A 200,361-nucleotide genomic window follows, 5' to 3' on the forward strand; every position below is an offset into this window, starting at 1 on the left:
ACGCCGGTCGAAATGTTCTGCGGCGAGATCATCTTGCCCATGACGCCGCCGGACGAGTTGGTGGCCGCCATCAACACGGGGTTCAGGTTGAGCTGGTTGGCGGCCACTACTTGCAGATTGCCGAACAGCGCATTGCCCGACGTATCGCTGCCGGACAGGAACACCGCGACCCAGCCGAGGAAGGCCGACACCAGCGGGAAGAACGGACCGACCGAGGCCACGCCGAGGCCCAGCGTATAGGTCAGGCCGGAGTAGTTCATCAGATACGCCAATCCGACGATCGTCGCGACCGTGAGAATGGCGATGCGCGTTTGCACCCACGTGTCGGCGACGGCCGCGCCGAACTCGCGTGCGCTGATTCTGACCGCCAGCGCCGTGATGATCGCGGCCACCAGAATGGCCGTGCCGGTGGCGAGCGGCTGGAAGTCCCATATCGCCGCGTACGGCGTCTTGTACAACGTGATGAAGACCGCCTTGTCGAGACCCGGCCACGGCACCTTGACGTCGCCGATCAGGAAGATCTTCGCGACCGTCCAGACGATCACCACGACCGAGACGACGATCCACGGCAGCCAGCCCTGGCCGCCGCCGATCTTGCCGCGCACTTCGCTCACGCGGTCAATGTTGACGGCGAACTTCGGATCGGCCGCGGGTTTCCACACGCGCAGGAAGGCGATCGTCACGATCAGCGAAACCATCGACGAGAGCACGTCGGTCAGGCTGTAATTCACGTAGTTCGAGGCGACGAACTGCGTCAGCGCGAAGCTGGCGCCCGATACGAGCAGCACGGGCCACACGCGCAGCATGTTGCGGAATCCGGCGTACACGCCGATCACGTAGAAAGGCAGCAGCAAAGCGAAAAACGGCAATTGCCGGCCGACCATTTTTGCGAGCGAGTCGGCGGGCAGGTGCGTGACGGCGCCGAGCACCGTGATCGGCACACCGAGCGCGCCGAACGCGACCGGCGCCGTGTTGAAGATGAGCGTGAAGGTGAGCGCTTCGAGCGTCGGAAAGCCCAGCATGATCAGCAGCGAACTGGTGATGGCGACCGGCGTGCCGAAGCCGGAAATCCCTTCGAGCAGCGCGCCGAACGAAAAGCCGATCACCACCAGCACCACGCGCCGGTCGTTCGGCAGATTGTCGATCATCCACATGCGGAAGGCCGCGAAACGGCCCGAGCGCTGCGCGATGTTGTAGAGCAGGATCGCGGTGAAGACGATCCACATGACCGGCCAGCACGCGAACACCGCGCCCGCGACCACCGAGTCGAGCGCGAGTCCCACCGGAAATTGCCAGATGGCGATGGCCACCAGCAGCCCGACCACCAGTCCCGCGAGCGAGGCTTGCCAGGCAGGCCGTCGCGCCCAGCCGAGCAGGATCAGCACGACGAGGATCGGCAGTGCGGCGACGAGAAACGAGAGCAGTAGCGAATTGCCGACCGGAGTGAGTAGTTGATGAAACATCACGTCTCCTTCGTTCTAGTTCGAATTCGACGCGGGACTACGCACTGCGGGGCGCGTCGTTCAGGCGGGACAGCGGAGTGAGCCGGCGCGTTCGTCGCGCGCCGGTCGCTTATTTAAGCGAATACCGGGTGTGGCGTTCCCAAGCATAGAGTGCGGGCGCGGCACGTCAAGGGGGGAAAGTACGGGCGCGAAGGCGGCAGCGCTTCCGCGCGTGACGAAGCAATGCGTCCCGGTCGCGCGCGGCGATCCAGAACGCATTGGAAGTCACGATTGGCGGTTCGGTCGACGCTCAGTGATACGCTCAGTGATAGTGACCGTGACCACCCCAGCCGCCATGACCGCCGCCCCAGTAGCCGCCGAATCCGAAGCCGATCGACACCGACGGGCCATACCAGCCCGGATAGCCGTAATAAGCCGGATAAACCGGCGGCGGATAGTAAGCGGGATAGGGCGGCGCGACGTAGACCGGTTGTGGCACGGCCGCGACCGCATAGGTGGGCGGCGGACTCTGCTGCGCGGAATAGGACTGCTGACCCTGCTGTTGTTGTTGCTGCGCCTGGATTTGTGCCTGTTGCTGCGGGCTCGCCGACGGATCGGCGGAACCCACCTGCACGTCCTGCTGGGTGGCCCCGGCGGGCACGGTGGCGTAGTACGGGTAGTAACCGCCCGGATAGTAGCCGTACGGGTAATAGCAACCGGACAGCCCCAGTGCGCAAACGGCGGCAAGCGCGAGCCCGGCACGCGGAACGCGGCGGGGAACACCATGGCTCAGCCGTTCGCTGATCGCGCTGACGGTGTGGTTGAAGCGGGACTTCATGACGCGCTCCTGTTGTAATCGGACGCCACCATCGGGGCGTAATAGATTGAGCTTACGCCGGTGCGGCGCGAACAGGATTGCAAAACCGTAACGGCTTATTTCACCTCGTTGCAAAGCACGTTGCCTCGCCTGACAACGAAGTATGCGGACGCGTCATGAGTCCGGTGTGCTCACTCGCCAATCACTTGCCGACCTGATTGCCGATGATGCCGCCTGCCGCGGCGCCGCCGAGCGTGGACAACGCATTGCCGCCGATCGCAGCGCCCGCCGCACCGCCGACGCCCGCACCGATCGCCGTATCGCGCTGGCGTGTCGTCATGCCGTCGCAGGCCGAAAGACTGGCTGCCAACGCAACGATCGCCGCAACCGTACCGAGTTGTCGAATGGATTTCATGATCTCGCTCCCAAGTGATGATTAGCGCCGACGATCGGGCGCCGCGCGATGCTGCCGATCCAGCAATAAGCCCACCGATTTCTACCTCGATGCTAGCGCTGCAATCCGTTTCCGGATGTGTGCGCTTGTCATCAGACTGTCGGCTTCGTAAGCAAATGTTTTCCTTCGCGCAGCATGCGGCGTGCCTGGAACGCTGAAAGCGAAAAGGCCCGCTGGTAGCGAGCCTTGCTGCACTGCGCCGGACAGGCAAGCGTCGATCTGGCGGGCGCGAACTAACGCGGCCGCCATGCGACCCTTACTGTCGCTGGTAGATTTCGGCGCCTTTCTTCATGAACTCGATCGACTTCACTTCCATGCCTTTCTTCAGCGCTTCGTCATCGGTGACGCCTTGCTGTGCCGCGAATTCGCGCACGTCCTGCGTGATCTTCATCGAGCAGAAATGCGGGCCGCACATGGAGCAGAAGTGCGCGACCTTGGCGGAGTCTTTCGGCAGCGTTTCGTCGTGGAATTCGCGCGCCTTGTCCGGGTCGAGGCCGAGATTGAACTGGTCTTCCCAGCGGAATTCGAAGCGTGCCTTCGAGAGCGCGTTGTCGCGCACCTGCGCGCCCGGATGGCCCTTCGCCAGATCGGCGGCGTGCGCGGCGAGCTTGTACGTGATGATGCCGGTTTTGACGTCGTCCTTGTTCGGCAGCCCAAGGTGTTCCTTCGGCGTCACGTAGCAGAGCATGGCGGTGCCGAACCAGCCGATCATCGCCGCGCCGATGCCCGACGTGATGTGGTCGTAACCCGGCGCGATGTCGGTGGTCAACGGTCCGAGCGTGTAGAACGGCGCTTCGTCGCACCATTCCAGTTGCAGGTCCATGTTCTCCTTGATGAGCTGCATCGGCACGTGGCCCGGACCTTCGATCATGGTCTGCACGTCGTGCTTCCACGCGATCTGCGTGAGTTCGCCGAGCGTCTTCAGTTCGCCGAGTTGCGCTTCGTCGTTCGCATCGTAAATGGAACCGGGACGCAGGCCGTCGCCGAGCGAGAAGGCCACGTCGTACGCCTTCATGATTTCGCAGATATCTTCGAAATGCTCGTACAGGAAGCTTTCCTTGTGATGCGCGAGACACCACTTCGCCATGATCGAGCCGCCGCGCGAGACGATACCCGTCATGCGTTTCGCGGTGAGGGGCACGTATTGCAGACGCACGCCCGCGTGAATCGTGAAGTAGTCGACGCCTTGCTCGGCCTGTTCGATCAGCGTGTCGCGGAAGATTTCCCACGTCAGATCTTCAGCCTTGCCGTTGACCTTTTCCAGCGCCTGATAGATCGGCACCGTGCCGATCGGCACCGGCGAATTGCGGATGATCCACTCGCGGGTTTCGTGAATGTGCTTGCCGGTGGAAAGATCCATCACCGTGTCGCCGCCCCAGCGGATCGCCCACGTCATCTTGTCGACTTCTTCGCCGATCGAGGACGTCACCGCCGAGTTGCCGATGTTCGCGTTCACCTTCACGAGGAAGTTGCGGCCGATGATCATCGGCTCGCTTTCCGGGTGATTGATGTTGTTCGGGATGATCGCGCGGCCGCGCGCCACTTCTTCGCGCACGAACTCGGGCGTGATCGCCGTGAGGCCGTTCGGTCCGAATGCGCTCGCGCCGAACGCCTGGCCCGGATGCTGGCGACCCATCATCGCGGCGAGCTTTTCGCCGTTCGGGCCGCTCGTCCTGAGGCTTTCCAGATATTCCGCGCGGCGCTGGTTCTCGCGAATCGCGATGTATTCCATTTCCGGCGTGATGATGCCGCGGCGCGCGTAGTGCATCTGCGAGACGTTCTTGCCGGCGACGGCGCGGCGCGGCGTGCGGTGCAAACCCTTGAAGCGCAGATCGGCGGTGGCCGTGTCGGCGGCGCGTTCGCGGCTGAAGTCGCTCGACAGGCCGGTGAGCGCTTCGGTGTCGCCGCGCTCTTCGATCCACGCCTGACGCAGCGCGGGCAGACCCGCGCGAATGTCGATCTTCGCGTCCGGATCGGAGTAGGGGCCCGACGTATCGTAGACATACACCGGCGGATTCTTTTCACCGCCGAAACTGTCGGGCGTATCGGCCTGGCTGATTTCGCGCATCGGTACGCGGATGTCGGCACGCGAACCGGTCACGTAGACCTTGCGTGAATTCGGCAGCGGTGCGACGGCGGCTTCGTCGACGTGAGCGTCGGCGGAAAGGAACTTCGGATTGGCGTTCATGCGGATCTCCTTGGCCTTGCGGAGCATGTCGAACTGAACGCGTTTGAAGTCGACAGTTGCCATGCGGCGCGCGGCGTTTATGGGGCCGCTAAGCAGGAGACGAGACGGAAGGAGTCGGAAATCGCGAGAGATGAGTCGATAGAGCCTGGGTGCGAAATCCGTACGCTTCCCTGCGCTGGCATTATCCAGATCAGGTTCAAAGGGTATTTCTCACCCACGTTGCACGGACCTCCTGCCACCGTGCTACGCAGGACCCCCGCGTTAGCAGCGCACACGATACACCGGCCGGGCGCCGCTTGGCAACCCCGCCTGGTGGTGCGCGCTGCTTACAGCGTGAAATCCTCGGCGGCTTCGGGTTGAAACAGAATCTTGTCGAGCTTGAGCACTTTCTCCGTGCCGCTCGGCGGCGTGAAGCGGATGCGCTCGCCGCGCTTTGCGCCGAGCAGGGCGAGCCCGACCGGCGAGAACACGTTCAGGCGTCCCTGGGCGAAGTCCGCGTGAGTCGGATACACGACCGTCCAGGTCATGTGCTCGCCGCTGCTTTCGTCGACGAGCGTGGCCTGCGAATTCATGGTCACGATGTTCGCCGGCATGTCGCGCGATTCGACGATCACCGCGCGCTCCAGCACGTCGTCAAGCATGTCCTGCCATTTTGCGTCGGCGCTGGCGGCGCCCGCGTGCTTCTCGAGACGCGCGACGTCGAGTTCGGTGAGGTAACACGGCTTGGTTTTCTTCATGATGGCTTCTCCGATTGATCTGCATGTAAGGGCAACGCGTGCGAACGAGATCGGCCCGGAGCCCGGCGACGTGGCTCCGTGGATGGCAGCGGCTACGTCAGATCGGGCGCCGGGCGGCGCAGAGCGGGAGCGTTCGGGACGGCTGGACAGTCAGCCGTGCCGCCATGTCCATGCGCGCACGGGCGCAGGCGCGGCGTGCGCGCATGCGGGTGACGGCATGTAATGGCTGAGTGCTCATGAAGAGAGGCGAGGGCGTTGAAAAGAATTCGGATGCGCGCCGAACGCGGAATCGACGCAACTGAAAGGCTCATGTTAGCACGCGCGTAAAACGTCTCCTGCGACGAATGGTGGCGCATGTGTTTCGCGATCCGCGCGTCGTCGCCATGACACTGCCGCAGCCGATTAAAAATAATTTTGCGGGCGCTGTCATAACGGCGCGTGTGCTTCGACAAACGTGCAGATCCCGATGGAGCACGTCATGAGAATCACACGAATTTTGCAAAGCACGACACGTGGTCGACGCGGCAATGCGCCGGCTGTCGTGCTGACGGTTGCGCTCGCCATCGTCGCGTCGCTGACGGGTGGTCTGGCGTCCGAAGCCGACGCGGCCGCCGCGCTTTGCACGGCGGACAGTCCGGCTCATCGCGTGGCGCTGGTCGAGCTGTACAGCAGCGAAGGCTGCAACAGTTGTCCGCCCGCCGACAACTGGCTAAGCCAGTTCAAAACGAGCGGCGCGGCGCAGAGCATCGTGCCGCTGGCGTTGCACGTCGACTACTGGAACAGCCTCGGCTGGACCGACCGGTTTTCGCAGCATCGCTTTACCGAGCGTCAGCAGAAGCTGACCGATCTTTCCGGCGGTCACACCATCTACACGCCGGAGGTATTCGTGTCGGGCCGCGAGTTGCGCGGCTGGTCGCAACGCGACAGTTTCCAGAGCCGCATCGGCAAGCTCGTCGCCGAACCGGCGCAAGCGAATGTCGCGCTCGAACTCAAGCCGCAAACTGCGGGTGCGTTCGATGTCGACGCGCATTTCACGAGCCATGCCGCCGACGCTTCCGCGCCGCTGAACGCCTATCTCGCCGTGTATGAAAACGCGCTGAGTTCGCAGGTCGGCGCGGGCGAAAACAGCGGGGTCACCTTGCATCACGAACGCGTGGTGCGTCAGTGGATCGGCCCTGTGCCGCTCGTCGCCGGCAACGCGCAGATCCGTCAGGCCGTGCATCTCGACAACGCGCCGGCCGACAACGTCGGCGTGGTGGCGTTCGTCGAAAACAGCGCGACAGGCGACGTGTTGCAAGTGGCCGAACTGGCCGCCTGCCGCTGAGCGCGGCGCGCATTCATCACAGGAGATCGTCATGGCAACGCCGCTCGCATCCGCCAAAACCGCAGCGCCGCTCGCGCCGGAAACCGGCGCGATTCATCCCGTCTGGGTGCGCGTCACGCATTGGCTCAACGCACTCGCCGCGATTCTGATGATGCTGTCGGGCTGGCGCATCTACGATGCGTCGCCGATCTTTCCGGGGTTCACCTTCGCGCCGTCCATCACGCTCGGCGGCTGGCTCGGCGGCGCGTTGCAATGGCACTTCGCGGCGATGTGGCTGCTGGTGTTCAACGGCCTCGTGTATCTCGCGCTCAATCTCGCGAGCGGGCGTTTCGTGCGCAAATTCCTGCCGGTTTCGCCGCGCGCCGTGCTGGCCGATTTCATCGCCGCGTTGACCGGCAAGCTCTCGCATGCCGATCTGCGGGTCTACAACGCGGTGCAGAAATTCGCCTATCTGTTCGTGGTGTGCGATCTGATCGTGCTGGTGCTCTCCGGACTCGCGATCTGGAAGTCGGTGCAGTTTCCGCTGCTGCGCGAGTTGCTGGGCGGCTACGACAACGCACGCATCGTTCACTTCTGCGCGATGTCCCTGATGGCTGCATTCGTGGCCGTGCATCTGGTGATGGTGGCGCTCGTGCCGCGCTCGCTGCTCGCCATGTTGCGCGGACGCTGAGCATGAACGCGCCGTTACGCACTCGCCAAGCCTGAGGATACCGAATCATGTACAAGCCGAAAGCTCCTCCCGGACGCAAGTCCATCGCGACGCTCGATCGCGAATCGATTCTGATCGATGCAAAACGCGAACTCACGATGCCGTCGCGGCGTCTGTTCGGCAAGCGGCTTCTGACGCTCGGCGGTCTGTCGATGCTCACGGGCTGCTCGCTCACCGACAACGACTCGGTCAACGCGTTTCTCACGGCAGTGTCGCGTCTGAACGACCACGCGCAGGCCGCCTTGTTCGATCCGAAGCAACTCGCGCCCACCTACACCGAGGCGCAGATCACGCGGCCGTTTCCGTTCAACGCCTTCTACGGCATCGACGACGTGCCGCAGGTGGCGGCTGCCGGTTACAAGCTGAAGATCGGCGGTCTCGTGAGCGGCCAGCGCGAATGGACCTTGCCCGAGTTGTACGCATTGCCGCACGCCGAGCAGATCACGCGGCACATCTGCGTGGAAGGCTGGAGCGCGATCGGCCGCTGGGGCGGCACGCCTTTCGCCGATTTCTTGCGGCGCATCGGTGCGGACACCAGCGCGAAATACGTCGGCTTCAAATGCGCGGACGACTACTACGAAAGCATCGACATGCCGACCGCGCTGCATCCGCAGACGCTCCTCACGCTGTCCTACGACGGCGAGCGGCTGCCCGCGAAATACGGCTTCCCGATGAAGCTGCGCATGCCGACCAAGCTCGGCTACAAGAATCCGAAGCACATCGTCGAAATGTTCGTCACCAACACGTATCCCGGCGGCTATTGGGTCGACCAGGGCTACAACTGGTTCGGAGGCTCCTGACGCACGAGGGCCGGCGCATCGGCATTCGGGATGCGCGACCCCGGGCGGCAGAAGCTTCGGAAATACCCCGGCATGCCGGGTTTGAATCATCCATAACGAAACGGAGTATTCCCATGAAAAAGATCGCAATCGCAGCAGTCGCACTCGCCTTGTTCGGTAACGGTGCAGCCGTCTTCGCTCAGGCGAGCGGCGCCATGTCCAACGACGCCATGTCGAAAGATTCGATGTCCAAAGATTCGATGTCGAAAGACACCATGAAGAAGGACTCGATGAAGCACGACAAGATGAAGAAGAGCGACGCAATGGGCATGAAGCACGAAGCGTCGGGCGCGATGGCCAACTGAGGTTCCGTGCGGAGCCGGCCGGCACCGGCGTCGTCGCCAATGCGGGTTGCATAGGCAACGGCGGCGGCGCCGGCATTCGCGTCGGCGACCGCGTCGGGCTTCACACTTCGCGTCGTATCACGAGCCGGGCATTGCCCGGCTTTTTCTGTTGCAAGTACGCCAAAAAGTTACGATTCTTTCACTCGACCCGGTGGGCGCTTACTGCATAATGCGATGCGCGCCATCCATTCGGCGCGTGTCAGCCGCGGTTCGATTCAGCCCGAATCGCCGTGGCGTTGTGGCCCCTTTGGCCATCTATCGTCTTTCCGTTCCACCGACATGTCCGCCAGCCTCGCCCGTCAGACCGCATCGCCGATGCGGCGTCCGCCATCCCGCCACAGGGTTTCCAGCGGAGGCACGGCGCTTCGCACGGTCCGGGCGGGTTGAACGCATGTCGTCACAACTGTCCAGCCGCTTCTCCCAGTTCCTTTCGCGTTTGATGCCGCGTGGCTTCGCGATCCGTCTGCCGCAGTCGCGCAACGGGCAGATCGCGTTGGCGCTCGGCGTGGTCTATATCGTGTGGGGCTCGACCTATCTGGCCGTCCACGTGGCGTTGGGTTCGTTTCCGCCGTTGCTGCTGTCGGGCCTGCGCAATCTGTTCGCCGGCGTCGGACTCTTCATTTTCGCGGCGCGCCGCAATCCGGTCTGGCCGAGTGCGGTCGAAATCCGTAATGCCGGCCTGGTCGGCACGATGCTGGTCGGTCTGTCGAGCGGCATGCTCGCGTACGGCATGCGCACGGTGGGCACCGGCACGGCAGCGGTGATGGTCGCCACCGTGCCGCTCTTCGCCACGGTCATCGCGGCGGTGGCGGGGCGCAAGATCGGGCGCGGCGAATGGTTCGCCGTCGGACTCGGGCTGGCCGGTATTGCGATTCTCAGTCACGGCGACAGTGCGCCCGGCTCGGCGGGCGGCAGTCTCGCCATTCTGTGCGGCGCGCTGTTCTGGGCCGGCGGCGCGCATCTGGCCGGACGCCTGAAGCTGCCGTCTGACCTGTTTCTCTCCACTAGTCTGCAGATCGGCCTGGGCGGCGCCATGTCGACGCTAGTGGCGTGGATCTCCGGCGAGCGGATGATGGAAGTGCACTTCCTGCCGGTGCTCGCATTCGTGTATCTGATGCTGATTGGCACGATGGCCGCGTATGTCGCCTACGGCTTTCTGATCCGCCACACCAGCCCGATCATCGCCAGCAGCTGCATGTACGTGAATCCGGTGGTTGCCGTGGCGCTCGGCGCGTTGCTGCTCGGCGAACCCGTGACGCATTCGACCGTGATCGCCACGGTGGTGATTCTCGCCAGCGTCGGGCTGTCGTTCTGGTTCGACTACAGGAAAAAGGGGCTGGGCTGAAGCGGGCGGTTCGGGGCGTGCCGCCTCGTTGGCGGCAGGCTACCGGTTATCAAAGCGCCGCCGCCACTTCCGCTCCTTCGCGGATCGCGCGCTTCGCATCGAGTTCGGCCGCCACCTTGGCCCCGCCGATCACGTGATAGCGCGGCGTGCGGGCTCCGCCGGCCCCCTGATCGCCGGCTTTGCCGTTCCGCCCAGCCTGTGCCGCGGCTTCGACCGTGTGCAACTCGCGCAGCGACTCCTGCCCCGCGCACACCACGATCGACTCCACGTCGAGCCATTGTTCAGCACCGTTGCGCGCGATCTTCAAACCGCGCGCGCTGATCTCTTCGTACGACACGTTGTCGAGCATCTTCACGCCGTTGCGCGCGAGCGTCGCGCGATGCACCCAGCCGGACGTCTTGCCGAGCCCCATGCCGAGCTTGCCCGCCTTGCGCTGCAGCAGCCAGATTTCCCGGGCTGGTTGTGCCGGCGCGGGCGGCTTCAAACCGCCGCGTTCGCTGACCGACAGATCGACGCCCCATTCGTCGAGCCACGCGTCACGCGGCGTCGGCAGCGGATCGCCGTCGCGATGCAGCAGAAACTCGCTGACGTCGAAGCCGATGCCGCCCGCGCCGATCACGGCCACGCGTCGTCCCACGGGTGCGCCGCGCAGCACGTCGACGTAGGAGAGCACGTTCGGGCCGTCGATGCCGGGAATCGTCGGGCGGCGCGGCACGATGCCGGTCGCGACGATCACGTCGTCGTAGCCGCCGGCCGCCAGCATGGCCGGATCGACCCGCGTGCCGAGTCGCACGTCCACACAGTGCCGTTGCAACTGGCTCTGAAAATAGCGGATCGTCTCGCTGAACTCTTCCTTGCCGGGCACGCGCATCGCCAGATTGAACTGGCCGCCGAGGCGCTCGCCGGCGTCGAACAGCGTCACGCGATGGCCGCGCGAAGCCGCCACCGTCGCCGCCGACAAACCCGCCGGTCCGGCGCCGACCACCGCGACCGAGCGCACCTGTGCAGCGCCGACCGGCCGGTACAGCAGTTCGGTTTCGCGTCCCGCGCGCGGATTGACGAGGCAGCTCGCGCGCTGATTCTTGAAAGTGTGATCGAGGCAGGCCTGATTGCAGGCGATGCAGGTGTTGATTTCGTGCGCGCGGCCTTCGGCGGTCTTCTGGACGAAGTCGGGGTCGGCGAGCAGCGGCCGCGCCATCGACACCAGATCGCCCGCGCCGTCGGCGAGTAGCGACTCGGCAACCTCCGGCGTGTTGATGCGGTTCGATACGATCACCGGCACCTTCACGGCCGCCTTCAGACGCGCGCTCAGCGAGGCGAACGCGGCGCGCGGCACCGACGTCACGATGGTCGGCACGCGCGCTTCGTGCCAGCCGATGCCGGTGTTGAACATCGTCACGCCGGCGGCTTCGAGCGCCTGCGCGACCTGCACGGTTTCGTCCCACGTGTTGCCGCCTTCGACCAGATCGATCAGCGACAGACGGTAGATCACAATGAAGCGCTCGCCGCACACGGCGCGCACACGCTCGACGATCTCACGCGCGAGACGCATGCGGTTTTCGATGCTGCCGCCGTAACGGTCGGTGCGCCGGTTGGTGCGCGGACACAGGAACTGATTGAGCAGATAGCCTTCGCTGCCCATGATCTCGATGCCGTCGTAACCGGCGCGTTGTGCGAGCCGCGCGCAGCGCGCGTAGTCGCGCACGGTCTTCGCGATGCCGGCCTCGGTCAGCGCGCGCGGCTTGAACTTCGAGATCGGCGACTTCAGCGCCGACGCGGATACCACGAACGGTTGATAGCCGTAGCGGCCCGCATGCAGGATCTGCAAGGCGATCTTGCCGCCTTCCGCATGCACGGCCTCGGTGACTTGCCGATGATTGCGCAGGTCGAACACCGAGTTGAGCGTGCCGCCGAACGGCAGCAACCAGCCCTGGCGGTTGGGTGAGATGCCGCCCGTGACGATCAGCCCCACACCGCCGCGTGCCCGCTCGCGAAAATACGCCGCGAGCTTTGGATAATTCCAGAAGCGGTCTTCCATGCCGGTGTGCATCGAACCCATCACCACGCGATTGCGCAAGCGGGTGTAACCGAGGTCGAGTTCGGCGAGTAAGTGTTGGTAAGACATGCAGGGGACCATGTAAGTATTGGGCGCGCACGAACAATACACCGCCAGACGTGCCAACCCTCCGAGGAAAAATTCTAATCCGCCTAACTCCTTGCGCCGTAAGCCATTCTTAAGCCGCAACGAGCCATTTCGACACCGGCGGCACACGCATTGCTCATTGCGAGCGTCCATCGACACGGACCGCGCCGCTACCAGAACAGGCGCGATGTGCGGCAGGGATAAGGAGGGCACGTTCTGTTTCGGAGAGCCGTTTCAGGCCGGTTTATAACCGGCCCGAAGTCCGGATGTCCGAAGCGGGACGCTCGAAAAATCAACGGGTCGAGAACCCGATATCGATACAGGTGAGCACAATGAAAATGATTCGAACCATGGCGGCTGTGATTGGCGTTGCGTCGGTACTGAGCGCATGCGGAGGCGGCTCGGACGACGTAGGCAAGGAACTCGGACTGACCAATCCGGAGATCCATTTCATCCACGCCATTCCGAGTGGCCCGGCTGTCGACTTTCTCGTCAACGGAACCGCGCCGTCGGGACAGACGAACATCAGCTATAAAGGCGTGACGAACCTCACCAATATCAACACCGGCGCGACCACCGTCGCTTATGCCGCCACCGGCACGACCACCGCGCTCGCGAGCGGCAGCTTCCCGAATGTCGCGAAGGGTCACGAATACACCGTGCTCGCGTTGCCGGGTCTGTCAGGTACGGACATCGGCCTGATCGACGACCCGTTCGACAAGGGCCTGCTCTCGAACAACGCACGTCTGCGCGCGTTCAACGCGTCGGCCAACGCGAATAACCTCGACCTTTATCTGGTGCAGTCGAGCAACACGAACATCACGGCCGCCAATCCGACGATGTCGGCCGTCGGCTTCAAGAACGCCGTGCCAGCGAGCGGACAGGATTCCATCTACGTGTCCGGCGGCGACTACGTGCTGATCGCGACGGCAGCCGGCAGCAAGACGCCGATCTTCCAGTCGGCCGCTTTCACGCTGTCGAACAACGCGGACTGGATCATCACGACGGTGCCGTTCGGCGGCGCGCTGAGCCAGCTCGTGCCGGGCCAGATTCACCTGCTGATCGCGCAGAACGGCAACACGGGCACGCCGAGCATCGAACTGACGAACACGCTGACAGGCCAGTAAGCGGCACATAAAAACCGCTGAAAAGCGGGCCTCGCGCAACGACGCGCGGCAGGCCCGTTTTCGGCAGAACGTCCTGGGGAGGACGGAGCGGCGATCCACGCGAGTGGGTCGCCGTTTTGTTTTGCGCGGTTTTTCTCTGTACGGGTCAAACCGTTTTGCGCATGCCTGCTCGAGCATCCGCCTTAACTCAAGTGTGCTGCACGCAACTCTCACGCCCCACGAAAAAAACCCGCCGCGGTTTCCCGCGACGGGTCTGGAGATCATGCTCGCGAGACGGCGTGGCGTCCCGCTTCGATCAACGTCCGGCGATTTACTTGGCTTTTTCCGCCGAGTTCGACAGCGCGTCGCCGCCCTTCGAGATATCCTGGCCGGCACCTGCCATCGTGTTGCAACCTGAGAGTGCAGCCGTTCCTGCAATGGCCGTCCCAGCAATGAGAAGCATAGCGATCAGTCGTTTCATGAGAGTTCTCCTTGTCGAGAAATGCATCGGTTGACGCACCGTTTGCCGCGGCGCGCGCTAGCTATCGTCGTCCGACCGGGGCTTGCGCCAGTCGACCGGTCTGATTGCATGTTAAAAAAAGGGCGCGGGCGACGCTGTCGGCTGGGCTGCGATTTTCATGTAGGCGTGCTCCGGTGTTTGCGTCGGCGCAGTCCTACATGCTTTCTAGCAAAGGCCGCGCCGCGATTCTGCACATGGCCTTGTGGATTCACACGGCGCTGCGCGACGGCGTGGCCGTGGGCAGATCGACGGAAGGCGTGGCGGTGCTGACGCTCGGCATCACGACGTCGATGTCGGTGCCGTTGGGCACGCCGCGACGGATATCGAAGCGGCCGCCGTGCGCGGCGACGCGCTGACGCATGCCGAGCAGCCCGTGCGTGTGCGTGCGGTTCAGATCGGCCGGCATGATGCCTACGCCGTTGTCGGCGATATGCAGTGCAACCTGATCGTCGCCCACTTCGAGACCGATCGAGACCTTCGAGGCGCGCGCATACTTCGCCGCATTCGTGAGCGACTCCTGCGCGACGCGAAACAGCGCGATCTCGGTCTGCTCGTCGAGCTTGATGTCGTCGGCGGGCAGGTGCAGTTCCAGCGCCCAGCCGTTGCGCTGCGCGGCGTCGTCGGCGAGCGTGCGCAACGCGGTGACGAGCCCGAAATTCGCCAGCACGGTCGGGCGCATGTCTTCGATGATGCGGCGCTTGAGCGCAATGCCCTGATCGAGATTGTCGAGCGCGCGTTTGAGCTTTTCGCCGATGTCCGGCTCGCTGTCTTTCAGCTTGCGCCGCGCCCATGCGACGTCCATCTTGCTCGCGGTCAGAATCGCGCCGAGTTCGTCGTGCAGTTCGCGCGCGAGCTGCGTTTTCTCGTTTTCACTCACTGCCTGCAAATGCCAGCCGAGCGCTTCGAGCTGACGCGTGCGCTCGTTGACGAGCTGGTCGAGGCCTTCCTGCTGCGTGATCAGCTGACGCTGCACGCGCGCCTGCCGGTCGATCTGGATGCCGAGATTGCGAAACAGCAGAATGAACAGCACGATGTTCAGCGCCGAGAGACCCGCCGCGCACAAGGTGGAAATGCGCTGGTCGGCGCGGCTCGCGTCGAGTGCGTGTTGCGCGCGGCGTTCTTCGTTGTCGCGCAGCAGCGAGAGCGTACTGTCCACGAGGCTCGTGTCGGCGGGACCGGTGGCGCTCGCCACGCCGGCGACGCCCGCGCCCGTGCAGGCGGACAGATCGAGCGGATGGGTGGCGGCGCTTTGCAACTGCGCCGCGCCGGCGCCGATGCGCGCTTCGATCAGCGCGAGAATTTGCGTGAAGCTCGCGAGTTCGGCGCTGTCCGCCTTGCCGCCATGATAGAAGCGGCTCAGCGGCTGTTCGCTCTGCCGGATGCGCACGGCCGTCGCGCAAAAGCCCTGCGCCGCCGTGTCCTGCTTCGTCAGAAGAAAGTCGCTCTGATAGGCGCTCAAACGCGATAGCTGATTGGCGAGCGTGCTCAGTTGCACGGTGACGTCGCGCGCTTCGAGCGCGGTTTCGTATTCGGCGGCGATCCGCTCGCGCGCGGTTTCGAGAATCACGAGGCCGCCCACGGTGATGACGATCGCGACCGTCATGGCGATCGCCCAGCTACGGCTGCGCATCCAGTCGCTCAGGCGCGCGGCGTCGGGCGGCTTCTGGATGTTCGACGCATCCGGTATCGCTGTTGACTTCGCAGTTGACATGTTAGGCACGCTCGGCTCCTCGACTCGGGCAACAGTGTAACGCCCGGCGGCACGCCGATGAACGCCGATAAACGTTGTTTGGCGGGCGTCCGGTCTCGCGACGTATGGCTGCCGTAACCCAATGTAAGCGGATTCTCACACGAAAACCGGCGAGCGTCGGAATGCGCCCACGCCTGCGGATGGATAGGATGGACTCGACCGTTCAATCAATTTTCCGGAGGAAGCCATCATGCTGAAATGGGCATTGATTTTTGCTGTCGTGGCGGTGATCGCCGGTCTGCTGGGTTTCACCGGCGTGGCCGCAGGCGCTGCGGCAATTGCGAAGTTCCTGTTCGTGGTGTTTGTGATTCTGTGCGTGGTGTTCCTCGTGCTCGGCTTTGTCGTGACGAAGAAAATAGTGGACTAGCGAAGCGAGTCACCGTGACCCAAGCGCTTTTTTGCACAGTCTTGCAAGCGCGACGCGCCATGCCGGCAAGACTGCCACGACCTTAATTCAGGAGAGTCGCCATGCTTCACTATGCCGTCGTCTTTTTCGTCATCGCGATCATTGCCGCGGTGTTCGGTTTTACCGGCATCGCGGCCGGCGCTGCCGAAATCGCGAAAATTCTGTTCTATATCTTCCTCGTCGTGTTCGTCGTCACGTTGCTGCTGGGCGTGTTCCGAACGTAGAAGCCGAACGTAACAGCGCGGTTTCTAGCGTTCTTTCACTCGTGACGAGGTGTCAGGCGCGTTTTGTGCGTGATGCCTGACTCCCCCCCAACACCGGATAAAGGAGAAATTCAATGGCGAAGTCATCAAGCGCCCAGGTCGCAGCGCCGAAGGTCAGCGATCCGTTCGTAATGGACATCGAGAAGATCCGTGCGGATGCACGCAAGCACATGTCCGACGGTCCGGTTACGCAGTCTTATGGCGCAGACCGCGAAACGGTTCTGAAGCTGCTGAACGACGCGCTGGCCACGGAAATCGTGTGTACGCTGCGTTACAAGCGGCATTACTTCATGGCCAAGGGCATCAATTCCGAAGCCGTGGCCGCTGAATTTGCAGAACACGCCACCGAAGAGCAGGAACACGCCGACCGCATCGCGGAACGCATCGTCCAGCTCGGCGGCGAGCCGGATTTTGCGCCGGACGGCCTCAAGACGCGTTCGCACTCGGAGTATCAGGAAGGTGAGAACCTGACTGACATGATTCGCGAAAATCTGATCGCAGAGCGTATCGCGATCGATACCTACCGTGAAATCGTGCATTACCTCGGCGAGAAAGACGTCACCACGCGCCGCATGTTCGAAGAAATTCTCGCGGTCGAAGAAGAGCATGCCGACGACATGGCCGACCTGCTCGAAGGCCGCGAATAAGCGCATCGTGCCGGCTGCGCGCAGACGCGCGAAGAGGTCTGGGAAAGTTTGAATCCGGGCCGCTTGCGCCGTCTCGCGCGAATGGCGCGCGCGGCGTGACGAGCAGCCGTGGCTGGCGCATGTCGGCTGGCCGGAGCGGGCCACGCCTTCACGATGGCCGTCACGACCGTAGCGGTCATCGCGGCGATCATTACAATAGGCGTTCTGGAGCCATTCCATTGCGCGGACACCAAACCGATGATTCGAGTGCTGATAGCTGACGACCATGCGATCGTCCGAGGCGGTTTCAAACAATTCGTCGCCGACGAACCCGACATGTGCGTCGCGGCGGAAGCCGCTACCGGCGACGAAACCATCAGCCTCGTGCGCGAGCAGGCGTTCGATGTGGTGTTGCTCGACATCGCGATGCCCGATAAAAACGGCATCGATACCTTGCGCGTCATCAAGCAGGTGCGCCCGGAGCAGGGCGTGCTGATTCTGTCGGGTTATCCGGAGAGCCAGTACGCGATCAATCTGCTGCGCGCCGGCGCGAATGGTTACCTGAACAAGGATTGCGAGCCTGACGAGATCGTGCGGGCGATTCGCGCGGTGGCGCGCGGTCACCGTTACCTGTCCGAAGCGGTGGCCGACACGCTTGCCGACAATCTCGACAAGCCAGCCGCAGGCAGGCCGCACGAAGCGCTCTCGGAGCGCGAGTTCCAGATCTTCTGCAAGCTCGCCGCCGGACAGATTCCGACGGAGATTGCGGAGGAACTGCATCTGTCGGTGAAAACAGTGAGCACGTACCGTGCTCGCGTGCTCGAAAAGATGCGGTTGGCGAATAATGCCGATCTGACTTATTACGCGATCAAGAACGGCTTGATCGAATAATGGACGATCGAGATATCCCGATGAACAGCGAACCGAAATCTGTTGCCGAGCCAGCCAGCCGCGCTCCGTTGCGCGTGCTGCTGATCGAGGATTCGCCGCTGATTCGCCGCAGTCTCGTCGAAGCGATCGACGCGTCGGGCATGTTGCGCGTCGCCGCCTACGCGGATTCCGCCGACCAGGCGATCGCGTTGTTGAGCGACGAGGCGTTCGATGCCGTGATTGTCGATCTGCAACTGAAGCAGGGCTCGGGCGTGCCGGTGCTGGCTTATTTGCAGCGCGAAGGCCTGATCGACTCCGTGTTTGCCGCCGTGCTCACGAATCACGCGTTGCCCGCGTATCGCGAGCGGTGCGAACAGTACGGCGTGCGGCACTTCTACGACAAGTCGTTCGAATTCGACCGGGTGATCGACGCACTGCACGATTACGCCTACGCGCGCGGCGCGCGCTGAGCGCCGCGGCATGACCTGGAATCAGGCGTGGCCAGGTCGCGGCGTCAGGTGATTCCACGCGGCCAGTCCGGCGAACACCACACCGGCCACGCTCACGCCAATCCATCCGAATAGCGGCCAGACGACGGCGCCCACACCCGAGCCGGCCGTGCCGCCGATGAAATACGCCACCATGTACACGGTATTCACGCGGCTGCGCGCATCCGGCTTGAGTGCGTAGATACGCGACTGATTGGAAATCTGCGCCGCCTGTACGCCGATGTCGAGCACGATCACGCCGATCACCAGGCCGACGATGCTCTTGCCGGAAAAGCCGAACACCACGAATGAAATGGCGACCAGCGCGATGGAGAGCGTGATGATGGCGTGCGGTCCGCGACGGTCGGCGAACTTGCCGGCGAGCGGTGCCGCCATCGCACCCGCCGCGCCCACGATGCCGAACAGGCCCGCCGCCTGCGGTCCGAGATGAAACGGTGCGCCCGCCAGCAGCAGGGCGAGCACGGACCAGAAGATGCTGAACGCGCCGAACATCGCGGCGCCGGTCAACGATGCTTCGCGCAACGCGCGATGTTCGACCAGCAGATGCCACATCGACACCATCAGCTTGCCGTACGGCAGGGTCGAGGTCGGCTGGCTTTTCGGCAGACGCAGGATGATGACCACCGCCAGCACCAGCAACGCCACCACCGAGGCGCCGAACACGGCGCGCCAGCCGAAGTATTCGGCGATCAGCCCGGAAGCGGTACGCGCCAGCAAAATGCCCAGCAGCAAGCCGCTCATCACCGTGCCGACGGCGTGACCGCGTTGCGACGGCGGCGCCAGCTCGGCCGCGAACGGCACGGCCTGCTGCGCGATCGTGGCGAGCACGCCGATGACGAGACTCGCGACGATCAGCACGGTGAGCGTCGGCGCGGCGGCTGCCACCACCAGCGCGACGCACATGCCGGCGATCTGCAACAGGATCAGACGGCGGCGGTCGAAACGGTCGCCGAGCGGCGCGAGCAGCAGCATGCCGGCGGCGTAGCCGAGTTGCGTGACGGCCGGCACGGCGCCGACCCACGACTCGCTGTGCGGAAACGATCCACGGAAATTGTCGAGCAGCGGCTGGTTGTAATAGATGTTGGCAACCGACACGCCCGCGATCGTGGCGAGCAGAAACAACAGGCCGCGCAACGACCGGTCGGTGGCGGCGGGGGAAGCGTCAGAGGTGGACATGTGGGGGCATCGTCGACGGACCGGCCCATGCGCGGTCCTCAAGCGTGCCGATCATACCGGAGCAGGGCCGATCGTGCTGACCGTCACGGACCACGCGAGCGCTGTGCGGCGAATATGAGATGGCGGATCGGGCGACGTTCGTAGAATCGGCGCGCCCCTCGAGGGCACCTCGATGTTGTCCCGATGTGACCTCGATCCCCCTTCACGCCAATCCACGCCAATCCACGCGACTCATCGCGTCACCGCCCGCGCAACCGACTCCATGACCCACGCCACACAACTCGAATCGCCGCCCATTCGCGGCTCGCTGCGCCTCGCGCTATTCGCCCTCGCCGCATGGGCGGCGATCACCGCGCTCACGTTGCGCGATCCGGTGAAACTGATGATCGAATGGGAGCTGCTCGCCGTCTTCCTGCGTCCCGAGACGCACGGCTGGTTTCGCGTGGTGCTGCTGTTGACGGCAATCGACGTGATGACCGGCGTGTTTATCGTCGGCGGGGCGGGGTGGCTGTTATTGCTGATGTGGCGTCGTTCGGCGCGGTTTCCGCGGCAGGTTCAGGTGTGGCTGCTCGCCATCGTCGTGATGCGGACGATGGCGTGGCTGCTCGGCGATTTCATGGCGCACGCCATCGGCATCGAGATCGCGATTCCATTCGACGGCTTCCTGCAGGCGCTGGCCGCCGCCGTAATCGGCATACCGTATTTCCGTTGCGCCCGGCGCGTGCGCGACACGTTTCTCACACGCTGAGCGCAGGCACCGTCAGTCGATCAGATCGCCTTCGGGTTCGTAAAACGGATACGGGCCGTCGGCGACGTCCACGTACGCGTGATGCGTCACGATGCCCGTGGCCGCATCGTAGCGATGCAGTGCGTACGCAGGCGGCTCCATCATGAAGGCGGACGGCGCGTCGTCGCGCAGATCGAGCGCCACCTGATGCGCGGGCGCGGGCACCGCGGAGGCGATCGTGCCGCCGAAGCGCACGAACATCGGCCGATGCACGTGGCCGCAGATCACCCGTTCCACGTTCGGATAACGCGCGATCAGCGCGGCGAGTTTGTCGGCGGCGGGCGGCGCGAGGCGCAGTTCGTCCATATGACCGATGCCGCACACGAACGGCGGATGGTGCAACGCCACCACCGTCGGCTTGCCCTGCGCGGCGTCGAGTTGCGCGGCGAGCCACGTCAAACGCGCGTCGCACAGATTGCCGGCGCTCTGGCCGGGCACCATCGAGTCGAGCGCGATCAGGCGCAACGGCCCGACATCGACCGCGTACTGCACGAACTCGCCGCCGCTTTTCAATTCCGCCCGATCCGGGAAAGCGGCGCGCAACGCGTTGCGCTCGTCGTGATTGCCGACCAGCAGAAAATACGGAATCTGGAGCGGCGCGAGCAGGGTTTTCAGATGTTCATACTGTTCCGGATCGCCCTGATCGACCAGATCGCCGGTCATGATGACGACGTCGGGACGCGGCACGAGCGCATTGAGCGCGGCAATCGTGCGAACCAGATAGGCGCCCGTGTCGACGCGGCGATACGCGAGCGCGCCGGGCCGTTTGATATGCAGGTCGCTGATTTGAGCTAGCAGCATGGGGATGTCCTTTCTTTTTTGCGCGCCGGAATACGGCGCGGCTTCATTACGATAGCGCAATCAGCGCGTCCTGCGCGATCGAGATGCCCACCGGCGTGCCGCGCGCGAGTTCCACGCGTCCGGCCACGTCGATCAGCAAGGCGTCGGGCGCGGCGCCGCCAATCGTCAGGCGTGTGCGTTCGCCGAGAAACGCCGTGCTTTCGACCGTGCCGCGCAGATGCGCGGCGGCCGGCTCGGCGAGATACGCGTCTTCAGGGCGGAAGAAAAACTCGTGCAGATGACCCGTGCGTGCGCGCCCGAGCGGCAGCGGCACGGCGCCGCCAGTGGTCGTGAGCACGCCGTTGCGCTGCTCGCCGCTCAGGCGGTTGATGGTGCCGACGAACTGCGCGACCGTGCGATTGGCGGGGCGATAGTAAATGTCGCGCGGCGTGCCGATCTGCTCGATGCGGCCCGCGCTCATTACGACGATGCGGTCGCCGAGTTCCATCGCTTCGGCCTGATCGTGCGTCACGTAGACCGTGGTGATGCCGAGTTCGCGCAGCAGGGTGTTCATTTCGCTGCGCAGCGTGTCGCGCAAACGCGCGTCGAGTGCGGTGAGCGGTTCGTCGAGCAGCAGCACGCGCGGCTGCACGGCGAGCGCGCGCGCCAGTGCGACGCGTTGGCGCTGACCGCCGGAAAGCTGGTCGATCGGTTTGTCGGCGTGCGTGGTAAGGCGCATCATGGCCAGCAGTTCGTCGACCCGTTGACGGGCGGTTTGCGCCGGCACGCGCCGGATTTTCAGGCCGTAGCCGATGTTGCCGCGCACGGTCAGATTCGGAAACAGCGCGTAGCTCTGGAACACCATGCCGACCTGACGCTTTTCGATCGGCAGCGCCGTGACGTCGTCGTTGCCGAAGGCGATGCGGCCGCCTGCGTCCGGTGTTTCGAGGCCGGCGATCATGCGCAGCGTGGTGGTCTTGCCGCAACCGGACGGTCCGAGCAGCACCAGAGTTTCACCGGCGCCGATCTCGAGATCGAGCGGTTCGAGCACGCGCGTGCCGCGAAACGTTTTCGCGCATTGCGTCAGCGTGATGGGAACGGAAGCGAGTTTCATGACGGGATGTTGGACTTCGGAACGGACTTCGGTTCGGACTTGGAGGAGGTTGAAACCGCGCGCTTTTTCGCCACGCTGCGCTGGCCCGTCGCATCGACGCCGAGCCATTGCATGGCGACGAGCAGCGGCATCGTCATGATGAAAAACAGGATCGTGTAGGCGCTGCCGATTTCGATGCGCAGCGACGCGTAGGTGTCGGCGAGGCCGACCGGCAGCGTCTTCGTATCGGGCGTATGCAGCATCCAGGTGAGATTGAATTCGCCGATGGAGAGCGTAAGCACGGCGAGCGCGCCCGCCACGATGCCGGGCCGCGCGTTCGGCAGCACGATCGTCACGAAACGCTGCATGAAGCTCGCGCCGAGACTGGCCGCGCCTTCTTCGAGCGTGCGCAGATCGCTGCTCGCGCACACGGCGGCCACCGCGCGCACCATGAAGGGCAGCGTGAAGACCACGTGTCCCACCACGATGAACGCCACGCTCATGCGAAACATCGTGAAGCCGCCGTACACCACCAGCAGCGCGAGCGCGGAAGCGAGACCCGGCAGCGCGATTGGCAGCACGAGAAATTCTTCGATGACGCGCGAGAGCCGCGTCTTGCTGCGCGCCAGCACGTAGCCGGCCGGCACGCCCGTCAACAGCGTGACGAGCAGCGTGGCCGCGGCGACTTCGAGCGAGAGGAACACGGAGTCGTGATACTGCGTCCACACTTCGACGAGCCAGCGCAGCGTGAGCCCGCTCGATACGCCCTTGAAGTAGTTGACCGTCAGCCCGGCCATGATCGACATCACGACCGGCACGATCAGGAACGCGCACAGCAACAGCGTCACGGCCCATTGTCCGGCCGCGAGCCATGAGCGCAGGGTGGGCAGCCTGAGCCGCAAGCGGGCTTGCGTCGCGGTCGGCGCCGGGGTGGGAATGGAGTTCATCGGAGGTTCGTCGTCGGGGTTGGACATGCCGTGCATCGTCATGCTCATGCGCTTGCCGCGACCGCGGAGCCGCTCACGCTGCGGGCGAGGGCCAGCACCAGCCACGTCACGATGCCGAGCACGATCGACAGGCCGGCGGCCGTCACCATGTTGGCGTTGAGCGTGAACTCGGTGTTGATGGTCATCGGCAACACGTCGATGTCGGTGGCGAGCGTGAAGGCCGTACCGAACGCGCCCATCGCGGTCGCGAAGCACACGGCGCCCGCCGCAATCAGACCGGGCGACAGCGCGGGCAACACGATGTCGCGCGTGATGCGCCACGGCGACGCGCCGAGCGAACGCGCGGCTTCTTCCAGCGACGCATCGAGCTTGGTCGCCGAGGCCATCACGGTGACGATCACGCGCGGAATCGAAAAGTACAGGTAGCCGAGAAAGAGGCCGCTCATCGAATACGCGAAGACCCAGCGGTCGCCGGTCAGTTTCAGCGAGAGCGCGCCGATCAGACCCTGGCGTCCCGCGAGCATGATGACCATGAAGCCGACCACCACGCCGGGGAACGCAAGCGGAAACGTGAGCAGGGCGAGCAGGGTGCGTTTGAGCGGAAACTCACGGCGCGCGAGCAGCAGACCGGCGATCACCGAGAGCACCAGCGTGGCGGCGGTGACGGCGGCGGAAAGCAGCACCGTTGCGCCGAGGCTCGACATGTAGCGCGGATTGACGAGCATGGCGCGATACGTCTCGAACGCGTGACCGTTGCCGCTGATCTGCGCGAGCGCTCCCATCGGCAGCAGCCAGAACGCGATGAAAACCGCCAGCGCCGGCGCGATCAATGCGATGCGCCAGCGCAGCGGGAACGTGATGTCGTTCAATGCATCACCTGTAGATAACGCTCGCCGAAGCTCGACTGCTTCTCCGCCATCTTGCCGAAATCGACCGGTTTGGCGCGTGCGTAGTCGCTGGCGGGCAGGAATTTCGCGGCGGTTTCCGGGCTCATGGCATTGGCGCGCACCGGACGCAGATAAGCCTCGGCCCACAGCTTCTGGCCTTCGTCGGACAGCACGAAGTCGAGCACCTTCTTGCCGTTGGCTTCGTGCGGCGCGCCCTTCACGAGACTCATCACGTACGGCACCGAGATCGTGCCTTCCTTCGGAATCACGAATTCGACGTTGGCGTGATCCTTGTATTTTGCGCGATAGGCGTCGAAGTCGTAGTCGAGCAGGATCGGAATTTCGCCGGACATCACGCGCGCATAGGCCGTTTGTTTCGGCACGATCGGCGCGTTGGCCTTGAGCTTGCGGAACCAGTCGAGGCCCGGCTCGAAGTTGTCGAGCGTGCCGCCTAGCGCCTGATTCACCGCCACTGCACCGGCATAACCGACGAATGCGCTCGACGGGTCCAGATAACCGACCATGCCCTTGTATTCCGGCTTGAGCAGGTCGGCCCACGAACGCGGCACCGGCTTGCCTTCGAGCGCGTCCTTATTGACGAAAAAGCCCAGCGTGCCCGAGTGAATCGAGAACCAGTAGCCTTGCGGGTCCTTCATGTTCGCGGGAATGTCGTCCCAATGCGCAGGCTTGTATGGCTGGATCACGCCTTTGTCTTTCGCCTGGAAGGCCGACGACACGCCGAGATACACCACGTCCGCGACCGGGCTTTTCTGCTCGGCCATCAATTGCGCGATCGACTGGCCGGAGTTCTTGTTGTCGAACGGTACGCGAATGCCGGTCTTTTGCTGGATCGCATTGATCTGGCTGGCCCAGTCGGCCCACTCGGGCGGGCAGTTGTAGCAGATGGCGGTCTCGTCGGCGTACGCGGCTTGCGGCGCCAGTGCGGCGAACGCGGCAGTGACGATCATGCCGGCGGACAGCGCGGCGCCGGTGGTGCGAACGAGGCGGCGCCAGAGCGGTGCCATCGACGGGACAGGACGTGTTGATGAGCGGATCACTACGGGTCTCCTGGAAAGGAAGCGTGCAGTTGTTTCGGGGTTCGAAGTAAATGGAGCAGAGAAACTGGACTACGCGGCGGGTGACGCCTGTGCCGGGACGCGCGCGCCGTCGTCGCTGCGATTCGAAATCGCGGCAATGGTGGCGCCTTCGCGCAGGCTGTGCGGCAGGATCAGCGAGGGCGAGGTGACGCCCGGCGAATCGTAGTTGCCGTTGACACGCGCGATCAGCCGCGCCCATGCCGCGCAGCCGATCTCGCGATTCGGCGCACACACGCTGGCGAGCGGCGGCGACAGCAGTTCGCCCATCGACAGACCGTCGAAGCCGAGAATCGACATGTCGTGCGGAATCTGCATGCGTGCGCGCCGCAGGCCGCGCATCACCACCATCGCCAGCAGGTCGTTACTGCAGAAGAGGGCGGTGGGCCGGTTCGGTCCGCTGGTCAGATGCGCGAGCACCGAGGGGGCGAGTTCTTCTGCGTTGAAATCGATTTCGAGTGCGGGCAGCGGCGTGAGGCCGGCCTGCTGCATCGCCTGGGCGTAGCCGAGATGACGCTGACGGGCGCGGTCCGAAGCGGCCAGCGTGCCGGCCAACATCAGGATGCGGCGGTGGCCGTGGGCGATCAGCATGCGCACGCCGTCGAAGGCCGCGAGCCGGTTGTCGACCGAGACCGACGGACGCCGCACGGTGTCGTTGTGCATCAGCACGTAGAGCAGGCCGTCGCGATCGAGCTGGTCGAGCAGCGGGTGCGTGTCGGCATCGGCCACGGTCAGGATCAGACCTTCCACGCGATGCTGGCGCAGCGTTTCGATGGCATGACGTTCGCGATCGGCGTCGTACTGGGTGGTCATCAGCATCAGGCGGTAGCCTTGCGCCGAAGCGAGTTCGTCGATGCCTTGCAGGCACTCCGCGAACACCGGGTTGGCGATGGTCGGCAGAATCACGCCGATATGCCGGGTGCGCTCGCCGCGCAACTGGCGGCCGAGTGGATTCGGGCGGAAGTTGAGCGCGTCGATGGACTGACGCACCTTTTCGAGCGTGACGGGATTCACGGTATGCGGCGCGTTGATCGCGCGCGAGACCGTGGCGATGGAGAAGCCCGCGTGGGCGGCGACATCCTTGATCGTCGGGATCATGTTTTCCGCTCGGGTGTAAACGTTTTCGTGAGCGGATTATCGGGAAGCTTTGTGACTTCCAAATGACGTGGCGAAAGTGTCGGAGAGCGGGCAGAGGTGCGCGCAAAACGAAAAGCCCCCGGCGCTGCGCGCGGAGGGCTCGATGATTCGTGACAGGCTAATGAGGGAGGCTGCGGGAACGTTGCATGGTGCCGGGGACGGGACTTGAACCCGTAAGCCGTGAAGCGGCGGATTTTAAGTCCGCTATGTTTACCAATTTCATCACCCCGGCAGGGGTCGGACCGCATGTGGACGCGAATTCTACCACTGCCCCGCGGGCCTTCCAAACCGCCGCCAGCGGGCCCGAAACGGTGCCGCAAAGCGGCGGCGGTTGCCGTATCCGCCCCCGTAATCGGTTTTCCCTAAAACGCTCTTCGAAAAATCTAATTTTGATAATATCTGACTTTGCAGATATTATGCCTGTCATTGAATACGGAGGCGCAGATGGATCACTACACGTCGGAGGGCTTCGATCCCACGCAGAGCGTCGGGTTTGCCATCAACAAGGCGCGCAACGTGTTGATCGCCGAGATGGACGATGCCTTGAAGGATCTCGACATCACGAGTCAGCAAATGGGCATTCTGCTATCCATGCATCGCGAACTGGCCGCCACGCCGTTCGAGTTGTCCAAGCTGCTCGGTATCGACACCGGCCTGATGACGCGCATGCTCGACAAGCTGGAACGCAAAGGCCTGCTGGAGCGTTCGCGGAGTCTGGAAGACCGGCGCGTGGTGAACCTGAAGCTCACGAAAGAGGGCGTGGCGATCGCGGCGCGTTTGCCGGCCATCGTGCCGGTGGTGCTCAACGCGCGCCTGAAGAAATTCACGAAGACGGAGTTCGAGGAACTGCGGCGCCTGCTCTACAAGTTTCTCGGCGAATGAACGAATAAACCGGCAACAAGCGACGCAACTCAACACACAAAGACAAGCTGCGCGTCATCACCGCAGCCCATTTTTTACCCAACTATCTGACAGGTCAGAAAATGAAATCACAGTTAAACGGACGGGCCGGCGTATCGCGGATCGCGAAGGCGGGCGTGACGGTGATGTTCGCGGCGGTGCTGTCGGCGTGCGCGAATTACGCGGGCATTTCGAGCGACCGGCAGATGGCGTCGCCGCAGACCTATGCGACCCAGCAAAGCATTCCGGCGCAAGGCGGTCACTGGCCCGCCGCCGACTGGGCCGACCAGTTCGGCGACGACCAGCTGAAGGCGCTGCTCGCCGAAGCGCTGAAGGGCAATCCGTCGATCGAGCAGGCGCGGGCGCGCGTTGCCGCGGCCGCGGCTTACAGCGACACGGCGAAGGCGAGCACGATGCCGCAGGTCGGCGCGACCTATTCCTTCACGCGTCAGCAGTACTCCGGCACGGCGCTGGTGCCGCCGCCCTACGGCGGTTCCTGGCAATCGGAGAGCAAGGGCTTGCTGTCGGCTTCTTACGACCTCGATCTGTGGGGCAAGAATCGCGAAGCGCTGAAGGCTTCGCTGTCACAACTCCAGGCCAGCCAGGCCGATGCCGAAGTCGTCAAACTGTCGCTCACGTCCGCCACGGCGCGCGCGTACAACCAGCTCGCCCGTCTGTACGCGTTGCGCGACATCGCGCAGCAGGAAGTCACGCAGCGCGAGCAGATCGATCGCATCACGGCCGGTCGCATCGCGACGGGTCTCGACACGCAGGTCGAACGCAAAACCGCGCAGGCCAACCTGGCCACGAGCCGCGCCAGTCTCGCCGCGCTCGACGGCAGCATTCTCACGACCCGCTATCAGCTGGCCGCGCTGCTCGGCGCGGGACCGGATCGCGGGCTGGCGATCGCGCGGCCTACGCTCGGCATCGGCGACGAGGTGCGTCTGCCCGACAACCTGCCCGCCGATCTGGTGAGCCGCCGTCCCGATCTGATCGCGGCGCGCTGGCGCGTGGATGCGTTGACGCACGACGTCAAGGAAGCCAAGGCCGAGTTCTATCCGGACATCAACCTGAGCGCCGCCATCGGACTCGACGCGTTCGGCTTCGGCCGCTTTCTGACGGCGGCGAGCCGCACGGCTTCGGCGGGACCGGCGATTCATCTGCCGATCTTCGACGGCGGCCAGTTGCGCGCGCAACTCAAAGGCCGTTACGCCGACTTCGATTACGCCGTGGCGACCTATGACCAGACGCTCGTGTCCGCGTTATCGGAAGTGGCGACGCAACTCGCGCAGATCCGCTCCACCGACGAACAACTCGGCGACGCCCAGGCCGCGCAGGAAGCCGCGCGCAGCGCCGACCAGCTGGCGCTCACGCAATACAGGGCCGGGCTCACGAACCAGTTGACGGTGTTGAACGCCGACACCACCGCGCTCGCAGCGGATCAGCAGGTCGCGAACCTGAAGATGAATCGTCGCGACCAGCAGATCGCGCTCGCGGCCGCGCTCGGCGGCGGCTATACGGACACCTCGCCGGCAGCGGACACGGCAAACGCCGCCGACACCGGCAGCGCCAACCGCAACGCCGCCGATGAAGCGTCGGCGCATATCTCACCCGTCGTCGCTGCGCGCTAACGCGTCGCGCGACATTTTCAGTTTGTCTGGAGCCACATCATGAGCGATACGATCGACACCGGCCGCAAGACGGCGGATACCCCGCACGCAGAGCAATCAACGCAGCAATCAACCCAACCGCCAGCGCAACAGCCATCCGCAGAAACGCCCACGAAGCGCAAGCTGCTGCTTGCGTTGCTCGCGGCGAGCGTGGTGGTGGCGGGCGCCGCTTACGGTGCGTACTACTTCACAGTCGGTCAATATCATCAATCGACCGACGACGCCTACGTCAGCGGCAATCTCGTGCAACTCACGCCGCAGGTGAGCGGCACGGTCGTCGCGGTCGACGCCGACGATACGCAGATCGTCAAACAGGGCGCGCCGCTCGTGTCGCTGGATAACGCCGACGCGAAAGTCGCGCTCTCGAACGCCGAAGCGACGCTCGGCCAGACCGTGCGGCAAGTCAGCGGTCTCTACGCGAACAACGACTTTTATGCGGCCACGGTCGCGCAACGCCAGTCCGATCTCTCGCGCGCCAACGACGATCTGAAACGCCGTCAGGCCGTCGCCGAAACCGGCGCGGTGTCGGGCGAAGACATTGCCCATGCGCGCGACGCCGTCAGCGCCGCGCAGGCCGCGCTCGATGCCGCGCGTCAGCAGGCGCAGGCCAATCGCGCGCTGACCGACCGCACGTCGATCGAACAGCATCCGAACGTGCAGGCCGCCGCCTCGAAGGTGCGCGACGCTTACCTGAGCTATGCGCGCAACACCTTGCCCGCGCCGGTCACGGGCTACGTGGCGCGCCGCTCCGTCCAGGTCGGCCAGCGTGTCGCGCCCGGCACGCCGCTGATGGCGATCGTGCCGCTCGACGGCGTCTGGGTGGACGCCAACTTCAAGGAAGGACAGCTCAGACACATGCGGATCGGCCAGCCGGTCACGCTGACAGCAGACGTCTACGGATCGGGCGTCACGTATCACGGCCGCGTCATCGGTTTTTCCGCCGGCACCGGCGCGGCGTTCGCCGTGTTGCCCGCGCAGAACGCCACCGGCAACTGGATCAAGGTGGTGCAGCGGCTGCCCGCGCGCATCCAGCTCGATCAGAGCGAACTGAACGCTCATCCGTTGCGTATCGGCCTGTCGATGCAGGTCGACGTGGAAACCCGCGATCAGTCCGGCGCGCAACTCGGCGCGGCGGTCGGCACGTCGTATCGCACCGACGTGTTCGCGCAATACGGCGCGGACGCCGATGCCGAGATCGCGAAGATCATCGCGCAGAACATGCCGGTCGAGCGTGTGGCGGCGACGGCGCGCAATGACAAAAAAGCCGAGCCCAAAGTCGAGCCCCAATCTCGTCCGCAAGCTCAGTCGCGGGCTCAAACCGATGCCACGAGCAACGCAGGCTAACCCCCAGGCGCTTTTTTTTACGCAAATGACTGATAAGTCAGATATCCATCTTCAGACGCAGGTGATGACATGACCCGACCGACTGCATCGGCCAACCCGTCGGCCCGCCCGACACCCAGCGCGCCGGCGCCGCTGCCGCCGCTCACGGGCGGCAAGCTCGTCCTCGCGACGATCGCTGTGGCGCTCGCTACCTTCATGAACGTGCTGGACTCGTCGATCGCGAACGTCGCCATTCCGACCATCGCCGGCAATCTCGGCGTGTCGGTCGACGAGGGCACCTGGGTCATCACGCTGTTCGCCGCCGCCAACGCCATCTCGATTCCGCTGACGGGCTGGCTCACGCAGCGGGTCGGGCAGATCAAGCTTTTCGTCTGGGCGATTCTGCTGTTCGTGTTTTCGTCGTGGCTGTGCGGCATTGCGCCCACCTTGCCGGTGCTGCTCGCCGCGCGGATTCTTCAGGGTGCCGTAGCGGGACCGTTGATCCCGCTCTCGCAGGCCATTCTGCTCGGCTCGTATCCGAAGGAGAAGTCTTCCACCGCGCTCGCCCTGTGGGCCATGACGGCGACGGTCGGTCCGATTGCGGGTCCGGCACTGGGCGGCTGGATCACGGATAGCTACAGCTGGTCGTGGATCTTCTACATCAACATTCCCGTCGGCATTTTTGCGGCCGGCGTGACCTGGGCGATCTACCGCACGCGCGAAACGCCCACGCGGCGTCTGCCGATCGACAAAGTCGGCCTGCTCTCGCTGATTGCCTGGGTCGGCTCGCTGCAGATCATGCTCGACAAAGGCAAGGATCTCGACTGGTTCAACTCGCCGGTGATCGTCGCGCTCACGGTGTTTGCTGCGATCAGCTTCGCGTTCTTCGTGATCTGGGAGTTGACGGAGAAGAATCCGATCGTCGACCTGCGTCTGTTCGGCAAACGAAACTTTCTCGGCGGTACGGTCGCGATTTCGGTGGCGTATGCGGTGTTTTTCTCGAACCTCGTATTGCTGCCGCAATGGATGCAGGGCTATCTGAATTACCGTTCGGTGGATGCCGGTCTCGTGACCGCGCCACTCGGCATTTTCGCGGTGATTCTCGCGCCCGTCATGGCGAAGCTGATGCCAAAATCGGACGCGCGCGTGCTCGCCACGCTCGCCTTCGTCGGATTCGCCGGCGTGTTCTTCATGCGCTCGCATTACACCACTGGCGTGGACACGTGGACGCTGGTCTTGCCGACCTTGCTGCAAGGCGTGCCGACCGCGCTGTTCTTCGTGCCGCTCACCGCGATCATTCTCTCGGGACTCGCGCCGGAGAAGATTCCCGCGGCGGCCGGTCTGTCGAACTTCGCGCGGGTCTTCGCGGGCGCGATGGGCACCTCGCTCGCCACCACGGGCTGGAACGACCGGACGATCCTGCATCACGCGCAGCTTGCCGAGCAGACCAGCGTGAACAATCCGACCTTCACGTCCGCGCTCGACGCCTTGCAAAGTTCGCTCGGCGGCAGCGCCGCGCAAGCCATGGCCTTCTTCGAGCATTCGCTGAACACGCAGGCGGCCATGCTCGGCCTGAACGATATTTTCTGGCTGTCCGGCGTGATCTTCGTCGCGATCATTCCGCTGATCTGGGTGACGAAGCCGGATAAATCGAGCGCCGCGGCGGCGGCCGGCGCGGGCGGTCATTGAGCGAAGGCGCGGGTGGAGCAGGCACGGCATTCCCCGCGACCCGCGACGCTCGCAAAGAGGAAAGCGCTATGGCACCAGCACGATCTTGCCGGGCCGATGCTTGCGGCCTTCGAGCATCTCGTGCGCGTCGCGGGCTTGCGCCAAAGGCAGAACGTCGCCGACGCGCGTGCGCAAGACGCCTTTCTCGAACAGACCGGCGAGCGCCACGAGCGTCTTCGTGGTGACGGCGACCAGCATGAAGTTCGCCTTGACGCCCGATTGCGCAGCACGTTCGCCCGACGGTTCGGCGACGGCGGAGACGACCCGGCCGCCGCGCCTGACCGTCGCGAACGAACCGTCGAGCGTATCGCCGCCAACCAGATCGATGACGGCATCGACGGATTCGCGATAGGCGTCGAAAGACGTGTGACGTGGATCGAAGACCTCGTCGGCGCCGAGCGAGCGTACGAATTCCGCGTCGCGCTCCGAGGCCCCGGCGATCACGAAGGCGCCGGCGTGATGCGCGAGCTGCACCGCGTACGCACCGACGTTGCCCGCCGCGCCTAGCACCAGCACACGCTGGCCGCGCTGCACGCCGGCTTCGTCGAAAAGCATTTGCCAGGCGGTCACGCCGATCACCGGCGCGGAGGCCGCCTGCTCGAACGACAGTTCGGCGGGTTTGCGCGCCAGCATGTTCGCCTCGGCGATCGCATAGTCGCCGTAGCCGCCCGTGAACTGCGGACTCGTCACGCCGAATACCTCGTCGCCGGCCGAGAGGCTGTTGGCGTTGTCACCGGCCAGCATCACCGTACCCGCAATGTCCGACCCGAGTGTCAGGGGCAGCGGCTGCGGCAGCACGCTTTTCCCCGCGCGTATCCACGCATCCCATGGACCGACGCCGGCCGCGGCCACGCGTACGAGTACCTGTCCCGAAGCCGGGCGCACGAGCGCCGTGTCGCGATAATGCATGGCGTCGATGCCGCCAAACGCGTCGACCTGGACAGCCTTGAACGACGAAGGAAGCGTCGGTGAAGTGGATTCCATGGAAGTCTCCGGCACAGGTTCGGCAAGCTGAAAACAGCACGACGGTCAGGTCCGAATTCATTCTAGGACACGCGAGCCGGCAAGCAAGCGTGTTGTCTCCGACTGCCGGAAATGCCGCCCGATCCGGCGGCGCTCGCCAATTCAGGTAGATTCCGGGTATAGGCAAGTGCGCAAGAGCGGAGAAATCATGAAACACGGCAAGACCAAACTGACCCGGCAGAGCGCGGACGTTCTGTTCCCCGACCTGAAACCGAGCGGCACGCAGGCGGGCAGCCGCCCGGACAATCCGTTCGGCGACTCCACCAGCCACACGAGCAGTCCCTTTGCGGATTCGCCCTTCGGACCGCTCGAACGGCCGGAGCGCGACAAGAAATCGCTCTGGAAAGAGAACCTCGTCAGTCTGCCGAAGGGAATCGAGTTGCCGCCCGGTTACGAGTCGGCGGCAAAATTGCGTTCGGCCATGGAGCGCGCCTGGCGCATGAAGTGGGTTCGTGAGGCGAGCCACGAGATCGTCGCGGAATTCCCGGAAGGCTGGTCGGCGATCCGGCCCGCGAGCGGCCCGGTGCAGTTGCGCGATGCGAACGGCGTGGCGCGCGCCGTCTACGGTTGGGCGGAAGATGCCGAACTGCGCGTGCTGCCGCGCTACGTGGTGGAGTCGCAGGAGAACAGTTCGAGCGGGCTCGGCAGTCTGATCGTGCGCGATCGCGAGAGCGGGCAGATTCTGGAGCGCTCGGCCGTGTGGTCCGCGCAGACCGGCAATCATCATCCGGACTGGGCGAAGCTCTCGGCGTGGCTCGACCGACAGTATCCGCAACATCGCGATCCGCTGCGGCTGTGGAGCGATTGCGAAGCCAACCTGCTCTGATCATTCATCCACCACTGCCGACGGGAGGCCATGATCCTCTCGAAGCAGGAACACCGTCATGCAACATCTGAAATACCTGAGCGGTTATCCCGCACCCTTGCTGGAGAAAGTGCAGAAGCTGATTGCCGACGAGCAACTGGGCGCCTATCTCGTCAAACGCTATCCCGGCTCGCACGACGTGCAAACCGATCGGGCGCTTTACGCCTATTGCGCCGACCTCAAACGCGAACATCTGCGTAGCGCCGAGCAGATCGACAAGGTGATCTACGACAGTAAGCTCGACGTGATGCGCCACGCGCTCGGTCTGCACACGAGCATTTCGCGCGTGCAGGGCGGCAAGCTGAAGGCGAAGAAGGAGATTCGCGTGGCGTCGTTATTCAAGGACGCCGCGCCGGAATTCCTGAAAATGATCGTGGTGCACGAACTCGCGCATCTGAAGGAAAGCGATCACAACAAAGCCTTCTACCGGCTATGCGAGTTCATGCAGCCGGGTTATCACCAGATCGAATTCGATCTTCGTCTCTACCTCACGCATCGCGATCTGACGAAAAAACAGGCCTGAGCGCGAAGCGTCAGGCCTGTCGTTCGACACGCGCTTTCCGATGGCGCGATGCGGCGGCGCGCCGCTCGCGATCAGGCGGCGAGCGCCTCTTCGGCCGGCGTTTCGACCGTGCGCTCCGGCAGGTTCTCGACGGACGCCGTCAGCAGCACCGGAATCGACTTCGATGTCGGCGTGCCCGCGCCGTCGGCCACGGAGGAGAGCGGCACCAGCGGATTCGTTTCCGGATAGTACGCGCCGAGACAGCCCCGCGGAATGTCGTATTCCACCAGCAGGAAGCCGGCCGCGTGACGCTCCACGCCGTCCGCCCACACGCTTTTGATGTCCACGCGCTGGCCGGCCGCGAAGCCGAGCATCGCAAGGTCGTCCTTGTTGGCGAACAGCACGCGGCGTTGTCCGTAGACACCGCGATACCGGTCGTCGAGACCGTAGATGGTGGTGTTGTACTGGTCGTGCGAACGCGTCGTCATCAGGGTCATCAAACGTTCGCCGTGTTCGGCGCGCGCCTGATGGATCGGCGTGTCGACAGCGATGGCGTGCACCATGAACTGGGCCTTGCCGCTCGGCGTTTTCCAGATCCGGTCGCGCGACGCGACACCGAGATGGAAGCCGCCCGGTTTCTTCAGACGCTCGTTGTAGTCGTGGAAGCCGTCGATCACCTGCGCGATGCCGTCGCGAATCAGCGCGTAATCCGCGGCCTGCGCGAGCCAGTCCACTTTTCCGCTGCCGAGCGTGGCGTGCGCCATCTTCGCGACGATCGCGATTTCCGACAGCAGATTCTCCGAGGCCGGCTTGTTCATGCCGTACGAGATGTGCACCATGCTCATCGAATCCTCGACGCTCACACCTTGCGCCACGCCGTTCTGCAAATCGATTTCGGTGCGGCCGAGGGTCGGCAGGATCAGCGCATCGCGGCCGTGTACCAGGTGGCTGCGATTCAGCTTGGTGGTGATGTGCACGGTCAGGTCGCACGAGCGCATCGCTTCCCACGTGCGCGGCGTGTCCGGCGTGGCGATCGAGAAATTGCCGCCGAGCCCGATGAATACCTTCACCTTGCCGTCGAACATCGCCTGAATCGTATTGACGACGTCGAGACCGTGCTCGCGCGGCGGCTCGAAATCGTAGACTTCGCCGAGACGGTCGAGAAACGCCTGGGTCGGCCGTTCCTCGATGCCGACTGTGCGATCGCCCTGCACGTTGGAGTGTCCGCGCACCGGGCACAGACCTGCGCCGCGGCGGCCGATGTTGCCGCGCATCATCATCAGGTTCGAGAGGATCTGAACCGTCGGCACCGAGTTCTTGTGCTGCGTGAGGCCCATGCCCCACGTCGAGATCACCGCGCGACCCTTCACGTAGATGTCGGCGAGCTTGAGCACGTCGTCGAACGGCACACCGGATTCGGCGACGATGGTGTCCCAGCTTTCGGCGCGCAGGTCGTCGGCGAAAGCGTCGAAGCCGACCGTATGTTCGGCGATGAACGCGACGTCGAGCACGCGTTCGAGGCCGGAGGCGAGCGCTTCGTCGTCGAGTTCGATCACGCGCTTGGCCACGCCCTTGATGAGCGCGAAGTCGCCGCCGATTTTCGGACGGATGAACACGGAGCTGATCTTCGTGCTGCCCATCGTGATCATCTCGACCGGATGCTGCGGGCTCGCAAAGCGTTCGAGGCCGCGCTCCTTCAGCGGGTTGATCGAGACGATGGTGGCGCCGCGCTTCGCGCATTCGCGCAGTTCGCCCAGCATGCGCGGGTGGTTGGTGGCCGGATTCTGACCGAAGATCAGCAGCGTGTCGGCGTGTTCGAAGTCGTCGAGCGTGACCGTGCCCTTGCCGATGCCGACCGTGTGCGGCAGGCCGCGGCTGGTCGCTTCGTGACACATGTTCGAGCAGTCGGGGAAGTTGTTGGTGCCGTACATGCGCACGAACAGCTGGTACAGGAACGCGGCTTCGTTGCTGGCGCGTCCGGAGGTGTAGAAGGCGGCGCGGTCGGGATCGTCGAGGCGCTTGAGATGATCCGCGATCAGGTCGAAGGCTTCGTCCCAGCCGATCGGCACGTAGCGGTCGCGCATCGCGTCGTAGACGAGCGGGTCGGTCAGCCGGCCGTGCTGCTCCAGTTCGAAGTCGGACTGCGCCATCAGTTCTTCGACCGTGTGTTCCTCGAAGAACGCGGGCGTCACGCGCTTGCTGGTCGCCTCGGCGGCCACGGCCTTGACGCCGTTTTCGCAGAATTCGAAGGTGGATGCATGTTCGCGGTCCGGCCACGCGCAGCCGGGGCAGTCGAAGCCGTCCGGCTGGTTCTGCTTGAGCAGCGTGCGGTAGTTGCCGCCCGCGACCTTTTCCTTGATGAGGTTGATCGCGACGTATTTGAGCGCGCCCCAGCCGGCGGCAGGGTGCGTATAGGGTTCGATGCGAGCGTCTGGTTTCTTCATGGTCGTGCCGCTGACGGGCCTTGGACGAGGCTTTTTAAGCCGATACCTGCAAGCCTACTGTGTTCCAAAAAGGCCGCAGCATACAGAAAATTGAAAAGGGAAGGGATACAGTTGCGGATTTCTGTCTTAGACTGACGTTTCCCGCCACGTCCGCGCTCGCGCCAGGTCCTTGAAACTCTACGAAAAGCTCGCCGACGAGATGACCGAAGCCGTGCGCCGCGGCGTATTCGCGGCGGGCGAGCGGATCGCGTCGGTGCGTCAGGCGAGCCAGCAGCACGGCGTCAGCATCAAGACGGTGTTGCATGCGTACGCGTTGCTGGAAAGCCGTGGCGTGGTCGAATCACGGCCGCAGTCGGGCTACTTCGTGCGCGACGCGGCCGCGCTGGCGGCTGCCTTCGACGAACCGCGCCTCACCCGCAAGTCCGCCACGCATGCCGCGCCGGTTGCCGCCGAGGTGGACGTGAGCCGCCTCGTGCTGTCCACGCTGCGCAGCATCCGCGCGCATGACGCCATACCGCTCGGCTCGCCGTATCCTGACCCGTCCCTGTTCCCGTGGCGGCGTATCAACCAGTACGCCAACGCGATCGCGCGGCGCCAGGCGAGCTGGAATCTGATGGACGATCTGCCGCCGGGCAATCCGGAACTGATCCGCCAGATCGCCCGGCGCTACGCCGAGAACGGCGTGCCCGTCGATCCGGACGAGATCGTCATCACGCTCGGCGCGACCGAGGCGATCAACCTCAGCCTGCAGGCGGTCGCGCGTCCGGGCGACACCGTCGCGGTCGAGTCGCCCACTTACTACGCGATGCTGCACGCCATCGAGCGACTCGGCATGCGCGCGATCGAAGTGGCGACGCATCCACAGGACGGCATCGACATCGAAGCGCTCGCGCAGATCGTTGCAAAGCAGAAGATCGCTGCCTGCATGGTGATGCCGAATTTCCAGAATCCGCTCGGGTTCCAGATGCCCGACGCGCGTAAGCAGCAACTCGTTGCGCTGCTGTCCGCCCACGAGATTCCCGTCATCGAAAACGACGTGTACCAGGAGCTGTATTTCGGCGAGGCGCGGCCGTCGACGCTGAAGAATTTCGATACCAAAGGGCTCGTGCTGCACTGCGCGTCGTTCTCGAAGAGTCTGACGGCTTCGTACCGGATCGGCTGGGCGATGCCCGGACGCTACCGCGCGCAGGTCGAGAAGCTCAAGTTTCTCAACACGCTGACCACGCCCTCGGTGCCGCAGGTCGCGGTTGCCGACTATCTGCGTCAGGACGGCTATGATCGGCATCTGCGGCACGTGCGCAAGGTGTACCGCCAGCAGGCGAGCATCATGAGCGCGATGGTGCAGCGGTTTTTCCCGGCCGGCACACGCACGTCGACGCCGCAAGGCGGCTATGTGCTGTGGGTGGAGTTGCCCGAACGGGTCGATTCGATGCGGCTGTATCAGGCGGCGCTCGCGCGCGGCATCACGATCGGGCCGGGCATGATGTTTTCGACGCGTAACGATTTCCGCCACTTTATCCGGCTCAATTACAGCTATCCGTGGACGGCGCAGACCGAAGCGGCGCTCAGAATGCTGGGCGAACTCGTGGCGATGATGGCCTGAGAGGAGACACGTATGACAGAAGCGACAAAAACAACGCCGGCGGACGACGACGATCTCGACCCGGTGCTGGTTGCCGTGCTGACGCAATTGTGGCGGGCGCATCGGGAGAGGCCCGACGGCGCGTGGTCGCTCGCGAAGCTGTCGAAGCAGGCCGCTGTGCCGATGAGCGCGCTGCGCCGTCAGCTCACGGCGCTGGTCGACGGCGAACTGGTGGAGACGTCCTTCAACGAAGAAGGCACCGGCACCGCGCGTCTGAGCGAGATCGGCCTCGACGTCTGCGCGGAACTGTTCGGCGAGGGCGACCCCGACGCCGACTCCGACTCCGCCGCCGCCGATGACCACGAAGCCGGGCCGCCGCCGAAGTTGCACTGAGGCGGCAGCGGGCGACGGCTCGGCGGGTCAGTGCGCCGGCGGCAGGAATTCGAGCAGGGTGTCGGTCACGGCCTGCGGTTGTTCTTCCGCTACCCAGTGTCCCGCGCCCTCGATCTCGACCGACTGCACGTGGTCTGCCACGTGCCGCAATTCTTCGCCGACCAGCGGACCCATGCTGCCCGCGCCACCGATGCCCAGCACGGGCATCGTGAGCTTGTGCTTGGCGAATTCCTGGTTCTGTCTGACGTCGGCCGGAAACGCGCGGTAGTACTCGAAGCCGGCGCGCAGTGCGCCCGGCATGGCGTATTCGCGAGCGTAGGTTTCCTCGACCTCGTTCGTGAACGCGCGCGAGTTGACCGCCTCCGAATTGTGGAACCACTTCAGGTACGCCAGTTCGCGGCCGGCGATCAACATCTCCGGCAGATCCTGCACCGCGTAAAAACGGAAGTGCCAGGTGCGCGGCGTCTGGACGAGCTGGTCCCACGGATCGATGCCGGGCAACGGCACGTCGAGAATCGCGAGTGAGCGCACCTCGTCCGGATGTTGGGCGGCGTACGCATACGCGACCATGCCGCCCATGTCGTGACCGACGATATTCACTTGCGGCCCGAGCTTGAGTTGCGCAACCAGCGCATGGATGTCTTCGGCGATGTTGGCTTTCTCGTAGCCGGTCGCGGGCTTCGATGTATCGCCGAGGCCGCGAAGGTCGGGTGCGAGCACGGTATAGCCGCGCGCCACCAGTTGCGGCATCACGAATCGCCACATGAACGAGGTCGACGCCCAGCCGTGCAGCAGCACGATCGGCGTGCTGTGGCCTTGCGCGAGCAGGTAGTGATAGCGCACGCCGTTCACGTCGATCTTGCCGTCGTGAATGTTCGCCGACGCGGCGGCCAGTGCGGCGGTGGAAACGGCGGAGTGCGGAGCCGAATGCGCAGCGGTGCTCGCTGCCGGCAGCGTGCCGGCCTCGGCGCCGGCTTGCGCGCTGTACGCGGACGGTGCGGCAGTCGCGAACGCGAGCGTGGCGGCCAGCAGCAAAGACGACAGTTTTAGACGCATGACGAATCCCGGAAAAAAAGGGGGAGCGCCGTGCCTGTGTTGCACAGGCGCGGGGAGGAGGTTCGGTTTGGGGTTGGGGAGCCGGCCTGTCGAGGCCGGCTCAGCGGGGCTGAGTGATTAGCGCCGAGCCATCACAATTGACTCATGCCGCCGTCGACGATGATTTCGGTGCCGACGATGAATGCCGATTCCGTGGCGGAAAGATGCAGCACGGTCGAGGCGATCTCTTCCGGCGTACCGAAGCGTCCGGCCGGAACCTGGCTGAGGATCTGGGCGGCCGTCGCTTCGAGCGCGGCGGCGTCCAGACCGAGCTTGCCGTACAGCGGCGTTTGCACGGGACCGGGGCTCACCACGTTGACGCGGATGCCGTGCGGCAGCAGTTCGGCCGACAAGGTCTTCGCCAGCGAAATCACCGCGGCCTTGCTCGCCGCATACACCGACGACGACGGCATGCCGAGGCGCGCATTGATCGAACCGTTGATGACGATCGACGCGCCGCGATTGAGCAGCGGCACCAGCGACTGGATCTGGAAGTACGCGCCTTTCACGTTGGTGTTGAAGGTCGCGTCCCACAAGGCTTCGTCGACGTCCACGAACGGCGCGAACTTTGCCGTGCCGGCGTTGATGAACACCGCGTCGAGCCGGATGCCGGCCGCGCTCAGTGCGGCGGCCAGTTCGCGTGCCGCGCCGATCGATCCGGCGTCGTTCTGGATCGCCACCGTATCGGCGCCGAGGGCGTCGCGCGCCGTTTCGAGCGCAGCCGCGTCGCGACCGGTAATGACGACGCGGGCGCCTTCGTCCGCGAATGCTTTTGCTGCTGCGAAGCCGATGCCGCTGCTGCCGCCGGTAACGAGAACCGACTTGTTTTGAAAGCGAGTCATGTTGTTTCTCCGAAAGGGTGTGACGGGTTGATGAACAGGATATTGCGCCTTCCGATCGCGCTTGCCGTACCACTTTTACGATGTACTCGTTCGAAATAATCGAACGTCTTTTTTCCATCCCAAAATACGAATGCCGTTATGGGCGGGATAACGGGAAATAATTTTTCCGATGAAATTGGCCTTCGAATATGGCCCCCTATGCTTGAGCCTTGCCGACCGGCGGCCGCCGTGGCGAGCGGCGGGCAGGCATCAGGCGGGCAGCAGGCGGCCATTTCCACACCACCCTCGGAGAATCCATGAAAACAAAGCTGGCGAGCGCGTTGCACCATTCATTGCGCATTAAAACCATTCGGACCGTCCTGACCGCGACGCTCGGCGCGAGCCTCGCTTTCGGCGCGGCGGCCGCGACCACGCAGCCGCTCGGCATCGCCTTCGTCTATCTCGGCAATCCGGGCGACGCCGGCTGGACGTACGCGCACGAACAGGGCGTGAAGGAAGTGGAGGCGAAATTCGGCGACAAGGTCAAGGTGACGCGCGTCGAGAACGTGCCGGAGTCGGCGGATTCGGAACGCGTGTTCCGCGATCTGGCGTCCAAGGGCAACAAGATCGTGGTGGGATCGAGCTTCGGCTTCCAGGATTTCGAACTGAAGGTGGCCAAGGATTTCCCCGACACCGTGTTCGAACACGCGACCGGCTACAAGAAGGCGGCCAACTTCGCCACCTACGACGTGCGCACGTACCAGAGCGCATACCTCGCCGGACTCGTGGCCGGCTACACGACCAGGTCCAATACGCTGGGTTTCGTCGGCTCGGTGCCGGTGCCCGAAGTGGTGCGTAACATCAACGCGTTCACGATGGGCGCGCGCTCGGTCAATCCGAAGGTGCGTGTGAAGGTGGTGTGGATCAACAGCTGGTTCGATCCGGGCCGCGAGAAGCAGGCTGCCGAAACGCTGATCGGTCAGGGTGCGGACGTGCTGATCCAGAACACCGATTCGACCGCGACGATGCAGACCGCCGAACAGAAGAAAGTGCATGCATTCGGCTGGGATTCGGATATGAAGAAGTTCGGACCGAACGCCCAACTCGGTGCCTGCGTGAGCAACTGGGGCGTGTACTACACGCATCTGGTGGATCAGGTCATGTCGGGCAAGTGGACCAATGCGCCGGTGTGGTGGGGCCTCAAGGAGAAGGCGATCGATCTGGCCGATATCAACACCGACGCCGTCTCGCCCGCCGCGCAAAAGGCATTGAGCCAGAAGCGCGACGACATCATTTCCGGCAAGTTCGATCCGTTCGCGGGCCCGATTGCGGATCAATCTGGTGCGGTGAAGGTGGCGGCGGGCAAGTCGCTGAGCGACGCGGAATTGCTGCGTCTGAACTGGTTCGTGCAGGGCGTGGACGGCACGCTGCCGAAGTAAGCTGTCGCCATACTTGCACGTTTGCCCGAATTGTTTTGCCTGACTAACTATTAATGATTATCGAGGAGATCGCCCGTGAGTCTGACTGTTTCGACCGGAGCCGCCGCTGGTGTGACCGCTGATGCGGCCGACGCTGTGGCCAGTTATCCGCCACAAGGTCTGACGCCGACTCACGAGCAGATCGTGCGGCACTTACGCCATTCGAGCCGGATTGCCGAGCGGGCGACGTTGCTGGGACATCATCCGTTCGGCGCGGTGCTGGTCGGCCCCGATCAGGAAACCGTGTTGATGGAGCAGGGCAATGTCGACACGGTGAATCATGCCGAGTCGGTGCTGGCGCGAGTGGCGGCCCTGAATTTCACGCCGGAGTATTTGTGGAGCTGCACGCTCTACACGTCGGTGGAACCGTGTTGCATGTGTGCCGGCACGATGTACTGGGCCAACATCGGGCGAGTCGTGTTCGGGATGACTGAAAAACGTCTGCTCGAAGCCACCGGCAATCATGCGGAGAACCCGACCATGAGCGTGGAGTGCCGTTATGTCTTCGACCATTGCCAGAAGGCGGTCGAGGTGATCGGGCCGGTGGAGGAAGTCGAGGCGGAAGTGATGGAGGTGCAGCGGCGCTTCTGGGACGGGCGGTGAGCGGCGCGCTGTTGTTCGACGGTCATGCGACGGTTGCCTGGTTGTTGCTCGATTGTTGCTTGAGCGTTGCTTAAGTGTCATCGAGCCGCGTGAAGCGCTCACCCAGTGCTCCACTGAGTGAGCGCTTCCAGCGGCATGAAACCTACATCTTCGTGCGCTTGCCGCGCTCACTGCGGCGCATCGAGCATGGCTAGCCCACAAAACCAGTCGCCGCCATGCGGTTTGTATTCCCACTGGCTTTTCTGTTTGATTACGGTCGAACACTGGTCGTGCAACTCGATGCCCGGATTGCTCGCCGTGCATTGAAGCATGGCCGTCTCCAGTTGCTGCAAGGCCGGTGCGGGCAGCGGCGTCTTGCGCGCCTCGTCGGGATCGGCCGGCGTGACCGCAGATGTACCATCGACTGTTCTTGCAGGCGTTCCCGTCTGCATCGCTTGAATCAAACGTTTCAATTCATCGATCCGTGACGCATACCACGTCCCGAGACACGTTTCGTCACGACAATTTGCTTCCCGCCACGCCCATTTGCTGTCACTGTCAGTGAGAAATGCACGCCGGTTCACGACCCGGCGACGGGCTTTCCAGTAGAGTTGACCCAGCGTATCGTCGAGCTTCGACAGGCCGGGATCGTTGCAGATCATCCGTTCGGTCAACGATCTTCCTTTGGTGCAGTCGAAGCTGGTAGCGTGAGCAGGCAGATGGGTGAACATCAGCGCGGCAATCAGGAGAGGGCGAAGCATTTTCATGGCGGTCCCGAAGAGCATGGTTTTTCGTCCCGTGCATGATCGGACGAGTCGCCTCGAGACAGACGCCGGAGAACAAGCTGACTTGGCGCAGGTGATTACCAAATCTTGCCGCCCGGCGGAAGCTTTCGGGCATGCGCCGTGCTGACGCTCATGAAATTACGACGCACAAAGCAACGCACGACGCATCAGGCAAAGCACGACGCAGTCAGGCGCGCACGGCAGCAACGCGCGGCACGTGGAAAGCACGGAACAACGCACGCTAGAAACCGTGAAACGCAACGGGGGAAGAATGAAGCAACTCGCTCGCTGTATTTGCGTCGCTGCCGGTCTGGTCGCGTTGCCGGTTGCGGCCAATGCGCAGTCGCAGGCTTACACGAACGGCACGGTGAATGTGCGGGCGGGGCCGGCCTCCGATTATCCCGTCGTCATCCAGGTTCCCGGCGGCGTGCCGCTCACCGTGATGGGCTGTCTCAGCAACTATCAATGGTGCGATGTCGCAGCGCCGAATCTGCGCGGCTGGGTCTATGCCGCGCGGCTCAACTATCCCTACCAGGGCAGCAACGTGCCCTTGATGAACTACGGCACGGTGATCGGCTTGCCGATCGTCACGTTCTCGATCGGCACTTACTGGGGCAACTATTATCGCGGCCGGCCATGGTACGGCCAGCAGTCGCGCTGGGCGCATCACCCGCCGCCTCCGCCGCCGAGACCCGGCGCGGGTCGTCCACCCGGCGGACCGCCGCCCGGACACGGCGGCCGTCCGCCGCCGGGTCATGGAGGCGGCCGGCCTGGCGGTCCGCCGCCGGGGCATACGGGTGGCCGGCCTGGCGGTCCGCCGCCGGGGAACGCGGGTGGCAGACCGGGCGGTCCGCCGCCGGGGAATGCAGGTGGCCGGCCGGGTGGTCCGCCGCCGGGGAACGCAGGTGGCAGACCGGGTGGCCCGCCACCTGGCAATGCAGGTGGTCGACCCGGCGGTCCGCCGGGTAATGCAGGAGGATCCGGCGGACGCCCGCCAGGCGGACCCGGAAACGGTGGGGGCCGTCCGGAGGGCGGCGGCAACCGACCGCCGGGCGGTGGCGGTGGGGGAGGCGGCAACGGCGGCGGAGGAGGTCGTCCGCCGGGCTGATGTAACGCGGCGACCGGCTGGGCGATGTCGGTTACATACGCCAGTCACGGCAAGCATGGGCGGCATGAGTCGGTTCTCGCGGACCGACTCGTGCCGTCATGCGTGAGGGCCAGACTTGCCGGCTTGGCGTAAACCCGGATACGCCGCGTACACTAACTTGCCGATGTGGGGTTAGGGGGCGCACATATGAAATGCGAAGCGGCAAAAGATAGCGCGATGAGAGCGACGCCGGACGGCACCCGTAGTGGGCCGGATCTGGCCGAGGGCGCCTTGGCGTCGGAGCGCACGGTGTTGCGGCTGATTACCCGCAACACGCCACTGCCGGAATTGCTCGACGAAGTCTGCCGGCGCGCGGAAGCGCTGCTCGGCGACGGCGCGTCGTGCTCGATCCTGTTGCTCGAGGCGGACGGCGTGCACGTGCGCGTCGGTGGCGCGCCGTCGCTGCCCGCGCATTACAGTGAGGCGATCGACGGCATCGAGATCGGCCCGCACGTCGGGTCGTGCGGCACGGCGATGTACGAGCGGCGTCTCGTGGTCGTCGAAGATATCGAAAACGATCCGCTCTGGGCCGACTATCGCCATCTCGCGCTGCCGCTCGGCTTGCGCGCGTGCTGGTCGGTGCCGTTCTCGGACGAAGCGGGCGTGGTGCTCGGCGCGTTCGCGGTGTATCACCGCTGCTCGCGCCGGCCCACTTCCGAAGAAGAAACCATGTTGCGCGACATCGGCCATAGCGTCGGTCTCGCGGTTCACCAGGACGCCATGAGCCGGCGGCTCGCGCTCAGCGAGGAACATCACCGCCTGGTGGTCGATCATCTGAACGAAGGCATCGTCGTGCAATCGCGCGAGGGCATCATCCTCGCCTGCAATCCGAGCGCTCAGCGCACGCTGCGCGCGGGGCCGGAGATCGTCGGCCGCCACGTCCGCAGCGTGATGGCGCGCGGCTATCACGACGACGGCTCGCTCCTCGCCGAGACGGAACGCCCGACCATGCAGGTGTTCGCGAGCGGCAAGCCGATGCTCGGCGTGACGATCGGCGTGGAACTGGTGAGCGGGCAGATCGTCTGGATTACCGAAAACGTCGTGCCGATCATCAAACCCGGCGACAGCGAGCCGAGTTCGGTGCTGATCTCCTTTTCCGACATCGGACCGGTGCGCGAAGCGCAACGGCAACTCAAATTTCTCGCCACCCGCGATTCGCTCACCGGGCTCTACAACCGCGCCTATCTGACCGAGCGGATGGCCGATCTGCTCGCGCCCGACGCGATGGCGGGCAGCGGCGAGCTGGCGCACGTGGCGGTCCTGTTCGTCGATCTGGACGGATTCAAGAAAGTCAACGACACCGCCGGACACGAAGCCGGTGACGCACTCCTGTGCAGCGTGGCCGAACGTCTGTCGGCCTGCGTCGGCCGCGACGACATGCTGGCGCGGGTGGGCGGCGACGAGTTCGTCGCGGTGATCAGCGGCTATGAAGACTGCGATCATCCACGCGCGCTGGCACGCCGCATTCTCGACATGATCGCGGTGCCGTTCGCGGCGGCCGGCAACGAGTATTACCTCGGCGCGTCGATCGGCATCAGCCTGTTTCCCGAAGACGGACAGGACGTGCAGACGCTGATACGCAACGCCGACTCGGCGATGTACTACGCGAAGCAGTGCGGCCGCAACAACGCCCAGTTTTTCACGGCCGAACTGAACCGGCACCTGCAACGGCGGTTCTCGATCGAGCAGTCGCTGCGGCGCGCGCTCGCGTTCGACGAACTGAGCCTCGTGTATCAGCCGATCGTCGACAGCCGCTATGGGCGCACGGTCGGCGCCGAGGCGTTGCTGCGCTGGTACAACTGCGAGTTGGGCGATGTCTCGCCGGCCGAATTCATTCCGGTAGCCGAAGACGCCGGGTTGATCGTCGAGATTGGCAACTGGGTGCTGACGCGCGCCTGCGAGCAGCTCGCGCAGTGGCGTCGCACGCTGGCGCCGGATCTGGTGGTGGCGGTGAATCTCTCGCCGCGGCAATTCAACGACGGTCTCGTGGAGCGCGTCGCGCGCTGTCTCGCGCAGTCCGGTCTCGAACCCGGCGCGCTCGAACTGGAGATCACCGAGCGGCTTCTGATGAGCGACAGCGACGCCGTGCTGCCCATGCTCAGGGAGTTGAGCGCGATGGGTGTGAAGATTTCCGTCGACGATTTTGGCACGGGCTATTCGTCGCTGTCGTATCTCAAACGCTTTCCGCTGCACAATCTGAAGATCGACCGTTCCTTTGTCGCCGGTTTGCCGGATCACCGCGATTCGATCGCGATCACGCAGGCCGTGGTGGCGATGGCGCATTCGCTCGGCATGAACGTCACGGCGGAAGGCGTGGAAACCGCCGCGCAGGCCGCCTTCCTGCGCAACATCGACTGCGACAAGCAGCAGGGTTATCTGTACAGCCGGCCGGTCGGCGCCAGCGCTTATGCGCGCAGTCTGAGCGACGCACGCGCCGGAATGGCGGATATTTCGTAGGGCTTTTGCACTTCCCGAGCCCGCGCCGGACGCTCCGGCGCGCGCCGCGGGACCCTGAATAACCAACGGAACGCCCGTCCGGCAAGGCTTGCCGGACGGGTGGTCGATTGTTCCGTCTGGCAAACAAGTGACTTCGCGTTCGCCGTCTTTATCCGCGAGACACGACTGCCTAGAATCCCGTCATCGAAACGTATATCTGCGCGAGGCCGAAGCGGCGCGCGCGACGGGAGTATCAAGATGCCAGCAGTGATCCGCAACCAGCTTTACCATCCATCGGTGGTCCTGCCGATGGTCGCCCTCATGCAAGTCATGGTCGCGCAAGACTTCAACCTGAGCCAGGTCGGCTGGGTCGTGGCGACGCGCGGCGCGCAAGCCGCCTTGCAACGTTCGCGCGAACTGATCTGCGAAGTGGTTTGCCACGCCTGACGCAGACGAAGCACCACAGCAACCTCAAGCAAAGAAGCAAGCAACGAAGCAGGTCCGGCTTCGGCAACAGCCGCGGTGGCTCACGCCGCGTATAGGACGCAGACGCGGCCAGGGCAGCGACACCATCCTCGCGAGGCGCTAAGGGTAAGATGCAACGACCTGTACTCCAGCCTCGGGAGAGTTGCCATGCCTCAGCACTTCGACGCCGTCGTGATCGGCACGGGACAAGGCGGCGCGCCGCTGGCCGTGCGTCTTGGAAAAAGCGGCCGTAAAACGGCGATCATCGAACGCGGGGCGTTTGGCGGAACCTGCGTGAACGTGGGTTGCACGCCGACCAAATCGTATGTGGCGAGCGCCCGCGCGGCGCACGTGGCACGCCACGCCGCCGATCTCGGCGTGCACATCGGCGGCGCGCTCAGCGTGGATCTGGCGGCGGTGAAGGCGCGCAAGGACCGCATCATCGGCGAGTCGCGCGACGGCGTGGAAAAGTGGCTGCGCAGCGCGGCCAACGTCACGGTGTTTCAGGGACACGCGCGCTTTACCGGCGCGCACACGCTCTCGATCAGCGCGCCCGACGGCACGGTGATCGACGAAATCAGCGCCGACGAAATCTTCATCAACACCGGCACTCGCGCGGTGGTGCCGAAGCTCGACGGGCTCGAGCGCATTCAGTACTACACCAATTCCAATCTGCTCGAAGTCACCGAGTTGCCGTCGCATCTGGCGATTGTCGGCGGCAGTTATATCGCGCTCGAATTCGCGCAGATTTTTCGCCGCTTCGGCAGCCAGGTCACGGTGCTGGTGCGCGGCGATCGTCTGCTTGCGCGCGAAGACGCGGATTTCGCGGAGTCGGTGCGCAAGGTGCTCGCGCGCGAAGGCATCGAGTTTCGCTTCAACGTGCAGCCCTCGCGCGTGGAGCCGCATCCGCATCGCGAGAACGAGGTGTGCATCGGTTTCGAACAGAATATTCCCGCGCTCGAAGCGTCGCACCTGCTGTTCGCCACGGGCCGCGAGCCCAATACCGACGACCTCGGCCTCGCCGCCGCCGGCATCGTCGCCGACCATCACGGCACGATTCCCGTCGACGGCCAGTTGCGCACCAATGTGCCCGGCGTCTGGGCGATCGGCGACGTCAACGGACGCGGCGCCTTCACGCACACTTCCTACGACGACTTTCAGATCGTCGCGGCCAATCTGCTCGACGGCGGCGCGCGCAGCGTCGATTCGCGCATCATGACGTACGCGGTCTTCGTCGACCCACCGCTCGCGCGCGTCGGGCTCTCCGAAACCGACGTCCGCAAGTCCGGTCGCGACGCGCTTATCGCCACCATGCCGATGACGCGGGTCGGCCGTGCGCGCGAACGCGGCGAAACCGACGGCTTCATGAAAGTGCTGGTGGACCCGCAGAGCAAACAGATACTCGGCGCGGCGATTCACGGCGTCGAAGGCGACGAAGCCTTGCACACCTTCATCGACATCATGACGGCAGGCGCGCCGTATCCGACCTTGCAGTTCGCCATGCATATTCACCCGACCATCAGCGAGCTGGTGCCGACCCTGCTCGACGGCCTGAAGCCGATGAAGTGACGGTCGAGCGAGCGCATATCATGCAGCCCGAATCCGGCAAGCTAATCAGCGGCAATCTGTTCGACCTCGGCGCGGCGACCGGTGCCGGCGAGTATGTCGAGACATTGCTGCAGCGGGATGGCGCGGATGGCGTGGGTGGCGCAGGTGGCATAAGCGTCGAGCGGATCGTCTCGACCGGGCAGGCGAGTCCGCCCGGCTTCTGGTACGACGACCCGCGCGCCGAGTGGGTCGTGCTGCTGAGCGGCGCGGCGGCGCTGGAATTCGAAGGCGCCGCTGAACTGCATCGCATGCAGCCGGGCGATCACGTGCTGATCGAAGCGCATCGCCGTCACCGGGTTGCGTGGACCAGCGACACCGCGCCGAGCGTGTGGCTCGCCGTGTATTGCGCCGAAGCGCCGCACACGGCTTCCACGAAACGCGAAGCGTAAGCCTTTCGACAGCGCATCGACAAAGCCGCTTGCCATCGCGGATAATCGGCAACGGCGCGAGTTGCCGGCAACGCCCGGCAATGCGACTGCACAACACGTCGCACTGCGCGCTCAACCGTATTCAACCTGAGGAATCCGAGCGATGGGCAAGGGACGTGTCGAAGCCTTCAGCGATGGCGTGATCGCCATCATCATCACGATCATGGTGCTCGAACTGAAGGTGCCGGAAGGTTTCGATCTCGCCGCGCTGCGGCCGCTCGCGCCGGTGTTCTGTGCCTACGTGCTGAGTTTCATCTACGTCGGCATCTACTGGAACAATCACCATCACATGTTCCATGCGGTGCAGAAGGTCAACGGCTCGGTGCTGTGGGCCAATCTGCATCTGCTGTTCTGGCTCTCGCTGCTGCCGGCGGTCACGCATTGGGTCGGCGAAAATCATCTGGCTTCGTGGCCGACCGCGATGTACGGCGTAGTGCTGTTCATGTCCGCGATCGCGTATTTCATTCTGACGCGTGTGCTGATCCGCGAGCACGGCGGCAATTCGACGCTCGCCAAAGCGGTTGGTAACGACTTCAAGGGCAAGGTGTCGGTGGTGATCTATCTGGCCGGTATCGCGCTCGCGTTTTTCGTGCCGTGGGTGTCGGCGGCGCTTTATACGCTGGCGGCCGCGTGGTGGCTGATTCCCGACCGGCGCATCGAGCACGTACTGGAAGCCTGAGCATGCTGCTCACGCTCAAGCTCGCGCTGGTGCCGGCGTTTCTCGCCGCGCTGACAGCCGCCGGGCGCATCTGGGGACCGTCGGTGGCGGGCTGGCTGGCGGGCTTGCCGGTGGTGGCCGGGCCGATCGTTCTGCTGCTCGCGCTGGAGCGCGGTCCGGCTTTCGCGGCGCAGGCATCGGCGGCGTCGATCGCGGCAATTGCCGCGTCCGAGGCCTTCAATTTCAGCTACGCGTGGACCTGTCGCCGCTTTGCATGGCCACTGGCTTTGCTGGTGGGGATGGCGGGCTGGATCGGCGTGGCGCTGCTGCTCACGCATTTGCCGGCGAGTCTCGCGTGCGCGCTCGCGGCGGCATGCGTGGCGGTGGCGATCTCGCAGAGCGGCTTGCCGCGCGTGAGCGGCCATGTGCCCGCCACGCGCCTCGGACTCGGCGATCTGGCGTTGCGCATGCTGGCGGGCGCGTTGCTCACGCTGGCCGTCACCGGCTTGTCGGCGTCGACGGGCGCAACGTGGAGCGGATTGCTCTCGGTCTTTCCGTTGCTCGGCATCGTGCTCGCCGTCTCGGCGCAACGTGCGCACGGCGCGGACTTCGTCGCATTGTTGATGCGCGGCATGGTGATCGGGCGCGCTTCGTTCGCGGCGTTCTTTGCGGTCACGGCGACGCTGCTGCCGCGCTACGGCGTGTGGCCGAGCTTTGTCTGCGCGGCGCTCGTGTCGATCGTCGTGCAGGGCGCGACCCGGCGATTGCCAGGTGCAACGCGGCCCGCGCGGGCTGTGACGCATGAGCTTGCGGGAGAGACGCCTGCGGACTGAGGGCGGGGGTAAGCTGGCGTGAAGTGTGTCGCGTGTCGCGAGAAGCGACCCGACGCAAGACGCAAGACTCGCGTCGTGCAACGTTGCAGCGTCCGCCTTCGCCGCATGAAATTCGCGTGAAGTTTGCTTGACCGGATCGCCCCATCAGTTCGCGCCACGAGCGCCTCAGCCAATACCGCAGCCATGACCTTACGAGCCGGCACTTCCACCTCGACCCGCAACGGCCTGCGCATCGGCCTCATTTCCGACACGCACAACCTCGTGCGCCCGGAAGCGCTCGACTATCTGGCCGGCTGCGACGCGATCATTCATGCCGGCGACATCTGCAATCAGGCCGTGCTCGATACGCTTGCGCACATCGCGCCGCTTACCGTCGTCCGCGGCAACAATGATGTCGGCGAGTGGGCGGCCGCGCTGCCGACCCACGCAAAGCTCACCATCGCGCAGGTCACGATACTGGTGGTGCACGATATCGCGGACGTCGGCGACGATCCGCGCGGCCAGGGCATCGACGTCGTGGTCACGGGACACTCGCACAAACCGCTGATCGTCGAGCGCGACGGCGTGCTGTTCGTCAATCCGGGCAGCGCCGGTCCGCGGCGTTTCAAGCTGCCGGTGTCCGCGGGCATGCTGACAGTGGAAGGCGCGCACGCGACGGCCAGCGTCGATTCGCTCGTGCCATAGAAAACGGGCCGGCAAACTGGTGGTTTGCCGGCCCGTCTGATCTTGCTGACTATCGCCTACGTGGCGTGCTGCATGCTAATCGTTGCCCGATCACGCACACAGCATCCACGCGTCAATGCATCTCTTATGCACGCGCGGTAGCCGCCGCTGCATAGCGCTCGTCCATCTCGGCCGCTTCGCGTTCACCACGCAACACGGCATGTGCTTCCGCACGCGAGGCCACGCACGGACCCGAGCCGAGCAGCGGCTTGCGCGCCGTCTCGCGCAGCGCGAGCACCGAAGCGATACCGATCAGCGACGCGCCCATCAGGTAATACGCCGGCATCATCAGATTGCCTGTGCTGTTGACCAGCCACGCCGTGACGAGCGGCGTCGTGCCGCCGAACAGCGATACCGAAATGTTGAAGCCGATGGCCAGCGCGCCGTAGCGGATTTTGGTGGGGAAGAGCGCCGGCAGCGCCGACGGCATCACGCCCGTAAAACACGACAGCAGCACGCCGAGAATCATCAGTCCGCCGAACACCGGCAGCACCGTGCCCATGCGAATCAGCAGCAGGGCGGGGATCGACAGCGCGAACAGACCCACGCAACCGAACAGCATCACCGGCTTGCGGCCGATCGTGTCGGACAGACGGCCGGCGGCGAGCGTCATCGGCATCATCAGGACCATCACGAGCAGCACGAGGAACAGGCCGTGCGTTTCGTTGAAGTGCAGCGTGGCCGACAGATAGCTCGGCAGATACGACAGCGCCATGTAGTCCGTCACGTTGAAGATCAGCACGAGGCCGACGCACAGCAGCAGCGGCTTCCATTGCTGCGCCAGCAACTGGCCGAACGACTGCTTCGGCAGCGCCTTGTCTTCGGCTTCACGCTCTTCGGCCTGCTTCTTGAACGCGGGCGTTTCTTCGAGCTTCATCCGGATGTACAGACCCACCAGTCCCAGCGGACCCGCGATCAGGAACGGCACACGCCAGCCCCACGTGAGGAGCGCGTCGTTCGACAGCGTGGCCGTGAGCACGGCAACCGTACCCGCGCCGAGCACGTAGCCGATCAGCGTGCCGAATTCGAGGAAGCTGCCCATGAAGCCACGGCGCTTGTCCGTCGAGAATTCTGCGATGAAGGTCGCAGCGCCGCCGTATTCGCCGCCGGTCGAGAAGCCTTGCACCAGACGTGCCACCAGCAACAGGACCGGCGCGAAGATGCCGATGCTGGCGTAACTCGGAATCAGACCGATCGCGAAGGTGCCGAGCGCCATCATGATCATGGTCATGGCCAGCACGCGCTGACGGCCGATGCGGTCGCCCAGCGGCCCGAACACCATGCCGCCGACCGGACGCACGAGAAACGCCGCGGCGAACGTGCCGAACGTGGCGATCAGTTGCGCGGCCGGGCTCGCCGACGGAAAGAAGACCTTGCCGAGCGTGACGGCGATGTAGCTGTACACGCCGAAATCGAACCATTCCATTGCGTTGCCGAGCGCCATCGCGCCGACGGCCCGCTTGAGGAGAGATTTATCGACGACCGTGATGTCGTCGAGTGAGAGGCGTTGTTCTTCTTTGTGGTGTCGCCAGAAGCCGTTGCTGGAAGCGGTCAAGGTGAAAACTCCAATGACTGCGACGAAACTCATGAAAAAACGCACATGAACGTTCCGCCACGGGTGCTGGGGAAGTGTCGTTTCGCGAGCGATGGCGAGAGCGCTCCAGTCGTCGTAGGAACGCTGGAAGATGGGCGCAAGGAAAAACACAACGCCCGTGCCTCGCGAGACAGATCGCGAAAAAACACTCGTCTAGATTGTGCTGACTGTTGCATCTGCGTGGCCGTGGAAGGGGGGCAGATGCATGAGGACGCTGGGGTGGCTGAAAGCTGGCCCACGCGCCGCTGGAAGGCTTGAAACGAAAAAGGCCGGTACTGGATCGCCGCTCACGAAGCGAGATCGAACGGGGAAACGACCGACGAGCCTTCTTGTATAAAAACTGTTCAACCGGGTAGGCCGGATAAGCGCTGGCCAAGCCTAGAGTGAACGTGAATGAAGGTGAATTGCTGTTTGAACGATGCACATGATAGCACGATAACAGAGGATCGTGCAAACCCGGCCCGCGTCGCAGCTTAATGGGATACTGCGCAAACCCTTGCGGGACGGGGGATCGCGGCGATTCCGGCGGCGTGGAACGGGGGCTTAAAAGCGCCTCGAAAATGTACCGTCCGGAGAGTTTTCGACAAAGTCCGCGAACCGTTGCGCGGGCGAAAAAAGGCAAAAAAGGCGAAAAAAATCCGCGCTCGCGGCGCGGATTTTTCATGTTGCCGATGGTGCCCGCCTTGCGAGCCCCAAACAACGCTTATTCGGCCGCCGGCGGCGGCACGTAACCTTGCGCCGTATCGGCGCCTTCGCCGAAGAAGAACTTTTCGGTCTGCTTCATCAGGTACTGACGTGCGCGCGGGTCGGCCATGTTCAGGCGGTTTTCGTTGATCAGCATGGTCTGCTGCTTCAACCAGGCCTGCCAGGCTTCCTTGGAAATGCTTTCGTAGATCCGCTTGCCGAGTTCGCCCGGCAGCGGCGGGAAATCGAGGCCTTCGGCTTCCTTGCCGAGCTTCGCGCATTGAACCATACGAGTCATGCTGTGCTTCTCCTGATTTGAATGTGGGGCGGGCAGCCGCTTGATAGTGCGGCGCTCAGAGCTGTTTCATCAGCACGAGCGACTTGCGCTGCCAGTTGTAGAGCCGGCGCCGGTCTTCGGGCAGGTCGTCGACCGTGACCTTGACGAAGCCGCGCTTGAGGAACCAGTGTTCGGTACGCGTGGTGAGCACGAAAATGCGCGTGAGGCCGCGAGCGCGGGCGCGCTGTTCGATGCGCTTGAGCAGACGTTCGCCGTCGCCCGTGCCTTGGGCTTCCGGTGCGACGGTCAGGCAGGCCATTTCGCCGATGCGTTCCTGCGGATACGGATACAGCGCCGCGCAGCCGAACAGCACGCCATCGTGCTCGATCACCGAGAAATGGTCGATGTCGCGTTCGATCTGGTGGCGGCCGCGCCGTACCAGCGTGCCGTCGGATTCGAGCGGTTCGATCAGCGACAGAATGCCGCCGACGTCGTCCGGCGTGGCTTCGCGCAGGCTTTCGAGGTTCTCGTACGAGATCATCGTGCCCACGCCGTCGTGCAGGAACAACTCCAGCAGCAGACTGCCGTCCAGCGCGTAGGGGATGATGTGCGCGCGCGCCACGCCGCCACGGCAGGCACGGATCGAATGCTTCAGGTAGAAGCCGGCGTCGCCCGTGACTTCGCCGCTTTCGTGCAGCTTGTAGGCGTCGTCGAGCGACAGTTCGCGCACCAGTTCGGGGCCTTCCTCGCCGGCTTCCATCAGACCCGGCGTTTCGGTCAGGAACACGATCTTGTCGGCGCGCAGCGCGATCGCGGCCGCCGAGGCGACGTCTTCCATGGACAGATTGAAGGCTTCGCCGGTGGGCGAGAAGCCGAGCGGGGAGAGCAGCACCAGCTTGCGGCTCGCGAGCGAATGGCGGATGGAATCCGCGTCGATCTTGCGGACCACGCCGGTGTGGGCGAAATCCACGCCGTCGAGAATGCCGACCGGGCGCGCGGTGACGAAGTTGCCCGACACCACGCTGATGTGCGCGTGCGCCATCGGCGTGTTCGGCAAACCCTGGCTGATCGCCGCCTCGATATCCAGACGCACTTCGCCGGCGGCTTCTTTCGCCGATTCCAGCGCGCGCGCGTCGGTAATGCGCATGCCGTGCGAAAACTCCGACTCGACGCCGTGCAGACTCATCTGCTCCTCGACCTGCGGCCGCGACCCGTGCACCAGCACGATCTGGATGCCCATGGCCTGCAGCAGCGCGATATCGGACACGAGCGCATTCAGGAGCCCCTGATGCACCACCTCGCCGCCGAAACCGACGACGAACGTCTTGTTGCGGAACGCATGGATATAAGGGGCGACTGAGCGCATCCAGTCGACGAATTGCGCGTGCTGGGCGAGATCTTCCGTTGCTCCGGCGGGGGCCGGAACGCTCGCGGGCGCGGGGACGAGGTCGGTTTGGGAATTCATGCCGGGGATTATAATGCGCCCCCATGTCGAATGTACCCAAAAGTCCCGCTGCGGCGAACGAGAATGCGGCGCCGGCCGTCGATCAGGCAAAGACCGGCGACGCGCAGCGCCGTCGCACGCCGGACGCCCAGCGCAACACGCCGTCACAGGCGCGCGAGCCGCGTCGCGCCGGCAAAACTAACGCTGCGTCCTCTGCTGCTTCCCCGGCTGCGTCCACGTCCGTGTCCGCCCAGAAAGAGGCGCGCAAAAACCCGCAGAAAAATAATCCGCCGCGGGAGGCGCGCGCCGAAGCGCGGCCGCCGCGTCCGCCACGCGCGCCGCGTGTGGTGGCGGAGCCGAATCCGATTCCGCCCATCACGTACCCGGAAGCGTTGCCCGTCTCCGGGCGCCGCGAGGAAATCGCGCGCGCGATTGCGCGGAATCAGGTCGTGATCGTGTGCGGCGAGACCGGTTCGGGCAAAACGACCCAGCTGCCGAAAATCTGCCTCGAACTCGGGCGCGGGCTCGGCGCGGGCGGCAACGGTCTGATCGGCCACACGCAGCCGCGCCGGATCGCGGCGTCGGCGACCGGCCGCCGTATCGCGGAAGAACTCGGCACGCCGTTCGGCGAAGTGGTCGGCTACAAAGTGCGTTTTACGGACAATCTCTCGCCGGGCGCGTCCGTCAAGCTGATGACGGACGGCATTCTGCTTGCCGAAACGCAAACCGATCCGCTGCTGAAGGCCTACGACACGCTGATCATCGACGAGGCGCACGAACGCAGCCTGAACATCGATTTTCTGCTCGGCTACCTGAAGGAAATTCTCGCCAAGCGGCCCGATCTCAAGCTGATCGTGACGTCGGCGACGATCGACGCCGACCGCTTCGCGCGTCATTTCGGCAGCGACGAGAAGCCCGCGCCGGTGATCGAAGTGAGCGGGCGTCTCTATCCGGTCGAGGTGCGCTACCGGCCGGTCGCGGAAGATAGTCCGGCGGTGAAGTCGGCGGAAGGCACGACCGCGGCCGCGCAGCAGCGCGAAGCGCGCGAGCGGCCCAAAACCCAGCGCGAAACCGATCGCGATCTGATGGAAGCCATCGTCGACGCGGTCGACGAACTGTGCCGAGAAGGCCCCGGTGACGTGCTGGTATTCCTGCCGGGCGAGCGCGAGATTCGCGACGCCGCCGAAGCGCTGCGCAAGCATCATCCGCCGCATACGGAGATTTTGCCCCTGTTCGCGCGGCTTTCCGCCGCGGAGCAGGAGCGCGTGTTCCGCACCTCGAACGCGCGCCGCATCGTGCTCGCCACCAACGTGGCCGAAACTTCGCTGACGGTGCCGGGCATCCGCTACGTGGTGGACACCGGCCTCGCGCGCGTGAAGCGTTACTCGTACCGCAACAAGGTCGAGCAGTTGCAGGTCGAGTCGATCTCGCAGGCCGCCGCCAACCAGCGGGCCGGCCGGTGCGGACGCGTGGCCGACGGCATCTGCATCCGTCTCTACGAGGAAAGCGATTTCCAGGGACGCGTGCGTTTCACCGATCCGGAAATTCTGCGCTCGTCGCTGGCGTCGGTGATTCTGCGCATGAAGTCGCTGCACCTGACGGCGATCGAAACTTTTCCGTTCATCGAGCCGCCGCCCGGTCGCGCCATCGCTGACGGCTACCAGTTGCTCAACGAACTCGGCGCCGTCGACGACGACAATCAGCTCACGCCGCTCGGCCGCGAACTCGCGCGCCTGCCGCTCGATCCGCGCGTCGGCCGCATGATTCTCGCCGCGCGCGACCAGCAGGCGCTCAAGGAAGTGCTGATCATCGCGAGCGCGCTGTCGGTGCAGGACCCGCGCGACCGGCCGATCGAAGCGCAGGAGCAGGCCGATCAGGCGCATCGGCGTTTCGCCGACGAGCGCTCCGAGTTCCTGCAATGGCTGAAAATCTGGAACTGGTTCGAAGAGGCGATCGCACACAAGAAGTCGAACAAGCAGTTGCACGACGAGTGCCGCAAGAACTTTCTCTCGCAACTGCGTCTGCGCGAGTGGCGCGATGTTCACTCACAACTGCTGACCGTGGTGCGTGAACACGGCTGGAGGCTGAACGAAGCGGAAGCCACCTTCGAGCAGATTCATCTGGCATTGCTGACGGGGCTGCTCGGCAACATCGGTCTGAAGGCCGACGACGAGCCGTATTACCTTGGCGCGCGCGGTATCAAGTTTTATTTGTGGCCGGGCTCGGCGCTGGTCAAGAAGGCCGGCAAATGGGTGATGGCCGCCGAGCTGGTGGAGACGAGCCGGCTTTACGCGCGATGTATCGCGAAGATCGAGCCCGAGTGGATCGAGCGGATCGGCTCGCATCTGTTGAAGAAGTCCTTGTCGGAGCCGCATTGGGAGAAGCGCGCGGCGCAGGTGTCGGCGTTCGAGCGCGCCATGCTCTACGGGCTGCCGATCTATCACCGGCGACGCGTGAGTTTCGGCAAGCAGGACCCGGCGCGTGCGCGCGAATTGTTCATTCGCGGCGCGTTGGTGGAGGGCGAGTTCGACACGAAGCTCGCGTTCTTCGCGCACAACCGCAAACTGCTCGCCGACATCGAGCAACTGGAACACAAGTCGCGCCGTCAGGACGTGCTGGTCGACGACGAACTGATTTTCGCTTACTACGATCAGGCGCTGCCGCCAGGCATTCACACCGGCGCGGCGTTCGAGCGCTGGTATCGCGACGAGCTGAAAAAGAGCGGTCAGCCCGAAGACAAGCTGCGTCTGCTGTATCTCTCGCGCGACGATCTGATGCGTCACGAAGCGGCGGGCGTCACCACCGATCTGTTCCCGAAGCGCATGACGATGGCGGGTGTCGAGATGGCGCTCACGTATCACTTCGAGCCCGGTTCGCCGCGTGACGGCGTGACGCTCGCCGTGCCGCTGTACGCGCTGAATCAGGTCGACGCACGGCGTTGCGAGTGGCTCGTGCCCGGCATGCTCAAGGAGAAAACGCAACTGCTGCTGAAGTCGTTGCCGCAGAAGTTGCGGCGGCATTGCGTGCCTTTGCCTGAGTTCGCAGCGGGTTTCGTCGACCGGCATGGCGGTCCGCGTTTTGGCGCGGGCGGCGTGCTCGAATCGCTGATCGCGGATATTCGCGAGCAGACGCAAGTCGCCATGAAGCAGGCGGATTTCAAGCTCGAAACCTTGCCGCCGCATCTGTTCATGAACTTCAAGGTGGTCGACGAGCACGGGCGTCAGCTCGCGATGGGACGCAATCTGTCGCAACTGCGCGCCGAACTCGGCGGCCAGGCGCAGCAGCATTTCCAGAAGATCGCGTCGAGCGCGGCCGGCGCGGCGTTGGCGGACGCGGGCGGCGGCGGTGTCGCGACGCCCGCGCAGGCGTCGGGTAAAAGCGGCGCCGGGCAGCGAGTGCAGGGCGCGGTGGCTGCGGGTCCGCAAACCGTTCAGCAAGGTGCGACCCAGGGCACCGCGCTGTATGAAAAGCTCACCACCTGGAACTTCGGCAAGCTTCCGGAATTGCTGGAAATCCGTCGCGGCGGTCAGACGCTGTTCGGCTATCCCGCGCTGGTGGATCGCGGCGCGCATTGCGATGTGGAAGTGTTCGATTCACCGGACGAAGCGGCACGAATTCATCGCGCTGGTTTGCGCCGGCTGTTCGCTTTGCAGTTGAAGGAGCCGATCAAGTATCTGGAGAAAAACCTGCCCGGCCTGCGCGAAATGGCGATGCAGTTCATGCCGCGTGGCACGCAGGAAGAGTTGCGGGATCAGCTGATCGACACCGCGCTCGACCGCGCATGTTTGCAGGACCCGCTGCCCGACGACGACGCCAGTTTCCACACGCGCCGCGACGAAGGCCGCAGCCGTCTCACGCTGCTTGCGCAGGAAATATCCCGGCTAGTCGGCCTGATTCTCACCGAGTATGCGAGTGTCACGAAAAAGCTGGTGCAGGCGAAGTCGTTCGGTGCCGCGTATTCGGATATGCAGGCGCAGCTCGAGGGATTGATCGGCAAGCGTTTCGTGATCGATACGCCGTACGCGCAACTGGCGCACTTTCCGCGCTATCTGAAAGGGATCGCGCTGCGCATCGACAAACTGAAGGCCGACCCGGCGCGCGACGCGCGGCAGTTCGCCGAATTCCAACCCTTGTTGCAGCACTATCAGCGCGCCGTCGCGCAACGCGGTGGTGTGCTCGATCCGCGCCTGTCGGAATTCCGCTGGCTGCTCGAGGAACTGCGCATTTCGCTGTTCGCGCAGGAGTTGCGTACGCCGATGCCGGTATCGGTGAAGCGCCTGCACAAGGTGTGGGAATCGATGCAGCGGTAATGCCGCGTGGTATCGATGGACCGACAAAGGCGGCGCAACAAAAAAAGCGTGTGACACCGTTCCTTTTGAGAAGGGCGTCACACGCGAAAAGGGCGCGTGCTGAGCAAGCGCGCGCCCACTCGCTGCTGTTGCTAATTGAATAACGCTGATTGACGAGGATTAGCGCGCGGCGGCGGACTCGTCACGAGTCCGCCGCCGGTTCTCCTTACCAGTGCATCCCGGCGCCGATCGACGCGCCGAACTGACCGCGCGAGTCGCTGGTGCCTTGCACCTTGTAGACCCACTTGCCGGTTTCCGACAACTGCGACACACCGATCGCAACCGCCGACTGGCCGCCATACGTGCCGCCAGCCATGGCCACCATGCCGTGACCCGGCAGAACGGCTTGCGGCAGACCCGCCACCGCCAGTGCCGATGCCGTGCCGCCGTAGCTGTCGCGACGTGCCGAACGGATCTGGTCGTCGGTATAGCTGTTCGCCTGACCCACCGCACCGCTCATGCTTTGCTGCAGCTGGTTCACGTTCACAGCGTCCGTGCCTTGCACGCCAGCGGCGACATTGGTGATCTGCCGTTCCGACCCGACTGCACCGACCGATACCGTATTCGCACGATCCGCGACCGAGCCTTGACCCAGCGCCACGGCGTTATCGGCGCTCGCATTGGCACCCGCGCCGATGGCCGTCGCGTTGCTGCCGCTCGCCATCGAATTCGCGCCGACCGCCGCCGAATTTGCGCCGCTCGCCACCGCGCTTGCGCCCGCTGCGAACGAGTGTGTGCCGGTGGCTTGCGCGGCTTCGGTGTCGCGATTGCCGTCTGCGGCGACGAACGGATCGGCTGCCGTGCCGATGGCGTTGTTCACCGCGCCGTTGACCGCCGCGTTCAACTGACCGAGATTGACCGCGTCGGTCAGGGCCACGCCGTCCGCGACGTTATGGATGACGGTGCCGCCGTCGCCGCCGAGCGTGACGTTGTTTTTGTCGACTGAGCCGTTGGCGGTGTCGTACGTCACGGCGCCGTCGACTTTCGCGGCGGTGGCGCTGGTCTGGGCTTCGACTGCCTTCAGCTGGCTGACGTTGACTGCGTCGGTGTCGGCGGAGCCTGCGGCGACGTTGGTGAGGCGACGCTCCTGGCCGAGCGAGCCGATGGAGACTTCGCCGACGGGCGAGGTGCCGGCGATCATCGAGCCATTGGGGCTGTTGAGCAAGTAGGCGTCTGCCTTCAGATTCGCCGAAGTGGTCGAACTGGTACCGAGAGCGACGCTCCTTTCAGAAGTGGCTACGGCACCCGCGCCAATTGCCGTGCTGCTTGCTCCGGATGCTGTCGCACCGCCGCCAAGCGCGGTCGCGCTGTCATTGCTTGCGTTTGCAAGGCTGCCCACTGCTGTAGCCGATACGTCAGTCGCCATGGCCGACCAGCCGATTGCCACGGAGGCTAGGCCGGTTGCGGTCGCGCTCGGTCCTGCTGCGACCGCCCACGATTGCGCGGCAGCGTAAGCGTCGTCGGTGCCGGGGGTACTGCCGGTGGCCTTGAAGTAGTGCTGAGTGCCGCTGTCGGCGACGGCCGCAATGTTGCTGTCGAGTGCCTTGAGCTGACTGACGTTGACTGCGTCGGTGTCGGCGGAGCCTGCGGCGACGTTGGTGAGGCGGCGTTCTGCTTTGTCGGAGCCGATCGAGACTTCTCCGACGGGGTCAGTGCCGGCGATCATCGAGCCATTGGGGCTGTTGAGCAAGTAGGCGTCTGCCTTCAGATTCGCCGAAGTGGTCGAACTGGTACCGAGAGCGACGCTCCTTTCAGCAGTGGCTACGGCACCCGCGCCAATTGCCGTGCTGCTTGCTCCGGATGCTGTCGCACCGCCGCCAAGCGCGGTCGCGCTGTCATTGCTTGCGTTTGCAAGGCTGCCGACTGCTGTAGCCGATACGTTAGTTGCCATGGCTGACCAGCCGATTGCCACGGAGGCTAGGCCGGTTGCGGTCGCGCTCGGTCCTGCTGCGACCGCCCACGATTGCGCGGCAACGTAAGCGTCGTCGGTGCCGGGGGTACTGCCGGTTGCCTTGAAGTAGTGCTGCGTGCCGCTGTCCGCGACGGCTTTCAACTGGTTGACGTTTACGGCGTCGGTGCCAGCTAAACCTGCAGCGACGTTGGTCACACGGCGTTCGGCGCCGTCCGACCCGACCGATACTTCTCCCAGTGCTCTGGTACCAGCGAGTAGGGATGTGTCGGCGCCAGCGGGCATGTAGCCCGGGGCTTCCAAGTCCGCCTTACTGGCCGTGGTCGTCGAATTTGCCCCAAGCGCGACACTGTTCGCCGCAGAGGCGACTGCGTTATGTCCAATGGCGACTGCGTCGGGTGCCGTGGCGCTCGTGCCGATATAGCCGACGGCCAAGGCGCCGTCTCCGCTTGCGGCGGCTCCAACACCGACCGCCGTGCTGCCGGCTCCTAATGCAGTCGCGCCGCCACCGAGGGCCGTGGAATCCGACCCAATTGCCTGCGCGAACCCGCCGACTGCGGTCGTCGATACTTCTGCTGCTTTGGAATCAGCACCAATCGCCACGGAGCCGGCCTCGGCCGCATTTGCCCCCGATCCTGCCGCGACTGCCCACGGACCGGACGCCTGAGCGAATTCAGGGCCGTTCGCTTCAAAATACTGCGCATGCGCCGACACCCCACCCAGCAACGCCGCCCCCGCCATCACGACCTGCGCAACAACCAGCTTGCCGCCGCTGCCGCGCTTCGTTTTTGCGCGCGCGACTTCGGACGTGGCGACCCATGTGCCGGTCGTGTCATTCCAGACCGATTTGTAAATCCTGTTCATACTTTGTGAAACTCCGCGATATTGCTGATGTGGACAGCGAATAAATCCATTCCGGTCACGAGATAAACGCCATCGCCCGCTGCATGTCGCGCACAAATTGACATGTCGACACCAGATTTGAATTGGTGTGGTGTCTCGCTTCAACTCGCTGTGCAGTCCGTGAAGAATGTCTCGCACGCCTTTGTCCACTGGGTTAAGTGTGGGCAATGATGTGACGGAGTTTCACTTATTTAACGTTCGAGTCGGCATAAGCTAACTCTTAATTAAATTTCAAAATTGATGTAATTTGTTTGTATATGTATTTTTATGTTTTAAAATAAGAAAAATAAAGATTAATCAAAAAGTATCTTATGTTTTGCGCGCTGTATTAGGATTGTTGTTTAATGTGTCGTTGTTAATTTAATTGGCAAAAGCGATAATTTTTGTCGCGTGAATATCAAGGCCGCCGGGCGGCGCCAGAGCCGCTGAAAATGCGTTCGCCACGACCTGCGTCAACCGCTCGCGCCGGCAAACGTTCTACAATGATGGTTGTTCTCCGAAGTGAGTTTTCATGCGTAAATTTTTTCTTCCCGGCTTGACTGCCACGTGCGTCGTGAGCGCAGCGCTGGTCGCCGCCGCAGGCTTTTTTTCTCCGGCGGCCCACGCCAACAACGTGATCGTGCTCAACTCCGGCGAAGCCACGCTGAGCCTGATCGACGAGACCACCCGCCAGGTGGTCGGCACGGTGCCCACGGGTAAGGAACCGCACCATCTGATGGCCACGCCGGACAATTCGTCGCTGATCGTGGCGAACTCGGTGTCGAACAATCTGATGTTCGTCGACCCGAAATCGGGCCAGGTGCAGCGCTGGGTCGAGAACATCGAAGACCCGTACCAGATCGGCTTTTCGCCGGACCGCAAATGGCTCGTGACCACCGGCCTGCGTCTGGACCGCCTGGACATCTATCACTACGACGGCCAGAAGAACCAGATGACCTTGGCTTCGCGGCTGCCGCTCGCGGTCATGCCGAGTCACATGGCCTTCACTACAGATAGCAAGACGGTGTTCGTCACCTTGCAGGTGTCGGGCGAGCTGGCCGCAATCGACCTCGCTACGCAAACCGTCAAGTGGAAGATGAAGGTGGGCAAGGTGCCGGCCGGGTTGTGGATGACGCCGGGCGAGAAATACTTGCTGGTCGGCATGACCGGCGCGGATTACGTCGCGGTGGTCGACTGGCGTAACCAGAAGATCGTCAAGACCATCCATACGGGCAACGGCGCGCACAACTTCCGCTCGCTGGCCGACGGCAAGCACGTCGCGGTGTCCAATCGGGTCGCGAGCACCATCAGCATCATCGACGAAGACTCCCTGACCAATGTCGGCGACATCACGGGTTTGATGCCCGGACCGGACGACATGGAACTTTCCGCTGACAAACGTTATCTGTGGGTTACGTTCCGCTTCGCGAAGCACGTCGGCATCATCGACCTGAATACGCGTAAGCTGATCCAGACGATCGCCGTCGGCCGTTCGCCGCACGGTATCTATTTCTTCAATCGCGCGCCGGTCACGGCGCCGAACGGCGCCTGAGGCAAAGGTTGACACTGCCAGCGCGCGCCGCGACGGATGAAGTAACCAGGCCAGCACCATGTTCCATCTGATTTTTGCTTCTCTCGACAGCTTCGTTTCCGCCGCGCAGACCATGCTGTACGTCGACGTGGTGCAGCCGCTGCTGTTCCGCTTCAACCTGATGGACTACGACGAAGACACCTACGACAGCCTTTACTGGGTGATCGTCGGCGTGCTGGAAGTGCTGGCCATGTACGCGGTGCTGCGTCCGCTCGAGGCGCTGCGTCCGGTGGAGCGCTGGGAGAACCGCAAGGCGGTGCGGGTCGACGTGATCTACACGTGGATCGCCAAGCTGGGCATTCTCAACCTGTTCTTTTTCTTCGCGCTTCAGCCGTTCTTCGACAGCGTGCAGGCGTGGCTGCGTCTGCACAACATTTCGAATATCGAGTTCGACAATCTGTGGCCCGGCGTCACCACGCAGCCGCTCGTCACGTTCGTCATGTATCTGCTGGTGCTCGATTTCGCGGGTTACTGGTATCACCGTTGGGAACATCGCATCGGTGTGTGGTGGGAACTGCACGCGGTGCATCACAGCCAGCAGCAGATGTCGTTGTGGTCCGATGACCGTAACCATCTGCTCGACGATCTGCTGCAAGCCTCGTTTTTCGCGGTCATCGCCCTGGTGATCGGCGTGCCGCCGTCGCAATTCGTCGTGCTGGTGGCCATCACGAACCTGGCGCAAAGCGTCCAGCATGCGAATATCCGACTGTATTTCGGCTGGCTGGGCGAGCGTCTGCTGGTGAGCCCGACTTTCCATCGCCGTCACCATGCCATCGGTTACGGCCATGAGGGCCTCAAATACGGCTGCAATTTCGGTGTTCTGTTCCCGTGGTGGGACATGCTGTTTCGCAGCGTGTCGTGGAGCCGCGACATGGAACCAACCGGCATCAGCGACCAACTCGAAGGCCGTCGTTACGGCGAAGGTTTCTGGGCGCAGCACTGGCTGGCGTTCGGACGCATCGCCGCACGGCTTTCGCCGCGCCGTCGCGCGAAGGGTAGCGACGCGGCCGCTGTCTGAATGCCGCGAACCTGAGCCCGCTCGACTGAAGCGCCGGTCGCGGTCAGTCGCCCGAATCACGCGGCCCGCTGCTCGTCGTCCCAACTCGTCATCCCAACTCTCTTCCTCTCGCGTCGCCGGTTTCCCCGGCGGCGCGCCTCGTGGTTTATGCTTTCCACGATTGCGCGCGGTTTGGCGCATGGTGTGCGTATGGCTTGCGCATGATTTGCGCGCGCCGATTGTCCATCCTTTCACTCACCGGCACTGGCTCGCATGAATGACCTGTTGCGCTCGTTCGGGCGCGCGCTCGCAAGCGCGCTCCACCCGCGCATGCTCTGGCTGACCTTCATGCCGTTTTTCGCGGCAACGGTCGGTTGGGGCGTGATTCTGTGGTTCTCCTGGCAAACGCTGATCGGCGCGACCCGCACATGGCTCGAAAGCTGGTCGTTCACGCTCACGCTCTATCATCTGTTCGATTGGCTCGGGTTTTCGGCGCTGCACACGGCCATTGCGCCGTTTATCGTGATCGCCATGGTGATTCCGCTGATCGTCGTGACGGTGCTGCTGCTGATCGCCACGATCTCGATGCCATCTGTGATCCGCTTTCTGTCGGCGCGGCAATTCGCGAGCCTGGAGATGCGTCGCGGCGGAACGTGGTACGGTAGTCTCGTCCAGGCTTTGTGGACCACGCTGATCTGCGTCGTGTTGCTGATCGTCACGTTGCCGCTGTGGCTCGTGCCGCCATTTTTCGCGCTGATTCCGCCGCTGTTGTGGGGTTGGCTGACGTATCGTGTCATGAGTTACGACGCGCTCGCGCTGCATGCAACGCGCGACGAGCGGCGCGCGCTGGTGCGCAGGTTTCGCTTGCCGCTTCTGCTGATCGGCATCGCGAGCGGGCTGCTGGGTTCGCTGCCGACGCTGTTGTGGGCGTCGTCGGTCTGGCTGATCGTACTGTTTCCGGTCGTCACCGCGGTGACGATCTGGATCTATGCGTTCATCCTCGTGTTCTCGGCCTTGTGGTTCGGCTACTACTGTCTGCGCGCCCTGCAACGCATGCGCGCGGAAGAGCGCGGCGGCGTGCGGCAGGCGGCGCCGGTTCCCTATCTGGAATGATTTGAACGAAAGAGGCGGCAATGGCTTTTGGCGTCATCATCATCGGCGATGAAATCCTGTCGGGCAGACGGGTCGACAAGCATCTGCCGAAGGTCATCGAATTGCTGGGCGCGCGTGGTTTGTCGCTCGGCTGGGCGGAATACGTCGGCGACGATCCGGAGCGCATCACGGCCACGCTGCGGCGCACTTTCGCATCGGGCGACATCGTGTTCTCGACCGGCGGTATCGGCGCGACGCCCGACGACCACACGCGTCAATGCGCGGCTGCGGCGCTCGGCGTGCCGCTCGAACTGCACCCCGAAGCGGCGACGCTGATTCAGGACCGTATTCGCGACATGTACCCGGCCAATGCAGACACGCCGCTCGACCTGAATTCGCCGGAGAATCTGCATCGGCTGAACATGGGCACGTATCCGCGGGGCGCGTCCATCATTCCGAACGGCTACAACAAGATTCCTGGCTTCTCGATCCGCCAGCATCATTTCGTACCGGGTTTTCCGGTCATGGCCTGGCCGATGATCGAATGGGTGCTCGACACGCAATATGCGGATCTGCATCACGCCATGCCGCACGCGGAGAAATCGCTGCTCGTGTTCGAGTTGCCGGAGTCGCGCGTGACACCGCTGATGGTGAAAATCGAGCACGATTTTCCGGGTGTGCGCGTGTTCAGCTTGCCGAGCGTGGGCGATGCGGAGCGTGGTGGCGTCTACGCGCGGCATCATATCGATCTGGGTGTGAAGGGCGAACCCGAAGCGGTGGCAGCGGCATTCGTCAAGCTGCGGGAAGGGGTGCACCTGCTGGGCGGCGATATCGTCGAACCGGAAGCGGCTGCGGCAGCCGCCGCATCGGCGAAACCACGAGGCTGACAGAACAGGACACGCTCAAGCGGCGTGTCGCCACACAGTCTGATCCGGGCGCGACAGCGCCCGTTTTATTTCGCGGCCGCGGCTGCAACTGCGGCGAGCGTCGAGCAGCAATCTCAACACCGCGCACGCCCGAGAGTCGCAATCAAGTCAGCAGACCGGACATGCCGCGTCACCGCCAGCCCATCATTCGCCTGTCACATTGCGCGCAGAGCATGAGGCCGTGCGCGCAATAGCCTGCTTGCGACGCTTACGCGCCGATCCACGGCAAGCCACGGTGACACCAGCCCGACACCGTCTTGCGATGTCCCTGACCATCCTTGTCGCCTTCGAAACCTTCGAGCAGATCGTAGGCTTTCGTGAAGCCGGCCTGCGTGGCGGCGATCGCGGCGAGCTTGGAGCGGGCGGCGCTGCGGCAGAGGAACAGCACCGGCGTGTCGGATGTTGCCACCTGGCTGAGCTGCGCGATGAATTCCTGATTCGGCACGGCGCCCGGATAGCGTGTCCATTCCACATGCGCGTATTGGCCGTCACCGATCACGGGACGGCCGACCCAGTCGAGTTCCGCGCGCGTGCGTACGTCGACGAGACGCGTGCGCGGGTCGAGTTGCAGCAGTTCGAACGCCTCGGCGGGCGACACCGCGCCGGCATAAGGCAGCTGGTTTTCGGTGCGGCGCTGATCGGCCTGGGCGTACAGCTGTTCGAGCGTGCTCATGAGCGCAAATCTCCTGTGGGCCAAATGATTATTCTAGCGCGGGCCGTGACGGCCGTACGCGGCGCGGGCCGCCGTGTCTTGCGGCTCGAAACTTCTCGCCGCCGACCTGCCGCGTGGAAAGGAGCCTGACTGCGCGCGTCCATGGCAATGAACGGAATGCCCAAAAATGGTGCGAATAATCGAAAATGCACCAATATGGAAATGACAAGGCAATGCTCCAGCCGTGATGCCTTAACATGGTGCATTGTTCGGCGAAAAGATAACGGGGCTGCATGCCGTTCGGTGCGTCCATTCCCCGCAAATGCGCGCGCGGAAAGGAAGTGCGCCGGCTTGGCGCACACATGGCACAGAAGCTGCTTTATTGGTGCCGATCGATTTGTCCCAGCAATGTTTTATGTTCGTCCCCAGCCAACCAGGGGTGGACGCGCCGGGGCGGGTCAGCTAGATTGGGCGGCGGCTGAATCCGCCGAATTCGTTAATCAGGAGATAGGTTATGAGTAAATCCGTGGCCGACGTCGTTCAACTCGTCAAAGACGAAGACGTCAAGTTTGTCGACTTCCGTTTCACCGACACGCGCGGCAAAGAGCAACACGTTTCGGTGCCGGTGTCGGCATTCGATGAAGACAAGTTCGAAAGCGGCCATGCGTTTGACGGTTCGTCGATTGCCGGCTGGAAGGGCATCGAAGCATCGGACATGTTGCTGGTCCCGGACGCGAACACGGCCTTCATCGACCCGTTCTACGAAGAATCCACCCTCGTGCTGACCTGCGACGTAGTCGAACCGGCTGACGGCAAGGGCTACGAGCGCGACCCGCGCTCGCTGGCAAAGCGCGCTGAAGCGTACCTGAAGAGCACGGGCCTGGGCGACACGGCATTCTTCGGTCCGGAACCCGAATTCTTCATTTTCGACTCGGTCCAGTGGAACACGGATCAGTCGGGCTGCTTCATCAAGATCGGTTCGGAAGAAGCACCGTGGTCGTCGTCGAAGGAATTCGAAGGCGGCAACACCGGCCACCGTCCGGGCACGAAGGGCGGCTACTTCCCGGTCGCTCCGGTCGACACGTTTCAGGACATCCGTTCGGAAATGTGCCTGTTGCTCGAGCAGATCGGCATCCCGGTCGAAGTGCATCACCACGAAGTCGCGGGCCAAGGCCAGAACGAAATCGGCACGAAGTTCTCGACGCTGGTGCAACGCGCCGACTGGCTGCAGCAAATGAAGTACATCATCCACAACGTCGCGCACACGTACGGCAAGACGGCAACGTTCATGCCGAAGCCGGTGGTCGGCGATAACGGTTCGGGCATGCACGTTCACCAGTCGATCTGGAAAGACGGCACCAACCTGTTCGCAGGCAATGGTTACGCAGGTCTGTCGGAATTCGCGCTGTTCTACATCGGCGGCATCATCAAGCATGCTCGCGCGCTGAACGCGATCACGAACCCGTCGACGAACTCGTACAAGCGTCTCGTACCGCACTTCGAAGCACCGGTGAAGCTGGCTTACTCGGCTCGCAACCGTTCGGCATCGATCCGCATTCCGCACGTGTCGAACCCGAAGGGCCGCCGTATCGAAACGCGTTTCCCGGATCCGATGGCGAATCCGTACCTGTGCTTCTCCGCGCTGATGATGGCGGGTCTGGACGGCGTGCAGAACAAGATTCACCCGGGCGAAGCTGCCGACAAGAACCTGTACGACCTGCCGCCGGAAGAGGATGCAAAGATCCCGACCGTGTGTGCCGGCCTCGACCAGGCGCTCGACGCACTCGACGCAGATCGTGAGTTCCTGACGCGCGGTGGCGTGTTCACGGATTCGATGCTCGACGCGTACATCGAACTGAAGACGGGCGAGCTGCAACGCTATCGTCAGTCGGTGCACCCGATCGAATTCGAAATGTACTACTCGCTGTAAGCGGCAATGACGCTTCGCCCTTCAAACGGCGAAGCGCTTTGCCCGACGCTCGCGATCGGTCACGAAGGGACGGCGGCGCCGTCCCTTTTTTGTTGGATCGACCGCGCGCTTCGCACTATCCGTCAAGCAATACGCGGGCATCGGGCAAGGTCAAGTGCGGCTAACTGAACTATCACCATCTCCTATCGGCCAGACTGCAAGATGGTTCTTAAGAATCTGATCAAGGCAAGGAAAGGGCACGAGCAGACGCTGTCGGACGACGCGCAACTCGTCAGTTCCGGTTTGCTGCCGGGCTTCGAGGCGTTGCCGACAGTCGTATTGGTGCTCGAAAAACGCACGCTGCGCGTCGCGTTCGCGAATCCGTCGGCGGAATCGATGCTGGAGCTGTCGCGCCGGCAACTGACGCAGATGGCGTGGCCCGACATCTTCTCGAACGCCGACGAACTGGTCGCGACCATTTCCGCGATCGCCGCGCATCGTTTTCACGCGACCCATCTGGACGCCGTGCTCGAACGTCCGGGCCACGAGCCGCTGCACGTGCATGCGATCGTCGGCTTCATGGAAAGCGCGCAAGACTACGTGCTGCTCGAACTGTTCGAGAACGAACGGCATCTGCGTACCGATCGTGAAGAACGCATCAACGACCTCACGGCGGTCAACAAGCAACTGATCCGCAATCTCGCGCACGAAATCAAGAACCCGCTCGGCGGCATTCGCGGCGCGGCGCAATTGCTCGAATTCGAACTGGGTGAACGTCAGCGCGACGAGTTGCGTGAATACACGCAGGTCATCATCAAGGAATCGGACCGGCTGCAGACCCTCGTGGATCGCCTGCTCGAACCGCATCGTCATCCGCATATCGTCGGCGACGTGAACATTCACGAAGTCTGCGAGCGGGTGCGTCAGGTGATTCTCGCGGAATTTCCGCGCGGTCTGACGATCGAGCGCGATTACGACGTGAGCGTGCCGGATCTGCGCGGCGACAAGGAGCAGCTCATCCAGGCGCTCCTGAATATCGTGCGCAATGCGGCCGAGGCGCTGCGCGAACGCATCTCGCAAGGCGACGCGCGCATCGAATTGCGCACTCGTATTGCACGCAAGATCACCGTGTCGAAACGTTTATGTAAGCTGGCATTGGACTTGCATATCACTGACAACGGCCCAGGTATTCCCGAAGAAATCCGTGACCGCATTTTCTATCCGCTCGTGTCGGGGCGCGAGGACGGTAGCGGTCTCGGTCTGACGCTCGCGCAAACCTTCGTGCAACAGCACGACGGTCTGATCGAAGTGGATAGCCGGCCGGGCCACACCGAGTTTCAGATTCTGCTGCCGCTCGACTGCTAACACCAAACATCTCAAGACTTCTGACCGACCTATATGAAGCCGATCTGGATAGTAGACGACGATCAATCGATTCGCTGGGTGCTCGAAAAGGCACTCGCCCGCGAAAACTTCGCGACCCGCAGCTTCGCGAACGTCCGCGAGGCATCGGCCGCACTGGATCACGAGAGTCCGCAAGTGCTGGTGTCCGACATCAGGATGCCGGGCGGCTCGGGTCTCGAATTGCTGCAGACCGTGCGCGACAAGGTGCCCGGTTTACCCGTCATCATCATGACCGCGTTTTCGGATCTGGATAGCGCGGTCGCCGCATTCCAGGGCGGCGCGTTCGAATATCTCGCCAAACCGTTCGACGTCGACAAGGCGGTGGAGCTGATCCGCCGCGCGGTCGACGAAAGCATGCGCGGCGAGCAGACATGGGACGACCGCGTCGCCGAAGCGCCGGAAATGCTCGGCCAGGCGCCGGCGATGCAGGACATGTTTCGCGCCATCGGCCGTTTGTCGCATTCCGCGGCCACCGTGCTCATTACCGGCGAATCAGGCACCGGGAAGGAACTGGTCGCGCGCGCCTTGCACCGACATAGCCCACGCGCCAACGGTCCGTTCATCGCATTGAACACGGCCGCGATTCCGAAGGACCTGCTGGAGTCCGAGTTGTTCGGCCACGAGCGCGGCGCCTTCACCGGCGCGCAGGCCATGCGCCAGGGGCGCTTCGAGCAGGCCGAGAACGGCACGCTGTTTCTCGACGAAATCGGCGACATGCCGTTCGATCTGCAGACGCGTCTGTTGCGCGTGTTGTCGGACGGGCAGTTCTATCGCGTCGGCGGACATAACCCGTTGCGCGCCAACGTGCGCGTGATCGCGGCAACGCACCAGAATCTCGAATCGCGCGTACGGCAAGGGCTGTTCCGCGAAGACTTGTATCACCGTCTCAACGTGATCCGTTTGCGCTTGCCGGCCCTGCGCGAACGCAGCGAAGACATTCCTTTGCTCACGCGCCACTTCCTGCAAAAGAGCGCGCGCGATCTGGGCGTCGAGCCGAAGCGTGTTTCGGAAGAAGCGCTCGCGTATCTTGCTTCGCTGCCGTTTCCGGGCAACGTGCGTCAGTTGGAGAATCTCGCCAACTGGCTGACGGTGATGGCGCCCGCGCAAACCATCGAGATCAAGGATTTGCCGCCCGATCTCGGACCCGCGCAAGCCGGCGTGACGGATCTGGCCGGCGGCGGTGGCGGTGTGATCGGCAGCGGCGACGCCGCGCTCGCCGGTGTCGCGCCGATCAACGGCGCGAGCGCCGCGCCGCATCCGGTTGCCGCCGGTGGACTGCCGGCAGCGAATCCGGTCAGCGCGTGGGAAGGTGGCTTGCGTACCGAAGTCGCGCGCATGCTGCGTGAGAATGCCGCCGACGTGATGGACGAACTCGCGCGCCGTTTCGAAGCGGCGGTGATTCGCGAAGCGCTCGATTTCACGCGCGGTCGCAAGGTGGAAGCGGCGGAGCGCCTCGGCATCGGCCGCAACACGATTACGCGCAAGATTCAGGAACTCAATCTCGAGCCCTGAAGCGTGTGCAGTTCGAAGCCGGGCCGCGGCGAATGCGGCCCGGTTTCGCGCAATCTCGACGCCATCTTCAGTCCGTTCGCGCACAAGGCATAATCAACGCTGTTTTCCTTCGACAGCCGACGATGCCTGCTTCTCCCTCCCAGCCTTCCTGGCCGCTTTCCCCCGATCCATTTCTATCGCTCGAAGCGCTCGACGATCCCGACGCGCTCGCGTGGGTCGAGGCGCAAAATGCCCGCACGCGCGCGGCGTGGTGCAGCAGCGCCGCGTTCGACACGCTCAGGCAGCGTCTGGCCGAAGCCTATCTGCCGCGCGAGCGTCCGGTCATTCCCGATCGCTGGCAGGAATGGGCGTACGACTTGTGGCAGGACGAGCGCAATCCCAAGGGCATCTGGCGACGCACCACGTGGGCCGCATGGCGTAGTGGCGCGCCGGTGTGGCAGAACCTGCTCGACTTCGACGCGCTCGGCGCGGCCGAGGGCACGGCGTGGGTCTGTTCGGAACTCGACATTCTTTACCCGGATGGCGACCGCGCGCTTATCACGATGTCGCCGGGCGGTTCGGATGCACTCGTGGTGCGCGAATTCGACATCGTCGAGCGGCGCTTCGTGGAGGGCGGTTTCGCTATCGCGAAGGCCGGCAAGCACACGGCGTCGTGGATCGATCGCGATACGCTGTACGTGGGCTGGGACAACGGCCGCAAGACGCTGACGCGCTCCGGTTATCCGCGTGAAGTGCGTCGCTGGACGCGCGGCACCGCGCTCGCCGACGCGCCCGTCGTGTTCAAGGGCGAGTTCGGCGACATCGGCGTGGAAGCGCATTACGATCCGCTCGACCAGCGCCATACGGTGGTCAGCAGCGTCGATTTCTTCGATTCGCAAACGTACTGCCTCGATGCCGCGTCCGGCGCGTGGCGTCTGTACGATTTGCCGCCGCACGTCGCGGTCGGCGGCTGGCAGGGCTGGTTGCTGCTGGAGCCGCGGCTCGACTGGCGATGCGGCGCGGCGCATTATCCCGGCGGCGCGTTGCTGGCGATTCGCGAAGACGCGTTCCTGCGCGGCGAGCGCGAGATGACGCCGCTGTTCATCCCGACGCCGCTGACGTCCGCGTGCGAGTGGACGCACACGCGCCATCACCTGATCGTGTCGTATCTCGACGACGTGCGCAACAGAACCGTCTTGTGGACCCCGCAGCAGGACGGCGCGGCGTGGCAATGGAGTCAGCGACACTTTCCGTCGAGCGACGACACGCAGGCCGACGTCTCGCCGATCGAGCCGACATTGAACGACGAAGTGTTCGTCGACACCGACGATTACCTGCAACCGCCCGCTTACTGGCTGACCGATCTCGCGCGTGAAAATCTGGGCGAGTGGGAGTTGCTGGAACGCTGGCCGACCCAGTTCGATGCCGCGCCGTATGCCGTCACGCGCGGCCATGCCGTTTCCGCCGACGGCACACGCGTGCCGTACACGGTCATCGGACCACGGCAGCCGTCGACGGACACGGCGGCAACGGCGCGGCCCTGCCTGCTATACGGCTACGGCGGTTTTGCGATTCCGCTGCTGCCAAGCTATCTGACGGGGCAGGGCATCGGCTGGCTCGAACGCGGCGCGGTCTATGTAGTCGCGCATATTCGCGGCGGCGGCGAGTTCGGCACGCAATGGCACACGGCGGCGCAAGGCGAACACCGGCAACGTGCCTTCGACGATTTCATCGCCGTGGCTCAGGCCTTGATCGACAGCGGCGTGACGAGCGCCGCGCAACTCGGCATTCAGGGCGGCAGCAACGGCGGCCTGCTGGTCGCCGCGTGCATGGTGCAGCGGCCCGAGCTGTTCGGCGCGGTGGTGTGCGAAGTGCCCTTGCTCGACATGCGCCGCTACCATCTGCTGCACGCGGGCGCGTCGTGGATCGACGAATACGGCGACCCCGACGAACCCGACGAGGCGCGCGTGCTGGCCGCGTATTCGCCGTACCATCGCGTGTCCGCCGACGTGAGCTATCCGCCGGTGCTGTTCACCACGTCTACCGCCGACGACCGCGTGCATCCCGGACACGCCCGCAAGATGGCCGCGCGCATGCAGGCGATGGGCGCGCAGAACGTCTGGTATCGGGAGAATACGGAAGGCGGCCACGGCGGCTCCGATGAACTGGAGCAGGCCGAGCACGACGCGATGGTGTACGAGTTTTTGTGGAGCAGCCTGAGCGCTCCGTCGGCGCTCATGAGCGACGCTTGAGCCGCTTTCTAAACGACTTTTAAGCGGGTTTTAAGCGCCCTCAGCCGATCTGCGCAACCACCGGCGCGTGGTCCGATGGCTGCTCCCATTTGCGCGGCACCTTGTCGATGTCGCAGGAAGTGCAGGTGTCGGCGAGCGCCTTCGTGAGCAGAATGTGGTCGATGCGCAGGCCCGCGTTGCGACGGAACGCCATCATCCGGTAGTCCCACCACGAATAGATTTTGTCCGGCTGCTCGAACTGGCGGAACGCATCGAGCAGGCCGAGTTCGATCAGTTGCACGAACGCCGCGCGTTCTTCCGGCGACACCAGGTTCTGACCTTCCCACGCTTTCGGATCGTGCACGTCGCGATCGTCCGGCGCGATGTTGTAGTCGCCGAGCAGGGCGAGTTTCGGATACAGCGCCATCTCGCGTGCAATCCAGTCGTGCAGGGCCGCGAGCCAGCGCAGCTTGTATTCGAATTTTTCCGTGCCCGGCGCCTGACCGTTCGGGAAGTACGCGGAAATGATGCGCACGCCGTCGACGGTCGCTGCGATCACCCGTTGCTGCGGATCGTCGAAGCCCGGAATGTTGCGCACCACGGTGCTCTCGTCGACGTTGATGCCTTCGCGCACCACGATGCCGACGCCGTTATACGTTTTCTGTCCGGCGAACCAGCTGCGATAACCCTTGGCTTCCAGTTCGGCGCGCGGGAATTTGTCGTCGGTCAGTTTGAGTTCCTGCAGACACAATACGTCGGTCTGGCTGCTTTCGAGCCAGTCGATCACGTGTTGCTGACGAACCTTGAGGGAATTGACGTTCCAGGTGGCGATTTTCATGAAGTGTTCTCACATTCTTGCGGGGCAAGGGCCTGCTTGATCCTGCGTGTTTGCGGGCGTTCGTCCTGCCTCGGATGGTGCGGTTCTGCTGTTCGGCCTGCCTTCTACACATGTCTCTTACACGTGTGTCTTACACGGGCCGCTCGTGCAATCCGTTGCGCAGCGGCGAGGCGCAAAGCGACGGCTCACTACGATAGTCCAGCATCTTATCGCGCGCGCGAGCCGGTCGTGAAAACTGGCGGCGCGGCGCCTGAAAATAAAAGCGTGTCGCCCGCAGTGCGCGGCGTATAGTGGGACCACATTCACGCGCGTTGGAGAAGCACCATGGCCGAACTTTACCCAGCCCTTTATAAGGACTTCGAAGTGCATCCGCTGGTCTTCTCGCGGGAATTCGACAAGTTCGACGGCCACAAGCGTCACGCCGAAGGTTACGACGTCGCGGTGCGCGTCTGTCGTCCAGGTGCGATCAGCGGGTCGAGCGCGAGCCGCGTGTTCCGACTCGTACGTCCGGGCACATTCTCCGATTTCGGCGTGGCCAAGCGCAGCGCGAGTCAGTACGGCGCGGACATCATCGACGGCAAGGTGGACGGCGCGAGCGTGCAGGATCTTTGATTCGCGTCGATGGTTTTGCGAGCGAACGCGCGTCGCCGCTTAAGGTCGATTGAAATTATTTGGTCCGATCGTTTGACGCCTGACGAACATCTCTATACAATCCTTTTTCTCTGACGCGGGGTGGAGCAGTCTGGCAGCTCGTCGGGCTCATAACCCGAAGGTCGTAGGTTCAAATCCTACCCCCGCAACCAAGCATTGTTGAAAGCCCGCATCGCGCAAGCCATGCGGGCTTTTTGACTTTTGCGCGAGACGTTTGTGCTGCTTCAGTGGATGCTTGACTGATGCGTTGTTGGCGCATCACGCACGTCACGCTGCAAACACCTTCACGCCGAATCGATCGCCCAATCCACTGCTGCCTGCGCGTGCAAGCCGGTCGTATCGAACACCGGCAGGACCGAATCTTCCGGCTTGATCAGCAACGTGATTTCCGTGCAACCGAGAATCACGGCCTGCGCACCACGCGCCGCGAGTCCTTCGATGATTCGCCGATACACCGAGCGCGATTCGTCCTTCACATTGCCGTGACACAGTTCGTCGTAGATGATGCGATGCACGTCCGCGCGCTCCGCTTCTTCGGGAATCAGCGTGTCGAGGCCGTAGCGCTCGCGCAGGCGTCCCGCGTAGAAATCCTGCTCCATGGTATAGCGCGTGCCGAGCAGGCCCACACGCTCGATTCCTGCCGCGCGCAACGCGCTGCCGGTCGGGTCGGCGATGTGCAGGAACGGCACGTCGATGGCCTGCTCGATCGATTCGTACACGCGATGCATCGTGTTGGTGGCGAGTATCACGAGTTCGGCGCCGCCGCGTTCGAGCTGGCTCGCCGCCTCGGCCATCTGCACGCCGAGCGCGGTCCAGTCGCCGGCGCGCTGATTGGCTTCGACCACCGCGAAGTCCACCGTTAGCAGCAGACTGCGCGCATTGTGATGACCGCCGAGCCGCGCCTTCGCGTGACGGTTGATGAGCTTGTAGTACTCAGCGGACGATTCCCAACTCATTCCGCCGATCACACCAATGGCTTTCATAGCTTCTTTCATAGCGTCGCTTCCATCGAGTAAAAACCGCCGCGTCTCCAGCGAATCCGACGATCCAGTATAGTCGCGCGCCCCGGCTTGCAGCCGGTACGCATCGGCAGCCGCGCGCCGGTACGGCCTCGCGAGAAAACGCCGCACGTGCTTTCTGACGCCGATAGAATCGTAGTCAGCGAGAAGCGCTCAACACGCTCAACATGCTCGACAACTGGGAGCCCTCACATGGATCTGATCATCCGTCGCGCCACGCTGCCGCCCGGCGCCTCGTCCCGGCAAGCGGGGCAGGTCGATATCGGCATCGAGGCCGGCCGCATCGTCGCCGTCGAGCCGAAGCTCGCCGCCGTGGCGGGCGAAGAAATCGACGCGGCCGGTTCGCTCGTCACGCCACCGTTCGTCGATCCGCATTTCCACATGGATGCCACGCTCTCGTACGGTTTGCCGCGCGTGAACGCGTCCGGCACCTTGCTCGAAGGCATCGCGCTATGGGGCGAGCTGAAACCCGATCTGACCCAGGAAGCGCTGATCGAACGCGCGCTGCAGTATTGCGACTGGGCGGTCGCGCGCGGTCTGCTGGCGATCCGCAGTCATGTCGACGTGTGCGATCCGCGCCTGCTCGCGGTCGAGGCGCTGGTGGAAGTGAAGCGTCGCGTCGCACCGTATCTCGACCTGCAACTGGTGGCGTTTCCGCAAGACGGCGTGCTGCGCAGCGCGGGCGCGTTCGAGAATCTCAAGCGGGCGATTGCGATGGGGGTCGACGTGGTGGGCGGCATTCCGCACTTCGAGCGCACCATGGCCGACGGCGCCGAGTCCGTGCGTCTGCTGTGCGAGTTTGCGGCGGAGCAGGGCCTGCGCGTCGACATGCATTGCGACGAATCGGACGACCCGATGTCGCGTCACATCGAAACGCTGGCGGCCGAAACGCACCGGCTCGGTCTGCACGGACGCGTGACCGGCTCGCACCTGACGTCCATGCATTCGATGGACAACTACTACGTCAGCAAACTTCTGCCGCTGATGCGCGAGGCGGGCGTGAACGCGATCGCCAATCCGCTCATCAACATCACGCTGCAGGGACGCAGCGACACCTATCCGAAACGCCGCGGCATGACGCGCGTGCCCGAGATGATGGCGGCGGGCATCAACGTCGCGTTCGGCCACGACTGCGTGATGGACCCGTGGTACAGCCTCGGCTCCGGCGACATGCTCGAAGTCGCGCACATGGGACTGCACGTCGCGCAGATGACGGGTGTCGACGGCATGCACGCCTGTTTCGACGCGGTCACGGTGAACGCCGCGCGAATTCTCGGTCTCGAAGGCTATGGCGTGGCGCCCGGTTGCGCGGCCAATCTGGTCGTGCTCGACGCGCGCGATCCGGTCGAGGCGATCCGCTTGCGGGCCGCGCGGCTTGCTGTGGTGAGCCGTGGCAAGGTGGTGAGCCGGGCGCCGGCGGCGCGCGCGGCGTTGTCGCTGGAAGGCCGCCCGTCGCAGGTGGATTTCAAGCTCCACCGCGGGTAAGCGGATTCGGCGGCGCGGCTTTTTGCGCCGTGCCGCGGGCAAGAAAAAACCGGTGTCCGCTCGTGGCGGATCACCGGTTTTTTGTTGGCTGCGATGGCGGCGTTCAACCGTTACATCGCGGGCCGCGCATCAGTGCGCCGCGCCGGGCGCCATGCCGTTGTGACGCAACAGCGCGTCGATGTTCGGCTCGCGTCCACGGAACGCCTTGAACGAGTCCATCGCGGGACGGCTGCCGCCCACTTCGAGAATTTCCTTGCGATAGCGCATGCCGGTAGCCGCATCGAGCACGCTGCCGCTCGCGCCTTGCGCCGCTTCTTCGAACGCTGCATACGCGTCGGCCGACAGCACTTCAGCCCACTTGTAGCTGTAGTAGCCGGCCGCGTAACCGCCGGCGAAGATGTGGCTGAACGTGTTCGGCCAGCGTGAGAAAGCGGCTTGCGGCACGACGTGGAAACGCTCGTTGATCTCGCTGGCCAGTTCCGTTGCGTTCTGCGTGCCGCTTGCGTCGAAGCCGGTATGCAGTTGCATGTCGAACATCGAGAACACGATCTGACGCAAGGTGCCGAGACCGCTCTGGAAATTCTTCGCGGCGAGCATCTTGTCGAACAGATCGCGCGGCAGCGGTTTGGCCGTTTCGACGTGCGACGTCATGTCGCTCAACACGTCCCACTCCCAGCAGAAGTTCTCCATGAATTGCGACGGCAGTTCGACCGCGTCCCACTCCACGCCGTTAATGCCCGACACGCCGAGTTCGTCCACGCGCGTGAGCATGTGATGCAAGCCGTGGCCGAATTCGTGGAACAGCGTGATGACTTCGTCGTGCGTGAAGCACGCCGGCTTGCCGCCGACCGGTGCGGAGAAGTTGCAGGTGAGATACGCAACCGGCGTCTGCACGCTGCCGTGCGAGTGCTTGTGACGGCCGCGCGCGTCGTCCATCCAGGCGCCGCCGCGTTTGCCTTCGCGCGCGTACAGGTCGAGATAGAACTGCGCGACGAGGCCGCCGTCCTGATTCTCGACGCGGAAAAAGCGCACGTCCGGATGCCACACGGCGGCTTCGTCGCGACGGATGCGCACGCCGAACAGCGTCTCGGTGACCTTGAACAGGCCTTTGAACACCGCGTCTTCGGGGAAGTACTGTTTGACCTCGTTTTCCGAGAACGAATAGCGCTTTTGACGCAGACGTTCGGCGGCAAAAGTCATGTCCCACGGTTGCAACTCGGTCATGCCGAGTTCGTTCGCGGCGAATTCGCGCAGTTCCTTCCAGTCCTGCTCGGCATGCGGACGTGCGCGCGTGGCGAGGTCTTCGAGAAAGCTCATGACCTGCGCGGGCGACTCCGCCATTTTCGGCGCGAGCGACACTTCGGCAAAGTTCTTGTAGCCGAGCATGTGGGCTTCTTCGGCGCGCAGCTTCAACTGTTCGGCGAGCACGGCGGTGTTGTCCCATTCGGGCTTGCCGTTGCCGTATTGCGGGCCAAGTTCCGACGCGCGCGTGACGTACGCGCGGTACATGGTTTCGCGCATGGCGCGGTTTTCCGAGTACTGCATGACCGGGAAATACGACGGGAAATGCAGCGTGAACTTGTAGCCGGTCTTGCCTTCGCGCTCGGCGGCTTCCTTCGCGGCTTCGATCACGTCTTCGGGCAGGCCGGCGAGCTGCGCTTCGTTGCCGGCTTCGACGATGTACGCATAGGCGTTGGTCGCGTCGAGTACGTGGTCGGAGAATGCCTTCGAGAGATTCGCCTGACGTTCCTGCAGTTCGGCGAAATGCGGCTTCTTGTCTTCGGGCAGTTCCGCGCCCGACAGGCGGAAATCGCGCAGCGCATTGCCGAGAATTTTCTGGCGCTCGCCGGTGAGCGAGGCGAAGTCGCTGGCCGCGTGCAGCGCCTTGTACTTTTCGTACAGCGCGAGGTTCTGTCCGACGCTCGACCAGAATTCGGTGACGCGTGGCAGGTTTTCGCCGTACACCGCGCGCAGTTCGGGCGTGTCCGCCACCGCGTTCAGGTGGCCGACCACGCTCCAGGCGCGCGACAGCGGTTCGGTGGCGCGCTCTACCGGCTCGACCACGTCGGCCCAGGAAGCGGGCGTGATCGGCTGGGCGGCACGTTCGACGGCAGCGGCCGCGTCGGCGAGCAGCACATCGAGTGCGGGCGTGACGTGTTCGGGGCGAATCTCGCCAAAGCGCGGCAGGTCGGAGAAATCGAGGAGCGGATTGTCGTGTTTCGAAGGGGTAGTGGACATGAGGCTTCCTGTCTGACGCGGGTGAACGGGTATCCGGCATATCGACGGGCGCGCGCCGCAGCGCCCGGATAACGGCCGACACAGACATTATTGGGGCGCAGTGCGCCGATTCCAATCGTCGACAGACAAATTATCAGATGTCGCGGCGTTGCGTACGCCGGTACAGGCGCTCGTTGCAAATGTCGGCCACCTGTCAGGCCATCCGGCACGACGAAGGATTCTGCAGACGTCTGTGTGAAACCGAACGGTGCGAAATGCTGCTCTGCCGCATTGTGAGACGTCGCCATCGGTCTGCGGCGTTTTTTGCAAAGAGGTATCGATGAATCCGCTTTCGCATGCTCTATCGCGCAAGGGCAACAACTTCGACCTCGTGCGGCTGCTGGCCGCCGTTGCCGTGGTGTATGGCCATTCGTATCTTCTGCAGGCTCCCGACGGCACCACGGACTGGGTTCGGAACGCGCTCGGCTTCGACGGTTTCGGCGCGTTCGGCGTCTACGCCTTTTTCCTGATGAGCGGCATTCTGGTGACCGCCAGTTTCGACCGGCAACGCTCGGTGCCGCGCTTCGCCGCGTTGCGCATTGCACGCATCTGGCCGGCGGTGGCGGGCGGATCGCTCGTCAGCGTGTTTATCCTCGGACCGCTCTTCACGACCTTGCCGCTGCGCGACTATTTCGCGTCGGGCATCACGTGGGCCAACCTCGACAATTTCGCGACCATCGTGCTGAAAACCGGCTGGGTGTTGCCCGGCGTCTTCGAGCACAACCGCTTCGGCAACGACATCTGCGCGCCTCTGTGGACGCTGCCGCTCGAAGTGCGCTGCTATCTGATCGTTCTGGTGACGGGCATGCTCGGGTTGCTGTCGAGTTCGCGCGGCGTGCTGATCGCGGTGGCGCTCGGCTGCGCCGCCTTCGTACTGCGCATCCACGTGCCGCATATGCAGGTCGGTCTGCGCGATTTCAGCGAAATGCCCGGCGGCTATTCGTTCTGGCCGGAGCCGTTCTTCATTCTCGGCATGCTGCTGTACGGCTGGCGCGAACACGTCGATATCAACGGGCTGACCGCGCTGGCGCTGGCCATGGTTTTTCTGGTGTTCCGCGATACGGCCGGCGCGCAGCCGTTGTTCTATCTGGCGTTCGTGTACGGCGTGCTGTGGGTCGGCACGACGCCGATGCTGCGCCGCTTCGTGCCGCGTCACGATTATTCGTACGGCATCTACCTGTACGGTTTCATGGTGCAGCAATGCGTGGCGAGTCTCGCGCCCGAACTGGGTCACAACACGGCGACGCTGATCGCCGCGCCCTTCATCCTGCTGTGCGCGGCGCTGTCGTGGCACTTTGTCGAACGGCCGGTGCTCGCGCTTTGCCGCCGTCGTCTGGCGCGGCCGGGTACGCCGCTCGCCGCAGGCATTGCAACGGGCGGACCGACGCCTAACTGAGGTTCGAAGCGGATCTGGCGTGGCAGGAGACGATCAGGCAGCATGCCAATAAAAAACCGGCACCCGATTTACTCGGGCGCCGGTTTTTTTCAGCCGTTCGTTTCTGCTTTTACGCTTGCGCAGCTTCGCGTTCGGCGGCTTCGATCGTATTGACGAGCAGCATGGTGATGGTCATCGGACCGACGCCGCCCGGCACCGGCGTGATGTAACCGGCCACTTCCTTGACGCCCGCGAAATCGACGTCGCCGCACAGCTTGCCGGCGTCGTCGCGATTCATGCCGACGTCGATCACGGCCGCGCCCGGCTTGACCATGTCGGCCGTGAGAATGTTACGCAGACCGGTGGCGGCCACGACGATGTCCGCATTGCGCGTGTGCGCGGCCAGATCGCGCGTCTTGCTGTGGCAGATCGTGACGGTAGCGCCGGCTTCGAGCAGCAGCAGCGCCATCGGCTTGCCGACGATGTTCGAGCGGCCGATCACCACGGCGTTCGCGCCTTGCAGCGGAATCTCGTAGGCGGCCAGCATCTTCATCACGCCGTACGGCGTGCAGGGACGGAACAGCGGACGGCCGGTCATCAGCGCGCCGGCGTTGGCGACGTGAAAGCCGTCCACGTCCTTTTCCGGCGCGATCGCCTCGATCACCTTGTGGCTGTCGATATGCGGCGGCAGCGGCAACTGCACCAGAATGCCGTGGATGCGCGGGTCGCGGTTCAGTTCGTCGATACGCGCGAGCAGTTCGGCTTCCGGAAGATCGGCCGGGTAGCGGTCGAACGACGAGCCGAGGCCGTTGTCGTGGCATGCCTTGACCTTGTTGCGCACGTAGACTTCGCTGGCCGGATTGTCGCCCACCAGCACGACCGCGAGGCCCGGCTGATGCCCACGGGCGGTGAGGGCGGCGGCGCGCGTGGCGACCTCGGCGCGCAGGGTCTTGGAGAGGGCGAGTCCGTCGATCAGTTTGGCAGTCATGGTCGGTCGAGAAGGCAGTTTGAAAAGCGGAGCAGGGCGCGGACGTTTGGTACGCGGCACGCCATGGCGCTTTCCGGCGGGACCGGGTCGGCCCGTGAAAAGCGCACGGCACCGATCGGAGATAGGCGCCGCTGCGAAGTCCGTCATTATACCGGCCCGAGATGACGGCTTATGGGTGGATGCACGCCCCCGTGATGGCGGGCGTGGCGGCGCGGCCGGCGGCGCGATGCGGGACGCGAGGCGCCATGTGACACCGCGCGACGTGGCTCAAATGTAGCGCCCCGCAGCGCCCCCCCGGTGCCGTCAAGGCTGAACGGCTTGCCAGGACTCGTCGGGATCGAACGACCGGATTGCCGCCGCGGCGCGCGTGCTTTGCGGGCCGAGGTTTTTCTCGTAGACCTGGCCGTCCTGATTGACCATGAAACTCATCACGCCCGTCGAACCGTACTGCGCCGGCGAGGCGATCAGCCCGAAGCCTTTGCTCAGCACGCCGCCTTCGATGTAGTTCTGCGGGCCGCCTTTCGCGTGCGGCCCCTGCGCCGTCAGAATCCGGTAGTGGTAGCCGTGATACGCCTCTGTCGGCAAGGTGCCGTTCGGCATGGTGGCCGCCAGCGGTCCGAGCGGGCTCTCGGTTTCGCCGGGTGCGGTGGCCCAGTACAGGCCGTCATGCTGACCCGGCGTGCTGACGAAGCGCTGGGCATAGTGCTGGGTCAGATTGTGATAATCGTTCTGCGCGTCGACATAACCGAGCGACGTGAGGATCGCCGCGCGTTCGTTGCGGCCGATGCGGCGCGTGAGCATTTCGTCGTGCGCGGCGGGCGGGTCGAAGCGCCAGCCATGCGCCGTCTGCACGAGCGGAATCGGCAATGTCCAGCCGCTGTCGCCAACCGCCAGATGGGCCGTGGGACGTCCCTTGCCTTGCACCGGATCGTCCACGATCTGATGTCCCTTCGACCAGGCGCCGAGGAACTGATAGATGTCGTCTTCGCCGATGCCTTCGGTCGGGATGAAGCGGTGGAAGTCGTTGCCGAGCACGTGCTTGAGCGCGCCTTCGTCGTTGCGCGAGAGGGCATCGACGAAGGCGTCGGCCGCGTCGGCGGCACTTGGATAGACCGCCTGGGCGTGGGCGGCGTCGAGGCCGAGGAGTGCGGGCGCGATCAGCAGCGTGCCCACGGCGCCGAGCGCGGCGGCCAGGGGCGCAAGCCGGGCGCGCAAGGCGCCGCGTGGAATTGAGCGAGTCATCAGGGGCTCCTTTCGATCGTTCAACGATGGCGTCCGAGGTGGCGTTCGCCACCGCCGCCGCCGCCCATTCTGCCGCCACCGCCGCGTTGCATTCCGCCGCCGCCGCCGCTGAAGCCACCGCCACCGCCGCGCTGGATGCCGCCACCACCACCGCCGAGATTGCCGCCACCCCCGCGCTGGACGCCGCCGCCGTTGGCACCCAGACCGCCGCCGGCCCGTTGCCCCTCGCCGTTTCCGCCCACCCGTTGCGACTGCGCCGCCCGGCTCGCCTGACCGCGTTGCAGGTCCTGACGCGCGCCGTTGCCGTCGCCGGCGCCGCGCAATGCGTTGTCGCGATTCGCGTTCTGCGCCCGGTTGCGCAAATCGCCGTTGGCCTGACCGCCCTGGTGGATGCCTTGCACGCGCTGGCTGGCGTTGCCGCTCAGGTTCTGGCCGGTGCGGTTCTGCAAGGTTTGCTGCGCTTGCGCGCGCGCCGCGTCGTCGCGGCCGCGGAAGGCGTCGCGCTGACCGCCGCCCAGGTTGCCATTGCCGTTACGGTTGAAGTTCGCGTTGTTGAGGTTGCGATTTCCGTTGGCATTGCGGTTCCAGCTCGTGGTGCTGCTGTTGGCATTGAGCCGGTTGTTCACGTTGATGTTGTTGTAGCGGTTGACGTTGATGTTGACGTCATGCGAATTCCAGTTGAAGCCGCCCCACAACGAATTGGCCACGGCAATGCCGGCGCCGAACGCAAGACCGGTGGCAAACCCGGTGGCGATCGCATAACCGGGCGGCGGCGGCACGTAGACCGGCGGGTAGGCCGGATAAGGCCACGCGCCATACACCACGGTCGGGTTATAGGTGGGCACGTAGACCACCTGCGGGTTGGCCGGAACGATCTGGATCGTGCTCTGCTCGACGACCACCTTCTGCTGCGAGTTCGTGCTGAGATTGCCGGCCGACTGCGCCTGCTTGCGCAACCGCTGCACGGAGTCCATGACGTCGTTGGGCTGGGCGAGGAACGCGTTGCCGAGTTGCGAAACCCAGTCCGGTTTGGACGCCATGGTGGCCAGCACCTGCGGAAACGCGACCAGTGATTGCACGCTCGGGTCCCAAGGCTGCGAAGCGACTGCCTTGACCGCGTCGTCGCCCTGCAGTTTGGAATTCGCTTTCGACCACGCCGCCGCGGATTCCACGTCCTGCGGAAAGGTGGACGCCATCAGCACCTGAGCGAGCAGGGCGTCGGGATAGAGCGCGATGGGCGCGGTCAGCGAATCGAGTTGCTGGTTGGATACTTTCGCTGGAGTTTGCGCCAGCGCGACGCCCGGCGCGGCGAGGCCGACGAACAGCGGCGCACCCGCGAGTGCGGCGCATAGAAGCAACACACGCGAACCGTGTGCTCCGGATCGTTTCACGATGAAATCCTCCCGGTTGCAAAACACGTGCAGTAGACAAGCAACGGACGAACGGAGCCGATGCGCGCCGCATTTCGCTGTGCGTCGGCGTAATGAAATAAAAAAGGAGAGGATGGTGTCGCTCTGCCGTGACCTGGCCGGTGACCATGAGCGATGCCAATGCCACGCGTTCGAGCCGCCATGGCCGCGTCCCACGCTGACGATGCCGCACGCGCCAACCGCAGCACAGCCGTTCTGCGAGCTTCGCGCATTCGCGATTCCTGTTAAGGAGTTCTGTCTAAATTAGGGGGCGAAGCGTGGCTTGTCAATCATGTCGGACAAAACATTACGTTTGCGCTCAATGCATACCGCTGCCGTTTGAAACCGCGCGACCTGTCACACGCGCGCCGTTGTCACGTTGTTGCGATGCGTGATGCGCGATGAGTATGCGGAGTGGGTGAGACGTGCTGACTGTGCGACGAGACGGGCGCAGCAGGCCGGACTTCGTTCGAGTCCGGCCGTGTCGCTCGGTGTGGAGCGGCGGCAGGAGCCGCCTGTGACGCGCGCCGCCGTGAGGACTGCGGCGCGGATTGCCTCGGCGCTGCTTATTGCGCCGGTTGTTGCGGCTTGTTCGACAGCGCCAGTCGCAGCAGATCGGCGACCGTGTTGACGTTGAGCTTTTCCATGATGTTCGCGCGGTGCGCTTCGACCGTCTTGATGCTGATGCCGAGGTCGTCGGCAATCTGCTTGTTCAGGCGGCCGGCGATGATGCGCTCGAGCACCTGATGCTCACGCGCGGTCAGCTTGCCCAGACGCTCGGCGGCGGCGCGTTGCTGCTGCACGCTGGTGCTTTCGCTGCGAGCTTTGTCGAGCATGCGCTCGACCAGACGGCGCAGTTCGGCTTCGTCGAACGGCTTTTCGATGAAGTCCATGGCGCCTTTTTTCATCGTGGACACCGCCATCGGCACGTCGCCGTGACCCGTCACGAAGATGATCGGCAGCGACGTGTTGTCGGCGATCAGGCGTTCCTGCAACTCGAGCCCGCTCATGCCGGACATCCGCACATCGAGAATCAGACACGCGATCTGGCCCGGATGCTGATGCGGCTGCCAGGCGTCGATGAACTGCTCGGCGCTGGAGAAGCATTGCACGCGGTAGCCGTTCGCCTCCAGCAGCCAGCGCAGCGAATCTCGCACGGCCTCGTCGTCGTCGACAACGAAGACAGTTTCCTGTGTGGTGACTGGGCTGTTCATATCTCTCCCGTAACGGTTTGTGTTGTCGGCGCCTCTGACCCGCCGTTGCTCGGGCCGTCAGGCTCTCCAATAGGCAGACTGCAATGGAACGTGGCGCCCGTGATGTGGCCGTCGGATTCGACGTTGTTCACCACCCACAGACGGCCGCGGTGCGATTCGATAATCGAACGGCAAATATTCAGCCCCATGCCCATGCCATCGGACTTGGTGCTGTAAAACGGTTCGAACAGCCGCTCCGCTGTCGCTTCGTCGACACCCGGCCCCTGGTCGACGACGCTGATGCAGACAAAGCCGCTTTCCAGCCGCACGACCACGCGGATTACCGGGTCGACTGCATTGGGTCGCGCTTCGGCCATGGCTTCGGCCGCGTTCTTCAGCAGGTTCACCAGCACCTGCTCGATCAGAACCGGATCGACGTAGATCACCGGCAGCCGCGAGCGCAGATCCGTCACGATGCGAATGCGACGCTTGCGCGCTTCGAGTTCGGCGAGACCCACCGCGTCGGCGACGATGTCGGCGACACGGGTGGCTTGCCGCTTCGGCTCGCTGCGCTTCACGAACTCGCGGATACGCTTGATGATCATGCCCGCCCGCACGGCCTGTTGCGCGGTCTTTTCCAGCACCGGCAGCAGATTGTCAGGCGTCGTCCGTCCGGATTTAACCAGTGCGACAGTTCCGGAGCAATAGTTATTGATCGCGGCGAGCGGCTGGTTCAGTTCGTGAGCGAGCGACGAGGCCATTTCGCCCATCGTCATGAGACGGCTGGTGAACTGCAGTTTCTCGTCCTGCTGGCGCGACAGTTCCTGCGCCTGCTTGCGCGTGGTGATGTCGGTGGCGATCTGCATCTGCGCGAGGTGGCCGTCCACCCACTGGATGTACTGGCGGCGCACTTCGAACCATTTCTGGATGCTTTGCACGTAGATTTCCTGCGCGTCGGCCGTGCTTTCGGTCAGGGCGGCGGCGGGCAGCCCCGCGTAGGTATCCACCATATCGATCGAATCCGACGACGCCTGTGCGCTATCGAACCCGCCGCCCGCCAATTCCAGATGACCGTCCGGACGAATCCCGAACAGATGACGGTAGTAGCGGTTGGCGAACAGCAGTTCGGCTTCGTCGGCGGCCAGCACGGAGACGGCGGCGTCCAGACTTTCCAGCACCGTGGTGAAGCGTTCGTGCGCGGCGGCGAGTTCCTCGCGCGCGCGTTTCGGTTCCGTGATGTCGGTCATGGACGACATCCAGCCGGTCTGACGGCCCGAGCTGTCGATCAGCGGCGAGACGTAGAGGCGCGCGTGGAACAGCGAGCCGTCCTTGCGCCGCACGCGCAGTTCGAAGCCCGAGGAGGGCGCCTTGCCGCGCAAGGTCATGTCGAGCTGGCGCTGCATCTCGGGATACGCATCGCGCGGCCAGTAGGCGAACGGCGCGTTCTTGCCGACGAGATCGCTTTCGTCCCAGCCGGTCATGCGGCAAAAAGCCGGATTCACGTGGGTGATGCGGCCGTGCATGTCGAGCACGCGCATGCCGATCAGCACCGAGTTTTCCATGGCGCGGCGGAAGAAGGCTTCCGCGTACAGCGCCTGCTGCGCCTCGAAGCGCTGACGGGTGTGTTTCCACAGGCTCCACAAACTCCACAGCACGAAGCACGACAGGCCGGCCACCAGCCAGACGAGCGTGTTGTTGGTGAAGTTGGTCATCTGCGGGAACGCGTAGACGCGTACCGAGACGCCTTGACCCGGCGGATCGAGCGGCAGGTCGTAGAACATGTCGCGCGGCAGGCGCGGGCGGGTCGACGTGGTGGTCAACTCGCGGTTGTTCACGTCGATGATGGAGATTTTGTATTTCGCCGAGAGCTCGGGCGGGATGTCGTGCTTGAGGATGCCTTCGACCGAAAACACGGCGGCGATCGTGCCGAGGAAGTCGCGGTCGCGGTAGACCGGCGTTTGCAGCGTGATGTAGCCGTTGCCGAGGTCGTCGTAGATGAGCGGCGAATACACCTGGCGGCGCGTGTTGCGGGCTTCGGTGAACGCGGCCTTGACCGCCTCGTCCATCTGCGCGTCGTTCGGTTTGGCGAGACGCTGTCCGAACACGGGCAGCGCGGTATTGGGCCAGCGCGGTTGCTGCGCGCTGGTGTACCAGTTCATGTAGAGGATTTCGGGATGCCCCTGCATGATGTCCGTGGTAGACACCTGGAACGAATGCGGGTCGGAGTGACCGGCGACGAGGTCGCGCGCGAGCGCCTGGATCTGTTCCTGCGCGCCGGTCATGGAGAGCCGGATCTGCTGCTGCGCCCACGCCACGTTGCGATAGAGCGTGTCTTCCTGCTGCTGCTGTTCGCGCCGGTTCAGACTCCACAGAATCAGGCTCATGACGACCAGAAACACGAGGATCGACAGGAGCGGCGTGAGCAAATAGGAGTTCGACCACCACGGTCCGTGGTGCCAGCGGGAGGACGGCGTCGAATCCGCCGGAGACCCGGCGGTGCGCGCCGAGCGTGCGAAAAGCCGTTCGGTCAACATGCGTGGCATTGTAGCGCAGCGTGTCGCTAGCAAATGGCGCAAAAAAGCGCTGAAAGTACCATTATTCGGCGCAAACTAGCCGACGTATCCGTCGATCGGCAGTCAAATCAGGTTGCGCCGCAACAATTTTCCGCATTATGAGAAGCGATCTCGTAATTCGAAAATTTTGTTGCGCGGACGTCGGGACCCCTTTTACAATCGGCCGAAGCTGCCGCGGCCGTGCTTCGTCCGCGTCGTCTGTTCAAAGAGCGTTCCTCTATATCCAGGAGACGAGCATGTCCGCTGTACCCGACGAAGTCATGAAATATGTCGCCGCTGAAAAAGATGACGACCCCCAGGAAACCGGCGAATGGCTGGAAGCACTGGATGGCGTGATTTCTGCTGTGGGCCCCGACCGCGCCCACTACCTGATCGAAAAACAGATCGAGTTCGCACGCGTCCACGGCGAACACCTGCCGTTCTCGGCAAATACTCCGTACATCAACACGATTCCGGTTGCGCGCCAGGCGAAGAACCCCGGCGACCAGGACATCGAGCACCGCATCCGTTCGTACACGCGCTGGAACGCCATGGCGATGGTGTTGCGCGCCGGCAAGGAAACCAACGTCGGCGGCCACATCGCGTCGTTCGCGTCGGCTGCCACGCTGTATGACGTCGGCTACAACCACTTCTGGCACGCGCCGTCCGCCGAACACGGCGGCGATCTGATTTTCGTGCAGGGCCACTCGTCGCCGGGCGTCTACTCGCGCGCATTCCTGCTCGGCCGTCTGACCGACAAGCAACTCGACAACTTCCGTCAGGAAGTGGGCGGCGAGGGCATCTCGTCGTATCCGCATCCGTGGCTGATGCCGGACTTCTGGCAGTTCCCGACCGTGTCGATGGGTCTCGGCCCGATCATGGCGATCTACCAGGCACGCTTCATGAAGTACATGCAGGCGCGCGGCATCGCGAAGACCGACGGCCGCAAGGTCTGGGCCTTCCTCGGCGACGGCGAAACGGATGAACCGGAATCGCTCGGCGCGATCGGCATGGCCGGCCGCGAACGCCTCGACAACCTGGTGTTCGTGATCAACTGCAACCTGCAACGTCTCGACGGCCCGGTGCGCGGCAACGGCAAGATCATCCAGGAACTCGAAAGCGAGTTTCGCGGTGCCGGCTGGAACGTCATCAAGGTGATCTGGGGCAGCCGCTGGGATGCGCTGTTCCAGCGCGACAAGTCGGGCGCGCTGATGCGCCGCATGATGGAAGTCGTCGACGGCGAATACCAGACGTACAAGTCGGAGTCGGGCGCGTATGTTCGCGAACACTTCTTCAACACGCCGGAACTGAAGGCGCTGGTTGCCGAATGGTCCGATGAGGACATCTGGAATCTGAATCGCGGCGGTCACGATCCGCACAAGATCTACGCAGCGTTCACGGAAGCGTCGAATTCGCAGGGCCAGCCGACCGTCATTCTCGCGAAGACGATCAAGGGCTACGGCATGGGCGAAGCCGGCCAGGCGATGAACATCACCCACCAGCAGAAGAAGATGCAGGTGGAGCAGCTGAAGAAATTCCGCGACCAGTTCCGTCTGCCGATCACCGACGAGCAGATCGTCGACGTGCCGTACCTGACGTTCGAAGAAGGCTCGAAGGAACTCGAGTACATGCGTGCTCGCCGTCAGGATCTCGGCGGCTATCTGCCGGCGCGTCGCCAGAAGGCCGACTCGCTGCCGGTGCCGGAACTGTCGGCATTCGAGCCGCTGCTGAAGGGCACGGGCGAAGGCCGCGAAATCTCCACGACGATGGCGTTCGTGCGGATTCTCAACATCCTGCTGAAAGACAAGGCGCTCGGTAAGCGCATCGTCCCGATCGTGCCGGACGAGTCGCGTACCTTCGGTATGGAAGGCCTTTTCCGCCAGATCGGTATCTGGAATCAGCAAGGCCAGAAGTACGTGCCGGAAGACTCCGACCAGCTGATGTTCTACCGCGAGTCGGAAACCGGTCAGATCCTGCAGGAAGGCATCAACGAAGCCGGCGGCATGGCCGACTGGATCGCAGCCGCGACGTCGTATTCGACGCACGGCGAGATCATGATCCCGTTCTACATCTTCTACTCGATGTTCGGCTTCCAGCGTATCGGCGACCTGGCATGGGCAGCGGGCGACATGCGTTCGCGCGGCTTCCTGCTGGGCGGCACCGCGGGCCGCACGACGCTGAACGGCGAAGGTCTGCAACACGAAGACGGCCACTCGCTGCTGTGGGCGGCTTCGGTGCCGAACTGCATCAGCTACGACCCGACGTTCGGTTACGAACTCGCCGTCATCATGCAGGACGGCCTGCGCCGCATGGTCGCGGATCAGGAAGACGTGTATTACTACATCACCGTGATGAACGAAAACTACGAGCACCCCGCGATTCCGCAGGGCGATGCCGTGGCTGCCGACATCATCAAGGGCATGTACGCGTTCCGTAAGGCCGAAGCCGACGCCAAGGCGCCGCGCGTTCAGCTGATGGGCGCGGGCACGATCTTCAACGAAGTGATTGCCGCCGCCGATCTGCTGAAGAACGACTGGGGCGTCGCCGCCGATCTGTGGAGCGTGCCGAGCTTCACCGAACTGGCTCGCGAAGGTCACGAAGTGCAGCGTTATAACCTGCTGCATCCGACCGAAGAGAAGAAAATCTCGCACGTCGAGAAGCTGCTGAAAGACGCGCAAGGTCCGGTCATCGCTTCGACCGACTACGTGCGCGCGCTGACCGAGCAGATTCGCGCATTCGTGCCGCAGAAGTTCGTCGTGCTGGGCACGGACGGTTATGGCCGTTCGGACACGCGCGAAAAGCTGCGTCACTTCTTCGAAGTCGACCGCTACTGGGTCACGGTTGCCGCGTTGAATGCACTGGCAGACGAAGGCACGATCGAACGCAAGGTCGTCGCCGAGGCGCTCAAGAAGTACAACCTTGATCCCGCCAAACCCAACCCGATGACCGTCTAAGGCATCATTCCCCGTGTGCCACGGCGTGCGCGCTTGCCCCTGATCGACAGGGGCAGGCTGCGTGCGCGGCCCAGGAGACACTAACAATGAGTCAAGCGATCGAAGTCAAGGTGCCGGACATCGGCGATTACAAGGACATCCCTGTGATCGAGGTGCTGGTGAAGGCGGGTGATACCGTCGAGAAAGAGCAATCGCTCGTTACGCTGGAATCCGACAAGGCGACCATGGACGTGCCGAGTTCGGCAGCCGGCGTGGTCAAGGAAGTGAAGGTCAAGGTCGGCGACAACGTGTCGGAAGGCGTGTTGATCGTCGTGCTGGAAGCGGCTGAAGGCGGTGCGGCTGCTCCGGCACCTGCTGCCGCACCGGCACCGGCTCCGGCTGCTGCGCCGGCACCTGCTGCTGCGCCCGCGCCCGCTGCGGCTCCGGCTGCAGGCGGCGGTCTGCAGGAAGTCAAAGTGCCGGACATCGGCGATTACAAAGACATTCCCGTGATCGAAGTCTCGGTGAAGGTCGGCGATCGCGTCGAGAAAGAGCAGTCGCTCGTGACGCTCGAATCGGACAAGGCGACCATGGACGTGCCGAGCTCGGCCGCCGGCGTCGTCAAGGAAGTGAAGGTCAAGGTTGGCGATAACGTGTCGGAAGGCTCGGTGATCGTCGTGCTGGAAGCGGAAGGCGGCGCGGCCGCGCCTGCGCCGGCACCCGCTGCTGCGAAGCAGCCGGTCGAGAAGCCGTCGGATGCGCCTGCTGCGCCGTCGCCGGCTCCGGCTCAGCCGTCCGCGCTGGCGCAGGCTCCGTCGATTCCGGCGGGTGAAGGCGGCGCGCGTCACGCGAGCCACGCTTCGCCGTCGGTACGCAAGTTCGCGCGCGAACTCGGCGTCGACGTGACGCAGGTGCAGGGCACGGGTCCGAAGGGCCGTATTACGCAAGCCGACGTGACCGCCTTCATCAAGGGCGTCATGACGGGTCAGCGTGCTGCGCCGGCAGGTGCGGCTGCAGCGGGCGGAGCGGCGGCGGGTGGTGGCGAGCTGAATCTGCTGCCGTGGCCGAAGGTCGACTTCACCAAGTTCGGTCCGGTCGACGCCAAGCCGCTGTCGCGCATCAAGAAGATTTCGGGCGCGAATCTGCATCGCAACTGGGTCATGATCCCGCACGTCACGAACAACGACGAAGCGGACATCACCGACCTCGAAGCGCTGCGCGTGCAGTTGAACAAGGAAAACGAAAAGGCCGGCGTGAAAGTCACGATGCTGGCGTTCGTCATCAAGGCAGTCGTGGCTGCCCTGAAGCAATTCCCGACGTTCAACGCGAGCCTCGACGGCGACAACCTCGTGTTCAAGCAGTATTTCCATATCGGCTTCGCGGCCGATACGCCGAACGGGCTGGTCGTTCCGGTGATTCGCGACGCCGACAAGAAAGGCTTGATCGACATCGCGAAGGAAATGACCGAACTGTCGAAGGCGGCGCGCGACGGCAAGCTGAAGCCGGACCAGATGCAAGGCGGCTGCTTCTCGATTTCGTCGTTGGGCGGCATCGGCGGCACGAATTTCACGCCGATCATCAACGCGCCGGAAGTGGCCATTCTCGGTTTGTCGCGCGGTGCGATGAAGCCGGTTTGGGACGGCAAGCAGTTCGTTCCGCGTCTGATCCTGCCGTTGTCGCTGTCGTATGACCATCGCGTCATCGACGGTGCCGCGGCGGCACGCTTCAATGCGTATCTGGGTGCGATTCTTGCCGATTTCCGGCGTGTGATTCTTTGATGTGATGTGGCGCGGGGCGCCGGTTGCTGTCCGTGACCGGCGCCCTTCGGTAGAACCCGCTTTCACGCCGGTCCGTTAGCGTCGCCGCGAGGCCTCGGGCCGACGTGAAGCGCGTTCGCTTCATCACGATCAATAAGAGAAGGGGACACTAATGAGTCTCGTCGAAGTAAAAGTGCCGGACATCGGTGACTTCAAGGACGTCGATGTCATCGAAGTCAACATCAAACCGGGCGACGTCATCGAGAACGAGCAGGCGTTGATGACGCTCGAGTCGGACAAGGCGTCCATCGAAGTGCCGAGCGACACCGCCGGTACGGTCAAGGAAGTGCGCGTCAAGGCCGGCGACAAGGTCTCGCAAGGCACGGTGATCGCGCTCGTCGAAACGTCCGCAGAAGCGGCGCCGGCGAAAGACGCACCGAAAGCGCCGGCCAAAGAACCTGAGAAAGCGCCCGCTCCGGCGCAGGCCCAGCCGGCTGCAGCGGCACCGAAGGCCGCCGCGCCCGCGCCGCAAGCCGGCAGTTTCTCCGGCACGGCGGATATCGAATGCGACATGCTCGTGCTCGGTTCGGGTCCCGGCGGTTATTCGGCAGCATTCCGCTCGGCCGACCTCGGCATGAAGACGGTGCTGGTGGAGCGTTACGCGACGCTCGGCGGCGTGTGTCTGAACGTGGGCTGCATTCCGTCGAAGGCGCTGCTGCACACCGCGCTGGTGATGGACGAAGCCGAAGCGCTCGGCGCGCACGGCATCACGTTCGGCAAGCCGCAGATCGATCTCGACAAGCTGCGTGACTTCAAGTCGGGCGTCGTCAAGAAGCTCACCGGCGGTCTCGCCGGCATGGCGAAGATGCGCAAGGTCGAAGTGGTGACGGGTAACGGCTCGTTCGTCGACCCGAACCACATGGAAGTGCAAACCGAAGGCGGCAAGAAGGTCGTCAGGTTCAAGCAGGCGATCATCGCCGCGGGCTCGGAAGCGGTGAAGCTGCCGTTCATTCCGGAAGATCCACGTGTGGTCGATTCGACCGGCGCGCTCGAACTGCGTCAGATTCCGCAACGCATGCTCGTGATCGGCGGCGGCATCATCGGGCTGGAAATGGCGACAGTTTATGCCACGCTCGGCGCGAAGATCGACGTGGTCGAAATGCTCGACGGCCTGATGGCCGGCGCGGACCGCGATCTGGTCAAGGTCTGGGAGAAGTACAACAGCAAGCGTTTTGCGAACGTCATGCTGAAGACCAAGACCACTGCGGCCGAAGCGAAAGACGACGGCATCTACGTGTCGTTCGAAGGCGAGAAGGCGCCGGCCGAAGCGCAGCGCTACGATCTCGTGCTGGTGGCGGTCGGCCGTACGCCGAACGGCAAGAAGATCGGCGCGGACAAGGCCGGCGTTGCCGTGACGGATCGCGGCTTCATCGACGTGGACAAGCAGATGCGCACCAACGTGCCGCACATCTTCGCGATCGGCGACATCGTCGGTCAGCCGATGCTCGCGCACAAGGCCGTGCATGAAGGTCACGTTGCCGCCGAAGCGGCTCACGGCGAGAAGGCGTACTTCGACGCGATCCAGATTCCGTCGGTGGCATACACCGATCCGGAAGTGGCGTGGGCCGGCAAGACGGAAGACCAGCTCAAGGCTGCGGGCATCAAGTACGGCAAGGCGGTGTTCCCGTGGGCCGCTTCGGGCCGCGCGATCGCCAACGGCCGCGACGAAGGCTTCACGAAGCTGCTGTTCGACGAGGAAACGCATCGCGTGATCGGCGGCGGTATCGTCGGTCTGAATGCGGGCGACCTGATCAGCGAAGTGTGTCTCGCCGTCGAGATGGGCGCGGACGCGACGGATATCGGTAAGACGATCCATCCGCATCCGACGCTCGGCGAATCGATCGGTATGGCCGCCGAGTTGTATGAAGGCGTTTGTACGGATCTGCCGCCGCAGAAAAAGAAGTAAGCAAAGAGCCCGCGTGCTGGCGCGCGGGTTGCCGATGCAAGACGCTGCAAATAAAAAACGGCGCGCCCTTTGCGGGGCGCGCCGTTTTTTTGTCTCGCGGCAGGGCAGTACGTCAAGCGATTGATGCTGCTCAAAGCCGGGCGTTGTATTTCGTCGCGTTGGAACATGCGAAACGCATGTCGGTCAGCGCCAAAAAAAATCCCGGCCGCTTCGCCGGGCAAACGATACGTTCTTCACGTATCGGAGCGTTCGGCCAATTCAAACCGTTTGAGCGGCAACGGCACGACGCTGTTGCTTGCGAGAACGCCGGCGCCGCGAGTAGCGGGGCCGGCGCTATGTGATGCGTAAAGCTTAGACTGCCTTCTTGGCCGAGCGCGATGCTTGCGCTGCAGCTTGCGAAGCGGCCTTCGACGCGGCCGTAGCGGCTGCATTGAAGTTGCTTTCTGCGATTTCGACAGCTTGCTTGGTTGCCTTGTGGACCGTTTCGTACGTGGTGTTGGCGGCGGTGATAGCCGACTTCATCACGGCAACTGCGGTTTCCGAACCAGCCGGTGCGTTCTTCGCGACGTTTTCGACGAGCGACTGGACCTTGCGGTTCTGCTCTTCGAATTGCGCTTCAGCGACGCGGGTGAATTCGCCTTGCGTAGCGGAGACGATTTCGTACACGTGACGGCCATACGACAGCGCCTTCTCAGCCACCGGCTGCGCGAGGCTTGCTTGCAGTGCCAGCAGTTCTTGCGCGTCCTTCACGGAGAGTGCGCGTTGTGCGTTTTCCTGGCTTTCGGCGAGCGTCGATTTGACGACTTGCAGATTCAGCTCAACCAGCTTTTCGACGCCTTCAAATGCTTTGGTCGTCAGGCCGAACAGGGTGTCGAAGTTGGCTTTCTGGGCTGCAGCGAATTGCTCAGGGGTCAGCAGAGTCATGGTTTACGCTCCTGGATAGCGGTCTGTCTGTGCGGACCGCATTGGGTTGGTGGCAGAACGCTGATCGTCCTGCCGGGCTGCAATGTTTGGTGCATCGCAGCAATGGTTCCCATTTTAGGATGGCCGCAGCGAATGTCAAGTGCTTTTTGTGCGATGCACAATATTAAGAAAACGCTGATAAAACAAAGCCTTATGCGCTGAGCATGACGCCTTTATGACGCAGGTCAAATTAACCGCTGCACCGTGCCGGTGCGCGACAGAACGGCAGTTTTTGCCGCTCCTGCGGCGCTTTTCAACTATGCGTAGAATGTCGCGCGGATGTCACGCTGCGCCCGCGCGAGTGCGAATCTTCGCAATCGTCGATAGGCGTGTAAACCGGAAAGTGTCACGGAACGTTAATGCGCTAGGTCAGTCGAATGCGCGTTGGCAAATCGCAGCAGGTGCTTAAGAGTCCGCCGCGAATCTTCCGATGACACCTCGATGCGCAGGCGAAGCCGTACCAGGCCTGCACTCTGACCGTATTTCCCCTGATCAAGGTTGTCTCGAATTTGCCGTTAAGCTGGAAGGACTGAGCTGGATCCTTACACCATCCGACGGCAGAGGCGGGACGAAGCGCGCCGGCGATCGTTTTTTTCGATCGAAGCGCGGCACTTATTCGTGTTTTTGCGATCGGAGCTTACAAGCCGGTTTAAGGAGCGCTTATAAGTGCTTCAAATTGCTAATTTTTCGTTGTTTTACTACACTTGCGGAAACCTCTCGCCGCTCCCTACCGAACACCCATGAAAACCGACATGTTTTCGTCGCTAAAAGTGATCCACGGCGCGGCCCGCAGCACCGCTCTGTCGGTGGCCGCCTCCATGGTCATCGCAGCGGCGTTTGCCACGCCTGGCAGCGCTTTTGCCGCCGCCCCCGCCGCAAATGCAAAAACCTCCAAACACGCGAAAGCGGCCAAAAAGCCTGCCGCGGCGAGCACCGACAAAGTGTCGAGCAAGTCGAAAGCAGGTAAGGCTGCAACCGTAAAAGCCGCCGCCGCGGACGACAGCGCGCCGCGCGCCAAGCGCAAGCGCGTGACGTACACGTCGAACGGACGCCATCATTCGGTGGTCCGTCGCGTCGCGTACGAACCGCGTCAGCCTTCGGTCGGTCAGGCCTTCGGTCTGCATGAAACGCCCGACGCGCTCATGCTGCGCTCGAGCGTCGCTTACGTGATCGACCAGAACACGGGCGAGTCGCTGTTCGACAAGAACTCGCGCGCAGTGGTGCCTATCGCGTCGATCACCAAGCTCATGACGTCGATGGTCGTGCTGGACTCGAAAGAGCCCATGACCGACCAGATCGAAGTCACGGACGAAGACCGCGATTACGAGAAGAACACGGGCTCGCGCCTGTCGGTCGGCTCGGTGCTCTCGCGTGAAGACATGTTGCACATCGCGCTAATGGCGTCGGAAAACCGCGCGGCTGCCGCGTTGTCGCGTTATTTCCCGGGGGGCCGTCCGGCCTTCCTCGCGGCCATGAACGCGAAGGCCAAGCAACTCGGCATGACCGACACGCACTTCGAAAACCCGACGGGTTTGACGAGCCAGAACGTCTCGAGCGCGCGCGACCTGGTCAAGATGGTCAACGCGGCGTATCAGTATCCGCTGATCCGCAAGTTCTCGACCGATCACAGCTATGAGGTGTACACCGGCAAGCGTTCGCTCGCGTATAACAGCACGAACGCGCTGGTACGCAACCCGACGTGGGACATCGGTCTGCAGAAGACCGGCTTCATCAACGAAGCAGGCGAGTGCCTGGTGATGCAGGCGACCATTCATGGCCGTCCGATGATCATGGTGTTGCTCGATTCGTCGGGCAAGTACTCGCGTTTTGCCGATGCCACGCGTTTGCGCACGTGGATCGATAACGGTGGCGATCAGCAGCGCATCACGAGCGCGGACGCCGGCGGTGCGGGCACCTGAAGGTAGCTCATAAGCTTGAGTTGGCCGATCTGCGGATCGGTCGGCGAAACAAAAAAGCCTCGCTTTCGCGAGGCTTTTTTTATTGCCCATGGCAGTGGCTCAATGGATGTTCAGGCGTGCTGCGAGCGCGCATGTTCATGCGGCGTTTGCGGGCGGAAGCCGAGCGATTCGGAAATCATCAGGGCCGTCTGGCTGAGTTGACCGAGCCACGAGTCTTGCAATCGGTCGGCCGGAGCCGACAGCGAGAGACCTGCGACCAGCTTGCCGGTGTCGTCGTAAATGCCGGCCGCAATGCAACGCACGCCCAGTTCCAGTTCTTCGTTATCGCGCGCGCAGGCCTGCTGGCGCACGTGCGACAACTCGCGCTCCAGCTTGGTCAGATCGGTAATGCTGTTCTGAGTGTGGCCCGACAAGCCGGTGCGCGTTGCGTAGGCACGCACGCGGGTCGATTCGTCGGCGGCGAGAAACAGCTTGCCCACCGACGTCAGATGCAGCGGAGCACGCCCGCCGATGGCACGCACCACCTGCATGCCGGAGCGCTCGGAATAAGCGCGTTCGATATAGACGATTTCGTCGCCCTGACGCACCGACAGATTCACCGTCTGGCCGGTTTGCCGATGCAGTTCGCGCATCGGCGTGAGCGCCGCGTCGCGCACCGACAGCCGCGCCTTGACCAGATTGCCCAGTTCGAGCAGTCGCATGCCGAGCCGGTAAGTGCCTGGATCGGAGCGATCGACCAGCCGGCACATCACCATGTCGTTCAGGATGCGGTGCGCGGTGGACGGATGCAACTCCGTGCGGATGGCGAGTTCTTTCAGGCTGACCGGGTCGCTGTGCGCCGCGAGTGCATCGAGCAGGCGCATCATGCGTTCGATCACCTGGATCGACGTTTTGGGATCCGGGTTCGTATCGCTCATGGGCAGAATCGGTTGACGCGTCAAACAGCGGAAATTGATTGTATCCCGTATTGTGAAAAGATGGGAAGCGGTTGGAAGGCCTATTCCAATTTAACGCGCAGTTCGTCCTATGCCTTCTGGCCGTTGGTATTGTTCGGCAAACAGCGGATAATCAGGGACGTTTTCCCGAAGGAGGGCTCATGCGAGTCGGATTGTTCGTTACCTGTCTGATCGACCTGATGCGTCCCGAAATTGGATTCTCGGTCATCAAGCTGATCGAAGGCGCCGGTTTCGAGGTCATGGTGCCGCCGGCGCAAACCTGCTGCGGCCAACCCGCGTACAACTCGGGCGAGCGTCGCATTGCGCGCGATCTGGCAGAGAAAACGCTGCGCGAATTCGAGCAGTTCGACTACATCGTGGTGCCTTCGGGTTCGTGCGGCGGCATGATCCGCACGCATTACGGCGACCTTTTCGCCGACGACCCCGAGATGATGGGGCGCTTCGGCCGGCTGCGCGCCAAGGTCTTCGAGTTGACCGACTTTCTCGTCAACGTGGCGAAGGTGCAATTGCAGCCGGGCGAGTTCAAGGGGCAGGTGACGTACCACGATTCGTGCTCCGGATTGCGCGAACTCGGCGTCAAGACCCAGCCGCGCGCGCTGCTGGAGCAGGTGGGCGTCGCAGTGACGGAGATGAAAGACTGCGAACATTGCTGCGGCTTCGGCGGCACGTTCGCGGTCAAGTACGGCGACATTTCGACGGCAATCGTCGATGAAAAATGCGCGAATATCAGTGCGAGCGGAGCGGGCGCCGTCGTGCTCGGCGATCTCGGCTGCATGCTGAATATCGAGGGCCGATTGCGGCGCACGGGCGACACGTCCACGCGTGTTTTGCACATTGCCCAGGTGTTGGCGGGCGACGTCTGAAGCCGCTGCCGCTTCTCAATGCGCGCAATGCGTTGCGTTCGTACCGTTCGCATCGTTGCGCTCCATGAGCTAACTTTGCGCCGTCGCTAATCCGTGTCACGGGGCGCGAATTTCATCGAATAGCACAAGGCCGTCATGCAAGTTCAAACCATGCAATTCAAGGCGCGCGCGGGTCAAAAACTCGCCGACCAGCGTCTGCAGCAAAACCTGACCAAGCTTTCGACCAAATTCGTGTCGGCTCGCGCCGCGGCCATCACCGCGATCGACTTTCCCGCCACGCGCGCCGCGCTCAAGGAGCGCCGCAACCGGGCGCTGGAAAACCTCGACGTCTGGCTCGAAACGTTCGAGCGCGAGGCCACGCGTCGCGGTGTCACCGTGCTGTTCGCCGAAACGACGCAGGAGGCGGCTCGCCTGATCGGCGATATCGCGCGGCGCCACGAAGTCAAAAAAGTGATCAAGACGAAGTCGATGGTCACCGAGGAAATGCGACTGAACGAGGTGCTGGGCCAGATGGGCGTGCAGTCCATCGAGACGGACCTCGGCGAATATATATTGCAGATCAACGGCAACGAACCGCCCAGCCATATCATCGCGCCGGTTGTGCACAAGGATAAGGACGAGATCGCCGACCTGTTCGCGGCGACGCACGGCACGCCGCGCCTTACCGAGATCACCGACATGACCCGCGAAGCGCGCGAGGTCTTGCGTCCGCATTTCATGACCGCCGACATGGGCGTGACCGGCGGCAATTTTCTGGTGGCCGAAACCGGTTCGGTCGCACTGGTGACGAACGAAGGCAACGAAGGCATGTGTACGGTGATGCCGCGTGTGCACGTGGCCGTCACGGGAATAGAGAAAGTGTTGCCGACGCTGGAAGATCTCGCCACCGCGATGCGTCTGCTGCCGCGCTCGGCAACGGGGCAGGCGACGTCGAATTATTTTTCGGTGCTGACCGGGCCGCGCCAGCCCGGCGATCAGGACGGCCCGGAGCATATGTATGTCGTGCTGGTCGACGGCGGGCGCACTGGGCTGATCGGCGGTGATTTCCAGGAGATGCTGCGTTGTATCCGCTGTGGCGCGTGCATGAATCACTGCCCGGTCTATCAGAAGGTCGGCGGCCATGCGTATGGCTGGGTCTATCCGGGGCCGATGGGTTCGGTATTGACGCCGAGTTATGTCGGGATCGACAAGGCGCTGGATTTGCCGCAGGCCGCGACCTTGTGCGGCGAATGCAATAGCGTCTGTCCGGTGGGTATCCCGTTATCCGATCTGCTGCGCAAGCTGCGCGAGAAGCAGGTTGAGCGCCGTCTGCGGCCTTGGGGTGAGCGTGTCGGCCTTGCCGTCTGGGGATTTCTGGCGCTGCATCCGGATGCCTACGCGCTTTTCACCAAGCTCGCGGTTCGCGTGCTCGAGCGCATGGGCGGTCGAAATCGCTCTATCGCGAAGCTGCCGCTGGCGGGAGCGGGCTGGACCAATACACGCGACATGCCGGCGCCAGTCGGCCGCACTTTCCGCGAGTTGTACGCGGCGCAGCGCAGCCATATTGGCTAGGTAGCGGGATATACCGGCAAAAAGCGGAGCGGCGGAGTTGCTCCGCTTTGCTCCCGATCAACGCTTACGGGCCGATCTCACGCGCCCTGCGCTCAACGCCGACTTTTCAGCCGGCGTCATCGGTAAACTCAGTGCTCCGTCGGGCCACCGGACTGCTTGCCGGGGATGCCGCGCTGCACGTTCCCGCCGCCATTGCCACGACCGCCGCCGTTTCCACCATTCGCCTGGGGCGGCGGGGCCGGCGGCGGACCGCCTGCGCCACCACCGGGTCGCGCACCGCCAGGGCCCCCAGGTCCACCGGGACCGCCTGCCGATCCACGCGGCGGACCTCCGTTCGGACCGCCGCCATTAGGCTGACCGTGATAACCGCCGCCGTGATTCCCGTTGTCGTTGCGGTCGCGGTTGTAGCCGGGGTTTCCGCGATAGCCGGGTCCGGGGCCGTAGTAGCGATTCGGGCCATCGTAGTATCCCGGTCCGGAATAGCCGCCAAATCCCATATAAACATTGGCTTGCGGCGGTGCAACTGGAACGCCGGCCGGGTAGCCCTCGTAGCCGTCGTACCCGCCGCCATAGCCGTTGCCGTACATCGGCGTTCCGTCCGGATAGACAGCACAGCCGCCGAGAAGGGCAGCGATGGCGAGGCCGACAAGTGGAGCGAAGCGTTTCATTGAGTGGACCGGTTGCGGACGTTAATGTTTGTAAGACAGTAATTATCCCAAACAGTCTCAAAGGCTTTGTATGTGTTTGTAAGCATTTATTTTCAGTGCTTCGGCCATATATGTGTGTGGCGCCGCGAGGCAGCGCTTCGTTCGTGTCACACAGCCGACAACTCACTGTTCCGTTTGGAGCAACGCTGTATCTCAAATGGGTGGGTTTTCCCCGATTGAGAAATTCTATAAGATTTCGATTGGGCATAGTGGGTCATGAGCTCATGAGCCCCCAATCGGAAGAATCCACATCATGAAAAAGACAATATCGATGTACTGGCCGCTGGCCATCGTTGTGCCGCTTGCCGCGGCAGCCTATCTGCACATCAGCCGCGACGTCGTTGCGCGCGCTTCGCAAGCCCCGCTCGCCGCCGATCAGTTGACGGCTGAACTCGCGCGCGCCGTCTCGTACGGCCTGGTTGACAACGCAACAACGCTCCCGGCCAAGCCGATGCGTAGCGCAGTAGCGACGCCGCTCGCGGAAGCGTCCTAAAACCATAGGCGAAGCGTCCGGCGCGATTTGGCGCAGCTTTGTATAATCGCGGCAACTCTTACCCACTGCTGGTTTGTGCAGGTTTTTTGTCCCGAAGGCCTCTGATGAAAACGGTGTCCATCTGCTTCGTGTGCCTCGGGAACATCTGCCGCTCGCCGACAGCGGAAGGCGTGATGCGTCACCTCGTCGGCGAGGCGCGGCTGGCGGAGCGCATTCTGGTCGACTCGGCGGGAACGGGCGACTGGCACGTCGGTGAACCGCCGGACGAGCGCGCGCAGCTGGCGTCGCGTCAGCGCGGCTATGAGTTGTCCGCCTTGCGTGGACGGCAGATTGCCGCCGCCGATTTCGAGCGCTTCGACCTGCTCATCGCAATGGACGACAAAAACGTCGCCGCGTTGCGTCAGGTATGTCCGCCCGATCAGCGCGACAAGATCCGTCTGCTGATGGAGTTCGTCGCCGAATCGGATAGCCGCTGGGGCGGCGTGCGGGAAGTCGTCGATCCATATTTCGGCGGCGCGGAAGGGTTCGAACAGGTGCTCGATCAATGTGAAGCAGCGTGCCGCGGGCTCATCGCGGCGCTTCGTCCCCAGTTGATCGCCTGAGCATCGGAAACGCCGCGGCGGCCCGCCAGTCAAGGCCGCGCGGGGTATCCAGCAATTAAGCAAATGACCCAAATTGCAGCAGGGATACTTGACTAATTCACTCATGTATTTATACTTGACAAAACTTGTCGAGAATTGCAGGTCCCACACATATGAGACTCACCACGAAAGGCCGTTTCGCCGTCACGGCGATGATTGACCTGGCGTTGCGCCAGGAGCAGGGCCCGGTGACGCTTGCGGGTATCAGCCAGCGCCAACATATCTCCCTGTCCTACCTCGAACAGCTGTTTGGCAAGCTGCGTCGTCATGAAATCGTCGAGTCCGTGCGCGGACCGGGCGGTGGCTACAATCTCGCGCGTCGCGCCGAGGACGTCACCGTGGCCGACATCATCATCGCCGTCGACGAACCGCTCGACGCGACCCAATGCGGCGGCAAAGGCACGTGCGAAGGCACCAAGCAGCACAACGGCCATTGCATGACGCACGAACTGTGGTCCACGCTGAACCAGAAGATGGTCGAGTACCTCGATTCGGTCTCCCTGAAAGATCTGGTCGATCAGCAGCGTTCGCGCGAAGGCACGCCGGCCGTTCTACGCGACAGGCGCAACGAGGCGCCGCCGGTCGAGCCGGTACGCGCCACGCCGAAAGGGCCGAATTCAGTTTTCAACATGGCCGGTTCGTAAGGCGAGGCAGCAACGCAGCCCGCCAGAGCAGCACACGAATCCAGAAGCCAGAGCACATGACGTCCCCGGAGCAATTGATGAATAACGACACTCTCCATCTGCCCATCTATATGGACTACAGCGCGACGACCCCGATCGATCCGCGCGTGGTGGACAAGATGATTCCGTATCTGCGCGAGCAGTTCGGCAACCCCGCATCGCGTAGCCACTCGTATGGCTGGGACGCGGAGCGTGCAGTCGAAGAAGCGCGTGAGAACGTCGCCGCGCTGGTGAATGCCGATCCGCGCGAAATCATCTGGACGTCGGGCGCTACCGAGTCGGACAACTTGGCCATCAAGGGCGCCGCGCACTTCTATAAGAGCAAGGGCAAGCACATCATCACGGTGAAGACCGAGCACAAGGCCGTGCTCGACACCTGCCGCGAACTCGAGCGCGAGGGCTTCGAAGTCACCTATCTGGACGTCAAGGACGACGGCCTGATCGACCTCGACAAGTTCAAGGCCGCCTTGCGTCCGGACACGATTCTGGTGTCGGTCATGTCGGTGAACAACGAAATCGGCGTGATTCAGGACATCGAAGCCATCGGCGAGATCACGCGTGAGAAGGGCATCGTTTTCCACGTCGACGCGGCGCAAGCCACCGGCAAGATCGCGATCGACCTGCAAAAGCTGAAGGTCGACCTGATGTCGTTCTCGGCGCACAAGACGTATGGCCCGAAGGGCATCGGCGCGCTGTACGTGCGTCGCAAGCCGCGCATCCGCATCGAAGCGCAGATGCACGGCGGCGGTCACGAGCGCGGCATGCGTTCGGGCACGCTGGCTACGCACCAGATCGTCGGCATGGGCGAAGCGTTCCGTATCGCACGCGAAGAGATGGCGACGGAAAACGAACGCATCCGCATGCTGCGCGACCGCCTGCTGAAGGGGCTGTCGGAGATGGAAGAAGTGTATGTGAACGGCGACATGGAAAAGCGTGTGCCGCACAACCTGAACATCAGCTTCAATTTCGTCGAAGGCGAATCGCTGATCATGGCGGTGAAGGACGTGGCCGTGTCGTCGGGCTCGGCTTGCACGTCGGCTTCGCTGGAACCGTCGTACGTGTTGCGCGCCTTGGGCCGTAACGACGAACTCGCGCACAGCTCGATCCGCTTCACGGTTGGCCGTTTCACGACGGAGCAGGATGTCGATTACGTCATCAACCTGCTGAAGAACAAGATTTCGAAGCTGCGCGATCTGTCGCCGCTGTGGGAAATGCACAAGGACGGAATCGATATTTCGACTATCCAGTGGGCAGCGCACTGACGCGCCGGTCTGGAAAAATCGAATTCATCGAATGGCTAATTGCAGGTTGAAACGGATCAAGGAGTGTAATCATGGCTTATAGCGACAAGGTTCTGGACCATTACGAAAACCCGCGCAACGTCGGTTCCTTCGCGAAAGACGACGACGCGGTCGGCACCGGCATGGTCGGCGCGCCGGCATGCGGCGACGTGATGAAATTGCAGATCCGCGTGGGTGCGGACGGCATCATCGAAGACGCGAAGTTCAAGACGTACGGCTGCGGTTCGGCTATCGCGTCGAGCTCGCTCGTCACCGAATGGGTGAAGGGCAAGACGCTCGATCAGGCCATGTCCATCAAGAACACGCAGATCGCCGAAGAACTGGCGCTGCCGCCGGTCAAGATCCACTGCTCGATTCTCGCGGAAGACGCGATCAAGGCAGCGGTTGCGGACTACAAGCAGCGTCATGGCGAAGCCGTGGCCGAAGGCGATAAGCAGCACGCGTAAGCGCGCTGGAGTGAAGCGGAGCGGATAGTGCACGAGCGGCACGCACTGTCCGGCCCAGACGATATTTGATGCAGGCAGGGTCGCGGCGTGTGATGGTCGGGTAGATAACCGGCACGCGTCGCGCAATGAGAAATGCTATGGCAATTACGTTGACCGAAAAGGCAGCACAGCACGTCCAGAAGTATCTGACTCGTCGCGGTAAAGGCGTCGGCCTGCGCGTGGGCGTGCGCACGACCGGCTGCTCGGGTTTGGCCTACAAGCTCGAGTACGTGGATGAACTCGCGCCCGAAGACGAAGTGTTCGACTGCAACGGCGTGAAGATCATTGTCGACCCGAAGAGCCTCGCGTATATCGACGGCACGGAACTCGACTTCGCGCGCGAAGGATTGAACGAAGGCTTCAAGTTCAATAATCCGAACGTGAAAGACGAGTGCGGCTGCGGCGAATCGTTCCGGGTGTAATCCGGTTGATTTCCGCGAGTAGCGGATCAAAGGCGGCGCGTGCCGCCTTTTTAGTTTGCCCCGCGAAATCGCAGCATGGCCGCCGTTTTTTTTTGCCGCGCTTGCGCTGCCTGCGAACCCAGTTTTTTGCCTGCACTCCGGTGCGCTTTCTGAACGGAATTCTGCTATCTGATGGCCTCGCTGAACGACAGCCACTTCGACCTGTTCGATCTGCCCGCACAATTCGCGCTCGACGCGTCGGCGCTCGATCACGCCTACCGCACGGTTCAGGCGCAGGTGCATCCCGATCGCTTCGCGGCCGCCGGAGACGCGCAGAAGCGCATCGCCATGCAATGGGCCACGCGCACCAACGAGGCGTATCAGACCTTGCGCGATCCGCTCAGGCGCGCGACCTATCTGCTGCAATTGCGCGGCGTCGATGTCGGCGCCGAGAACAATACGGCCATGGAGCCGGCGTTCCTCATGCAGCAGATGGAATGGCGCGAAGGTATCGAAGACGCGGCTGCGGCGAAAAACGTCGACGCGCTCGACGCCTTGCTCGCGGAATTGCGCGACGAAGAGCGCATGCGTTTCGACAAGCTCGGCGCGCTGCTCGACAGCGGCGCGAATCAGGCGGCGGGCGAGGCCGTGCGGCAGTTGATGTTCATCGAGCGGGTCGCGTCCGAAATCGGCACGCAGATCGAGCGTCTCGAGAACTGACGCTGCAACTGCCACCGGAACCGGCACCGGCAGCGCGCGTCGTAAGCTCGCTGCAGTGAACCGGCCGTAGCATTACCATCCAGCAACACAAAATTCAGGACGGGGCGAAGCCGCCCCGAGAAGATTCAGATGGCCCTACTGCAAATCTCCGAACCCGGCATGGCGCCGGCGCCCCATCAGCGGCGTCTGGCGGTCGGTATCGATCTCGGCACCACCAACTCCCTCGTCGCCGCGGTGCGCAGCGGCGTGCCCGACGTGCTGCCCGACGAAGACGGTCACGCGCTGCTGCCTTCGGTGGTGCGTTATCTGGCCAAGGGCGGCCGTCGTATCGGCCGCGTCGCCAAGGCCGAGGCGGCCAGCGATCCGCGCAACACGATCGTCTCGGTCAAGCGCTTCATGGGACGAGGCAAGGCGGAAGTGGAGGGCGCCGAAAACGCGCCTTACGATTTCGTCGACGCGCCGGGCATGGTGCAGATTCGCACGATCGACGGCGTAAAGAGCCCGGTCGAAGTGTCGGCGGAAATTCTCGCCACGCTGCGCCAGCGCGCGGAAGACTCGCTCGGCGACGAACTGGTCGGCGCGGTGATTACCGTGCCCGCCTATTTCGACGAAGCGCAGCGCCAGGCCACCAAGGACGCCGCGCGTCTGGCCGGCCTGAACGTGCTGCGTCTGCTGAACGAGCCGACCGCGGCCGCGATCGCCTATGGCCTCGATAACGGCTCGGAAGGTCTTTACGCGGTCTACGACCTCGGCGGCGGCACCTTCGATCTGTCCATTCTCAAACTCACCAAGGGCGTCTTCGAAGTGCTCGCGGCCGGCGGCGATTCCGCGCTTGGCGGCGACGATTTCGACCACGCGTTGTATCGCCACGTGCTGGAGCAGGCGGCCATCGCGCCACAAACGCTCGCGCCGGAAGACGTGCGTCTGCTGCTGGACAGCGTGCGCGTGGCCAAGGAGGCGCTCTCGGATGCACCGATGGCGCAGGTGCAGGCTACGCTCTCGAACGGCACCCGCATCGATCTGACGGTCGACGAAGCCGCTTTCGAGGCGATCACGCAGGCGCTGGTTCAGCGCACGCTCGGTCCCACGAAGAAAGCGCTGCGCGACGCGAAGGTGGCCACCAAAGACATCGCGGGTGTCGTGCTAGTCGGCGGCGCGACGCGCATGCCGGTGATTCGCCGCGCGGTCGAGTCGTTCTTCGGCCAGCCGCCGCTCGTCAATCTCGACCCGGATCAGGTCGTTGCGCTTGGCGCGGCGATCCAGGCCGATCTGCTTGCCGGCAATCGCGGCGCGGACGGTGACGAATGGCTGCTGCTCGACGTCATCCCGCTGTCGCTCGGCGTGGAAACGATGGGCGGCCTGACCGAGAAAATCATCCCGCGTAATTCGACCATTCCGGTGGCGCGCGCGCAGGATTTCACCACCTTCAAGGATGGCCAGACGGCCATGGCGATTCACGTCGTGCAGGGCGAGCGCGAGCTCGTCAGCGATTGCCGTTCGCTCGCGCGTTTCGAGCTGCGCGGCATTCCGCCGATGGCCGCCGGCGCCGCGCGCATTCGCGTGACCTATCAGGTCGACGCGGACGGCCTGCTCTCCGTATTCGCGCGCGAGCAGGGTTCGGGCGTGGAAGCGTCGGTGGTGGTCAAGCCGTCTTACGGTCTCGCCGACGACGACATCGCGAAGATGCTCGAAGACAGTTTCTCGACCGCCGAAGTCGACATGCGCGCGCGCGCGCTGCGCGAGGCGCAGGTCGAAGCGCGCCGTCTGGTCGAAGCGACTGACGCTGCGCTCGCCGCCGACGCCGAGTTGCTCGACGACGCCGAGCGCGCCCAGCTCGACGCCTTGCTCACGGCGTTGCGCGAGATCGCGCAAAGCGACGATGCCGACGCGATCGAAGCCGCCACGAAGACGCTCGCCGAAGGCACCGACGAATTCGCCGCCCGCCGCATGAACAAGGGCATTCGCCGCGCGCTTGCCGGCCGCAAGCTCGACGAGATCTGAGCGGCGCGAACGCGCGCCACGTCAGCCGCCCATGAAACGCGCCGCGCGACTTAAAAAGTCCGCGCGACGCCAGTAAAATGGCACGGAGCCTGTTTGCGGCCGCCGTGCCGCAGACTTAAACGGAAAATGTATGCCTCAAATCGTTGTGCTGCCCCACGTCGAACTGTGCCCGGAAGGCGCGGTGATCGACGCCGTGCCCGGCAAGAGCATCTGCGACAGCCTGCTCGATCACGGTATTGAAATCGAACACGCTTGCGAGAAGTCCTGCGCGTGCACGACCTGTCACGTGATCGTGCGTGAGGGTTTCGCCGCCTTGACGCCGTCCGAGGAAGACGAGGACGATCTACTCGACAAGGCGTGGGGGCTGGAGCCGGCGTCCCGTCTGTCGTGCCAGGCAATCGTGCCGGAAGAGCAGGATCTGGTTGTCGAAATTCCGCGCTACTCGATTAATCACGCGAAGGAAAACCACTAACAGGAGGTTGCAGCCATGAAGTGGACCGATACGCAAGACATCGCGATGGCCCTGACTGACAAGCACCAGGACATCGACCCGCAGCAGGTTCGTTTCACCGACCTGCATCGCTGGGTGACCGAACTCGAGGGTTTCGACGACGACCCTAACCGGTCGAACGAGAAAATCCTCGAGGCAATTCAGGCTGCATGGATCGAAGACGCGGATTATTGAGCGAGCGGCCGAGTTCATGCCACGTGCATGAATGAAGTGCTGCCTCACGACGCTGGCGCGCGAACCCGCGCCGATCCGTCGACGTGAATAAAAAAGGCGATTCCTCGGAATCGCCTTTTTCACATCTGCGGCACTTTCGTGCGTGGGGTTTCAAAAGCTCGGTCTAGCTCGCGACCAGCGTGCCGTTCTCGACGCGCACGCGCTGACCTTGCTGGAACGGCGGCGCTTCGTGGTACGTGAAGTAACGCGTCTTGCCGCTTTCCATCCGCACGCGCACCGAATACGACGTCGTGCTGCGGATGTGTTTCTCCACCGAGTTGCCGGCCAGACCGCCGCCGAGCGCGCCAAGGATCGTCATGGCCGTACGGCCGCCACCGCCGCCGAACTGGTTGCCGACCACGCCGCCTGCCACCGCACCGCCGACTGCGCCGATGCCCGTGCCATGACCTTCCTGACGCACGGCCGAGATGCCCTCGACGGTGCCGCAGCTGGAGCAATAAGCCGGTTGCGCAGGCTGCTGCTGCGCATATTGCGGCGCGGGTTGAGCCTGTTGCTGCTGCGCGTATTGCTGTTGCTGTGGCGAAGGAACCGGAGCAGGTTGCGGCTGCTGGGCCTGCTGCGCGGCCTGCTGTTGAGCGGCCTGTTGCGCCGACGGGCTGGCCGGAGCCGCCGAGTCGACCACGCCGGGCTGAGCGCCGGGTTGCGTGGACACTTGCGCCGCCTGGGTTTGGTCCGTCTGCGAGCCGCTGCTCGACGCGTGCGGGAACAGGCCCGTCACCGCCGCCGTGGCGGCAAGGCTCGCGATGATGACTGCGCCCGCCGCAGTGGCGACGAGCGGGTGAAGACGACGTTGTTGCGCGGGTTTGGTAACTGGATTGTCCATCATGGCCTCCGTCTTAAGCAGAGTCGACTGTTATTGAGACAGAGTCTCGGGCAATTCGATCCTGCGAGGGTTTCAATTTGTAACCATTTGCAGGCAATTTTCGTGCCGCGCGGTCGTCAAAGCGCCGCTGGGCGGGGCGATGGCTTGATTCTTAAGCGTCCGCGGCGAAGCCGCCGGCACTCGTGCGGCAGCAGGGCGTGCAGCTTTTACCGATGGTTACAAACATGCCGCCCACTGCGGCGTTGAAAGTCTGTCGTGCAAACAGAAACGCCCGGCATCGGCCGGGCGTTTTCACAAGGCAAGCACGTCGCGCGGATCAGTCTTCGCGGCGCAGGTGCGGGAACAGAATCACGTCGCGGATGCTCGGGCTGTCGGTCAGCATCATGACCAGACGGTCGATACCGATGCCGCAGCCACCCGCCGGCGGCATGCCGTATTCGAGCGCGCGAATGTAGTCGGCGTCGTAGAACATGGCTTCTTCGTCGCCGGCGTCTTTCTGATCGACCTGCTTCTTGAAACGCGCGGCCTGATCTTCCGGATCGTTCAGCTCCGAGAAGCCGTTCGCGATTTCGCGACCCGTGATGAACAGCTCGAAGCGCTCCGTAATGCCTTCGACCTTGTCCGACGCGCGCGCGAGCGGCGACACTTCGACCGGATAGTCGATGATGTACGTCGGCTCCCACAATTGCGACTCGGCGGTCTCTTCGAACAACGCCAGTTGCAACGAACCGACGCCCGCATTCAGGAATTGCGGCTGCGACGCATCGACACCGAACTTCTTCAACTCGGTGCGCAGGAAGGCGCTGTCGGCGAGTTGCTCGTTGGTGTACTGCGGCGCGTACTTCTGGATGGCCTGCGTGATGGTCAGGCGATGGAACGGCTTGGCGAGATCCAGTTCGCGGCCCTGATAGGTGATCGTGGCCGTGCCCAGCGCGTCGACGGCGGCCTGACGGATCAGCTGCTCGGTGAAGTCCATCAGCCACTGATAATCGGTGTACGCCGCGTAGAACTCGATCATCGTGAATTCCGGATTGTGGCGCACGGACACGCCCTCGTTGCGGAAGTTACGGTTGATCTCGAACACGCGCTCGAAGCCGCCGACCACCAGACGCTTCAGATACAGTTCCGGCGCGATGCGCAGGAACATCTGCATATCCAGCGCGTTGTGATGCGTGGTGAACGGCTTGGCTGCCGCGCCGCCCGGAATCGGGTGTAGCATCGGCGTTTCGACTTCCATGAAGTCGGCGTCGGCCATGAACTTGCGGATCGACGAAATCGCCTTGGTGCGCGCGACGAACGTCTTGCGCGTTTCCGGCGTGACGATCAGGTCGACATAGCGCTGGCGGTACTTCATTTCCTGGTCGGCGAGACCGTGGAATTTGTCCGGCAGGGGACGCAGCGACTTCGACAGCAGGCGCAGTTCCGTGCAGCGGACCGACAGTTCGCCCTTGTTGGTGCGGAACAATACGCCGCGCGCCGCGACGATGTCGCCCATGTCCCACTTCTTGAAGGCGTCGTACGTTTCCTGGCCGACATCGGCCGGCGTGATGAAGAACTGGATCTGGCCCGAACCGTCGCGCACGGTGGCGAAGCTCGCCTTGCCCATCACGCGCTTGAGCATCATGCGGCCGGCGATGGCGACTTCGAGCGGATTCGCTTCGAGCGCTTCCTTGTCGCTCTGCTCATACTGCGTTTGCAGGTCGTCGGCGCGATGCGTGGGGCGGAAATCGTTCGGATAAGCGACGCCTTGCTCACGCAGTTCGCGCAGCTTCTCGCGGCGCTCGGCGATGATCTTGTTGTCGTCCACCTCGGGCACGACAGTCGGCTGGGCCGCATTAGGCTGGGTCGGTTCGGTCATGATGATCTGTTGTTCGGTGTTTCGCACGCCGGAGAGCGCATGCGGATGGCCTGTGGCTCGAAAACGGACAGGCGTTGAAAAAATTGCGGCGCGGCAAGGCGATGCTTGCCGCGCCGTCTGCGCTTAGACGCCCTGTTTCAGGCTGGCGCTGATGAACGGATCGAGGTCGCCGTCGAGCACGCTCTTCGTATTGCTGATTTCGACGTTGGTGCGCAGATCCTTGATGCGGCTGTTGTCCAGCACGTACGAGCGGATCTGGTGGCCCCAGCCCACGTCGGTCTTGCCGGCTTCGAGCTTGTCCTGCTCTTCCTGACGCTTGCGGATTTCCGCTTCGTACAGGCGCGACTTCAGCATGGCCATCGCTTCGGCGCGGTTACGGTGCTGCGAACGGTCGTTCTGGCACTGCACCACGATGCCCGTGGGCATGTGCGTGATACGCACCGCGGAATCGGTCTTGTTGATGTGCTGACCGCCCGCGCCGGACGCGCGGTAGGTGTCGATGCGCAGATCGGCCGGATTGATGTCGACTTCGATCGAGTCGTCGATTTCCGGATACACGAACACCGACGAGAACGACGTATGACGACCGCCCGACGAGTCGAACGGCGACTTGCGCACGAGGCGGTGCACGCCGGTTTCGGTGCGCAGGAAGCCGTAGGCGTATTCGCCTTCGATCTTGATCGTGGCGTTCTTGATGCCCGCGACGTCGCCTTCCGTTTGTTCCAGCACTTCGGTCTTGAAGCCCTTGCGCTCGCAGTACCGCAGATACTGACGCAGCAGCATGGACGCCCAGTCGCACGCTTCGGTGCCGCCGGCGCCGGCCTGGATGTCGAGAAAGGCGTTGTTCGGGTCGGCCGGATTCGCGAACATGCGGCGAAATTCCATGTCGGCCACGCGCTGTTCGATGCCTTGCGCGTCGGATTCGCAGGCGAGGAGCGTTTCCTCGTCGTCTTCCTCGCGGGCCATGTCGAACAGGTCCTGCGCGTCGCGCAGGTCGTTATCGAGCGACGTGAGTTTGCCGACGGTGTCGTCGAGCAGCTTCTTTTCCCGGCCGAGGGCCTGGGCGTGCTTCGAGTCGTTCCAGACGTCCGGGTCTTCGAGTTCCCGGTTGACTTCGATTAGACGCAGTGCTTTGTCGTCGTAGTCAAAGATACCCCCGTAGCGAGTCCGCGCGCGTGCGCAGGTCCGCCAGTGAGGCTTCGATCGCGTTGAGACGTTCCGCTTCCATGTCGATCTTTTATAGCTTCGTAAAAAGGAGAAATTATAGCCGATCGGCGGCCCGCTCCGAAGGCCTGTCGGCGATCCGGCGCGGGTTTGGGGTTGATTTTGCGGACTTTTTCGAGGCTTTGCGCGCACCGCGCAGGTTCACGCGCCGATGCGCGCCCGCGCCTCAGCTCGCCGCGTGCTCGACGATCAGCTGCACGCGCGACACGCCGTTCCATGTGTCGCTCGCGAGCCGGTAAGCGATGGTGGTGCGCGCCGGCAGCGTGTCGGTGTGGTTGAACCAGATCGCGTTGAAGCGCTGGCGTCCGCGCACGAGTTGCAGCTTGAGGTGTTTGTCCTTGACCAGCGCCTGCGAAGCGATATCGAATTCGCCCGAGAAAACCGGCGCCGGAAAGCCCTGGCCCCACACGGCGGCGTCGAGCATGTCGACGAACTGCGGCGTGAAGTACGCGTCTTCGAGTTCGCCGTCGGTTTCGACGGTGCGCGACAACGCTTCCTGCGACAGCCATTCGCGGCCGACCGCTTCGAACGCCGCCGTGAAGCGCGGCACGTCGGCGGCGGCGATCGTCAGGCCGGCGGCCATCGCGTGACCGCCGAATTTGGCGATCAGGCCGGGTTCGCGCTTCGAGATCAGATCGAGCGCGTCGCGCAGATGGAAGCCGGGAATCGAGCGGCCCGAGCCTTTGACCGTCTGGCCGCTGTCGTCGGCCAACGCGAACGTGAACGAGGGCCGGTGGAATTTCTCTTTTAGCCGGCCGGCCACGATGCCGATCACGCCCTGATGCCAGCCCGGATTGAACAGCGTGATCGTGGTCGAATCGGCGGGATCGATGGTCGAGAGGTCGTCGAGCGCCTGCTGCTGCATGCCGGCTTCGATCTCGCGACGCTCGCGGTTCATGGTGTCGAGTTGCTGTGCGAGATCCCAGGCGCGGCCGATGTCGTCGGTGGTCAGGCATTCGATGCCGAGCGACATGTCCGACAGACGTCCCGCCGCGTTCAGGCGCGGTCCGAGCGCAAAGCCGAGATCGAAGCCCGAGGCGTTGCGCGCGTCGCGCGCGGCGGCGCGGAAGAGGGCGGCGATGCCCGGCTGCATCTTGCCTTTGCGGATGCGCTGCAAGCCTTGAGCGACCAGCACGCGATTGTTGCCGTCGAGCTTGACCACGTCGGCCACCGTGCCGAGCGCGACCAGATCGAGCAGGCCGTCCAGACGCGGCTCGGGCAAGGCGTCGTTGAAGGCGCCGCGGCGGCGCAGTTCGGCACGCAACGCGAGCAGCACGTAGAACATCACGCCGACGCCGGCCATGCACTTGCTCGGAAAGCTGCAGCCCGGCTGATTGGGATTGACGATCGCGCGGGCCGCGGGCAATTCGTCGCCCGGCAGATGGTGATCGGTGACGAGCACGTCGATGCCGAGCGCGTTGGCCGCCGCCACGCCGTCGACGCTGGCGATGCCGTTGTCCACGGTAATCAGCAGATCCGGTTTGCCCGACGCGTTGCGCGCGGCGAGCGCGACGATCTCCGGCGTCAGGCCATAACCGTATTCGAAGCGGTTCGGCACCAGGTAGTCGATGTGGCCGCCGAACATGCGCAGGCCGCGCACCGCGACGGCGCAGGCGGTGGCGCCGTCGCAGTCGTAATCCGCGACCACCAGCATGCGGCGTTTGCCCTGAATCGCGTCGGCGAGCAGCGCGGCGGCGTCTTCGCAACCCTTCAGGCCGGCCGGCGGCACGAGGCGCGCAAGGCCGGTTTCGATTTCATCGGGCAGGCAGACGCCGCGCGCGGCGTAAAGACGCGCCAGCACCGGATGCAGGCCGTGGCGGGTGAGCACTTCGGCGTCGACGGGAGAGCAGGCGCGCGTAACGATTCGAGTCATTCGGAAAGGCCGTTGAAGCGGTGATCAATCATTCGATGAAGAGCGAGGCGAGCACGCGCCGTCGCCAGAATTTGCGCAGGTCGCCACGCGTGACGTTAAGCGTCACCGAGCCAGTGTCGCCGCACAAGGTCAGACCGAGTTCGTTCAGTTGACCCGCTTGCAGCGCCGCCAGCGCGGGTTCGAACCAGTCGGCCTGCAAGGCCGCGAACGCCGCGTTCCAGCGCGCCCAGTCCTGCTCGATATACGGCGCGGAAAACGGATCGAGTTCGATCAGCGTGGCGCCGTTCTGCTGGCCGTTGCCGGCGGATGGGTTCTGCCATGCGGCGAACGACTCCGGCGGCGCGCCGTTCGGCACGTTGGCCGTCATGGCGAGACCGCGCGTCGCGGCGGCGTCGGAAAACACGCGCACGAACGGGCTCGTGACAGCCTGCGCCGCGCCTTGCGCGTGAAACCAGATGGAATTGACGGCCGGCAGGCCGCGCGCCTCGCGCGCTTCGTTCACTGGATGCTCGAACCACGCCATCTGCACTTCGTTCTGCAGCTTCATCCAGGCGCGCGAACGCTCGCCGGAATGCGCTTCGTGCGGCAGCCAGATTTCGATGTTGCGACCGCTCGCCCGCAACGGCGAAGCGCCCGCCAGCGTGCCGAAACCGTCGCCCGCCAGATACCAGCGCTGCGCCTTGGGCGCTTCCATGCGCACACCCAGTTCCTCGATCAGCGGACGCGCGGTCGCGAGCAGCGCGCCGGCTTCTTCGTCCGAGAGTTCGAGCGACGCCGGATCGATCAGCACGAGGTGGTCATGCGCGATACGCACGTGCACCGGTTGCACGCACGCCCACGTCGTGCTGCCCGGATCGCCGCCGTCGGCGCGCAGCATGTAAGGCGCGAGCGGCGCTTCGTCGGCGGCCGCCGCGCCGGCCGGCAGTGCGCCGAACTGGCGCGCCACCCAGCGCTCGTGTGGCAGGGTGCGCTGAAAGTCTTCGCCGACCACCCGTTCGACCAGCGTCGCGCGGGCGATCAGACGGTCGAGCGCCGGGCTGCGGATGTCGTGCAGGGCGGTGGCGGCGTCCGCTGCGGCGGGCAACGCGAAGGGCAGGAGAAGGTGGAGGCGGTCGGCGTTCATGATGCTGCGCATTGTAGGGCAAAGCGCGGACGAACCCGGCCAATGAACGCGTCGCGCGGCGGCGCGGGCTGGCGTCGAGCACGTACTGCCCGTTTTGCGAAACCAGAAACACGACGGGGAAACACGCGGGCAAGGGCACGGAAATATTACCTGGCCCGGCACCAAGGGAATGTTTTGTAAGGAATGGCGAATTAATTTAAGATTCGACCGCCGCGCGGTTTGGCGCGAAATGATCAGAAACAGAACCGGACTAATGAAAGAGCTGCGCGTTTCAGAGCACGCAATGTCGGGGCAGGCGGGGAATTTCGATGTCTTGCGACTGCTATTTGCCGTCTCCGTTCTCTTTGCGCACAGCTTCGCGTTGCTGGGTTTCGCCGACCCCATCGAAGCAGTCGTCCACACGACTAACCCCGGCAGCCTCGCTGTCGACGGTTTTTTCCTCATCAGCGGTTATCTGATTACGCGCAGCTGGGTTCACGACCCGTCGATCGGCCGCTTCCTCGCCCGCCGCGTTCTGCGTCTCTATCCGGGCTTTATCGTTGCCTCGCTGATCTCGGTGTTTATCGTCGGTCCGCTCGGTGCCGACGCTGCCGCCTATTTCCACGATCTCGATCTGCGCGTCGTACTGCGCAATCTGCTGCTGTTGCACGACCCGCAGACGCCGCGTGTGTTCGCCGGAACCGCCGTCGAAAGCGTCAACGGCTCGATGTGGACCATTGCGTTCGAATTCCGCTGTTATCTGCTCGCCGCGCTGGTGGGCTGCCTGGGGCTTTTTGCGCGCCCGCGAGTGTTTCTCGTGATCGTGCTGCTGGCCGGCGCCGCGATCAGCTACACCGTGCCGCCGATCGGTCCGACCGACTCGCAGCATCTGCTGTTCGGGCTGACGGCGCTGCGCGTGTCCGATTCGATGGCGTGGTTCGCCACGCTGTTTCTGTGCGGCAGCTGCTTCTTCCTGTTCCGCGAGCGCATCCGCTTCACGCGCGTGGGCTGCGTCCTCGCCTCGGTGCTGCTGGTCGCGTCGCTGTTCGATCCCGCGGCGCTGCGCCCCGGCGTGCTGCTGGCCGGCGGTTATCTGGTGTTCGCCGTCGCCTCGCTGCCGGCGCGAAAGCGCGTGCGCGGCAGCGGCCATGTCGACCTGTCGTACGGCATGTATCTGTACGGCTGGCCGGTGCAGAAGCTGCTCAGCTGGTACTGGCCGGGCGTCACGCCGTGGGCGATGTTCGTCGTCACGCTGATTCTTTGCACGGGGCTCGGCTGGCTGAGCTGGCGTCTGGTCGAGCAGCCGGCGCTGCGCCTGAAACCCGCGAGGACACTGCGCCGCCGCGTCGGTGCGGCCGCGGTGGACTCGGCCTGAGCGCCGGCGGTCACTTTTCTGCTGCAAGGTTCTTCCGGACGGCGCTTTGCGCGAGCGGGCGGCATTGTATGGCAAACTTCGCGCTTGATTGCGGCCGGTAGCGAGGCCTGCCGTCTCGCCGGACCACGCTTCGCGTCGGTCCCGGCGCGCCGGCTGGCTTGGGGATTGCTACCGCGCCACGGCGCCTTGCCGGAACCAACCGTCCGGCGGCGGGACCAATGATCACGACGCTCACGCTGCAAGACCGGCGCGGTCGGCATGGACGGCAAAATCGGCGCAAGGCGCGCGAATAAAACCGGCCGACCGTAGCACAATGGCGCAGAGCAGCCGAAGAACGCAGAAAAGGATTCGCTTGAAATTTCCCTACGAATGGCAGATTGGCTGGCGCTACACCCGCGCCGGCAAACGCACGACCGGTAACGGCTTCATTTCGTTCATCGCGCTGGTCTCGATGTCGGGCATCGCGCTCGGCGTCGCGGCGCTGATCGTCGTGTTGTCCGTGATGAACGGTTTCCAGAAAGAGGTTCGCGACCGCATGCTGTCGGTGCTCGCGCACGTCGAAATCTTCTCGCCAACCGGTTCCATGCCGAACTGGCAACTGACGGCCAAGGAAGCGCGCCTGAACAAGGAAGTGATCGGCGCGGCACCGTACGTCGAAGCGCAGGCCTTGCTCACGCGCCAGGACGCCGTGAGCGGCGTGGCGCTGCGCGGCGTCGAGCCGACGCTCGAGCCCGAGGTGTCCGACATCGGCAAGGAAATGAAAGGCGGCAAGCTCACCGACCTCGTGCCGGGCGACTTCGGCATCGTGCTCGGCGCGGATCTCGCCACCAATCTCGGCGTGACCGTAAACGACAAGATCACGCTGGTAGCGCCCGAAGGCACTATCACGCCTGCCGGCATGCTGCCCAGGCTGAAGCAGTTCACCGTAGTCGGCATCTTCGAATCGGGACATTACGAGTACGACAGCACGCTCGCGCTCATCAACATCAAGGACGCCCAGGCGCTGTTCCGGCTGCCCGCACCAACCGGCGTGCGTCTGCGTCTGACCGACATGCAGCGGGCGCCGGAGGTCGCGCATCAACTGGCGCGAAGTCTCTCGGGCGACCTGTATATCCGCGACTGGACCCAGCAGAACAAGACCTGGTTCTCGGCCGTGCAGATCGAAAAGCGCATGATGTTCATCATTCTCACGCTGATCATCGCCGTCGCCGCGTTCAACCTGGTGTCGTCGCTGGTCATGACCGTGACCAACAAGCAGGCCGACATCGCCATTCTGCGCACGCTCGGCGCGCAGCCCGGCTCCATCATGAAGATTTTCGTGGTGCAAGGCGTGACGATCGGCTTCATCGGCACGGCGACCGGCGTCGCGCTCGGCTGCCTGATCGCGTGGAGCATTCCATGGCTCGTGCCGATGATCGAGCATCTGCTCGGCGTGCAATTCCTGCCGCCGTCGGTGTACTTCATCAGTGAACTACCGTCCGAACTGATCCCGGCCGACGTGGCGCGAATCGGCATCATCGCCTTCCTGATGTCGGCGCTGGCCACGCTGTACCCGAGCTGGCGCGGCGCCAAGGTCCGCCCGGCGGAGGCGCTGCGCTATGAATGACCGTACCGTGAATCTTTCCATGACCTCTCAGGACTCCGCGCCGCATCCCTACGTGCTCGAAGCAACCGGCATTTCCAAGTCGTTCGTGCAGGGCGGTCTGAATGTTCAGGTGCTCGACAACACGCAACTGAGCGTGCGGCGCGGTGAGAAGCTGGCCATCGTCGGCGCCTCCGGTTCCGGCAAGAGCACGCTGCTGCACGTGCTCGGCGGTCTCGACGACCCGAGCGCCGGTCACGTGTCGGTGATGGGCAAGCCGTTCACGAAACTCTCCGAGCGTGAGCGCAACGATCTGCGCAACCGGGCACTCGGCTTCGTGTATCAGTTCCACCATCTGCTGCCGGAATTCAGCGCGCTCGACAACGTCGCGATGCCGTTGCGGATTCGTCGTATGACCACCGAAGCCGCGCGCCGCGAAGCGCTCGCGGTGCTGGAGCGCGTCGGCATGGGCCATCGCGCGAAGCACCGTCCGGGCGAGTTGTCGGGCGGCGAGCGTCAGCGCGTGGCGATTGCCCGCGCGCTGGTCACGAAGCCCGCCTGCGTGCTGGCCGACGAGCCGACCGGCAATCTCGACGGCGGCACGGCCGACACGGTGTTCAACCTGATGCTCGAACTGTCGCGCACGCTCGAAACCAGCTTCGTGATCGTCACGCACGATCCGGAACTGGCCGGACGTTGCGACCGGATCATGCGGCTGCGCGACGGCGTGCTGCACGAAGAACCGGCAGTGAAGGTTTAAACACCGGAACAAGCGCGGGAATAAGCGCCGGAATAAGCGCCGGAATAAGGCAGCCGTTGGCAGCGTGATGAACGGCGCCGCGCGCTTCTTCCAGAGTCGCGCTTCCGGGCCGCGACCGAAGCCGTACCGCTGACGAGGCGACCATGTGGATCGACACGCACTGCCATCTCGACGCTAGCGAATTCGACGCCGACCGCGACGCGATCGCGGCGTCGGCGCGAGCGGCCGGAGTGGGGCGGATCGTGATTCCCGCGATCGGCCGCGACAATTTTTCGACGGTGCGCGAGCTGGCGCATCGTGTCGAAGGCGGCGCCTACGCGCTCGGCATTCATCCACTCTTCACACCCGGCGCGCAGGAGAGCGATCTCGACCTGCTGCGCATGGAAATCGAGGCGAGTCTCGACGATCCGCGCTTCGTCGGCCTGGGCGAAATCGGTCTCGATTATTTCGTCGAAGGACTCGACGACGCGCGTCAGCAATTCTTCTACAACGGCCAGTTGCAACTCGCCCGCGAATTCGATCTGCCCGTGATCTGCCACGTGCGCAAGTCGCAGGATCAGGTCATCAAGGGACTGCGGCGTCACCAGATTCATCGCGGTATCGCGCATGCCTTCAACGGCAGTTTCCAGCAGGCGCAAGCCTATATCGACCAGGGCATGCACCTCGGCTTCGGCGGCAATCTGACGTTCGAGCGCGCCCGTCAGATTCGCCGCCTCGCCGAGCAGTTGCCGTTCGACGCGCTGGTCGTCGAGACCGATGCGCCCGATATCGCGCCTTCCTGGATGTACAAACAGCGCAACTCGCCCGAGCAGATTCCGGCCATCGGCGCGGGGCTCGCGCAACTGCGCGGCTTGAGCGCCGACGAGGCTGCCCTAGGCACAACGGCTAACGCGATCGCCGCGCTGCCGCGACTCGCCCTTTCCTCTGCATAATTGAACCCGATGGTTTGAGCAGTTTCGCGCCGAACGCGACTCACGCCCGGCGCGGCTGCGGCTGTCTGCCGCGTCGGTCGGGTCAGTTCCGGTGCGTATGCAGCGGAGGTGGCATGCGGGTGTGGTGGTGCGGATTTGCGTTGGGTGTGATCGTGTTGCAAAGGCAGGCCGTGCTGCCTGGCTGGGCCGGATGGAGTGCGTTGACGCTCGGGCTTTTCATTGCGTTGGCGGTGTCGGCATGGTCGTTGGTGTGCGGTTCGCCACCCGTTTCGGCGGCTGGGGTTGCGCCGGCGGCGCAGCGCGGCAAGCGGTTCTGGTTGGCCTTATTCGGCCGGCTTTCAACTGCGCGGGTGCGCCTGGTGGTCGGCTGGACTGCATTGTGTTTCGCGGCTGCGTGCGCCGGTTTCGGCTACGCGGCGTGGCGCGCGCAAGTGCGACTCGCGACGAGTCTGCCGGTTGCGTGGGAAGGCCGCGATCTCGACGTGAGCGGCAGCATCAAAAGCCTGCCTTCTCGCGACGACGAAGGCGCGCATTTTCTCTTCGAAGTAGATTCCGTCGATTCGATCGACCCGGCCGATCGGCGGGGCGTCGCGTTTCCGCGCGTTATTCAACTTGCGTGGATCGACGCGGACCGGCCGCCGCCGCGACTCGAACCAGGCGCTCGCTGGAAGTTGAGCGTACGGCTGAAACGTCCGCACGGCAATGCGAACTTCGGCGTGCGCGACTCAGAGGTCAGTCTGCTCGCGCGCAACGTGCGCGCCACCGGCTACGTGAGCGCGCCGGCGCACGCCACGCGCTTGCGCGGCTACGCGGGCGGCTTGGGCGTGATGGTGAACGGCTGGCGCGACGCGCTGCGCGAACGCATCGACAGCGTGCTCGCGGACGCGCCGCATCGCGGCATCGTGGTGGCGCTCGCCGTCGGCGCGCAGGACGAGGTCAGCGCAGCCGACTGGCTGTTGATGCGCGCCACCGGCACGAGTCATCTGGTGGCGATTTCGGGGTTGCATATCGGCTTCGCGGCCGGACTCGCGGGCTGGCTGGCGGGCGCGTTGTGGCGACGCTCCGGGTTTGTCGGGCGCAACTGGCCGTTGCTGTTGCCGGCGCCGATCGTCTCGGTATCGGCGGGTGCGCTTTTCGCCGCATTGCACGCCGCGCTCGCCGGCTTCAACGTGCCGGCGCAACGCGCTTTATGGATGGCCGGCGTGCTGGCGCTGGCGTTCGTCAGCGGGCGGAATCTGCCGCGCTCGGTGGTGCTGGCGTGGGCGCTGGGACTCGTGCTGCTGCTCGATCCGTGGGCCGTGCTGTCGGCGGGATTCTGGCTGTCGTTCTGCGCGGTTGCCGCGATTCTCTTCGCGATGTCGGGACAACCGCGCGTGCAGGATCATGCGCAGCGCGGCGAACAACGCCACGGCGACAATCCGCACGGCCGGTTTGCCCGCATGAAGACTGCATTGCTTCACGGCCTGCTCGTCACGAAGGAGCGTCTGCGCGGCGCCGCACAGGTTCAGTTTGCGGTGACCATCGCGCTAGCGCCGCTCACCGTCTACTGGTTTGCGCAAGTGCCGCTGATCGGGCCGCTTGCCAACGCTTTCGCGATTCCCTGGGTGAGCGTGCTCGTGACGCCGGCCGTGCTGGCCGGTGTCGCGCTGCCCGCGCCAGTCGATGCATACGCCTTCCATCTTGCGCACAGATTGCTGGATTCTCTGTGCATGGGTCTGCAGACGCTCGCCGGTCCTGCATGGGCCGTCTGGCGTCTGCCGCAACCCGGCGGCTGGACCTTGGCCGCCGCGGCGCTCGGCGTGGGCTGGATGCTTGCGCCGCGTGGCTGGCCGCTGCGCTGGGCGGCGCCTTTCACGTGGCTGCCCTTGCTGCTGCCGGCGTCGCCGGGACCGCAACACGGCAGCGTGCGGCTGACGGCGCTCGACATCGGGCAGGGCAGTTCGGTGCTGGTCGAGACCGCCCACCACAGCTTGCTGTTCGACGCCGGGCCCGGCCCGGAGTCGACCCACGCCGGCGAGCGGATCGTCGTGCCGTTTTTGCAGGCGCACGGCGTCACGGCGCTGGATACGCTTGTCATCAGTCACGCGGATTCCGATCACTCGGGCGGTGCGCCGGCCGTGCTGGAGTCGATCGACGTGCGTCAACTGCTGGCGGCGCTGGCGCCGTCGAACGCCTTGTGGGACGAGGCGCGCCGGCGCAAGGCGGAAACGCTGCCGTGTGCGGCCGGTCAGCGCTGGCAATGGGACGGCGTCGAGTTCGCGATGCTCTGGCCGGACGCCGGGCCGTTGCAAGGCAAACCCAACGCGCATTGCTGCGTCCTGCGGGTGAGTGTGATGGAGGCGCCGGCGTCCGCCGCGCCCGATCAAACGCGCGGCTCACCCGCGTCGCGCACCGCCGCGCTGCTGGCGGCGGACATCGAAGCGCCGGTCGAACGTGTCCTGATCGCGCGCGACCGCGAGGCCTTGCGCGCGCAGGTGCTGGTCGTGCCGCATCACGGCAGCAAGACCTCGTCGACCGAGCCGTTCCTCGATTCTATCGAGCCGCTGATCGCGCTATTTCAGGTAGGCTATCGCAACCGGTTTCATCATCCGAATGCGGGCGTGTTCGAGCGCTACAAGGCACGGCAGATCGAGCTTGCGCGCAGCGACACCGACGGCGCGGTGCGTGTCGATATGGAACCCGGCGCGCGAAATGGATCGGGCGCCGTGCTCACGCTTGAACGGTATCGCGATACGCAGCGCCGCTACTGGATGGACCGCTAGCCGCCCGGCAAACGGCAGCGGCGTCGGCACGGATATAAAAAAGCACGGCCGCCATTCGCTGCGGCCCGCGCACAAAACAGCATGGAGATAGCCGCAGTTGAAAAACATCATCCATTTCTCGCACGCGAACGGATTCCCGGCCTCCACTTACCGGACGATCTTCGCCGAACTGTCGGACGACTACGAGCTGCGTTCCATCGAGCGTATCGGTCACGACACGCGTTATCCAGTGACGCAGGACTGGCCGCATCTGGTCGAGCAGCTGATCGACGACATCGGCCGGTCGTACGAGCAACCGGTGTGGCTGGTGGGACATTCGCTGGGCGGCTATCTGTCCTTGATGACCGCGCTCAAGAAGCCGCAGTGGGTGAGGGGCGTGGTCATGCTCGATTCGCCGGTCATCGCGGGCTGGCGCAGCAGCATGCTGCGCGTATCGCAATGGACCGGTCTCGACGAGCGGCTTTCGCCGGCGGCGGCCACGCGCACGCGCCGCACGCATTGGGCGAGCCGCGACGAAGCCTGGCGGCATTTCCATTCGAAGCCGGCGTTCGCGCGCTGGGACGAACGCATGCTGTCCGATTACATCGACTTCGGCATTCCGCAAACGTCACCCGACGGCAGCCGCTCGCTGGCGTTCGACCGGCGCACCGAATATCAGATCTATAAGACCTTGCCGCATACGCTCGGCCCGCGCCTCGCGCGCGGCGCGCCGGTGCCGGTCGGCTTCATCGCCGGAACGCGCTCGAAAGAGGTGCGTCAGGCCGGGCTCGACGCCACCCGCCGGGCAACCGGCGGTCATGTGGAATGGATAGAAGGCAGTCATCTGTATCCGATGGAAAAGCCGCTCGAAACCGCGCGCGCGGTGCAACGGATGTTGCATGAACTGGAGCAGCGCGGCTGAGCGCCGGAGTGGTGCGTCGGCGACAGTAGGGCGGCCGCGGCGCCGGCGGCCGGCGCGAAAAACCGCGTAACATCGGTGAGCGGCGATTGCCGCTGCCGTAGCATCGGCGCGTCTGGATGTCGCTCGGATTTTGCTGGGTTGAGGCCCTGCTTTACGGTATAATCCGTTTTTCCCGCGAGCATCCAGCGATGACCAAATATGTTTTCGTCACCGGCGGCGTAGTATCTTCCCTCGGCAAGGGTATTGCCGCCGCTTCCCTCGCCGCGATCCTCGAATCGCGCGGTCTTAAAGTCACCCTCCTCAAGCTCGATCCCTACATCAATGTCGACCCCGGCACGATGAGTCCGTTCCAACACGGCGAAGTGTTCGTGACGGAAGACGGAGCGGAGACCGACCTCGACCTCGGCCATTACGAGCGCTTCATCAGCACGAAGATGCGCAAGGCCAATAACTTCACCACGGGCCAGATTTACGAATCGGTTATCCGCAAGGAACGCCGTGGTGATTATCTCGGCAAGACGGTGCAGGTCATCCCGCACATCACGAACGAAATCCAGGCATTCATCGAACGCGGCGCGGCTTCGGCCACCTGCGGCGAGCCGGACGTCGCGATCGTCGAAGTGGGCGGCACGGTGGGCGATATCGAATCGCTGCCGTTCCTCGAGGCCGCGCGTCAGATGAGCCTGCGCATGGGCCGCAACAGCGCGTGTTTCGTGCACCTCACGCTGGTGCCCTGGGTCGCCACTGCCGGCGAACTCAAGACCAAGCCTACCCAGCACAGCGTGCAGAAGCTGCGCGAAATCGGTATTTCGCCGCACGTGCTGCTGTGCCGTGCCGATCGCCGTATTCCCGACGACGAGCGCGCCAAGATCTCGATGTTCTCGAACGTCCCCGAAGACGCGGTGATTTCCGTGTGGGACGCCGACAGCATCTACAAGATTCCGCAGATGCTGCACGACCAGGGTCTCGACGCGATCATCTGCGAAGAACTCAAGCTCACGCCGAAGCCGGCCGATCTGTCCATGTGGTCGGATCTGGTCGAGAAGCTCGAACATCCGAAGAACGAAGTCACGATCGGCATGGTCGGCAAATACGTCGACCTGACCGAGTCGTACAAGTCGCTGATCGAAGCGCTGCGCCATGCGTCGATGCACACGTCGACCAAGGTCAACATCGAATACATCGATTCGGAAGAAGTCGAGACGCAAGGCGTCGAAAGCCTCAAGCATCTGGACGCCGTGCTCGTGCCGGGCGGCTTCGGCCGTCGTGGCACCGAAGGCAAGATTGCCGCGATCCGTTATGCGCGTGAAGCGAACGTGCCGTACCTCGGCATCTGCCTCGGCATGCAGCTCGCCGTCATCGAATTCGCACGCGACGTGGTCGGTCTGAAAGACGCGAACAGCACCGAGTTCGATCAGGAAACGCCGAACCGCGTGGTCGCGCTGATCACCGAGTGGTACGACCGCGAAGGCCGCGTCGAAAAGCGCACCGAAGAGTCGGACCTCGGCGGCACGATGCGCCTCGGTTCGCAACGTTGCCCGATCAAGCCCGGCACGCTGGCCGAAGAAATCTACGGCAAAGACGTGAACGAACGTCATCGCCACCGTTATGAAGTCAATAACCGCTTCGTGCCCCAGCTCGAAGCAGGCGGGCTTATCATCAGCGCCCGTACCCCGAGTGAAGATCTGCCGGAAATGATGGAATTGCCGCGCAGCATGCACCCGTGGTTCGTCGGCGTGCAGTTCCACCCGGAATTCACGTCCACGCCGCGCGACGGCCATCCGCTGTTCAAGTCGTTCGTCGAAGCGTCGCTCGCGCATCAACAGGCGCGCACGGCGAGCGAAGTCGGGGAGAAAGCATGAAACTGGGCGATTTCGAAATCGGGCTCGACAAGCCGTTTTTCCTGATCGCAGGCACCTGTGTCGTCGAATCCGAACAGATGACGATCGACACAGCCGGCCGCCTGAAGGAAATCTGCGCGAAGCTGAACATTCCGTTCATCTACAAATCGTCGTACGACAAAGCCAATCGCAGCAGCGGCAAGTCGTTCCGCGGTCTGGGCATGGACGAAGGTCTGCGCATCCTGTCGGAAGTGAAGCGCCAGCTCGGCTTGCCGGTGCTGACCGACGTTCACGCGGAGCACGAGATCGAACAGGTCGCGTCGGTGGTCGACGTCCTGCAAACGCCGGCTTTCCTGTGCCGTCAAACCGATTTCATTCATGCGTGCGCGCGTTCGGGCAAACCGGTCAATATCAAGAAAGGCCAGTTTCTCGCACCGCACGACATGAAGAACGTGATCGACAAAGCGCGTGACGCGGCGCGTGAGGCGGGGCTGTCCGAAGACCGCTTCATGGCGTGCGAACGTGGCGTGTCGTTCGGCTATAACAATCTCGTCTCGGACATGCGCTCGCTCGCGATCATGCGCGAGACGAATGCGCCGATCGTGTTCGACGCCACCCACTCGGTGCAGTTGCCGGGCGGGCAGGGCACGAGCTCGGGCGGTCAGCGCGAATTCGTGCCGGTGCTGGCGCGGGCTGCGGTTGCCGTGGGCGTCTCCGGACTCTTCATGGAAACCCATCCGAATCCGGCCGAGGCGAAGTCGGACGGTCCGAACGCGGTGCCGCTGCACCGCATGGCGGATCTGCTCGAAACGCTCGTCACGCTCGATCAGGCGGTCAAGCGCGCGCCGTTCCTCGAAAGCGATTTCAACTGATTCAGGCGTTCACCGCGTGTCACGATTGGTTTGCATAATGAGCCGATCGCACGCATGCGGTGAACGGTCGTAATGGTCGTCGAACGCATGGGTGTGCAATGCGGTTTGCCGGGGAGACCGGTGTTCCGCATGGAGTCGAACAGGCGCTAAAGCGTTCTCTTCGGTTCGACACAGCCGATGCAGTGTCACAGTAAAGAATTCAACGTCATTTCTTGAGGAAACCATGAGTGCTATCGTAGATATCATCGGTCGAGAGATTCTCGATTCGCGAGGCAACCCCACCGTCGAATGCGACGTGCTGCTCGAGTCGGGCACGATGGGCCGCGCAGCGGTGCCGTCGGGTGCGTCCACGGGTTCGCGCGAAGCGATCGAACTGCGCGACGGTGAAGCCGGCCGTTACGGCGGCAAGGGCGTGCTGAAGGCCGTCGAACACATCAACACCGAAATCTCCGAAGCGATCATGGGCCTCGACGCTTCCGAGCAGGCTTTCCTCGACAAGACCCTGCTGGAACTCGACGGCACGGACAACAAGTCGCGCCTCGGCGCGAACGCGATGCTGGCCGTTTCCATGGCCGTCGCGAAGGCTGCCGCTGAAGAAGCCGGCCTGCCGCTGTACCGCTACTTCGGCGGCTCGGGCGCGATGCAACTGCCGGTGCCGATGATGAACATCGTCAACGGCGGCGCACACGCGAACAACAGCCTGGACATCCAGGAATTCATGATCGTGCCGGTCAGCCAGCCGACTTTCCGCGAAGCACTGCGCTGCGGCGCCGAAGTGTTCCACGCGCTGAAGAAGATCCTCTCGGATCGCGGCATGAGCACGGCGGTGGGCGACGAAGGCGGCTTCGCGCCGAACTTCGGCAGCAACGACGAATGCCTGTCCACCATCCTGCAAGCTATCGAGAAAGCAGGCTACCGCGCCGGTGAAGACGTGCTGCTCGCGCTCGACTGCGCAGCCAGCGAGTTCTACCACGACGGCAAGTACCAGCTGGCGGGCGAAGGCCTGCAACTGTCGTCGACCGAATTCGCCGACTACCTGGCGAACCTGGCCGACAAGTTCCCGATCGTGTCGATCGAAGACGGCATGCACGAAAGCGACTGGGCCGGCTGGAAGACGCTGACCGACAAGCTCGGCAAGAAGGTTCAGCTGGTGGGCGACGACCTGTTCGTCACCAACACGCGCATCCTGAAGGAAGGCATCGAGAAGGGCATCGCCAACTCGATCCTCATCAAGATCAACCAGATCGGCACGCTGACGGAAACCTTCGCGGCAATCGAAATGGCGAAGCGCGCCGGCTACACGGCCGTGATCTCGCACCGTTCGGGCGAAACCGAAGATTCGACCATCGCGGATATCGCGGTCGGCCTGAACGCCGGTCAGATCAAGACGGGTTCGCTGTCGCGTTCGGATCGCATCTCGAAGTACAACCAGTTGCTGCGCATCGAAGAAGACCTCGGTGATATCGCCAGCTACCCGGGCAAGTCGGCGTTTTACAATCTGCGCTGATCGCCTGGATACGAATGCCGACCGATGAGCCGGTTATCCATCGTTTCTGATTGACCCCGCCGCCCTGCGTATAGCGCAGGGCGGCGTGTATTTATTGTGCTTACTTCATGCGGCTTGTCACTGCTGTCCTGATCGTACTGCTGGCATTGATCCAGTACCCGCTCTGGTGGGGGCATGGCGGCTGGCTGCGCGTGCACGAGTTGCAGCAGCAGCTGGCGCAGCAACTGCAAAAGAACGCCGATTCGAAGCTGCGCAATGAACGCATTCAGGGCGAAGTGCAGGATTTGCAGAACGGTACGGCCGCTGTCGAAGAGCGCGCCCGCTACGAAATGGGCATGGTGAAAGACGGCGAGGTCTTCGTGCAGTTCGTCTCGCCCAATGCGCCGTTGCCGAGCGCCAACACGCCGTCCACCAACACGTCGACGCGTGGCGAGATGTCGGCGGCGCCGCTGCATGTGGTGCCGAATCCGGAGTCGCGTGCGAAGCCGGATCGCAAGCATGGCGGCGGTAAAGCAGCAGCCAAAGACAAGAAGCCGGCGCACTGAACCTTCGGGACAGTGGCTAGTAGGTAGTGGCGGAACAAAAAAGGCGCGGTGGAAACCGCGCCTTTTTGTTTGGATCATGCGTGATGCTGCTGCATCGACAATCCTGCCTCGGCTATGCGCGGGCGATGTTCGTCAACCCGGCCGCCGTCTTCCTTACCATCCCCAATACGGGCTGTAGCCGACGCCGATGCCCGTGCCCCAGCCGTGCCCCCAGCCGCCGCCGTAGTAGCTGCCGTACACGCTGACCGGCACCGCCGGTGTGTAATAGCGCGAATAGGCCTGCGCGGCATTGTCGGCGGCGATCGCCTGATTCTGCTCGGCCAGCGTCTGCCGGTCGATTGCGTCGTAGCGCGCACGTTCTTCCGGCGAGAGCGGCGGCACCGCGGTGCCCGACTGGTCGGCCGGCAGGCGGCTGTATATCGGCGACGGGCCCGGCGGGTCCATCACGCAACCGCTGAGCGCTGCACCACTCGCGACCAGCGCCAGCGCGGTCAGCAGACGCGCGCGATGCTTCAACGCGCGACTCGACTCAAGCATCGACAAAACAGGACGGTTCATTTCAACTCTCCCACCGGCTGCCTGCCGCCATCGACATAGGTCTGGCATGCGCCGCCAACGATTCAACCCGATGTTCGCAACGACTCAATGACGCTGGTCGGCTGCCGGCGTCACTCCTTGTGAGAGCGCATTGGCGACGAAAAGTTGCGCCACGTCGACGGGATCGAACTCGTAGCGCTGGTTGCAGAACTCGCAATGAATCTCGACGTGGCCGCGTTCCTCGATCACGCTATCCACTTCCTCGCGGCCCAGCATCTTCAGCATGGCGCCGACTTTTTCGCGCGAGCAGGTGCATTCGAAGCGCGCCGTGGCCGGCTCGAAATGCTGCACGTTTTCCTGCCAGAACAGACGGCGGAAAATGGTTTCCGGCTCTTCCTTCAGCAACTCGTCTTGCGACATCGTGGCGCCCAGCGTGCAGACGCGTTCCCACGTATCAGCGTCCAGATCACCCGGATGCGGAACGATGCCGCCGTCGCCGGGGAGCTTCTGCAGCAGCATGCCGACCGCGCGTTCGGTATTCGCCGCGAGCCACAGACGCGTGTCGAGCTGCTCGGAGTGGTGCATGTAGTGTTCGAGCACTTCCGCCATCGACTTCAGCGGACCGTCTTCGCCCGAGAGCGGCACGATACTTTGATACGGCTGCTGGCCGGGCTGTTTGTCGCGCGGGTCGAGCGTAATCACGCAACGGCCGTGGCCGCTCGCGTTGACCAGTTCGATCATGGAGGTGTCGTCGCCGATCGTGCTGCCGTCTTCACCCGAGAGCTTGGCAGTGGCGCGCATCGACAGATCGGAACTGCACTGCACGACCAGCATCTTGGCCGGGCCGTCGCCGAAAATCTGCATGACGAGCGTGCCGTCGAACTTGAGATTCGCCGACAGCAACGCGCACGCGGCCATCATTTCGCCGAGAATCGTGCGCACGGGCGCGGGATAATCCCGGCGCGTCAGCACTTCCTGCCAGGTATTGCGCAGCGAAACGATTTCGCCGCGCACCGGCGCCGCGCTGAACATGAATTTTTGCAACTGGTCGCTCACAACATTTCCTCGGTCTAATGGCGCGGCCTGATGCCGCGCCTTGCGCGCCGCGCGCCCGGCTGGTCAGCCGATGCGCACGAGCTGCGCCTTGAAATACTCGCGGCGCTCGGCGTAGGTTGCCGTGCCGCGCTGCATATTGGCGATATCCGTCTCGGTCAGTTCGCGCACCACTTTGGCGGGCGCGCCGAGAATCAGCGAATTATCGGGAAAAACCTTGCCTTCCGTGACGATGGCGCCCGCTCCGACCAGACAGTTGCGGCCGATTACCGCTCCATTCAAGACCACCGCCTGAATTCCGATCAGCGAACCTTCCTTGATCGTGCAGCCGTGAAGCATCACCTGATGGCCGACCGTCACGTTTGCCTCGATGGTCAGAGGAAAGCCGGGGTCGGCGTGCAATACGGCGTTTTCCTGCACGTTGCTGCCCGCGCCGACCGTGATCGGCTCGTTGTCGCCGCGAATGGTGGCGCCAAACCAGACGCTCGCGTTCTCCTCGAGCGTTACGTTGCCGATGATGGTCGCCGAATCTGCGACGAACACGCTTTCATGGATGGTCGGGGCCGCTTCGCCAAGCTTGTAGATGGTCACAATGTCTCCTGATAATCGGTCGCCGCGCGAACGGACCGGCCGAGGCTGTCGCTACGAAACAGGTAAGGGCGGGGCGCCGGGCCCGCGCCGCGGGCGCGCGTCATGGTCGAATCGAGTATTGTAAACGGTTGTGTGGTTAGGCCGCGCGGCTGGCCGCGATCCGGCGATTTTGCGATTCCGGATTCGTGCGCGTCGAAATTCTGCCTACCCGTTTTGCCTTCATTTGCTTTGCCGCCCCGATCGCCATGAGTTTTGCCGCCTCTGCTGTTCCTCCTGTAGCGCCTGATCAGACTGCGTCCGCGGGTGCGTCCGCGGGTGCGTCCGCGGGTGCGTCCGCGGGTGCGTCCGCTTTCGAACGCGCGAATTGCGCGCGAAGCGCCGCGCTGGCCGCGTTGCGCGAAACGGATCCGGCGACGAAGGCCACCGCCGCCCGCGCGCTCCACGCGGCGGTGCTCGACGGCAGCATGCTGTGCGACAGCGCGCTCACGCTGAGCGCGCCCGGTGGTTTGCCCGGCCGGCCCGAGCGTCCCGAACTGGTCGATCCGCGCCGGTTGAAGCGCCGCAGCATGCAGGCGGCGCAAGGGCGGGCGGTGCTGCTGCATGCACTCGCGCACATCGAATTCAACGCGATCAACCTCGCGCTTGACGCCGTCTGGCGCTTTTCCGGCATGCCGGCAGCCTTTTACACCGACTGGCTCAAGGTCGCGGCCGAAGAGGCCTACCATTTTTCCCTGCTCGCCGCGCGCCTTGCCGAGTATGGCCACGTCTACGGCGACTTTCCCGCTCACGACGGCCTCTGGGACATGTGCGAACGCACGGCGCCCGACGTGCTCGCGCGCATGGCGCTGGTGCCGCGCACGCTCGAAGCGCGCGGCCTCGACGCCTCCCCGCCGATCCGCGCGCGCTTGCAGCAGGCGGGCGACCACGCGTCGGCGGCCATTCTCGACGTGATCTTGCGCGACGAAATCGGCCACGTGCTGATCGGCAATCGCTGGTTCCGTCACCTGTGCGACGCCGCGAGCCTCGATCCGCACGTCACCTATCTGCGTCTCGCCGGCCAGTATCAAGCACCGAAATTACGCGGTCCGTTCAATTTCGAAGCACGCCGCGACGCGGGCTTCGACGAAGCCGAGCTGGCGGCGCTGGTCGAACTGGCCGGTCTGGAGGTCGAACCGTCGGGCCCGGCCGCCGGCTCGGAGCCGGCCGGCTGAAAGCTTCTTCCACCGTTCGAACCACGCTTCGCCGCACTATCTCGTTATAATCGAACGACCATTCTTTTTTTTGCGGGCGTGCGTTCATGAATACATCCCAGTCCGAGTTCGTCACCGTGCGCGGCGTGCGTTTGCACGTCAGGCGCTGGGGCCATCCGTCCGCGCCGAAGCTCTTCATGCTGCACGGCTGGATGGACGTGGCGGCGTCGTTTCAGTTCGTGGTCGACGCGCTCAGCGGCGACTGGCAGGTGATCGCGCTCGACATGCGCGGCTTCGGGCTGTCGGACTGGCCGGTAGCGGAGCGCGGCGGCGGCAATTACTGGATTCCGGACTATCTCGCCGACCTCGACGCGCTGCTCGATCACTATGCGCCGAGCGGCGAGGTCAATCTGGTCGGCCACAGCATGGGCGCGAACATCGTCTGCATCTACGCCGGCGTGCGGCCGGAGCGGGTGCGGCGGGTGGTCGATCTGGAAGGCTTCGGCCTTGCGCCGTCGCACTCGGCGCAGGCGCCCAGCCGTATCCGCAACTGGCTGGACGAACTGCGCGACCCGCCGCAACTCAAGCGCTACGCGTCTCTGGACGAGGTGGCGGGGCGTCTGATCAAGACCAACCCGCGCCTCGCTCCGCAACGCGCGCAGTTTCTCGCGCAGCATTGGTCGAAACCGGACGGAGAAGGGCGCTTCATGCTGCTCGCCGATCCGGCGCATAAACTGCGCGGGCCGAACCTGTACCGACTCGACGAAGTCATGGCGGTGTGGCGCAAAGTCAGCGCCAAAGTGCTGCACGTCGAAGCCGTCAATTCGCCGACGCTCGCGCAGATCGCCGGCGAGATTCCGCTCGACGAGTTCAAGGCGCGCTTTCAGGCGTTTCCGAACTGGCGCGAGAAGATCATCGACGAAGCCGGGCATATGGTTCACCACGATCAGCCCGAGCAGGTCGCCGCGTTGATCGAGGCGTTCTGCGCCTGACGCGGCCAAAACGGCAAAAACCGGCGGAAATCGTACGAAGTCTGGCGCCCACTCGCGCCGGACCACGCGAGATAGGTCTGCGTCCACTTACTGCGTTGCAGTAAAATGCTTGCAGGACCTTTTTAAGACAACGATGAACGCCGACCTACACTGTCATTCCACCGTTTCCGACGGCCAGTTCGCGCCGGGCGAAGTCGCGCGCCGCGCGCATGCGGGCGGCGTGACGTTGTGGGCGCTGACCGACCACGACGAGCTCGGCGGCCAGCACGAGGCCCGCGCCGCTGCCGAAGCGCTCGGCATGGGCTATCTGAGCGGCGTCGAGATTTCGGTCACCTGGGCATCGCGCACGGTGCACATCGTCGGGCTCGGCATCGATCCGACTTCGTCGGTGCTGATCGACGGCCTCGCGCGTACCCGCAACGGCCGCGCCGCGCGCGCCGAGGCGATCGGCGAGCAACTGGCTACGCTCGGCGTACCCAATGCCTACGAGGGCGCGCTGAAGTACGTTTCCAATCCCGACATGATTTCGCGCACGCACTTCGCGCGCTTCATGGTCGAGAGCGGCTACGCCAGTTCGACGCAAGACGTCTTCACGCGCTACCTGGGCGACGGCAAGGCCGGCTACGTGCCGCATCGCTGGGCCAAGCTCGCGGACGCGCTCAGCTGGATCCAGGCGGCCGGCGGCGAGGCGATCGTCGCGCATCCGGGCCGCTACGACTACACGCCGCTCGAATTCGACGCGTTCTTCGCCGAGTTCATCGACCTCGGCGGCAAGGCCATCGAAGTCGTCACGGGCAGTCACACGCCGGATCAGTATCGTGAATACGCGGACGTCGCGCGCCGCTTCGGCTTCGAAGCCTCGCGCGGTTCCGACTTTCATGCGCCCGGCGAAGGCCGCGTCGATCTCGGCACGCTGCCACCTCTGCCTTCCGATCTCAAGCCCGTCTGGGAACGCTGGCTGTGAGCGCGCGCCGTGCCGTCGCGGCACGACCTGCGCGAACGGCGTCGCGCCCGCTTCCGGGGGCTCGTCCGACGCGCGCGCCGCGGCGTGCCGCCGGCAAGCCCGGCAGGCACTCATGGTCACTCGCAGTCACCACCCCCAGCCACCGATAGTTACCGATCGTCATCATGTCCCAATACTTTCGGCTTCATCCGGATAATCCGCAGCCTCGCCTCGTCAAGCAGGCGGTGCAGATCATCAACGATGGCGGCGTGGTTGCCCTGCCGACCGACTCCAGCTACGCGCTCGCCTGCCATCTGGACGACAAGGACGCGGTGGAGCGGCTGCGGCGGATTCGCGGTCTCGACGAGAAGCAGTTGCTGTCGCTGCTGGTGCGCGATCTGTCCGAACTGGCCAACTTCGCGATGGTCGACAACCGGCAATACCGGCTGATCAAATCCGTCACGCCGGGCCCGTATGTTTTCGTGCTGCAGGCCACCAAGGAAGTGCCGCGGCGGCTGTCGCATCCGTCGCGCAAGACGATCGGTCTGCGGGTGCCGGATCACGCGATCACGCTCGCGATTCTCGAAGAACTGGGGCAGCCGCTTCTCGGCTCCACGCTGATCATGCCCGACGAGACGCAGCCGCTGAACGATCCTGAAGAAATCCGCGCGCGTCTGGAAAAACAGCTCGATCTGGTGATCGACGGCGGACCGTGCGTGTGCGAACCCTCGACGGTGATCGATCTGACCGGCTCCGAACCGGTGCTGGTGCGGCCCGGGCGCGGCTCGCTCGCGCCTTTCGGGCTCGAAGAAACCGCATGAAGAACGGCATGAGCGAAAGCGGACAGACGCACGCAACCGCGTTGTTACAATAGCGAGATATGGATTCTTCCCTGATACAGACCATCGCGGTTTACGCGCTGCCGGTGATTTTCGCGATCACGCTGCACGAGGCGGCCCACGGTTACGTCGCGCGCTGGCTCGGCGACAACACCGCCTATGTGCTCGGCCGCGTGTCGGTCAATCCGATGCGGCACATCGATCCGCTCGGCACCATCGCCATTCCCTTACTGCTGTATTTCGCCACCAGCGGCGCCTTTATGTTCGGCTACGCCAAGCCCGTGCCGGTCGCCTTCGGCAACCTGCGCAATCCGCGCTGGGGTAGTCTCTGGGTAGCGGCAGCGGGGCCGGCCTGCAATTTCATCCAGGCGGTGATCTGGGGCGTGTTCGGTGTCGCGCTGGCCGTGGCCGGCGTCGACGAGCCGTTCTTCACGCGCATGGCGGGCGCCGGTGTCGGCGTCAATCTCGTGCTGGGCGTGCTGAACCTGTTTCCGCTGCCGCCGCTCGACGGCGGCCGGGTGCTGATGGCGCTGTTGCCGCCGCGGCAATCCATCGCGCTGTCGCGCCTCGAGCCGTACGGTTTTTTCATCGTGATGGCGCTGGTCATGACGGGCACGCTCACTCGGTACTGGCTCAATCCGCTCGTGACGCTCGGCTATGGCGCAATCACTGCAATTCTGACTCCACTTGTTTCGCTTTTCTAAATAATCATGTTCCCAGACCGTATCTTCTCCGGCATGCGGCCCACCGGGTCGCTGCACCTCGGCCACTATCACGGCGTGCTGAAAAACTGGGTGCGGCTGCAGTCCGAATACCCGTGCTTCTTCTGTGTAGTCGACTGGCACGCGCTGACGACGCACTACGAAACGCCCGAAGTGATCGAAAAGAACGTCTGGGACGTGCTGATCGACTGGCTGGCGTCCGGCATCGATCCGGCGCAGGCCACGCTCTTCATCCAGAGCAAGGTGCCCGAACATGCCGAACTCGCGCTGCTGCTCGGCATGAGCACGCCGCTCGGCTGGCTCGAACGCGTGCCGACCTACAAGGAGCAGCAGGAGAAGCTGAAGGACAAAGACCTCTCCACGTATGGCTTCCTCGGCTATCCGGTGCTGATGGCGGCAGACATTCTGCTGTATCGCGGCTCGCTCGTGCCGGTGGGCGAAGATCAGGTGCCGCACGTCGAAATGACGCGTGAAATCGCGCGCCGTTTCAACTACCTGTACGGCCGTGAGCCGGGCTTCGAAGAGAAGGCGAACGAAGCCGCGAAGAAACTCGGCGGCAAGCGCTCCAAGCTGTATCACGAGCTGCGCAACGCCTATCAGCAGGAAGGCAACGACGAAGCGCTGGAGCAGGCGCGCGCGATGTTGCAGGAATCGCAGAGTCTGTCGATGAGCGACCGCGAGCGTCTGTTCGGTTATCTGGAAGGTTCGCGCAAGATCATTCTGGTCGAGCCGCAGGCCATGCTGACCGAAGCGTCGCGCATGCCGGGGCTGGACGGCCAGAAGATGTCGAAGTCGTACGGCAACACGATCGGCCTGCGCGAAGACGCGGAAACCATCACGAAGAAAGTGCGCACCATGCCGACCGATCCGGCCCGCGTGCGCCGCACCGATCCGGGCGATCCGGACAAGTGCCCGGTGTGGCAGCTGCATCAGGTGTACACCGACGAAGCCACGCACGAATGGGTGCAGAAGGGTTGCCGCTCGGCGGGTATCGGTTGTCTCGATTGCAAGCAGCCGGTGATCGAAGGCATTCTGCGCGAACAGCAGCCGATGCTCGAGCGCGCGCAGAAGTACATGGACGATCCGTCGCTGTTGCGCGCGATCGTCGCCGACGGCTGCGACAAGGCCCGCAAATACGCGACGGAAACGATGCGTGACGTGCGCGAGGCCATGGGTCTGTCGTACAACTGAGCGAGCGCGACGGTCCAATGAGCATTCCCGTCGCCGCGTCGCCCGACGCCAGCCGCGATCAGCCGCACGGCAGCGGCGAGCCGTCGCGCTGGGTGCGTCACTGGGCGCATCTGGTCGCGCCGGGCGGCGCGGTGCTCGACGTCGCATCGGGAGCAGGGCGCCACGCGCGGTTTTTTGCGTCGCTGGGGCATCCGGTCATGGCACTGGACCGCGACGCCGCCGCGCTGGCAACGCTCGCCGACGAGCCACGGATCACCACGTTCACGGCCGATATCGAAGGTGCGCCGTGGCCGTTGCCGGAGTCGTCCACGTTTGCCGCGATCGTGGTCACGAATTATCTGCACCGGCCGCTTTTTCCGCGTCTTCTGGATTCGCTCGCGCCGGGCGGTGTACTGGTTTACGAGACCTTCGCGAAAGGCAACGAAAGTGTCGGCAAGCCGTCCAATCCTGCGTTTCTGCTCGCTCCCGGCGAGTTGCTGGAGGTGGTGCGCGGGCGTCTTCGCGTAGTCGCTTTCCAGGATGGTTTTCTCGCGCAGCCGCGTCCGGCTTATGTTCAGCGGATCTGCGCGATTTTCGAGGCGGATGGCCCGGCCGGCACCGCGCGGGACGCGCTCCCGCCTTCTTACGAGCTGGCTGGCTAATCCGCTACAATCGCGGTTTACCTGATCAAATTCATGGCGTTTCATGACTAACGGCAATCACAGCACTGACGGCGTTCAGATCCGCGGCAGCATTCCTGCCATCATTACCCCGATGCTCGAAGACGGTAGCCTCGATCTGCCGGCGTTTCGCAAACTGATCGACTGGCACATCGCCGAGGGCACGAACGGCCTCGTCGTGGTCGGCACGAGCGGCGAATCGGCCACGTTGTCGGTCGAGGAACACGTGTTGATGGTCAAGACGGCTGTCGAGCACACGGCGGGCCGGATTCCGGTGATCGCGGGCTCGGGCGGCAATTCCACCACCGAGGCCATCGAGCTCACACGGCAGGCGAAGGAAGTCGGCGCGGACGCCACGCTGCAGGTCGTGCCTTACTACAACAAGCCGACGCAGGAAGGCATTTATCGCCACTTCGCGAAGATCGCGGAGACCGTCGATCTGCCGGTGATCCTGTACAACGTGCCGGGCCGCACCGTTGCCGACATGAGCAACGAAACCATCCTGCGTTGCGCGCAGGTGCCGGGCATCATCGGCGTGAAAGAAGCGACCGGCAATATCGATCGCGCCGCGCATCTGATCAAGGCCGCGCCCGCGCATTTCGGCATCTACAGCGGCGACGATCCCACCGCGATCGCGCTGATGCTGCTCGGCGGCCACGGCAACATTTCGGTCACCGCGAACGTCGCACCGCGTGCGATGAGCGATCTGTGCAAAGCGGCGCTCGCCGCCGACGCGAAGACCGCCCGTGAGATTCATCTGAAGCTTCTGGCGCTGCATAAGAACCTGTTCATCGAATCGAACCCGATTCCGGCGAAATGGGCATTGCAGCAACTCGGTCGTGTGCAGGGCGGTATCCGCCTGCCGCTTACGCCGCTCGACGCGCAATACCACGAAGTGGTGCGTGCCGCGCTGCGCGAAGCGGGCCTGCTGGGCTAAGCGGTTTCGCCGCGCCCGTCAGCGTCATTCGAGCAAGCCAGCCACCGGCATCCCCTTAACCGACGTCGATCCAGCCCACGTTCCCGGCACACAGAACCAGGCACCGCGTTCCAGTATCACGAAGGACCTCATGAAACGTTCCGCACTTTCCCTCCACGCAACCCGCATGGCGGCGCTGGCGCTTGCCCTCACGACGCTCGCCGGCTGTGACACGCTGAACGACTGGTTTGCTTCCGACCGCGTCAACTACAAGGGCGCCGGCAGCGCGCCGCCGCTCGCCGTTCCGGGCGACCTGAGCACCACGCCGACCGACCAGCGCTACGTCGCCCCGCCGGCCACGCTGGCACTGGGCGGCGCGCAACAGCGCGCAGTCACGGCGGCAGGCAATTCCACCGAAGGCCAGCCGAACGCGCAAGATCCGCTCGGCATGCATATCGAACGTGACGGCGATCGCCGCTGGCTGGTGGTCGACGGCCGCACGCCGGAACAACTCTGGCCGCAGTTGCAGGAGTTCTGGCAGGAAAACGGCTTCGCGCTGAAAACCGACGCGCCGGCCACCGGCATCATGACGACCGACTGGGCGGAAAACCGCGCCAACATTCCGGACGACTGGTTCCGCCGCACCGTGGGCAAGGTCATCGACTTCGCCTATTCCTCGGGTACGCGTGACAGCTTCCGCACGCTCGTTTCGCGTGGTCCGTCGGACACAACCGACATTTCCATCTCGCATAGCGCGATGGAAGAAGTGCTGACCGGTCAGGACAAGACCTCGTCGCGCTGGGAAGAACGTCCGCGCGATCCGGCACTGGAAGCGCTGTTCCTTACCAAGCTGATGCAGAAGTTCGGCCTGACCGAAGCGCAGTCCAAGCAGTTGCTGACCGACGCGCGCTCGGCTACCGCGCCGGCCAAGCTCGACCAGAGCGCGGGTGCGTCCACCCTCGACCTGCAGGAGTCGTTCGACCGCGCCTGGTTGCGCGTGGGCCTCGCACTCGACCGTACCAACTTCACCGTCGACAACCGCGATCGCTCGAAGGGAATCTACTACGTGCGTTACGCCGATTCGATGCAGGAACTGAAGAAGGAAGGTCTCTTCGGCAAGCTGTTCTACAGCGGCAACTCCGCGAAGAAGCCGGGGCAGGAATTCCTCGTCAACGTCCGCTCGAAGGGCGACGCGGTAACGCAGGTTGCGGTGCTGGATTCGAATGGGCAGGTGGACAACTCGTCCGACGCGCAGCGCATCGTGACGCTGCTGCACGCGCAACTCAACTAAGCTGACTGTGCGTTTCGCCAGTCTCGGTAGTGGCAGTGAAGGCAACGCTTTGCTGGTGGAGGCGCATAGCGGCACCACCAGCACACGCGTTTTGCTCGACTGCGGTTTTTCCGCGAAGGAAGTCGAGCGGCGTCTGACGCGGCTCGGCGCCAGCGTCGACAGTCTCGACGCAATTCTGATTACGCATGAACACAGCGATCACATCGGCAGCGCGCTGACCCTGGCGCGCAAATGGTCGATTCCGCTGTACATGAGCTGGGGCACGGCCCGCGCGGTCGGCGCCGACGAAGCCGACGTCGACCTGCAAGTGTTGTGGGGCGACGAAGCGGTGGCGATCGGCGACCTCAGCATTCTTCCCTATACCGTTCCCCACGACGCACGCGAGCCGTTGCAGTACGTGCTCTCCAACGGCGCGAGCCGCCTGGGTGTGTTGACCGACGTCGGCACATCGACGCCGCACATCAGCGCTGTGCTGAGCGGCTGCGACGCGCTGGTGCTGGAGTGCAATCACGACGTGCGCATGCTCGCGGGCAGCCGCTATCCGCAATCGCTGAAAGCGCGTATCGGCGGCAATCACGGGCATCTGAACAACGACGCGGCGGCGGAGATTCTGGCTTCGCTCGATCGCTCGCGTTTGCGTCATCTGGTGGCAGCGCACCTGAGTCAGCAGAACAACTTGCCGGAGCTCGCGCAGGCTGCCATGGCCGGCGTGCTGGGCGCGGCCGCGACCGAGGTGGTGGTGGCGTCGCAGGAAGAGGGTTTCGCGTGGCTGAGTTTGTAAGTCGATGACGCCGGCGCGGTTCGCGTTCTGAACGACACAAAAAAAGCCCGTCACGAATTTCGTGACGGGCTTTTTTCTTTCAGGCGAGCAATTTTATTGCCGCGCCTTTGACAACGCTTAATTGCGGTTGCCGCCGAAGATGCCGAGCAGCGCGAGCAGGTTGACGAACACGTTGTACAGGTCCAGATAAATCGCGAGCGTGGCGGTGATGTAATTCGTCTCACCGCCGTTCACGACGCGCTGAACGTCGAACAGCATGTACGCCGAGAAGATTACGATGGCGAGCACCGACACCGTCAGCATGAGCGCCGGCAGGTGCAGGAACACGTTGGCCACCGAAGCCAGCAGCAGCACGATCACGCCCATGAACAGCCATTTGCCGAGACCGGAGAAATCGCGCTTGCTGACGGTGGCGATCGTTGCCATCGACGCGAAGATCACGCCAGTGCCACCGAAGGCGAGCATGATGAGCGACGGACCGTTCGAAAAACCGAGCACGAAGCTCAGGATGCGCGACAGCATCAGGCCCATGAAGAACGTGAAGCCGAGCAGGACGAACACCCCGGCCGCGCTGTCTTTTGTTTTCTGGATGGCGAACATGAAGCCGAAGGCGATCGCGAAGAACGCCAGCATGCTCATGGCCGGACTGGTGGCGGCAAACAGCGAGAACCCCGTGGCCAGGCCCACCCAGGCGCCCAGTACCGTCGGGATCATCGACAGCGCGAGCAGCCAGTAGGTGTTCCGTAGCACGCGGTTACGCGTTTCGACCGTGCTGACCGCGCCATTGCGGCCAAAGCTATACGGATGATCGTTCATGGTCTCTCCTTGCGTCAGAAGCGTGTTGCGTCGTGGTTGTGCAGCGCCGGCCGGAGATTGTCGCCGCCAGTCGCGTTGCTGCTGTCCTTAAGATTGGCGCGGCGGCCGGGAGTTTCAATGCTCGGAAACGTCCGCATGACCTACGCTACCAGCAATCAGGAACTCCTGCTTGGAGTCTTTCAATGCTGTAAGGGTTCAATCGCAATCATACACGGGAACATGCTACAATAGCGGATTCATTTAAATCTGTAACCTCTTAATTTTTTGGAGTTTTTATGGCGATCGAACGCACCCTGTCGATTATCAAGCCGGACGCAGTGGCGAAGAACGTGATCGGTCAGATCTACACCCGCTTCGAAAACGCTGGTCTGAAGATCGTTGCTTCGCGCATGGTCCACCTGTCCCGCGCCGACGCTGAAAAGTTCTACGCCGTTCACGCTGCACGTCCGTTCTTCAAGGACCTGGTCGACTTCATGATCTCGGGCCCGGTGGTCGTTCAGGCGCTGGAAGGCGAAAACGCAATCCTGAAGCACCGTGACCTGATGGGTGCAACGGACCCGAAGAAGGCAGAAAAGGGCACGATCCGCGCCGATTTCGCCGACAGCATCGACGCTAACGCGGTGCACGGTTCCGACGCGCCGGAAACGGCAGCTGTTGAAATTGCGTTCTTCTTCCCGCAAGTCAACGTTTACTCGCGTTAAGCAGTTTGCGCCAGTCGGGCGATTCGTGCGCAGCCGTTGGATTGATCGCACGAATCCGCCCGGACAGCCCGGCAAAGTAGTAAGGTAAAGCAGCAGGAATGGGCGCGAACGGCATTGCGTTCATGCAGCTTGTTGCATGAATGTAGTCTCGCACTGAAATGGCAGGATTCGATATGACGAGCAGTTCCACCGTCAACCTTCTCGACCTCGACGCCCAGGGGCTCGTCGCCTATTGCGACAGCCTGGGCGAGAAGCCGTTTCGCGCCAAGCAATTGCAGCGCTGGATTCACCAGTACAACGCTGCCGACTTCGACGGCATGACCGATCTCGCGAAGTCCTTGCGCGAAAAGCTCAAAGGGCGCGCCACGATCGCCATGCCCGGCATCGTCAGCGACCATATTTCCACCGACGGCACACGCAAGTGGCTGATCGACGTCGGCAACAGCAACGCAGTCGAGACCGTTTATATTCCCGAAGAAACGCGTGGCACGCTGTGCGTGTCATCGCAGGCCGGGTGCGCGGTGAACTGCCGTTTCTGTTCGACCGGCAAGCAGGGTTTCTCCCGCAATCTCACTACCGGCGAAATCATCGGCCAACTGCGCATGGCCGAATTTGCGCTGCGCGCGACGCGCGGCGTCGATGGCGGCCGCGCGACCGGCGGTGACGGCAAAGGCGAGCGCGTCGTCACGAACGTCGTGATGATGGGCATGGGCGAGCCTCTGCTCAATTACGACGCAGTGGTTCCGGCCATGCGTCTGATGCTCGACGACAATGCTTACGGCCTGTCGCGCCGTCGCGTCACCTTGTCCACCTCGGGCGTGGTGCCGATGATGGACCGGCTCGGCGCGGATCTGCCCGTGGCACTCGCAGTCTCGCTGCACGCTCCGACCGACCCGCTGCGCGACATGCTGGTGCCGTTGAACAAGAAGTACCCGCTGCGCGAATTGATGGCCGCCTGTCAGCGCTATCTGAAGGTCGCGCCGCGCGATTTCATTACCTTCGAATATTGCATGCTCGACGGCGTGAACGACAGCGAGGCGCAAGCGCGCGAGTTGCTGGCCGTCACGCGCGACGTGCCGTGCAAGTTCAACCTTATTCCGTTCAATCCGTTTCCCGAGTCGGGGCTTTTCCGCTCCAAACCGGAACAGATCAAGCGGTTCGCGCAGGTGTTGATGGACGCAGGCGTCGTCACCACGGTGCGCAAGACACGCGGCGATGATATCGACGCTGCCTGCGGTCAACTGGCCGGCGCGGTGAAAGACCGCACCCGTCTGGCTGAGCGCACCGGGAAGGCGGCGAAAGTCATTGAGGTTCGCGCCGTGTAATCGCGTGAAGCCGCGGAGGTTCGATGCTCGACGCGGTTCGTATCGCCGCGCCGAAGCCGCTCCGGCCGCATGCGGTTGAAAAGAAAGTTTGCAGAAGCGATCGGAAGCGGCACATGAGGCCGCACATTTTGTTATAAACGGTCTGCGATTCGGGTGAGCGGCTTTGGCCCGGCCGGGTCGCACAAGTGAAAAAGAATCGACGCGAAAGGATTTGGGATGAGTGAGCCGCAGCACCCGCAGCCGCACGAAACAGATACAAACGAAGGCCATCCGGCGCCGGTCGCGCGGGCGGTGGTGCAGCCTGTCGTGCAGTCCGGTCAGGCGGGTTTCGATTCCCTGGCAGCGGTGGGCGCGCGCTTGACCCAATTGCGTGAATCGAAAAACTGGACGATCGACGACGTCTCGGCGCGTCTGAAAGTGTCCGCCACCAAGCTGCGTGCGCTCGAATCCGGTGACATCAGTCATTTGCCGGACACGACGTTCGCTTTGGGCGTGGTGCGCAGCTACGCGAAGATGCTCGGCGCCGATCCCGCGCCCTTCACGGAAGCGTTGCGCCGCGAAAAGGGCGTTGCGGCACCGGATCTCTCCATGCCTGCGTCTTCCGGCAGGGACTTGCCGCGCGGCAAGGTGTCGTTGTCGCTTGGCGGTACGGGTCAGAAGAGCCGCTCGTGGCTGTGGGGCGTCGCGGCGGTTATCGTCGCGGTCATCGCCTTGGGTATGTGGCACACGAACGGCGGCGATTCGTCGGCATGGCTGGCGCGGCTGAAGGCCAGCGCGGGCGGCGCGACGGGTGGTTCGACCGGAGCATCGGGCGCGGTGGCGCAGGCTCCGTCGGCCGGTTCGGATGTGGCCTCGGAAGACGCGGCGTCGGCGCCGGTCACGCAGGCTGCAGCAGATAATGCAGCGTCGGCAACGCCGATGCCGGCGCCGCTTGCAACCGGTACGGCTCCGAGTTCCGCGCCGGCCGTCACGGCAATGACTGCGGCGCCGAAGGCTGCCTCGCAAGCCGCGACGGTTGCGCCAGTGGTCGTGGCCGGTACCACGCCTGCATCGGCGCCGGCCGCGGCGCCTGCTGCCGGTGAGGCGATCGTTGCGTTGCGGGTAACACAGGACAGTTGGTTCAGCGTGCGTGGCAAAGACGGCAAGGAAGTGTTCTCCGGCCTCGTTCATGCAGGCGATACGAAGGAAGTGACGGGGGCGGCGCCGTTCAAGGTCACCGTCGGCAACAAGGCTGGTCTCGAGTCGCTTACGCTCGACGGACAGCCGGTCGACCCGTCGAAATATTCGGCAGCCAAAGGTAATGTGGCGCGCTTCGCGCTGCCTTGACATGGTGTGCGTCGCGACCGGAACGGCCGCGGCGCTTTTTCAATTCAGGCGCTACGTCTTTGCGTAGCGCTCGTGGCGTAAATGGGTTTTTCGATGCAATCCGAAGCTCAATCCCAATCAGGTAGCAAGATCGTTTCGAACGAGCCGGTGTTCGGCGGGCAGGCAGCGCGGCGCAGGTCGCATGCCGTCGATATCCGTTGGGGCGGCCAGCTCGTCACTGTCGGTGGCGACGCGCCCGTTCGCGTTCAGTCCATGACTAACACGGATACGGCCGACGCGATCGGCACGGCCATCCAGATCAAGGAACTGGCTCAGGCCGGCTCGGAACTGGTGCGTATCACGGTCAACACGCCGGAAGCGGCCGCGGCCGTCCCCGCCGTGCGTGAACAGCTCGACCGCATGGGCGTGTCGGTGCCGCTCGTCGGCGACTTTCACTACAACGGTCACCTGCTGCTGCGCGACTATCCGGCGTGTGCCGAATCGTTGTCGAAGTACCGCATCAACCCGGGCAACGTCGGGCACGGCGCGAAGCGCGACACGCAATTCGCGCAGATGATCGAAGCCGCGGCGAAGTACGACAAGCCGGTGCGAATCGGCGTCAACTGGGGCAGTCTCGATCAGGATCTGCTCGCCAAAATGATGGACGAGAACGCGGCGCGATCCACGCCGTGGGAAGCGCAGAGCGTCATGTACGAAGCGCTGATTCAGTCGGCGATCGGCTCGGCGGAGCGCGCGGTCGAACTTGGCCTCGCGCGTAACAAGATCATTTTGTCGTGCAAGGTGAGCGGCGTGCAGGACCTGATCGCGGTGTACCGCGAGCTTGCCCGCCGTTGCGAATTTGCGCTGCACCTCGGCCTGACCGAAGCCGGCATGGGCTCGAAGGGCATCGTTGCGTCCACGGCTGCGTTGTCGGTATTGCTGCAGCAGGGTATCGGCGACACGATCCGCATTTCGCTGACACCGGAACCGGGTGCGTCGCGTACCGGTGAAGTGATCGTCGGCCAGGAAATCCTCCAGACCATGGGCCTGCGTTCGTTCACGCCGATGGTGATTGCCTGCCCGGGGTGCGGCCGCACCACCAGCACGCTGTTCCAGGAACTCGCTTCGCAGATCCAGACTTATCTGCGCACGCAGATGCCGGTGTGGCGTGACCAGTATCCTGGCGTCGAGAAAATGCACGTCGCGGTCATGGGCTGCATCGTGAACGGTCCGGGCGAATCGAAGCAGGCCAATATCGGCATCAGCTTGCCGGGCTCGGGCGAGAATCCGGCCGCACCTGTTTTCATCGACGGCGAGAAGGTCAAGACGTTGCGCGGCGAAAATATCGCGCAGGAATTCCAGCAAATCGTGAGTGACTACGTCGAGCGCAGCTATGGCCGCGGCAAGTCCGAAAGCAGCGACGCGGGCCGCGCGGAAGCACTCAACTAAACACCGCCAATCGAAGACAGATGACTGAACAGAAGAAAAAGCTCGAGAAGTTGTCCGGCGTGAAGGGCATGAACGACATCCTTCCGCAGGAAGCCGGGCTGTGGGAATTTTTCGAAACGACCGTCAAATCGATGCTGCGTTCGTACGGATACCAGAATATTCGTACGCCGATCGTCGAGCACACGCAGCTGTTCAAGCGCGGTATCGGCGAGGTGACGGATATCGTCGAGAAAGAGATGTACAGCTTTACCGACGCGCTGAACGGTGAAAATCTGACCATGCGCCCGGAAAATACGGCAGCAGTGGTGCGCGCGGCGATCGAGCACAACATGTTGTACGACGGTCCGAAGCGGCTGTGGTACATCGGTCCGATGTTCCGTCACGAGCGTCCGCAGCGTGGTCGTTATCGTCAGTTTCATCAGGTCGGCGTCGAGGCGCTGGGTTTCGCCGGTCCGGATGCAGACGCTGAAATCATCATGATGTGTCAGCGTTTGTGGGACGATCTCGGCTTGATGGGCATCAAGCTCGAACTCAACTCGCTGGGTCTCGCGCACGAACGCGCCGCCCATCGCGTCGAATTGATCGCCTACCTCGAAAAGCACATGGACGTGCTCGACGAAGAAGCGAAACGTCGTCTCTACACGAATCCGTTGCGTGTGCTGGATACGAAGAATCCGGCAATGCAGGAAGTGGCCCAGAACGCGCCGAAGCTGATCGATTTCCTCGGCGAAGAATCGCGCGCGCATTTCGAAGGCTTGCAGCGCATTCTGAAGGCGAACAACATTCCGTTCACGATCAATCCGCGTCTCGTGCGCGGTCTCGATTATTACAATCTGACCGTGTTCGAATGGGTGACGGACAAGCTCGGCGCGCAAGGTACGGTGGCGGCGGGCGGTCGTTACGATCCGTTGATCGAACAGCTCGGCGGCAAACCGACGGGCGCGTGTGGCTGGGCAATGGGCGTCGAGCGAATTCTCGAGCTGTTGAAAGAAGACCAGCTCGTTCCGGAAGACGAAGGCTGCGACGTGTACGTGGTCCATCAGGGCGAAGCGGCGCGCGAGCAGGCCTTCATCATCGCCGAACGTCTGCGGGACACGGGTCTCGATGTGATTCTGCATTGCAGCGCAGATGGTCAGACAGCCAGCTTCAAATCACAGATGAAGCGTGCCGATGCCAGCGGCGCAGCGTTCGCGGTGGTGCTCGGCGAAGACGAGATTGCGAACGGCACGGTCGGCGTCAAACCGCTGCGTGACACAAGTTCTAACGGTGGTAAAAACGAGCAACAAAACGTGCCCGCCGAAGACTTGACCGAATTTCTAATCAATGCGATGGTTGCAACCGCCGAAGACGGCGACGACTGATCGCGATGTCGTCGAGCCTTGTGGCTCGACACGCACACGTATCAAGAAAGAGGAAATCGCCGGGCAATGAGTTACCACGACGAACAAGAATCGATTGAAAGTCTGAAGGCATGGTGGACGCAATGGGGCAATGCAACCACCTGGATCGTGCTGGTGGTGCTGGTTGCCGCAGCCGGCTGGAACGGCTGGAATTTCTGGCAACGCCGTCAGGCTGCGGAAGCCGCTGTGCTGTATGACCAGGTTCAGCAAGCCGTGACATCGGGCGACAAGGCGAAGATTTCGCGCGTCGCTGCCGACATGGAAGACAAGTTCAGCAGCACTGCGTATGCGCAAATGACCGCGCTCGGCGCCGCGAAGGCGCTTTACGCGGCGGGCGATGAAGCCGCCGCCAAAGCGCAGTTGCAGTGGACCATCGATCACGCCAAAGACGACGAGTTCAAGCAGATCGCCAAGCTGCGTCTCGCTTCGCTGTTGCTCGACGACAAAGCGTACGACCAGGGTCTCGCGCTTCTCGCTGAGCCGCAATCCGACGCGTTCAAAGGCCTCGTGGCAAACGGCCGCGGCGACCTGCTTGCCGCTCAGGGCAAGCGCGACGACGCGCGCACGGCCTACAAGCTCGCGCTCGACTCGCTGTCGAAAAACGATAGCTCGGCTCGCCAGTTGATTCAGTTCAAGCTGGATGCGCTGGGCGGCTGATCGCTGCACGCAGTGCATCGCACGCCACGATCAATCGCTTTCCTTTAAATCAATTTCCTGAATGCTTCGTCCACCGATGAATCTGCTGAAACGTTACGCTGTGCCCGTTGCCTGTGCGATGACTGTCCTCACCATGGCGGCTTGCTCATCCACGAAAGACGATCGCCGCGTGCCGACGCCGCTCACCGAGTTCAAACCCGTGCTCGACGTGCAGCAGGCGTGGAAGACGAGTGTGGGCAAGTCCGGACGCTACCTGTTCTCGCCGGTCGCCGTGGGCGACGCGGTTTACGCAGCGGGCGCGAATGGTTCGGTGGCGAAGATCGACGCACAAACCGGCAAGGACATCTGGCGCGTCAAGCTGCACGACGACCTGTCGGCCGGCGTAGGTAGCGACGGTACGTTGACGGCCGTGGGCGGCCTGAAGGGCGATGTCTACGTGCTGGGCGCAGACGGCAAGCAACTGTGGACGGCCAAAGCGCCGGGCGAAATCATTTCGCCGCCGCTGGTCGGCAACGGCCTCGTGGTCGTGCGAACCGTCGACGGTCAGATCGTCGCGTTCAACGCACAGACCGGCGAGCAGAAGTGGAACTATCGCAACCGCGCAGTGCCGCTCAATTTGCGCGTTTCGTCGGGCATGACTTTCGCCGGCGACGCAGCCGTGCTGGCGGGTTTCCCAGGCGGCGCATTCGCGGCGATCAATCTGCAAACGGGTGACAACTACTGGCAGACGCCGGTCTCGTATCCGAAAGGCGTGACCGAAGTGGAGCGCATCAACGACGTAACGGGTCCGCCTACGCTGGTGGGTTCGGAAACTTGCGCGGTGACGTTCCAAGGCCAGATTGGCTGCTTCGACGCGAACTCGGGTCGCGCAGTGTGGGAAAAAGCGTTCTCGAGCACGAGCGGTCTGGCGCAGGACGAGCGCGCCGTGGTCGCGGCCGACGACTGGTCGGTGGTGTCGGCGTTCGATGTCAGCAGTGGCGCGCCGCTGTGGAAGAACGACAAGCTGAAGAATCGCGATCTGGGCGTTCCGTTCATTCTGGGTCACGCAGCAGTGCTGGGCGATTACCAGGGTTACGTGCACTTCCTGTCGCGTGACGACGGCACGCTCGTCGCACGCGCCAAGACGGACGGCAGCCCGATCACCTCAGCACCGGTGCTGGCTGGCGAAACGCTCGTCGTCCAGACGCACGACGGCGACCTGTACGGTTACCGTCCGCGTTAATATCGCGGCGCCGCGCAGTCGGGCGCCGTGAAGCGTGCAGGCCGGCGTTGCCGGCCGCGCGCGTTTTTGTCGATTGCATAGTAGAGCGCAGTAAAACAGAAGCAGGCAAAGAGAAATATATTCGCCGGACTGGCTGGTCCGGCAAGTCGGATCAGGAACGGCTCATGTGAGCATCGATGGCTGCTTGCGGCGCCATCTTCGGCGGTCGCTGAAAAAAGAAACGCCTCCACCGGCGTGCGAGCCGTCGAGCAGGAAAGACTGAATTTGGCAGCCCGCTGGCGCTGCCCATACAGCCAAACCCCCCGTCCGCCCGGGCGTGCATATTGACAGCACATCCGGGGCCGGCCGAATTCGTGATAATTTTCGTCAAACGCTGCCGTGTGGCGGCCGCATGGCGTCGCTACGCGGCCGGTCGATTTCGATCCCGCGTTTCACCGTGAACAACATCTGATGAAACCCGTTATTGCCCTCGTTGGGCGCCCCAATGTGGGGAAATCCACGCTATTCAACCGTCTCACGCGCTCGCGCGATGCGCTGGTTGCCGACCTCCCCGGTCTCACGCGCGATCGCCACTATGGCGAAGGCCGGACCGGCGAGCGGCCGTATCTGGTCGTCGACACGGGCGGTTTCGAACCGGTCGCCAAAGACGGCATCCTGCACGAAATGGCGCGCCAGACGCGCCAGGCGGTCGAGGAATCGGACATCGTCGTGTTTATCGTCGACGGTCGTAACGGTCTCGCGCCGCAGGACAAATCGATTGCCGACTATCTGCGCAAGACCGGCCGGCCGATTTTCCTCGTCGTCAACAAGGCCGAGGGCATGAAGTACACCACGGTCGCCGCCGATTTCTACGAACTCGGTCTCGGCGACCCGCGCGCGATTTCCGCGGCACACGGCGATGGCGTCACCGAAATGATCAACGAGGCGCTGGGCGTCGCGTATGCCGGCCAGCCGGAAGAGGGTGACGAGGAAAAAGCCGCGCGTGGCGTGAAGATCGCCATCGTCGGGCGGCCGAACGTCGGCAAATCGACCTTGATCAACGCGCTGGTGGGTGAAGAGCGCGTGATCGCGTTCGACATGCCGGGTACCACGCGCGATTCGATCTACGTGGACTTCGAGCGCGGCGGCAAGCCGTACACGCTGATCGACACCGCGGGCCTGCGTCGTCGCGGCAAGGTGTTCGAAGCGATCGAAAAATTCTCGGTGGTCAAGACGCTGCAGTCGATCTCGGACGCGAACGTCGTGATCCTGCTGCTCGACGCACGTCAGGACATCTCGGAGCAGGACGCGCACATCGCCGGCTTCGTGGTGGAGCAGGGCCGCGCGCTAGTTGTTGGCGTGAACAAATGGGACGGTCTCGATCCGCATGTGCGCGACCGCACCAAAGCCGACCTCGAGCGCAAACTAAAATTTCTGGACTTCGCCAAGTTCCACTTCATTTCCGCTGCGGAAAAAACCGGAATTGGCCCGCTCATGCGTTCGGTGGACGACGCCTACGCCGCGGCCATGGCCAAGTTGCCGACGCCGAAGCTGACGCGCGCACTGATCGACGCGGTGGAATTCCAGCAGCCGCGACGGCGTGGTCCGGTGCGTCCGAAATTGCGGTACGCGCACCAGGGCGGACAGAATCCGCCAATCATCGTGATTCACGGTAACGCGCTCGACGCCATCACAGAAACGTATAAACGCTACCTCGAAAATCGCTTCAGGGAAACTTTCAAGCTGACCGGGACTCCATTGCGCATAGAGTTCAGATCATCGACGAACCCTTACGCGGACAAAGGCTGAAACCCGCGTGTGTGCTGGGTTTGGCCGCTCGGGCCATGCCCTCGCGCAAAAACGAAAATCGGCTATAGTGTAGCGGTTGACGGCGGATCTCTTTTTCTTCGTCGTCAATTCAGTCAACCTGCAAAAAAATACGGAGTTTGCTATGAGCAACAAAGGGCAATTGTTACAAGACCCGTTTTTGAACGCACTGCGTAAAGAGCACGTGCCGGTGTCGATCTACTTGGTCAACGGCATCAAGCTTCAAGGGAACATCGAATCGTTCGACCAGTACGTCGTGTTGCTCCGGAATACGGTCACCCAGATGGTCTACAAGCACGCAATCTCGACGGTCGTGCCAGCCCGCCCGGTGAATTTCCACCCGGATTCCGAACAGTCCTAACCCCCGTCGCGGCCGGCGTAGCGTCGCCCGTTGGCGATTACTCCCGGCCGCCTCATTTTGATACCCTCCAATTTGATCAATGCAGCGCTTGTCGGCATCGACTTCGGTAAGATCGATTTCGAAGCCAGCCTCGAAGAACTCAGCCTGCTCGCGCAAAGCGCGGGCGCGAATCCGATAGTCACCCTCACAGGGCGCCGGTCCAGCCCCGACGCGAAGATGTTCGTCGGCAGCGGCAAGGCCGAAGAGCTGCGCCTCGCGTGCGAGGCCAACGACATCGAACTCGTCATTTTCAATCACGCTTTGGCTCCCGCGCAGCAGCGCAATCTGGAGCAGGCGCTTAATCGCCGCGTGGTCGATCGCACCAGTCTCATCCTCGACATCTTTGCGCAACGCGCCCGCAGCCATGAAGGCAAGCTGCAGGTGGAGCTCGCGCAGTTGCAGTATCTGTCGACCCGGCTGATCCGCGCGTGGACCCACCTCGAACGTCAGAAGGGCGGTATCGGCCTGCGCGGCCCCGGTGAAACGCAGCTGGAAACCGACCGTCGTTTGATCGGCGAGCGCATCAAGGCGCTCAAGACGAGACTCGAAAAACTGCGCCGGCAGCACGGCACGCAGCGCCGTCAGCGTTCGCGCAATCAGACCATGTCGGTCTCGCTCGTCGGCTATACGAACGCGGGCAAATCCACGCTCTTCAACGCGCTGACCAAAGCTCAGGCGTATGCGGCCGACCAGCTGTTCGCAACGCTCGACACCACGTCACGCCGCGTTTATCTCGGTGACGAAGCTGGCCAGGTCGTGGTCTCGGACACGGTCGGCTTCATTCGTGAATTGCCTCACCAGCTCGTGGCGGCGTTTCGCGCCACGCTCGAAGAAACCATTCATGCCGATCTGCTGCTGCACGTGGTCGATGCGTCGAGTGCCGTGCGACTCGATCAGATCGATCAGGTGAACGAGGTTTTGCACGCCATCGGCGCGGACACCATCCGTCAGGTGCTGGTGTTCAACAAGATCGACGCGGTGCCTGAGCTGGCGGCCCGTGGCGACGCGGTTGAGCGGGATGAGTATGGTAATATTTCGCGCGTCTTTTTGAGCGCGCGCACGGGGCAAGGGCTGGACACATTGCGCGCAGCTATCGCTGAAATCGCTTCTGCCGAACCTCTTCCCGACATGCTGATCGATCAGCCGGAAGAAGACCGGTCGGCAGCGCCGCGCGACGACCACAAGGTCACAGAACTCGGGCACTGACCCGCTCCAATTGCACTGACCCGCTGTCTACTCTGGTGAACGAACACAGGTGAACGATTACAACGAGCGGAGTATCTGGTCGCGTATGCGCGCCATTCTGTCACTGAACGATCCGCGCTGGGGGCGGGGCGACGGTAATGGCAATGGCGACCGGCAACGGCCCAACGAACCCAGGCGTCCAGCGGGCAAAGACGGCGAAGGTCCGCCCGATCTCGACGAGATGTGGCGCGATTTCAATCGCCGCCTGAGCCGTGTTTTCGGGCGCAAGGGCGGCGGTGCGGGCGGTAGTCGTCCCGATAACGGCCGCGGTGCGCGCATCGGCGTGGGCATCGTGATCGGCGTGCTGATCGCAATCTACCTTGGCAGCGGTGTGTTCGTGGTGCAGGACGGCCAGACCGCCGTCGTCATGCAATTCGGCAAATATCGCTACACCGCGGGTCAGGGTGTGCATTGGCGTCTGCCGTATCCTTTCGAAGCACATGAACTCGTCAATGTCGGCCAGATCCGCCAGGTGGAAATCGGCCGCAATAACGTGGTGCGTCAGGCAAACGTGAAAGACGCGTCCATGCTCACGCATGACGCCGACATCGTCGACGTGCGCTTTGCCGTGCAATACCAGATCCGCAAGCCGACCGACTACCTGTTCCGTAGCGTCGATCCCGATCAGAGCGTGATGCAGGCCGCGCAGGCGGCGGTGCGCAGCATCGTCGGTTCGCGCAGCACCAGCGACGTCCTTTATCAGGATCGCGAAACAATTCGTCAGCAGCTGACTGCGTCGATCCAGCAATCCCTGGACGAATATCAATCCGGCCTCGCGGTCACGGGCGTCACGATTCAGGGCGTGCAGGTGCCCGATCAGGTGCAAGCCGCGTTCGAAGACGCCGCCAAGGTTCGTCAGGATAACGAGCGCGCGAAGCGCGAGGCGCAAGCGTACGCAGCCGATCTTCTGCCGCGCGCGCAAGCGGACGTGGCGCGTCAGGTGGACGAAGCGAAGACGTACAGCGACAAGACCGTCGCTCAGGCGCAAGGCGATGCCGATCGCTTCAAGCAGGTCTATGCGCAGTACTCGAAGGCGCCCGCCGTAATCCGCGAGCGCATGTACACGGAAACCATGCAGCAGATCTATTCGAATTCGACCAAGGTTTTCGTGGACAGCAAGAACGGCAGCAACGTGGTGTATCTGCCGCTGGACAAGCTGGTCGATCAGACTCGCCAGCGTGTGGCGGATGCGGCCGCCGGTGCATCGGGCGTTGCGGCGGGCACGCAGCAAAGCGCGAGTGGTGCGGGCGCTGCGGCTCAGGGCGTCACGCAGGGCGCGAGTCAGGCCACGAGCCAGGCAGCAAGCCAGAGCGCTGCGCCGGCAGCCGCTGCTTCGGCCACACCGGCAAGCCAAGCCGCCGCCAGCAGCGACGCCTTGCGTTCGCGCGACACCTTCCGCAGCCGTATGCGCGAAGACGACGTTCAATAAGGAGCGCACAACATGAACAAAATCATTGCGCTCGTCGTGGCTATCGTCATCGTGCTGTTTGCGGCTTCGTCGATGGTATTCGTCGTCGATCAACGGCATATGGGCGTGCTCTCGTCGCGCGGCGACACGGCACCTACGCTGCTCGGCCCCGGCCTGCACGTGAAGCTTCCGCCGCCGCTGCAAACGCTCACGCTTGTCGATAACCGCATCCAGTCGCTCGACGCGCCGGACGAAGACCGTTACGCCACCGCCGACAAAGCCGATCTGCTGGCTAATCCGGTCATCAAATACCGCGTTACGGATCCGCTCAAGCTGCTCGAGCAAACGCGCGGCGACACGCAGAGCCTGCCCGACCGTCTCGCACTGCTGTCGCGTAGTGCGCTCGGCGACGCATTCGGCAAGGTAAGTCTGGCGGATCTGCTGGCCAAACAGCAAGCCGTCGCCGACGAAGCGCGCGGCGCGATGGACAAAGCCGCTGCGTCGCTCGGCGTGCAGGTAGTCGATATCCAGCTCACGCGCGTCGATTTCCCGGCGTCGATGACCGATTCGGTGTTCAAGCGCATGATCGCGGCACGGGCACAGGCTGCCGCCGACGAACGTGCCAAGGGCGCAGCCGAGGCCGATCAGATCAAGGCCGACGCAGTGGGTCAGCAGCAGGCGATTCTGGCCGACGGCTACCGCCAGGCGCAGACGATCAAGGGCGAGGGCGACGCCAAGGCAGCGGAAATCTCCGCCGAGGCCTATGCCGCCGACCCGCAGTTCTACCAGTTTTACGAAAGCATGCAGGCGTACAAGAAGACCTTCAAGCCGGGCGACGTCATCGTCGTCGACTCGAACAGCGACTTCTTCCGCTTCATGCGTAGCCCGACCGGTGGCGTTGCCCCGGACGCTCCCGCGGCCACGCGCAAACACTGATACCCGGAACGCCGCGGCACTCGTATCGCGGCGTATTGATTCGCATGGACATAGCCGGTTCGTTACTGCTCGCGATCGCCCTGATGCTGATCATCGAAGGGATGTTCCCCTTCGTTTTTCCGAGCGCCTGGCGCGATACGTTCCGTAAAATAGCGGAACGCCCGGCGCATCAGATCCGCATCGGCGGACTGATCGTGATGGCGCTCGGCCTGATTCTGCTGTTTATCGTCACCTGAGCGGTTCGGCGTGACGGTCCTCTTGCGTGCACGTGCGCGCGAGCAGGGTGGATTACGCGCATTGCGCCCGACCCGAAGTGCGTGGCGCGATCACCGCGAATGACCGCAAACGAACGCGAAAAAGCGCGACAACTCAAGGCGCGTGAAATATAGACAGACACCCGCGCGCGATCCGTGCGGTCTCTGCCTCAGTCGCCAAAATCGAGCCGCTAGCCGCCATTCACTTATCACTTACCGGCGCATCAGCCGCCGTGTTCACCGTCGTAGGACTGTATCGATGTCGACCTGGTTACTTCCCGAGAATATCGCCGACGTGCTGCCGTCGGAAGCCCGCAAGATCGAAGAGTTGCGTCGTCACCTGCTGGACCGTTTCCGTTCGTACGGCTACGAAATGGTGATGCCGCCGTTGCTCGAATATATCGAGTCGCTGCTCACCGGCGGCGGTCACGATCTGAACCTGCGCACTTTCAAGCTCGTCGATCAACTGTCCGGGCGCACGCTCGGTTTGCGCGCCGACATTACGCCGCAAGTCGCGCGTATCGACGCGCATTTGCTGAACCGTCAGGGCGTGACGCGTCTGTGTTACGCAGGCAACGTGGCGCACACGCGTCCGCGCGGCCTGCATGCTACGCGTGAGCAGATCCAGATCGGCGCGGAAATCTACGGTCATGCCGGCCTCGAAGCGGATCTCGAAATCCAGCAGCTGCTGCTCGACGCGCTGCGTCTGGCCGGCCTCGGCAAAGTGCGTCTGGATCTGTGCCATGCGGGCGTGCTCGCCGCGCTGATCGACGCGGAACCGGCCGCCGCCGAGTTGGGCCAGTCGCTTTACGACGCGCTTGCCGGCAAGGACGTCCCCCGTCTCGTCGAATTGACCGCCAGCCTCACGCCGGCCACACGCGACGCTTTGCGCGCGCTGCCGACGCTCTACGGCGACGCCTCGGTGCTGCAGGAAGCGCGCACGCGTTTGCCGGACGTGCCGGCCATTTCGCGTGCGCTGGACGACCTCGCGTTCCTCGCGAATCAGGTGGAAGGCGCCGAAGTGATGATCGATCTCGCCGATCTGCGCGGCTACGCGTATCACAGCGGCGTGATGTTCTCGGCCTACGTCGACGGCGTGCCGAACGCGGTGGCGCGCGGCGGCCGTTACGACCACGTGGGCCAGGCCTACGGCCGGGCGCGTGCGGCAACCGGTTTCTCGCTCGATCTGCGTGAAGTGGCGCGCATTTCGCCCGTCGAGGCACGCAGCAGTGCGATCCTCGCGCCATGGCAACACGACGACGCATTGCGCGTCAGCGTCGCCGCATTGCGTGACGCCGGTGAAGTCGTGATCCAGGCGTTGCCGGGTCACGAACATCATCTCGACGAATTCGCCTGCGACCGCGTGTTGGTCGAGCGCAACGGCGCATGGGTCGTCGAGTCGCTTTCCTGAAGGTGTTTTACGGCGCGTTCGCGTGCGACTTCTCGGCGCGGCACGTTCCCTTTTGCAAGACAACGCGGGCGTCGCCCGAACCCGGCGCGGCAGCCTGCCGCGCTATTTCGATATACCCAACATAACGTGCATACCGTTGAGCGGAAACGGAAAAATTCGGAAGGTTCCGCGAACATAGGTAGAATACGTTTTTAACCAGCTTACGAAACAACATGTCTGCCAGCGCAGTGAATGTGAACCCCGGGCGTAACGTCGTCGTCGTGGGGACCCAGTGGGGTGATGAGGGCAAGGGCAAGATCGTCGATTGGCTGACGGACCACGCTCAAGGCGTCGTTCGCTTCCAGGGCGGTCACAATGCCGGTCACACGCTTATCATCGGCGGCAAGAAAACCATCTTGCGTCTGATTCCCTCGGGCATCATGCATCCCGGCGTGGCGTGCTACATCGGCAATGGCGTCGTGTTGTCGCCGGAAGCGCTGTTCAAGGAAATCGGCGAGCTCGAAGCCGCTGGTGTCGACGTTCAGAATCGCCTCTTCATTTCCGAAGCCACCACCCTGATCCTGCCGTACCACATTGCCATCGACCAGGGCCGCGAAGCGCGCCGTGGCGCGAGCAAGATCGGCACGACCGGTCGCGGCATCGGCCCGGCTTACGAAGACAAAGTAGCGCGTCGCGGTCTGCGCGTGCAGGATCTGTTCGATCCGGTCACGTTCGCGGAACGTCTGCGCGAAAACCTCGATTACCACAACTTCGTGCTCACGCAGTACCTCGGCGTCGCGGCAGTGGACTTCCAGCAAACGCTCGACACCATGCTGAGCTACGCCGACCGTCTGAAGCCGATGGTGACCGACGTGTCGCGCCGTCTGTACGACGAGAACGCCGCGGGTAACAACCTGCTGTTCGAAGGCGCGCAAGGCACCTTGCTCGACATCGACCACGGCACGTATCCGTTCGTCACGTCGAGCAACTGCGTGGCCGGTGCGGCCGCGGCAGGCGCGGGTGTCGGTCCGCAAAAGCTGAACTACATTCTCGGCATCACCAAGGCGTATTGCACGCGCGTCGGTTCGGGCCCGTTCCCGAGCGAACTGTACGACGCCGACAACGCCGCGCGTCAGGAAGCAATCGGTCTGGAACTGGCCAAGGTCGGCAAGGAATTCGGTTCGGTCACCGGCCGTCCGCGCCGCACCGGCTGGCTCGACGTCGCCGCGCTGCGCCGCTCGATCCAGATCAACGGCGTGTCGGGTCTGTGCATGACCAAGCTCGACGTGCTCGACGGTCTCGACGAAGTGAAACTGTGCGTCGGCTACACGGTCGACGGCAAGGCGGTCGATCTGCTGCCGCGTGGCGCAACGGAAGTCGCGCGCTGCGAACCCGTGTACGAAACCTTCGCGGGCTGGAAGGAAAGCACGGTTGGCATCAAGGAATGGGACAAGCTGCCGGAAGCCGCGCGTGCGTATCTGTCGCGCGTGCAGGATGTCGCGGGTATTCCGATCGACATGGTCTCGACCGGTCCGGATCGCGACGAAACCATTCTGCTTCGTCATCCGTTCAAGGTTTAAGCCATGGTTCAAGGTGTACCCATGATTGCGATGAAAGACCCGCGCAACGACGACAAGAACCTGTGGGTCGGCTGGGACGAATATCACCGGCTGATCGAACTGCTGGCGTTGCAGGTGCACGAGTCGGGCTGGAAGTTCGACAAGATTCTGTGTCTCGCGCGCGGCGGTTTGCGCGTGGGCGATCAGCTTTCGCGAATTTACGATCTGCCGCTGGCGATTCTCGCCACCAGTTCGTACCGCGAGGCGGCCGGCACGGAGCAGGGTGATCTCGACATCGCGCAATACATCACCATGACGCGTGGTGAATTGCAGGGCAACGTGTTGCTCGTCGACGATCTGGTCGATTCCGGCGTCACGCTCGCTCGCGTTCAGCAGCATCTGAAGGAGCGTTATCCGGCCATCACGGCGGTGCGTTCCGCGGTGCTCTGGTACAAGGGTTGCTCGAAAGTGAAGCCCGATTACCACGTGCAGTATTTGCCCACGAATCCCTGGATTCATCAGCCGTTCGAAGAGTGGGACACGGTGCGTCCGCACAACCTCGGCGCGTGGATCAAGCGTGGCATGGCGCAAGATCAGGAATCGTCGGCAAAGTAATTTTGCCGAACACTTTTGCCAGGACGCAGGCCGGCAATGACCGCTCGCAAATGGTTGATCCGGCCAGGCATGTCAATGAAGGAGCCCCATCGGGCTCCTTTTTTTATGCACCGCGCACACGTTGAGCGACGCGGCCGCGCGACGGGACACGGCGTACCGCCAGCCGCATCGGCGTGGACGGCCAAACGCAGCAGACGGCGTCAAATCGCAGTGCTACACTGCGCGGACCATCCACGTGGTGTATCCACAACAAGCCGGGCGGCGCTAGACGGGCAGTTTAGAATAGCGATCGTTTTTTTCCGCCCAGGGAACGGATTTCCTCGCGTTTATGACAGATAACAATCACGTGCACAAACAGCCCTTACCGTCCCTCGCGCTGGCTGCGATCGGAGTGGTGTTCGGCGATATCGGCACGAGCCCGTTGTATTCGCTGAAAGAGGCATTCAGCCCGTCGCACGGTATTCCGCTGACCGATCAATCGATTCTCGGGGTCATTTCGTTGCTGTTCTGGGCGATCGTGATCGTGGTCGGTATCAAGTACGTTCTGTTCGTCATGCGCGCCGACAACAACGGCGAAGGCGGCGTGCTCGCACTCATGGCGCTGGCATTGCGCTCTCTGGATCACAAATCGAAAATGGCCGGCCTGCTGGTCATGCTCGGCATCTTTGGCGCCTGCATGTTCTACGGCGACGCGGTTATTACACCCGCCATCTCCGTGATCTCGGCGGTCGAAGGTCTGGAGATCGCCGCGCCCAAACTTTCGCATCTCGTTCTGCCGTTGACCATGGTGATCCTCGTGTTGCTGTTCTGGATCCAGCGGCACGGCACGGCCATGGTTGGCCGCCTGTTCGGACCGATCATGGTGGTGTGGTTTCTGGTGCTCGCGGCGCTCGGCCTGTGGCACATCCTGCAGTCGCCGAACGTGATCCGCGCGCTCAACCCTTACTACGCGTATAGCTTCATGGCCGCGCACGTTTTGCAGGCCTACGTGGTGCTCGGTTCGGTCGTGCTGGTGCTGACTGGCGCCGAAGCGCTCTATGCCGACATGGGTCACTTCGGCGCCAAGCCGATTCGCATGGCCTGGTATTTCCTCGTGATGCCTTCGCTGGTGCTGAACTATTTTGGCCAGGGCGCGCTGCTGATGCACGACCCGAAAGCGATCGAAAATCCCTTCTTCCTGCTCGCGCCCGATTGGGCATTGCTGCCGCTCGTGATTCTGTCGACGGTCGCGACCGTGATCGCGTCGCAGGCCGTGATTTCGGGCGCCTATTCGCTCACGAGCCAGGCGATCCAGCTCGGCTACGTGCCGCGTATGAAGATCCTTCACACGTCGGAACTGGCGATCGGCCAGATCTACGTGCCGGTGGTGAACTGGATGCTGCTATTCATCATTTTGTGCATCGTCATCGCGTTCAAGAGTTCGGATAACCTTGCCGCCGCATACGGCATCGCGGTGACCGCCACCATGGTGATCACCACCATCCTGGCGTGCGTGGTGATGGTGAACGTGTGGAACTGGAACAAGCTGCTGGTGGCGATGATCATCGGCGCGTTCATGGTGATCGACCTCGGCTTTTTCGGCGCCAATCTGCTCAAGGTCGAAGAGGGCGGCTGGCTGCCGCTCGGTATCGGCGCGCTGCTGTTCTTCCTGCTCATGACGTGGTTCAAGGGCAGAATGATCGTCAAGGAGCGCACGGCGGCCGACGGTATTCCGCTCATGCCGTTCCTGCAAGGGCTGCTTGCGCATCCGCCGCATCGCGTGTCGGGTACGGCCATCTATCTGACCGGGAGCGACTCGCTCGTGCCGGTGAGCCTGCTGCACAACCTCAAGCACAACAAGGTGCTGCACGAGCGCACCATCTTCCTGACCTTCGTCACGCGTGACATTCCTTACGTGGAAGATACCGAGCGCGTGACCGTCAAGGTGATCGACGGCGGCCTGTATCTCGTGCGGGCTTCGTACGGCTTCAACGAAACGCCCGACGTGAAGGCCGTGCTGCTCGAAGTGGGTCGCACGCACGACATGACCTTCGAACTGATGGACACGTCGTTCTTCCTTGCGCGCGAAACGGTGGTGCCGACGCAATTGCCAGGGATGTCGGTGTGGCGCGAACGCGTGTTTGCGTGGATGCATCAGAACGCCGCGAAGCCGACCGACTTTTTCAGCATTCCGGCGAATCGTGTGGTGGAGTTGGGTACGAAGATCGAGATCTGAGTTACGCGGCATTCACGCCACGAACCGCCAACGCCTCATGCCGTATCGAGGCGCAAAAAAAGCCCACGCAATGCGTGGGCTTTTTTCATTTCGCGATTCGCGTTCGACATCGGCACATGACCTCAGCCATGCGTCGACGCGACGCGCGTACCGCTTACTTCTGCTTCAGTTTGGCGAAAGCTGCAGCCATGGCGCCGCCGGCTTCCGGTTCGCGCGAACGTTGCGGCTGGGCGCCGCGACCGCCGCCCGAACGACCCGCGTTGCCGCGATCCTGCTGCGAGCCGCCGCTGCGAACTGCTGCCGCGCCGAACTCGTCGTCCAGGCGCATGGTGAGCGCGATACGCTGACGCTTCACGTCGACCTCGAGCACCTTCACCTTGACGATCTGGCCGGCCTTGACCACTTCGTGCGGGTCCTTGATGAACTTCGTCGACATGGCGGACACGTGCACCAGACCGTCCTGATGAACGCCGATGTCGATGAACGCGCCGAACGCCGCCACGTTCGTCACGACGCCTTCCAGCACCATGCCCGGCGTCAGGTCGCTGACCTTCTCGACGCCTTCGCGGAATGTCGCGGTCTTGAACTCGGGACGCGGATCGCGACCCGGCTTTTCGAGTTCGAGCAGAATGTCGCGCACGGTCGGCAGACCGAAACGTTCGTCGACGAATTCCGCCGGCGACAGGCCGCGCAGCGCCTCACGATTGCCGAGCACTTCGCCGACGTGCTTGCTGATTTTCGCCAGCATGCGCTCGACGACCGGATACGCTTCAGGGTGAACCGACGAACGGTCGAGCGGATTCTCGCCATTGTTGATGCGCAGGAAGCCGGCGGCCTGTTCGAAGGTTTTATCGCCGAGACGCGGCACCTTGCGCAGATGCTCGCGCGACGGGAACGGACCGTTGGCGTCGCGATAATCGACGATGTTGCGCGCGAGCGTCGCGTTCAAACCCGACACGCGGGCGAGCAACGCCACCGACGCCGTATTCGCATCCACGCCGACGGCGTTCACGCAGTCTTCCACCACGGCGTCGAGCGAGCGGGCCAGTTCGCGCTGATTGACGTCGTGCTGGTACTGGCCGACGCCGATCGCTTTCGGCTCGATCTTCACCAGTTCCGCGAGCGGGTCCTGCAGGCGGCGCGCAATCGACACCGCGCCGCGCAGCGACACGTCCATGTCGGGGAATTCCTTCGCCGCGAGTTCGGACGCCGAATACACCGATGCGCCGGCTTCCGAGACCACGATCTTCTGCAGCTTGAATTCCGGATGACGCGCGATCAGTTCGCTGGCGAGTTTGTCCGTCTCACGCGAGGCCGTGCCGTTGCCGATGCTGATCAACTCGGCCTGCGTTTGCGCGCACAGGCGCGCGAGCTTGGCGATCGAGCCGTCCCAGTCGCGGCGCGGTTCGTGCGGATAAATGACGTCGGTTGCCAGCACCTTGCCGGTGCGGTCGACCACGGCGACCTTCACGCCCGTGCGCATGCCGGGGTCGAGCCCGATCACGGCCTTCGGGCCGGCGGGCGCGGCGAGCAGCAGGTCCTTCAGGTTGCGCGCGAACACGCGAATCGCTTCGTGCTCGGCTTCGTCGCGCAGGTTGGTCAGCAACTCGTTTTCGATGTGCGGTTGCACCTTGACGCGCCAGCACCAGCGGCACGCGTCGGCCAGCCACTTGTCGGCGGGGCGATTCTGGTTGGCAATGCCGAAGTGACGTGCGATCAGCGCTTCGCCCGGATGCGGCACCTGCGCGTCGAGTTCTTCGCCAAGCCCGAGCTTGACCATCAGCACGCCCGCGTTGCGGCCGCGGAACAGCGCCAGCGCGCGATGCGACGGCACGGTACGGATGGTTTCGGCGTAGTCGTAGTAGTCGCGGAATTTTTCTTCTTCCGCATTTTCCTTGCCTTCCACCACTTTCGACGACACCACGCCCTGGTTGAACAGGTAATCGCGCAGCTTGCCGAGCAGTTCCGCGGTTTCGCCGAACTGTTCCGAGAGGATGTCGCGCGCGCCGTCGAGAGCGGCCTTCACGTCGGCGACGCCTTTCTCTGCATCGACATAGGCTGCAGCTTCGGTTTGCGGATCGAGCAGGGGATTGGCCAGCAACGCGTCGGCGAGCGGCTGCAAGCCGGCTTCGCGGGCGATCTGCGCGCGCGTGCGGCGCTTGGGTTTGTACGGCAGATACAGGTCTTCCAGCACCTGCTTGCTGTCGGCACCTTCGATCGCGGCGCGCAGTTCGTCGGTGAGCTTGCCCTGCTCGTCGATGCTGGCGATGATCGTGGCGCGGCGGTCTTCCAGTTCGCGCAGATACAGCAGACGTTCCTCGAGATTGCGCAGCTGCGTGTCGTCGAGATTGTCGGTCACTTCCTTCCGGTAGCGGGCGATGAACGGAACAGTCGCTCCTTCGTCGAGAAGTTGCACCGCGGCCGCGACCTGGCGCGGCTGGACGGACAGTTCGGCGGCGATGCGCTGTACGATCTTGAGTGCTACGGTTTCCGTCATAAGGTCTTGGTGTTCCTGCTGCTCAATCAGAGGTCGCGCGCCGACGGCGCACTGGGCGCACCGCCTGAAGCCACGCGGTGAATCCGCGCCTGCCGCGCGCCCGGCATGCGCCGCACGAGCCGCGCCGGACGGGCGTGCCGCGACCAGGTTGCTGGAGCGGGGCATTTTGCCATAAATGCCAAAGGGCTCAACCGCAGGGTGATAGAATTTCGGGCATGTTCCGTTGACCCACTACGACGTTGCCGATCTCCTTGTCTCTCAACCGCCTGGGCTCCCGCTTGGTCTCTCGCTTGTCACAACCGCCGCTGTTTTCATTGCGCTTTTCAGTGCGCCTGCCGCTGGTTTCGCTCATCTCGTCGCGGCGGGTCGTGGTCGAGTCCGCGCCCGTGCCGGTGCTCGCAACCAGAGAGACATCGCTTGTATCGTGTGCCACGCGGCTGAGTCAGGCTGTTGCGGCGGCCGTCGTCGCGATGGCCGCGCTTGCGCTGCCTGTGTCCGCAAGCGCGCAAGCGCTCGGCGCTTCGGATGCAATGTCAACGAAAGCCGTGGGCGCGGCGGATGCGTCCGGCACCACGGCTAACGCCACCGATGCCGGCAACGCCACTGACGCGGCAGACGCAAACGAAGCCGCGTCGAACAACGCGTTCGACGCACGGCAAAAGGCGCTCGACCAGCGCACCGAAGAAAACAACTACCGCTACGGCGTGGCCGCGCACAATTGCTACAGCACGTTCTTCGTGAACCACTGCCTCGGCAAGGCGCGCGATGCGATGCGTGTCGTGCAGGCGGATATCCGCAAGGAACAACTCGCGCTCGACGGCGAGCAGCGTGCACAACGTGCCCGTCAGCGCGACGAACAGGCCGCGCTCAAGCGCGCGCAGGAAGACGCTGCCGCACCGCAACGTGCCGCCGACGACGCGCGCAACGCTCAGGCTTACGAAGACAAGCAACGTCAGCATCAGCTCGATCAGGCTCAACGCGCAGCCGAGGCGCCGCAGCGCAGCGCGAACGCGCAGGCCTATCAGGACAAGCAGCGTCAGCATGCGCTCGATCAGGCGCAACGTGGCGTGAGTCCGTCGCAAGCCGCCGCCAACCAGCAGGCGTACGATCAGAAGCAGGGCGATTTCCAGCGCAAACTCCAGCAGGCGCAGCAGCAGGGCGCGCAGAAAGCCGAGGAGCGCGTGCAGAAGCAGCAGAGTTTCGAGAAGAAGCAGGCCGACGCCGCGCAGCACAAGGCCGATGTCGAAGCGCGTCAGAAGCAGGCCGCCGAGAAAGCCGAACAGAAGCGTCAGGATCAGTTGAAACAGCAGCAGCAACTCGAACAGCAGCAGAAGCAGCAACAGGACCAGTAGTTCCGCCGTCGTCGGAACCTCGGGTTCGCGCGCTCGCTGGATGGGTTGCGGCAGCAGTGTGAAACGTAATGGCCGTAAATGGCCGTAGCGCGTTTCAGGCCGGACAGCAACCTCCGGCTTCGGGCTGTGCCATGCAGCGCGAAGCCGCTCACGAGAGGAGGCGAGCATGCGCGATCAACATCACGTCATCACCGCGGATACACTTCGCGATCGCATTCTGCAGCTGGAATCGGAGCACAGCGGGCTCGATCGGTTGATCGATCGGATCTCGAACGAGCCCGGCATCGACGACTTCGAGTTGCAGCGCCTGAAAAAGCGCAAACTCAAAGTCAAGGACACCATCATCTTGCTGCAATTGCAGCTCGAACCGGACGCACGCGCCTGAGTTCGCGGCCTGGCAGGCGCCGGGTCGCCCCGCGCGCACCGGACTTTGCAGGAAACGCTTGCCTTGAATTCTCCGCTTGAAACCTCATCCCGCGCCGCGCCCGACGGCGACGCGCCCGCCACCGGCACGGTCGCGGTGCGAGCGCCGGCGTCGCCGCTTTCCGCGGCATTGAATCCGCGCCGCATTGCCGAGCTCGACGAGATCTTCGCCGACAACGGTTTGCTGGCTCGCCAGATCGACGGCTACCGTTCGCGTGCGTCTCAGATCGAGATGTCGCGCGCCGTCGCCGCGGCCATGGAAGCCTCCGGTCGCGCCATGCCCGAGCCCGCCATGTTCGAGGCGCAGAAGCGGCCGGCACGGCGTCTGCAGGGCGCTGGCGCGGACGCATCCGCAGAGGCCGCCGAAGCCGACGAATCGTCCGCGCTGGACGGCAGCGAAAACACGCTGATCGTGGAAGCCGGAACCGGTACGGGCAAGACCTACGCCTATCTCGTGCCGGCCATGCTGTGGGGCGGCAAGGTCATCGTGTCGACCGGCACCAAGCACTTGCAGGACCAACTTTTCCAGCGCGACATTCCCACTGTGCGCGACGCACTCGCCGTGCCGGTTTCGGTCGCAATGCTCAAGGGACGCGCGAACTATCTGTGTCACTACTATCTGCAGCGCACCGCGGATAACGGCCGCCTGCCTTCGCGTCAGGAAACCTCGTATCTGCAGGACATCATCCGCTTCGCCAAGATCACGCGTACCGGCGACAAGGCCGAACTCGCGAGCGTGCCGGAGACGGCGGCGGTGTGGTCGATGGTGACGTCCACGCGCGAAAACTGTCTTGGGCAGGAGTGTCCGCATTACAAGGAGTGCTTCGTGATGCAGGCGCGGCGCGAGGCGCAGCAGGCCGATATCGTCGTGGTGAATCACCACCTGTTTTTCGCCGACATCATGTTGCGCGATACCGGCATGGCGGAGTTGCTGCCCACCGCGAACACCGTCATCTTCGACGAAGCGCATCAACTGCCGGAAACCGCCACGCTGTTCTTCGGCGAGACGCTGTCCACCACGCAGTTCCTGGAACTCGCGCGCGATTGCGTGGCCGAGGGGCTGGGTCATGCGCGTGAGGCGGTCGATTGGGTCAAGCTCGGTGCCACGCTCGAGCGCGCGGCGCGCGACGTGCGGCTCGCTTTCCGGGAAGACTCGGTGCGTCTGTCGATCGGTCAACTGCCGGACGATCATCCGCTGTTTCCGGCGCTCGAAACGCTGGAAACGGAACTCGACGCGCTGGCTTCCGCGTTGGCCGGTCAGGCTGAGCGTGCCGAGTCGATCGGTGCATGTCTGCGGCGCGCGCGCGAGTTGCAAGCGGTGTTGTCCGGCTGGACCACGCCGCCTACGCAAACCGAACGCGAAGCCGCGGAGACCGCTTCATCCGACGGCAAGGCCGAGCGTGCCGATCCGAATGAGAAAGTGCGCTGGATCGAAGTGTTCTCGCACACGGTCCAGTTGCACGAAACGCCGTTATCGGTGGCGCCGATTTTCGCCAAGCAACGCGCCGGTGTGCCACGCGCCTGGATTTTCACGTCCGCGACCTTGTCGGTGCGTGGCGACTTCACGCACTATGCCGCGCAGATGGGGTTGAACGCGAAGCGTTCGATGACCTTGCCGAGCCCGTTCGACTATCCGACGCAAGGCTTGCTGTACGTGCCGCGCAATCTGCCGCAGCCGTCTTCGCCGACGTTCACCGACGCCGTGTTCGACGCGGCCCTGCCGGCCATCGAGGCATCGGGCGGCGGCGTATTCATGTTGTGCACGACGCTGCGCGCGGTCGATCGCATTTCGGCCAAGCTGCGCGACGTGATCGATTCGCGTGGTTGGGACTATCCGTTGCTCGTGCAAGGCGACGCGAGTCGCACGGAATTGCTGGATCGTTTTCGCTCGTACGGCAATGCCATTCTGGTGGGCAGCCAGAGCTTCTGGGAAGGCGTGGACGTGCGTGGCGATGCGTTGTCGCTGGTGGTGATCGACAAGCTGCCATTCGCACCGCCGGACGATCCGGTGTTGTCGGCGCGTCTCGATGCGTTGACCAAGAAGGGCTTGAGTCCGTTCGCCGTGCATCAATTGCCGCAGGCGGTCATTACGTTGAAGCAGGGCGCAGGGCGTTTGATTCGCGCCGAGACCGATCGCGGCGTGCTGATGATCTGCGATACGCGTCTTGTCGACAAACCTTATGGGCGTCGTATATGGCAAAGCCTGCCGCCATTCAAACGTACACGCGAGATTGAAGTCGTGCGCGAGTTCTTCGAAGAGAAGAACGAAATGCCGAAGCAATAAATCTATTCAGCCAATGCCGTTGAAAAACGGCGCTTAAATGACAAAACGCCACGGATGTGAATCCGTGGCGTTTTGCTTTACTGCCCGGGAAATCGAAAGGATTTCCCGAAACAGTTTTCGCCCAGAGGCGAACCCTATGCGACAGCTTACTGGCTTGCGCCCGAAGCCGGAGCAGCAGCCGAAGCAGCAGCGCCTGCGTCCGAAGCAGCGGTCGTAGCCGAAGCAGCAGCGTCGCTCGCAGCAGCAGCAGCACCCGAAGCAGCAGCAGCCGAATCCGAAGCTGCAGCAGCCGGTGCCGAAGCAGCAGCAGCGTCGCTAGCAGCCGGTGCAGCGGCTTGGTCGTTGCTCTTGTTGCATGCAGCCAGTGCCACAGCTGCCAACAGGGATGCTACGAGGAGGGATTTCTTCATGATCACGTCCTTTTATGGTTAAAGGTAAGCAACAGCGCAAAATAATACCGGTAATGTGCTCCAACATCGACCTGGGCCGTTGGTGGAGACGCTCTTTTGACGAGCTAGAATCTTCCCTACGGCTTGGGCGGAAATTATATGCACTTTCGTACTGACAATCCATAAATCCGGGGTCAATACGTTGTCTTTCTCATACAAATTTTCACAGTACGGGGTATAGCAGGTAGGCGGAGTTACGCAAGCTCGCCTACTTGTATCCAGCCCGCACAATACCACTCGTGCAGCAGTGCTGTCACCGACGAATCGTGTGAGAGTGTTACAAAGCGTTTCGCACTCATACAGCGGTTATCAGCGAGTTCAAACAACCACTTTTTTGCGCCATCGAGTGACGTTTCCTCTCCATTTACGAAGAAAAAACGGCGGTTGTACAACAGATTAGTCTTGCGGTCGAGTCGAATACCTGACTTCGTTGCAAGAGCGATAAAACGGGCTTCGTTGAGCGGCTTTTGCGGCGGATCGAAGACGACACTCGGCTTGGGTTCGCTGAGATACGTGCCAAGGAACGACGCAATATCCTGCTCATTCCACTTCACTTGAGCAAGGATCGCGCCAACCCTTTCGATCAACGCCGCGGGCAACTCCGCCGGACGCTCGACCGCAGGCTGTTTCGGATCGCGATAGTGACCGCCCGCCGAGGTGACCGACTCGCCGCGCTCGGCCAGATGGTAGAGGAACTGCGAGGTCAGTTCGCTCGCGGAAGGCGCGCGAAAACCGATCGAACAGGTCATGCATTCGCCTTCCGCAATACCGTCGTGCGCGATATGCGGCGGCAGATAAAGCATGTCGCCGGGCTCCAGCAACCACTCTTCTTCCGGCTCGAAATGCTGTAAAACTTTCAAAGGAAGGCCGGGTTGGAGCGTCAGATCTTTCTGCGCGCCGATGCGCCAGCGGCGTTTGCCTTTGACCTGCAACAGGAACACGTCGTAGGAGTCGAAGTGCGGGCCGACGCCTCCGCCGTCTGTTGCGTAGGAGATCATCAGGTCGTCGAGACGCGCATCGGGTACGAAGCGGAAACGGTCGAGCAATGCGCGCGCGCGGTCGTCGTAAAGATCGACGCCCTGAACGAGCAGAGTCCACGCGCGCTGCCTGAGCGATGGCAATTCGTCGGCCGCGAACGGACCATGCTCCAGTTGCCATCTGTTTCGAAAGTGCGTGATCAGACGCGCTTCGACTTCGTCGCGATCGGCCAGCTCGAAGAACTCGTCGCGGGAAAGCGGCGCCTCGATATCCGGAATGGCTTGCCGGATCAGCAGCGGCTTTTTCTGCCAGTACCGGCGCATGAATTGCGACGGCGTCAGATTGCCGAGCAAAGGCGTGGGCGTGTCGGGCGAGGGCGGCAGAACAGGCTGCGCCTGCTTTGAAGCCGACGACGAATTACGTGCCGATACTGCTTCGGCCGGGTGGTCAGTGGGCCGCTTGGGCATCGTATAATGTGAGTTGTATTCTGGAGAATCGAATGAAAATCGCAAAGAACACCGTCGTGTCGGTCGCTTACAAGCTGTCGGATGCGCAGGGCAATCTGATCGAAGAGAGCGACGAGCCGATGGTCTATCTGCACGGCGGCTATGATGGCACGTTCCCCAAGATCGAGGAAGAGCTCGACGGCCACGAGGCCGGCTTCGAGACCCAGATCCAGCTCGAGCCGCAAGATGCGTTCGGCGAATACGATCCCGATCTCGTGAAGATCGAGCCGCGCGATCGCTTCCCGGAACCGCTCGAAGTCGGCATGCAATTCGAAGGCACGCCGGAAGAAGGCGATGAAGACCTCGATTCGCTCGTCTACGTCGTGACCGACGTCGCCGAAGACAAGGTCGTGCTCGACGGCAACCATCCGCTCGCAGGCATGGCGTTGCGTTTCGCGCTCACCGTGAAAGACGTGCGTCCGGCAACGGAAGACGAAATCCAGCACGAGCACGCGCATGGCGCCGACGGCCTCGAAGTTCTCGATGAAGACGACGAGGAAGACGAAGGCGACAAGTCAGGGCCCACGCTGCACTGAGCTTGCCGGCACGCCGTAGGCGCTTGAAGAAGCGCCCGGCGCACGCGGCGCGATGACCGGGGGCGGCGGTGCAGACATCGCCGGCCCGTACTGGCCATTGCCGTCACCGCCGCTCATACTGCCGCTGCCACCGCCGCCATTCGGTGACCCGTGCTGCGATGGCTGCTGCATCTCGGGCTGCTGCTGGTCGGACGGCTGACCCGGCGTCGGCAAGAGCGGCGGCAATTCGGAAGCTGGACCGAACGTCGGCACCGCCGGCATCGAGGCGGCCGGCTCTTCTCGCTGCATAGGCGTGATCGAAGACGGTGCGCCCGGCATTGGCATCTGCTTCGGCACGTCGCGAATGCTCACGCGGAACGGCGGTTTCCTGCCGAGGTCCGCTTCAATCTCAATCCATTGGTTCAGACGATCATGCGGCGCAAGCGCGACACGCGTGAGATTCGTCACCAGCACCCCTTTGTCATTGCGTAGCGGCTGATCGATCGTGAAGCCGGCGCTCGCGCGTTCGTCGTCGCAATGAATCACCAGCACCGGTCCGCGGAAAATCTGCGCGAGTTTGACGAGGCTGCGCTTGAATTCCAGGAAGCCGTCGCGTCGCGTGTTGCGTGCAAAACGCAGCCACGCAAAACGGTCGGGCCGTTCGTATCGCTCAGGATCGAAGTCGCCTTGAATGAACACGACGATCGCGCGCGCATCGCGTCGTTTCGCATATTCCGCAGCGTGTTCGAGCCAGAAAGCATTGGCGATCACGCGATCTTCGAACTCGCCGTTACGACCGCCCGCGGTCAGATAATGATTATTCGGGCTCGGCGCGTTCAGACCGACAAACACCGTATCGCCAACCTGCCAACGCACGTTCTCCCGATAGGGATGAAAGCGCGACACTTCGCTCTCGCGCGTCAACGGCAACGGGTTTTGTCCCATCGACGAAGCGTCGGTGAAAAACATCTGGCGCAGCAGATCGAGCCGTTCGACCGGATCGAAGCCACCGGCTTCGGTGGTGCCGCAATCGGCCCAGTCGTGCTGGCCCGGAATGAAGAAGAGGGCGGTGCGCGCGGTTTCGAGCAGCGCCTGGCGTCGTTCGTAAAGCGTGTCACGGCACGCTTCCTTCGCGCCTTTGAGATTGCCGTCGTAGACGATGAACGACACGTCGCGATCGCGGTTGATCGCCTCGATCAGACGTTGCGCGGACGGTTCGTCCGCGGAGCTTTGCATCGTGTTCGCGATGACGGCGAACGCGTATTGCGTGGATGCGGCATGAGCCGCCGTCGTTGCGGACGCGAACACACCGAGCGATATGGCGGAAGCGAGCGAGGCGCGCGCCAGTCGCGCGGCGAGATTCAGCGCCGCGCCTCGTGAGTGGCGCGGACGCTGCGAGGGCCTGTGTGTTTCAGCGGTCCGCATCCGGCGCGGCGGCCAGGTCATGCAGTTCGTACAGCAGATCGAGCGCTTCACGCGGCCGGAGGTCGTTCGGATCGAGCGCGCGCAGACGCTCGACGAGCGTTTCCAGTTCGGGCGTGAGCGCCGCCTGTGGCTTGCCGTCGTGCTCGTCGTCGGCGTCTTCGAGCAGCATCGGCAACGGTGCGGCGAACAGGTCGAGTTGAGGCGCGGGCTGCGCGGCCGATTGTTGTTCGAGGTGCGCGAGGTGCTTGCGCGCTGCGCGAATGACCGCGTTCGGCACACCAGCCAATTGCGCCACCTGCAGACCGTAGCTCTGGTTCGCCGGTCCTTCGTTCACGGCGTGCAGGAACACGATGCCGTGTCCGTGTTCGACGGCGGACAGGTGCACGTTGGCCGCGTGCGGAAACTCGGCGGGCAGTTGCGTCAGCTCGAAGTAGTGCGTGGCGAACAGCGTGTGACAGCCGTTGTGCGACAGCAGGTGACGCGCGATGGCCCACGCGAGCGCGAGGCCGTCAAAGGTGGACGTGCCGCGGCCGATCTCGTCCATCAGCACGAGACTCTGTGGCGTGGCGTCGTTGAGAATCGCGGCGGCTTCGGTCATCTCGACCATGAAGGTCGAACGTCCGCCGGCCAGATCGTCGGCCGCGCCGATGCGCGTGAAGATGCGGTCGATCGGACCGAAAGCCGCGCGCCGCGCCGGCACATAGCTGCCGACATACGCCAGCAGCGCGATCAGCGCGGTCTGCCGCATGAAGGTCGACTTACCGCCCATGTTCGGGCCGGTAATCAGCAACAGTTTGCGATCGACGGTGAGCGTGCAGTCGTTGGCGATGAACTGCTCGACCTGCGCTTCCACGACAGGGTGACGTCCTTGTTCGATCTCGATGCCGGCGTCTGCCGAGAACGTGGGCGCGACCCAGTCGAGTGCGCGGGCGCGTTCCGCGAAGGCCGCCAGCAAGTCGAGTTCGGCGAGCGCGGAGGCGACACGCTGGCAATCGGGAATGAACGGCAGCAGCGCCTGCAACAGCGCGTCGTACAGCGCGCGTTCGCGGGCCAGCGCGCGTTCCTGCGCCGACAGCGCCTTGTCTTCGAACGTCTTGAGTTCGGGCGTGATGTAGCGCTCGGCGTTCTTCAGCGTTTGACGGCGGCGGTAGTCGTCCGGCACTTTGTCCGTTTGACCGCGCGTCACTTCGATGTAGAAGCCGTGCACCTTGTTGTACTCGACACGCAGATTGCCGATGCCAGTGCGCGCCCGTTCACGCGTTTCGAGGTCGATCAGGAACTGCCCGCAGTTCTCGGAGATATCGCGTAGCTCGTCGAGGTCTGCGTCGTAACCACGCGCAATCACGCCGCCGTCGCGCACCATCGCCGACGGCTCCTGCGCAACCGCGCGCTGGAGCAACTCCACGCACGCCAAGGGCGGCTCCAGCGACGCGTCGATACGTGCGAGCGAATCCGCGTTCGACGAAACGGCGGCGAGTTGCGCGCGCAGTTCGGGCAGCGCGATGAACGTGTCGCGCAGGCTCGACAGATCGCGTGGTCGCGCCGACAGCAGCGCGAGGCGTCCTGTGATGCGTTCGATGTCGGAAATTTGCCGCAACGCTGCGCGCAGCGAATCCACGCTCGTGCCGGCCGGCGCATCGAGCAGCGCGCCGATTGCCTGCTGACGCGCCTGCGCCACGGCCGATTCGCGCGGCGGATGATGCAGCCAGTGACGCAGCAGCCGGCTGCCCATGGTCGTGCAGCAGGTGTCGAGCAGCGAACACAGCGTGGGCGATTCGGTGCCGCGCAGCGTTTCCGTGAGTTCGAGATTGCGGCGCGTGGCCGGGTCGAGGCCGATATATTCGGACTCGTATTCCACTTTCAGGCTGCGCACATGGCGCAACTGCTGACCTTGCGTGGCCGCCGCGTACAGCAGTAATGCGCCGGCCGCGCCGCAGGCGCAAGTCAGCGAATGCGCACCGAAACCGTCGAGTCCCGCCACTTCCAGCTGATCGCACAAACGCTGCGTGCCGGACGTGATGTCGAAATGCCAGACCGGTACGCGGGTGAGCGCGCCGGCGTTGACGGGCGGTGTCCAGCTCGCGGCGTCGGCGGGGGAGTCCGCCACCAGAATCTCCGCCGGACGAATCCGTTCCAGCGCGGCCGCGACCTGGTCCGGTGCGACTTCGGCGAGACGCAATGCGCCGCTCGCCAGATTCAGCCAGGCGAGTCCCACGCTGGTCGCGACACCGCGACGATTGTGCGCCACGCACATCGCCATCAGGTAGACGTCGTTTTTGTCCGAGAGCAGGGCGGCGTCGGTCAGCGTGCCGGGTGTGACGACGCGCACCACCTTGCGCTCGACCGGACCTTTCGACGTGGCCGGATCGCCGATCTGCTCGCAGATCGCCACGGATTCGCCGAGCTTCACGAGCTTGGCGAGATATTGCTCGACCGCGTGATGCGGCACGCCCGCCATCTTGATCGGATTGCCCGCCGATGCGCCACGCTGCGTGAGTGTCAGATCGAGCAGACGCGCGGCTTTCTCTGCGTCTTCGAAAAAGAGTTCGTAGAAGTCGCCCATCCGGTAGAACACGAGCGTGCCCGGATGGTCAGCCTTGATGCGCAGATACTGCTGCATCATCGGCGTATGTAACTTCTCGCTGCCCCCAGTCTGGTGGGCCTCTGCGACCTGTAAAGCCTTGTCCATCCTGCTCCTCGGGCAGTTTGCCCATACTTACTTAGACGCCAGAAAGCGCCATAACACGCCAGTACATTCCGTTCTCCCGTATAGGTTTATTCTCGTGGTATCGTTGAACCTATACCGAGTCAGCGTGGGACTGAATCGGGAAACCTATACCGAGAAAATGAAGAACTTCGACCCTAGAGCAGCAAAATTGTTGCCCGCTGGGCAGCACATTCTAATTGATGGAGCGCCTGGTCTGCGGCTTATCGGAAGCGCCAGCCGCAAGACTTGGACATACCGCTACCGCACCCCCGAAGGACGACTCGGCCAGACCAAGATTGGCGAGTGGCCGAGCATGAGCGTGGCCGCTGCGATCGCCGCATGGGAGAAGTTGCGCGCGGCTCGGGATAGTGGCGCAGACCCGGCCGCCGAACGACGTACGGCTCGCACAGCGGGCTCCGAGGATGCGACTAAGGCCGGTGGCTCACCGAAGGTTGCCGACGTGCTGCGCGACTACGTGCATGGACACGTCAATGTGCATCGCAAAGAGAAGGGCGCGGCTGAAGTGCGCCGCATGTTCGCGAAGATGGTTCCTGAGAAGCTGGCCGCGAAGGATGCGGCTTCGCTGACGCGCCGTGATGCTTTCGACCTGATTAAGTCGCACGAAGGGATACCGGTGCAGGCCGCGAAGCTGAAGGCGGAGATTGGCGCGGCTTGGACCTACGCGCTGGATTCGGGCAGGCTCCCTGACGATACGCCGAACCACTGGCGAGACATTCTCCGCGGCAAGCTGCGATCCGCTGGCAAGATCGTGGCTGGTGAGAAGGTGACCACGAAGCGAGTCCTGAGCGCGACCGAACTCAGCACGCTGATACCGTGGCTGCCGAACCTGTCGCGGCTCTGCGATGACATTTTGACCTGTTACCTGTGGAGCGGTTTGCGGGGCAGTGAGATATGCGCCATCGAAGGCAAAGAGGTCTCAGAGGAGTCAGACGGGCTCTGGTTGACCATCCCGAAGGCCAAGACGAAGAACGCGAAGCGAGCCCACGCAACCGACATGCGGACGCCGCTCGTGGGTCGTGCCGAGACCATCATTCGGCGCAGGATGGGCGTGCATGGTAATGGCTTCCTGTTCCCAAGCGAGAAGGGCGGCCACGTCGAGCAGAAAGTAATACAGACGGCCGTTTGGTTTCACATGCCCCACTCGAAGACGCGGCCGAACTGGGAGCGCCCGCGGCTGCCGGTAGAAAAATGGTCGCCGCACGACCTCAGAAGATCGGTGCGGACCATCCTTGCCGCGATGGGCTGCCCGTCGGAGGTGGCAGAGGCGATCTTGGGCCACGTCCCGCCCGGGATTGTGGGTGTGTACAACCGGCACACCTATGACCAGGAGAAACGCGAATGGCTCGGGAAGCTATCCGCGCGCCTTGAGGAATTGACCGCTGAGCACGTCAAGACCTTGGTTGCGAAACCTGAGTAGCGCGAGCAGGCCGATAGGCGGGATTCCGCCTGTCTTGCTAACCACTTGTATTGATTCAAATACAGGAATTCCTGTAATTGCGAGCTATGCAGCGCGGCGCTGGCCCGCGTTGTGTGGCGGGAGCATGTCAGCGACCTCGCGCGACTCTGCCCATTGCTCCACTTCACGTACAAGCCACGCGACCCGGCGCGTGCTTACGGCGCGAGGCTTCGGGAAGCCGCCTTCTTGAACGAGCCTCTGTACACCGCGAGGCGATAAGGACAGTACTGCAGCGACATCCTCAAGCCCGTAGAAAATTGGCCTGATGTGTGAGCGGGGCGCGGGCTCGCCTTCTGAGTCACCATCCCCGCTCGTCGGTTTGCGTGCCGAAGTGCGGCGTTGCGAGCGCGGCGTGCGTGGTGTGGGCGTGCTGCGAAGGTTAGCGTGGCTTTCGCTGGCGCCGCCGCCCGAGGACGAGGCCATCAATTCAGAGCGGTAGGCGAACAGTCCGCGTGAAGTTTCCGAAAGGCTGGGCTTGCGGCTTCTGCTGCGCTGGCGGGCTGTGCTGCGGCCCATGAGGGCGTCCATGTCGAAGAAGAGGGTCATGCTGCGCTCGTTGTGATTGAGAGCCGCCATTCTGCTGCAACCTCCGATTAATGTGGCTGCACTAAATGCGACGGGACCTATTTTCGAACGCTTGATTTTTTCAATCTGCTTTATCCACCCGATAGATTATGTGCGCCGAGCAGATATTGGCATATTCAATGGTAATTAGGTAATGCAATTTCTGCCTATTTTCGAATAAAAGAATTTCTGCGTCGAAAGCAGAACATATATTCGACAAGGGATTTGTGCCGTTATATCTGCGCCGCGCGCAGACGCTGAGCCTTATCTGGTGGGGATTTGCAGGACATACTGTGCTAGACGCTGATTCGGAGGCGCGTAATAATGCGGCATGGCGTCGCGGAATAGACGCCAGAAAGGACGAAGCCCCCAAGGTCTCGCGAACCAGAGGGGGCTTCTGTACCGAACCGTAATCAGCGGCATCGGCGATGTACAACGATCAAGTGAGATATTAGCCTCTCGCAGTAGTTGTTTCAAGCATCGCTGGTGCCGTCTTTTAAAAAAGGCGAGCATCTTGCATCAAGTATCAATTGGAATTGTCTCCGACTACATTCAGAACTGGAAGGAGATTATTTGCCCGAGCACCCGTTCGCGCCGCTCCGAGCGCTTTTCGCTCGTCGTCTGCCGCGTCGTCGAGCGCCGCTATGCATCCATCCACCAGGCCAACCTATCCGCCGATGTTGGCGGCGGTTGCGCTGCCGATGCGACAGTCGGCGAGAGTGCGCCCGCGTCAGCTTCATCGTCGTCCGACGACGGCGATGACGACGGCGGCGACCCCGACTCAGACCCTCCCGCGCTTTCCCCCTCCGAATTCGCCCGCCAATCTGCTGCATTCCGCATGACCAAGACCGGCGTCCCCGGCATTCGCTTCGATATCCCTTCCGCTTCGTTCCGTGCGTCGTATGCGCCGCACGGTAAGCCTGTCCGCCTCGGCTCGTTCCTGTCGATCGACGCGGCCGTGCTTGCGATCAAGGCGGCCTATTACGCTGAAAGCGGGGTGCCGGCATGAGCATCATTCGCGCACCGCGCCCGCAATCCAACTTCTACCTGCTCGACAAGAAAATCAGTGAAGACTCGCGCCTCTCATGGGCTTCGCGCGGGATGCTGATTTTCCTGCTTGGCAAGCCTGATCACTGGCGCGTGAGTGTGCAGGCGCTCGTGAATGAGACTGCGGAAGCCGCCATGCCGAGCAAGCGTGACGCCGTGTATCGCGTCCTGGGTGAGTTGCAGGCGGTCGGCTATATCACGCGCTCTCAATCAAAGGGCAACGGCGGCACGTTCGGCGGAGTTGACTACCTGGTCTCTGAGTTCCCGGTAGATCCGCTTACGGAAAACACGGAAGCGGCGCCGCTTCCAGATTCACCGCTTCCGGCTCAACCGTATGCGGTTCAACCGGATACGGACGAACCGCATACGGTAAAACCGACACAAGTAAGTACTGATTCTAAGCAAGGATTTATCGTAGCTAGTATTGAGAGTAGCAATGGCGGCCCTGCGGGCTCGCTCGACCTGTTCGGAGACGCGCAGCCCACCGCTCCGGAAAAGAAGACGGCAGCACCGACCGCGAAGAAGACGAAATCCGAAGCATTCGATGTGAAGTCGATTCTGCTCGCCGCTGGTGTTGATGAGCAGGTCGCTATCGACTGGCTTGCGCTTCGGAAGAGGAAGCGCGCTGATGTGACGCCGACGACCATCGATGGCGCGAAGGAAGAAGCCCACAAGGCCGCGATGACACTGAACGACTTTTTGCGCGAGTGGTGCGTGCGTGGCTCCCAAGGGCTCAAAGCCGAATGGATCAAGGGGAATTCCGGTGCTGCGCAGCGCGACGGCTTCATGACGCCGCAGGAGCGCAACCGCGCCATCAGTGCGGAGAACGAGCGCGCGTTCCTTGCAGACATGGGCATGCATCATTCGAATGACCCTTTCACGGTTGAGATGGAGCACTGATCATGCGTGTCGAAGACGCGAAGGAGTTCACCGCATCCTTGAATCTGTGCTGCTCGACGCTGCGCCAGCCTCTGCCGGCGAAGGATGAGCTTAAGTTTTGGTTCAAGCTGCTGGGGGCGTATAGCATCGAAGATGTGAAGGCGGCACTGATCCAGCACATGAGCGAAAGCCGGTACGCGCCGGTGCCGGCCGACGTGATTGGTCGTGTCGATCAGCGCATTGACGCGTGGCTCGGGTCGCACGAAGCATGGGCGGTCGCGAAGCTGGCACATGACCAGCGGAACACGGTCGTCACGTGCAAGGAAATCCAGGAAGCTTTGGATGTAGTTCGCCACCTCCTCGACGAGGGTGATCGCTACGGCGCGTCGAACGGCTTCCGTGAGGCGTACGAGCGCATCTCGTCGGTGAGTCGCAAAACGCTGGCGGTTCCGCACTGGTACATCTCGGCTGGGTTCGACAAGGAGCAGCGCGAGCAAATCACGCAGAAGGCGGTGAACGAGGGGCGCATTGCGTTGGCCGATGGCCGCGCCGTGTTTCCGCTGCTAGCGGGCCCTGGCGATGACGACACGATTGACGAGGAGACCGCAGCCAAGGGGCGCGAAAAGATCGCGGGCTTGCTCGCCATGCTGGGCAAGCCGAAGGCCGACACGCCGCGCGACAAGGCCCCGGAAATCTCCGAGGCTGAGCGTCTGAAGGCGGAGCAGCAGCGCCGCGTGGATGCGCTTCTCGCCGACCAGGCGCGCCGCCGCGAACTGGACGAGCGCGAGGCCGCCATTGCTGCGCGCGAGGCATCGCTTGCGGGAGGCGTCGTATGAGCGGGCGCACTGGATTCTACTTTGCCAAGAGGCTGATCGACCGATACCGCAACCGCGAGAAGTTGACGCAGCACCAGATCGAGTTCGCGCTCGCCGCGATTGAGCAGGTCCACAGTCGCCGCGCGATTCATGGCTTGGCTACTTTTGAGTTCGAAGACGAACAACGTCTGCGTGAAAAGGTAGCGGCGCGCTAAACCGAACGTCAATCACCGAGCCCGCGAGCGGCCCCGCAGCGCGGCTCGCGGCATACGCCGAAGGGCTCGGGTGAGGGTGGCGAGCGAAAGCGGCTACAAAGACCTCTGAACAATTCTGCTTTTGGAAGAGCACACTATGACGAACACAGCACACAACGAACCGACGTACGCATTAACTCACTGCCTGAAGACTCGCGGGATCGAGACGAAGCCAGCGGACTTGAATCGCGTTTTGCATGCAGCCGGTGTTGCTAGCCAAGGCGTTCCGCGCGAGCGGCAAGGACCCGAGCAAGGTGAGGCCCCATCGGAAGCTGGGGCAGGCCGGCGATGGCTTCGCGGTTGAGATCGAGAATGACCGCGCCCCTGAGTCGGTGGTGCAATACGTCGAAACCCGCTTTGACGACCTGCTCGAATATTTTGCCCCGACGATTGACGCGATGGCGCGAGAGGGCGAAATCAAGCCGGCGGTGCGCGATGCAGCGAAGGGTGCCGAATACCGCGCCGCATTCGAGGCGGCTCAGCGCCAACGCGAGGAGGCGGCAGGCCGTCAGGAAGTGTTCTAGATCTGTCGGATCGGCTACGACCCATCGCATTGAGCCCGCCAGTGAGCGGGCTTTTTTGCATCCGCACAAAGCCATGATGAAGAAATTTTTCGTCCACCAATTCCCAATATTCAACAAGGAAAAGTGGCTGAGCGGAATCACGCGAATCGCCCGGAAAGCCCCGCCAGATAGCCGTGACCAAGTTTGGAGTGTTCGGTCGTGACGCGAATGTGTGAGTGTCTTCTAACGAAAGGAACACTCATGGAATTCCTGTCACTTCCCGCCGCCGCCAAACACGTCGGCCTGTCCGTTTCTACCGTTCGCCGTCTTCACGCGCAGGACGGCAAATTTCCGAAGCCGCACCGTCACGGCGATCAGGAGACCGGGCATTTCCGCTTCGCCGTCGCCGATCTCGATGCGTGGGTATCCAAGACCCGTCCGCAAGGTGCTCGCCATGGCTAAGAAAACCAACTTGGTGCGCGCCGACTACGACGGTCAAGAGGTGCAGTTCACACCCGCTGCGTGGATCGACGCAACGGCTGCCGCAAAGCGCTTCAACAAGCGCCCGAACGACTGGCTCGATCTGCCGTCAACGAAGGAATACATCGCCGGATTGGACGCCGATTTGAATACCGGAAAATCTGGTATTTGGTTTCGCACGATGCGCGGCAAGAATGGCGGCACGTGGTTGCACCCGGAACTGGCCGTGGAGCTTGCCCGCTGGCTCGATGTTCGTTTCGCGATCTGGTGCAATCGTCAGATTCGCCTGCTGCTGACCGGCAATCATCCGCACTTCGAACACGTTCTCCTGCGCCACGCTACTGCCGCATCGAACAAATACCTGCGCGCGATGGTGGAGCGTGTGCGCGATGCCGACGGCAAAGAAACGAAGGCGCACCACTACATCAACGAGTGCCTGCTCGTGAATTTCGTAGTGTGTGGCGAGTTCGTTTCAATCGACCGTGACGCGCTGCCGATGAAGGTTCTCGACTTCCTGGCTGAAGCCGAGGGCTATAGCGCGATGCTGTATGCCCGCGGCAAGTCGCGCGAGGACCGCATCAAAATGCTGATCAAGTTCAAACAGAAGTGGATCGACAAGAATGGCGAACTGCCTGCAATCGCCCATGCTGATCAGCCAAAGCTCGAAGCCCGCACAATTGGCAAGCAACTGGCGGCCACGCCGAAGCGCATGCGCCTGGACTTGCGCGAGCAGGCAGAGCGGGATAACGCCCTTCGCTAGCGCCATCGACGCGGCGGTGCAAGTACGGGCCGCTGTGCGAAATTACGAAGTAGACGTTTTCGAACGGGCCGAAAAATATAGTTCAAATCTATTGACGTAGCTCGATTATGCCTCTGGCACTGGTTCCCGCAGATCTATTCTGCGCACCGCGCATATGCTGCACGAAAACGTACTTATTCTGTTTTCTGGGAAGTTTTCAGTGGTTTCGTTTTCTGGCTAAATTCGGGTGTGCCGTCAACAACCCAATGGAGCAGACAAGATGCAGCGCAAACATATCCACCTTCCAGATGCTCTCGACGCCCGCGTAAAGGTGGCCGCAAAGCGTCTTGAGATGTCCATCGCCGAGTTTGTCCGCCGCGCTATCGAAGCGATGCTCGAAAAGAATGGCGGCTAAGCAGTAGCAGTACGGTTGCAGGAACGGACTCCCCGGTCGAAGTGGTTCCTATAACTCAAGTAGTACTAAGGGTGATCTATCATGGTAAAGAAAAATTCTGCAGCAGTGATCGAAAGGATGCTTCGCTTTGGCCGCAACGAAATCGAAGGTGGTGGCGCGCATATGGGACGCCGCAAGACGCCGGTAAGCGTGATCTACCCGCCGAGCGGCAAGGTGATCCGCTTTGTTAAACACGAGCACATGCTGCGCCCGGTGTCAATCGACATTGCTCGCGCGCTGGTGCCGAATAGCGATGGCTACTGTTCGAACGGCAACGAAGAACACTTGCTCATTGCGAACGGCAACGGCTGGGATGAGCTTGGCGTGGCGCTGACGCTCGAAGGTGCTTTGTACATCGCGAATAACATCCATATGCGCAAGGGCGTGCGCGTGCCGCAGTCGGATATCGAATGCATGCGCGAGTTCCTGGTGAAGAACATGGTCCGGTGTGAGTGGGAGAATCAACCAGACTTCACGCACGAATTCGGTGATCGCGACGAGGTGTGCGACGAGTTCGGCGAGGACCGCGCCGCAATATGCAAGTTGTACACCGCAGCCGAGCGCGAGAATGCGAAGATCAAGTCGGGCCACGTGTTCAATGCGGACCTGAAGGTATCGCACGCACGCACTGGCAGCCGCCGCGTTTTCGACCGCGACGAGGTAGCAGACCGCGCGATGGTCGTGTTCGAATGGGAGCAGCGCGTTATTGCAATGCGCGAGCGTGCGATGTACCTGGTGCGCCTCTATAAAGCCCGCTGGGATATCGTCCGCTGCGATTTCGCAGACGAAAGGCTGGTGGATTTTTCGTGGCGTGGTCACGGTGCTTACCTGGATGCGAAGCGCCAGTTGAAGCTGGCCCGCGCCCGCATGGCGACTGCCTGCATGGGTCACGCAAAGCTGATGGCAGGCAAGCCCGCGTAACGCCACATGCCCCGGTTCGCCGGGGCGCCTCAAGGAAATTCTCATGCAAGCGATATCCATCCCCCGCGCCCTAATTGCGCTGCGCAGGCGTTCCATGCGGTTAACCGCTGACCTTGCCAGCGTGCAGCGCAAGATGCGCAAGTGGCGTCTTCTGCCGCACGCGAGCCAGGTCGCTCTGGGTTCCTATAAAGCAATCCTCGGCAACCAGATAGCGGAGATTGGCGCTGCGTTGATCGAGGCGGGAATTGCGCTGGTGCGTGTCGGTGATCTCATCGACTCGACAATGACGGTGCAGCAGCGCGCCGCGCTTATTGGTGCCAATCGCCGTGGCGAGCCGCTGCCCGGTCAAGCGAGGTTTCTCGATCTGATCGCGGCCGGACTTGAGTCGCCGAAAGGCCGTCGCGGACGCGCGCAGTGCGGTGCGTTGTTCCTGTTGTATGCAGCCCTATCGGGTGCCACTATGCATGCGGAGAATGAGCGCCAGCAGCGGGCGCAGCAGGCCGAGTCTGAATCGCGGATCGCCAGGCGCATCGCTATCAACGGCGGCCACGTGTTCAAGGCGCCCTTAGGAATTCACTGACGCCCAGCGCACCAAAAGAAAAAGCCACCAGTGCATCGGTGGCTTTTTCGTTTTGGTGGCGCGGTTACTTGCGGCGCTTGGGCAGATCAGCTGGATCATTCGCCTCGTCAATGCGGTCGCGAATCCATCCTGCGCCGCCGAGTCTGCGGCACTTCTCCCAGCGGGCATCATCCATGCGCACTTGGCGCGGCGTCATGGCCTCGCCATCCGGATTGAGCGTCGGCCGCCCCATCTTCCGGTCCGCGTCCTCTAGGTGTTTGGGTTTCGTAGTCATGCTGCGATCATACATGAAGTTACGTAGCTACAAATATTTTGAAAATGACTTGCATTTCGTAGCTACGTAAGTCTATGATCCATTCCATCGCAGCACACAACACGAAACCCGGAGCTAGCAATGCACGCAGTCTCAGCCGTCAATAAAAATTCGATCGTCCGGCACGTCTTGCTGGGAACGCCGGCGAGCACGCTGCTCATCGGCATAGAAGCCTTGGAAGTACAGGCTTTTCTGTTTTCTAGAATTGAACGGCTCGCGGACGACGAAGTCGCTGAGCTTGTGCGATTCGGCTACCGGGCTGCGGCTGAAGCAGTTGCCGCTTGCCACGCGCTCGCTGACGAGTACGACGACATTGGGGCATTCGACTGTTTATCGCGTGTTGTGAGCGGACACCGCATCGCAAAAAATTTGCTCTTGGCGATTGTCGAGCTTGCCGACGTTGACGTTGCCAAGCAGGCGCAACTCGGAGTCACCCTCGCGATGTCGGTCCTTGACGACTTGGGCGCGTAAGCGCTGATCTGCCGCGACAGCTATTTAATTTTCTCGTGTCGTGCGAGGAGTTTTCATGTGGATTTACCTTCGCCTATCGCGTGCGTTGATCCCCACGTCGCCCGACCGCTGAGTTTCACCGGTAGGCGTCTCGCTATCCATGTTACCGGGTCAAAAACCGCTTTCTGGATGTTCACGCCGATCAGCAAGAAGCTCCATGATTTGTTGCACGCCATCGATGCTGTATCGTTTCCCGTAAGTCGTTGGCGCTGTCTTGTCATAGAGCGACCATCCCTGCATATCGCAAAAAAAGTTTTCGTCGATTAGAAACTGTTCCGCCTCAGCCTTCGACAGTTCCGCTGGCGCGCTCCACAACTCCCACCATTCAGGACCGCCTTTTAGTGACCAGCAGTCACTGGCATCCTCACCGTACTCGTCAACGTAGTCTGAACCACGGCTGTACTTAACTTTCAGCCTGTGTTGGTCCCACCTTATGGCTGCGCGCTTGAGCTTGTCGATGTCATCGGAGAACAAAGCTTCCTGGAACGTCAGGCCCCAGCAGGAAGACGGCTCGTGATTCATAGGCCAAGAGAGCAGCGCATAACGCGGCGCAGCGTCACTCATTGCGTAGGTCGCAAACTCTTCAAACGTTTGAAACTTAGTTTTCTCGACAATCATATGGGCGTCTCGGCGGCGACAATGTCAAGACATGATAGCGAAGAGAGTTTAGTTTTTAGAGCGTCATTGTCAGCGCGATGCAACTGAAAGCAAAAATTTCGAATATTGCTTTGTGGGCATACCGAATAGACTTGCGCTCAGCGGACATTGGGGTACTGAACGACAGACGACCGAGATGACGGACATAGTCACGTTGAGTATCTCGTGAGTTTCGACTCTTGCTGGTTAGTCGACCCTTCGGTGATCTGTCGTGAGAGCAGTCGTAGCGATTTTGTTGATGGCCGCCTGATTCGTCGCTGCACTCTGACCGAGATGGCCGTTTGCTGGCCTGACACTTTCCTCGCGCACCACTCTGGTTCGGATTGCTGTATTCGACCGAATCTAGACGGACCTAGACGAGCGTCTAGACGAGCGTTCGTGATGCCATCCTGACGCCATGGAGGATTGCTATGGCAAAGGCCAAATTGACGCCCGAGCAGTGGACTGAAGCACGCCGCGAGTGGGAAAGCAGTCCACTGACGAGCTATGCGACTGTCGCTGCTAAGTTTTTAATTTCTAAGGCACTTGTGGGCCAGCGCGCGGCTGCCGAGAATTGGCAGAAGGCTATCGGCGTGGACCTGCACCCGAGCACTAACACTGCGGGCGGCCGCGTCGAAAATTTACAGGAGCGCGGTAGATCAGGCTATGTGGGCCGCCGTCTAGACTCGTCTATTCAGGCTTTGAAGGGGGGAACCGACGTGTTCGCGCAGCCGGCTGCGGCGGAGGAGGGAGCATCGGATAAAACTCCTTCCCCGAGCGCCTATGCCGACGAAATTTATATCCCTGAGGGTCTCGATGCAGATGAGCGAGAGGAGTTCGTCAAGGCCGAAATCGTGGGCCGCCAGAAGGCGATTAACGCACGACACCTGAAAGAATTGCAGGCGACTCGCGGCAAGGTATATGCGGCGATCAAACGGCTCGAGGAAAGGGATGGTGCGGGCGGTGCACTGGCGGCGCAGCGTATCGTGGCTGCGCTTCTCAAACTGCAGGAGGGGGAAATGATTACAGAGCTTGAACGCGTGCGGTTGTCGCTTGGTGAGTTCGCCGGCAAGCCTGCAGGCCCACGTCCCTGCAGGATCGTCGTGCACATGCAGCCCGGCAAGTCCATCGGCAGCGGCGTGAAGGCAATCTACGGCTCGAATGCAGTAGTAGTCGACGGAGAAACGACATGAACGCGAAACAGAAACGCGAGCGTTTGGCGGCCGGTATGCGCCGCATTGATGCGATGCTGTCGGAGCGCGGGATAGTTCATCCATCATTGCTGGTTGAAGCGCAACGGCGCGCAGAGGCCAGCGTGCCCGTACGCATCGTCGATGTAACTCTTACGTATCGGAGCGTTACGGCGGCGGCGCATGCGGCTGCTGATCGCGATTTCGACGCCGGCGCACACTTTGCGCATTGGGATGTATTCGATACGATGATCGAAGAGTAGGGCGACTCGTCCCGCGGTTGACTTCGGGAATTCGCTTAAACGGATGACACGCTGGGCAATGCTGGGGGATCGACACTCACGCCAACGTGCCCTCTCATTCTTCGAGGACACTGAAGCATCGCCATTGTTGACAGCGGATTAACACCTTGCCTCCGTTAGCGCGGTCGCAGCTTCGAATGGAAGCTATTGACGCGAGTGAATGGGTCTTCGTGTTCCATACGAGGATACAAATATTTTTCCTGCGTCGTTTTTACTAGTGACGGTTACGCCGCTGCCGTTACGATTTTTAGGTTAAGTCCCATAGCATCCGGCTTGATATCGGACCATTTTTATCTCGTGACGCGGCCCATTGATAAGGCTTGCGCGGCCTAGCAGTCGCCCCGCAGTACTGCGTTGGTACTGTGGGGCGTGGTCCATCGTTAAGCGTCAGCCGCTTAGGTTTTGGGCAGATTGCCAACAACTCCGGCCTTCATCGCTTCTGCTATTAGAACAACCATGGCCGGCATAGACGCCTTCTTATCAATAACGCAGTTCAGAACTTGCGACTCATCTGCTTTGATTAGACGAAGGTGTCCGATAGCCATCGCTAACATGACCTCGGTCAGCGCCTCTCCCGTTTCGTTAATCATTGAAATAATGATGTTCCGCATATGACCGCTGAACGCGTCATTGTCGGTAGCGACAAAATTCAATTCGTCACCGCTACATGCCCTAAGAATTGAAGCCTGAATCACTCCATCGTTGAATCTGACAAAATTTTGGGGGGAGATGACGCGCCGCGCGTATTCACTACAACGCAAGCTGTCACCTTGCGTTTGTTGTCGAAGTTCGTTGAGCGCACAGGCAACGACGGTATATACGTCGGCTTGCGTCAGTGGTTTTGTGCCATCGTTTGTCGGCAAGAGTACGAAATTGGATCGTATCTGCAGCGGCTGCCCAGCAGCGTCGGGCCAAAACAGGTTGTCTATCATCCCGTCCGCAGTCGCCCGGAGCAAAGTGGTCGTTCTAGTCAGCAGGCACGGCGGAATATCGGAGCCCTGTTCCTCAAGCCATTCGGACAGTTGCCTTAGATACGCTCCTTCAAGCGTCCACGGATTTCTTATCCGATCGTCTGGCAAGTAAAGATCGAACAGGCTGTACAGGGAGTGCGTCCCAGGGCCCCGGTCACCATAAGTCAAATTCGTCCGTATTGCCTTTGCATCGCCTTCCTTCTTCGCCCTTATGAACGGCGCAAAATAAGTCACATTGCCCCCAGGAACCACGCTGCGAAGATCACGGCTGATCCCCATCATCTGGACCGCATCATCAATGCACGGTGTCACCACAATTGCTGCGCCGTTTCGATGCTCACGTGTCTCTGCAAGATCGGCCGCGCGCGCTGCGACGACCGTTTCTCTATCCAAAAATCGATACGCAAAGTTTTCCACTGAACTTTGCAGGTTTTCGGAAGCGGGATAAGTTGGCGCAACTACGTGTGACAAGTTCGCCGGTACGTGACGCCTCAGCATTTGCTGCCATGTCTCGTGAAAATTCAATATTTCCACTGTCTTTGCGCCGTCGCCAACGGTTAAGATCGGTGTGATGTCGACGGAAAACTCACTCACGACATCACCGATTCGCCTGTTAACTCGGAAGACGCCCAATCCGGAAAATTTCGTGATCAGGGCGCGCTGCCCGTCTGGTACGTGCGTTTTCACGAGCCCGATCTCGGTCGTGCTCGGCAAACTGGTCAGAAAGAGATCTCCACCAATCCGGATAGCAGCAGAACCGCCGGTGCACAGTTGACACTCATCTGCCTTCCAGCTGTCGATGAACGGTAACCCTTGGGGGTTGTTGGCACTCTTTCCAAGTCTACATAGAGCGTCTTGGTCCAGTTGTTCCCGAGCTAGAAGAAACAGCGTCATAAGCCGGTCGCGCGCGACACGTTTGCTAAAGGCCTCGCGCGCAAGATTGCCCGACGTGCTTGCGGAAATCAGAAATAGAGTGTTGTCTACAGCAGTTAAGTCCTCGGCCGACAATCCATCGTAGGATTGGAACGATTCAATTACCGGAAGGCGCTCACGGACTCCAATTGCGACCGACATTGCACCGGCGGCATATGCCAACGATGCAATGGCAGAGGTGTCGACTAGGATTCGGCTCGCAGGCTGTGAGAAAAATGGTTGTAACCAAAACGCGAGAGTTAACGTATCGGCTGACCGCACCAGCGCGTTGGATGCGCGGATAAATGCCTGACTGTGAGCGCCGGAGGTTTTCTCAAAGTGAACGCCGTGTGGCGCATGCTGAATACACTGCCCACTAATGAAGATCTCTTGAGCTACTTTCTCTGCCGCCGTTTCCGCTTCGAGTTTTGCATTGTCGATCTGTTTGTTTTTGCTTCCGGAAACGATAGCGTAGTTTCGACCGTCCCGCAGCAAAACAACACCTTGACATTTTTGGACTGCTCCGCCGCCCCAGGCGTTTTCCAACCTGCTCATAAAAGCAGATGAGGTGTCCATTAACTCAATGATAAATTCAGAATTCGACTCAAATCCGAAGACTATCACCCGGGAAGCAGCGGGCTTATCGCGAAGATGCGCCGCCAAGGCTCTCGCTAGATCCTCTTGATTCTGCTCATCAGAATGTAAGACGATGCTGATCTGGCGCGACGATCCTGTGGCGGACGCTCCGTGAGAATGCTCGTACAGGGCGAAAGTCATCAGGCCTCCACCGGGATGAGCACCGAGACAGTTGCTCCTGTCACTGGTCCGAACGCACTCGGCTTGGTTGAGAGCCCACGTTTCCAATCCATTAGACCGGCGGACTCAGTCGCCGCTTGCGCTGGCAGGAGGTTGAAATCTCTGTACAAGCTGATCCGATTTGTACGAATTCGGATAAAGCCATTTAACAAGCGCAGAACACGCATGACATCCGTTAATCCCAATCCCCGATTGGGGTTGCGTGCGGTGCTATGCCCTTCTCGAAGGCAGGCTAGCACGGCTTGATATTCAAGGTCGATGCTTTCCGCTGGATCGACCTTTCTGCGGAGCCAACTCCCAACGAAACCTGGTCCGCTATCCAAAACGGAGAACTCAAGAACGCCCTTAAACCTCTTCTTCGTCTGCGAACGCATGCTGGAATGATCTTCAGGATGCAGTGACTTTACGTACGCCAGATGTGGAGGCAACGGGTTTTCCGACTTCTTATCAACGAAAACGTCAAGAGAACTCACAGGATAGAACCGCGAAAAAAACACCCGGAGCGATTGCGAGATTGCGCTCCCGTCAGCATCGAACATTGCATGATCTTGTGTGTTCTTGACCAGCTCAAATAGCAGCGTTGTAAGAAGCGGGTACTGCTCCTCAATTTTTCCCTTTAGGTCTTCGGGTTGCATAACGCTGCCGACTAGCTTCGGTACCACCTTGGAGAATTGAGCAGCGGTCTTGAGAGTGCCATCGCCGCTGTCTAAGGGGTTTGGTAAGCCCTTGCTGTAGCTGTCGTCGCAAATTAAATACGACGCGTCAAGGCGAGCCAAATCAGGCCATGAATGAAGGCGTGAAAAATATTCGTTACGGATGTGCCGAAGTGATGTCCGATCATTTTGCCTAAAGTCGGATCTTCCCAGAATTATCAGTGATAAACCGAGCATGCTATTCGCGAGAGCTTCGGTGGCACCCTGCGAAAGCGACGGCTGCTGAAGCACTGTCGTCACCCGCTCAGAAGGCACGGTCCGAAACCAGCTATTTAGAGCCTGTACTCGCGCGATATCCTCGATTGGATACTTGCTGCGTCGGGCGAGCGTCGCAATGTTAAGCTCGAAATTCTGATGGCTGCTGGAGGCGGTCCTCCTGTTCTCATCAGCTACGAATTCTTCGAACTCTTCTACGTTGTTTGGAAAATTCATATGTGTAGCCTAGGCCTTACACTCGCAATAGAATTGAATGACCGTCGATGAATCTACAGCGTTAGACTTAGTATGCAAGTCGATAGAAGCCCGCAGTAGTGATCCTCTAGGTCTCAGGTTTTCCGACGCCTGCGAACCATGTGCTTTGGATCCTTGCTGTTCTGGTTGCCGCTTGTGAGTCTTCCTATTGTGACTTATCAGTCAATGTCGTCCTCCCGCACGTCCACGGCCCATATTGGATTCAAATCGCATATTTTTCCGTGTCGATTAGCTTGCGAGCCATACGATTGCCTGCTCGCGCTGCGCAATCGACCACTCCGTATAAGCAATGATAGCCGGAGATCGTATTAGGTGTATTTTCATAAGGCATAACGCATGCTCTTGAGACATACTTACTGCATGGGCATGTTTTTTCGAGTAGCGAGAAACACCTCCACGTCAAATTGCATCAGTCGAGGATCGGCCAGAGGCATTGCTCGGCAGCCGTGTTGGCGTTCCGCACATCCGAACACCATCAAAGCTTTTCTCTATCTTTTCGTCTCTTTGCTGGTCGACGTAGTACTTGCCGTTGGCAGAGGCGGTGATGGCTCACGGCCGATTCCGAGCGGCACAAGAGCCGACAGCACGTCGAACACGCTGGCTGGCGGCGTCGTTGCGGTGCCGTAAAAGACCATCCCAAACGTTCAGTCAATCCCGCTTTCGCGAAAATCAACTGCTTAAAAGCCGTATGCTGGGATCATTTTCAAGAATAGGTTGGGTAGGTGGTCACTTTAGGCTGAGCGATCAAGCGATCAAGCGATCAAGCGATCAAATTCAACGTGTCACGCTCGCAGTTTTATTGAAGCACTTGTCATTGATGTGGTGCGTCGAAGTAGACCTGCAAGCAGGGTACTTTCGCTTGGCAAAGATTCCCTTCAGAGGCGGCCACGTTGAAACTGGAAGTTGATGAATAAATAGAATTCGAATGCATCATTTCAATTCCGATGGCGCGCCTTTTGCAAGGTCACTCATATTTAGTCTTCCGAGTTTGGAAGCAAGTTGTAGCTTTGCGCTGCTCCAGTCGGTTAGCGCTTGTACGCGCCGCTGCTGCGCCGTTGCAAGCGCTGTCTGCGTATTCAGCAGCTCAAGAATGTTGCCAACCCCCGACTGATAACGATGTTCGGCAGCATCGAAAGCACGCCCAGCAATTGCAAGCAGTGTCTCGCTGTGCGTCGCGTTCAGCGTGGCTGTGCGCAGTGCCTGATAGTCTATCCAAACATCAAGTGCGACTTGTTGTCGAGTTCCGTCTAATGCCTCGCGTTGGCGCTCTGCATCGGCTACAGCCTGCTGGCTCTGATAATGTCTGCTAAAGCCTTCAAAAAACGGGATACTCACCTGCACACCGACATACGCGTCGCGACCGTTGGCGGGAAACGTTGGGATTCCGAGCCCAAGGCTGGCCGGTTGATTGTTGCGGCTGTATTTCGCGACGAGGCTAATATTAGGTAGCCCTTCCGCGCGTGTTTGCGCAACCTTCGCCTGCGCTGCCTCAAACTGCGCCTGCGCGGCTAGCACCGACGGGTGCGTTCTTTTGACATCCTCAATCAACTGTGCAACTGATTCACTGTAAGTTTGGTCCGGCATCGAAGAGGCTGTCACTGCTGGTACCATCAGTGCTTCGTCCGGGTCAAGTCCCATGTCGGAGGCGAGCGTGCCAAACGCTGTCTGCGCATCGCCTTCGGCTTTCGTAAGACTGAACACGGCCTCTTCGTGTTGAGTCTGGGCCAATAACATGTCCGTAACAGGAGCAACGCCCCGATCAACTTTCGCCTGCGCGGCAATTAGGCTATCCCGCGTCATTCCCTCGACAGTCGTTGCTGCCTCCTGTGCCGCCTGCATTGCTTGTGCCGTGTAATAGTCCTTCGCGACCATTGCGAACGCGTCTTGCAGCGTTGCGTCTTGTGTTGCCCGGGCGGCCGCGAGCAGTGCTGACGCGTTGTGCAACGCGGCAGAACGACCTCCGAAGTCGAATAAGACCCAGTTAAGTGTCACACTTTCCGAGCGTACAGTAGCGGCGGTATTCGAACTGAGTTGAGGATGACCGTTCACGTCAGTTGCGGAGTCATCGCGCACCCCCTGCCAGTTGCCTGACACTGTCGGCAAAAATGCCGCACGTGCAACACCTACTGCGGCCGCCTGGGCCTTCACACTCGTCCATGCTTCACGAGTCTTCGGGTTATGGCACAAGCTACGTTCAACTGCTTCACGTAGCGCCAGCGGCCGGCCTAGTGCGCCGAACTCGCACGGCTGCTCGCCAAAGATCGTGCCGCCATTCGAATTCGTAGGGACTGTGTGCTGTACGAGCAGTGGGTCGAACGCAGATGCGTGACTTGTAATCGTCTGGATTGAGGCGACTATGCCTAGCTTTATTACCCATCTACCTTTCATGCAGACTCTCCTGCGCAGCGTCGACAAGCGGTCCAAGGAAGTACTGCGCTACGCGCTGTCTGCCAGTTTTTATCTCGACGGTCGCGGCCATGCCAGGAGTCAGATCGACCCACCGGTTGCCAATCTGCATTCTGTTTGATGTTAGATGTACGCGGACGACAAACGCTAACCCGAGCTTTTTGTCCTGAACCGCGTCGTTTGCGATCGACAGGACCGTCCCCTCCATCATCCCGTAACGGGTGTACGGAAAAGCTTCCAGCTTGACTGCGACACGCTGGCCGATTTTCACAAACCCGATGTCCTTGTTCTCGATGATCGCCTGAATTTCCAGCGCGTCGTCTGGCACAATTTCCATGACCACTTGGGCTGTTGTCACAACGCCGCCTAGTGTGTGGACGGCCAATTGTTGAACGGTGCCAGTGACGGGCGAGCTCAAACTCATCAGTCCGGTACGTGTATTGGCTTTCTTTTCGTCATTTCGATTTTGCGCGAGCTGCTCGCTAGCTTTTTCGAATTGGTCGAGTTGCTCGTGGCGAAACTGTGATGCAGCCGCGCTTATGTCGGCCTGTTGCTCCGCAATTCCGGCCGCAAGTTCGCGCGCATGACTACGCTGCGCGTCAAGCTCATGTTCCTGTTCGAGTGCGCTCCGTTCTTTATCGAGGTAATCGTTCTGCGCCACGTACTTGTCGGTCGAGAGTGTTTTGTACTCGTTCGCTTGTTTGCGGGCGAGTGGCGCAGTTGCAGCGAGCTTTGCGATTTCTTGGCGTGTGCTGTCCAGCGCGGCCGTGCGCTTCAAAAGTTCCGCTTTCGCGGAGGAGAGTTTGTCCTGATATTCAAGCCAGGTCCCCTCGGCAAGCCGTTGCGCCTCTTGCTGTCGTTGAGCAGTGGCACCGTCGACGCCAGCGACCTGGGGCTGAGTGCCAAGCTGCTGCGCGGCAATCAGCGCCTTTGAACGGGCGATCGCGAGCGCTGCATCCAGCAGGGACGCTTGTGCTTTGTTTTCGTCGGCCGCGGCTTGTGCGGTATCAAGCCTCAACAGCACCTTGCCAATGGCAACGCGCTCGCCGTCGTGCACGGCAATTTCACGCACCACGCCTGTCACTGCTGGCTGCATCATTTTGACTTGAGCGTTGGGCACGAGCTTGCCCTTTCCGGCTACCACAATATCGAGCCTGCCAAAGACCGCGATCGTAAGCACGATGACAACGAGTGCCGTTATCACACGTGCTGTAAAACGTGGCGCTGGGTGAGGAGGTGTTTCGACCAATTCAAGATGCGACGGTTGGAAAGCCAGCTCGTATTCAAGCTTAGCCGGCGTATCCAGTTGCTTGCGCATTGACCATGTGGCTCGCCACACGGTGACATAACGGCGCCACAAAGCTTCAAGTGCCTCAATGTTATTCGACACAGTCACTCTCCGTTCTGCAGAGAGACAAGATGGGCGTAATAGCCGTTGCGCTCAATTAGCGCGCCGTGTACGCCGTACTCAATGATTTTGCCCCTGTCCATTGCAAAAATCTGATCCGCATAGCGCACAGCGGTCAAACGGTGTGCGACGATAATGACCGTGCGGCCCGCACAGATTGCACGCATGTTTTTTTGGATCACGCGTTCGGTTTCGAAGTCAAGCGCGCTGGTGGCCTCATCGAAGATCAAGATGCGCGGGTTCGTCAGCAGCGCACGTGCAATTGCTATGCGCTGGCGCTGGCCACCCGAAAGATTTGCGCCGTGCTCCTCTACTCGCGTATCGTAGGCTTGCGGTAGTTCGCAGATAAATTCGTGGGCCCCCGCCAGTTGTGCTGCGCGCATTACGGCTTCAAGCGGCGCACCTGGATCAGTTAATGCAATGTTCTCGCGAATCGTACGGTTGAACAGGAAATTCTCTTGGAGGACTACACCAATCTGCCGGCGCAGCCAAGCGGGATCAGCGAGCGCCAGATCGATGCCATCGATGCGTACAGTGCCTTGTTCTGGTACGTAAAGACGCTGCAGCAGCTTAGTGACGGTGCTTTTGCCTGATCCTGAGCGCCCGACGACGCCGATGACCTGTCCTGCGCGGATATCTAGTGAGATTGCTTCTAACACAGGTGGACCGTCCGACCGATAGCGGAAACGGACGTTTTCAAAAGAGATATCGCCTCGAATAGCCGGGAGTGCTTGGGTGCTGGAGGGCAGTTCCGTACGGGTATTTAGAATGTCGCCTAAGCGGCTCATCGAGATGCCGATCTGCTGGAAGTCCTGCCACAACTGTGCGAGACGCAGCACAGGCGCAGCCACGTGTTGCGACATCATATTGAAGGCTACCAGACCACCAACCGTTAGATGGCCATCAATGACGAGCCGGGCTCCAAGAAAAAGAGTCGCCAGTGTGACCAATTTCCCAACGTACTGGATGATCTGCTGACCGATGTTGCCGAGTTGAGTGACGCGGAAGCTTGACGCCACGTACGCCGCGAGTTGCGTTTCCCATTTCCGGATGAATTGCGGCTCAATTGCCATTGATTTAACCGTCTCAACACCCGAGACAGCTTCGACCAAAAACGACTGACTGTCCGCGCCGCGTGCAAACTTTTCATTTAGCCGCTGACGCAACGCTGGTACAAGTGCACCCGAAACCACCGCGTAGACAGGCAGTGACGCGACAACAATCAGGGTAAGCCACACGCTGTAAATGCACATCACGGCGAGAAACACAATCGAAAACGCGAGATCGATGACTGCGGTTAACGCCTGACCGGTGAGGAAATTACGGATGCTTTCCAGCTCGCGCACGCGTGCAACCGTGTCGCCCACACGGCGCGCGGCAAAATAGTTCAGGGGCAGCGCGACAAGATGGCGGAATAGGCGCGCGCCCAGCTCGACATCGATGCGATTCGTCGTGTGCGAAAAAATGTAGTTGCGCACGCCTGTGAGCAGGACCTCAAAGGTCGAACTGACAAACAAGGCGATACAAACGACATTCAGCGTGCTGTAGGTGCGATTGACCAGCACCTTATCCATCACGACTTGGAACATCAACGGCGAGACAAGCCCGAAGATCTGCAGAATAACCGAGATACTTAGCACTTCGAGGAGAAGGCGCCGGTATTTGATAATTGCTGGAATGAACCAGGAAAAGTCGAAGCGGGCCAGTTCGCCTGCAAGAGACGCGCGTGATGCAAAAGCGATCGCGTGACCTGTTGAACGACTAGTGACAGTATCGATTGGTACGACAACGGGCGCTGAAGATTCTGATTCAAGTATGAACGCAGTCTTTCCATCACACGCGGCAATCACAAAGTGCTTGCCATCCCGATCAAGCACAAGTGCGGGCATCGGAAGGTGATTCAGACGTTGCGGCCGCATTGGAACAATGCGTGCCTTCATACCTAGCGACCGGGCACTGAGTACTATCGCGTCAGCGCTGAATGGCTCATTATCGATTGCCGCTGTGTGCCGTAACTGGACGGCATCTGCGGCCAATCCATGGAAGCGGGCGATTACAATAAGGCATGTAAGACCTGGGTCGTTCGCAGGCGCTGGGCTCGCGGTTTTGATATTGTCCGGCGCGTTCATTCGGTTTGTTGTGTCGGCTGCAACACTTGGACGCCAGCCGAGTAAGATCATGTCAAGATTTCTTGAATGCCTCGACGGTGTCCGCAGCCGAAGCTGCGGACACACGTTTCAGAGACGCAAACTTCGCGTCAGTGCACGCTTGCGGAGAGGATCGTTTGTGCAGTCTGCTGTGTAGACGGAATTAAAGTAGAAGTGGCCGGAGGCTGTGCGCCGTAGGCCGCCATACCGGCGATTAGGTTGCTGACCTGCAGATCCGTGAGATTCGCGCCGGGTTGCGCTGAAGATGCATTGGCAGTATTGCTGGCGTTATATAGAAGGTTGACGCTGGCCATGTCGCCTGTACTGCCATCGGCTCGTGTGAACGCGCTGTCGACCAGAATCTCGTTGCCGTTGCTGTCCTGATTCATCTGCTTGCCGTCGAGATTCAATGACGCGATGCCCAGCTGGTTTAGGCTGTACAACTGGCCATCTTGGAACTGGCCCGTGCCGGTTGTATCGACCCAGACTTTTAAACTATTCCACAATGCGTCATTCGCCGTAAGCGATGCGCTGGCCGAGCCATCGACCCGCTGTGCCAATCCCTGTAATGCGTCGAAACCTGCTACGAGTTGGCTGTCCTGAATCACAGTCGCGGTGTTGCCGGCGTCATTGGGGTCATAGACCAGATAGCCTTCACCTGCCGTACCCCACGCCGTTTGAACTTTCTGGCCGCTGTTTTGCATGTCGAAAAACACAGTGGACCCTTGTAGATCTTGGGTTTGAACCTCAGCGCCTCCCAGATTAAGGAGGATAGGGTCGCCGTCATTGCTACCTGAAGGAGGAATGACCGTTACAACTATTGGCGTATCTCCTGGTTCCTGCTCAATCGGGCCCAGCGTGACCGTAGCGCCCGAGGGCGGCGGGGATCCGCCGGGAGCCGGTTCAGAATTGGCCGGTGCGACGTAGGGTTGTTGCACTGTTAGATAATTTGGCACAGAAGGAACTGCAGTAACGCCGCGCGCCACATTTTCAGAGTTCTGCGACCAGCCGCCGTTGCCGCCTGGCGCATTGTTGCTCTTTCCGTACAAAACATCACTATTGTTATTGGAAGCTGCGCCCTCGAAGAAAACATGATCGGAGTTCGCGTAAAGCGTCACGTTGACCCCGGTAACCTTGATCGTGTTTCCGGTCCCGTTGACGTACACGACCTCGTTGGAGCCGCCTACAATTACGTTACCGCCAGTACTATTTATTGTCGCCGTAATACCACTCTGCTCTATGTCAGCAGTTGAGTTTGTATTCGCAATTAGATCGACAAAATCACCAATGCCGTTGACGAATGTGTATGAACCTGCGCCGGCCTCAATGTGGTTGCCGTCACCGTCAACTGCGGTGTTAAAGCCAGCCGCAGAAAATTGGAAGGTGTTACCTGACGACGTAATTGTTTCGCCTGTAGCGAACACGCCGACATAGTTGCCAGAGCCATTTACGATGTTTGCGGCACCCGCTTCGGTAAATCTCACAATAGAGCCGCTATTATTAGCAAGATCAACGACGTTTCCGGTGCCGAATACGTTCGCTACTGACGCGTTGCCAAGCGAGACATCATTGTTATTGCCCTGAAAGTTTGCCTGCGTATTGTTATCTAGCTGAATGCCTGTTTTTTCACCGTCTGCGGCGGTGCCACCGAAGAGCACGCCATTCGCGTACACCGTATCGGCGATGCCATTAGTATCGGTCAGGTAAGCGAGCGCACCCGCCGCGACGTTAACAGTATTGCCTCCGCCATGAATGCCCGCACTAGCGCCGGCGGCGACATTCACACCGTTGTTGGAGCCAAAAACATAGGCCTGTGAGTTGGTATCCACCAGAATGCCTGTCGCTTCCCCGTCTGCGGCCTTGGCGCCATACTGATCACCGTTCGCATAAACCGCATCAAAGACGCCATTCGTGCCAGTCAGATAAGCTAGCGCTCCCGCAGCCGAGTTGACTGTCTCGCCTCCGCCATGAAGGCCTACACTGGCCCCGGCAAGGATATTCACTCCGTTGTTGGAGCCGAAAAT

General features: G+C 62.7%; 170 protein-coding genes, 2 tRNA genes, 2 pseudogenes and 1 riboswitch (1 of these 175 only partly in view). Of the genes and pseudogenes, 114 read left to right on the top strand and 60 right to left on the bottom strand.

Features of this window, described 5'->3' with window-relative positions:
- From P3T18_RS25995 to P3T18_RS26015, 5 genes are all read right to left on the bottom strand, one after another.
- Window positions 1-1,463, bottom strand: partial view of an L-lactate permease gene (locus tag P3T18_RS25995; RefSeq protein ID WP_429302822.1) — the 5' portion only. It extends 139 nt beyond the left edge of the window; only the first 1,463 of its 1,602 coding nucleotides appear in the window; it begins with the start codon at window positions 1,461-1,463; its stop codon lies off the left edge, out of view.
- Window positions 1,464-1,764: 301 nt separating this feature from the next.
- Window positions 1,765-2,280: a hypothetical protein gene (locus tag P3T18_RS26000; RefSeq protein WP_429302823.1), complete on the bottom strand. Its 516-nt coding sequence runs from the start codon at window positions 2,278-2,280 to the stop codon at window positions 1,765-1,767.
- Between the two features lie 181 nt (window positions 2,281-2,461).
- Window positions 2,462-2,674, bottom strand: coding sequence for a glycine zipper 2TM domain-containing protein (locus P3T18_RS26005; protein ID WP_429302824.1), 213 nt, complete (start codon window positions 2,672-2,674; stop codon window positions 2,462-2,464).
- Between the two features lie 295 nt (window positions 2,675-2,969).
- The gene (gene thiC, locus P3T18_RS26010; protein ID WP_429302995.1) at window positions 2,970-4,901 is read right to left on the bottom strand and encodes a phosphomethylpyrimidine synthase ThiC; all 1,932 of its coding nucleotides are present in this window, start codon (window positions 4,899-4,901) and stop codon (window positions 2,970-2,972) included.
- 149 nt (window positions 4,902-5,050) lie between these two features.
- Window positions 5,051-5,169, bottom strand: a riboswitch (TPP riboswitch).
- A gap of 58 nt (window positions 5,170-5,227) precedes the next feature.
- Window positions 5,228-5,638, bottom strand: a complete 411-nt coding sequence (locus tag P3T18_RS26015) for a GreA/GreB family elongation factor (RefSeq protein WP_429302825.1) — start codon at window positions 5,636-5,638, stop codon at window positions 5,228-5,230.
- 478 nt (window positions 5,639-6,116) lie between these two features.
- Between P3T18_RS26015 and P3T18_RS26020 the strand changes: the two genes are divergently transcribed.
- The 5 genes from P3T18_RS26020 (at window position 6,117) to P3T18_RS26040 (ending at window position 10,199) form a co-directional block, all read left to right on the top strand.
- Window positions 6,117-6,962, top strand: a complete 846-nt coding sequence (locus P3T18_RS26020; RefSeq protein WP_429302826.1) for a DUF1223 domain-containing protein — start codon at window positions 6,117-6,119, stop codon at window positions 6,960-6,962.
- A gap of 31 nt (window positions 6,963-6,993) precedes the next feature.
- Window positions 6,994-7,632: a cytochrome b/b6 domain-containing protein gene (locus P3T18_RS26025; protein ID WP_429302827.1), complete on the top strand. Its 639-nt coding sequence runs from the start codon at window positions 6,994-6,996 to the stop codon at window positions 7,630-7,632.
- 47 nt (window positions 7,633-7,679) lie between these two features.
- The gene (locus P3T18_RS26030) at window positions 7,680-8,471 is read left to right on the top strand and encodes a molybdopterin-dependent oxidoreductase (RefSeq protein WP_429302828.1); all 792 of its coding nucleotides are present in this window, start codon (window positions 7,680-7,682) and stop codon (window positions 8,469-8,471) included.
- Between the two features lie 113 nt (window positions 8,472-8,584).
- On the top strand, window positions 8,585-8,815 hold the full coding sequence (locus P3T18_RS26035; protein ID WP_429302829.1) for a pentapeptide MXKDX repeat protein: 231 nt from the start codon (window positions 8,585-8,587) through the stop codon (window positions 8,813-8,815).
- 430 nt (window positions 8,816-9,245) lie between these two features.
- A complete protein-coding gene (locus tag P3T18_RS26040; protein ID WP_429302830.1) occupies window positions 9,246-10,199 on the top strand; it encodes an EamA family transporter in 954 nt (317 codons plus the stop codon).
- 49 nt (window positions 10,200-10,248) lie between these two features.
- Here the strand turns inward: P3T18_RS26040 and P3T18_RS26045 are convergent, their stop codons facing one another.
- Window positions 10,249-12,324 (bottom strand): FAD-dependent oxidoreductase, encoded by a 2,076-nt coding sequence (locus P3T18_RS26045; RefSeq protein ID WP_429302831.1) that lies wholly within the window; start codon window positions 12,322-12,324, stop codon window positions 10,249-10,251.
- Window positions 12,325-12,674: 350 nt separating this feature from the next.
- Here P3T18_RS26045 and P3T18_RS26050 point away from each other — a divergent pair, with 350 nt between their 5' ends.
- Window positions 12,675-13,469 (top strand): DUF4397 domain-containing protein, encoded by a 795-nt coding sequence (locus P3T18_RS26050; RefSeq protein ID WP_429302832.1) that lies wholly within the window; start codon window positions 12,675-12,677, stop codon window positions 13,467-13,469.
- Window positions 13,470-13,779: 310 nt separating this feature from the next.
- Here P3T18_RS26050 and P3T18_RS26055 read toward each other — a convergent pair whose 3' ends face one another.
- Together P3T18_RS26055 and P3T18_RS26060 are read right to left on the bottom strand one after the other, a co-directional pair.
- Window positions 13,780-13,929: an entericidin A/B family lipoprotein gene (locus P3T18_RS26055; RefSeq protein ID WP_429302833.1), complete on the bottom strand. Its 150-nt coding sequence runs from the start codon at window positions 13,927-13,929 to the stop codon at window positions 13,780-13,782.
- A 247-nt stretch (window positions 13,930-14,176) separates the two neighbouring features.
- Window positions 14,177-15,802 (bottom strand): annotated as a pseudogene (locus P3T18_RS26060) (sensor histidine kinase); the annotation flags it as partial.
- A 106-nt stretch (window positions 15,803-15,908) separates the two neighbouring features.
- On the opposite strand from P3T18_RS26060, the gene P3T18_RS26065 reads away from it, so the two are divergent.
- The 5 genes from P3T18_RS26065 (at window position 15,909) to P3T18_RS26085 (ending at window position 18,353) form a co-directional block, all read left to right on the top strand.
- Window positions 15,909-16,085, top strand: a complete 177-nt coding sequence (locus P3T18_RS26065) for a DUF1328 domain-containing protein (protein WP_429302834.1) — start codon at window positions 15,909-15,911, stop codon at window positions 16,083-16,085.
- A gap of 101 nt (window positions 16,086-16,186) precedes the next feature.
- Window positions 16,187-16,348: a DUF1328 domain-containing protein gene (locus tag P3T18_RS26070; RefSeq protein WP_075643714.1), complete on the top strand. Its 162-nt coding sequence runs from the start codon at window positions 16,187-16,189 to the stop codon at window positions 16,346-16,348.
- A 113-nt stretch (window positions 16,349-16,461) separates the two neighbouring features.
- Window positions 16,462-17,034: a ferritin-like domain-containing protein gene (locus tag P3T18_RS26075; RefSeq protein WP_429302835.1), complete on the top strand. Its 573-nt coding sequence runs from the start codon at window positions 16,462-16,464 to the stop codon at window positions 17,032-17,034.
- Window positions 17,035-17,271: 237 nt separating this feature from the next.
- Window positions 17,272-17,904 (top strand): response regulator, encoded by a 633-nt coding sequence (locus P3T18_RS26080; RefSeq protein ID WP_429302996.1) that lies wholly within the window; start codon window positions 17,272-17,274, stop codon window positions 17,902-17,904.
- Window positions 17,904-18,353: a response regulator gene (locus P3T18_RS26085; RefSeq protein ID WP_429302836.1), complete on the top strand. Its 450-nt coding sequence runs from the start codon at window positions 17,904-17,906 to the stop codon at window positions 18,351-18,353. The genes P3T18_RS26080 and P3T18_RS26085 overlap by 1 nt, the downstream gene beginning before the upstream one ends.
- 21 nt (window positions 18,354-18,374) lie before the next feature.
- On the opposite strand, the gene P3T18_RS26090 is transcribed toward P3T18_RS26085, so the two are convergent.
- On the bottom strand, window positions 18,375-19,568 hold the full coding sequence (locus P3T18_RS26090) for an MFS transporter (protein ID WP_429302837.1): 1,194 nt from the start codon (window positions 19,566-19,568) through the stop codon (window positions 18,375-18,377).
- Window positions 19,569-19,830: 262 nt separating this feature from the next.
- Here P3T18_RS26090 and P3T18_RS26095 point away from each other — a divergent pair, with 262 nt between their 5' ends.
- Window positions 19,831-20,316, top strand: a complete 486-nt coding sequence (locus P3T18_RS26095; protein WP_429302838.1) for a DUF2569 family protein — start codon at window positions 19,831-19,833, stop codon at window positions 20,314-20,316.
- 12 nt (window positions 20,317-20,328) lie between these two features.
- Here P3T18_RS26095 and P3T18_RS26100 read toward each other — a convergent pair whose 3' ends face one another.
- The 7 genes from P3T18_RS26100 to P3T18_RS26130 form a co-directional block, all read right to left on the bottom strand.
- Window positions 20,329-21,156, bottom strand: a complete 828-nt coding sequence (locus P3T18_RS26100) for a phosphodiesterase (RefSeq protein WP_429302839.1) — start codon at window positions 21,154-21,156, stop codon at window positions 20,329-20,331.
- A 46-nt stretch (window positions 21,157-21,202) separates the two neighbouring features.
- A complete protein-coding gene (locus P3T18_RS26105) occupies window positions 21,203-22,249 on the bottom strand; it encodes an ABC transporter ATP-binding protein (RefSeq protein WP_429302840.1) in 1,047 nt (348 codons plus the stop codon).
- Window positions 22,246-23,175 carry an ABC transporter permease gene (locus P3T18_RS26110; protein ID WP_429302841.1) on the bottom strand — a complete coding sequence of 310 codons (930 nt, stop codon included), beginning with the start codon at window positions 23,173-23,175 and terminating at the stop codon, window positions 22,246-22,248. Before P3T18_RS26110 ends, P3T18_RS26105 begins: the two co-directional genes overlap by 4 nt.
- A gap of 44 nt (window positions 23,176-23,219) precedes the next feature.
- The gene (locus tag P3T18_RS26115) at window positions 23,220-24,044 is read right to left on the bottom strand and encodes an ABC transporter permease (RefSeq protein ID WP_429302842.1); all 825 of its coding nucleotides are present in this window, start codon (window positions 24,042-24,044) and stop codon (window positions 23,220-23,222) included.
- Entirely contained in the window at window positions 24,041-25,030 is a 990-nt protein-coding gene (locus P3T18_RS26120) for an ABC transporter substrate-binding protein (RefSeq protein ID WP_429302997.1), read from the bottom strand. Before P3T18_RS26120 ends, P3T18_RS26115 begins: the two co-directional genes overlap by 4 nt.
- A 159-nt stretch (window positions 25,031-25,189) precedes the next feature.
- Window positions 25,190-26,254 (bottom strand): LacI family DNA-binding transcriptional regulator, encoded by a 1,065-nt coding sequence (locus P3T18_RS26125; RefSeq protein WP_429302843.1) that lies wholly within the window; start codon window positions 26,252-26,254, stop codon window positions 25,190-25,192.
- A 186-nt stretch (window positions 26,255-26,440) separates the two neighbouring features.
- A tRNA-Leu gene (locus P3T18_RS26130) sits at window positions 26,441-26,525 on the bottom strand.
- 212 nt (window positions 26,526-26,737) lie between these two features.
- Here P3T18_RS26130 and P3T18_RS26135 point away from each other — a divergent pair.
- The 4 genes from P3T18_RS26135 (at window position 26,738) to P3T18_RS26150 (ending at window position 31,875) form a co-directional block, all read left to right on the top strand.
- Window positions 26,738-27,175, top strand: coding sequence for a MarR family winged helix-turn-helix transcriptional regulator (locus P3T18_RS26135; protein WP_429302844.1), 438 nt, complete (start codon window positions 26,738-26,740; stop codon window positions 27,173-27,175).
- Window positions 27,176-27,276: 101 nt separating this feature from the next.
- Window positions 27,277-28,824 carry an efflux transporter outer membrane subunit gene (locus P3T18_RS26140; RefSeq protein WP_429302845.1) on the top strand — a complete coding sequence of 516 codons (1,548 nt, stop codon included), beginning with the start codon at window positions 27,277-27,279 and terminating at the stop codon, window positions 28,822-28,824.
- 39 nt (window positions 28,825-28,863) lie between these two features.
- A complete protein-coding gene (locus P3T18_RS26145) occupies window positions 28,864-30,207 on the top strand; it encodes an HlyD family efflux transporter periplasmic adaptor subunit (protein WP_429302846.1) in 1,344 nt (447 codons plus the stop codon).
- Window positions 30,208-30,276: 69 nt separating this feature from the next.
- Complete coding sequence (locus P3T18_RS26150; RefSeq protein WP_429302847.1) at window positions 30,277-31,875, top strand: DHA2 family efflux MFS transporter permease subunit; 1,599 nt, start codon at window positions 30,277-30,279, stop codon at window positions 31,873-31,875.
- A gap of 66 nt (window positions 31,876-31,941) precedes the next feature.
- Here the strand turns inward: P3T18_RS26150 and P3T18_RS26155 are convergent, their stop codons facing one another.
- On the bottom strand, window positions 31,942-32,898 hold the full coding sequence (locus tag P3T18_RS26155) for an NADP-dependent oxidoreductase (RefSeq protein WP_429302848.1): 957 nt from the start codon (window positions 32,896-32,898) through the stop codon (window positions 31,942-31,944).
- A gap of 187 nt (window positions 32,899-33,085) precedes the next feature.
- Here P3T18_RS26155 and P3T18_RS26160 point away from each other — a divergent pair, with 187 nt between their 5' ends.
- Both P3T18_RS26160 and P3T18_RS26165 read left to right on the top strand, forming a co-directional pair.
- Complete coding sequence (locus tag P3T18_RS26160; RefSeq protein ID WP_429302849.1) at window positions 33,086-33,763, top strand: hypothetical protein; 678 nt, start codon at window positions 33,086-33,088, stop codon at window positions 33,761-33,763.
- Window positions 33,764-33,821: 58 nt separating this feature from the next.
- Window positions 33,822-34,325: a M48 metallopeptidase family protein gene (locus P3T18_RS26165; RefSeq protein WP_429302850.1), complete on the top strand. Its 504-nt coding sequence runs from the start codon at window positions 33,822-33,824 to the stop codon at window positions 34,323-34,325.
- A gap of 71 nt (window positions 34,326-34,396) precedes the next feature.
- Here P3T18_RS26165 and P3T18_RS26170 read toward each other — a convergent pair whose 3' ends face one another.
- Complete coding sequence (locus tag P3T18_RS26170) at window positions 34,397-36,748, bottom strand: FdhF/YdeP family oxidoreductase (RefSeq protein ID WP_429302851.1); 2,352 nt, start codon at window positions 36,746-36,748, stop codon at window positions 34,397-34,399.
- Window positions 36,749-36,917: 169 nt separating this feature from the next.
- On the opposite strand from P3T18_RS26170, the gene P3T18_RS26175 reads away from it, so the two are divergent.
- A complete protein-coding gene (locus P3T18_RS26175) occupies window positions 36,918-38,351 on the top strand; it encodes a PLP-dependent aminotransferase family protein (protein WP_429302852.1) in 1,434 nt (477 codons plus the stop codon).
- Between the two features lie 12 nt (window positions 38,352-38,363).
- Window positions 38,364-38,723 carry an ArsR family transcriptional regulator gene (locus P3T18_RS26180; RefSeq protein ID WP_429302853.1) on the top strand — a complete coding sequence of 120 codons (360 nt, stop codon included), beginning with the start codon at window positions 38,364-38,366 and terminating at the stop codon, window positions 38,721-38,723.
- Between the two features lie 27 nt (window positions 38,724-38,750).
- Here P3T18_RS26180 and P3T18_RS26185 read toward each other — a convergent pair whose 3' ends face one another.
- Window positions 38,751-39,779 carry an alpha/beta fold hydrolase gene (locus P3T18_RS26185; protein WP_429302854.1) on the bottom strand — a complete coding sequence of 343 codons (1,029 nt, stop codon included), beginning with the start codon at window positions 39,777-39,779 and terminating at the stop codon, window positions 38,751-38,753.
- A 131-nt stretch (window positions 39,780-39,910) separates the two neighbouring features.
- Window positions 39,911-40,660 (bottom strand): SDR family oxidoreductase, encoded by a 750-nt coding sequence (locus tag P3T18_RS26190; RefSeq protein ID WP_429302855.1) that lies wholly within the window; start codon window positions 40,658-40,660, stop codon window positions 39,911-39,913.
- Between the two features lie 296 nt (window positions 40,661-40,956).
- Between P3T18_RS26190 and P3T18_RS26195 the strand changes: the two genes are divergently transcribed.
- Window positions 40,957-42,078 (top strand): BMP family ABC transporter substrate-binding protein, encoded by a 1,122-nt coding sequence (locus P3T18_RS26195; RefSeq protein WP_429302856.1) that lies wholly within the window; start codon window positions 40,957-40,959, stop codon window positions 42,076-42,078.
- A gap of 111 nt (window positions 42,079-42,189) precedes the next feature.
- Window positions 42,190-42,720: a nucleoside deaminase gene (locus tag P3T18_RS26200; protein WP_429302998.1), complete on the top strand. Its 531-nt coding sequence runs from the start codon at window positions 42,190-42,192 to the stop codon at window positions 42,718-42,720.
- 167 nt (window positions 42,721-42,887) lie between these two features.
- Here P3T18_RS26200 and P3T18_RS26205 read toward each other — a convergent pair whose 3' ends face one another.
- The gene (locus P3T18_RS26205; RefSeq protein WP_429302999.1) at window positions 42,888-43,466 is read right to left on the bottom strand and encodes a lysozyme inhibitor LprI family protein; all 579 of its coding nucleotides are present in this window, start codon (window positions 43,464-43,466) and stop codon (window positions 42,888-42,890) included.
- Window positions 43,467-43,755: 289 nt separating this feature from the next.
- Here P3T18_RS26205 and P3T18_RS26210 point away from each other — a divergent pair, with 289 nt between their 5' ends.
- The 8 genes from P3T18_RS26210 (at window position 43,756) to P3T18_RS26245 (ending at window position 51,743) form a co-directional block, all read left to right on the top strand.
- Window positions 43,756-44,592 (top strand): SH3 domain-containing protein, encoded by an 837-nt coding sequence (locus tag P3T18_RS26210; protein WP_429302857.1) that lies wholly within the window; start codon window positions 43,756-43,758, stop codon window positions 44,590-44,592.
- Window positions 44,593-44,778: 186 nt separating this feature from the next.
- Window positions 44,779-47,088 carry a sensor domain-containing phosphodiesterase gene (locus tag P3T18_RS26215; protein ID WP_429302858.1) on the top strand — a complete coding sequence of 770 codons (2,310 nt, stop codon included), beginning with the start codon at window positions 44,779-44,781 and terminating at the stop codon, window positions 47,086-47,088.
- A 237-nt stretch (window positions 47,089-47,325) separates the two neighbouring features.
- Window positions 47,326-47,514 (top strand): hypothetical protein, encoded by a 189-nt coding sequence (locus P3T18_RS26220; RefSeq protein WP_429302859.1) that lies wholly within the window; start codon window positions 47,326-47,328, stop codon window positions 47,512-47,514.
- 186 nt (window positions 47,515-47,700) lie between these two features.
- Entirely contained in the window at window positions 47,701-49,101 is a 1,401-nt protein-coding gene (locus P3T18_RS26225) for an FAD-containing oxidoreductase (protein WP_429302860.1), read from the top strand.
- A 20-nt stretch (window positions 49,102-49,121) separates the two neighbouring features.
- Window positions 49,122-49,529: a cupin domain-containing protein gene (locus P3T18_RS26230; protein WP_429302861.1), complete on the top strand. Its 408-nt coding sequence runs from the start codon at window positions 49,122-49,124 to the stop codon at window positions 49,527-49,529.
- Window positions 49,530-49,671: 142 nt separating this feature from the next.
- Window positions 49,672-50,247, top strand: coding sequence for a TMEM175 family protein (locus P3T18_RS26235; protein ID WP_429302862.1), 576 nt, complete (start codon window positions 49,672-49,674; stop codon window positions 50,245-50,247).
- Window positions 50,248-50,249: 2 nt separating this feature from the next.
- Window positions 50,250-51,059 (top strand): hypothetical protein, encoded by an 810-nt coding sequence (locus P3T18_RS26240; RefSeq protein ID WP_429302863.1) that lies wholly within the window; start codon window positions 50,250-50,252, stop codon window positions 51,057-51,059.
- A 183-nt stretch (window positions 51,060-51,242) separates the two neighbouring features.
- Window positions 51,243-51,743, top strand: a complete 501-nt coding sequence (locus P3T18_RS26245; protein ID WP_429302864.1) for a metallophosphoesterase family protein — start codon at window positions 51,243-51,245, stop codon at window positions 51,741-51,743.
- A gap of 124 nt (window positions 51,744-51,867) precedes the next feature.
- Here the strand turns inward: P3T18_RS26245 and proP are convergent, their stop codons facing one another.
- From proP to argA, 3 genes are all read right to left on the bottom strand, one after another.
- Window positions 51,868-53,370: a glycine betaine/L-proline transporter ProP gene (proP, locus tag P3T18_RS26250; protein WP_429302865.1), complete on the bottom strand. Its 1,503-nt coding sequence runs from the start codon at window positions 53,368-53,370 to the stop codon at window positions 51,868-51,870.
- A gap of 709 nt (window positions 53,371-54,079) precedes the next feature.
- A complete protein-coding gene (locus P3T18_RS26255) occupies window positions 54,080-54,358 on the bottom strand; it encodes an oxidative damage protection protein (RefSeq protein WP_429302866.1) in 279 nt (92 codons plus the stop codon).
- Window positions 54,359-54,413: 55 nt separating this feature from the next.
- Window positions 54,414-55,802, bottom strand: a complete 1,389-nt coding sequence (gene argA / locus P3T18_RS26260; protein ID WP_429302867.1) for an amino-acid N-acetyltransferase — start codon at window positions 55,800-55,802, stop codon at window positions 54,414-54,416.
- Window positions 55,803-55,825: 23 nt separating this feature from the next.
- Between argA and hrpA the strand changes: the two genes are divergently transcribed.
- On the top strand, window positions 55,826-60,091 hold the full coding sequence (gene hrpA / locus P3T18_RS26265) for an ATP-dependent RNA helicase HrpA (RefSeq protein ID WP_429302868.1): 4,266 nt from the start codon (window positions 55,826-55,828) through the stop codon (window positions 60,089-60,091).
- Between the two features lie 205 nt (window positions 60,092-60,296).
- On the opposite strand, the gene P3T18_RS26270 is transcribed toward hrpA, so the two are convergent.
- A complete protein-coding gene (locus tag P3T18_RS26270; RefSeq protein ID WP_429302869.1) occupies window positions 60,297-62,903 on the bottom strand; it encodes a YadA-like family protein in 2,607 nt (868 codons plus the stop codon).
- A gap of 550 nt (window positions 62,904-63,453) precedes the next feature.
- On the opposite strand from P3T18_RS26270, the gene P3T18_RS26275 reads away from it, so the two are divergent.
- From P3T18_RS26275 to P3T18_RS26290, 4 genes are all read left to right on the top strand, one after another.
- Window positions 63,454-64,473 carry a beta-propeller fold lactonase family protein gene (locus P3T18_RS26275; RefSeq protein WP_429302870.1) on the top strand — a complete coding sequence of 340 codons (1,020 nt, stop codon included), beginning with the start codon at window positions 63,454-63,456 and terminating at the stop codon, window positions 64,471-64,473.
- Window positions 64,474-64,531: 58 nt separating this feature from the next.
- The gene (locus P3T18_RS26280; RefSeq protein WP_429302871.1) at window positions 64,532-65,530 is read left to right on the top strand and encodes a sterol desaturase family protein; all 999 of its coding nucleotides are present in this window, start codon (window positions 64,532-64,534) and stop codon (window positions 65,528-65,530) included.
- Between the two features lie 252 nt (window positions 65,531-65,782).
- Window positions 65,783-66,622 (top strand): EI24 domain-containing protein, encoded by an 840-nt coding sequence (locus P3T18_RS26285; protein WP_429302872.1) that lies wholly within the window; start codon window positions 65,783-65,785, stop codon window positions 66,620-66,622.
- 20 nt (window positions 66,623-66,642) lie between these two features.
- Window positions 66,643-67,488, top strand: a complete 846-nt coding sequence (locus P3T18_RS26290; protein WP_429302873.1) for a competence/damage-inducible protein A — start codon at window positions 66,643-66,645, stop codon at window positions 67,486-67,488.
- A gap of 247 nt (window positions 67,489-67,735) precedes the next feature.
- Here P3T18_RS26290 and P3T18_RS26295 read toward each other — a convergent pair whose 3' ends face one another.
- Window positions 67,736-68,200, bottom strand: a complete 465-nt coding sequence (locus P3T18_RS26295; RefSeq protein ID WP_429302874.1) for a rhodanese-like domain-containing protein — start codon at window positions 68,198-68,200, stop codon at window positions 67,736-67,738.
- 493 nt (window positions 68,201-68,693) lie between these two features.
- On the opposite strand from P3T18_RS26295, the gene glnA reads away from it, so the two are divergent.
- From glnA to P3T18_RS26315, 4 genes are all read left to right on the top strand, one after another.
- Complete coding sequence (gene glnA / locus P3T18_RS26300) at window positions 68,694-70,109, top strand: type I glutamate--ammonia ligase (RefSeq protein WP_102630739.1); 1,416 nt, start codon at window positions 68,694-68,696, stop codon at window positions 70,107-70,109.
- A gap of 201 nt (window positions 70,110-70,310) precedes the next feature.
- Window positions 70,311-71,453: a nitrogen regulation protein NR(II) gene (glnL, locus tag P3T18_RS26305; RefSeq protein WP_429302875.1), complete on the top strand. Its 1,143-nt coding sequence runs from the start codon at window positions 70,311-70,313 to the stop codon at window positions 71,451-71,453.
- Between the two features lie 33 nt (window positions 71,454-71,486).
- Entirely contained in the window at window positions 71,487-73,004 is a 1,518-nt protein-coding gene (gene ntrC / locus P3T18_RS26310) for a nitrogen regulation protein NR(I) (protein ID WP_429302876.1), read from the top strand.
- Window positions 73,005-73,126: 122 nt separating this feature from the next.
- Entirely contained in the window at window positions 73,127-75,235 is a 2,109-nt protein-coding gene (locus P3T18_RS26315) for a prolyl oligopeptidase family serine peptidase (RefSeq protein ID WP_429302877.1), read from the top strand.
- Between the two features lie 40 nt (window positions 75,236-75,275).
- On the opposite strand, the gene xth is transcribed toward P3T18_RS26315, so the two are convergent.
- Window positions 75,276-76,052, bottom strand: a complete 777-nt coding sequence (xth, locus tag P3T18_RS26320; RefSeq protein ID WP_429302878.1) for an exodeoxyribonuclease III — start codon at window positions 76,050-76,052, stop codon at window positions 75,276-75,278.
- Between the two features lie 324 nt (window positions 76,053-76,376).
- Between xth and P3T18_RS26325 the strand changes: the two genes are divergently transcribed.
- Together P3T18_RS26325 and P3T18_RS26330 are read left to right on the top strand one after the other, a co-directional pair.
- Window positions 76,377-76,664 carry a hypothetical protein gene (locus tag P3T18_RS26325; RefSeq protein ID WP_429302879.1) on the top strand — a complete coding sequence of 96 codons (288 nt, stop codon included), beginning with the start codon at window positions 76,377-76,379 and terminating at the stop codon, window positions 76,662-76,664.
- A 114-nt stretch (window positions 76,665-76,778) separates the two neighbouring features.
- Window positions 76,779-76,855: transfer RNA gene (locus P3T18_RS26330), tRNA-Met, on the top strand.
- Window positions 76,856-76,987: 132 nt separating this feature from the next.
- Here P3T18_RS26330 and P3T18_RS26335 read toward each other — a convergent pair.
- Complete coding sequence (locus P3T18_RS26335) at window positions 76,988-77,686, bottom strand: aspartate/glutamate racemase family protein (protein ID WP_429303000.1); 699 nt, start codon at window positions 77,684-77,686, stop codon at window positions 76,988-76,990.
- A 228-nt stretch (window positions 77,687-77,914) separates the two neighbouring features.
- Here P3T18_RS26335 and P3T18_RS26340 point away from each other — a divergent pair, with 228 nt between their 5' ends.
- The gene (locus P3T18_RS26340; protein ID WP_429302880.1) at window positions 77,915-79,207 is read left to right on the top strand and encodes an amidohydrolase family protein; all 1,293 of its coding nucleotides are present in this window, start codon (window positions 77,915-77,917) and stop codon (window positions 79,205-79,207) included.
- Window positions 79,208-79,336: 129 nt separating this feature from the next.
- Here the strand turns inward: P3T18_RS26340 and P3T18_RS26345 are convergent, their stop codons facing one another.
- Window positions 79,337-81,445, bottom strand: coding sequence for a M3 family metallopeptidase (locus P3T18_RS26345; protein WP_429302881.1), 2,109 nt, complete (start codon window positions 81,443-81,445; stop codon window positions 79,337-79,339).
- A gap of 319 nt (window positions 81,446-81,764) precedes the next feature.
- Between P3T18_RS26345 and P3T18_RS26350 the strand changes: the two genes are divergently transcribed.
- On the top strand, window positions 81,765-82,880 hold the full coding sequence (locus P3T18_RS26350) for an acyltransferase family protein (protein ID WP_429302882.1): 1,116 nt from the start codon (window positions 81,765-81,767) through the stop codon (window positions 82,878-82,880).
- Between the two features lie 109 nt (window positions 82,881-82,989).
- Here the strand turns inward: P3T18_RS26350 and folD are convergent, their stop codons facing one another.
- From folD to fixL, 5 genes are all read right to left on the bottom strand, one after another.
- Complete coding sequence (folD, locus tag P3T18_RS26355) at window positions 82,990-83,847, bottom strand: bifunctional methylenetetrahydrofolate dehydrogenase/methenyltetrahydrofolate cyclohydrolase FolD (RefSeq protein ID WP_429302883.1); 858 nt, start codon at window positions 83,845-83,847, stop codon at window positions 82,990-82,992.
- A gap of 303 nt (window positions 83,848-84,150) precedes the next feature.
- On the bottom strand, window positions 84,151-85,089 hold the full coding sequence (locus tag P3T18_RS26360; RefSeq protein WP_429302884.1) for a DUF2950 domain-containing protein: 939 nt from the start codon (window positions 85,087-85,089) through the stop codon (window positions 84,151-84,153).
- A 20-nt stretch (window positions 85,090-85,109) separates the two neighbouring features.
- Window positions 85,110-86,480, bottom strand: coding sequence for a DUF3300 domain-containing protein (locus P3T18_RS26365; protein WP_429302885.1), 1,371 nt, complete (start codon window positions 86,478-86,480; stop codon window positions 85,110-85,112).
- Between the two features lie 584 nt (window positions 86,481-87,064).
- A complete protein-coding gene (gene fixJ, locus P3T18_RS26370; protein ID WP_429302886.1) occupies window positions 87,065-87,712 on the bottom strand; it encodes an oxygen response regulator transcription factor FixJ in 648 nt (215 codons plus the stop codon).
- Window positions 87,709-90,225 carry an oxygen sensor histidine kinase FixL gene (fixL, locus tag P3T18_RS26375; protein ID WP_429303001.1) on the bottom strand — a complete coding sequence of 839 codons (2,517 nt, stop codon included), beginning with the start codon at window positions 90,223-90,225 and terminating at the stop codon, window positions 87,709-87,711. The genes fixJ and fixL overlap by 4 nt, the downstream gene beginning before the upstream one ends.
- 275 nt (window positions 90,226-90,500) lie before the next feature.
- Between fixL and aceE the strand changes: the two genes are divergently transcribed.
- The 3 genes from aceE to lpdA all read left to right on the top strand — a co-directional run bounded on the left by aceE (window position 90,501) and on the right by lpdA (window position 96,899).
- Window positions 90,501-93,197, top strand: a complete 2,697-nt coding sequence (aceE, locus tag P3T18_RS26380; RefSeq protein WP_429302887.1) for a pyruvate dehydrogenase (acetyl-transferring), homodimeric type — start codon at window positions 90,501-90,503, stop codon at window positions 93,195-93,197.
- 86 nt (window positions 93,198-93,283) lie between these two features.
- The gene (gene aceF, locus P3T18_RS26385; RefSeq protein ID WP_429302888.1) at window positions 93,284-94,954 is read left to right on the top strand and encodes a dihydrolipoyllysine-residue acetyltransferase; all 1,671 of its coding nucleotides are present in this window, start codon (window positions 93,284-93,286) and stop codon (window positions 94,952-94,954) included.
- A gap of 151 nt (window positions 94,955-95,105) precedes the next feature.
- Window positions 95,106-96,899: a dihydrolipoyl dehydrogenase gene (lpdA, locus tag P3T18_RS26390; RefSeq protein WP_429302889.1), complete on the top strand. Its 1,794-nt coding sequence runs from the start codon at window positions 95,106-95,108 to the stop codon at window positions 96,897-96,899.
- 351 nt (window positions 96,900-97,250) lie between these two features.
- On the opposite strand, the gene P3T18_RS26395 is transcribed toward lpdA, so the two are convergent.
- Entirely contained in the window at window positions 97,251-97,823 is a 573-nt protein-coding gene (locus P3T18_RS26395) for a phasin family protein (RefSeq protein WP_429302890.1), read from the bottom strand.
- 779 nt (window positions 97,824-98,602) lie between these two features.
- On the opposite strand from P3T18_RS26395, the gene pbpG reads away from it, so the two are divergent.
- Window positions 98,603-99,781, top strand: a complete 1,179-nt coding sequence (gene pbpG, locus P3T18_RS26400) for a D-alanyl-D-alanine endopeptidase (RefSeq protein ID WP_429302891.1) — start codon at window positions 98,603-98,605, stop codon at window positions 99,779-99,781.
- 110 nt (window positions 99,782-99,891) lie between these two features.
- On the opposite strand, the gene P3T18_RS26405 is transcribed toward pbpG, so the two are convergent.
- Complete coding sequence (locus P3T18_RS26405; RefSeq protein ID WP_429302892.1) at window positions 99,892-100,698, bottom strand: IclR family transcriptional regulator; 807 nt, start codon at window positions 100,696-100,698, stop codon at window positions 99,892-99,894.
- 179 nt (window positions 100,699-100,877) lie between these two features.
- Between P3T18_RS26405 and P3T18_RS26410 the strand changes: the two genes are divergently transcribed.
- Both P3T18_RS26410 and P3T18_RS26415 read left to right on the top strand, forming a co-directional pair.
- A complete protein-coding gene (locus P3T18_RS26410; protein ID WP_429302893.1) occupies window positions 100,878-101,600 on the top strand; it encodes a (Fe-S)-binding protein in 723 nt (240 codons plus the stop codon).
- Window positions 101,601-101,735: 135 nt separating this feature from the next.
- On the top strand, window positions 101,736-103,151 hold the full coding sequence (locus P3T18_RS26415) for a lactate utilization protein B (protein WP_429302894.1): 1,416 nt from the start codon (window positions 101,736-101,738) through the stop codon (window positions 103,149-103,151).
- Window positions 103,152-103,279: 128 nt separating this feature from the next.
- On the opposite strand, the gene P3T18_RS26420 is transcribed toward P3T18_RS26415, so the two are convergent.
- Window positions 103,280-103,819: a hypothetical protein gene (locus tag P3T18_RS26420; protein ID WP_429302895.1), complete on the bottom strand. Its 540-nt coding sequence runs from the start codon at window positions 103,817-103,819 to the stop codon at window positions 103,280-103,282.
- A gap of 292 nt (window positions 103,820-104,111) precedes the next feature.
- On the opposite strand from P3T18_RS26420, the gene P3T18_RS26425 reads away from it, so the two are divergent.
- From P3T18_RS26425 to iscX, 10 genes are all read left to right on the top strand, one after another.
- Window positions 104,112-104,351, top strand: a complete 240-nt coding sequence (locus P3T18_RS26425) for a hypothetical protein (RefSeq protein ID WP_429302896.1) — start codon at window positions 104,112-104,114, stop codon at window positions 104,349-104,351.
- Between the two features lie 104 nt (window positions 104,352-104,455).
- The gene (locus P3T18_RS26430) at window positions 104,456-104,953 is read left to right on the top strand and encodes a low molecular weight protein-tyrosine-phosphatase (RefSeq protein ID WP_429302897.1); all 498 of its coding nucleotides are present in this window, start codon (window positions 104,456-104,458) and stop codon (window positions 104,951-104,953) included.
- Between the two features lie 152 nt (window positions 104,954-105,105).
- Window positions 105,106-105,636, top strand: coding sequence for a Fe-S cluster assembly transcriptional regulator IscR (gene iscR, locus P3T18_RS26435; protein ID WP_429302898.1), 531 nt, complete (start codon window positions 105,106-105,108; stop codon window positions 105,634-105,636).
- Window positions 105,637-105,713: 77 nt separating this feature from the next.
- On the top strand, window positions 105,714-106,937 hold the full coding sequence (locus P3T18_RS26440; RefSeq protein WP_429302899.1) for an IscS subfamily cysteine desulfurase: 1,224 nt from the start codon (window positions 105,714-105,716) through the stop codon (window positions 106,935-106,937).
- Window positions 106,938-107,008: 71 nt separating this feature from the next.
- Window positions 107,009-107,422: a Fe-S cluster assembly scaffold IscU gene (gene iscU / locus P3T18_RS26445; RefSeq protein WP_429302900.1), complete on the top strand. Its 414-nt coding sequence runs from the start codon at window positions 107,009-107,011 to the stop codon at window positions 107,420-107,422.
- A 137-nt stretch (window positions 107,423-107,559) separates the two neighbouring features.
- Entirely contained in the window at window positions 107,560-107,883 is a 324-nt protein-coding gene (gene iscA / locus P3T18_RS26450) for an iron-sulfur cluster assembly protein IscA (RefSeq protein ID WP_028199494.1), read from the top strand.
- A gap of 171 nt (window positions 107,884-108,054) precedes the next feature.
- Window positions 108,055-108,582, top strand: coding sequence for a Fe-S protein assembly co-chaperone HscB (hscB, locus tag P3T18_RS26455; RefSeq protein ID WP_429302901.1), 528 nt, complete (start codon window positions 108,055-108,057; stop codon window positions 108,580-108,582).
- A gap of 129 nt (window positions 108,583-108,711) precedes the next feature.
- Window positions 108,712-110,583: a Fe-S protein assembly chaperone HscA gene (gene hscA, locus P3T18_RS26460; protein WP_429302902.1), complete on the top strand. Its 1,872-nt coding sequence runs from the start codon at window positions 108,712-108,714 to the stop codon at window positions 110,581-110,583.
- A gap of 130 nt (window positions 110,584-110,713) precedes the next feature.
- On the top strand, window positions 110,714-111,055 hold the full coding sequence (gene fdx / locus P3T18_RS26465) for an ISC system 2Fe-2S type ferredoxin (protein ID WP_429302903.1): 342 nt from the start codon (window positions 110,714-110,716) through the stop codon (window positions 111,053-111,055).
- A gap of 15 nt (window positions 111,056-111,070) precedes the next feature.
- The gene (iscX, locus tag P3T18_RS26470; RefSeq protein ID WP_007181290.1) at window positions 111,071-111,268 is read left to right on the top strand and encodes a Fe-S cluster assembly protein IscX; all 198 of its coding nucleotides are present in this window, start codon (window positions 111,071-111,073) and stop codon (window positions 111,266-111,268) included.
- A 163-nt stretch (window positions 111,269-111,431) separates the two neighbouring features.
- Here the strand turns inward: iscX and P3T18_RS26475 are convergent, their stop codons facing one another.
- The 5 genes from P3T18_RS26475 to P3T18_RS26495 form a co-directional block, all read right to left on the bottom strand.
- A complete protein-coding gene (locus P3T18_RS26475; RefSeq protein WP_429303002.1) occupies window positions 111,432-112,151 on the bottom strand; it encodes a glycine zipper 2TM domain-containing protein in 720 nt (239 codons plus the stop codon).
- 316 nt (window positions 112,152-112,467) lie between these two features.
- Window positions 112,468-114,009: a lysine--tRNA ligase gene (gene lysS, locus P3T18_RS26480; RefSeq protein ID WP_429302904.1), complete on the bottom strand. Its 1,542-nt coding sequence runs from the start codon at window positions 114,007-114,009 to the stop codon at window positions 112,468-112,470.
- A 123-nt stretch (window positions 114,010-114,132) separates the two neighbouring features.
- Window positions 114,133-115,237, bottom strand: a protein-coding gene (gene prfB / locus P3T18_RS26485) for a peptide chain release factor 2 (protein ID WP_429302905.1) whose coding sequence is annotated in 2 segments (ribosomal slippage) — window positions 114,133-115,155 and window positions 115,157-115,237 — 1,104 coding nt in all. Because the reading frame shifts where the segments join, the coding sequence is not laid out codon by codon here.
- Window positions 115,238-115,399: 162 nt separating this feature from the next.
- Window positions 115,400-117,106 carry a single-stranded-DNA-specific exonuclease RecJ gene (recJ, locus tag P3T18_RS26490; RefSeq protein WP_429302906.1) on the bottom strand — a complete coding sequence of 569 codons (1,707 nt, stop codon included), beginning with the start codon at window positions 117,104-117,106 and terminating at the stop codon, window positions 115,400-115,402.
- Between the two features lie 28 nt (window positions 117,107-117,134).
- On the bottom strand, window positions 117,135-118,241 hold the full coding sequence (locus P3T18_RS26495) for a regulator (protein WP_429302907.1): 1,107 nt from the start codon (window positions 118,239-118,241) through the stop codon (window positions 117,135-117,137).
- Between the two features lie 301 nt (window positions 118,242-118,542).
- Here P3T18_RS26495 and P3T18_RS26500 point away from each other — a divergent pair, with 301 nt between their 5' ends.
- From P3T18_RS26500 to ftsB, 10 genes are all read left to right on the top strand, one after another.
- A complete protein-coding gene (locus P3T18_RS26500) occupies window positions 118,543-119,583 on the top strand; it encodes an acyltransferase family protein (RefSeq protein WP_429302908.1) in 1,041 nt (346 codons plus the stop codon).
- A gap of 352 nt (window positions 119,584-119,935) precedes the next feature.
- Complete coding sequence (locus P3T18_RS26505; RefSeq protein ID WP_429302909.1) at window positions 119,936-121,189, top strand: lipoprotein-releasing ABC transporter permease subunit; 1,254 nt, start codon at window positions 119,936-119,938, stop codon at window positions 121,187-121,189.
- Window positions 121,182-121,925: a lipoprotein-releasing ABC transporter ATP-binding protein LolD gene (lolD, locus tag P3T18_RS26510; protein ID WP_429302910.1), complete on the top strand. Its 744-nt coding sequence runs from the start codon at window positions 121,182-121,184 to the stop codon at window positions 121,923-121,925. The genes P3T18_RS26505 and lolD overlap by 8 nt, the downstream gene beginning before the upstream one ends.
- Before the next feature lie 143 nt (window positions 121,926-122,068).
- Window positions 122,069-122,857, top strand: coding sequence for a TatD family hydrolase (locus tag P3T18_RS26515; protein ID WP_429302911.1), 789 nt, complete (start codon window positions 122,069-122,071; stop codon window positions 122,855-122,857).
- 113 nt (window positions 122,858-122,970) lie between these two features.
- On the top strand, window positions 122,971-125,619 hold the full coding sequence (locus P3T18_RS26520; protein ID WP_429302912.1) for a DNA internalization-related competence protein ComEC/Rec2: 2,649 nt from the start codon (window positions 122,971-122,973) through the stop codon (window positions 125,617-125,619).
- 97 nt (window positions 125,620-125,716) lie between these two features.
- On the top strand, window positions 125,717-126,520 hold the full coding sequence (locus tag P3T18_RS26525) for an alpha/beta fold hydrolase (protein WP_429302913.1): 804 nt from the start codon (window positions 125,717-125,719) through the stop codon (window positions 126,518-126,520).
- Between the two features lie 188 nt (window positions 126,521-126,708).
- The gene (locus P3T18_RS26530) at window positions 126,709-128,382 is read left to right on the top strand and encodes a CTP synthase (protein WP_429302914.1); all 1,674 of its coding nucleotides are present in this window, start codon (window positions 126,709-126,711) and stop codon (window positions 128,380-128,382) included.
- Window positions 128,379-129,233, top strand: coding sequence for a 3-deoxy-8-phosphooctulonate synthase (kdsA, locus tag P3T18_RS26535; protein ID WP_211610122.1), 855 nt, complete (start codon window positions 128,379-128,381; stop codon window positions 129,231-129,233). The genes P3T18_RS26530 and kdsA overlap by 4 nt, the downstream gene beginning before the upstream one ends.
- Window positions 129,234-129,456: 223 nt before the next feature.
- Window positions 129,457-130,740, top strand: coding sequence for a phosphopyruvate hydratase (gene eno, locus P3T18_RS26540; protein ID WP_042322785.1), 1,284 nt, complete (start codon window positions 129,457-129,459; stop codon window positions 130,738-130,740).
- A 107-nt stretch (window positions 130,741-130,847) separates the two neighbouring features.
- Window positions 130,848-131,285: a cell division protein FtsB gene (gene ftsB / locus P3T18_RS26545; protein ID WP_429302915.1), complete on the top strand. Its 438-nt coding sequence runs from the start codon at window positions 130,848-130,850 to the stop codon at window positions 131,283-131,285.
- 153 nt (window positions 131,286-131,438) lie between these two features.
- On the opposite strand, the gene P3T18_RS26550 is transcribed toward ftsB, so the two are convergent.
- The 3 genes from P3T18_RS26550 to P3T18_RS26560 form a co-directional block, all read right to left on the bottom strand.
- Entirely contained in the window at window positions 131,439-131,843 is a 405-nt protein-coding gene (locus tag P3T18_RS26550) for a hypothetical protein (protein WP_429302916.1), read from the bottom strand.
- Window positions 131,844-131,927: 84 nt separating this feature from the next.
- Entirely contained in the window at window positions 131,928-132,878 is a 951-nt protein-coding gene (gene hslO / locus P3T18_RS26555; RefSeq protein WP_429302917.1) for an Hsp33 family molecular chaperone HslO, read from the bottom strand.
- A 63-nt stretch (window positions 132,879-132,941) separates the two neighbouring features.
- The gene (locus tag P3T18_RS26560) at window positions 132,942-133,466 is read right to left on the bottom strand and encodes a gamma carbonic anhydrase family protein (protein WP_429302918.1); all 525 of its coding nucleotides are present in this window, start codon (window positions 133,464-133,466) and stop codon (window positions 132,942-132,944) included.
- Window positions 133,467-133,711: 245 nt separating this feature from the next.
- On the opposite strand from P3T18_RS26560, the gene P3T18_RS26565 reads away from it, so the two are divergent.
- From P3T18_RS26565 to P3T18_RS26610, 10 genes are all read left to right on the top strand, one after another.
- Window positions 133,712-134,677 carry a ferritin-like domain-containing protein gene (locus P3T18_RS26565; protein WP_429302919.1) on the top strand — a complete coding sequence of 322 codons (966 nt, stop codon included), beginning with the start codon at window positions 133,712-133,714 and terminating at the stop codon, window positions 134,675-134,677.
- A gap of 86 nt (window positions 134,678-134,763) precedes the next feature.
- Window positions 134,764-135,648 carry an alpha/beta fold hydrolase gene (locus tag P3T18_RS26570; protein WP_429302920.1) on the top strand — a complete coding sequence of 295 codons (885 nt, stop codon included), beginning with the start codon at window positions 134,764-134,766 and terminating at the stop codon, window positions 135,646-135,648.
- 133 nt (window positions 135,649-135,781) lie between these two features.
- On the top strand, window positions 135,782-136,612 hold the full coding sequence (locus P3T18_RS26575; protein WP_429302921.1) for a 3',5'-nucleoside bisphosphate phosphatase: 831 nt from the start codon (window positions 135,782-135,784) through the stop codon (window positions 136,610-136,612).
- A 164-nt stretch (window positions 136,613-136,776) separates the two neighbouring features.
- Window positions 136,777-137,412, top strand: coding sequence for an L-threonylcarbamoyladenylate synthase (locus P3T18_RS26580; RefSeq protein WP_429302922.1), 636 nt, complete (start codon window positions 136,777-136,779; stop codon window positions 137,410-137,412).
- A 59-nt stretch (window positions 137,413-137,471) separates the two neighbouring features.
- Window positions 137,472-138,134 carry a site-2 protease family protein gene (locus P3T18_RS26585; protein WP_429302923.1) on the top strand — a complete coding sequence of 221 codons (663 nt, stop codon included), beginning with the start codon at window positions 137,472-137,474 and terminating at the stop codon, window positions 138,132-138,134.
- Window positions 138,135-138,140: 6 nt separating this feature from the next.
- The gene (locus tag P3T18_RS26590) at window positions 138,141-139,343 is read left to right on the top strand and encodes a tryptophan--tRNA ligase (RefSeq protein ID WP_429302924.1); all 1,203 of its coding nucleotides are present in this window, start codon (window positions 138,141-138,143) and stop codon (window positions 139,341-139,343) included.
- Window positions 139,344-139,360: 17 nt separating this feature from the next.
- Window positions 139,361-139,984, top strand: coding sequence for a class I SAM-dependent methyltransferase (locus tag P3T18_RS26595; protein ID WP_429302925.1), 624 nt, complete (start codon window positions 139,361-139,363; stop codon window positions 139,982-139,984).
- 43 nt (window positions 139,985-140,027) lie between these two features.
- On the top strand, window positions 140,028-140,939 hold the full coding sequence (dapA, locus tag P3T18_RS26600) for a 4-hydroxy-tetrahydrodipicolinate synthase (protein ID WP_429302926.1): 912 nt from the start codon (window positions 140,028-140,030) through the stop codon (window positions 140,937-140,939).
- A gap of 130 nt (window positions 140,940-141,069) precedes the next feature.
- Entirely contained in the window at window positions 141,070-142,209 is a 1,140-nt protein-coding gene (gene bamC, locus P3T18_RS26605; protein ID WP_429302927.1) for an outer membrane protein assembly factor BamC, read from the top strand.
- 7 nt (window positions 142,210-142,216) lie between these two features.
- The gene (locus P3T18_RS26610; protein ID WP_429302928.1) at window positions 142,217-142,990 is read left to right on the top strand and encodes an MBL fold metallo-hydrolase; all 774 of its coding nucleotides are present in this window, start codon (window positions 142,217-142,219) and stop codon (window positions 142,988-142,990) included.
- A gap of 117 nt (window positions 142,991-143,107) precedes the next feature.
- Here the strand turns inward: P3T18_RS26610 and P3T18_RS26615 are convergent, their stop codons facing one another.
- Entirely contained in the window at window positions 143,108-143,806 is a 699-nt protein-coding gene (locus P3T18_RS26615) for a Bax inhibitor-1/YccA family protein (protein WP_007181342.1), read from the bottom strand.
- A gap of 275 nt (window positions 143,807-144,081) precedes the next feature.
- Between P3T18_RS26615 and ndk the strand changes: the two genes are divergently transcribed.
- The 17 genes from ndk to P3T18_RS26700 all read left to right on the top strand — a co-directional run bounded on the left by ndk (window position 144,082) and on the right by P3T18_RS26700 (window position 163,693).
- Window positions 144,082-144,507: a nucleoside-diphosphate kinase gene (gene ndk, locus P3T18_RS26620; RefSeq protein ID WP_007181343.1), complete on the top strand. Its 426-nt coding sequence runs from the start codon at window positions 144,082-144,084 to the stop codon at window positions 144,505-144,507.
- A 173-nt stretch (window positions 144,508-144,680) separates the two neighbouring features.
- Window positions 144,681-145,832, top strand: a complete 1,152-nt coding sequence (gene rlmN, locus P3T18_RS26625) for a 23S rRNA (adenine(2503)-C(2))-methyltransferase RlmN (protein WP_429302929.1) — start codon at window positions 144,681-144,683, stop codon at window positions 145,830-145,832.
- A 216-nt stretch (window positions 145,833-146,048) separates the two neighbouring features.
- The gene (locus tag P3T18_RS26630) at window positions 146,049-147,158 is read left to right on the top strand and encodes a helix-turn-helix domain-containing protein (RefSeq protein ID WP_429302930.1); all 1,110 of its coding nucleotides are present in this window, start codon (window positions 146,049-146,051) and stop codon (window positions 147,156-147,158) included.
- A gap of 81 nt (window positions 147,159-147,239) precedes the next feature.
- On the top strand, window positions 147,240-148,586 hold the full coding sequence (gene ispG / locus P3T18_RS26635) for a flavodoxin-dependent (E)-4-hydroxy-3-methylbut-2-enyl-diphosphate synthase (RefSeq protein WP_429302931.1): 1,347 nt from the start codon (window positions 147,240-147,242) through the stop codon (window positions 148,584-148,586).
- Between the two features lie 20 nt (window positions 148,587-148,606).
- The gene (gene hisS, locus P3T18_RS26640; RefSeq protein WP_429302932.1) at window positions 148,607-149,947 is read left to right on the top strand and encodes a histidine--tRNA ligase; all 1,341 of its coding nucleotides are present in this window, start codon (window positions 148,607-148,609) and stop codon (window positions 149,945-149,947) included.
- A gap of 66 nt (window positions 149,948-150,013) precedes the next feature.
- Entirely contained in the window at window positions 150,014-150,643 is a 630-nt protein-coding gene (locus tag P3T18_RS26645; protein WP_429302933.1) for a YfgM family protein, read from the top strand.
- 76 nt (window positions 150,644-150,719) lie between these two features.
- On the top strand, window positions 150,720-151,865 hold the full coding sequence (gene bamB / locus P3T18_RS26650) for an outer membrane protein assembly factor BamB (protein WP_429302934.1): 1,146 nt from the start codon (window positions 150,720-150,722) through the stop codon (window positions 151,863-151,865).
- A 450-nt stretch (window positions 151,866-152,315) separates the two neighbouring features.
- The gene (gene der, locus P3T18_RS26655; RefSeq protein WP_429302935.1) at window positions 152,316-153,653 is read left to right on the top strand and encodes a ribosome biogenesis GTPase Der; all 1,338 of its coding nucleotides are present in this window, start codon (window positions 152,316-152,318) and stop codon (window positions 153,651-153,653) included.
- 142 nt (window positions 153,654-153,795) lie between these two features.
- On the top strand, window positions 153,796-154,032 hold the full coding sequence (hfq, locus tag P3T18_RS26660; RefSeq protein ID WP_006051315.1) for an RNA chaperone Hfq: 237 nt from the start codon (window positions 153,796-153,798) through the stop codon (window positions 154,030-154,032).
- Between the two features lie 57 nt (window positions 154,033-154,089).
- Window positions 154,090-155,277: a GTPase HflX gene (hflX, locus tag P3T18_RS26665; RefSeq protein WP_429302936.1), complete on the top strand. Its 1,188-nt coding sequence runs from the start codon at window positions 154,090-154,092 to the stop codon at window positions 155,275-155,277.
- 49 nt (window positions 155,278-155,326) lie between these two features.
- Window positions 155,327-156,745, top strand: coding sequence for an FtsH protease activity modulator HflK (hflK, locus tag P3T18_RS26670; RefSeq protein ID WP_429302937.1), 1,419 nt, complete (start codon window positions 155,327-155,329; stop codon window positions 156,743-156,745).
- Between the two features lie 12 nt (window positions 156,746-156,757).
- A complete protein-coding gene (gene hflC / locus P3T18_RS26675; protein WP_429302938.1) occupies window positions 156,758-157,660 on the top strand; it encodes a protease modulator HflC in 903 nt (300 codons plus the stop codon).
- Between the two features lie 44 nt (window positions 157,661-157,704).
- On the top strand, window positions 157,705-157,896 hold the full coding sequence (locus P3T18_RS26680) for a DUF2065 domain-containing protein (RefSeq protein ID WP_429302939.1): 192 nt from the start codon (window positions 157,705-157,707) through the stop codon (window positions 157,894-157,896).
- Between the two features lie 277 nt (window positions 157,897-158,173).
- Window positions 158,174-159,325 carry an ATP phosphoribosyltransferase regulatory subunit gene (locus P3T18_RS26685; protein WP_429302940.1) on the top strand — a complete coding sequence of 384 codons (1,152 nt, stop codon included), beginning with the start codon at window positions 158,174-158,176 and terminating at the stop codon, window positions 159,323-159,325.
- Between the two features lie 212 nt (window positions 159,326-159,537).
- A complete protein-coding gene (locus tag P3T18_RS26690; RefSeq protein ID WP_429302941.1) occupies window positions 159,538-160,884 on the top strand; it encodes an adenylosuccinate synthase in 1,347 nt (448 codons plus the stop codon).
- Between the two features lie 3 nt (window positions 160,885-160,887).
- Window positions 160,888-161,478, top strand: a complete 591-nt coding sequence (locus P3T18_RS26695) for a phosphoribosyltransferase (protein WP_429302942.1) — start codon at window positions 160,888-160,890, stop codon at window positions 161,476-161,478.
- Between the two features lie 328 nt (window positions 161,479-161,806).
- Window positions 161,807-163,693: a potassium transporter Kup gene (locus P3T18_RS26700; protein ID WP_429302943.1), complete on the top strand. Its 1,887-nt coding sequence runs from the start codon at window positions 161,807-161,809 to the stop codon at window positions 163,691-163,693.
- Between the two features lie 154 nt (window positions 163,694-163,847).
- Here P3T18_RS26700 and P3T18_RS26705 read toward each other — a convergent pair whose 3' ends face one another.
- The gene (locus P3T18_RS26705) at window positions 163,848-166,190 is read right to left on the bottom strand and encodes a Tex family protein (protein ID WP_429302944.1); all 2,343 of its coding nucleotides are present in this window, start codon (window positions 166,188-166,190) and stop codon (window positions 163,848-163,850) included.
- A 530-nt stretch (window positions 166,191-166,720) separates the two neighbouring features.
- Here P3T18_RS26705 and P3T18_RS26710 point away from each other — a divergent pair.
- The 3 genes from P3T18_RS26710 (at window position 166,721) to P3T18_RS26720 (ending at window position 170,249) form a co-directional block, all read left to right on the top strand.
- Window positions 166,721-167,542: a hypothetical protein gene (locus tag P3T18_RS26710; protein WP_429302945.1), complete on the top strand. Its 822-nt coding sequence runs from the start codon at window positions 166,721-166,723 to the stop codon at window positions 167,540-167,542.
- Between the two features lie 166 nt (window positions 167,543-167,708).
- Window positions 167,709-167,927, top strand: a complete 219-nt coding sequence (locus P3T18_RS26715) for a DUF465 domain-containing protein (RefSeq protein ID WP_429302946.1) — start codon at window positions 167,709-167,711, stop codon at window positions 167,925-167,927.
- Between the two features lie 63 nt (window positions 167,928-167,990).
- A complete protein-coding gene (locus tag P3T18_RS26720; RefSeq protein WP_429302947.1) occupies window positions 167,991-170,249 on the top strand; it encodes an ATP-dependent DNA helicase in 2,259 nt (752 codons plus the stop codon).
- Between the two features lie 146 nt (window positions 170,250-170,395).
- On the opposite strand, the gene P3T18_RS26725 is transcribed toward P3T18_RS26720, so the two are convergent.
- Window positions 170,396-170,659, bottom strand: coding sequence for a hypothetical protein (locus P3T18_RS26725; RefSeq protein WP_175053705.1), 264 nt, complete (start codon window positions 170,657-170,659; stop codon window positions 170,396-170,398).
- Window positions 170,660-170,892: 233 nt separating this feature from the next.
- Window positions 170,893-172,143, bottom strand: coding sequence for a JmjC domain-containing protein (locus tag P3T18_RS26730; protein WP_429302948.1), 1,251 nt, complete (start codon window positions 172,141-172,143; stop codon window positions 170,893-170,895).
- Window positions 172,144-172,175: 32 nt separating this feature from the next.
- Between P3T18_RS26730 and P3T18_RS26735 the strand changes: the two genes are divergently transcribed.
- The gene (locus P3T18_RS26735; protein WP_429302949.1) at window positions 172,176-172,718 is read left to right on the top strand and encodes an FKBP-type peptidyl-prolyl cis-trans isomerase; all 543 of its coding nucleotides are present in this window, start codon (window positions 172,176-172,178) and stop codon (window positions 172,716-172,718) included.
- Here the strand turns inward: P3T18_RS26735 and P3T18_RS26740 are convergent.
- Together P3T18_RS26740 and mutS are read right to left on the bottom strand one after the other, a co-directional pair.
- Window positions 172,698-174,122 carry a hypothetical protein gene (locus P3T18_RS26740; RefSeq protein ID WP_429302950.1) on the bottom strand — a complete coding sequence of 475 codons (1,425 nt, stop codon included), beginning with the start codon at window positions 174,120-174,122 and terminating at the stop codon, window positions 172,698-172,700. The genes P3T18_RS26735 and P3T18_RS26740 overlap by 21 nt on opposite strands.
- Window positions 174,109-176,811, bottom strand: a complete 2,703-nt coding sequence (gene mutS, locus P3T18_RS26745) for a DNA mismatch repair protein MutS (RefSeq protein ID WP_429302951.1) — start codon at window positions 176,809-176,811, stop codon at window positions 174,109-174,111. Before mutS ends, P3T18_RS26740 begins: the two co-directional genes overlap by 14 nt.
- Before the next feature lie 157 nt (window positions 176,812-176,968).
- Between mutS and P3T18_RS26750 the strand changes: the two genes are divergently transcribed.
- Complete coding sequence (locus tag P3T18_RS26750) at window positions 176,969-178,267, top strand: tyrosine-type recombinase/integrase (RefSeq protein WP_429303003.1); 1,299 nt, start codon at window positions 176,969-176,971, stop codon at window positions 178,265-178,267.
- Window positions 178,268-178,351: 84 nt separating this feature from the next.
- On the opposite strand, the gene P3T18_RS26755 is transcribed toward P3T18_RS26750, so the two are convergent.
- Entirely contained in the window at window positions 178,352-178,882 is a 531-nt protein-coding gene (locus tag P3T18_RS26755; protein WP_429302952.1) for a helix-turn-helix transcriptional regulator, read from the bottom strand.
- 502 nt (window positions 178,883-179,384) lie between these two features.
- Here P3T18_RS26755 and P3T18_RS26760 point away from each other — a divergent pair.
- The 10 genes from P3T18_RS26760 to P3T18_RS26805 all read left to right on the top strand — a co-directional run bounded on the left by P3T18_RS26760 (window position 179,385) and on the right by P3T18_RS26805 (window position 185,542).
- Window positions 179,385-179,879 (top strand): hypothetical protein, encoded by a 495-nt coding sequence (locus P3T18_RS26760; protein WP_429302953.1) that lies wholly within the window; start codon window positions 179,385-179,387, stop codon window positions 179,877-179,879.
- Window positions 179,876-180,817, top strand: a complete 942-nt coding sequence (locus P3T18_RS26765) for a hypothetical protein (RefSeq protein ID WP_429302954.1) — start codon at window positions 179,876-179,878, stop codon at window positions 180,815-180,817. The genes P3T18_RS26760 and P3T18_RS26765 overlap by 4 nt, the downstream gene beginning before the upstream one ends.
- A gap of 2 nt (window positions 180,818-180,819) precedes the next feature.
- Window positions 180,820-181,632, top strand: a complete 813-nt coding sequence (locus P3T18_RS26770) for a hypothetical protein (protein WP_429302955.1) — start codon at window positions 180,820-180,822, stop codon at window positions 181,630-181,632.
- Window positions 181,629-181,826, top strand: a complete 198-nt coding sequence (locus tag P3T18_RS26775) for a hypothetical protein (RefSeq protein WP_429302956.1) — start codon at window positions 181,629-181,631, stop codon at window positions 181,824-181,826. Before P3T18_RS26770 ends, P3T18_RS26775 begins: the two co-directional genes overlap by 4 nt.
- Window positions 181,827-182,062: 236 nt before the next feature.
- Window positions 182,063-182,389, top strand: a complete 327-nt coding sequence (locus tag P3T18_RS26780) for a hypothetical protein (protein ID WP_429302957.1) — start codon at window positions 182,063-182,065, stop codon at window positions 182,387-182,389.
- A gap of 240 nt (window positions 182,390-182,629) precedes the next feature.
- Window positions 182,630-182,830, top strand: coding sequence for a helix-turn-helix transcriptional regulator (locus tag P3T18_RS26785; protein WP_429302958.1), 201 nt, complete (start codon window positions 182,630-182,632; stop codon window positions 182,828-182,830).
- Window positions 182,823-183,608 (top strand): KilA-N domain-containing protein, encoded by a 786-nt coding sequence (locus P3T18_RS26790; protein WP_429302959.1) that lies wholly within the window; start codon window positions 182,823-182,825, stop codon window positions 183,606-183,608. Before P3T18_RS26785 ends, P3T18_RS26790 begins: the two co-directional genes overlap by 8 nt.
- Window positions 183,609-183,867: 259 nt before the next feature.
- Window positions 183,868-184,002: a CopG family transcriptional regulator gene (locus P3T18_RS26795; protein ID WP_429302960.1), complete on the top strand. Its 135-nt coding sequence runs from the start codon at window positions 183,868-183,870 to the stop codon at window positions 184,000-184,002.
- Between the two features lie 81 nt (window positions 184,003-184,083).
- The gene (locus P3T18_RS26800) at window positions 184,084-184,962 is read left to right on the top strand and encodes a hypothetical protein (RefSeq protein ID WP_429302961.1); all 879 of its coding nucleotides are present in this window, start codon (window positions 184,084-184,086) and stop codon (window positions 184,960-184,962) included.
- A gap of 43 nt (window positions 184,963-185,005) precedes the next feature.
- Window positions 185,006-185,542, top strand: coding sequence for a hypothetical protein (locus P3T18_RS26805; protein ID WP_429302962.1), 537 nt, complete (start codon window positions 185,006-185,008; stop codon window positions 185,540-185,542).
- A gap of 64 nt (window positions 185,543-185,606) precedes the next feature.
- On the opposite strand, the gene P3T18_RS26810 is transcribed toward P3T18_RS26805, so the two are convergent.
- Window positions 185,607-185,816 (bottom strand): hypothetical protein, encoded by a 210-nt coding sequence (locus P3T18_RS26810; protein ID WP_429302963.1) that lies wholly within the window; start codon window positions 185,814-185,816, stop codon window positions 185,607-185,609.
- 120 nt (window positions 185,817-185,936) lie between these two features.
- Between P3T18_RS26810 and P3T18_RS26815 the strand changes: the two genes are divergently transcribed.
- Window positions 185,937-186,326: a hypothetical protein gene (locus P3T18_RS26815; RefSeq protein ID WP_429302964.1), complete on the top strand. Its 390-nt coding sequence runs from the start codon at window positions 185,937-185,939 to the stop codon at window positions 186,324-186,326.
- A 150-nt stretch (window positions 186,327-186,476) separates the two neighbouring features.
- On the opposite strand, the gene P3T18_RS26820 is transcribed toward P3T18_RS26815, so the two are convergent.
- On the bottom strand, window positions 186,477-186,983 hold the full coding sequence (locus P3T18_RS26820) for a hypothetical protein (RefSeq protein ID WP_429302965.1): 507 nt from the start codon (window positions 186,981-186,983) through the stop codon (window positions 186,477-186,479).
- 449 nt (window positions 186,984-187,432) lie between these two features.
- Between P3T18_RS26820 and P3T18_RS26825 the strand changes: the two genes are divergently transcribed.
- On the top strand, window positions 187,433-188,194 hold the full coding sequence (locus tag P3T18_RS26825; RefSeq protein WP_429302966.1) for a hypothetical protein: 762 nt from the start codon (window positions 187,433-187,435) through the stop codon (window positions 188,192-188,194).
- Window positions 188,191-188,454: a hypothetical protein gene (locus P3T18_RS26830; protein ID WP_429302967.1), complete on the top strand. Its 264-nt coding sequence runs from the start codon at window positions 188,191-188,193 to the stop codon at window positions 188,452-188,454. Before P3T18_RS26825 ends, P3T18_RS26830 begins: the two co-directional genes overlap by 4 nt.
- A 434-nt stretch (window positions 188,455-188,888) precedes the next feature.
- Here the strand turns inward: P3T18_RS26830 and P3T18_RS26835 are convergent, their stop codons facing one another.
- The 6 genes and pseudogenes from P3T18_RS26835 to P3T18_RS26860 all read right to left on the bottom strand — a co-directional run.
- Window positions 188,889-191,153, bottom strand: coding sequence for a hypothetical protein (locus P3T18_RS26835; protein WP_429302968.1), 2,265 nt, complete (start codon window positions 191,151-191,153; stop codon window positions 188,889-188,891).
- Entirely contained in the window at window positions 191,153-192,337 is a 1,185-nt protein-coding gene (locus tag P3T18_RS26840; RefSeq protein WP_429302969.1) for a hypothetical protein, read from the bottom strand. Before P3T18_RS26840 ends, P3T18_RS26835 begins: the two co-directional genes overlap by 1 nt.
- Before the next feature lie 969 nt (window positions 192,338-193,306).
- Complete coding sequence (locus tag P3T18_RS26845) at window positions 193,307-194,764, bottom strand: TolC family protein (protein ID WP_429302970.1); 1,458 nt, start codon at window positions 194,762-194,764, stop codon at window positions 193,307-193,309.
- On the bottom strand, window positions 194,754-196,172 hold the full coding sequence (locus P3T18_RS26850) for an HlyD family type I secretion periplasmic adaptor subunit (RefSeq protein ID WP_429302971.1): 1,419 nt from the start codon (window positions 196,170-196,172) through the stop codon (window positions 194,754-194,756). Before P3T18_RS26850 ends, P3T18_RS26845 begins: the two co-directional genes overlap by 11 nt.
- Window positions 196,173-196,174: 2 nt before the next feature.
- Complete coding sequence (locus P3T18_RS26855) at window positions 196,175-198,319, bottom strand: type I secretion system permease/ATPase (RefSeq protein WP_429303004.1); 2,145 nt, start codon at window positions 198,317-198,319, stop codon at window positions 196,175-196,177.
- Window positions 198,320-198,447: 128 nt separating this feature from the next.
- Window positions 198,448-200,361, bottom strand: a pseudogene (locus P3T18_RS26860) (hypothetical protein); the annotation flags it as partial.

It is taken from the genome of Paraburkholderia sp. GAS199 (genome assembly GCF_050436585.1).
GTDB lineage: Bacteria > Pseudomonadota > Gammaproteobacteria > Burkholderiales > Burkholderiaceae > Paraburkholderia.

Excerpts from the sequence above, each read along its gene's own strand:
- ntrC (WP_429302876.1), top strand. The coding sequence starts at position 71,487 with ATGAAGCCGATCTGGATAGTAGACGACGATCAATCGATTCGCTGGGTG.
- lpdA (WP_429302889.1), top strand. The coding sequence starts at position 95,106 with ATGAGTCTCGTCGAAGTAAAAGTGCCGGACATCGGTGACTTCAAGGAC.
- P3T18_RS26785 (WP_429302958.1), top strand. The coding sequence starts at position 182,630 with ATGGAATTCCTGTCACTTCCCGCCGCCGCCAAACACGTCGGCCTGTCC.
- P3T18_RS26755 (WP_429302952.1), bottom strand. The coding sequence starts at position 178,882 with ATGGCGGCTCTCAATCACAACGAGCGCAGCATGACCCTCTTCTTCGAC.
- P3T18_RS26775 (WP_429302956.1), top strand. The coding sequence starts at position 181,629 with ATGAGCGGGCGCACTGGATTCTACTTTGCCAAGAGGCTGATCGACCGA.
- P3T18_RS26810 (WP_429302963.1), bottom strand. The coding sequence starts at position 185,816 with ATGACTACGAAACCCAAACACCTAGAGGACGCGGACCGGAAGATGGGG.
- P3T18_RS26325 (WP_429302879.1), top strand. The coding sequence starts at position 76,377 with ATGGCCGAACTTTACCCAGCCCTTTATAAGGACTTCGAAGTGCATCCG.
- P3T18_RS26415 (WP_429302894.1), top strand. The coding sequence starts at position 101,736 with ATGCAAGTTCAAACCATGCAATTCAAGGCGCGCGCGGGTCAAAAACTC.
- P3T18_RS26315 (WP_429302877.1), top strand. The coding sequence starts at position 73,127 with ATGCCTGCTTCTCCCTCCCAGCCTTCCTGGCCGCTTTCCCCCGATCCA.
- ndk (WP_007181343.1), top strand. The coding sequence starts at position 144,082 with ATGGCGATCGAACGCACCCTGTCGATTATCAAGCCGGACGCAGTGGCG.
- P3T18_RS26220 (WP_429302859.1), top strand. The coding sequence starts at position 47,326 with ATGCCAGCAGTGATCCGCAACCAGCTTTACCATCCATCGGTGGTCCTG.
- P3T18_RS26065 (WP_429302834.1), top strand. The coding sequence starts at position 15,909 with ATGCTGAAATGGGCATTGATTTTTGCTGTCGTGGCGGTGATCGCCGGT.
- P3T18_RS26515 (WP_429302911.1), top strand. The coding sequence starts at position 122,069 with ATGTGGATCGACACGCACTGCCATCTCGACGCTAGCGAATTCGACGCC.
- P3T18_RS26295 (WP_429302874.1), bottom strand. The coding sequence starts at position 68,200 with ATGAGCACGCTCGAACAGCTGTACGCCCAGGCCGATCAGCGCCGCACC.
- P3T18_RS26025 (WP_429302827.1), top strand. The coding sequence starts at position 6,994 with ATGGCAACGCCGCTCGCATCCGCCAAAACCGCAGCGCCGCTCGCGCCG.
- P3T18_RS26425 (WP_429302896.1), top strand. The coding sequence starts at position 104,112 with ATGAAAAAGACAATATCGATGTACTGGCCGCTGGCCATCGTTGTGCCG.
- P3T18_RS26790 (WP_429302959.1), top strand. The coding sequence starts at position 182,823 with ATGGCTAAGAAAACCAACTTGGTGCGCGCCGACTACGACGGTCAAGAG.
- P3T18_RS26780 (WP_429302957.1), top strand. The coding sequence starts at position 182,063 with ATGCAGCCGGTGTTGCTAGCCAAGGCGTTCCGCGCGAGCGGCAAGGAC.
- P3T18_RS26420 (WP_429302895.1), bottom strand. The coding sequence starts at position 103,819 with ATGAAACGCTTCGCTCCACTTGTCGGCCTCGCCATCGCTGCCCTTCTC.
- P3T18_RS26090 (WP_429302837.1), bottom strand. The coding sequence starts at position 19,568 with ATGTCCACCTCTGACGCTTCCCCCGCCGCCACCGACCGGTCGTTGCGC.
- P3T18_RS26495 (WP_429302907.1), bottom strand. The coding sequence starts at position 118,241 with ATGCGCAGCATCATGAACGCCGACCGCCTCCACCTTCTCCTGCCCTTC.
- P3T18_RS26075 (WP_429302835.1), top strand. The coding sequence starts at position 16,462 with ATGGCGAAGTCATCAAGCGCCCAGGTCGCAGCGCCGAAGGTCAGCGAT.
- P3T18_RS26395 (WP_429302890.1), bottom strand. The coding sequence starts at position 97,823 with ATGACTCTGCTGACCCCTGAGCAATTCGCTGCAGCCCAGAAAGCCAAC.
- P3T18_RS26185 (WP_429302854.1), bottom strand. The coding sequence starts at position 39,779 with ATGCGTCTAAAACTGTCGTCTTTGCTGCTGGCCGCCACGCTCGCGTTC.
- dapA (WP_429302926.1), top strand. The coding sequence starts at position 140,028 with ATGACTAACGGCAATCACAGCACTGACGGCGTTCAGATCCGCGGCAGC.
- fixJ (WP_429302886.1), bottom strand. The coding sequence starts at position 87,712 with ATGAACAGCCCAGTCACCACACAGGAAACTGTCTTCGTTGTCGACGAC.
- glnA (WP_102630739.1), top strand. The coding sequence starts at position 68,694 with ATGAGTAAATCCGTGGCCGACGTCGTTCAACTCGTCAAAGACGAAGAC.
- P3T18_RS26710 (WP_429302945.1), top strand. The coding sequence starts at position 166,721 with ATGTCAACGAAAGCCGTGGGCGCGGCGGATGCGTCCGGCACCACGGCT.
- P3T18_RS26215 (WP_429302858.1), top strand. The coding sequence starts at position 44,779 with ATGAAATGCGAAGCGGCAAAAGATAGCGCGATGAGAGCGACGCCGGAC.
- P3T18_RS26845 (WP_429302970.1), bottom strand. The coding sequence starts at position 194,764 with ATGAAAGGTAGATGGGTAATAAAGCTAGGCATAGTCGCCTCAATCCAG.
- iscR (WP_429302898.1), top strand. The coding sequence starts at position 105,106 with ATGAGACTCACCACGAAAGGCCGTTTCGCCGTCACGGCGATGATTGAC.
- P3T18_RS26000 (WP_429302823.1), bottom strand. The coding sequence starts at position 2,280 with ATGAAGTCCCGCTTCAACCACACCGTCAGCGCGATCAGCGAACGGCTG.
- thiC (WP_429302995.1), bottom strand. The coding sequence starts at position 4,901 with ATGAACGCCAATCCGAAGTTCCTTTCCGCCGACGCTCACGTCGACGAA.
- P3T18_RS26430 (WP_429302897.1), top strand. The coding sequence starts at position 104,456 with ATGAAAACGGTGTCCATCTGCTTCGTGTGCCTCGGGAACATCTGCCGC.
- P3T18_RS26015 (WP_429302825.1), bottom strand. The coding sequence starts at position 5,638 with ATGAAGAAAACCAAGCCGTGTTACCTCACCGAACTCGACGTCGCGCGT.
- P3T18_RS26160 (WP_429302849.1), top strand. The coding sequence starts at position 33,086 with ATGAAACACGGCAAGACCAAACTGACCCGGCAGAGCGCGGACGTTCTG.
- P3T18_RS26285 (WP_429302872.1), top strand. The coding sequence starts at position 65,783 with ATGAATGACCTGTTGCGCTCGTTCGGGCGCGCGCTCGCAAGCGCGCTC.
- P3T18_RS26835 (WP_429302968.1), bottom strand. The coding sequence starts at position 191,153 with ATGACTTTCGCCCTGTACGAGCATTCTCACGGAGCGTCCGCCACAGGA.
- bamB (WP_429302934.1), top strand. The coding sequence starts at position 150,720 with ATGAATCTGCTGAAACGTTACGCTGTGCCCGTTGCCTGTGCGATGACT.
- P3T18_RS26735 (WP_429302949.1), top strand. The coding sequence starts at position 172,176 with ATGAAAATCGCAAAGAACACCGTCGTGTCGGTCGCTTACAAGCTGTCG.
- P3T18_RS26645 (WP_429302933.1), top strand. The coding sequence starts at position 150,014 with ATGAGTTACCACGACGAACAAGAATCGATTGAAAGTCTGAAGGCATGG.
- eno (WP_042322785.1), top strand. The coding sequence starts at position 129,457 with ATGAGTGCTATCGTAGATATCATCGGTCGAGAGATTCTCGATTCGCGA.
- aceF (WP_429302888.1), top strand. The coding sequence starts at position 93,284 with ATGAGTCAAGCGATCGAAGTCAAGGTGCCGGACATCGGCGATTACAAG.
- P3T18_RS26095 (WP_429302838.1), top strand. The coding sequence starts at position 19,831 with ATGACCCACGCCACACAACTCGAATCGCCGCCCATTCGCGGCTCGCTG.
- P3T18_RS26225 (WP_429302860.1), top strand. The coding sequence starts at position 47,701 with ATGCCTCAGCACTTCGACGCCGTCGTGATCGGCACGGGACAAGGCGGC.
- P3T18_RS26140 (WP_429302845.1), top strand. The coding sequence starts at position 27,277 with ATGAAATCACAGTTAAACGGACGGGCCGGCGTATCGCGGATCGCGAAG.
- P3T18_RS26135 (WP_429302844.1), top strand. The coding sequence starts at position 26,738 with ATGGATCACTACACGTCGGAGGGCTTCGATCCCACGCAGAGCGTCGGG.
- P3T18_RS26585 (WP_429302923.1), top strand. The coding sequence starts at position 137,472 with ATGGATTCTTCCCTGATACAGACCATCGCGGTTTACGCGCTGCCGGTG.
- P3T18_RS26410 (WP_429302893.1), top strand. The coding sequence starts at position 100,878 with ATGCGAGTCGGATTGTTCGTTACCTGTCTGATCGACCTGATGCGTCCC.
- P3T18_RS26570 (WP_429302920.1), top strand. The coding sequence starts at position 134,764 with ATGAATACATCCCAGTCCGAGTTCGTCACCGTGCGCGGCGTGCGTTTG.
- P3T18_RS26820 (WP_429302965.1), bottom strand. The coding sequence starts at position 186,983 with ATGATTGTCGAGAAAACTAAGTTTCAAACGTTTGAAGAGTTTGCGACC.
- hisS (WP_429302932.1), top strand. The coding sequence starts at position 148,607 with ATGACTGAACAGAAGAAAAAGCTCGAGAAGTTGTCCGGCGTGAAGGGC.
- P3T18_RS26030 (WP_429302828.1), top strand. The coding sequence starts at position 7,680 with ATGTACAAGCCGAAAGCTCCTCCCGGACGCAAGTCCATCGCGACGCTC.
- P3T18_RS26155 (WP_429302848.1), bottom strand. The coding sequence starts at position 32,898 with ATGGAATCCACTTCACCGACGCTTCCTTCGTCGTTCAAGGCTGTCCAG.
- P3T18_RS26105 (WP_429302840.1), bottom strand. The coding sequence starts at position 22,249 with ATGAAACTCGCTTCCGTTCCCATCACGCTGACGCAATGCGCGAAAACG.
- mutS (WP_429302951.1), bottom strand. The coding sequence starts at position 176,811 with ATGGACAAGGCTTTACAGGTCGCAGAGGCCCACCAGACTGGGGGCAGC.
- P3T18_RS26180 (WP_429302853.1), top strand. The coding sequence starts at position 38,364 with ATGACAGAAGCGACAAAAACAACGCCGGCGGACGACGACGATCTCGAC.
- P3T18_RS26035 (WP_429302829.1), top strand. The coding sequence starts at position 8,585 with ATGAAAAAGATCGCAATCGCAGCAGTCGCACTCGCCTTGTTCGGTAAC.
- P3T18_RS26700 (WP_429302943.1), top strand. The coding sequence starts at position 161,807 with ATGACAGATAACAATCACGTGCACAAACAGCCCTTACCGTCCCTCGCG.
- P3T18_RS26805 (WP_429302962.1), top strand. The coding sequence starts at position 185,006 with ATGCAAGCGATATCCATCCCCCGCGCCCTAATTGCGCTGCGCAGGCGT.
- P3T18_RS26275 (WP_429302870.1), top strand. The coding sequence starts at position 63,454 with ATGCGTAAATTTTTTCTTCCCGGCTTGACTGCCACGTGCGTCGTGAGC.
- P3T18_RS26240 (WP_429302863.1), top strand. The coding sequence starts at position 50,250 with ATGCTGCTCACGCTCAAGCTCGCGCTGGTGCCGGCGTTTCTCGCCGCG.
- P3T18_RS26145 (WP_429302846.1), top strand. The coding sequence starts at position 28,864 with ATGAGCGATACGATCGACACCGGCCGCAAGACGGCGGATACCCCGCAC.
- P3T18_RS26725 (WP_175053705.1), bottom strand. The coding sequence starts at position 170,659 with ATGAAGAAATCCCTCCTCGTAGCATCCCTGTTGGCAGCTGTGGCACTG.
- P3T18_RS26125 (WP_429302843.1), bottom strand. The coding sequence starts at position 26,254 with ATGATCCCGACGATCAAGGATGTCGCCGCCCACGCGGGCTTCTCCATC.
- iscU (WP_429302900.1), top strand. The coding sequence starts at position 107,009 with ATGGCTTATAGCGACAAGGTTCTGGACCATTACGAAAACCCGCGCAAC.
- proP (WP_429302865.1), bottom strand. The coding sequence starts at position 53,370 with ATGAGTTTCGTCGCAGTCATTGGAGTTTTCACCTTGACCGCTTCCAGC.
- P3T18_RS26565 (WP_429302919.1), top strand. The coding sequence starts at position 133,712 with ATGAGTTTTGCCGCCTCTGCTGTTCCTCCTGTAGCGCCTGATCAGACT.
- glnL (WP_429302875.1), top strand. The coding sequence starts at position 70,311 with ATGGTTCTTAAGAATCTGATCAAGGCAAGGAAAGGGCACGAGCAGACG.
- P3T18_RS26685 (WP_429302940.1), top strand. The coding sequence starts at position 158,174 with ATGTCGACCTGGTTACTTCCCGAGAATATCGCCGACGTGCTGCCGTCG.
- P3T18_RS26680 (WP_429302939.1), top strand. The coding sequence starts at position 157,705 with ATGGACATAGCCGGTTCGTTACTGCTCGCGATCGCCCTGATGCTGATC.
- P3T18_RS26800 (WP_429302961.1), top strand. The coding sequence starts at position 184,084 with ATGGTAAAGAAAAATTCTGCAGCAGTGATCGAAAGGATGCTTCGCTTT.
- argA (WP_429302867.1), bottom strand. The coding sequence starts at position 55,802 with ATGAATTCCCAAACCGACCTCGTCCCCGCGCCCGCGAGCGTTCCGGCC.
- P3T18_RS26085 (WP_429302836.1), top strand. The coding sequence starts at position 17,904 with ATGGACGATCGAGATATCCCGATGAACAGCGAACCGAAATCTGTTGCC.
- P3T18_RS26770 (WP_429302955.1), top strand. The coding sequence starts at position 180,820 with ATGCGTGTCGAAGACGCGAAGGAGTTCACCGCATCCTTGAATCTGTGC.
- P3T18_RS26120 (WP_429302997.1), bottom strand. The coding sequence starts at position 25,030 with ATGATCGTCACTGCCGCGTTCGCCGCACTGGCGCCGCAAGCCGCGTAC.
- P3T18_RS26340 (WP_429302880.1), top strand. The coding sequence starts at position 77,915 with ATGGATCTGATCATCCGTCGCGCCACGCTGCCGCCCGGCGCCTCGTCC.
- hflC (WP_429302938.1), top strand. The coding sequence starts at position 156,758 with ATGAACAAAATCATTGCGCTCGTCGTGGCTATCGTCATCGTGCTGTTT.
- iscX (WP_007181290.1), top strand. The coding sequence starts at position 111,071 with ATGAAGTGGACCGATACGCAAGACATCGCGATGGCCCTGACTGACAAG.
- P3T18_RS26730 (WP_429302948.1), bottom strand. The coding sequence starts at position 172,143 with ATGCCCAAGCGGCCCACTGACCACCCGGCCGAAGCAGTATCGGCACGT.
- P3T18_RS26825 (WP_429302966.1), top strand. The coding sequence starts at position 187,433 with ATGGCAAAGGCCAAATTGACGCCCGAGCAGTGGACTGAAGCACGCCGC.
- P3T18_RS26245 (WP_429302864.1), top strand. The coding sequence starts at position 51,243 with ATGACCTTACGAGCCGGCACTTCCACCTCGACCCGCAACGGCCTGCGC.
- P3T18_RS26705 (WP_429302944.1), bottom strand. The coding sequence starts at position 166,190 with ATGACGGAAACCGTAGCACTCAAGATCGTACAGCGCATCGCCGCCGAA.
- ftsB (WP_429302915.1), top strand. The coding sequence starts at position 130,848 with ATGCGGCTTGTCACTGCTGTCCTGATCGTACTGCTGGCATTGATCCAG.
- P3T18_RS26210 (WP_429302857.1), top strand. The coding sequence starts at position 43,756 with ATGAAGCAACTCGCTCGCTGTATTTGCGTCGCTGCCGGTCTGGTCGCG.
- P3T18_RS26615 (WP_007181342.1), bottom strand. The coding sequence starts at position 143,806 with ATGAACGATCATCCGTATAGCTTTGGCCGCAATGGCGCGGTCAGCACG.
- iscA (WP_028199494.1), top strand. The coding sequence starts at position 107,560 with ATGGCAATTACGTTGACCGAAAAGGCAGCACAGCACGTCCAGAAGTAT.
- P3T18_RS26695 (WP_429302942.1), top strand. The coding sequence starts at position 160,888 with ATGGTTCAAGGTGTACCCATGATTGCGATGAAAGACCCGCGCAACGAC.
- P3T18_RS26080 (WP_429302996.1), top strand. The coding sequence starts at position 17,272 with ATGATTCGAGTGCTGATAGCTGACGACCATGCGATCGTCCGAGGCGGT.
- pbpG (WP_429302891.1), top strand. The coding sequence starts at position 98,603 with ATGAAAACCGACATGTTTTCGTCGCTAAAAGTGATCCACGGCGCGGCC.
- P3T18_RS26195 (WP_429302856.1), top strand. The coding sequence starts at position 40,957 with ATGAAAACAAAGCTGGCGAGCGCGTTGCACCATTCATTGCGCATTAAA.
- P3T18_RS26020 (WP_429302826.1), top strand. The coding sequence starts at position 6,117 with ATGAGAATCACACGAATTTTGCAAAGCACGACACGTGGTCGACGCGGC.
- hscB (WP_429302901.1), top strand. The coding sequence starts at position 108,055 with ATGGCCTCGCTGAACGACAGCCACTTCGACCTGTTCGATCTGCCCGCA.
- P3T18_RS26280 (WP_429302871.1), top strand. The coding sequence starts at position 64,532 with ATGTTCCATCTGATTTTTGCTTCTCTCGACAGCTTCGTTTCCGCCGCG.
- P3T18_RS26100 (WP_429302839.1), bottom strand. The coding sequence starts at position 21,156 with ATGCTGCTAGCTCAAATCAGCGACCTGCATATCAAACGGCCCGGCGCG.
- P3T18_RS26360 (WP_429302884.1), bottom strand. The coding sequence starts at position 85,089 with ATGACTCGCTCAATTCCACGCGGCGCCTTGCGCGCCCGGCTTGCGCCC.
- P3T18_RS26190 (WP_429302855.1), bottom strand. The coding sequence starts at position 40,660 with ATGACTCGCTTTCAAAACAAGTCGGTTCTCGTTACCGGCGGCAGCAGC.
- P3T18_RS26205 (WP_429302999.1), bottom strand. The coding sequence starts at position 43,466 with ATGAAAATGCTTCGCCCTCTCCTGATTGCCGCGCTGATGTTCACCCAT.
- P3T18_RS26345 (WP_429302881.1), bottom strand. The coding sequence starts at position 81,445 with ATGTCCACTACCCCTTCGAAACACGACAATCCGCTCCTCGATTTCTCC.
- P3T18_RS26050 (WP_429302832.1), top strand. The coding sequence starts at position 12,675 with ATGAAAATGATTCGAACCATGGCGGCTGTGATTGGCGTTGCGTCGGTA.
- P3T18_RS26290 (WP_429302873.1), top strand. The coding sequence starts at position 66,643 with ATGGCTTTTGGCGTCATCATCATCGGCGATGAAATCCTGTCGGGCAGA.
- kdsA (WP_211610122.1), top strand. The coding sequence starts at position 128,379 with ATGAAACTGGGCGATTTCGAAATCGGGCTCGACAAGCCGTTTTTCCTG.
- P3T18_RS26255 (WP_429302866.1), bottom strand. The coding sequence starts at position 54,358 with ATGACTCGTATGGTTCAATGCGCGAAGCTCGGCAAGGAAGCCGAAGGC.
- hscA (WP_429302902.1), top strand. The coding sequence starts at position 108,712 with ATGGCCCTACTGCAAATCTCCGAACCCGGCATGGCGCCGGCGCCCCAT.
- P3T18_RS26270 (WP_429302869.1), bottom strand. The coding sequence starts at position 62,903 with ATGAACAGGATTTACAAATCGGTCTGGAATGACACGACCGGCACATGG.
- recJ (WP_429302906.1), bottom strand. The coding sequence starts at position 117,106 with ATGACTCGAATCGTTACGCGCGCCTGCTCTCCCGTCGACGCCGAAGTG.
- P3T18_RS26550 (WP_429302916.1), bottom strand. The coding sequence starts at position 131,843 with ATGAACCGTCCTGTTTTGTCGATGCTTGAGTCGAGTCGCGCGTTGAAG.
- xth (WP_429302878.1), bottom strand. The coding sequence starts at position 76,052 with ATGAAAATCGCCACCTGGAACGTCAATTCCCTCAAGGTTCGTCAGCAA.
- P3T18_RS26590 (WP_429302924.1), top strand. The coding sequence starts at position 138,141 with ATGTTCCCAGACCGTATCTTCTCCGGCATGCGGCCCACCGGGTCGCTG.
- P3T18_RS26235 (WP_429302862.1), top strand. The coding sequence starts at position 49,672 with ATGGGCAAGGGACGTGTCGAAGCCTTCAGCGATGGCGTGATCGCCATC.
- P3T18_RS26840 (WP_429302969.1), bottom strand. The coding sequence starts at position 192,337 with ATGAATTTTCCAAACAACGTAGAAGAGTTCGAAGAATTCGTAGCTGAT.
- P3T18_RS26350 (WP_429302882.1), top strand. The coding sequence starts at position 81,765 with ATGAATCCGCTTTCGCATGCTCTATCGCGCAAGGGCAACAACTTCGAC.
- P3T18_RS26815 (WP_429302964.1), top strand. The coding sequence starts at position 185,937 with ATGCACGCAGTCTCAGCCGTCAATAAAAATTCGATCGTCCGGCACGTC.
- P3T18_RS26580 (WP_429302922.1), top strand. The coding sequence starts at position 136,777 with ATGTCCCAATACTTTCGGCTTCATCCGGATAATCCGCAGCCTCGCCTC.
- der (WP_429302935.1), top strand. The coding sequence starts at position 152,316 with ATGAAACCCGTTATTGCCCTCGTTGGGCGCCCCAATGTGGGGAAATCC.
- P3T18_RS26170 (WP_429302851.1), bottom strand. The coding sequence starts at position 36,748 with ATGAAGAAACCAGACGCTCGCATCGAACCCTATACGCACCCTGCCGCC.
- P3T18_RS26855 (WP_429303004.1), bottom strand. The coding sequence starts at position 198,319 with ATGAACGCGCCGGACAATATCAAAACCGCGAGCCCAGCGCCTGCGAAC.
- P3T18_RS26750 (WP_429303003.1), top strand. The coding sequence starts at position 176,969 with ATGAAGAACTTCGACCCTAGAGCAGCAAAATTGTTGCCCGCTGGGCAG.
- P3T18_RS26165 (WP_429302850.1), top strand. The coding sequence starts at position 33,822 with ATGCAACATCTGAAATACCTGAGCGGTTATCCCGCACCCTTGCTGGAG.
- P3T18_RS26715 (WP_429302946.1), top strand. The coding sequence starts at position 167,709 with ATGCGCGATCAACATCACGTCATCACCGCGGATACACTTCGCGATCGC.
- aceE (WP_429302887.1), top strand. The coding sequence starts at position 90,501 with ATGTCCGCTGTACCCGACGAAGTCATGAAATATGTCGCCGCTGAAAAA.
- fdx (WP_429302903.1), top strand. The coding sequence starts at position 110,714 with ATGCCTCAAATCGTTGTGCTGCCCCACGTCGAACTGTGCCCGGAAGGC.
- P3T18_RS26040 (WP_429302830.1), top strand. The coding sequence starts at position 9,246 with ATGTCGTCACAACTGTCCAGCCGCTTCTCCCAGTTCCTTTCGCGTTTG.
- P3T18_RS26765 (WP_429302954.1), top strand. The coding sequence starts at position 179,876 with ATGAGCATCATTCGCGCACCGCGCCCGCAATCCAACTTCTACCTGCTC.
- P3T18_RS26230 (WP_429302861.1), top strand. The coding sequence starts at position 49,122 with ATGCAGCCCGAATCCGGCAAGCTAATCAGCGGCAATCTGTTCGACCTC.
- P3T18_RS26630 (WP_429302930.1), top strand. The coding sequence starts at position 146,049 with ATGAGTGAGCCGCAGCACCCGCAGCCGCACGAAACAGATACAAACGAA.
- lysS (WP_429302904.1), bottom strand. The coding sequence starts at position 114,009 with ATGACCGAACCGACCCAGCCTAATGCGGCCCAGCCGACTGTCGTGCCC.
- P3T18_RS26575 (WP_429302921.1), top strand. The coding sequence starts at position 135,782 with ATGAACGCCGACCTACACTGTCATTCCACCGTTTCCGACGGCCAGTTC.
- P3T18_RS26795 (WP_429302960.1), top strand. The coding sequence starts at position 183,868 with ATGCAGCGCAAACATATCCACCTTCCAGATGCTCTCGACGCCCGCGTA.
- fixL (WP_429303001.1), bottom strand. The coding sequence starts at position 90,225 with ATGTTGACCGAACGGCTTTTCGCACGCTCGGCGCGCACCGCCGGGTCT.
- rlmN (WP_429302929.1), top strand. The coding sequence starts at position 144,681 with ATGACGAGCAGTTCCACCGTCAACCTTCTCGACCTCGACGCCCAGGGG.
- P3T18_RS26055 (WP_429302833.1), bottom strand. The coding sequence starts at position 13,929 with ATGAAACGACTGATCGCTATGCTTCTCATTGCTGGGACGGCCATTGCA.
- hrpA (WP_429302868.1), top strand. The coding sequence starts at position 55,826 with ATGTCGAATGTACCCAAAAGTCCCGCTGCGGCGAACGAGAATGCGGCG.
- P3T18_RS26405 (WP_429302892.1), bottom strand. The coding sequence starts at position 100,698 with ATGAGCGATACGAACCCGGATCCCAAAACGTCGATCCAGGTGATCGAA.
- hfq (WP_006051315.1), top strand. The coding sequence starts at position 153,796 with ATGAGCAACAAAGGGCAATTGTTACAAGACCCGTTTTTGAACGCACTG.
- P3T18_RS26005 (WP_429302824.1), bottom strand. The coding sequence starts at position 2,674 with ATGAAATCCATTCGACAACTCGGTACGGTTGCGGCGATCGTTGCGTTG.
- P3T18_RS26045 (WP_429302831.1), bottom strand. The coding sequence starts at position 12,324 with ATGTCTTACCAACACTTACTCGCCGAACTCGACCTCGGTTACACCCGC.
- P3T18_RS26830 (WP_429302967.1), top strand. The coding sequence starts at position 188,191 with ATGAACGCGAAACAGAAACGCGAGCGTTTGGCGGCCGGTATGCGCCGC.
- P3T18_RS26520 (WP_429302912.1), top strand. The coding sequence starts at position 122,971 with ATGCGGGTGTGGTGGTGCGGATTTGCGTTGGGTGTGATCGTGTTGCAA.
- P3T18_RS26070 (WP_075643714.1), top strand. The coding sequence starts at position 16,187 with ATGCTTCACTATGCCGTCGTCTTTTTCGTCATCGCGATCATTGCCGCG.
- bamC (WP_429302927.1), top strand. The coding sequence starts at position 141,070 with ATGAAACGTTCCGCACTTTCCCTCCACGCAACCCGCATGGCGGCGCTG.
- ispG (WP_429302931.1), top strand. The coding sequence starts at position 147,240 with ATGGGTTTTTCGATGCAATCCGAAGCTCAATCCCAATCAGGTAGCAAG.
- P3T18_RS26110 (WP_429302841.1), bottom strand. The coding sequence starts at position 23,175 with ATGAACTCCATTCCCACCCCGGCGCCGACCGCGACGCAAGCCCGCTTG.
- P3T18_RS26595 (WP_429302925.1), top strand. The coding sequence starts at position 139,361 with ATGAGCATTCCCGTCGCCGCGTCGCCCGACGCCAGCCGCGATCAGCCG.
- P3T18_RS26440 (WP_429302899.1), top strand. The coding sequence starts at position 105,714 with ATGAATAACGACACTCTCCATCTGCCCATCTATATGGACTACAGCGCG.
- P3T18_RS26740 (WP_429302950.1), bottom strand. The coding sequence starts at position 174,122 with ATGCGGACCGCTGAAACACACAGGCCCTCGCAGCGTCCGCGCCACTCA.
- folD (WP_429302883.1), bottom strand. The coding sequence starts at position 83,847 with ATGACTGCCAAACTGATCGACGGACTCGCCCTCTCCAAGACCCTGCGC.
- P3T18_RS26335 (WP_429303000.1), bottom strand. The coding sequence starts at position 77,686 with ATGAAAGCCATTGGTGTGATCGGCGGAATGAGTTGGGAATCGTCCGCT.
- P3T18_RS26530 (WP_429302914.1), top strand. The coding sequence starts at position 126,709 with ATGACCAAATATGTTTTCGTCACCGGCGGCGTAGTATCTTCCCTCGGC.
- P3T18_RS26475 (WP_429303002.1), bottom strand. The coding sequence starts at position 112,151 with ATGGACAATCCAGTTACCAAACCCGCGCAACAACGTCGTCTTCACCCG.
- P3T18_RS26150 (WP_429302847.1), top strand. The coding sequence starts at position 30,277 with ATGACCCGACCGACTGCATCGGCCAACCCGTCGGCCCGCCCGACACCC.
- lolD (WP_429302910.1), top strand. The coding sequence starts at position 121,182 with ATGAATGACCGTACCGTGAATCTTTCCATGACCTCTCAGGACTCCGCG.
- P3T18_RS26690 (WP_429302941.1), top strand. The coding sequence starts at position 159,538 with ATGTCTGCCAGCGCAGTGAATGTGAACCCCGGGCGTAACGTCGTCGTC.